This window comes from Cupriavidus sp. FW305-27 (assembly GCF_058787995.1).
On the sequence record NZ_JBYTAG010000003.1, the window covers coordinates 1 to 170,614 of the forward strand.

Here is a 170,614-nt window from a genome sequence, read left to right on the forward strand (position 1 = left end):
CTGCCCGCCCATGCCCCGGCAGCGCACGCCGCGCGCGGTATCGCCCTGCTGACGTTCGCCTTTGCGCTCAGCCAGTTCTTCCGCTCCTGCCTGGCGGTGATGGCGCCCGAACTGCAGCATGATTTCGGGCTGTCGCCGGCGGGCTTTGGCGCACTGTCTTCGTCGTTCTTCCTGGCCTTTGCCGTGACGCAGATCCCGGTGGGCATTGCCTTCGACCGCTACGGCGTGGGCCGGCCGACCGCGCTGCTGCTGGCGGTGGGCGCGGTGTCGTCGATCCTGTTCGTGCTGGCGCCAAACGGCGCGGCGGCCACGCTGGCGCAGGTAGGGCTGGGGCTGGCATGCGCGCCGGTCTTCATGGGCCTGCTGCATTTCGCCTCCGAGCAGCTGTCCGAGCGCGACTACACCCGCGTGGTCAGCCGCTCCAATGCCATGGGCATGATCGGCGCGCTGTGTGCCACGGCGCCGCTGGGCTGGGCCATCTCGCTGATCGGATGGCGCCCGTCGATGGCGGTATCGGCGCTGGGCATGGTCGCGGCCTGCTATGGTGTGTGGCGCTTCGTGCGCGACCAGGGCCATGCCGAGGCCCGCAGCGCGTCGTGGCCGGCGATGCTGTCGGAAAGCCTGCAGCTGCTGAAGCTGGTGCCGCTGTGGACGCTGATTCCGCTGTGCGTGGCGATGTCCGCCGGCACCGCCTTCCGCAATGCCTGGAGCGGCCCCTACCTGGCCGACGTGTTCGGGCTGGGCTCGGCGCCGCGCGGAGTGGCGCTGGCGCTGCTGAGCCTGGCCGGCTTCCTGACCGCCTTCCTGCTGCCGGTGCTGGTCCGCCGCAACACGCTCAAGACCGCCATCGCCGGCTGGTCGTGCTTTGCCATGTCGGGCTCGTTCCTGCTGGCGCTATGGCCGGACAGCGGCATCGGCTACGGCGTGGCGATGATGGCGCTGCTGTCGACCATCGGCATGCTGCACCCGCTGGTGATGGCGCAGGGCCGCGGGCTGATCACGCCGTCGCGGCGCGGGCGCGGGCTGGGGCTGCTCAACACCTTTGTGTTCCTGGGATCGGCGCTGACGTCATGGGGCTACGGGCTGATCGCCAATGCCGGCCATGTGCGCGGCTGGCCGCTGCCTTCCACCTATGCGGCGATCTTCCTGTCCGCGGGCCTGCTGATTGCCGCCGCGCTGGTGCCCTACTTCTTCAGCCAGCCGCATCCCACCAGTCATTAGCCAGACTCAGGCTGCGGCAAGCGCCCTGACCATGTCGGCGATGATGGTGAAGCGGATCACGCGCAGGCAGGCCAGTTCGCCGGCAAACCCGCCGGTGAGCACCGGGCGCTCCCGCGCCATGGCCGCGTTCTGTTGCTCGGCCTGCTCATAGAGCGCCTGCGCGGCCGGCCCGATGCCGCGCAGCATGGCGTCCAGCCGCCGCTCGGCGGTCACGCCGGTCAGGCCCAGCGCGCGCCCTGCCTCCAGCACCAGCGCGCGCGAGAAATCGCTGTAGAACTCCACCCCCAGCACCGGCCAGGCAAAGCGGTGCGCCTGCGGCCAGCCGGTCTTGTCATAGGTGCGGGTGGCGTAAGCCGCCTCGCTGAGCAAATCGTAGAACGGCGCCAGCGCAATGCCGGCATCGGATACCAGGAAGCTCAGGTTCTTCAGGTGCGCGTCCGAATTGCCCACCAGGATGTTGAACACCAGCCAGTCGAACAACCGTGCCCGCGCCACCGCCGGGGCGCGGCACAGCGTTGCCAGTTGCGCCAGCCGCTCGACGCTGCCCTGGTCGTATTTGAAGGTGCGCGGCAGGTTCAGCAGCTGGCAGGCATCGATCGCATGCAGCCGCTGCCACTGCCCTTGCTGCGTGAGGTGGCGATCGAAACGGTCGATCAGGTAGACCGGCGACGGCACATAGCGCCGGTGCACGGGCGGCACCTCCAGCTTCAGCCGCGCGGCCAGCGACATCACGAACCACTCGTTGATGACCGAATGCGGATAGATCTCCTGCATCTGGTGGGTCGGCTTCAGGATATGCGTGGACGGCGTATCCGCGCCGGGCTCGAACAGCGCGCCGTCCCGCAGCACCACCGCCAGCTTGTGCTGGGCACCGGCCAGCGACATGCGCTTGACCGCGCCATGCGTGAGCGGCACGCTGGGCAGGCTGTGGATGCGGGCGTCGAGCGCGGCATCGCTCAAGGCGCGCAGGGCCGGCGCGGTGGCGGGCCCGCGGCCGGGCGGCAGCAGCGTCAGCGAGCCCGCCGATTCCGCCCCATAGTGGGCCAGCAGGGCAAAGGCATCGGCCTCGTTGCGGATGCTGGCATCGCGTGCCAGCAGCGCACGCTGGCCGTCCTCGGGCAGCAGGTTGTCGAAGTACCACTGCACCGGCCGCAGCGTGCTGCCATCGGCGAGCGCCTCCCGCTGCAGCGGCAGCGCCGGGCTCAGGGCGAAGGCGTGCGGGTTGCCCAGCCACTCCGCGTCATAGCGGAATGACCAGGCATCGCTGGCTTCATGCAGCTCGCCGACCGGCGCTCCGTTGATGCTGGCGACCAGTACGCGCTCAGCCATGCTGGTCGCCTCCCTTGACCGCTGCGCGCCGGTTGCGGCTGCGCGCCTGGCGTTGCCTGAGCTTGGCGAGTTCAGGCGCTACCAGCGGGGCCGCTGCCTCCGGCATATCCACCACCACGCGCAGGCCAAGCCCTTCCAGCACCTGGAACAGCTTGCCCCACTGGATGCCTTCGGCCCCGTTCTCTACGCGCACCATGAAGTTCTCGCTGACGCCGATGGCGCCTGCGGCATCGTCCTGGCGCAGGCCTTGCGCCTTGCGGGCAGCGCGCACGAAGGCGCCGATATCGCCGGGTTCGGTGAGGGTCACTGGCACAAAAATCTCCTTGATTGCAAAGACTTTAGTGTTTCCAGGCGGCGAAATCAAGAAATCTCCCTGATTGCGAAGATTCAAGCCTCTGAACACAGCCGACTGGCAAAATCTCCTCATTCGCAAAGATTATTGCTGTAGCCGACCGCCGGACACAGCCATTCGCACCGGTGCCGCCTATCGCTTCGCTTGCAAAAAGCCAGACTTATCGATTTAAGAATTCCGCCGGCGCGCTTACACCTTTACCGTTTGTGACACCAACATCCCAGCCCGACCTGGCGACAAGGGACAACGGCTGCGCCCGCGGCCGGCATAACGAGGAGACAAGCTGATGGCATCCCTGATCGCATCCCGGCGCCGCGCCTGGGGCCGCCGCGCATGGCTGGCCGGCATGCTGGCCACCGCGGCCGCAACCGCCTTGCCGTCCGGCGCCAGCGCCGAGACCTGGCCATCGCGCCCGGTCCAGCTGCTGATCCCCTACCCGCCGGGCGGCAGCGCCGACCTGCTGGCCCGCCCGGTCGCAGCCAGGCTGCAGGAGCGCCTGGGCCAGCCCGTGGTGCTGGACTACCGGCCCGGCGCCGGCGGCACCATCGCCAGCCAGGCGCTGGCGCGGGCCAAGCCCGACGGCTACACCCTGATCATGGTGCTGGCCGCCCATGCCATCAATGCCAGCCTGTACCCGAAGCTGCCCTATGACACGCGCAAGGACTTCGCGCCCGTCTCGCTGGTGGCCAGCCTGCCGATGATCCTGGCCGGGAGCCCCTCGCTGCAGGCCACCAACGTGAAGGAGCTGATTGCCGAGGCCAAGGCCGCGCCCGGCAAGCTGACCTTCGCCTCGGCCGGCAACGGCAATACCGGCCACCTGGCGGGCGAATTGTTCGATTCCGTCGCGGGTATCAAGATGACCCACGTTCCGTACAAAGGCAGCGCACAAGTGGTGACGGCAATGCTGTCGGGCGAGGTCCAGCTGACCTACGACAGCATCTCCACCACCCTGCCGCATGTGAAGAGCGGCAAGCTGCGCGCACTGGCCGTCACCGGCAGCCAGCGCGCCGCGGTCGCGCCCGAGGTGCCGACGCTGGCCGAGGCCGGCGTGCCGGGCATCAGCATCACCGGCTGGTACGCGATGCTGGCACCGGCCGGCACGCCGCAGCCCGTGATCGACCGGCTCAGCACCGAGATTGCCACGGTGCTGCGCCAACCCGAACTGAAGGCGACGCTGGCCGCCAACGGCTATGAGCCGGTGGGCTCGACTCCCGCCGCGCTGCGCACCCATATCGACGCCGAGATCAACCGCTGGAGCAAGGTGGTGAAGGACTCCGGCGCACAGATCCAGTAAGACTGCTTCGATCCATCATTGCTCATCGGGCGCCGCCAGGCCGGCGTCCGCATTCCCTTGCCGAACATGACCCAACCGACCCCGCTCCAACGCCCCTTTACCACCATGTCCGTGCTCGTGCGCGAGCACGCCACGCAGCGCCCCACGCAGCGCGCCCTGATGCATGGCGAGCGCGTGCTCGACTATGCCGGCCTCGATGCCGCCATGGACCGCATTGCCGCGGCGCTGGCCCGCGACGGCGTGCGCCCCGGCGAGGCCATCGCCATCTGCGCGTCGTCCTCGATCGAATACGCCGCGGTGTACCTGGGCGCGGTGCGCGCAGGCGTGGTCGTGGCGCCGCTGGCACCGTCATCCACGCCGGACAGCCTGGCCGGCATGGTTGCCGACGCGGCCGCGCGCATCCTGTTCACGGATGCCACCGTGGCCGACGTGCTGCAGCCCGTGCGCGACCAGCTGGCCGCCACGCCCATCGTCACGCTGGACGGCAGCGACGCAGGCCAGCCATACCAGGCCTGGCTGGCACCCGCCGGCACACCGGTGACCGAGCCCGGGATCCGCCCGGAGATGCCGCTCAACATCATCTATTCCTCGAGCACCACCGGCACCCCCAAGGGCATCGTGCAGTCGCACGGCATGCGCTGGGCCCATGTGTCGCGCGGCGCCGCCACCGGCTACGGCACGCATGCGATCACGCTGCTGTCGACGCCGCTGTATTCCAACACCACGCTGGCCAGCTTCTTCCCGACCATCGGTCTGGGCGGCACGGCGATCCTGATGGCCAAGTTCGATGCGGGCCAGTACCTGGCGCTGGCGCAGCAGCATCGCGCCACGCACACCATGCTGGTGCCGGTGCAGTACCAGCGGCTGCTGGCGCATCCGGAGTTCGACCGCCATGACCTGTCGTCCTTCCAGCAGAAGTTCTGCACCAGCGCGCCGTTCAGCCCCGCCCTGAAGGCCGAAGTGCTGCGGCGCTGGCCGGGCGCGCTGACCGAGCTGTACGGCATGACCGAAGGCGGCGGCGGCTGCCTGCTGTTCGCCGACCAGTTCCCCGATAAGCTGCATACCGTGGGGCGCCCCGCCACCGGTGCCGACGTGCGCATCATCGACGACGAGGGCCGCGAACTGCCGCCCGGCAGCACCGGGGAAGTGGTGGGCCGCTCGGCGGCGATGATGAACGGCTACCACAACCAGCCGGAAAAGACCGCCGAGACCGAGTGGCACGACGCGCAGGGCCAGCGCTTTATCCGCACCGGCGACATCGGCCGCTTTGACGAAGACGGCTTCCTGGTGCTGATGGACCGCAAGAAGGACATGATCATCTCGGGCGGCTTCAACATCTACCCGAGCGATCTCGAGGCGGTGGTGCGCGAACACCCGGCGGTGGCCGATGTGTCGGTGGTGGGCGTGCCGTCGGAGCGCTGGGGCGAGACCCCGGTGGCCTTCGTCGCGCTGCGCGCCGGCGGCGGCGCCACGGCACAGGACGTGCTGGCCTGGGCCAACCAGCACCTGGGCAAGACCCAGCGGCTGGCCGCGATCCATGAGGTGGAGAGCCTGCCGCGCAGCGCCATCGGCAAGGTGCTCAAGCGCGAACTGCGCGACCGCATCACCGGCGCCTGACGCGCCGCGCACGGCACAAGCGCAAGCATCCACACAAAAAGTTGGCGAGGATGCTTGCGCAATCAAAAAGGCGTCTCTATAATTCGCGCCTTCGCTAGGCTCGTAGCTCAGCTGGTTAGAGCACCACCTTGACATGGTGGGGGTCGTTGGTTCGAGTCCAATCGAGCCTACCAACGCACAACGGAACACGGACGGTACGCATTGCGCACCGTCCGTTTTTCTTTTCCGGCGCCGCTTTCAGGTGCCGATGCCGAACTCCGCCAGCACCGCTTCGGTATGCTGGCCCAGCGCCGGCGCATTCCCTGCCGGCCGTTCCGATCCTGCCATGCCTGGCAGGTTGGCCCACGGCACTTCGCCGATCCCAGCCAGCGGCAGCCGGCCGAACACGCCCGCCTGCGCGCATTGCGCGCTCTGCGGCAGGTCCCGTGCATGGCCCACGCGCGCGAACAGCACATCGTGCTCGGTCAGCAGCGCCTCCCAATGCGACAGCGGCTGTGCTGCAATCGCCTGCGCCACGCGCCGGCCCAGCTCCGCCGCGCGCGGCAGACGGCCGGCGCTGGTGTGCAGCGTGATATCGGCCAGCCAGTCGTCGAAACCCAGCAGCGTTGCCAGCCGCACGAACATGGCGTCGTTGAGCATGCTCAGGTACAGCCGGCCATCGGCCGCATCGAACAGCCCGGTGGGCGCATTGGCCACGGCCAGTTCCGCATCGGGGAACATGGCGTCATCCACCATCAGGTAGGACTGCAGCGCGGCACTGGTCTCCAGCAGCGACAGCCGCACGTGCCGGCCGCGGCCGTTGCGCGCGGCCTTGTACAGCGCTGCCGACGCATGCTGGGCCGCATAGAGCCCGGTGCTCAGGTCGACCATGTAGAAGGCGATGCGGCGCGGCTGGCCGGCGCTGTCGCGGTTCAGGTGCATCAGGCCGCTGAAGGCCTGCATGGTGGTGTCCACCGCTGGCATGTTCGCCATCGGGCCGGCATGGCCGTAGCCAGAGATCGAGACATAGACCAGCGCCGGGTTGCGCGCGGCCAGCGCCTCGTAGCCGACGCCCATGCGCTCGGCCACGCCGGGGCGGAAGTTCTGGATCACCACGTCGGCCTGCTGCGCCAGCCTGGCGATGGCGGCCCGGCCGCTGTCGCTGCGCGCGTCCAGCAGCACGCTCTCCTTGCCCGCGTTGCAGGCGACCGCGATCGCGGTCTGGCCGGCGCGGATGCGTCCCATCTGCCGCGACCAGTCGCCTCCCGGCGGCTCCACCTTGACCACGCGCGCGCCCTGCTGGCGCAGGATCAGGCCGCAGTACGGGCCGGCGATGCCCTGGCTCAGGTCGAGCACGGTCAGGCCGTCGAACATGGCATCGTCCGTTGCCGCTTGTGCATGGTGCATGTCGTGCCCTCCGTTCAGATATCCAGCATGATCTTGCCGATGGCGCGGCGCGACATCGTGGTGTCGACGGCGCTGAGCCAATCGCTCAGTGGGAAGTGCTGCAGCACGGGCGGCGCCAGCTTGCCGCTGGCTGCCGCCTGCATGATCTCGGCCACCATCGCCTGCACCGGCTGCGCAAAGCGCCGGCGCTCGTCGGTCAGGCCCCAGCCGATGTAGTAGCCGTAGTTGAAGCCGATCAGGGTCAGGTTCTTCACCAGCAGCAGGTTGGCCGGCACCTCCGGGATGCGCCCGCTGGCATAGCCGATCGACAGCAGCCGCGCGCCCGGCGCCGCGCAGCGCAGCGAGGCGTCGAAGAGATCGCCGCCGACCGGATCGAACACCACGTCGGCCCCGCCCGCGGGGCACAGCGCCTTGACCGCTGCCGCCAGCGTGGCCGCGTCGGACGGCAGCGCATGCGCGGCGCCGTTGCGCAGCGCCGCCTCGCGCTTGGCCTCGGTGCTGGCGGTGGCGATCACGCGCGCGCCCATCAACCGGCCCACCTGTACCGCGGCCGTGCCCAGCGCGCCGCTGGCGCCATGGACCAGCATGGTTTCGCCCGGCTGCAGCGCGGCGCGCCAGGCCAGCGCCGCCCAGACCGTGCCATAGGTGATGGGCAGCGCCGCCGCCTGGGCCAGCTCCAGCCCGTCAGGCACCGGATAGACCGTGTCGGCCATGGCCACCGCTTCCTCGGCGAAGCCGCCCCAGTCCAGCGCCGCGGCCACGCGCTGGCCCGGGCGCAGCCGCGTGACATCAGGCGCCACCTCGATGATTTCGCCCGCGGCCTCGGTGCCGGGGATGAACGGCAGCGGCGGCTTGCGCTGGTACTTGCCGGACACAAACAGGCTCAGCGCAAAGCCCACGCCGGCATGGCGCACACGGATGCGCACCTGGCCCGGCGCCAGCGGCTGGCGCGGCAGGCGTTGCAGTTCCAGCTCGCTCCAGTGGCACCAGCGGGAGCAGACCAGCCCCAGGTAATCGGTCTCTTGCATCGGGACTCCTGTCATTCGAGCGTGATGCCGACATCGCTGATGATGCGGCTCCATTTGTCGCGGTCGTTCTTCATCACCGTGGCGAAGGCTTCCGGCGTGCTGCCGACCGGCACCAGATTCAGGTCCTGCATCTTCTTCGCGATTTCCGGCAGGCGCACGATGCGCGCGACCTCGCGCGACAGGGCATCGACCCGTGCTTTCGGCACGCCGGCGGGGAACAGCAGGCCCATCCACGCATCGGGCTCGAAGCCCTTGTAGCCGGCCTCCCGGAAGGTCGGCACCTTGGGCAGCAGCGCCGAACGCTCCGCGCCAGCGATCGCCACCGGCGCCAGCTTGCCGCCCTGCAGCAGCGGCATGGCCGTGCCCACGGCAATAAAGCCCAGCTTCACATGGCCGGCCGCCAGGTCGGTGGCCAGCGGCGCGCCGCCCTTGTAGGCGACGTGTTCCATCTGCAGCCCGGCCTCGCGCTTGAGCAACTCTCCCAGGATATGGCCGGTCGTCCCCGCGCCATACGACCCGTACGGATACTTGCCGGGATTGGCCTTGAGCAGCGCCACCACCTCCGGCAGCGTGCGCGCCGGGAAGTCCGGCGACACCGCCAGGATGGTGGACGAGATCGCCACCTCGCTGACCGGCGTGAAGTCCGCGATCGGGTCATAGCCGATACCCCGGTACAGCGACGGGTTCTGCACGTGCGCAGTGAAGGTCAACAGCGCGGTGTAACCGTCCTTTGCTGCGCGGGCAACGTACTTGGTACCCGTGGTGGTGCCCGCGCCAGGCTTGTTGTCGACGATGACCGGCTGGCCCCAGCTCCTGGTCAGTTCCTGCCCGATCAGCCGCGCCACGGCGTCGTTCACATTGCCCGCCACCGACGGCACCACGATGGTGAGCGGGCGCGACGGATAGGGCTCGGCGGAGGCGGGATCGGCGGCGCAGACTGCCGCCGGGATGGCCGCCAGCAGCATGGCGGCCACGGCTGCGCGCAGCCGTGCGGAACGGTGTTGCATCGGTGTGTCTCCTGTCCTGGCTCCCTTCTGTGGTGCCCGCGGGAGTGCGGTGCGCGAGGGATGCCAACGCAGTCTAGGCCAGCACCCCGCCCGGCGTGATTCCCGCGCGGCGCGGGCCAAGTCCTGCCAGGCATGGCGCAGCGCCGCATTGCCCTACCCCGGGAAATCCCTCATGGCCCAGCCCCCTCGCCGGTCACTATTATTCGTTGAAATTTTCAACTATCGAATTTTTCATCTATTCATGCCACGCGCTCTCCGGCTCAAGTCCGACTACATCAACATCCTGCTCGACATGGCCGCCGAGCGCACGCGCGAACGCGGCTCGCGCGTGTATGAAGAGAAATTCGGGGTCTCGCTGCGGGACATCCGCCTGCTGCGGATGATCGGATCGGCGCCCGGCATCACCATGGGCCAGCTGGTGCAGCAGTCTGCGATCGAGAAGACGCTGGCGTCCAAGCTGGTTGGCGCGCTGGTCAAGCGCGACCTGGTGCAGCGCGAGATCAGCACGGAAGACGCGCGCCAGGTGTGCCTGTTCCTGAGCGAGGCCGGCGTCGACCTGGTGCGGCGCGCCGAGCCGCTCGGCATCGAGCTGGAAGCGGGCTTCCTGCACTGCCTGACGCCGGCCGAGATCGACGCGCTGCGCGCCACGCTGGTCAAGCTGATCGAAGCCGAGGCCGCTTCGCGCGAGTCCTTCGAGCGGTATCTCCAGAAGCTGCGCGAGCGCGGCACCACCACGCCCTGACCGGCGCCCTTTTTCCCCCCACCCCGCCCCCGAGAGATGATGACCATGATGTCTGCAATCCCGCTTCGCCGTGCCGGTGCCGTCGCGTTGTGCGCCCTGGCATGCATGTCCGCCGGCAGCGCAATCGCCGAGACCGTGCTGCGCACCGTGCCGTCGTCCGACCTGAAGATCCTGGACCCGGTCTGGACCACCGCGAACATCACGCGCAACCATGGCCTCATGATCTACGACACCCTGTTCGGCATGGACGAGAAGGGCGTGATCCGGCCGCAGATGGTGGACAAGACCAGCACCAGCGCCGACAACAAGACCTGGACCTTCACGCTGCGGCCAGGGCTCAAGTTCCATGACGGCACGCCGGTCACCGCGCAGGACGTAATCGCCTCGCTGGCGCGCTGGGGCAAGCGCGACGTGCTGGGCCAGCGCATGTATGAAGCCATGGCCAGCATCACTGCCGAAGGCCCGGCCACGGTGCGCATGACTTTCCGCCAGCCCTTCGGCGCAGTGCTGGATGCGCTGGGCAAGCCCAGCCCGCTGGTGCCGTTCATCATGCCCAAGCGTGTCGCCGAGACGCCTGCCGACAAGCAGATCGACGACCTGACCGGCTCCGGCCCCTTCACGCTGAAGAAAGAGGACTTCCGGCCCGGCGACCGCGTGGTCTACCGTCGCAATCCCGACTATGTGCCGCGCAAGGATGCGCCGTCCGGCCTGGCCGGCGGCAAGGCCGTGCACGTCGACCGCGTCGAATGGGTGTTCCTGCGCGATACGCAGACCCAGGTAAACGCGCTGCTCAACGGCGAGGTGGATATCCTCGAGGTCGTGCCGTCATCGCACTATCCGCAACTGCGCACCGACAAGCGGGTGCAGATGGTCGACATCATGCCCGCCGGCCCCTTCACCGTGATCTACAACCACAAGGTGCCGCCGTTCAATGACGCCAGGGTGCGCAAGGCCGCGATGCTGGCGATCAACCAGGAAGCGATGCTGCGCGCGCAGGCCACCTACCGCGACTTCTACAAGCCGTGCGCCTCGATCTACCTGTGCGGCTCGCCCTATGCCAGCGACCAGACCGGCTTCTTCACCGGCAAGCCGCAGTTCGAACAGGCGCGCAAGCTGCTCAAGGAGTCCGGCTATGACGGCAAGCCAGTGGTGATCATGCTGCCGGGCGATGCCCCCGCGCTGAGCCGCCTGCCGGTGGTCTACGGCCAGCTGCTCAGGCAGGTGGGCTTCAATGTCGACGTGCAGGCCACCGACTGGAGCACCCTGATCACGCGCCGCACCAGGAAGGAACCGCCCGAGAAAGGCGGCTGGAATGCCTACATCACCTTCTGGGGCGGCGTCGACGCCAGCAGCCCCATCACCTACAGCCCGCTGACCGGCAACGGCGACCGCGGCTACTTCGGCTGGCCGGAAGACGCCGAGCTGGAAACCCTCAAGACCCGCTTCATCGAAACCGCGGACGCCGCGCAGCGCAAGGACATCGCCACCAGGATCCAGCTGCGCGCCATCGAAAACGGCATCCTGGCGCCCGTCGGCGAAGGCAAGGCGCCCACCGTGGTGCGCAGCGGTGCGATCAGCGGCCTGCTGCCGGCACCGGCGGTGCTGTACTGGAACGTGCGCAAGCAATAGCCCGCTACGGCGCCCGCGGTCCCGGCTGCCGTGCCGCCAGCCTGCTGACCTCCCTTTCCCCCAACGAGGTAGTGCCATGATGAATTTCCTGGTCCGCCGCAGCCTGGCCACCGTGCCAGTGCTGGCGGTGGTGGCTGTCATCGTCTTCACGCTGCTGCGGCTGACCCCCGGCGACCCGGCAGCGGCCATTGCCGGCGACGCCGCCAGCGTGGAAGACATCGCCCGCATCCGCACCCAGCTCGGGCTGGATCAAGCGCTGCCGCGCCAGTTCATCGGCTGGCTCGGCCACGTGCTGGGCGGCGACCTGGGCTATTCCTTCTTCTACAAGATGCCCGTGACCACGCTGATCGCGCAGCGGCTGGAGCCCACGCTCTCGGTGGCGGCGCTGACCATCGTGCTGACCGTGCTGACGGCGGTGCCGCTGGGCACGCTGGCGGCCTACCGGCGCGGCCGCTGGCTCGACCGCCTGGTGATGGGCGGCTCCGTGCTGGGCTTCTCGGTGCCGATCTTCGTGGCCGGCTACCTGATGATCTGGGTGTTCTCGCTGCACCTGGGCTGGCTGCCGTCGCAGGGCTACAGCCGCCTGGCCGACGGCATCTGGCCATGGCTGCGCAACCTGGCCCTGCCCTGCGTCACGCTGTCGGTGATGTCGTGCGCGCTGGTGGCGCGCACGACCCGCGCCGCCGTGTCCGAAGCACTGACCGAGGACTTCGTGCAGACCGCGCGCGCCAAGGGCATTCCGGAGTGGCGCATGCTGACGCGCCATGCGCTGGCCAATGCCGCGGTGCCGATCGCCACCGTGATCGGGCTGAGCGTGGCCGGCCTGATCGGCGGCGTGGTCGTGACCGAGAGCATCTACGCCATTCCCGGTGTCGGCCAGCTCACAGTGGATGCCGTGCTGTCGCGCGACTACCCGCTGATCCAGGGCATCACGCTGTTCTTCTCGGTCTCGTACGTGGTCATCAACCTGCTGGTGGACGCGAGCTATCTGCTGCTCGATCCCCGCATTCGCTACTGATATCTCCCACGGAAACCCGGCCCCATGACCTCACTCACCACTGCCATCGAATCCGCCCCGCCCGGCACCGGCGCCCGTCCCTCGCGGCTGCGCGCGGTGCTGGCCAACGGTGCCGTGCGCGCCGGCGGCACCATCCTCGGCCTGATGCTGTTCCTTGCCGTGGCCGCGCCCTGGCTCTACACCATCGATCCCAACACCATGGACCCCGCCAGCAGCCAGCTGGCCCCCTTCACGCGCGCCGAGATCGTGACGCTGGCCGGCGATGCCTTCGAACGCCTGTTCCCGCTGGGCACCGACAGCCTGGGCCGCGACATCTGGAGCCGCACGTTGTACGGCGCGCGGGTCTCGCTGGCGGTCGGGGTGTCGGTGGCGCTGGCCTCGGTGCTGCTGGGGCTGGCGGTCGGGCTGGTATCGGGCTATGTGCGCTGGCTGGACGGCTTCATCATGCGCGTGATGGACGGCATGATGGCCATCCCCGGCATCCTCTTCGCCATCGTGCTGGTGGCCGCCTGGCGGCCCAGCCTGCTGACGGTGATCGTGGCCATGACCGTGCCCGACACGCCGCGCGTGGCGCGCCTGGTCCGATCGGTGGTGCTGTCGGTGCGTGAAGAGCCTTATGTCGAGGCCGCCATCGCGCTCGATACGCCGACCTGGAAACTGATGCTGCGCCACATCCTGCCGAACACCATCGCGCCGCTGCTGGTGCAGGGCACCTTTATCTGCGCCGGCGCGATGCTGGTGGAAGCGGTGATGTCCTTCCTCGGCATCGGCCTGCCCACCGACATCCCCACCTGGGGAAACATCATGGCCGAGGGGCGCGCCCATTTCACCGCGCATCCGCACAGCGTGCTGCTGCCCGGCGCCTTCCTGGCGGTAACGGTGCTGGCCGTCAATATGCTCGGCGACGGCCTGCGCGACACCCTCGACCCCAAGTTCAGCAAGCGGAGTGCCTGATGATGCCAACGAACACGACCGAGTCCGCGGCCGCGGACTCGGCCACGCCCTGCCTGCGCGTGCGCGACCTGCGCATCGACCTGCCGCCCGGCGCCGACCGGCCGCATGCGGTCCAGGGGGTTTCCTTCGACGTCATGCCCGGCGAAGTGGTCTGCCTGCTGGGCGAATCGGGCTCAGGCAAGTCCGTGGTCGCGCGCGCGGTGATGGGCTTGCTGCCCGAAGGCCTGAAGGTCTCAGGCGGCAGCATCGCGCTGGCCAGCGAAGACCTGCTGGCGGCCACCCCCGCACGCCGGCGCGAACTGCGCGGCACCGGCGTGGCCATGGTGTTCCAGGAACCCATGACCGCGCTGAACCCGGTCATGCGCTGCGGCCGGCAGGTCGAGGAAATGCTGGCGCAGCACACCAGCCTGGGCGCCGCGCAGCGGCGCGAGCGCGTGCTGTCGATCTTTGCGCGCGTGCGGCTGCCGGATCCCGAGCGGATCTACGACGCCTATCCGCACCAGCTGTCCGGTGGGCAGCGCCAGCGCATCGTCATCGCCATGGCGCTGATCCTGCGCCCGGCCCTGCTGGTGTGCGATGAGCCCACCACCGCGCTGGACGTGACCACGCAGGCCGAGATCCTGGCACTGGTGCGCGAACTGCAGCACGAGAACCAGACCGCGGTGCTGTTCATCACGCACGACTTCGGCGTGGTCGCCGACATTGCCGACCGGGTGGTGGTGCTGCAGCTTGGCCGCCAGGTGGAAAGCGGGCCGAAAGACCGGGTCTTGCGCCAGCCCGAGGCGGACTACACCCGCATGCTGCTCAATGCCGTGCCGGGACTGGAGCCCGCGCAGCGCCCGTCGGTGGCGCAGCGAGCGTTGCTGCTCGACGCCAGCGGCATCGGCAAGACCTATGTCTCGGGAGCCTGGCCGGGCCGGCGCCGCGTGGTCGAGGCGGCCACCGATGTGTCATTGCAGGTGCGGGCGGGCGAGACCGTCGGCATCGTGGGCGAGTCCGGCTCGGGCAAGTCCACGGTGGCGCGCTGCATCGCGCGGCTGATCGAACCGTCCGCGGGCAATATCCAGGTGCTGCCCGAAGCCGCGCAGCAACTGCCGCGCCGCGCGCAGCTGTCCGCATTCCGGCGCATGGTGCAGGTGGTGTTCCAGGACCCCAACCGCTCGCTCAATCCGCGCCGCACGGTGGGCCAGTCCATCGTCGAAGGCGCGGTCAATTTCGGCGCGACGCCCGCGCAGGCGTGGCAACGCGCCGAGTCGCTGATGGAACTGGTGCGGCTGCGGCCCGACGCGCTGCACCGCTACCCGAGCGAGTTCTCCGGCGGCCAGCGCCAGCGCATCTGCATTGCCCGCGCGCTGGCGTGCGAACCGCGCGTGCTGATCGCCGATGAAGCGGTGTCGGCACTGGACGTCTCGGTGCAGGCGCAGATCCTGAAGCTGCTGGCCGATATCCAGCAGCGGCTTGCCATCGGCATCCTCTTCATCACCCACGACCTGCGCGTGGCCAGCCAGGTGTGCGACCGCCTGATCGTCATGCACAAGGGCCGCGTGGTCGAGCAAGGCGCCACGCGCGACGTCGTGCTGTCGCCGCGCCAGGACTACACCCGCGCGCTGCTGGCCGCCGCGCCGGGACGCCATTACCCGTTCGGTGTGCAGTAACGCCGGCGATGCAGATTCCCAAGCGCCAGCCAACCCTCTCGGAAAAGACAATGAAGACTCCGCTCTACGCACTCAGCGCCGCCGACCTGCTCAGCAACTACCGCCAGCGCGAACTCTCCCCGGTCGAAGTCATGCAGTCGGTGCTGGACCGCATCGAACACTGGGAGCCCGGCATCCGTGCGATGTACGTGGTGCATGCCGAGCAAGCGCTGGCCGCCGCGCGCAGCGCCGAGGCGCGCTGGCTGGCCGGCACCCCGAACGGCCCGCTCGACGGCGTGCCGGTGACGCTGAAGGAGAACATCGCCACGCGCGGCACGCCGGTGCCGCTCGGCAGCGCCGCCACCGTGCTGGCGCCGGCACCGGCCGATGCGCCGGCCGCGGCGCGCCTGCTCGAGGCCGGCGCAATCGTGGTCGGCAAGACCACCATGCCGGATTTCGGCTTCCTGGGCGCGGCGCCGTCCAGCTTCCATCCGCTCACGCGCAACCCGTGGAAGCTGGACCGCAACACCGGCGGCTCCAGTTCCGGCGCCGGCGCCGCGGCTGCGGCGGGCTACGGCCCGCTCCACCTGGGCACGGATATCGGCGGCTCGGTGCGTATTCCCGCCAGCTTCTGCGGCGTTTTCGGCCTGAAGCCCAGCCATGGCCGCGTGCCGGTCCATCCGCCAGCCGCCGCGCGCGTGATCGGTCCGCTGACGCGCACCGTGGCCGACGCCGCGCTGGCGATGCAGGCGATCTCGCGCCCCGATGCCCGCGACTACATGAGCCTGCCTCCGCAGGACATCGCCTGGCAGCAGCTTGAGCGCGATATCCGCGGGCTGCGCATCGGCCTGTGGCTGGACCCGAGCGGCGACTGGCAGGTCGATGCCGAAGTCCGCGCGGCGGTGCTGGCGGCAGCGCACCTGTTCGAGCAAGGCGGTGCCGTGGTCGAACCCGTGCGCGACTGGACCACCATGGACATGCGCATCGGCATGGCGCACTTCTTCACCATGCGCTGCCGGGTCGACCTGGCCGGGATGCCGCCGGAGCGCGCCAGCCTGGCGGCAGGCTACATCCGCAAGGCCGCCGAGTTTGCCGGCACGCTCACGCCGGAGCAGACCTTCCAGGCCTTCACGCGCATGCAGCAGCTGCGCGAGGCCACCGTGGCCGCGACCCAGCCCTATGATTTCGTGATCTCGCCGGTGTCACCGGTGCTGCCCTTCGCCGCCGATGCCATCAACAGCGGCGGCGACCTGCCGCTCAAGGACTCTCACTTCACAGCGGTGTTCAACCACTCCGAACAGCCCGCGGCATCGATCCCCTGCGGCATGTCGCGCGACGGCCTGCCCATCGGGCTGCAGATCTCCGGCCGGCGCTTTGACGACCTGGGCGTGCTGCAGCTGGCGCACTGGTTCGAGCGCGCCTCGGAACCCCAGCGGCAATGGCCTGAGCCGCACTAAGCCCTGCGTGACCGGCGCGGGGGAGGTGCGGCGCTACAATGGCCCGCACCGACCCCAGCGCCATCACGCCCCATGCGATTCGAGGATCTTGAAGCCTTCCTGGTTGTCATCGAGCAAGGCAACCTGCACCGCGCCGCCGACACCCTCGGCATGACCCAGTCCGGCCTGTCCAAGACGCTGGCGCGGCTGGAAGGCGAAGCCGGCATGCCCTTGTTCGAGCGCACCCCGCGCGGGCTGGTGCCGACCAGCGTGGGCCGCACCCTGGCCGCCCATGCGCGCCGGATCGCGCTGGCGGCGGGCGACATGCGCAACGAACTGGCCGAGCAGCGCGCGGCGCGCGCGGGCACGGTGCGCCTGGGCGCCATCCCCTACCTGCTGCCGTCGCTGCTGTCGCCGCTGCTGGCCCGCTTCTTCCTGAGCCGGCCGCTGGCCACGTTCTCGATCGAGACCCACCTGAGCGCGCGCCTGATGGCGATGCTGCAGAACGGCGAGGCCGACCTGATCCTGGGCGCGCGCCCGACCAGCCTGCCGCCGGACATTGCCTGGCTGCCGCTCGGTCCGCTGACCATGCAGATCGTGTCCCGCACCGGCCATCCGCGCCGCGAGGGCTTCCGCACGCTGGCCGACCTGAGCGGCGAGCGCTGGGTGGTGCCGGCGAGTTCGCTCTACCTGCGCCAGTGGCTGGAGGAACGGTTTACCTCGGTCGGGCTGCCGCCGCCGCGCGTGGCAGTGGAAAGCACGGCGTCGCCGGTGGCCTTCGGCGAGCTGCTGCGGCACTCGGACCTGCTCGGCATCATGCCGCCGCGCATGCTGCACCAGGCCGAGGGCCAGGGGCTGGCCGCGATCGAGGCGCCAGGCATGTCGTGGCAGCATGAGCTGGCCGTGCTGTGGCGCGCCGATGGCTACCTGTCGCCGATCTGCCAGGACTTCCGCGATGCAGTGGTGGCGTGGTGCGAAGAGATGGAGCTGTGAGGGCCGGGGTGCTCAGGGCACCCACCAGTAGCGGGTGATATGGAAGAACACCGGCGCGGCGAACACCACTGAGTCCAGCCGGTCCAGCATGCCGCCGTGGCCCTGGATCATATGGCCCCAGTCCTTGATGCCGCGGTCGCGCTTGATCGCCGACATCACCAGCCCGCCGAGGAAACCCATCAGCGCAATCACCAGCGCAATCGCGCCGGCCTGCCACGGCGAGAACGGCGTGATCCACCACAGCGCCGCGCCCAGCGCGGTGGCACTGGCCACGCCGCCGACAAAGCCCTCGACGGTCTTGGACGGCGACAGCAGCGGCGCGATCTTGCGCTTGCCGCACAGCTTGCCCCACACATACTGCAGCACGTCGCTGCCCTGCACCACGATCACCAGGAAGGCGATCAGCAGCAGGTTGCGGCCTTCAAAGCCCGGGATCGGCAGCGTCAGCAGCGCCGGCACGTGCGAGATGCAGAACACGCACACCATCACCGCCCACTGCACTCCGGCGCAGCGCTCCAGGAAGCGCGTGGTCTCGGACGACAGCGCCGCCAGGATCGGCAGGATCAGGAAGGCATAGACCGGGATCAGGATCGAGAACATGCCGTACCAGCCGATATAGACCAGCACGTACTGCAGCGGCAGGAACACGAAAAAGGCGGCGACGATGGCGTGATGGTCGCCGCGCCGCGTGGTGATGATGGTGACGAACTCGCGCAGCGCGAAGAACGAGAGCAGGTAGAACAGCACGATCACCGCGGTGCGGCCCAGCGCAAAGGCCACGCCCATGATGCCGATCATCCACCACCAGGCCCAGACGCGCTGCGCCAGGTTGTCGATCACCGCGTGCTGGCCGCCGCCCGCCACCCGCCAGCGCAGCAGCGCGGTCACGGTGGAGGCCAGCAGCAGCACGCCGAACAGTCCGCCGAACAGCAGCCAGGTCTCGGGGCTCCAGTGCAAAGTGGGCATGGCGGTCATTCCAGCTCCGGGGCAAGCGCTAGCAGGCCGTCGCGGCAGCGCGCAAGGAAGGCTTCCTTGCTGTCCTCGGCGGCCAGCAGCACCGGCTGCCCAAAGGTGACGGTGCACAGCAGCGGCACCGGCACGACTTCGCCCTTGGGCATCACGCGGTTGAGGTTGTCGACCCACACCGGCACGAACTCCACCCCGGGGCAGGCCCGCGCCAGGTGGTAGATGCCGCTCTTGAACGGCAGCAGGCGCGCGTCGGTGGTATTGCGCGTGCCTTCGGGAAACAGGATCAGCGAGTCGCCGGATGCCAGCGCGCCGTGCATCAGCGCCACCGGGTCGCTGCCTGGTTCGCTGCGGGTGCGGTCGATCAGCAGCGCGTGGAATACGTCGCGGCCGATAAAGCGCCGCAGCGACGAGCGATCCCAGTAGTCGGCACCGGCCACCGGGCGCGTGACTGTGCGCAGGTCGGGCGGCAGGCAGCCCCAGATCAGCACGAAGTCGCCGTGGCTGCTGTGGTTGGCAAAGTAGACGCGCTGCACCGCGGCGGGGATGCAGCCCTGCCAGTTGGCGCGCATGCCGGTCAGCAGCCGGGCGAAGACGATGATGGCGCGCGCGGTCGCGCGGGCAAGCCACATGGTTGGTTACCTCAGGATCACGGTCAGCAAGGCCAGCGCCAGCTGGCACACAGTCAGCGCGGCGCTGGCGCGCACCAGCCGCAGCGCACCGCGGGCGCGGTCCGGCAACGGACGGCCGGCGCGCTGCGCCGGCATCCAGCCCAGTTCGAGCAGCGCGGCGTCCAATCCGGCCAGGTCGGGCTGGTCCTGCCGCCCGGCCGCGAGCGCATCGAACAGCCGGCGGTCGATGGCAACGCGCAGCAGCAGCCAGACCTGGGGCAGCGCCAGCAGCAGCGACGCGGCCGCCAGCACGCGCGGGACCGGCGTGGCCACCCCCAGCCATACCGTGGCCACGCCGAAAGCCAGCCCGGCCGCGCCGATCCACACGGCGCCCGACAGCGCCCCGGCGACGGCGTGCGCGATCCAGGCATCAGTGCCTTGCGTGAACTCAGCGGCCATCATCGGGCTCCGGCATGGCGGGACGGTCCAGGCAGCGTTGCAGCGCCTCAGCATGTTCGCGCCCGAGCACCACCGCCGGGCGATGCTCGCGCAGCAACGCCAGCGCAGCGCCGGCGTCGCGCAGTCCCTGCCGGCGCGCCAGCCATGCGGCGGCAACCAGCGCGCTGCGCGAATAGCCGAGCGCGCAGCTGACCAGCACGCGGCGGCCCTGCCGCTGCCAGGCGTCGAGTTGAGCCACGGCCTTGTCCAACTGCTCCGGCGTCGGCACGGTCAGGTCCAGTACCGGCACGCAACGATACGCAAGCGCCGGGTCGGTGGCTGCGCGCGACAGTTCGGCGGTCAGGTCGAGGACGGCGTCCGCCCCGATCGCGCGCAGTTCGGCGCGGGTCGGGAAGCGGCCAACCCAGATGCCGTCCGCGATGGCACTGGGCTGCGGCGCGCGCCGCGTCCACCAGCGCGAATTGAGGAAGGCGCCCAGCAGGTACGGCGCCAGCACCCAGCGCGCGGCCGGGGCCATCATCCCATCGCCGTCCTTCTGGAACCACGCCGGCGCGGCCAGCGCGTAGATCCGGGCGACGCAGGCCAGCGCCAGCGCGGCCCACAACAGCAGCAACGCCAGCGTCACCGACGCACCCACCGCCAGCACCGCGCACAGCAACCCCACCAGCGCGCCCACGGTGTAGCGGCGCGACAGCTGGCGCGTGCGCGCATCCGGCGCGCCTGCAGCGGGCCGTTGCATCGGGAACAGGTAAACGCACAGCCAGCCCACCAGCGCGCCGGTGGGCACATCGATCAGGTGGTGCTGCCAGGTGGTCAGCACCGAGACCCCGATCAGCGCAAACCAGCCGTGCAGCAGCCAGCGCCAGCCGCCGCGCAGGTGCGCCGCAAAGGCGACCCACAGGATCACCAGCAGGCTGATATGCAGCGACGGCGCCTGGTTGAACGGCAGGTCGAAACCGCCCAGCAGCGTGAACAGCTGGCCCGGCAGGCCGTCGGCCTCGGGCCGGGCAAAGCTGAAGCGCAGCGGGAAGGCGATAAAGCACGCCACCGACACCAGCTGCGCCAGTACCAACCGCCTGACGTGCGTGAGCAGCGCCGCGCGCGTGCGCCACAGGAAGAAGGAGATGCCGTACAGCAGGTCGATCGACCAGTACGGCACGATGGTCCACGGCAGGAACGGGATCCCCTGCTCCCATTCGAAATAGACCGCCGGAACGTTGGCGCGCTGGCTCGCCAGCCAGTTGGCAAAGCCGTAGCTGGAGAAAAAGAACGCGCCGGCCAGCGCCAGCAGCAGGCAGGCCAGCCCCCAGGGCCGGTTGCCTGCAGGCAGCTGCGAATGCGCCCCGGCGCCAACCTCCGTCGGCACCGTGCTCATGCGCCGCGCCTGCGCGCCAGGCTGACGGTGAAGATGCCCCACGGGTCGATACGCTGGGTCACCTTGTCAAAGCCAGCGGCCCGCACCAGTTCGTCCATCTCGGCCTGCGAGCGGCGGCGCATCACCCAGGCGGCGCCGGCGCGGTGGCTGGTGAGCGCGCGCGCGATGAATTCCAGCTGCGGATGCCAGGGCTGGCCGGTGTAGACCAGATAGCCGCCGGGCGGCACCGCGCGCGCCAGGCCCTCGAGCGAGCGCCGCACCATCGCGTTGTCGGGAAACAGTTCGTACAGGCCGGAAACCACCGCCAGTGTCGGCGCCGGTGCCAGCGCCGCCAGGCTGTCGCCGTCGAAGGCATCGCCCTGCTCGAAGCGGGCCACGTCCGCGAGGTCCTTGGCGGCGATCAGGGCGCGGCCCTGCTCGACGTTCAGCGGGCTGTAGTCGCGCAGCAGGATCGACTCGACCGCCGCGGCGCCGCCATCCAGCGCGCCCAGCGCCTCAAGCACATAGCGCCCGTGCCCGGCGGCGATGTCGACGATCCGCACCGGCATGCCGCCCACGCGCAGCCGCCGCACGGCCTCGGCGATCAGGGCCTCGGCGTGGACCTTGCGCTGGCGGATGCCGCGCCAGCCGATCGCGTCCAGGTACTGCTGGTCGGCCAGCCGGCCCAGCTTGCCGCGGCCCGAGGGGGCGTTGCGGTAAACATAGTCGAGCGTCGAGCCCGAGTCGAAGCCGGTCTCATGGCCCAGCCGCACCCCGTCCGACAGTATTCCGCCCAGCTTCAGGTTGGCCCGCGCCGCGCGCCAGTACCAGGCGGCCAGCCCGACAGGCGCCGACGCCAGGCGGTCGGATTCCTCGCGGAACGGGCCGATCTGGTCGGCATCGAGCAGCGAGCGCGGCGCCGACGGCATGTCGAATTCGCGCAGGATAAAGCGGCGCGCGGCATCGACCGCCAGCTTGCGGTCGCGCTCACCGAGCGTGTCGTGATAGAAGCCGTCCAGCACGATGCGCTCCTTGGTGCGCGCACCCAGGCGCTCATAGAAGCGGTCCTGCGGCCCGCGATGCACGACCCAGTCGGCGCCGGAGATCAGCAGCTGCGTCGGCACCGTGATCGCCGCGGCATCGGCGACGATGCGCTCCGCCGTGTCGTACAGGTCCAGCAGGATATTGACCGCGATCGGGCGCGTGATCAGCGGATCGCTGTCGTAGCTGGCGATGCGCTCGGGATCGTGCGTGAGGAACTTGGCCTTGACGTAGCTGTTGACGAAAAACTTGCCGCGCAGGCGCTGCATCAGCTTCAGCCCCGGCCGCGCAAAGGGCACGTAGAGCTTGACCTTGAACGCGGGCGAGGCCAGCACCAGCGCGCGGATCGGCGGCGCGTAGTCGTGCACCCAGGTGGCGGCCAGCACCGCGCCCACGCTCTGCGCGATCACCGCGGTGCGTTCCAGCGGGATGCCGTGGACCTCGGCGATATGGGTGGTGAAGGTCTGGATATCGCGCACCGAGTCCGCCAGGCTGGGGCTGTAGCCGCGCTCGCCGGGCGAACGGCCGTGGCCGCGCGCATCCCAGGCAAAGATCTCGTAGCCGGGCAGGTTCAGTTCGTCGGCCAGGTGGGCGACCCGGCCGGAATGCTCATGGCCGCGATGGAACAACACCACGGCGCCGCGCGCCGGGCCGTCCACCGCCGGCCAGTGCCGATAGAACAGCGTCTGGCGGTCGTGGGTCTCGAATTGCCGCTCTTGCGGCTGGCGCGTCGACGGTCGGTCCATCTCGCTACTCCGCTGTGCGGGACTGGGCCTCGGCGACACCGCGGCGCACCCGGTTGGCAATCGTAAACAGCGACAGCAGCGACAGCACCAGCCACAGCCAGCTGGCGGCCGCGCCAAAGCCCAGGCCAACACCTGCCCACAGCGCGATCGCGCCGACCGCGAAGGCGCGGTCGCTCTTGCCCAGCGGGCCGTCGTAGCGCCGGCTGGCCCCGGCCAGCGGGCCGATCAGCCCGGTGGCCTCGACGATCACCGCCAGCAGCGCGAAGGTGCCGACCTGGCCCAGGCTGAAGTCCGGCAGCGCGGCCAGCGGCAGGATCAGCGCCAGGTCCGAGGCAATGTCGCCAAGCTCGTTCAGGTAGACACCCAGCACGCTCTGCTGGCCGTGCTCGCGCGCCAGCATGCCGTCGACGGCGTTGAGCGCCATGCGCAGGAACAACCATAGAGGGAACAGCAGGAACAGCGCCGGGGTCTCGGCCACCAGCATGCCCAGCGTGGCCAGCACCCCCACCGCCAGGGAGCCGGCCGCGGCGGCCAGCGTCACCTGGTTGGCAGTCACGCCGCGCTGCGCCAGGTCCTGCACCATGGGGCGCAACCGGGCCTGGAACCTGGGCTTCAGTTCATAGAGGGTCATCGCACCGGCCTCCCTGCCGAGCTGATGCCGGAAGCGACGCCGTGCGCCAGGCCGCGGCGACGCGCAGGATCATGCGCCCGGGCCTGCCCCGACCTCTTCCGTCTTGTTTCTGGTAGTTTTCTGACCGCGGCGCGGCTGCTGCTCGTGCCGGCCAAGGCATGGCGGCAGTGCCTGGCTCAGCACTCTACCGCCAACGTCGAGACATTACCAGAAGGCGCTTGCGGCCAGAGCCGGCTAGGCCGAGGCAATGGTGTCCCGCACTGCGTCGGTCACCTGCGCCACCACGCCCTCGCGCCAGTCGTCGGTATCGCCATAGAAGGCACGCCACATCGCCTGGCGGACCAGCGCGCGCTGGTTTTCGTCGGCTTCCGGGTGCTGGTGCAGCCAGTGGTCGCCGCGCAGCGCGTCCAGCACCTCGCCCACCGGCAGCGTGCCGAACTCAAGCGCGATGCCGGCGTAGTCGATGGTGGGCAGGGTCTGCAGCACCGCGTGCCAGGCCAGGCCGGTGAGGTTGGCCGAGGTCGACGAGCCATCGTAGATCGAGGTTACCCGCGCGCCCCAGATCGCGCGCGTGCGCGTGAGCGATTCCGGCGTGTCCGGGCCCATGTGGATGGGCTCGCCGTAGCCCCAGGGGCCAAGTCCGGTATGGACGTCGATCCAGCGCAGCGCCTCGCGCCCGGCGCCGAAGCGCGCCAGGATGCGGCACAGCGTGTAGTTGCTCCAGGCAGCCTTGTCGCCGCCGTAGAACATGCCGCCCGGGTCCTGGTACTGGCCGCGGCTGACCGCGGCCTGGTACCACGGCATGCCGCGCTCGGCAACGGCCTTCATCAGTTGCGCCTGGTCGGTGTCGGACGGCGGCCATTGCGCCGGCACCAGCAGCGGCGCGATCTCGGCATAGGCCTCGTTGTACGGCAGCGGCTGGGTGAAGTCCATGAAATTGCGGTTCAGGTCGACGTTGTCCTCGTTGACCCGGCGCAGGTGGGAAAAACCGTAGGGATTGATCGCATGCACCAGCAGCAGGCTGGTGTCGGCGGCGGCGCAATCGGCAAGCAGCGCGGCGTCGTGCAGCATTGTCACCTGCGCGCCGGATCCGGCAAAGCCTTCGGCGCCGTGCGTGCCCGAGGTCACCATCAGGCAGCGGCGGGCCTCGGCCGGACCGGCCAGCGCCACGTCGATGGCGAGGTCCTCGCCGGCACTGCCGCGCTTGGTGGGGTGCGGGAACTGGGCCAGCGCGGCCCCGGCCGTGCGCGCGGCGTCAAGGAACTTCTGGCGGGCTTCGGCGTAGCTGCGAGAAAAATGGCTCATGGCGTGACCGGCTGATGCGATGCAGGCATTAGACGCCAAATCCGCAGGTCTTGCCACCCGCAGCTAAAACAGCGATCCGGATGCGTACCCGGGCGATGCCGGCGCGGGCTCTGTCCCCGGCCCCCAGATGCCGGGCGCGGTGAACGCCTGCGGATGCATCTCGATCCCGGCCGCGGCCAGCTGGCCGGCGGTCAGCACCAGGTGACGGGCCAGCCAGTCGTGCAGACTGCGCAGGAAGCGGATGTTGTCGACGCTGTTGGACCCCGCGATCAGCCATTCCAGCTTGATATGCGCGGTATAGACGTCCAGCAGGTTGGTGGCGCGCAGCCGCGGCGGGGTGGACGGGCTGCGCTCGATCGCCAGGATGCGGCGCACTTGCGCCATGCCGATGTCGCAAGTGCGCTGGTACTGCTCGTAGACGCCCTCAAGCGCCGGGAAACGCACTGTCGGCTGGACGCGCGGCACCGCGGCCACCTTCTCCATGCGCAGCACCAGGTAGCGGATCGCGGCGGCGCGCTCGGCGGCCTGCGCCTGGCCGGGATCGCGCCGGCGGGCCGGGGGCGCCACCTCGGGCAAGGCCGTGCGCGGCACCACATCGCGCTCGGTGTAGTCCGGCACCTGCAGCAGCAGGCCCGGATGCGGCACCGCGGCACGCGCGCAGTCGTCGCCAAAGGGGTATTCATGCCCTGCGGCGTCGCGCAGGATATAAGCCTGCCCGGTCGGAAAGCCATGGTGGCGGCGGCTCGCGCCCCGCGCATGGCAGCGCGTGGCGGGGTCGACGAAGTCCTTGCGCACGGGGATCCAGCCCCCGTCGTGTGCCTGGGTCATGCGTTGCGGCTCATACCTGAATTGCTAGACCCGCTATTGTCGCCGATCTGCGCGACCGCCCCGGCGAATCTGCCCTGCCCTACTTCAGCATGAACGACATCGCCGACAGGCAGTTCAGCATGCGCACCGCCGCCTGGACCGAATCGGCCTGGAAGGACAGCGTCACGCCGTCGCGGCGCTCCAGCGCCGGCCACTGGCAGAACAGGTCCGCGTGCGCGGGCGTCAGGGTCTGCAGGGTGCAAGTCACCGGCGCGGCGATGCGCAGGCATTGCGCCTGCGCGCGTTCGCGCACCGCGGTTGCGGCCGCCGCGGCAATGGCCTCGCGCGCCGCCGCCGGCGACAGCGAGGTGCCGCTGCCGAAGCCGTCCGCTGACTTGGTCTCGACATAGCGCACCCACGGCATCAGCGCATGGGTTTCCTGCACGAAGACATCGTCGCCGCTGGCCATCAGCACCGGAGCGCCGAACTCGCCGGCCAGCGCGGCGTACAGGCCCGCCTCGCCCAGTTCCTTGCCGTTGAGCCAGACCCGCGCAAACGCGCCGCTGTTGATGGTGTGCGCCAGCACGCCGCGGCTCTGGGCGCGGCCGTGGTAGCCGATCATCAGCACGCCGTCGACTCCGGCCTCGACGCCGGCCATCATGCCAAGGTAGCGCGGCTTGCCAAGCACCACCCGCGCGCGCGGATCGAGCTGGTCCGGCAGCAGGTTGCGGAAGCCGCCGTGCGAATCGTTGACCAGTACTTCAGTCGCGCCGCCGGCAAAGGCACCATCGACCGCGGCATTGGCTTCGCCGGTCATCCAGGCGCGGGCGCGTTCGTATTCGCCGTTGCCGGGGCGCGTCTGTTCGGCGTGGAAGACGCCAGCCACGCCTTCGATATCGGTGGAAACAAGGATCTTCATCAGGCGGTCTGGCCCAGTTCGGGCATCACGTCCAGCAGTGCGCGCCGGCCGTGGCCGTCGCGGCCCTGCACCGGTGCGGCATGCCACAGGGCATGCAGGATGGCTTGCTCGACGCTGTCGGCCGCGGCGCGGAACAGCGGGTCGAGATGGGTTTCATGCAGCATGGCGACGGCCGGCATCGGCCGGGCGGTGTCGTGCGGCACGGTATACGCGCTCGAGAACGCGACTGCGATATCGCCCGAGCCATGCCCGAACACCGAGCCAGTACGCGCCAGCCCGGCGCCGGCGCGCAGCGACAGCCGGCGCAGCTGGCGCGCATCCAGCGGGGCGTCGGTGGCGAGGATCATGATGATCGATCCCTTTTCCGGTTGCGCCGCGGTGTCGGGCTGCGCCAGGCGCTGCACCAGTTCCGGACCGGCCAGCCGGCCGGCCACGGTCAACGATTCCGGCGTGCCGAAATTGGCCAGCACCAGCGCGCCCACGCGATAGCCACCGGCCAGGCGTGAAGCAGTGCCGATACCACCCTTGACGCCGAATGCCGACATGCCGCGTCCGGCACCGACCGCTCCCTGCGCGACGTCATGACCGGCACCGGCCAGGGCCGCCTCATAGTGGCTGCCCTCCACCGCCATGCGCTGGATATCGTTCAGGTAGCCGTCATTGCACTCGAACACCAGCGCATTGACGGTCGGCAGCGCGCGGCCGATCTCCGGATTGGCCGCCACCGCCGCACGGATCTGCGCCTGCGCGACCGCGCCGACCGAAAAGGTATTGGTCAGCGCCAGCGGGGTTTCCAGCACGCCCAGTTCGTCCACCTGCACCAGCCCGATGCTCTTGCCAAAGCCGTTGAGCACCGTGGCCGCGGCGGGCACCTTGTCGCGGTACGGATCGCCGCCATGCGGACGGATCACGGTGACGCCGGTCTGCACGGCGCCGTCCGCCAGCGTGCAATGGCCGACGGTCACGCCGGCGACGTCGGCGATGCTGTCCAGCGGACCTGCCGGCAGGCTGCCGACACGCGGCACGCCCGTTGTCGATGCGGTCATGTTCAGCGGCTCAGGTTCAACGGCGGTCGATCTTGGGGTCAAGCGCGTCGCGCAGGCCGTCGCCCAGCAGGTTGAAGGCCAGCACGGTCAGGAAGATCGCCAGGCTGGGGAAAATCGCCACGTGCGGCGCGGTCACCATGTCGGCGCGGGCTTCGTTGAGCATCGCGCCCCATTCCGGCGTGGGCGGCTGCGCGCCCAGCCCCAGGAACGACAGGCTGGCCGCGGTGATGATCGAGGTGCCGATACGCATCGAGAAATACACCACGATCGACGACACCGTGCCCGGCAGGATATGCCGCATCAGGATGGTCCAGTCCGACGCGCCGATGCTGCGCGCCGCCTCGATATAGGTCAACCGCTTGAGCATCAGCGTATTGCCGCGCACCAGCCGTGCAAACGCCGGGATGCTGAAGATGGCCACGGCGAAGATCACGTTGGTCATGCCGTTGCCGAGGATGGCCACGATGCCGATCGCCAGCAGGATGCCCGGGAAGGCGAAGAGCACGTCGGAAATGCGCATCACGATGCGGTCCCACCAGCCTTCGTAGTAGCCCGCCAGCAGGCCCAGCACGGTGCCGATCAGCGCGCCGATGATCACCGACAGGAAACCCGCCGCCAGCGAGATGCGCGCGCCGGCCAGGATGCGGCTGAAGATGTCGCGTCCGAGCGAATCGACGCCCATCCAGTGCGCGGCCGACGGGCCGGCGTTGAGCGCGTCGTAGTCGAAGTAGTTCTCCGGGTCGTACGGCACGATCTGCGGCGCCACGATGGCAATCACCACCAGCACCAGCACGAAGGCACCGGCGCCCAGCGCCAGGTGCTGCTTGCGGAATTTGCGCCAGAACTCGGTCCAGGGCGTGCGCACGGCCTCCGGCACGGAGGCGGTGGCGGGTGCCGCTTGCGCTGCGGCGGGCGTGGAAAGCTCAGTCATGCCGGCCTCACTTGTAGCGGATGGTTGGGTTGATCACGGTGTAGAGCATGTCCACCACCAGGTTGATCAGGATGAATTCGAGCGAGAACAGCAGCACCTCGGCCTGGATCACCGGGTAGTCGCGCATCTCGACGGCATCGACCAGCAGGCGCCCCAGGCCCGGCCAGTTGAACACCTTTTCCACCACGATCGAGCCGCCCAGCAGGAAGCCGAACTGCAGGCCCATCATCGTCACCACCGGGATCATGGCGTTGCGCAGGCCGTGCTTGGCCACCACCAGCGTCTCGCGCACGCCCTTGGCACGGGCGGTGCGGATGAAATCTTCTTGCAGCACCTCGACGAACGAGGCCCGCGTAAAGCGCGCCATCACCGCGGCCACCGCCGCGCCCAGCGTGATCGACGGCAACACGTAGTGCTTCCAGCTGTCGGCGCCGATCGACGGCAGCCAGCCCAGCTGCACCGAGAACACTTCCATCAGCAGCATGCCCAGCGCAAAGGCCGGGAACGAAATGCCCGACACCGCCAGCGTCATGCCGAACCGGTCCGGCCAGCGGTTGCGCCATACGGCCGAGCCGATGCCGATCGCCATGCCGAACACCACCGCCCAGGCCATCGACGCCACCGTCAGCAGCAGCGTGGGCATGAAGCGGTCGCCGATCTCCTCGCTGACCGGGCGCTTGGTGCGCAGCGAATGGCCGAACTCGCCGCGGACCGCATTGGAAAAGAAGTTGACGAACTGCTCGTGCATTGGCCGGTCCAGGCCCAGGTCCTTGCGCACCAGTTCGACGGTGGCGGAATCGGCCTCCGGGCCCGCCGCCAGCCGCGCCGGATCGCCCGGCAGCAGGTGGACGAACAGGAACACCAGCACTGCCACGATCAGCAGCGTGGGGATCACGCCCAGCACACGTTTGAGGAAGTAATTCAGCATGACACACCAGAAAGAAATGCAGCAGCAGAGGCCGCAGGCCGCCCGCCTGCGACCCCGCGACGCGGGCAAGGCGGCCACCTCGGCGTACTGCTTTACTGCTTACTGCTCTTTGGATGGGATTACAGCCGGCACCCGTTGTTTGCTCCCCTCTCCCGCTTGCGGGAGAGGGGCCGGGGGAGAGGGCAGGAGCTTCCACGAAGTCCCGGCCCTCGCCTCACCCATTACTGCTTGATATCGATCTCTTCGAAATTGAACGATCCATCCGGCATCACATAGGCGCCGCTCAGCCGCTTGCTGCGCGCGAACAGCACCTTCTCGGTCACCAGGAAGGCCCACGGCGCATCCTTCCAGATGCGTTCCTGGGCGTCCTTGTACAGGCGCGCCTTTTCGCCACGATCGGTGGTGCGCAGCGCGCCGGCGATATCGGCGTCGACCTGGTCGTTCTTGTAGTACGCGGTATTCAGCAGCTTGGGCGGCATCGACTCCGAAGCCAGCAGCGGACGCAGCGCCCAGTCCGATTCACCGGTCGACGACGACCAGCCCACGTAGTAGATGCGCACGCCGGCATCTTCCGGCTTGGGCACGCTCTCGACCTTCTCCACGCGCTGGCCGGCCTCAAGCGCCTGCACCGAGGCCTTGATGCCGACCTGCTGCAGCTGCTGCTGCACGAACTGGATCACCTTCTGCGCGGTGGTATGGTTGTAGGCCGACCACAGCGTGGTCTCGAAGCCGTTCGGATAGCCGGCTTCCTTCAGCAGCGCGCGCGCCTTGGCCGGGTCATACGGCCACGGGCCCAGCTTCTCGGCATAGTCCACGCCAGGCGGCACCACGCCTTCGGCCGGCACCGCGTAGCCAGCGAAGGCGACCTTGGCCAGCGCGTCCTTGTTGATGGCATAGTTGATGGCCTGGCGCACCTTGGGGTCGTTGAACGGCTTGACCATGGTGTTCAGCGACAGGTAGCGCTGGATGATCGACGGCGAGGCGATCAGATCCACCTTGGCGCTGTTCTTCAGCACCGCGGCCTGCTCGAACGGGATGCTGAAGGCAAAGTCAGCCTCGCCGGTCTGCATGATCGCGGCGCGGGTGTTGTTGTCGACCACCGGCTTCCAGGTGATAGTGTCGATTTTCGGGTAGCCGGTCTTCCAGAAGCCCGCGAATTTCTTGCCCTTCAGGTGGTCGGGCTGCTTCCATTCGACAAATTCGAAGGGGCCCGTGCCGACCGGGTGGAAGGCGATTTCCTTGCCGTACTTCTGCAGCGCGGCCGGCGAGATCATCACCGCCGACGGGTGCGCCAGCACGTTGATGAACGGCGAGAACGGCTCCTTCAGCGTGACCTTGACGGTATTGGCATCGACCACGTCGGTCTTGGCGACACGGTTGAACAGCGTGTAGCGCTTGAGCTTGTTGGCCGGGTTGGTGACGCGGTCCAGGTTGGCCTTGACGGCGCCGGCGTCGAAGGTGGTGCCGTCGTGGAACTTGATACCCTTCTTCAGCTTGATCGTATACGTCAGGCCGTCCTTGCTGACGTCGTAGCTGTCTGCCAGCACATTGACCAGCTTCATATCCTTGTCCAGGCCGAACAGGCCCTGGTAGAAGCTCTTCCCAACCGCCTGCGACAGCGTGTCGTTCGAATCGTACGGATCCAGCGAGGTGAAGGTCGAACTCACCGCCATCACGGCATCCTTGGCGGCGAAAGCCGGGGCCGAAACCAGCATGCCCAGCGTGCCGGCGGCAAAGGCGCCGGCCACCCATCGGGGCGAAACCATACGTGCAGACATCGTCGATTCTCCTTGGTAACTTGGTGACTTCCAGGACTTCAATAGGCGCCGCCGACGGCATGCCGGGCGACATAGTGGCCGAGCGACCCGCTGCCGGCGACCTGCACCAGCGGCTGCACCACCGGTTCGTCGCCGACCGCGCGGATCGGGCTGGGGATCTCGTCGTTGAGCGGCTCGCGCCGCAGGTGGCGCCGCGCCGGGTCGGCGATCGGCACCGCCGACATCAGCTTCTTGGTGTACGGGTGCTGCGGGTTCTCGAAGATTGCGCGGCGCGGGCCGATCTCGACGATCTGGCCCAGGTACATCACCGCCACGCGGTGGCTCACACGCTCCACCACCGCCATGTCGTGGGAGATAAACAGGAAGGCGATGCCAAGCTCGCGCTGCAGGTCCAGCATCAGGTTGACAATCTGCGCCTGGATCGACACGTCCAGCGCCGACACCGACTCATCGGCCACCACCACCTTGGGGTTCAGCGCGAGCGCGCGCGCAATGCAGATGCGCTGGCGCTGGCCGCCGGAGAACTCGTGCGGGTAGCGCGCCGCATGCGATGCGTCCAGCCCGACCTTGTCGAGCAGCCAGGCCACGCGCTGCTCGGCCTCCTTACCGCTGGCGACCTTGTGCACCAGCAGCGGCTCCATGATCGAATAACCGACCGGCACGCGCGGATCGAGCGAGGCGAACGGGTCCTGGAAAATGAACTGGATATTGCGGCGCAGGGTCTGCAGCGCCGGCCCTTCCATCTTGCTGATGTTCTGCCCGGCGAACTCGATGGTGCCGCTCTGACTTTCCACCAGGCGCAGCAGCGAGCGGCCCGTGGTGGACTTGCCGCAGCCGGACTCTCCCACCAGCGCCAGCGTCTCGCCGGGATAGAGGTCGAAGCTGACCTTCTCGACCGCATGCACGCGCCGCGTGACGCGGCCGAACAGGCCGCCGGGCACGTCGAAGCGCGTCACCAGGTCCTGCACGCGCAGGATCGGCGCCACGCCCGGCGTCACCGTGTCCTGCGGTGCGACCGGCTCGGCGTTGGCGCTATCGAGTCGCAGCAGCGGGAACTTGGCCGGCAGGTCGGTGCCGCTCATCGCGCCCAAACGCGGCACCGCCGACAGCAGTGCGCGCGTATACGGGTGCGCCGGCGCGCGGAACACATCGTCGGAAGTGCCCTCTTCCACCTTCTCGCCGCGGTACATCACCAGCACGCGGTCGGCGACCTCGGCCACCACGCCCATGTCGTGCGTGATGAAGACCACGCCCATGTGCATCTCGGCCTGCAGGCCGCGGATCAGCTGCAGGATCTCGGCCTGGATGGTCACGTCCAGCGCCGTGGTCGGCTCGTCGGCGATCAGCAGCGCCGGCTTGCACGACAGCGCCATCGCGATCATCACGCGCTGGCGCATGCCGCCGGAGAGCTGGTGCGGATAGCGCTCCAGCACGCGGCGCGCCTCGGGGATGCGCACCAGCTCCAGCATGCGCAGCGCTTCGGCACGCGCCGCGGCGCGGCTCTTGCCCTGGTGCAGCCGGATCGATTCGGCGATCTGCTCGCCCACCGGGAACACCGGGTTGAGCGAGGTCATCGGCTCCTGGAAGATCATCGCCACGTCGGCGCCGCGCACGCTGCGCAGCGTGGCGTTGTCCGCGCGCGCCAGGTCGATCACCTCGCCGCCGCGCCGGCGCAGCGCCATGCTGCCGGAGGCAATCTTGCCGCCGCCATGCTCGACCAGCCGCATCAGCGCCAGCGACGTGACCGACTTGCCCGAGCCCGACTCGCCCACCACCGCCAGCGTCTCGCCGCGGTCGACATGGAAGGACAGGTTGCGCACGGCCTCGACGGTGCGCTCGGACGTGGCAAAGCGCACGGTCAGCCCGTTCACCGAGACCACGCGCTGCGGTGGCAGCACGATGCCGGACTGGGAGGCTTGCATAGGGGAAGTGGCCACTGGAACTCCTTGTATTGCCGGGTGATGCAGGGGGATGGCGCTCAGCCGTAGATCGACACGTTCACGGCCTCGCCCACCCGGGCGAAACCGCGGTACATGCCTTCGGTGTTGAAAGGCAGCGTGACGTTGCCGGCGCGGTCCACCGCGATCAGGCCGCCGCGGCCGTTGATGGCCGGCAGCTTCTCCATCACCACGCGCCGCGCTGATTCCTCGAGCGACAGGCCCGCATAGCGCATCTGGGCAGCCACGTCGTGCGCGGCCACGGTGCGGATAAACATCTCGCCGGTGCCGGTGGCAGACACTGCCGCCACGTCGTCCGCATAGCAGCCCGCGCCGATCACCGGGGTATCGCCCACGCGCCCCACCTGCTTGTTGGTCACGCCGCCGGTGGAGGTGGCCGCAGCCAGGTTGCCGCGGCCGTCGCAGGCCACCGCGCCGACGGTGCCGAACTTGCTGTCCGGATCGATCGGGTCGCTCGCCTGCGTCTTGCCTTGCGCCACCAGCGCAGCGCCATCGTGGTCCAGCAGCGCCATGCCGGCGTTGCCAAGCGCACGCTGCCACTGGTCATGGCGGGCCTGCGTGAAGTAGTAGTCCGGGCCCACCAGTTCCAGCCCCTGCGACTGCGCAAAGGCCTCGGCGCCGGCGCCGGCAAAAAGCACGTGCTCGCTGTGGTCCAGCACCGCGCGCGCGGCCAGCACCGGGTTGCGCAGGCGCGTGACGCAGGCCACCGCGCCGGCTGCCAGCGTGGCGCCGTCCATCACCGCGGCATCGAGCTCATAGGTGCCGGCATGGGTCAGCACGGCGCCCTTGCCGGCGTTGAACAGCGGGCATTCTTCCAGCAGGCGCACGGCCTCGGTGACCGCATCGAGCGCGCTGCCGCCCTCGGCCAGGATGCGCTGGCCGGCTTGCAGCACGTGTTGCAGCGCTTCGATGTATTCGCGTTCGCGGGCGGCGTCCATCGCCGCGCGGGTGATGGTGCCGGCGCCGCCGTGGATGGCAATGACTGCTGGTTGCATGTGGATGCTCAGGACTTGCGGGTGTTGGAGGATCGGCCGCGCGTGGCGCCAGCCGTGGCTTCGGTGGACTGCGGGGTGCCGGGCGCGGCACGGCCCGCGGACTCCGCGGCCGGCGTGCCGTACAGCCACGGCAGCAGGAATTCGGTCATTTCGGCGGCGGCCTTGACCGGGCGCTCGGCCCGGTGCGCGACCGCGCCGCACAGCGCCTCGATCAGCGCCAGCACGGTGGCATCGGAGTTGGCCGAGAGCCGGTTGCCGGCCTGCGCGTAGAGCGCGATATCGGCCAGCGGCGCCAGCGGCGAGGTCGGCCCGTCGGTCAGCGCCAGCACCTGGCCGCCGCGCGACTTGGCCCGCTCGGCCAGTTCGATGGTGTCCGTGACGTAGCGCGGGAAGGCAATCACGATCAGCAGGTCGCTTGGCTGCTGCTTGAACAGCTGCCGCGCCGCATGCGAGGCGCCGCCGGCGCCCGCCACCGAGGTCACCATGCGGCAGTGCATTTCCAGCCCGTGCTGCAGCAGGCCCGCCAGGAAACCGCTGGCGCCGAAACCGGCCACGTAGACACGCTGCGCCGCCAGGATCGCCGAGACCGCGCGCTCGCAGGCCTCCGGGTCGATGCCGCGCCGCGTGGCTTCCGCGTTGGCCGCGGCATCTTCCAGCGAGGCGGCGAAGACTTCGGCCGCGGTCGCGGGCCGCTCCAGCTCGCTGCGCAGCCGCTCCACCGGAGCCAGCGTGGCCTCGAAGCCGCGCACCAGCTCGGCCCGGAACTGCGGATAGCCGTCGAACCCCAGCGCCCGCGCAAAGCGGTTGGCCGTGGCCACCGACACCTCCACCGCCGCGGCAAATTCGTCGATGCGCATGGTCGCTGCGCGGAACAGATTGGCCAGCACGTATTCCGCCATGCGGCGGTGCGCCGGCGTCAGCGTCGGCAGGCTGCGCGCAATGCGGTCTGAGATCGAATGGCCTTTTTGCATGGTGGAAGCGGTTGGTCTGGACGTCGTCTGATGCACGCCGTTTTCGTGAAAATGAATTTACACGCAACGCACGAACAAGAAAATAGAGTTTTGCAAGACCAAGGGTAATCCCTGAATCGTCGAGGCACGAAGGCACATTGGCGGTGCACGTTGCCGGGCTGTTTTGCACCGCCACGGCGTGCGGCGCACCGGAAACGCTACAATGCCGGCCAGCGCACCAGACCCGGCGGTTGCCCGCTTTCTCCGCGCTTTTTCTGTTTTTCACTCAGGCATTTCCCCCTCCCGTGATCCGAATCGACCAGCTAGTCCTCCAGCGCGGCACCAAGGTGCTGTTCGACCACACCAGCGTGACGCTCAACCCGGGCGAGCGCGTGGGCCTTGTCGGCGCCAACGGCAGCGGCAAGTCGACGCTGTTCGCGCTGCTGCGCGGCGAGCTGCATCCGGACGGGGGCGATGTCATCGTGCCGGCTCAGTGGCGCGTCGCACACGTAGCGCAGGAAACGCCTGCGGTCAGCCGCACCGCCGTGGATTACGTGATCGATGGCGACACCCGCCTGCGCGAAATCGAAGGCGCCATCGCCGCCGCACAGGCCAGCGGCAACGGCAGCGCCGAGGGCGAAGCCCACGCCGCCTTTGCCGACGCCGACGGCTACACCGCCCCGGCGCGCGCCGAGGCCCTGCTGCTGGGCCTGGGCTTCACGCTGGCGCAGGTGTCGCAGCCGGTGGCCTCGTTCTCCGGCGGCTGGCGCATGCGCCTGAACCTGGCGCAGGCGCTGATGTGCCCGTCCGACCTGCTGCTGCTCGACGAACCGACCAACCACCTGGACCTGGACGCCATCGTCTGGTTGGAAGACTGGCTGGCGCGCTATCCCGGCACGCTGGTGATGATTTCGCACGACCGCGAATTCCTCGATGCGATCTGCAACGTCACCGTGCATATCGAGAACCAGCAACTGCGCCGCTACGGCGGCAACTACACGCTGTTCGAGACCCTGCGCCTGCAGCAGATGGCGCAGCAGCAATCCGCCTACGTGCGCCAGCAGAAGGAAATCGCGCACCTGGAATCGTTCATCACGCGCTTCAAGGCCAAGGCGACCAAGGCGCGCCAGGCGCAGAGCCGCGTCAAGGCGCTGGAAAAGATGGAGCGGCTGGCGCCGGTGCACGTGGCCGCCGGCTTCGCTTTCGAGTTCCGCGAACCCGACGCCGCCCCCAACCCGATGATGGTGCTCGACGGTGTCGATTGCGGCTATGCCGAGGCCGAGCCGCCCGTCACCATCCTGCACAACCTGGCGCTGTCGATCCAGAACGGCCAGCGCATCGGCCTGCTCGGCGCCAACGGCCAGGGCAAGTCGACGCTGGTCAAGACGCTGGCGGGCACGCAGGATCCGCTCAAGGGCAACCTGCGCCTGGGCAAGGGCCTGCAGATCGGCTACTTCGCCCAGCACCAGCTGGAGACGCTGCGCGACCACGACTCGCCGCTGCAGCACCTGGCGCGGCTGGCACCCGATACCCGCGAGCAGGAACTGCGCGACTTCCTCGGCAGCTTCAACTTCCGCGGCGACATGGCCACTTCGCCGATCGAACCGTTCTCAGGCGGCGAGAAGGCCCGCCTGGCGCTGGCGCTGATCGTCTGGCAGAAGCCCAACCTGCTGCTGCTGGACGAGCCGACCAACCACCTGGACCTCGACACCCGCGAGGCGCTGACCATGGCGCTGGCGCAGTTCGAAGGCACGCTGATCCTGGTGTCGCACGACCGGCATCTGCTGCGCGCGACCGCCGACCAGTTCATGCTGGTGGCCGACGGCACCATCAAGCCGTTCGACGGCGACCTGGACGACTACCGCGACTGGCTGCTGCAACAGGCCGCGGCCAAGCGCAATGCCGCCACCGCCGCGCACCTGGCAGAGAACGCCGGCGATGCCACCGCGGCGGTCAACCGCAAGGACCAGCGCCGCGCGGAAGCCGACGAGCGCCAGCGGCTGTCAGCACTGCGCAAGCCGTTGACCAAAGAATTGGAAAAGGTGGAAAAGCGCATGGCGGTGCTGCAAGCCGCCAAGGAGGAGATCGACCAGTTCATGGCCGATGAAAGCAGTTATGCCGAAGCCAACAAGACCAGGCTGATGGAGATGCTCAAGCGCCAGGGCGAGGTCAACGGCGAGCTGGAGACGCTTGAGGAGAAGTGGCTGGAGTTGCAGGAGCAAATCGAGCAGATTGCGTGACCGCCTCTTTTCGGGCGCAGGGGGTACACGCTCATTGGCACAGCCAGCTCAGCGGCCTCAGCACCAAGACTACCCGCGCCAAGTGCTGGGCCGCATCGCCGATCATCCGATTAACCGGACCCGAACTGCCGCCTGGGCCGTCGCTGCCGCACTGCCGGGCCTCGAACCGGCCCTGGCCTCCTACGTCAAAATCCCTTGCCCCTGGCACCGTCAAGGACGGCACATTACATCTTGGCAGAGGTTCAGTCAGGTTTGCCGAGGCAGTTCGTACGCGATGGTACGAATGACGCCTACGTTGTCCTGCACCTCACAGAGTATCTGCGTCGACAAGGCTTTCAGCTCGAACGGCGGCTCCGTCACCACGATTCCGCTTGGTATAGCGCCCCAAATCCGGAGACCAGGACCGATCGGCTTGTCGAGATTTGGCGGGAAATCGGGTGCCAGAGGCAAATACTCAGTCAGAATCAGGCTCTTGTATGGCGTCAGGCTGGCAAGCACGCCGGCAATGCGTGCGTTGTCCAGATGATCGAGCACCTGGCGCAGGAAAACGACGTCACCTCTCGGCCAGGGCTCGCTTGTGATGTCGAGGCACCGGAAGTCCACATCAAGACTGGAGAAGAACCTGGTGCGGTTCGACTGGATGACTGCCTCCACCACGTCGCAAGCAACATAGCGTGCGCAAGCCGGCCGGATACGGCTGCCGACATTGAAATCGCCGCAACCGAGGTCAACCACGTCTGGCCGGTATGGCAACGAGCCGAGGTAGGCCGTTACGGCTTCGACATAGGTGTCGACGATCGCCGGATCATGAGAACTGCTCCCGCTGTAGAACCCGGAGTGGTCCTTCGCCACGCCCCACCCCCCGGTTTCGTAGACATGGGAAAACACCTCGCGAAGCGCCTTTCCCTGATACAGTGCGCGGTCTTTGCGGATGGTCCGGTCGTGGTGGTATTTCAGCAACCAGGCTGGCGTGTACGGCTTGAGCCGTTGTTTCAGCCGTTGCATCAACACCGCGCGCAAAGGCTTGGTCGGTATGCTTGAAGTGTTCACAATATGCCTCCCTGCAGGGAGTGGCGAAATGTGGACGGCCCGGGGCGGGCGGGTCGCGAGCCCTCAATCTATCGGGTGTGCAAACCGCACAATGTCTGGTTTCGCACATCGGAATGTCAAAAAGGCCCAGTGTATGGCGCGTCGGCAAGCATCTGACCGATGACGCTCTTCACGAGGGGACGCATTTGGCCGGCACCTGTCGCCTGGCGGCTCCCGGGCATCTGCCTCGCTGTGCTCACACTGAGCAGCGCTGCCGAATTGACCCGGCGCGCCATGGAAATGAGCGCGCAACCGCTCACGGAAATCGCCGCGATTTGCCGACAGTCTGGTTCAAGATCCATCTCGGACGAGTGTGGCTGCTCCGTCCTGTTGCATTGATTGTTAGCGCCTGCCTTTATCCCTCCTCAACCCGTGCTCCCACGCCGACCGGGTAGTCGCACTTGGCCAGTTCGATACCGGCCTGATAGCGGACTTCCTGCCCTTGCTGCCCGCCGCGCACGCAGTTCAGCAGTATCCGCACCAGGTTGGCTCCCGCTATATGGGTGAAGGGATAGCCTCCTCCGAATCTTGGATTCATCTCCAGGAGGTACTGACGCCCGTCGCGCTCGATCACATCGCAGTCGACATTGCCGATGTGCCGCAATTCGCGACTGATTCGCGTGGCCAGGTCGTTGAATGGCGCGCTTTCGACAGTGATCGCCCGGTCCGTCTCCCCCGCCCGCATCGACAGCTTCTTGCGGACCGCAAACCCGATCGGCCTCGCCTCAAAGTCGTTGAAGATATCGAGCCCGTACTCCTGGCCCGAGATCACTTCCTGGATCAGCACCTCCATCCCTGGCTGTCCCATCTTTGCGAAGATCGATTTCTGCAAGATCCGCTGGCAGTACGCACGGGCGAAGCGAAGCTCGTTCAGGTCCTCGACGACGAAGATGCCAAAACTAGCGCTGCCCCAGCGGGGCTTGACAACCAGAGGGAAGGCTACCGAGCCCGTCGCAATGGCATGCTCTGCACTTTCGAGGGTCGCATAGCTGCGCGGCGTGGACAGCCCGATTGATTCGGCGAACTGCGCAGTCAGGAACTTGTCCGCGCAAAGGCTAATGACCTCTGCCGACGAGATGACCGGTATCGTTCCGATTTCCCGAAACCGTTGAGCGTGCTCGGCAATGAGCGGGAGCTCCAAGTCATTCAGCGACAGGAGGGCCGAGACCCGATGCACCCTGCATACATCGATCAGGAAGTCGATGTAGTTATCCGCCAAGAGGCCGGGGCCTACCAGGAACATGTCGCATGCGCTCGCGGCCGGCGCGCCGCGTTGCATGTCCACCCCAAGCACCATGCCGGTCCCGTTCAGCTCCGACTTGAAATACTCCACCAGATAGCGCCGTCTCCCTATGCAGGTCAAAAGAACGTTCATCTTCACCCCAATCTCATTCCAACCACAATGACCCTGCCATAGCCCCACAGCCCCATCATGCAGGTCTTTCGATGCTTTCGTCGGACCGGATTTCGGTCCTGCGGCTGGAGCGCCGACTTTCTTCTTTGCCGCTCTTGAACCGGGACTCACCGATCGCGCGAAGCCGTCCCGCCAGAACTGCGGCCATTGTCCTGCGCCCAACCGTAACACCTACCATCTAATCAGAATCACCGGCTGGAAAGAAGCACGATACGTGCGCAAATTCACGTAGTAGCAACACGCCTTTGAACACCCACCGGCACAGCCTCTCACCAACGTCCTTGCCCTCCTGGTCCGGTAGCTTGTCTTGTTCGAGCTGAACTGCCACGATACGGCATCGATCTCTTCGCGAGAGAAGCATGGTCACAAGGAGAACATGCGGCATTCAGCATGAACACTCGTCATGCCGTGCGAATCGGAACTTCTTCTTTCTGCGCGGGCTCGGACTCGCTGGCGACGTACTGGGTGCCTGGGCTGCCTGTAAATGAAGGCACGGTCAGATCCCCCGCGGCGTTGATGCCCCGGCGGTCCATGACAGTGCCCACCGTGAGCCAGAGGATCTTCAGATCCAGCCAGAAAGAGCAGTGGTCCACATACCAGGTGTCGAAGTGAAACTTATCTTCCCAGCTCAGAGAGTTCCGCCCGTTCACCTGCGCCCAGCCGGAAATGCCGGGACGGACCAGATGACGACGTGCCTGGTCCGGTGAGTAGAACGGCAGGTACTTCATCGGCAAAGGTCGTGGACCAATGACACTCATATCGCCCACCAGAACGCACCAGAACTGAGGCAGCTCATCGAGACTGGAGCGGCGCAGAAAATTGCCGAACGGCGTGAGCCTTTCTTCATCCGGCAAGAGCTGGTCATCAGGGCCTCGCTCTTCCGTCATGGTTCGGAACTTCACGACTTCGAATGGCCTGGCACCCAGGCCTGCACGTGTTGCACGAAACAGCACCGGACTGCCCAGCTTCCATCGCACTGCGCCAGCCAGGATCAGCAACGGAATGGCCAGCACGAGCAATGCCATGGAGGCGAAAACTATGTCGAACAAACGCTTCATGATCGATCCGCCCAGTTCGTCCCGCAGCGGCATTCATGGCCATCCCCTGACAGACAATGGATTTCCGCTCCGGAGTCTATCTAACCAAAGCCGAGCCTCCGTGTGAAGGACCAAAATGTGGTCGAGGCCACGTTGCGCCGCGCCACCGGTGCTGGAACCGGTTGCATCGCCAGCAATTCGACTATGTCCGCCATGGCATACATGGCTCTGACGACCTGCGCCTGCGCGCAAGCAGTGTCCGGCCACCCGAAAGAGAATCAAGAAAGCGAGTGTGCGCGCCCGTACAGAAGACACGGCGGCCTGGTTCTGGATTGCCTTAATCTGGCTGGACGGCACGATAGAAGCAATCGGAAATCGCTGTGCAGCACGCCACGCCGATCTATTGGACACGCTGAATTGGGCGATCGCAACTGTTCAATTGCCTGGATTGGCGCGCCCGATGGTCAATCGTGAAGTCAATAGAGCGGTTGATCTCTCAAGGCGCCGCACTATGGTCGCCCCGCGCCTGTGGTTATTTGGTTCGCACTTTCAGTGGCATGATTTTATCGAAGACATGACAGCACCGGAAAAATGATTCAAGAATGATTTTCTGCACCCGCAGCATCATGCGGTGGTCCGTACTGCGCGGCTCCGCAAGCCAGGCAAGTTTAAGGGGAAGAGCAATAATGATCTCGTCAACGGATACGGTTATCATCGGAGCTGGTCCCTATGGCTTATCGGTTTCGGCCTACCTGACCTCAGCTGGCGTGCCACATCAAATTCTTGGGAAACCAATGCATGCCTGGAGGAATTTCATGCCTCCAGGCATGCTGTTGCGCTCGGAAGGATTTGCCTCGAATCTCTATGCGCCGCGGGAAGGCTATACGATTGAAGAATATTGCCGTCGCAATCGTATTGAATATAAGCCGATTGGTATGCACCTGCCGCTCGAGCTCTTTGTGGAATACGGGCTTTGGTTTCAGTCGCAGTTGGTCAGTCATGTTCGCGCAGTGGAAGTTGTCGATATGCACCGCAAGGATGGATTCTTCCGGCTGGCCCTGGGCGACGGCAGTTCCCTGGCGGCGCGGCGCGTGGTAATGGCTTTGGGTCTGAAGGGATTTTCGCAAATGCCTCCAGCACTACAGGGCATGCCGACACCTTACGTGGTTCACTCCAGCGAATTCGGGAGTCTGGAATGGGCTAAGAACAAGAACATCGTCGTTGTGGGCGGAGGTCAGTCGGCAATCGGGCTCGCCGCACTGTTGAGCGAGATCGGAGCGCGGGTTCGCTTACTCGTGCGCGGTGCGACTGTGAATTGGAGTAATGAACCGCGTACCTCCCGTGGGGGTATCTCAAGGCTACTGAGATCGCACGTCGGGATAGGACGCGGTTGGCAGTCGAATACTCCGAGCGCTCTTTTGTCTTCCTTCTTGGTGTCCGAGTACCCTATTGTCTTCCACATGATGAATCTTGAGCGCCGCAAGAGAACTCTAGAGACTGGGTGGGGACCGTCGGGTGCCTGGTGGCTGCGCAATCGCGTGGATGGCAAGATTGATATCTTGACTCAGACTGAAATCAGGCAGGCCGAAGTCAAGAATGGTCAGGTAGTTCTGCAGGTCGCGACCAGGAACGAAACGTCCTGCCTTAGCGCTGATCATGTTGTTGTCGCGACGGGGTTCAAGGTTGACATGGCCAGACATTCCTTCATTTCCCAGGAACTCTTGAATTCGCTTTCACTCATTGACGGCTCGCCAAGTCTGACGCGCAATTTCGAAACCAATGTACGCGACCTATATGTGGTTGGGCCGGCCGCCGCGCTGAGCTTTGGGCCTGCTCTGCGTTTCATCTATGGCGCAAAATATGCGGCTCCACAGTTGGCACGGCACATCAGTAGATGCTTCAAGAATGAAACCAGGATTTCTGTCGCCCAGTCACAGGCCCTCCCTTCGGAGTTGGTCGAGGGAAATGGTGGCAGCGGCCTGCATGGACAAAGCATCCTTCAGGCCCCGGGAAATAATATGGAATAGTTTCAGAAGGCGCTCTCAACTTGCTAAGAGCGAGACGGAGTAGTGGCTAGCCGGACCACTGCACCCAGGACATCCTGACTGCGGTAACTGACGGCCTCAAGGGCATGGAACAGGCCCTGAACGCGGTGTTCCCCCAAACGAGGCTGCAGTCCTGCATCATGCATCTGATCCGCAACAGCCTGGGATACGCCAGCAGAAAGGAGTGCCGGGCCGTGGCGGCGGCGATCAAGCTACTGTGGCTGGCCCTGCGCAACAGGTACTACCCGACTACGTCAAAGCAAACCAGCGCTGCTCGAAAATCCGTTGCATCAAACAAACACCGGCGCCTGGTGCGCCGGTTTCTTTATCAATTCACCACTCAGCGGAAATTCTTCTCGCGCCGGATCAACCCCACCGCCAGCGTCAGCGTCAGGATAAACAGCCAGATCAGCGACCATGCCGGCACCGACAGCCCCAGAACCGGCGGCAGCGGCGCGGTGCACAGGCCATCCGCGTAGAACACCTGCGGCAGCGCCTTGGCAGTCGGCAGCGCGTTGACCCAGTTCTCCAGCGGATCGATGCCGCAGCTGGCCTTGGGATTGAGCAGCAGCGACACGTGGTAGACCGCCACCGCAATCCCGGCAATGCCGGACAGCATGCCCAGGCCCTGCCACAGCGAGCGTGTATTCTGCGCCACGGCGGCCAGCAGCGAGAAGATGCCGATGCCGATAAAGGCAAAGCGCTGCATCACGCAGAGCGGGCAAGGCTGGTAGCCCTTTTCAAACTGCAGGTAGAGCGCAACGCCGACCAGGCCGAAGGAAACGAGGGCGATCAGCAGGAAATAGGCGCGTGAGTTGGCTTGCATAGTGGGTGATCAGGTAATCCGGTAAGCGGTGCCGTCAGTGGATGGCGCGGCATTGCTGCGCATTATTACCTATTTTGCAGCGCCTGCAGTTGGCGTCACATGCAGCGCAAGCCCCCTGCCCTGTGGCGGATTGACGCAGGGGTGCTATGCGCCGGCTGCCTGCTGCCTGCCACGCCGTACGCGGCAAACGGTACAGGCAATGGGGCCGCAAGGGGTGCCCTGGCGGCAACGCGGGATGCTCGAAACCCACGGCATCCTCACGCATGCCGAGCCTTTCCATGACCGCCCGCGAGCGGGCATTGGCGAGTGTCGTGAAAGACACGATCTCATCCAGCCCCAGCCGCTCAAAGCCCCAGGCAAGCGCGCCGCGTGCCGCCTCGGTCGCGTAGCCGCTGCCCCAGGCGTGCCGCGCCAGGCGCCAGGCGATCTCCACGCAGGGCGCGAACGGCAGCGCCGCGGTGGGCTCGTGCAGTCCGACAAACCCCAGGAAAACACCGTCCGCCTTGCGCTGCGCCACCCAGACGCCCCATCCCTTCGCTGCGATCAGGCTGCGGCAGTGGTCGGCCAACGCATCGCTTTCAACACGCGCCAGCGGCGCAGGGAAATAGCGCATCACCTGCGCGTCGGCATTGAGCGCGGCAAACGGCGCATAGTCCGCCTCGCGCCACTGGCGCAGCCGCAGGCGTTCGGTCTCGAAGGCGATGCCGTCGTCCATGGCTCAGTCCAGATGGCGCACGCGGTCGATGGCCTGCTCGATGCGTTCCACCGCGATCACTTCGAGCCCGTCGATCTTCTGTTTGGGCGCGTTCGCCTTAGGAATCACGGCGATCGTAAAGCCCAGCTTGGCGGCTTCCTTCAGACGCTCCTGCCCGCGCGGGCTGGGCCGGATCTCGCCGGCCAGGCCGACTTCGCCGAACACCACCAGGCCGCGCGGCAGCGGCTTGTTGCGCATCGACGAGTGGATCGACAGCAGCACCGCGAGATCGGCGGCGGGTTCGGTGATCTTGACCCCGCCCACAGCGTTGAGGAACACGTCCTGGTCAAAGCAGGCTATGCCCGCGTGCCGGTGCAGCACTGCCAGCAGCAGCGCCAGCCGGTTCTGCTCAAGGCCCACCGCCAGCCGGCGCGGGTTGGGCACATGGGCGGTATCGACCAGCGCCTGGATCTCCACCAGCAGCGGACGCGTGCCCTCCTGCGTCACCAGCACGCATGAGCCCGGCACGGTCTCTTCGTGCTGCGACAGGAACAGCGCCGACGGATTGCTGATGCCGCGCAGGCCGCGCTCGGTCATGGCAAACACGCCCAGCTCATTGACCGCGCCGAAGCGGTTCTTGAAGGCGCGGATCAGCCGGTGCGAGGAATGGGTATCGCCCTCGAAATACAGCACCGTATCGACGATATGCTCCAGCACGCGCGGACCGGCCAGGCTGCCTTCCTTGGTCACGTGGCCGACCAGGATGATGGTGATGCCGCTGCTCTTGGCAATGCGCGTCAGCTGCGCCGCGCATTCGCGCACCTGCGCGACCGAGCCCGGCGCGGAGGTCAACGCCTCGGAGTACAGCGTCTGGATCGAGTCGATCACCGCGACTTCGGGCTTTTCCACTTCCAGCGTGGCCTGGATCTTCTCCAGCTGGATTTCGGCGAGCAGCCCCAGTGACGGGCTTTCCACGCCCAGCCGCTGCGCGCGCAGCGCGATCTGCGCACCGGATTCTTCGCCGCTGACGTAGAGCACGCGGCGCTGGCCCGCAAGGTTGGCCAGTGCCTGCAGCAGCAGCGTGGACTTGCCGATGCCGGGATCGCCGCCGATCAGCACCACCCCGCCCGACACCAGGCCGCCGCCCAGCACGCGGTCGAATTCATCGATGCCGCTGGAAAAGCGCGGCACGTCGGCGGCATCGATCTCCGACAGCTTGCGCACCGTGGCCGAGGCCGCCAGCGGCTGGAAGCGCTTGTTCGCGGCGGACTCGGCCACCGTCTCCACCAGCGTGTTCCATTGCTGGCAATGCGGGCACTGGCCGGCCCAGCGCGGCGTGGTGCCGCCGCATTCAGTACATGTATAGACAGTCTTGGTCTTGGCCAACGGATGTCCTTGCAGGAAAAAACGAGCCGGGCCCACAAGTGGCCCGGCCGGCAGATGGCAAGTGCGCGGGCCAGCGCCCGCACCAACGCCCCGGATCAGGCCACGGCAGGCGCGGCGCTGTCCGAAGCCGTGATCGTCGCCACCGAGGTCGGCACGCGCGGGGCCAGTGCGCACATCAGCTCATAGCCCACCGTGCCGCTGGCTTGCGCCACCTCGTCGATCGGCAGGCCCTGGCCCCACAGCGTGACCGGGCTGCCGACCCTGGCCTTCGGGCACGGGGTCAGGTCCACGCACAGCATGTCCATCGACACGCGCCCGACCAGTTCGGTGCGCACGCCATCGACCAGCACCGGTGCGCGCTGCTCGCCCCAGCCCGACGCATGGCGCGGGTAGCCGTCGGCATAGCCGCACGCCACCACGCCGATGCGCATCGGCCGCTCGGCGGTGAACAAGGAGCCGTAGCCGACGGTATCGCCCGGCTGCAGGTCCTGCACCGAGATCAGTTCGCTGTGCAGCGACATGGCGGGCTGCAGGCCGGTGCCGGCAATATCGGCATCGCGCCCGGTCGGCGAGGCGCCATACAGGATGATGCCGGGGCGCACCCAGGCGCGGTGCGCCTGCGGGTGCCACAGCACCGCGGCCGAGTTCGACAGGCTGGCCTCCCCCGGCAGGTTGGCCGTAGCGGCGTCGAAAGCCTCGATCTGGTGGGCCACGCCTCGGGCACTATCCGCATCGGAAAAATGCGTCATATGGACGATACTGCCCACACAGGGCATGGCGCGTGCACGCTCCCAGGCGGTACGGTAAGCGGCCGGATGGAAGCCGAGCCGGTTCATGCCGGTATTGAGCTTGAGCTGGATCGCCAGCGGTCCCTTGGCGCGTGCGCTTTCCAGCATGCGCAGTTGCTCGTCGCAATGGATCGCGGTGGTCAGGCGGTATTGTTCGATGACGGCAACATCCTGCGGCTGGAAGAAGCCCTCCAGCAGCAGGATCGGGCCCTGCCAGCCAAGGTCGCGCAGCAGCACGGCCTCGTTCAGGTCCAGCAGGCCGAAGCCGTCGGCGCCCCGCAGGGCGGCAAAGACGCGGCGGATGCCATGGCCGTAGGCATTGGCCTTGACCACCGCCCAGATGCGCGACTCCGGCGCCTTGCCGCGGATGATGTCGAGATTGTTGGCCAGGGCGGGTTGGTGGATGACAGCGTGGATGGGTCTTGGCATGGAAGTCACATCTCAGGAAGCGGACGAGCAAGCCGGCGGCGCCGCTGGCGGCGTGGGCAGCCGGCGCGGGCGCTGGAAGTACGGCTCTGTCTCAGTATCGATGGCGCAAACGTCACCTGTCGGTGTGCAGCAGCATGTTGCGGCGACTGGCATGCGGGAATGTGCGGAATTGGCACGCCCTTGTATCCCAGTCACCATATCGGTTCGACCACGCACCAGATCGGGGAAGACCCGGTCGGCTGGTCGCGGTCGCAGTCGTTATTTGAACACATTCAGATGCCGTTGCCGGGGGTCATTGGGGAATCGGCACGGCAATCCGCTGTCAAAAAGAGCCCTTGCCGGGGTTCGGGAATGTCATGTTTTCGTGATATAAAGCCGGACGCTCCGGCCATGTTCTAAAAGCGAAGCATTATGTCAATGACTGTCAGGCAAGCCTCAAGGCGCCGCAGCGCAGCACCACAGACACAATTCGACACGGCCGCGGCACAAGGTTCCCTGCAAACCATGGCCTCCCCGGTGGGCGCCAGCCTGGCCAACCTGAGCGGAGCTCGCGATGGAGAAAAAGTCGACAGCATGAAGAAGGGTTTTTACACCATCATGGCCGCGCAGTTTTTTTCTTCGCTGGCCGACAATGCCTTACTGATCGCCGCCATCGCCCTTCTCACCGAATTGCATTCCCCGCAGTGGATGACCCCGCTGCTCAAGCTGTTCTTCGTTCTTTCCTACGTCGTTCTCGCCGCCTTCGTCGGCGCCTTTGCCGACTCCATGCCCAAGGGGCGGGTGATGCTCATCACCAACGCCATCAAGGTGGTCGGCTGCGCCATCATGATGTTCGGGCTGCACCCGCTGCTGGCGTATGGCGTGGTGGGATTCGGCGCGGCGGCGTACTCGCCGGCCAAGTACGGCATCCTGACCGAGCTGCTGCCGCCGGAGAAACTGGTGCTGGCCAATGGCTGGATCGAAGGCCTGACGGTGGGCTCGATCATCCTGGGCACCGTGGTCGGCGGCGCGCTGATTTCCGTGCACGTGTCAGGCATGCTGCTGCAGCTGGATGTCCCGTTCCTGAACACCGGCATCGACACCCCGGCCGAGGCCGCGATGGTGGTGATCATGCTGTTCTACGTGGTCGCCTCGATCTTCAACCTGTTCATCCCCGATACCGGCGCCCGCTATCCGGCGCAGGAAAAGAACCCGATCAGGCTGATCGCCGAGTTCGGCGACTGCTTCGTGGCGCTGTGGCGCGACAAGCTGGGACAGATCTCGCTGGCGGTGACCACGCTGTTCTGGGGCGTGGGCGCCACGCTGCAGTTCATCGTGCTGAAGTGGGCCGAGAAATCGCTGGGCCTGAACCTGTCCCAGGGCGCGCTGCTGCAGGCCGTGGTGGCCGTGGGCGTGGCCGTGGGCGCGATCCTGGCCGCGGCGCGCATCCCGCTGCGCAAGTCACTGTCGGTGCTGCCCTTTGGCGTGGCAATGGGCGCCACCGTGATGATCATGGCGTTCTACACCAAGGATGCAATGCCCAATGTCACGCTGGACGTGATGGGCCTGCAGATGCCGCTGTACATGGCCATTGCCTATGTGTTCCTGATGGTGGTGGGCGCCATGTCTGGCTACTTCGTGGTGCCGATGAACGCGCTGCTGCAGCACCGCGGGCACGTGCTGCTGTCGGCCGGCCACTCCATCGCGGTGCAGAACTTCAATGAGAACGTCTCGGTGCTGCTGATGCTGTGCCTGTATGCGCTGCTGATCAAGCTGAACGTGCCGATCGGCGTGGTCATCGTCGCACTGGGCCTGTTTATCTGCGTGACCATGGCGCTGGTGCTCAAGCTGCACAAGTACAACGCGCGCACCTTCAACTCGCTGGCGATGATCGGCGAGGACAAGCACCACTAGCCGGCGCAGCGAGGGTCAGGCCGCGTCCTGCGCGGCCTGCGGCCCCGGTCTTGGCGGCTCCGCCGCCCGCGCCAGCGCCCGCTCTTCCCACCCCGGCGGCACCACGAACCCGCGCGAGCATTCGCGCCACCAGCCTGGCGCCTCTGGCCCGGCCGGCTCCAGTTCGCACAGCATCACCGGAGATTCGCGCCGCCAGCCGTGGTCATGGCGCGGGTCGGCAAAGCGCTGCGCCAGCATCGCGCGCAGCGCGCCGGCTTCTTCCGTGCCGGATTCGGGCACCAGCGCGCCCGACAGCCAGCCGGTACGTGGCAGGCGGCACCAGCGCAAGCCGGGCCGAGCGGCTGCGCGGGCGGCCCAGTCATCGAGCGTGGACCACCAGCCGTGCAAATGGTCTGGCGCGATGCCCAGCGCATCCAGCCCCGGCGGCACCCGGCCATCGTGATAGAACAGCCAGCCCAGCAGGTAGACCTCGCTGCGGTCCACCGTATGTCCCAGCAGGGCCTGTGCCTCCGCGGTGCAGCCCAGCGGCAGCTGGCGGTGCACGATGTGGCCCAGCTTGTCGCCAAGGCGGTCGACCAGGTTCGGGCCGACGAAATCCTGCGCCCGCGCTACCTGGCTGTCGCCAGGCGCCATCAGGTAGAACTTGGCCGCCATCTCCCAGTGGACCACCGCGCCCGACGCCTGCTCGCGCCAGATAAAGTCCAGCTCACCCAGCGTGCGGATACCCTGCCGTCCTGCGCACCGCACCGGCACGTTGGCGGCCAGCAGCGACAGCCCCTGCATATGGCGCAGCGCAAAATGCAGCAGCCGCTCGGCATGGCGGCCCAGGCGCAGGCTGCGGCTGGCGGGATCCTGGTCGGGATCGTCGGCGGAAGGGGCGACGTGGCCGTCGGCCAGTTCGTCGATGGTGGCGGGCAGCGTGGCGGGGTCAGCGGCTTCCAGCCAGTGTTGCCAGGCGGCCAGCGTGCCGGCGGGCCAGCGCGCCGGGGCCGCGCCCGGCACCGCCGCCAGCAGCGGCGGCGAGAGCGTGGTCCAGGCCAGGTCGCGCGTGCGCGCCGACGCGGCGCGGCGCCACAGCGGCGGGCCCGACGGCCTGTTGCCGTCGCCGCCGCGGGTCAAGGAGAGGTCAGGCCCCAGCTCCCGCACGGTCATGGACCTCCCTGGCCAGGCACAGGTCTTCCCACGCGCGCGCCTTGTCGGTCAGGGTGCGCAGCAGGTAAGCCGGATGGTAGGTCACCACCACGGGGATACCTTCATAGCTATGTACGGTGCCGCGCAGCTTGCCGATGGGCGTGGTGCTGCGCAGCAGCGACTGCGCCGCAAAGCGGCCCAGCACCAGGATCACCCTGGGCTTCACCAGCGCGATCTGGCGGCGCAGGAACGGCTCGCACTGCGCCACCTCCTCGGGCTCCGGGTTGCGGTTACCGGGCGGGCGGCACTTGAGCACGTTGGCGATAAACACATTGCGCCCGCGCGCCAGCCCGAGCGCGCCGAGCATATTGTCGAGCAGCTTGCCGGCCTGGCCCACGAAGGGCTCGCCCTGCAGGTCTTCGTTCTCGCCGGGGGCTTCGCCCACCAGCATCCATTCGGCCTGGCGGTCGCCCACGCCGAATACGGTATTGGTGCGGTGCTGGCACAGGCCGCACGCGGTGCAGCCGGCCACGGCGGCGTCCAGCGCCGGCCATTCCATGCTGGCAATGGCGGCTTCGCGATCTGCTTGCGCCGAGCCGGGTTCCGGGCCGGCCGGAACCAGAGCAGGCGCCGCCGGTGCCCGGGAGACCGGCGGCGCCACTGGCGCCGGCACCGGCACCGGCATGGCGGGTTCCGCAGCCGGAGCGGCAACCACTGCGGCAACCTCGGCCACAGGCGCCTCGGCAACAGGCATCGCTGCCTGCGCCACGGCCACCTCCGGCGCAGCCTCTGCCTGCGCATCCGCGCGCTCGCGCGGCACCCATTCGGTCGGGATGCCCAGGACTTCCAGGAACTGTGCGCGGCGGCTCATGCCCTGCCCTCCGTGCCTTCATTGGCGGCGGACTCGGCCGGCCAGCTGCGGCGCAGCACCAGCGCATCCTCGCGCTTGCTGCCCAGGGCCGGGTAATAGCCCTTGCGGCGCCCGATCTCGGCAAACCCCGCCGCCTGGTACAGCGCGATCGCCCCGGTATTGGACGGCCGCACTTCCAGCAGCATGGTATGGATGCGGTGCGCGTGCGAGGTGGCCAGCACCACCGCCAGCATCAGCCGCCCCAGCCCCTGGCGCTGGCGCCGCGGCTCGACGGTGATATTGAGCAGGTGCATTTCATCGACCACCGGCATCAGCACGGCGTAGGCCACCAGCGTGCCAGCCGGGTCGCGCAGCGTCAGGCCGAGATGCCCGGACTTGACCGAGTTCTCGAAATTGCCGCGGGTCCACGGATGGCTGTAGGCACGCGCCTCGATGCCCGCCACGGCCGCCAGGTCGAGCGCGCTCATGCGGCCCAGCGCCCAGCCGTGCGGCAGCACCGGCATGGCGGGCACGGCCGGCCAGTGGTTGCGGGGATCGAGCGGATAGGCTGCACTCACGATGCGCTCCCGGTCTGGGCCGCGGCACGGGCGGCAGCGGCGGCTTCGCGTTCGGCGATGGTCTGCGCGACCTTGTCGCGCAGGTAGATCGGCATGGCCTGGTCGGCGTCGATGGCCTCGCCGCGCGCCAGTGCGCGCAGTGCAATCGCGATCATCGGCTGCGCATGGGGCATCGCCTCCGGCAGCACGCGCGCGGCACGCGCCAGGCCCGCCAGCCGCTCGCCGAAAACCGTCGAGGCATTGCCGGCCAGCCAGAAATCGCCGTCGGGCAGCGGCACGGTTTCCGGCGCGCTGACCTGCATCGGCGTGACTTCCGCCCATTCCCGCGCGCTGGCATGCCAGCGGAAAGCAGCGGAATAGGCTTCATCCATGCGCGCGTCCAGGGCCACCAGCACCGCGGTGTCGTCCGGCAGCGCCGGAGTAGCGGCGCGCGCGCGCTCGGCGCACGTCATCAGGGTATTGACCGGAACCACCGGCAGCCCGGCGCCGAAGGCCAGCCCCTGCGCCACGCCGCAGGCGGTGCGCAGGCCCGTGAACGAGCCCGGGCCGGCGCCAAAGGCAATCGCAGCGCAGTCCGCCAGCGCAATGCCGGCTTCGGCCAGCAGCTCGCCGGCAGCCGGCAGCACGCGTGCCGACGAGCGTGCACCAGTGTGCTCATGGCGCACCAGGCACTCGACTCCGGCACCCGGCACCGCACGTCCGAGCGCGACCGAGCACCACTCTGTAGAAGTTTCAACAGCAAGAATCCAGGACATGGCGCGATTGTATCCGGTGACGCCCGGAATCGAGGGCTTCTTCGGTTTTATACGGACGGCGCGGCGCCGCCGGGCGGCTATCATCGGCCTGCACTTTCGCAATCCAGACAGCACACACGGAGGAACCCCCATGAGCGACCTGCAGGCACGCTTCGACCAGGCCCAGATCGACGTCAAGCAACTGAGCGAGCGCCCCAGCAACATGTCCCTGCTGCGCCTGTACGCCCTGTTCAAGCAAGGCAGCGAAGGCGATGCCCACGGCGACAAGCCCGGCATGACCGACTTTGTCGGCCGCTACAAGTTTGAAGCCTGGGAAGCCCTGCGCGGCACCGCACGCGAACAGGCGATGGAGCAGTACATCGCGCTGGTGGAAGAACTTCGCAGCGGCGCAGCCAGCTAAGCCGGCGCAGCCAGGCCCGGCGGCCTCAGGCCGCCGGCACCGGCCGCGGCCGGATCCGCCACGCCGCGATCATCGCACTGGCAATCACCACGCCCACGGCCAGGAAGGTTTCATCGAAGGCACGGATGCGCGCCGCCTGCACGGCGGCGTCGCCGGCCTGGCCCAGCACCGCGCCGTGCTCCGCCAGCCGCCATTGCAGGCCCACGCCCGCCAGGCTCACGCCGATGGCGCCGCCCAGCTGGCGCAGGAAGTTGATGCAGCTCGAGCCCTGCGCGATCAGCGTGAAGTCCACCCCCCGCATTGCCCCCAGCGTCAGCGACGGCAGGATGCAGCCCAGCCCGATCCGCCCCAGCACCGCCAGCGCCACCAGCACCAGATATGGCGTGGAGCGCGAGCCCAGCGCCATCAGCAGGAACGACAGCGACAGCAGCGCCAGCCCGAACGACACCTGGATATGCGGCGCGATCTTGTGGGTGAAGCGCCCCGATATGGCGATCGTCAGCGCCAGCATCACGCCCGCCGGGAACAGCACCAGGCCCGCGCGCGACGGCGTGTATTCCAGCGCCATCTGCATATAGACCGGCAGCAGGTAGGTCGAGCCGAACAGCCCCGCGCCGTAGATAAAGGCCACCACCGCCCCGGCCGCGAACTGCCGGTAGCTGTAGAGCCGCAGGTTCATCAGCGGATGCGCCGCGCGCAGCTGCCACAGCACGAACGCCGCCAGCATCAGCACGCCGAAGCCCGACAGCGCCAGGCCCGCGGGCACGCTGTCGCGCATCTCGACCACGCCGTTGAGCAGGCTTACCGTGGCAATACCGGCCAGGCCCAGCCCGCGCCAGTCCAGCGGCTGGCGCTCGCCCATCATGATCGAGTCCACCGCCATGAAGCGCCGCGCCATCAGCACGCCGATCAGCGTCAGCGGCACCACCACGAAGAAGATCGAGCGCCAGCCGAAGGCCTCGACCAGGAAGCCACCCAGGCTGGGCCCCAGCGCCGGCGCCAGCACCACGCCAAAGCCGAACATGCTGATCGCCTTGCCCTGCTCGCGCTCTTCGAACACGCGCAGGATCAGGATATTGGGCAGCGGCTGCATGATGCCTGCGGCGACGCCTTCGGCCACGCGCATCGCGATCATCACGCCGTAGGTCGGTGAAAAGCCGCCAAAGAGCCCGCCCGCGCCCAGCAGCAGCGAGGCCCCCAGGAAGGTGCGGCGCAGCCCGTAGCGGTTCAGCAGCCAGGGCGTCAGCAGCATCGACAGCGTCATCGCGATCATGAAGCTGGCCGCCACCCATTGCGCCCGCTCCTGCCCCAGCACGAAATGCCGGCTCAGGTCCGGAATCGCTACGTTGATGATGGTGGACGAGACGATCGACGAGATCGTGCCCAGCATCAGCGTCGCCAGCACCAGCCAGCGCAGCCGCTCGCCGTAGCGCACACGCAGCGCCAGCCGGGTCGGCAGACCCGGCCGCTGGCCGGAACCCTCCGGCGTGGCGGGACCCTCGCTCACCCCAGCCGTCCGGTGTCAGCGATCTCGCGGATCTTGCGCACGGTGTCGATATCGGCCTCGTGGTAGGCGGACTTGACGATCTCGGCATAGCGGTCATCGCCGCTGGCGTCGACCGCCGGCATGGTGGTGTTGTAGACAAAGCGCAGCAGCAGCGCGCCCGGACCCGGGGTCTCGATCGCCATGGTCAGCGTGCCGCCGGCATGCTCGGCCGTGGCCGCGGTTTCATAGCGCACCTGCCGGCGCGGCTCGAACACCACATGGTCATGGATCGACGCCTCGCCAAAATGCAGCACGCGATCGATCCAGTTGTCGCCGCGGCCGACTACTTCGGCGCGGTCCAGCCCCAGCACGAAGAGTTCGGGCGACTCGGCGCGCAGCACCAGCCCTTGCCACAGCTGGTCAGGCGTCAGCGGATCCAGTTGAGGATTGCCTGGATCGTTGATCTCAACCAAGTGCTCGAAACGCAACTTCATTCTCCCGATCGTCAGTAAGTCGATATTATGAAGTCTCCGCGTATTCGGGAGACCTTTTTGTCTGCGCGGTGCAACATGGCTTGACACGGACCATTGCCCTTTATCGACCAATATCCACGCCAACTGGAGTCCCGCATGACCGCCGCGCTGCTGGCCGAAACCGATCCTCTGCTGATCCTTGTCTACGCCGACTCGCTGTCATGGGGCATCGTGCCCGGCACGCGCCGGCGCCTGCCCTTCCCGGTGCGCTGGCCCGGCCGGCTGGAGCTGAGCCTGAACGCCGGCGGCGGCGCCCCGGTGCGCGTCATCGAAGACTGCCTGAACGGCCGCCGCACGGTCTGGGACGACCCATTCAAACCCGGCCGCAACGGCCTGCACGGGCTGGCGCAGCGCGTTGAAATCCACTCGCCGCTGGCGCTGGTGGTCCTGATGCTGGGCAACAACGATTTCCAGTCGATGCACCCGCACAACGCCTGGCACGCCGCCCAGGGCATCGCCACGCTGGTGCAGGCGATCCGCAGCGCGCAGATCGAGCCGGGCATGCCGGTGCCTCCGGTGCTGGTCGTCACCCCACCCCCGATCCGCACCCCGCGCGGGCCGCTGGCGCCCAAGTTTGCTGGCGGCGAACATAAGTGGACGGGCCTGCCGCAAGCCGTGGCCGAGGTCTGCACGCAACTGGGCTGTCCGCTGTTCGACGCCGGCACCGTGATCCAGAGCAGCGAGGTCGACGGCGTCCACCTGGATGCCGACGCGCACCTGGCACTCGGCGACGCGCTGCGCCCGGTGGTGCGGGAGCTGTTGCGCGGCTAGCGCGCCGTTCCTGGCACCTGCCTGGCCGGCTGAAACATCACTCCTGACAGCAGTTGTCAGGAGACCCGGCGCACAATGCGGCCGCTTTCACACGGAACGCCGCCAGGAGGCTGTCATGGAGTTGCTGATCAATATCGATGTCGACGATTTGCCGCGCGGCATCGACTTCTACGCGCAGGGGCTTGGCCTGAGGCTGAACCGCAAGCTGTTCGACGGCACCGTTGCCGAAATGCTGGGCGGCAACACCCCCATCTACCTGCTCGCCAAGCCCGCCGGCACCCGCCCCACCACCCGCGCCGATACCCGGCGCGACTACCGCCGCCACTGGACGCCGGTCCACCTCGACTTCGTCGTGGCCAACCTTGAACAGGCCATCGAACGCGCGCTGGAAGCCGGCGCCGAGATCGAGGACTGGCCGCAGGACTTTGACTGGGGACGGCAGGCAAGGCTGTCGGACCCGTTCGGCCATGGCTTGTGCTTTATCGAGTGGAAGGGCCAGGGATATGGGGCGGTGGCTGGCTGAGCCAGTGGCGCACCGTCACCGTGGCGCCAATGACTACCGGCAGCAGGCCGGCACCGTTTCGCGTCCCGGTGACTTTTCAGCGCAAGACTGGCCTGATCCTGCTGGACCAGCTCCGGATCGTGGACAAGTCCCGGCTGGTCAGGCGGGCCGGCGGCCTGAGTGACAGGATCGTGGAAGACACCTTGCGGACATTGCGCGAAGTCTTTGCAGGCTGAGCCTTGGCACAGAAGCATTTAATGCCGGCCATCTGGCGTTGTTTGGATTCATAAGCTTATGAAAAAGAAATAGACGCCAGATTCATTCCCGCCGCGCCATCTGGACGCAATTGCGTTAATCTGTGGCCCTCGCCCCGGTCAGGCGATCCCTGCCCAGGCGACGGTCTCACTCGCCACATAACCAGAATATCTCCAGAACTCCTATGCGCAGCACGTCTCTCATCAAGCGCCTGGCGGTCGCAGTGTCCGCCCTTGGTTTTTTCGCCGCCGGCAGCGCGTCGGCCCAGGAACAGACCATCCGCGTCGGCACGGTCAGCGGCCCGGATGCCGAAGTCTGGCAAGTCGTCCAGAAAGTGGCCAAGCGCAATGGCCTGAACGTCAAGGTCGTCGAGTTCAACGACTACGTGCAGCCCAACGCCGCACTGGATGCCGGCGACCTGGACGCCAACAGCTTCCAGCACCAGCCCTACCTGGACAGCCAGGTGAAGCAGCGCGGCTACAAGATGCAGAGCGTGGGCTACACCTATATCTCGCCGCTCGGCATCTACGCGAAGAGCCTGAAGTCGCCGAAGGACCTGCCGCAAGGCGCCACGGTGGCCGTGCCCAACGACCCGTCCAATGAAAACCGCGCCCTGCTGCTGCTCCAGTCGCAAGGCGTGATCAAGCTGAAGGCAGGCGCCGGCACCAACGGTGTCAACGCCACGCCGCTGGACGTGGCCGAGAACCCGAAGAAGCTGAAGCTCGTGGAACTGGATGCAGCGCAGCTGGCCCGCGCCCTGCCCGATGTCAGCGCCGCCGTGATCAACACCAACTACGCGCTCGCGGCCGGCCTGCAGCCGACCAAGGACGCGATCGCACTGGAAGACATCCACAGCCCGTACGCCAACATCATCGTCGTGCGCACGCAGGACAAGGACAAGCCGTGGGTCAAGAAGCTGGTGGCAGCGTACCAGTCTGAAGACGTGCGCCAGTTCATGAAGGCCCAGTACAAGGGCGCGATGGTGCCGTCGTTCTGATTGCCCGTGGCACATCCGGATCGCCGTAACGCAGTCCGGCCAGCGATGCTGCGTGTGCCCGCCGGAGGTGCTTGCAAATTTGTGAACCTTCGGTAAAATGCGCCGCTCACCTTGCCCAGGTGGCGGAATTGGTAGACGCACTAGGTTCAGGTCCTAGCGGTGGCAACACTGTGGAGGTTCGAGTCCTCTCCTGGGCACCAGAGATTCAAGCAGAGAGCCCGCACAAAAGTGCGGGCTTTTTGTTTTTTGCGGCCGCCAACGGATATTGAAGCGGTTCAGCGTTGTTCCGGCTGCCCCAGAACCGGCGGAGCCGGCGGCGGCAGCGGCGTGGCAACCGGCTCCAGTCCGGTCGTTCGCACGATCGTGGCTGCCGCCGGGGACGCCAGGAACCGAACAAACCGCGAAGCCGCCGCGCTCTGGTGGCCCGCCACCATCCCGGCGGAGAAGAAGACGTGCTGCTGCAGTTCGGCTGGCACCCGGCTGCCCGCTGCCACCTTGCCCTCCGATATCAGCTTGTCGAGACCCGAGTCCGCCAGGATCACCACATCGAAGGTCTCGCCGCGTGCCAGCCGGCTGGGGAAGCCAACCACGTGGTTGGCGTGCTGGCGCTGGTGGAAGCCCGCCTCGGCATGGCCGTGCTGCCGGGCCTGGCACTGCCACGCGATCATCCCCGCCTGTGCGCCATCGCGCTGACCGAGCCTGCCGTGGACCGTATCCTGGCGCTGATACGCCGTCGCGACCGGGCGTTGCAGCCTGCGGCCAAGGCGCTGTTTGACATCCTCACTTCCGACTCTGACGTGTCCACCGATTGACCAGCAACAGCGGCCCACCGCAGCTCAACCGGATTTCTTGCGCCAAAGCCGGCCGAGGGACTTGCAAAATCCGCAGCGCGCTGTAAAATCCGGCGCTCACCTTGCCCAGGTGGCGGAATTGGTAGACGCACTAGGTTCAGGTCCTAGCGGTGGCAACACTGTGGAGGTTCGAGTCCTCTCCTGGGCACCAAGGTTTCAAAGCGAAAAGCCCGCACGAACGTGCGGGCTTTTTGTTTTGCCGCGACGGACTCGTCATTCATCCGCGCACAGCTTTGCCGCCGTCTGGTCCAGCTGCGCCTTCACCATTGCCAGCAGCGAATACACGTTGTGGCAACCCTCCGAACGCTCGCTCTCGATTTCAACCAGCAACAGGATGGCACTCAGCCCGGCGCTGATTTGCTCAAAGGACTCGGTGAGGCCTGCAGTTTCTCGCCCCCGCCATCGTGCGGCGATAAGACGTTTCGCATTCGCCACTCCCCGCCCCCATCGCCTACAGTATTCCTATCCAAGGGCGCGGCCGACCCGCCTGACCTAAGAACTGCGGAGAACCACCGTGGGCAAACTGCAAGAGCGTCGCCGTTTCCTGGGAGCCGCGCTGGGCGGCCTGCTGGTCCCTGCCCTGCCCGCCTGCGGTGGGGATGACGACGATCCGCCCAGGCCGCCCGGTCCGGTTCCCGAATCCCAGATCACCCAGGCCATCGCCCAGATCGACAAGCTGGCCGCTGACCTGATGGCCAGTTCCGGCGTGCCGGGCATGGCCGTCGCCGTGGTGCGCGGCAATCAAACCGTTTACGCCAAAGGCTTTGGCCGCAGGCTGGTAACCGACCCCGCGCCGGTCGATGCCGACACTGTGTTCCAGCTTGCGTCGGTGTCAAAGCCCATCGGGGCAACCGTGGTGGCCCGGCAGGTCGGCCGCGGCGGCATCAGTTGGGATACGCCGGTGCGCGCGCACCTGCCGTGGTTCGCGCTCGCGGAAGCGGAAGTCACGGAAGCCGTCACCATTGGCGATCTCTACGCCCATCGCTCCGGCCTGCCCGACCACGCCGGCGACCGGCTTGAAGACATGGGCTTCGACCGCCAGCAGGTACTGACGCGCCTGCGCTACCTGCCGCTGCATCCGTTCCGGGCAGTCTATGCGTACACCAACTTTGGCATGACCGCCGCCGCCGAGGCCGTGGCCACCGCGGCCGGCATCGACTGGGCCACGCTGTCCGAGCAGGCCATCTACCAACCGCTGGGCATGGCGCGCACCAGTTCGCGCTACGCCGACTTTGCCGCGCGCGACAACCGCGCCCTCGGCCATGTCAGGATCAACGGCGCCTGGGTGCAAGGCATGGGCACGATGCCGGATGCGCAGTCGCCCGCCGGGGGCGTCAGTTCATCCGTCAACGACATCGCGAAATGGCTGGCGATGCTGCTCGCCAAAGGCGAGTTCGCAGGCCAGCGCATCGTCGACGCCGCCGCGCTGGCACCCGCGCTGAGCCAGCAGATGCAAAGCAGCCCGCCCGTCAGCGGACGGCCGGCCGGCTACTACGGCTATGGCTTCAATGTCGGCACGACCGAACTCGGGCTGGCCTCCTATAACCACTCCGGCGCGTTCGCGGTGGGCGCGGCCACCAACCTTACCGCGGTGCCGTCGCTGAACCTGGCCATCGTCACGTTGACCAACGGCTATCCCATTGGCGTCCCGGAAACCCTGAACGCACAATTCTTCGATCTCGTGCAGTACGGCGCCATCCGGCGCGACTGGGGCAAGATCTACGGCGATGCGCTTGCGCCGCTGCTGGCACCGGAAGGCCGGCTGGTCGGCCAGGCACCCCCGGCCAACCCGTTGCCGGCGCGCGCACTCTCGGCTTACACCGGCATCTACCAGAACGACTACTACGGTCCGCTGCAGGTGGCCGACCAGGGCGGCACGCTGGTGATGACGCTGGGCGCCACCCCTCTCACCTTGCCGCTGAGCCACTGGGACGGCGACGTCTTTACCTTCACGCTCAATAACGAGAACGCGACGCCGGGCACGATCTCGCAAGCGGCGTTCTCCAGCGACCGCGTGTGGCTGGAGTATTACGACCACGAAGGATTGGGCATGTTTGTCCGCTAGTACTGCAAGTTGCCAGGCCAATTCATCCAGGGAAGAAAGACCATGACCAGACTGCGCGCCGTTCTCCTCGCCACCGTCATCGCCCTGCTCGGCGCCTGCGCGGCGCCCACGCCGCCAGCGGAGGCCCGGCGCCCGATGCCGGCCGGCCAGCCCACCGCCGGCAAGGCCGAAGTGCTGTGGCTGGGCCAGGCCGCCACGCGCATCACCACGCCCGGCGGCAAGGTCATCGTGGTCGACCCATGGCTCACCACCAATCCCAAGACGCCGCCAGGCTTCAAGCAGCTCTCGGCGCTGGGCAAGGTCGACCTGATTCTGGTCACGCACGCCCACAGCGACCACCTGGGCGATGCCCCCGCCCTGGCCAGGCTGACCAACGCGCCGATCTACAACGGCGGCGGCCTGGGCCAGGCCCTGGTCAGCCTGGGCATGGTCCCGGCCGCGCAGGCGCAGCGCTTCGGCAAGAGCGGCACGGTCATGCCCTTTGGCCCGACCGGCCCCAGAATCACCGCAGTGCATGCCGAACACTCGTCGGAACTGGCGCTGAAGAACCCCGCCACCGGCAAGGACGAAACCCACTACGGCGGTGAGCCCGTCGGCTACATCATCGAGCTGGAGAACGGCTTCAAGATCTGGCACATGGGCGATACGGGACTGTTCGGTGACATGCGGCTGATCGGGGAGGTCTACAAACCCGATCTCGTGCTGATCCCCATTGGCGGCCATTTCACCATGGGACCGCAGGAAGCCGCCATCGCGGTGCGCGACCTGATCCGGCCGCGCTTTGCGATCCCGATCCACTATCAGACCTCGCCGCAGTTGAGCGGGACACCGGAAGCGTTCAAGGCGGCGCTGGGCGCTGGCGCCGCGGCAGGCGTGATCGTGCCGCAGCCGGGGGAGAAGGTGGATTTCTGATCCCGGGATGATGCTCACGCAACGCGATATCGCCGAATGACCTCCGGATCCGGGTCGATGCCCAGGCCCGGGCCAGCGGGTACCGCGATCATGCCATCGCGCGGCACCACGGCATCGCCAAGCACCTGCGCCTCCATGTCGAAGTAGCGCCATTCGATCATGGCCGCGGCATCCCCCAGCGCTGCCGTGGCATGCATGCTGGCCAGCAGCCCCGGGCCGTCGTAGAAGGTATGGACCATCACTTGCGTGTTGTGCGCCTCGGCCAGCGCAAAGACGTTGCGCAAGGCGCTGATGCCACCCATCTTGGCCGGGCTGGGTTGCACCACATCGACGGCGCCCACGCTGAGCAGGTGCTGGAACTCCATCAGCGTGGTGGCATTCTCGCCGGCGGCGACCGGGATGGCGCACTGCTGGCGCAGGGCGGCCAGTCCGGCATGGTTCTCCGGCGGCCACAGGGGCTCTTCCAGCCACCGTAGCGACAAGGGTTCCAGCGCGCGCGCCATGTCGATGGCCTCATGGAGCGGCCACGGGCAGTTCGTATCCAGCGTGATCTCGATGTCCGGGCCCGCTGCTTCGCGGGCGGCGCGAATGACCGCGAGGTCGACCTCGTGCAGCTTCAGGCTCCGGTAGCCATCGGCGATGGCGCGGCTGACATTGACCGCCATCGTTTCGGGATCGGCATACCGGATCAGGCTGGCATAGGCAGGCAGGCGGTCCCGGCGCGCGCCGCCGAGCAGTTGGTGAACAGGCAGCCCGGCCGCTTTGCCGCAAAGGTCCCACAGGGCGATATCGAGCGCGGACAGCCCGTAGAAGATGGCCCCGCTGCGCCCGAAGACATGGAACCTGCGTTGCAGGTCCAGGCCAATGGCATCGATCCGGGTTGCGTCCCGGCCGAGGCAGGCCGGCGCCAGCATCTGTTCGATGGCCGCCTTGACCGCCGGAATCCCCACGAAGCCGAAGGTCTCGCCCCAGCCAACCAGCCCATCGTCGGTCGTCACCTTGAGCAGCAGCGAGTCGGCGGCCTGCATCCCGGCGCCGCCCCAGACGCCCGCGGCGGAGACGCCGCCCACCGTGAACGGAATGCGCAGGACGATGGCTTCGATGCTCGCGATCTTCATGGCGCCCTCCCTCCGTTACCCGCAGTCCGCCCGTGCAACGCATAAGGCGATGCCGGGCAGAGTTCAATATAGGCGAGAAGGCAAGCAACCGAGTGACGGCGGGTCGCCTACTCGATCGTCACCTTCCCGTCCTTCACCAGCCTGGCGAACTTGACCGTCTCGTCCTGGATCCGCTTGGCAAACTCCTGCGGCGTGCTCGCCATCGGCTCGGCCCCGACCGCCACCATGCGCTGCTGGAAGTCCGGCGATTTCACGATCTTGACGATCTCGGCGTTCAGCCGGGTGACGATGGGCGCTGGCGTGGCGGCCGGCGCCAGCACGCCGAACCAGGTGCCGATATCGAAGCCCTTCAGCCCCGCCTCTTCCAGCGTCGGCACATCAGGCAGGACGCTGGAGCGCCGCGCGGTGGTCACGGCCAGGGCGCGCAGCTTGCCCGACTTGATGTGCTGCAGCACCGGCGTCAGGGTATCGAACGACATCGTCACCTGTCCGCCGAGCAGATCGGTGGTCAGCGGGCCACTGCCCTAGGGCACGTGCAGCAGCGGCGCACCCGTGGCGGCCTGGAACTGGGTGCCGATCAGGTGCTGCGCGGTGCCGTTGCCATTGGAGCCATAGGCAAACTCCGGCGCTGCCTTCTTCGCCAGGGCCACCAGTTCGCTGACGTCCTTCGCCGGAGTCTTGGCGGCATTGATGACCAGCACGTTGGGCACCATGGCGACCGTGGCAATGGGTGCCAGGTCCTTCTGGAAGCTGTAGGGCAGCTTCTTGTAGACGCTGCTGGCAATCGTATGGTGGACCGCGCCCATCAGCAGGGTGTAGCCGTCCGGCTTGCCCTTGGCGACGTAGTCCGCGCCCACGGTGGCGCCGGCGCCGGGCCGGTTCTCGACGATCACGGGCTGGCCCAGGCTCTTCGACAACTGGTCGCCCAGCGCGCGGGCCAGCACGTCGGTAGTCCCGCCCGACGGGAACGGCACCACCACGGTGATCGGCTTGGCCGGCCATTCCTGTGCCAGGCAAGTGCCGCTGAGGATAAAGCCGGCTGCCAGCACGGCCACGCCGGAAATACGACGCACGAGTTCAGTACCACGCATGCTTTGTCTCCTGAATGTTCTATGTTTGCAGCCGGTTTTCGGCTGATTAGTGCTTGATAGCGCCTTGGCCCCCCTGTCTGATGTCTGCCTGCTGGACCTGCGCGATGCGCAGCAGGTTGGCGGTGCCGGCCACGGTGAACGGCAGGCCGGCCGCGATGACGATCTGCTGCCGGCCACGCCGAACTGCTCCTTCAGCACGGTGTGGCTGGCCAGGTTGGTCATCTCCAGCACATCCACCACTTCATGGCAGAGCACCGCAAGCTCCAGAGGCGCGCGTCAGCAAGATCGCGCGAAAGTCGTTGACGTTGGTCAGCGTGGGGCCGGTGATGACGGCATCCCCCAGCGCCTCGAAAAATCCATGGCCGTCGTTGGCGGCCAGCGCATCCTGCGGACGCAGTCCGGCGCGCCAGGCACGTTCCAGCGTGTCGGGGCCGATCACGGCACCCGCGATCTCTTCCTGGCCGTCGACGCCGTCGGTGTCGCCCGCAATCGCATGAATGCCGGGTTCGCCGCGCAGCGTCAGCGACAGCGACAGCAGTAACTCCACGTTCCTGCCGCCCCTGCCCGCGCCCCGCACTGTGACCGTGGTCTCGCCGCCGGACAGCAGCACGCACGGTGCCGCAAACAGCTGGCCATGCCTGGCGGCTGCCGGCGCGATACCGCCCATGACCTTGCCGACATCGCGGGCCTCACCTTCGATGGCGTCGCCCAGCACGTGCACGGCGAAGCCTGCGTCGCGGCCCACCTGCGCCGCCGCTTCCAGCGCCAGCCGGGGCGTGGCGATGAACTCGGTGCGGATGCGCGGCAGGCGCGGGTCGCCGGACTTGAGCGTCTCGGCCGCGTCGGACGCCAGCACTGCCATCACATTGGGCGGAAGGTCGATCGCATACTGCTTGACGATGGCCAGCGCATCGGCGCGCGTGGTCGGGTCAGGCACGGTCGGGCCAGAGGCGATATCGATGGGGTCATCGCCCGGCACATCGGAAACCAGCAGGTTCAGCACGCGCGCCGGATAGCATGCGGCTGCCAGCCGGCCGCCCTTGATGGCGGACAGGTGCCGGCGCACGCAATTCATCTCCGAAATCGTGGCGCCGGACTTCAGCAGCGCGCGATTGACGCGCTGCTTGTCGTCGAGCGTAATGCCGGCAAGCGGCAGCGGCAGCAGCGACGATCCGCCGCCGGAGACCAGGCAGATCACCAGGTCGTCCTCGGCCAGGCCCGCCACCATCGCCAGCATGCGCTGCGAAGCGGCCAGCCCGGCATCGTCCGGCACGGGGTGAGCGGCCTCCACGATCTCGATGCGCGAGCACGGCACCGCATAGCCGTAGCGGGTAACCACCAGGCCTTCAAGCGGCCCGGGCCATGCCGCTTCCAGCGCGCTCGCCATCGCCGCCGAGGCCTTGCCCGCGCCAATGACGACGGTGCGTCCGCGCGGCGGCGGCGGCAGGTGCCGCGCCAGGGTCCTGGCCGGCTGGGCGGCTGCGACCGCCGCATCGAACATGCGCCGCAGCAACACGTTGGGCTCGGAAAATTGCAGGCTCACGAAACGGCCCTTGCGCTCAGGCGGCCTTCGCTTGCTGGCCAGCGGCAAGCAGGTCGCACACCGCCCTGGTCACTTCAGCGGTAGTCGCCTTGCCGCCCAGGTCGCCGGTGTGCAGCGCGGGGTTGGCGGTGACAGCTTCGACGGCCTGCATCACGCGCTGCGCCGCCTCGTTTTCGCCCAGGTGTTCCAGCAGCATGACCACCGACCAGAAGGTGCCTACCGGGTTGGCCAGGCCCTTGCCCATGATGTCGAAGGCCGAGCCGTGGATGGGCTCGAACATCGACGGGTAGCGGCGCTCCGGATCGATATTGCCGGTCGGGGCGATGCCCAGGCTGCCAGCCAGCGCCGCCGCCAGGTCGCTCAGGATGTCGGCATGCAGGTTGGTGGCGACGATGGTGTCCAGCGAGGCCGGACGGTTCACCATGCGCGCCGTGGCCGCATCGACGAGTTCCTTGTCCCAGGTAACGTCCGGGAAGTCCCTGGCTACCTGCACGGCCACCTCATCCCACATCACCATGGCGTGACGCTGCGCGTTGGATTTGGTGATCACCGTCAGCAGCTTGCGCGGACGCGACTGGGCCAGCTTGAAGGCAAAGCGCAGGATGCGCTCCACCCCTACGCGGGTCATCATGCTGACGTCGGTGGCCGCCTCGATCGGGTGGCCCTGGTGCACGCGGCCGCCCACGCCCGAATACTCGCCTTCCGAGTTCTCGCGCACGATCACCCAGTTCAGGTCTTCCGCGGCGCAGCGCTTGAGCGGCGCATCGATGCCGGGCAGGATGCGCGTCGGGCGCACGTTGGCGTACTGGTCGAAGCCCTGGCAGATCTTCAGGCGCAGGCCCCAGAGCGTGATGTGATCGGGAATATGCGGGTCGCCGGCGGAGCCGAACAGGATGGCATCCTTGTCGCGCAGCGCATCCAGGCCGTCGGCGGGCATCATCACGCCGTGCTGGCGATAGTAGTCGCCACCCCAGTCGAAGTCTTCGAACTCAAAGCGGAAGTCAGCACCGGCAGCCGCCAGCGCCTCCATCACTTCACGGCCGGCCGGCACCACCTCCTTGCCAATGCCATCGCCGGGGATCGTTGCAATGCGGTACGTCTTCATCCGTGTCTCCTGGTCCAGATCGATTCAAATACGAGTTGAGTGCATGGGGCGGATTCTGGGCCGTGGACAAGGTTTTGGATCGCTTGTAGAGTTAAACCATTGTTAACCTGAAATTAAAGATGGAATGGCGCTATCGTCCGGCATCCAACCGTCAGAACTGGGATTCTTCACGTCGGTGGCCACGGCAGGCAGCCTGAGCGCGGCCGCGCGCGACCTTGGGATCACTACCGCCGCGGTCAGCAAGCGGCTGGCGCAGATGGAAGCGCGCATCGGCATGCCGCTGGTGACGCGCACCACGCGGCGCATGAGCCTGACGCCGGAGGGCGAGGTCTACCTGGAGCACGCGCGGCGCATCCTCAGCGAGATCGACGACCTGGACCAGATCCTGACCCGCTCAAAGGGCCGGCCGAGCGGCCTGCTGCGGGTCAATGCCACGCTGGGGTTCGGGCGCATGCATGTGGCGCCGGTGATTTCCGAGTATGTCGCCACCTACCCCGAGGTCGATGTCCAGCTCCAGCTGTCCGCCGACCCGCCGCCGCTGACCGAAGATGCCTTCGACGTCTGCGTCCGCTTCGGCCAGCCGCCCGACGCCCGCATCGTGGCCCGGAAGCTGGCGCCGAACCGGCGCCTGCTGTGCGCCTCGCCCAAGTACCTGCGCAGCCACGGCACCCCGCACACGCCCGCCGACCTGCGCCAGCACAACTGCATCGGCATCCGCCAGGGCAGCGACGCCTATGGCGTGTGGCGCCTGACCTCAGGCAAAGGGACCAAGGCGCGGACCGAATCGGTCCATGTGCGCGGCAACCTCACCACCAATGACGGCGAGATCGCGGTCAACTGGGCGCTGCAAGGCCACGGCATCCTGATGCGCGCCGAGTGGGACATCGAGCGGTTCCTGCGCAGTGGCCGCCTGGTGCAGGTACTGCCGCAATACGCGACGCCCGAGGCGGACATCTATGCCGTCTACCAGCAGCGGCACCAGCTGTCGTCCCGGATCCGGCTGTTCGTGGAATTCCTGGCGGCCAGGTTCAGTGAGTTTGGGAAGTAAACGCAGCAGGTTGTTTTCCGGCGTCCGGGCCGCCAGGCGTGTATTCGAATCTACCGGTTGAACGACCGGAAAGGGACAGAAGCGCCCAAACCCCGGGCCCGCGCCGCCCCCTGTGGAATCCCCACCGACGGCCCACAGATCACGATGGACCGCCTGTGCTGGCCGTTGGTCCACGGAGTGGGCGAGTGTATGCAAATTCCGCCATGGGCGGAACGCCCCGTTCGGGGGAAAAAAGAGACTAACGAGATTCGCTGCGGCACCAGAAGCGGACTGCGGTGCGGGCCCGGGCCAGCTAAATCGATCTTCACTTCAGATCTGAACGCAGCTTATGTGGGACGTTCCCCGCCCTTGACACGCGCTACCAGGCTTCCGTCCGGCCCAGGGCCGCGAGCAGTCGAGCGTTCAAGCAGGCGAAAGCAACTCAACCCCTATTGGCTCTCGATCCACTGAATCGCGAAGCGCATCAACTCCTTGCCGTTGGGGATGTCCAGCTTTTCCTTGATGTTGGCCTGATGCGCCTCGATGGTCTTGACGCTGCGATTCAGTTTCCCGGCGATCTGGCGGGTGCTGAAGCCAAGCCCGATCAGGTGCAGGACTTCGAACTCCCGTTCCGACAAGCTTGCGATCGAGCCCGCGCGGCTTCTTTGAGGAGCCTTCAGGGCCCGCGCCAGCTTGTCATGCATGGCGGCGCTCAGGTAGACATTGCCTGCCAGCACCTCGCGGATGGCATTCACAATATGCTCCGTGGCCTCGAGTTTCATCAGATACCCGTTGGCGCCTGCGCGCAGTGCGCGTTCGGCAAACAGCGTTTCGTCATGCATGCTGAGGACAAGGATTGCCAGCCTTGGATAGTGTTGCCGCAGCATCCTGACAAGATCCAGGCCCGAGTTCGAGTGCAGGCTGAGGTCGACAACGGCCACGTCAGGCTGGCAGGCCATCAACGCCAGAGCCTCTTCGGCACTGCCGGCCGCACAGCAGACGTGCAGGTCCTCATGCAGATTCAGCATTTGGCTTAACCCCTCGCGGATGATGGGGTGGTCATCCACGATCAGGATCTGGGTTGCGCGGCCCGGGCTAGATGGGTTCTGTTGCATGGCCCGGACTCTCTGGTATCGGATAGCTGATGGCAACCGTGGTGCCGCCCAGAGCATTGCGGGTGATCGTGCAGGAGCCGCCCAGGAGGCTCGCCCGGTGACGCAGGTTGTGAAGTCCCAGTCCCGAGGCACGCTCCATTTGCTCCGGGTCCACCCCCACCCCGTCGTCACTGATGGAAAGCCGCTGCATCCCGCCTTCGCGCTCAAGGTCGATCCCGATGTGGTGTCCCTGGCTGTATTTCAGCGCGTTGTTCACGGCTTCCTGCGCCGCACGATAAAGGTTGATCTGCATCGGCGGATCGAGCAAGTCCACGTCCGACCCGATGCGCAGCGTACAGTCAATGCCATCCAGCGCGCAGGTCGTCTGCGCCAGCCTCTGCAGGGCGAGCGCAAGGCCTCCGGACTCCATGGCGACCGGGTCCAGGCCGTGGGCAATCTTGCGAGTCATCAAGGACGCCTGCTTCACCAGTCCGACGATGGTAGCCGCGTCCGCCGCAGCCGGGTGGCCATGCTTCTGCAGCGTTTGATTCAGGCTCGTGCAGTAGAAGCCCAGGCTGGTGAGGTGCTGCCCGAGGCCGTCATGCAGCTCCCGGCCGATGAGTCTCTGCTGCTGGTCGCCGATCCGGATCAGCTCCGCTTCCAGCAGGCGACGCCGCGCCATCTCCTGCTTCAGTTCATGGTTTGCCCGCTGCAGGTCCCGGGTTCGCTCCCGCACGCGCCCCTCCAGTTCGATTTGGGATGCCTGCAGCAGGCTATGGACGCGCTTCTCCTGGGCATGTGCCGCCACCAGCAGCAGCCCGGTGACTGCCACGACGTTCGCGAAGGCGCACCATCTCACAAGGCTATCCACTGGAGACACTGCGGCAAAGGGACCGGTGCCGTTGGTGGTGCCCCAGATGGCAACGATCGAGACCAGCAAGGTTGCGAAGGTGGTGCCAAGGTGATCGAAACGCAGAGCCGCCCAGATGATGAACGGAAGAATCGCCAGGGCTGAAGGGTAATAGCCGTGCCCGGCAAGCTCGGGAGCGCCGAAGATGAGGTAACTTGCCCAGAGCATGGCAACGGTCAGTCCGCACGCTTCCACGGCCTGCTTTGTGGAGTGCACAGGGCCAGGACTCGCAAGCAGGCTGAGCAGGGGCGGAGCCACTACCAGCACCCCCATCATGTCACCGAGCCACCATTCCAGGACTGCTTTGCCGTACTCGGAAGCCGACACCCGGCCCCCGCCAAGGAGAGCAGTCGCACCAATCAGGGCACTCACTGCTGTGCTGACTGTCGCGGCCAGGATGATGAAGGCCAATACGTCCCTGACGCGGTCGAGGGTGATCCGGAACCGGGCCACGCGCGTCAACAGCAACGTGGCCGTCAAGGCTGCAGCCGTCGCGCCGAAGCCAATCAGCGCGGCCATTGGCAGTGGCACGCCGACCGACATATTGGCAAAAAAGGAGCCAATGGCAATTCCCGGGGCAGCTGCGAAACCCATGACAAGGAGCGCAACCAGGGCCACGCCGCTGGCAGGCCACACCAGAGACACCGCACCGCCCACTACTGCATAAGCCAGTCCCAGCTTTGCACTTGCGAAATACGCCAAAGCGACAAGTCCGGTATGGACGAAAAGTCTGAGCCTTAAGTTGCGCGGGACAATAAACATGGTTCGCTTCAAACCCCCGGGAACCGACACTGTCACATCCAGTCATTTCTGTGGTTAAACGGAATGACGACACTCTTGCGAAAGTGAATGTTCCATGCACCTGCGGCAAATCACGAGCCTGCACCGAATCGATGCAAGGCGAAGCGCTGCAAAACCATGGTGCCACAACACTACTATGAATCTACGCCAGAACTCCCTTGCGCGGTAAGAGTTGCCGGATGGATTCGATCGCCACCGTGCAGTAATGCAGGACTGAATCTGCCTGCCACCGGCTAGGGCAATCCCCTAGCCTCTTTTCGGAAAAAAGCCCGATTCATATGCTTGCCGCCAAGGCCTACATTTCATTGCACTTGTGCGAAGTTGCGACCCTCAAACTGAAGCGAAAGAAGAATCGTTTCGGTGTTTTTGCAACGACCTGAAATGGAGGTAAGAAAAATGGTAAAGACAGTCATACTGCTCGCTGCGGCGGGTGCGGCGCTTAGTGCCGGAATCGCCTATGCCGGCATCGGAACGCGGGATGTCTACACTGACGGCGCCAGCGTGATGGGGCCGCGAGACCCATATTCCGATGGGGGCAAGACCACAAAGTTTGACGTCTATTCAGACGGGGCGAAAGTCTCGGATAGGCGCGACGTGTACACCGATGGCGCGAGAATCACCAACCGCGATGGACTCGTTGACCACAGCATGTAAGGAACTACAGAAAAGAGTGTCTCCTCAAAAAATTCGTGGCCGGGACTCAGCGTCTCCGGCCCACAGACCAGCACCTCCCCCAAGTAACAGCCTCGGGGGATTTTTTTTTGCCGTGAGCGGAGCGGTATTGCCGAGGCCGCTGCAGCAGTCAACAGCCAAAAAAATCGCTCCGACCGATGGCCGGATTTCAGTGCGGCCATGATGTCGCCAGTGTGCGGCTCCGCTGTCGGGGTTGCACCTTACGGAGTGCGCTTGCGCTGAAGCGCCACCCCCTGCTCGAGCAGCTTTTCGATCTGTGATTCCGTAAGGCCCGCCTCGCGCAGCACCTCCACCGTGTTCGCGCCGATCTCTTGCGGAGCTTCACGGTACGTTGCCGGCGTGCGGCTAAGCTTGACCGGCGAAGCGACCGACTTGAATTTTCCAATTTCAGCCACCATGCCCCGGTGTGCCGTGTGCGGGTGGTTCAGCGCCTCGACCACGTTGTGGATGACACCGCACGGCACGCCAACTGCCACCAGGTGTTCGAACAGCGACTGCGCTTCGAAGCGGCTGAAGGCGGCCTCAAGATCGCGCTTGAGCTCGAAACGATGTACGGCTCGCTGAGCATTGGTTGCGTAGCGCGCATCGACCGCCAGTTCCGTTCGGTCCACCGCTTCGCACAGCCGCTGAAACTGGCCATTGTTGCCGACCGCGAGATAGATGGGCTCAGTGGCAGTGGCATAGGTGTCGTAGGGCGCGATGTTCGGATGGCCATTGCCAGACCGCATCGGAGCCTTGGCGGTGAAGAGCGTGTTGATGGAGTGTGGGTATAGGGAGAACAGAGCGTTGTCATACAGTGCCGACTCAATGGACTGTCCTTTACCGCTGCGCTCACGCTCATGCAAGGCCAACAACACCCCGATCACGGCGCTCAGACCAGTCGTCACATCGACGATCGGCACCCCAACGCGCGTGGCCGTTCCATCCGGGTCACCGTTGATGCTCATGATGCCACCGAGCGCCTGTACCGCGGCGTCGTAGCCGGGCAGCCCACCGAGCGGCCCCGTCGCACCGAAGCCCGTGACACGACAATGGATCAGCCTTGGAAAGCGCAAGGAGAGCACGTCGTCGTACCCCATCCCCCAACGCTCCAGGGTGCCGACCTTGAAGTTCTCGATAAGCACGTCCGCTTCGGTGAGCAGCTGCATCAGTACTTCGCGTCCTTGCGGCAACGCGAGGTCGAGGCACACAGTGCGCTTGTTGCGATTGATGCCCGCGAAGTACGAAGCCATGCCAGCCTCATTAAAGGGCGGCCCCCAGGTGCGCGTCTCATCGCCCATCGGACCTTCCACCTTGATCACGTTGGCACCGTGATCCCCGAGGATCTGCGCACACAGGGGACCACCAAGTACGCGGGACAGATCCACGACCTTCAAGCCTTCCAGCGATGCCATGATTTCCAACCTCCGAAAAGTTGACGTTCGACGCGTGTGGTTCAGTTCGCCGCAAGCGGCGGCAGTTCGGCCCCCACGTTCCAGAGCGCCGGCCTGCGCTCCCGGGCGGCTGTCACGCCTTCCACCGCTTCGGAGCGCATCTGCTGCGCAAACTTGACGGAGGCAGTGTCCAGGTAGTGCGTCAATGCCTCGTGCGACTGTGCCGAAAGTGGGCGCATCTGCGTCAGAAGGCACTTGGTTGCAGCGCTGGCTGCGGGTGCCGTGGCAACGACGGACCCCAGAATTTCCCGCACGCGCGCAGGCAACGCCTCCTCGGATTCGGCAAGGTAATCCAGCAACCCGAGACGGTGGGCCTCCGCGCCATCGATCCGTTCACCGGTGAGCATGAGGCGGCGCGCTACTTGAACGCCAATGCGTGCGCTGACGAAAGGCAGGATTTGCCCGGGCACCAGGCCAATACCGGCCTCTGGAAAGCCGAACCGGGCCGCGGGTGAACCGATGGCGATATCCACCGCGCATACAAGGCCCGCGCCTCCGCCCATGGCTGCGCCGTGCACACAGGCCACCGTGACCTTCGACGACCGGATGAGCCGGGCAAGGAACTCGCCATAGCGCCGGTTACCCACCGCGATGGGATCCTGGCCATCCGCGCCGAGCTTGACCGCCAGGCGGTCCGAGATATTGCCGAGATCCCCACCAGCACTGAAGGCCTTTCCCGCTGCGGTGAAGAGGATGATCCGCACGTCATCCATTTGCTCGGCCTGATCAACCGCCTTTGACAAGGCCGCAACCATGTCGGCGCCCAGTGGATTCCTCGCATCGGATCGGTTAAGCTCGATGCGAAAAACGGCTCCGTGAACGACGGTGCGAACGAACGGTGCGTCCGTGATGACAGACGGCCCCGTAGCTTCGATGGGTGTGGAGGATACGCTGGAAGTCACGCTGTTCAATCCTGAATGTTAATGTTGGGAATCACGACAACTTGCAAGCGGCCGCCGCAACGCTATTCGACATGAGCTTTCGCAACCTTGACATCGGCCTGCTTCGCACGTTCGTTGCCGTGGCAGAGAAAGAAAACTTCGCTGTGGCGGCAGAGCAGGTCTTCCGCACCCAGGCGGCCGTGTCGCAGCAGATGCAAAAGCTGGAGGCCGCGCTCGACTGCGTGTTGTTCGAGCGCGTTGGACGCAGCAAACGCCTGACCACGGCGGGCACCAGGCTCCTGGACTACGCGCGTCGCATCGTCGGCCTGAACGATGAGGCTTATCGCGCCATGACCCAGAGAGCCTTCGACGAACCGGTGAAAGTCGGAGCTTGCGCGGATGCCGTCGACTCGCTCATTCCCGAATACCTGAAGATGTGTGCAGAGGTTTTTCCCGGCCTGCGCGTGGACATCCAGGTTGGCCGCCGCCGTTGGCTGACCTCGTCCCTGCGCCGCGGCGAGATTGACCTGGTCGTCATGCTTGACCCTGTGCCCAACCCGGAGTTCGATCAGGTCGTGCTGCGCACCTCTCCCGTAACCTGGATCGCAGGCGCGCGATACCACCATCAGCCCGGCGCGCCGGTACCGCTCGTGCTCATCGAGGGGGCCTGTCCGTTTCATAGCATGGCAATCAAGTCCCTGTCGGACGCGAACATCCCCTGGCGTGTCGCTTTCCAAACCTCGACGCTGGCGGGTATCCGGGCGGCATTGCGAGCGGGCATGGGGGTCACGCCTCGCACCGTGGAGATGCTGGCCCCTGACCTGAAGGTCCTGGACCCTCACGCCGGCATGCCAGCGCTGCCGACCATCAGCTACCGGCTCTATGCGCGCACCGACAAGCTTAGCGAGAGCGCACTGGGCATCAGCCGCCTGATCTCGCCGCGCTGAACGTGCTATGGCCTTCATGGCTGCTGCATTCCCGCGTCAATGATGATTTTTCCCCAGAGCTTGGTGTCGCGCCGCTGCAACTCCTGCAGATGCATCGGGGCAACCTTGGCCGGAATCAGGCCCTTGCCGATGAGGAAATGACGACCATCGGGCGAGTCCAGCGTATCGGCGATCCAGCGCGACAACAGCCTGGCCACAGGCTGGGGCGTCGACGCGTTAGCGCTCCAGATGCCGATCCACGAACTGACGTCAAAGTCCGGGAATCCGCTTTCCGCCAGTGTCGGCACATCAGGTAATGACTGAACTCGTTCGGAGCTGGAGATTGCCAGGGCGCGCACGGTTCCGGCCTGGATCTGCGGCAGCGCGGTGACCATGTCGCACAGGTAGTAGTCGAACTGGCCGCCAAGCAGGTCCGTCATGGCCTGGCTGCTGTTCTTGTACGGAACGCTGACTGCCTTGACGCCTGCTCGTTGCTTGAACAACTCCCCGCTGATACGGCCTCCCACGTTGGCGCTCGCAAAGGAAAGCGGATTGCTCTCCTTCCTGGCCCATGCCAGGAACTCCTTGAACGTTGCTGCGTGAACACGCTTTGGATTCACGAGCAACACGAAGGGTGTGCTGGCCATTGTGGCCAGCGGCGTGAAGTCCGCTTCCGGGTCATAGGGAAGTTTGCGGTAGATGGTGGCGTTTGCCGCGTGCGTCGATGAGCCGGACACCAGCAGCGTGTAAGCATCGGTCGACGCGCGGACTGCAGCGTCGGCTGCAATGTTGCCGTCAGCACCGGACTTGTTTTCTACGATCACGGGCTTGCCGGCACGCCTGGAGAGTCCGTCGCCCACGAAACGCGCGATGCTGTCCGAAGCCCCGCCGGCGCCGTAAGCAACGATGATGCGCACCGGCTTGTCGATGCGATCAGTGCCGGGAGTGGACGTTGGCTGGGCGCTGGCTGCAGCGCCCCACAGGATGGCACCCAGCGCGCTCACGGCGACGCGGCATCGTCGCTTGGCGAGCCGCCGCGTGGTGCTCTGAGCTTGATAGTCTGGTTGCTGTGTCGCTTGCATGGCTCATGTCTCCTGGTTCGTTGTCGGTCGCAAAGTGCCCTGCCGCCCGGTCAAGGTGTGGGCGCGGTCCCCGCTGTCCCCGCCGCCGTTTCTGGCAGAAGGTCCGCGGGACATTCGATTTCCATGTCCAGCAGCATCTGTGCATAGCACTTGCCCAGCGGATCGGAACGCAGGCTGCAGGAACCACCGCCACCCAGTGCCTTTTCCAGTACAAAGTTGAAGGCGCCGATTTCCGGCAGTTCGTAGCGTTTCACCGGGCCTTCAATCAGATGCGCAAAGTAGTCGCGTACCCTCTGCGCCGTCGCCTGCGCGCTGACCACAGGCAGCCACGCAGGATCGCGCACCATCAATCCGATGTTGGCATCGTTGCCTTTGTCGCCGCTGCGCCCGACCGCCAGTGTGCCGAGCGGAATACGCACGAGGCCGCGCGCGTCCTGCCGCGGCTCGTCCCCAGGCGGTCTCCGGGGCGTGTGCGAAGTCATTGCCGGCCGCTCCGAGGGCACACCACACGCCGGCACCGCCACCGTTGTCGCCGGCTCGTCAGCCAGCCTCCATTGCACCGTCACCTCCTGCTTGGGGAGCAGGAACGAGGCCGTGCGGATCACACTCTGGATATCCGAACGCCCGCCAAAGTGGCTGCGCGTTCCCGGCCCCATGGAGGTGCCGGCTGACGCCGCCTCCTTCTGCAAGAACGTCAACGCTTGCTTGTCATCGTGCTGGGCAGCAATGCGCAGCACCACCTCCCGGCTGTCTCGTACGCGACGATGCGGCCCGTACATGGATTCGGCGCCTAGCAACTCCACCAGGGTGTCGCTGTAGTCGGCATGGCCGGCCTTGGCCATCAGGCCGCGGCTACGCGCCAGCAGCGCTTGCGCCGTACGCTCGGCCTTCTCCAACGCCCGCTGTCCGCGAATGGCCATCATCAGTGCAATCTGGTAGCCCTGCTGGTAGGTCGCTGTCACCTTGTAGCAATCGCCGGGCGCCCTTCCCCGCGCCCCACTGACGCGCACGCGGCCGCCACTGGCTTCGAAGCCCGGCAGGTCCTCGATGCGGACCTCGGAGAAATCGCAGACCACATCAGGCAGCGCATAGGCCTGCGGATCACCGATCTCGTAGAGCAGCTGCTCGCCCACGGTCTGGCGCGTCACCAGTCCGCCCGCGTCAAACGGCTGGTAGAGCTCGAATACGCCGTCGGCTGTCATGCGCACCAGCGGGTAGCCAATGTTGGTCCAGTCCGGTACGCGCTCCCAGTCCGTGAACAGCCCGCCCGTGGCCTGCGCCCCGCACTCCACCAAGTGGCCTGCAAGGCTGCCCTGCGCCAGCCGGTCGTAGTCCTGCATCGACCATCCGAACTCGTGGATGGCAATGCCAAGCAGCGCGGCACTATCCACGCAACGGCCGGTGACGACAATGTCCGCGCCGCCGTGCAGTGCCTCGGCAATGGGCAGGGCACCGAGGTAGGCATTGGCCGACATCAACCGCGGGAGGCTGGCATCGGCCTCGTCACCGGGCCAAGGCAGGAATCTCCCCTGAAGTGCCAGCACGTCGTCGCCGGATACGATCGCCACCTTCAGCTCCAGCCCTTGCTCTCGCGCCAAGGCAAGGATGGCATCGCGGCAGCCTGCCGGGTTAAGGCCGCCTGCGTTGGACACCAGGCGCACCCCACGCTGCTTCAGAGCCCGCAGGTTGGGCCTCAGCGCCGCGCTGACAAAATCCGTTGCATAACCCAGCTCCGGCGCCCGAAGGCGCGCTCGCTGAAGGATCGCCATGGTGGTCTCGGCCAGGTAGTCGAAGACGAGGTAGCCCAGTTCCGGCTCCTGCAGCAATTGCGGGACGGCAATCTGCGAGTCGCCCCAGAATCCCGATGCGCCGCCAATGACAACCGCGCGGCCGGACTTTGCGTTTTGGCCCATTCATGCTCTCCTGTAGTGTGTGCGGACGTGTTTGTGGTCGTGCCCCGCGGGTCCGATCTGCGTTTCGGCTTCCGTGCAGTCAGGTCGCCTCCTGGGCTTGGACGGCACCCTCCTCGGCGCCCGCGCCGACTTCGATCAGCACCTGGCCGGCATTGAGCTGCATGCCCTCCTGGACAAGCAGGCGCGCAATGCGTCCCGTGCTTGGCGCGGCCAGGGGCATTTCCATCTTCATGGACTCCATGACGGCCAGGGTCTGGCCTCGCTCGACGGCGTCGCCCTCACCCACCATGACGGCGATCACGCGCCCGCTCATCGGCGCCCGCACGCTGCCTCCCCGCGCCTCGCCGTCGCTGGCCTCGAAGCGCGCCAGCCGCCTGAACACGAAGGTATCCGCGCCATCCTGCAGCCACCATTCGTCGCGCCGAGGCGAGTCGCACAGCAGCTGGCGGTACACGCCATCGACGGCCAACCCGAGCGTGCCGCCATGTCCCCGGGCTGAGCCGGCGATCGGCGCCCAGTGCACATTGCCGACGCTGCAGACAGGCTCGTCGTCACACGCTTCGGAACGCTTCCCGTCGCGCGCGGGCACCGCTGCGCCAGCCCGGAAGCTGATGAGAACTTCGCCCCCGTCATCGGACGGCCGCAGTTCGACTGCGCTGGCCGTCCCTTGCGCGGCGGCGCCCGCGTTGAGCGCATGGGTCGCGTCCACGAGCCACAACGCCCGCGTCTGCGCCGGGCCAGCCGGCAGCCGGCGAATGCCAGATGACTCGCGGCCGACTGCGCCTGACAGCAGCAAGGCCGCCGCGGCGCGTGCATGCACCGACGGCTGTGCTCGCCAGGCCGGGCCGCCCATGTCTTCGCCCGCCAGGAAGTCGGTAGTGACTTCACCGGTCACGAAGCGTGAATGACGCAGACAGCGGGCGAGCAGGCCAAGGTTCGTTCGGACGCCCAGCAGCGCCGTGCGCTCGCAGGCCCGAACCAGGCGGTTGATGCTTTCCTCGCGCGTCTCGCCCCAGGACATGATCTTCCCGACCATGGAGTCGTAGTCGGAACCGATCTCCATGCCGTCCTGCAGCGCGCTATCAACGCGGATGTCGGGCGACGGCCGCCAGACGTCGACGCGGCCCACCTGAGGCAGAAAGCCCGCCGCAGGGTCCTCCGCACACAGCCGCACCTCGATGGCATGGCCGCGCATGCGTACATCCTCCTGCCCGAACGCGAGCCGCTCACCCTGGGCAATGCGCAGTTGCTGCTCCACCAGGTCCAGCCCCGTGACCAGTTCTGTCACGCCGTGCTCAACCTGGAGCCGCGTGTTCATCTCCATGAAATAGAAGCGTCCTTTTCCGTCAAGCAGGAATTCGAGCGTGCCGGCGCCCGTGTACCCGATGGCCTCGCAGGCGCGCACAGCGACCTCTCCCATCGCGCGGCGCAGCTCGGCGTTCACCGCGGGCGAAGGGGCTTCCTCGATGAGCTTCTGGAAGCGCCGCTGTGTCGAACAGTCGCGCTCACCGAGGTGCAAGCAGCGACCATGTTCATCGCACAGCACCTGGATCTCGATGTGTCGTCCCCGTTCGATGGCGCGCTCGATGACGATCTCGTCAGAGCCGAATGCGCCTGCCGCCTCGGAGCGCGCCTGTCGCAGCGCCGCCAGCAAGGTCGAGGCATCGCGCACGACCCGCATGCCGCGGCCGCCCCCGCCTGCCGCCGCCTTCAGGATGACCGGGAAGCCGATGCGCTCGACCGCAGCGATTGCCTCCTCGTCGGTCGCGCAGCCCTGTTCTCCTGGCACAGTCGGCACGCCGGCTTTCTGCATGGCGAGCTTTGCCTGGGCCTTGTTTCCCATCAACGCAATGACGTCTGCAGAGGGCCCTACGAAGGTAATTTCCGCATCGGCGACCGCCTGCGCGAACTCCGCGTTCTCAGACAGGAATCCATAGCCCGGATGTATCGCCTGGGCTCCGGTGCGCCGGCATGCCTCGATCAGCGCATGGGCATGCCGATAGCTGCGGGCAGCCTCGGCCGGTCCAATGCGCACGGCCAGATCGGCCTCGCGCACGTGGAGGCTGCGGGCATCGGCGTCCGAATAGACGGCGACCGTGCGCAAGCCGAGCTTGCGCGCGCTGCGCAGGACCCGCAGTGCGATTTCTCCGCGGTTGGCGACAAGCAGTGTGTCAAAGCGCATGTGACTCTCCGTTGATCAGGCCGCCCGTTTCGGCAGGATCCCCATGTGCTTGCAGATGATCGTCAGCATGATCTCGTCGGCTCCCCCGCCAATGGAGATCAGCCGCAGGTCCCGCCAGGCGCGCGATACACGGTTGTCCCAGGTGAAGCCCATGCCGCCCCAGTACTGCAGGCAGGAATCGGTCACCTCACGGCACAAGCGGCCGGCCTTGAGCTTGGCCATGGATGCCAGCTCGGTCATGTCGCCGCCCGACATGTGCACCTGTGCCGCGCGGTAGATAACGGATCGCAGCAGCTCGACTTCCGTCTTCAGCTCAGCCAGCCGGAAATGGACCGCCTGGTTGTCCAGGATCGAGCGCCCGAATGCCTTGCGCTGACGGGTGTATTCAATGGTTTCGTTGATCGCATTGGTGAGCGCGGTGACCCGGCGGGTAGCGCCACTGAGGCGCTCCTCCTGGAACTGACGCATCTGGTAGGTGAAGCCCATGCCCTCATCTCCGATGCGGTAGCGCTGGGGCACGCGAACGTCGTCGAAAAATACCTGGGCGGTGTCGGAGGACCACATGCCGACCTTCTTGATCTTGTTCATCGTGATGCCGGGACGCAGCTTCCCGCCTTCCCTCAGCGGCAGGCAGATGAGCGACTTGTTGCGGTGGATATCTCCATCGCTGGTGTTCGCCAACAGGCACATCCAGTCGGCTTGCAGCCCGTTCGTGATCCACATCTTGGAGCCGTTGATCACATAGTCGGAGCCATCCTTGCGCGCCGTGGTCTTCAGCGATGCCACGTCCGAACCGGCACCCGCTTCCGACACGCCCAGGCACACCACGAAGTCGCCCGCGACGGTCGGCTTGAGAAAGGTCTCCCGCAACTCGTCGGAGCCAAATCGCGCCAGCGCCGGAGTTGCCATGTCAGTCTGCACCGCGATGGCCATGCCGACGCCGCCTGCGCTGATGCCGCCGATGGCCTCGCAAAAGGCAATCTCATATGAGTAATCCAGCCCCATGCCGCCGAATTCCACGGGCTTGTTCACGCCGAGATAACCCGCCGAGCCGAGCTTCTTGAACACTTCGTGCGCGGGAAAGATTTCGTCAGCCTCCCATTTTTCGACATGGGGCTCGATCTCCCGGTCGATCAGCTTGCGTACGCTATCCTGCAGCGCGATGTGGTCGGGGGTCATCATCTTTCGTGTCTCCTTGTGGTTCGAAGGGATGGGGCGCGGCAAGCCGCCCGGCACGCGAAGGTGCCGGCGCGCAGCGCCGCCTTGTGGCTAGAGGCGGGCGACGCCGAACTGCATCGGTTGCACGGTGCGGTGCTTCGCCTGTTCCACCGTGGCCAGGGCCATGCCCAGCCAGGACCGCGTGTCTCTCGGGTCGATGATCCCGTCATCGAGCAGCAGGCTGCTGGTGTGGATCGCGCTGGATTGACGATCGAAGGTAGCGACGATGTCGCGGCTCTCGGCCTCGATCGCCCGTTCGTCGGCGGAGTTTCCGCTGCGGCGGGCGGCGTTCTCGGCGACCAGCCGCATGGTCATGGCGGCCTGCTCGCCGCCCATGACCGCCGTGCGCGCATTCGGCCAGGAGAAAAGGAAGTCGGGGCGAAAGGCGCGGCCGCACATGCCATAGTTGCCGGCGCCAAAGGACGAACCGCACAATATGGTCAGGCGCGGCACCGGCGCATTGGACAGCGCCTGGATCAGCTTGGCGCCGTGCTTGATCATCCCCGCCTGCTCATGCTCGCGCCCGACCATGAAGCCGGTGATGTTCTGCAGGAAGACAAGCGGCCGGCCCAACTGCACGCACGACTGGATGAACTGCGCCGCCTTGGTGGAGCCATCGCAGTCGAGCGGCCCATTGTTCGTCAGGATCCCCACGTGGTGCCCCTGGATACGGGCATGACCGCAGACGGTGTGAGCCCCGTACATCGCCTTGAATTCCCTGAAGCGGGATCCATCGACAATGCGCGCAATCACTTCGCGCATGTCGACGGGCGTGCGGGTGTCGACCGGCATCAGCCCCAGCAGGTCCCCGGCAGGCTCAAGGGGCTCGTCCCAGCTCTCGCCGCCCGGCACATCGCGCCAACCGATCGTATCCATCACCTCTCGCAGGCAGGCAATGCCATCAAGATCGTTGTCGGCGACGTGGTCGGCGAGGCCGGAGACGCTGGCGTGCATGTCGGCCCCACCGAGCTCCTCATCGCTCGCCTCCTCGCCTGTCGCGGCACGCAGCAACGAGGGCCCGGCCAGGTACGCATGGGCCTGGCGCCGCACCATGATGACGTGGTCGGAAAGTCCCGGCAGATAGGCACCACCAGCGGCCGAAGATCCATGGATGAGAGACACCACCGGCACGCCGGCCGCGGACAGCCGCGCCAGGTTGTAGAACATGCCGCCACCCACGACGAAGCGTTCGACCCGGTATTTGCGCAGGTTCCCCCCCGCGCTTTCGACCAACTGGACAAATGGCAGCTTCTGGGCAAGCGCAATCTCCTGCGCCCGAATCAGCTTCTGGCCGGTCAGCGCCTGCATCGCACCGGCGCTGATGCCCGAGTCGTTTACCGCGATCATGCAGCGCACCCCCTCGATATAGCCGATGCCGACTATGAGTGCCGCACCGGGTACGCTGGTGGCCGGGTCCGGATCTTCGAGGCCGCAATACCCGGCCAGGGTCATGAGTTCAAAGAACGGGCGGTCGGCGTCCAGCAGGTGCGCCAGCCGCTCCCGTGGCAACAGCTTGCCTCGGGCATGAAATGAATCTGCCGCCCTTGCAGATTTTCTGACCGTCCGTTGCTCCAGTTCCCGCACCTGGCCCAGCATCGCCAGCATGTGCTCACGGTTGCGTTCGGCGCCTGACGTCAAAGGACGTGCGCCTGAAATCGTTGCGTCCTGAGTGATATTGTTCTCTGCCATCTTCTGCCCTTGTGGCCATCGCATGCTGGCTCGTACGTGGATTCGAAGCGTGTCTGACTGCTGCATGATGGCCTCCTGGCACGAGAGCTTCCAGTTAGAAATTCATCCCGATTTGATAAGAAAACCTTATGTTTTCTCGCGAAAGTGCCTCACGCGGGAACGTGCAGCCGCACTCGCCGCCTGCCATGCCATGGCATCGCGTCGACAGCAGCAGACGCGGCATAGCGCGGAGCCGTCAAGGCACCGTTCAGGATCGAGTGGGAAATTTCGGGAAGCAGCAGCCCGCGGTCATGCCGCGGTGGAAGCCGAGACGTCATGGCCATCGTCCAGCGCGCAACCGCGCCGGCCGGCTCTTGGCCTGGCCAGCGCATCAACAATCAGCCGGTCTTCCAGATGCCGCTGGGGTGGCTGGCGTTTGTTGCGGCCATAATCTCGCCAGTGTGCTGGCCGCGCCGTGGAATCGCGCCCGCCGCCATGGCCTTGCCATCGAAGCGCGGCGCGGGGGCAGCCTGCAGATGGCCCTCCGCTTCGAAGTAGACGCCCCGCGCGGCAAGGTGCGGATGCCCGGCGGCCTCTTCCGGGCTCAGCACCGGGCCGAAACAGACGTCGGTGTTTTCCAGCAGAGCGCACCATTGCGCGCGAGTCCTGGTGGCAAAGAGTTCTTCGAAGTGCCGATGCAGCTCCGGCCAACGCTCGCGGTCCCATTGCCGGGCGAAGCGCGGATCCTCGGTCAGGCCCAGCTTTTCCAGCAGCAGCGCGTAGAACTGCGGCTCGATCGAGCCGAGCGTGACGAACTTCCCGTCCGCGCAGCGGTAGGTCGAATAGAAATGAGAGGCATCGTGGATATTGTTGCCGCGCTCGCCGGTGATGAAGCCCTTGCGGCGCGTGGACAGCAACAGCTGCAGCATATGGGCCGAGCCATCCACGATGGATGCATCCACCACGGTTCCCTTTCCGGTGGCGCGGGCGTTGAGGATGCCTGACAGCAGGCCCACCGCCAGGTAAAGCGCGCCACCGCCGACGTCGCCCACCACGGTAATGGCCGACGACGGCGGCTCTGCCGGTGTGCCGTGGTAGTACAGCGCGCCGGAAAGCGAGATGTAGTTGTTGTCATGCCCCGCGGCCTGCGCCATCGGGCCGCTCTGCCCCCATCCTGTCATGCGCCCGTAGACCAGGCGGGGATTGCGTTGCAGGCAGACATCCGGGCCCAGCCCCAGGCGCTCCATGACGCCGGGGCGCATGCCTTCGATCAGCGCGTCGGCATCCTGGATCAGTGCCAGCACCAGCTCACGCCCTTCGGCCGTTTTCAGGTCGGCAACCACCGAGCGCTTGCCCCGGTTCAGCACGTAGCCTTCGGTGGATAGCGCCGCATCGTTGGCCGGTGCCGCGCGTTCCACGGCAATCACATCGGCGCCGAGATCGGCGAGGTGCATCGCGCAGAACGGGCCTGGACCGATCCCGCAAATCTCGACAACTTTTACACCGGAAAGCATGAACGATCCCCCTGATTCAGCATGAAAGTGAAGGTCTTCCGTACAGTACGTTGGAGTCTTGGAGGCTATCAGCCGTCCGGCCAGGCGCGGCCTCCCCGGAACAGGGAGGGCGGCCCGGCCTGCGACACCGCTCAGTCAAGCGTGATGCGCGCGTTGGCCGCGATCCGTCCCCAGATCTCGGCGTCGCGCCGCATCAGCTTCAGGAATGCCTCGGGCTCCAGCGTTCCCGGCTCCAGGCCTTGCTCACGAATCGCCGTTTGCATGGCCGGCTTGGCCAGGATTGCCAGCACCGCCGCGGATAGCTTGTCCTTCACCGCCTTCGGCGTCGCCGCCGGCACGAACAGGCCATACCAGCCGTTTGGCTCGAAATCGCGGTAGCCCAGTTCGGTAAAGGTCGGCACCTCCGGCAGCAGCGCCAGCCGGCGCTCGCCCGTGACGGCCAGTACCTTGATCTTCGGGGAGTTGAGCGCGGCCTTGCCGCTGGCCACATCCACAAACCCGGAACTCACCTGCCCACCCAGCAAGTCCTGGATCAGTGGCGAGCCGCCCTTGTAGGCCACGTGGGTCAGGTCGACGTCCCCCTGCATCCGCAGCAATTCCCCGTGCATGTGGGAGGAGGTGCCGTTGCCGTAGGAGCCGTAGCTGATCTTGCCAGGCGTGGCCCGGGCCGCGGACAGCAGCTCGCTCACGCTGGCAACGCGGGTGGATACCGGAGCGGCAAATACGTCCGACGAGAGCGCCAGGCGCGCCAGCGGCGCGAAGTCGCGGAAGGTGTCATAGGGCAGTGACTTGTAGACGCCCTGCAACTGCACCAGCGGCGTTGCGCCCAACAGCAGCGTATAGCCGTCCGGTGCAGCCTTCGCGACCGCGCCTGTGCCAATCGCGCCGCTGGCACCGGGCCTGTTCTCGACCACCACCGTCTGGCCCCACATCGCCGTCAGCTCGCGGCCGAGCAAGCGGGCCACGGTGTCGGATCCGCCTCCGGCCGGGAATGGCACGACCAGCCGGATGGGCTTTTGCGGATAGGCAGAATCGTCAGCGGCGTGCGACCAGGCCGGCAGTGCGGCGATGCACGCCAGCGCGGCCAGGGCAGCACGCCGCCGCGGCACAGTGATGATGGGCATGGGCCCTCCTTGGGGCAGGATTGGGTCAGTCGATCAATTCGAACTGCGGCAGGCTCACGTCGTCACTCGCCTTCTCGAACACCACTCGCACGCGCTTGCCGATAGCAATGGCCTCGGGCGATGCGTTGAGGATGTTCGCCATCATGCGCACACCTTCGTCAAGTTCGACGATGGCAACGGCGTACGGCAGCCGCGCCTTCATGAAGGCATTGGGTGCGCGATGGTTGATGGTGAAGGTATAGATCGAGCCAAAGCCGCAGACCTCCGTCCAGTCGACCTGGTCCGATTCGCACGCAAGGCACAGCGTGCGCGGATAGAACTGGCGGTGGCCACAGGCGCTGCAGCCTTGCACCACCAGCCGGCCCTGCGCCGCCGCATGCCAGTAGCCTTCGGTGATCTCGGTGGGACGCGGCAGGGGACGTTGTGCTTCGCTCATGCTTCAGACTCCGAGGATCATGGTGGTGTTGCAGGAGAAGACCAGTCCGGGCGCATGGCACAGCGCCAGTTCGGCATCGGGCAATTGCCGCTCGCCGCACTCCCCGCGCAACTGGCGCACGGCCTCGATCAGCACGAACATGCCGAACATGCCAGGGTGGCCGTAGGAAAGGCCGCCGCCGGAGGTATTGATGGGGAAGCGGCCACCCGGGCCCAGGGCGCCATCGGCGACGAAGGCACCGCCCTCGCCTCGCTTGCAAAAGCCCAGTTCTTCCAGCGACTGGATGACGCCGATGGTGAAGTGGTCATAGATCTGCACCACGTCGATGTCTTCGCGGGTGACGCCAGCCATGCCGAACGCTTCGTCCGCCGTCTCGGCGACGCGCGTATCCAGCCAGTCCGTCGTGCTGAACGGGGTGTAGTGGTGCGAGAAGGTCTCGGCTGCGCCCATCACATAGACCGGCTTCGACTTCAGGTCTCGGGCACGATCGGCGGAGGTGATGATCAGTGCGCCACCGCCATCCGTGACGAGGCAGCAGTCACGCGTACGCAGCGGCGACGCGATCACGGGCGACGCCATGACCTCCTCGATGCTGGTTTGCTCGCGCCGGTATGCCTTCGGGTTCAGCTGCGCCCAGCGCCGCGCCGCCACTGCCACCTCGGCGAGATCCCTGGACGTGGTGCCGTAGCGATGCATGTGCAACTGGGCAACCATTGCGTAGTAGCCGATCGGGCTGAGCTGGCCATAAGGCGCGATGAACTGGCCACGCGGCGACTCCGGCGTATCCGCGGCGACGGCGCCACTCTTGCGCGAGCCGTCGGACAGTTGCGTACTGCCATAGGTCACCAGCGCCACCGAACACATGCCGGCGGCAATGGCCGCCATCGCATGGCGGATGTGCATCAGGTTGGACATGCCGCCGACGTTGCTGGAGTCGACGTACCTTGGCTGGATACCGAGGTATTCGGCCAGCTGCACGGTGGCAAAGCGGTCATCGGTATGCGCAAAGACGGCATCCACATCGCGCAGCGACAGCCCCGCGTCCTGCAGCGCCAGCCGCGCGGCCTGCGCCTGCAACTCCAGTGCCGTCTTGCCGGGCACCTTGCCCAGGTCGGATTCCGCGGCACCCACGATGGCGACCGAGCGAGAGAGGTTCTTGGTCATGGTGAATTCAGAGTGCGCGCGCGATGACTTCGCGCATGATTTCGGCCGAACCGCCGTAGATCCGGTTCGGACGCACGTCGGTGTAGGCACGGGCGATGGGGTATTCGCGCATATAGCCGTAGCCGCCAAAGAACTGCATCAGGTCATCGATGGCCCGCGTGGCCTCGCCGGCCCAGTACTTGGCCATGGCGGCACCATCGGGCGTCAGCGTGCCGGCCAGGTATTGTTCAAGGCAGCTGTCGACGAAGGCACGCGTGGCACACGCATGCGTCTTGATTTCGGCCAGGCGGAAGCGGATGAACTGGTTGTCGATCAGCGCCTTGTCGAAGGCACGGCGTTCCTTGACATGCGCGATGGTCCAGTCAAGCGCCACCTCCAGCGCCACGGCGCAACGCAAGGCGATCAGCAGGCGCTCACGCACCAGCCCGCTCATGGCGTAGCCGAAGCCGGCATTGCGCTCGCCGACCAGCATGTCGTCCGGCACGAGGACGTCCTCGAAGAAGAGTTCAGCGGTGTCCTGGGCCTTCTGGCCGATCTTGTCCAGCAGGCGGCCGCGGCTGAACCCGGGGCTGGTGGTGTCGACCCAGAACAGGCTGATGCCGCGCGCACCGGCGGCCGGCTCTGTCTTGGCGAACACCAGCACGCGGTCAGCGTGGTAGCCATTGGTGATAAAGGTCTTCTGGCCGTTGAGCCGGTAACCACCATCCACCTTGACAGCGCTGGTGCGGATGGCTTTCAGGTCACTGCCAGCCCCCGGCTCGGTCATCGCGATCGATCCAACCACATCGCCGCTGGCCATGCGCGGCAGGAACTCACGCTTCTGCGCCTCGGTGCCGAACTCCAGCAGGTACGGCGCGACGTTCTCCGAGTGCGTGGTGAACCCCGTCACGCCGCTGGCCAGGGCCCGGGCGATCTCTTCCACCACGATGGCGCTGTGCAGGAAGTCGCCGCCGGCACCGCCGTAGGCTTCGGGCAAGCCGGGGCACAGCAGGCCGTGGGCGCCGGCATCGCGCCAGAGATCGCGCGGAACCAGGCCGGCGGCTTCCCATTCGGCGTGTCCGGGCATGACCTTGTCAGCCAGGAAACGGGCGACGCTGTCGCGGTACATCTCGTGCTCCGGCGCGAACATCTTGCGCGGCGCGTGGTAGCTGGCTTCTTGTCGGGACATGGCATCAGTTGCGCTCAATGCGCGATTCGGTTTTCGGTTGGCCAGTAGCTGGCCTTGACGGCGCGCTTGAGCAGCTTGCCGGTTTCGGTGCGCGGCAGCGCCGCGACGAAGTCGACCGAGCGCGGGCATTTGATCGGGGAGATCCTGCTGCGGCAAAGCGCAATCAGTTCTTCGGCCAGGACCGGCGACGCCCGCTCAGGCTCGTGCAACTGGACCACCGCCTTCACTTCCTCGCCGAACTCGGTATTCGGCACGCCGACCACCGCCACGTCGAAGACCGCCGGATGGCTCATCAGCACGTTCTCGGATTCCTGCGGATAGATATTGACGCCGCCAGAGACAATGGTGTTGGCAAGGCGGTCCGTGAGGTAAAGGAAGCCGTCGGCATCGACGTAGCCGACGTCCCCATAGGTGGCCCACCCACGGTCGTTATAGACCTGCCGGGTTTTCTCCGGATCATTGTGGTAAGCAAAGGTCCCGCCGCCGGAGAAGTAGACCACGCCGGTCTGGCCCTGCGGCACTTCATTGCCATCGTCGCCGACGATGTGTACCTGCCCGAACTCGGGCCGTCCGACCGACCCCTTGTGCGCGAGCCATTCCACGGAGTCCAGCGAGGTGCGCCCGACCAGTTCGGTGCCGCTGTAGAACTCATAGAGGATCGGCCCCCACCAGTCGATCATCTGCTGCTTGACTGAGATCGGACACGGCGCGGCGGCGTGGATCGCATAGCGCATGGTGGACAGGTCGAAGCGCTCGCGCTCCGCCGCAGTCAGCCGCAGCAAGCGCACGAACATGGTCGGCACCCACTGGCTATGGGTCACGCCGTAGCGCGCGATCGCATCCAGCGCCGCCAGCGGCTCGAACTTTTCCATCATGACCGAGGTGCCTCCGGCGCGCATCGTGGCCATGTTCCAGCGCACCGGGGCAGTGTGATAGAACGGCGCGGTCGACAGGTAGACCGTATCGCGGTCCAGCGACTTCCAGCCCAGGCGAGCGTCATCACCGGTGCGGAAAAAAGCGTTGGCGCCTTGCAGTGGACGCTTGATGCCCTTGGGCCTGCCCGTGGTGCCGGAAGAATATGAGAAGTCAGTTCCCTCCACCGTGCGCGGCAACGTGACCTCGGCCGGCATCTGCTCCAGCCACGCTTCATAGTTGCTGTAGCCCGGCTCGCTCCCATCCAGAAGCACCCGCGTGACCCGAAGCGATGCCAGGGCGCCGGGCGCAAGGTCGCCAAGGGTCTGCGCCGAGCAGAACAGTACCCGGGCGCCACAGTCCTGCACGATGTACTCCACCTCGTCGGCTTTCAGGTGACGGCTGATCGTGGTGTAGTACAAGCCGATCCGGTGCGCGGCCCAAAGGATCTCGAAATAGCGGACATGGTTCTCCAGCAGCACGGCAATGCCGTCGCCCTCGCGCAGACCGGCAGCCAGCAGTGCGGCAGCGCACTGTCGCGAACGCTGCTCCAGTTCGGCCCACGTCACCGCCTGGCCGGACGGCACCATGCGGTAGGCAACCCGGTCGGGCGTGGCACGGGCGAATTGCTCGATCACGGACATCTTGACTCCTTGATTACGGATGCAGGTCGGCGACGCCGTGGCTCAGCACGACCACATTGCGCTCGTCTGCGAGCGCACGGAACCGGACCTGCCCTTCGCCGCGCCACATCTCCACGCGCAGCGTTTCACCTGGCACGAATGGCGATGAAAAGCGCACCGAAAGGCTGGCCAGGCGCGACGGATCGCCACCGCAAGCCTGCTTCAGCAGCGCCCGGCATGCCATGCCGTAAGTGCAAAGGCCATGCAGGATCGGCCGCTCGAAGCCGGCCTGCCGGGCGGCGGCGGGCAGTGCGTGGATGGGATTGCGATCGCCATTGAGGCGGTACAGCAAGGCCGCGGAAGGCTGGGTCGGCATCGACATGATCATGTCAGGCGCGCGTTCCGGCACCGCCGGCAATGGCTCGAGCGGTGCATCGCCGGGCGTGGCGGCGCAGGTAAAGCCACCATCAGCCCGGCAGAACGACACATGCTCGACGGTCGCCAGCAACTCGCCGCTGGCCTGGTCCTCGATGCGCCGCTCAGTGACCACCAGCGCGCCCTTGCCGGCGCCCTTGTCCACCACGCGGCTGACGCGCGTCTGGCTGCGTACCGCGCCAGACGCCGCGGGCACTGAAAAAAAGCGCATCCGGTGCTCGCCGTGCAGGATCTGCATCCAGTCGATGCCCGTACCCGGGTCGCTTGCCCATGCACCTGGCGCGCCGACGGTGGCGAGGAAGGTGGGCACCACGCTCAGTCCTTCCTCAAAGACAAAGGGCAAGTCCGCCTCGTCCATCGGATCGGTGCCAAAGCCGAGGCTCAGCGCATAGCGAATGTTGTCATTCGCCGCATAGCTGGAAACCTGGTCAAAGAACGCCCACGAGCGCAGGCGGTGATAGTCGATGGCCATCGCTGCGTACCTCCGTTCTCAGATCGGGTCCCAGGAAAACACCTCGGGCGAGCGCTCCAGCGGCGTGAAAGCGCGCTTCACCGCCGGCACGGCATGCTCCGCCAGCGTCTCCAGCGTCCAGCCTTCGGCGCGATGCACCGACGCCACCGGGCGCGGCTGGCTCATGACGATCAGCTCATTGCCGCGCACGGCCAGCACCTGGCCATTGACGTCCGCCGAAGCATCGCCAGACAGGAACGCGGCAACCGGGGCAACCTGCTCCGGCTTCATCGCCTGCATCCGCTCAAGGCGCTTCTTCTCGGCCTCGGTTTCGCTGGGCAGCGTGCCGATCAGGCGGCTCCATGCGAACGGGGCAATACAGTTGGAACGGACATTGAAGCGGGCCATGTCCAGCGCGATGGATTTCGACAGCGCCACGATGCCAAGCTTGGCGGCGGCGTAATTGGCCTGCCCGAAATTGCCGACCAGGCCGGTGGTGGAGGTCATGTGGACGTAGGTGCCGCCTTGCTGTTCCTTGAAATAAGGCGCCGCGGCACGGCTGACAAAGTAAGCGCCGTTCAGGTGCACATCCAGTACCGCCTGCCATTCAGCGGTGCTCATCTTGTGGAAGATGCGGTCGCGCAGGATGCCGGCGTTGTTGATCACGCCATCAATGCGGCCGAACTCGCGGGTGGCGGTATCGACAATGGCCTGCGCGCTCTCCGCAGTCGCGACCGAATCGGTGTTCGCCACAGCCTTCCCGCCGGCTGCGCGGATCTCGTCAACCACCTTCTGGGCTGGTCCGGCATCACTGCCCTCGCCGCTGCCGCTGGAGCCCAGGTCGTTGACGACCACCCTGGCGCCCTGCGCGCCGAGCAGCATGGCAATGGCACGGCCGATGCCATTGCCGGCTCCGGTGACGAGGATGACCTTGTCCTTGAAATTGTTTTGCATGGCGTTGTCTGCAAGAAGAGAGTGATGAATTTGTTCGCGCTTACTCGGGCTTGATGTTGCCGTCCTTGATGACCTGCTCCCAGCGGGCTTTTTCGGCGCGCACGAAGCTGTCGAACTGCCGCGTCGACCCGCCCGCGGCCGTACCGCCCTGCTGCGCCAGCTTCTCGCGCAGAGCAGGATCGGCCAGCGCCTTGTTGACGGCAACATTCAACGCCTGCACCACCGCGGGCGGCGTTCTGGACGAGACAAAGAGGCCGAGCCAGACCGAAACGTCGAAGTCGCGGTAACCGGATTCGGCCATGGTCGGCGTATCCGGGAGTTCCGGGGCACGCTGCCTTGTCGTGACCGCAAGCGCGCGCAGCTTGCCGGCTCGCACCAGCGGCAATGCGGTGATGAGGTTGTCCACCATGAAATCGACTTGCCCCGCCACCAGGTCGGTCAGCGCCGGCGATGCGCCCCGATAGATCACGTCGACGGCGGTAATGCCGGCGCGCTGCTTCAGCAGGTCCCCGGCGAGATGGCCGGAAGAACCGCTCGTCGACACCGCCATGGACAAGCCGTTGGGGCGCGTCCTGGCATAGGCCGCCAGCTCGGCAATGGTCTTGACCGGCAGTTTCGGGTTGACCACCACGACGTCCGGCATCGTCAGCACATGCGCCACCGGTGCAAAGTCCTCGAACTTGTAAGGCAGCTTGTCGTGCAATGCGTAGTTGGCCGCATTGGGGCCAAGGCTGCCCATCACCAGCGTGTGGCCGTCCGGTTCCGCGCGCAGCATGGCCTGCATCCCGATCACGCCGCCCGCGCCAGGCAGGTTCTCCACGACGACGGGCTGCCCCAGCTGCTCAGACAGCGTCTTGCCGAGCAGGCGGCTGGTCAGGTCAAGGATGCCGCCGGGCGAACTTGGCGCGATCAGGCGCAAAGGACGCTTGGCCTGGAAGGTCTCGGGGGACGGGTTGGCGAATGCAAGGCCCGAGGTGGACACGACAGCGAGGCAGGCTAGCGCCTGGCAAAGAAAACGCCGCTTCATGGTTGTCTCCTGTTTAATTTTTTTCGGACACTTATGTCCGCCTAGCGGTCATTGCCGCCCGTTTTTTCGAACTTTACGTCCGGCCTTGCTACAATGTCAACCTGAAATCAGACCTCGTACAGACATGACTACTACCGACAACGATGGCTTCGTACGCTCTTTTGCCCGCGGACTGGCCGTTATCCACGCGCTCGGGCGCAGCGGCACGCACACCGTTGCCAGCATCACGGCATCCACTGGCCTGCCGCGGACCGTGGTGCGGCGGATCCTGCTCACGCTGTGCGAGCTGGGCTATGCGGCGGAATCCGAAACGCGGGGTTTTCGCCTGACCCCGAAGATCCTTACCCTCGGCATGACCTACCTGACCTCGCTGCCCTTCTGGGGGCACGCGCAACGCGCGCTGGAAACCCTGTGGACGCAGGTCACCGAGTCGTGCGGCATGTGTGTGTTCGACGGGCACGATGCGGTATATGTCCTGCGCATTCCGTCGCTGAAGATCCGCTCACTGGGGCTTGGCGTGGGCAGCCATGTGCCGGCCTTCGCCACAGCACCAGGCCGGGCGGTGCTGGGCTTCCAGACCACGGAATTTCTCTCGCAGTTTCTCGACGAGGCCTCCCTGCGCGCCTACACGGACCGCACCGTGCACGACAAGGCAGCATTGCTTGAAGCGTTCGCTGCCGTGCGCCGAGATGGCTATGCGTGGGTGGATGGAGAATTCGACCAGCACATCGCAGGCCTCGCCGTACCGGTACGCGACGAACACCACAACGTGGTGGCATCGATCAGCGTCAACCTGCCCTCGGGCGAAGTCACGAGGGAGGAAGCGGTGAAGCGCTTCCTGCCGCCCTTGCGAGCGGCCGCGGAACAGTTGACTGGCCTGGCGCCGGCATTCCTGAACCCGGTCGTGGTGCCCACGCAGCGTGAAGCAGCGGTCAGCATGCAAGCTTGAGCAGGCTGCATGCCAGCAAACGCCTACTTCCAGTGCTGCTTGCGAAGTTCGTGCTTGAGTACCTTGCCGACGCTCGACAAAGGCAACGCCTCCACGAATTCAACGCTGCGGGGGACCTTGTAGCCGGCAATGCGTTCTCGGCAGCTTGTCGCCAACCTTCACGTCGGCGAAACGGGGGGCTTGCATGGTTCTGTTCTCCTTGTGCGCGATCAGCCGCGGCGTTCCACCAGGGTGCTGCGCATGTCGGCGACATGTTCGCCGTCCTGGTTGGTCACGCGGGTGGTGTTGACGACAAGATGCAGCGCGCCCCCCTTCTTGTCGTAGACGTCGCTGACCGTCGTGTCGAAGTGCAGCGTGTCGCCGGCGTAGGCCATGCGGTGATAGTCGAAGGCCTGTTCAGCGTGCAGGATGCGGCCCAGGTCCACTTGCAGCACCTTCATGCGGTCGATGCCCGATGCGGCCGACACATCGCTGTTCAGGCACATGAAGAACGTCGGCGGCACCGGCAGTGAGCGATGCCCCGCGTCGCGCGCGGCGGCTTCGTCGATATAGACCGGATTCGTTTCGCCGGTTGCCTTGGCGAAGAAGCGCAGGCGCCCCTTCTCCACCTCGATGGAGCCTTTGCCGAGGTCCATGCCAATCATGCTCTTGTCAGCCATCTGATCTCCTCTGGATTGTCGGGATCTGGTTCAGCCGCGGCCGTACAGCGTCACCACGCAGGCGCCGCCCAGGCCGAGGTTGTGCTGCAGCGCCAGCTGCGCGCCTTCCACCTGCGTCGGACCGGCGCTGCCGCGGATCTGGCGAGTCAGCTCGTAGCACTGCGCGAGGCCGGTGGCGCCCAGCGGGTGGCCCTTGGACAGCAGCCCACCCGACGGGTTGACCACGACCTTGCCGCCGTAGGTGTTGTCACCGTCCCGCACCATCTTCTCGGCCTCGCCGGCCCTGGCGAAGCCCAGCGACTCATAGCTCAGCAGCTCGTTCTGCGCGAAGCAGTCGTGCAGTTCGCAGACCTGGATATCCGACGGGCCGGCGCCGGCCTGCTCGTACACGGCCTGCGCGCCCGCCTCGGCCATATGGAAGCCCACCAGGCCGATCATCGAAGGCGGCTCGAAGCTCGGGGCCACGTCGGTGGTCAGCGACTGGGCCAGGATGCGCACGTCGGTGCGCAGGTTGTGCTTGTTCGCGAAGGCTTCGGTGCAGACAATGGCAGCGGCGGCGCCGCAGGTCGGCGGGCAGGCCATCGAGCGGGTCATCACGCCGGGCCACATCACCTTCTCGGCCATCACGTCTGCTTCCGTGACGACGGTGCGGAACACGGCCAGCGGGTTGTTGGCAGCGTGGCGGCTGGCCTTGGCGCGGATCCTGGCGAAGGTCTCCAGTCTGGTGCCGTAGCGCTGCATGTGCTCGCGGCCGGCGCCGCCGAACAGCGTCAGCGCGCGCGGCACGCCGGCCTCGACCGCATCCTGCACCATCGGGGCGGCGATGTCGGTGAACTCGACCATGGCCGCCTCGCGGTCAGTCCACGCGCTCTTCAGCGGGCCCGGCTGCATGAACTCGAAGCCCAGCGCCAGCGCGCATTCCACCGCGCCGCTCTCCACTGCCTGGCGCGCCACCATCCCCGCTGTCACAGCAGCCGCTCCGCCTCCTCGATCAGGGCGGTCGGCGACAGCATGTCGCCACGCGCGAACCGCACCAGTGCGATGGATCGCACCAGTGGAGGATCGCCCGGGACGTGGGCAGTGAGCAGGTCGATGTCGTATGCCGGCCCCGCGCTGTCCGCCGCGAGCAGCACGTTCATGGCACTAAGCCGCAAGTGTCTTTGCTCGATGGAAAAGCAGGAGCGTGCGTCCGCCAGGACCTCGGCCAGGCATTCCAGTTGACGGTCAAGCGCCCCGGTTTCGGGGCCGAGCTGCGCAAGTTCCTGCTCGTTCGCGGCAATCTGCCCGCCCAGGGCGGCCTGCTCGCCGGGACTTGCGTCGGCATCGCCGCCGAGCACCGAACGCATGCCGGTGCCTTGCTGCTGGAGCAGGCGCAGGCGCGCCACCAGCAGCGCCTGCTCGCGCGCGAGCACGTCGCGGCGTGACTTGCCGGCAGCGAAACGGGCGAGACCCTCCATGCTGAACTGATCGAACATGCGCCGGACAATTTCCTCGCGCAGCGCGGCCTCGCTGCGAGCGATGATCCTGACCTTGTGATCGCCGAAACTGACGGTGGTTTGCGGCACTTCCGTGCGCATGACATCCCCTTCCAGCGCAACCCCGAGCGTGCGCCGCTCGGTCATCGCCATCCCCAGCACCGCAAACGCCTGCGGCGCATCGGGCGACTGTTCGAAGAACGCGCGCAGTTCAGGAGAGCGGCTGAAGGCCAGCGGCACGTCACGCGGCGCGCCGAAGAAGGCGTGAACATAGGGATCGTCACCCCATGCCTGCATGCTGGCTTCCCGCGGCGCGGGAAGACCCTGGACGAGTTCGCGCACGTAGTCCTGCGCTTGCTCGAGCGCAGGCCGAAGCCGCTGCTGGTAGCGTGACACCAGCCGCAAGCGCGGATAGATCCGGGTCACGCGCTCGGTCAGCTCGGCAATCTCCTGCTTGCCGTGCGCATGGACTTGCGCATTGCGCCAGCGCAACCACCGCAGAAAACCCATCGGCATGCTCCCACCCGGCGCCGCCTTACTCAGCGGGCACGCCTGGGCGTGACAGAAATGGCAAGGGCTTCGGTGTAGACGGCCTGCACCTGGTCACCGCGTCTAACCGCCTTCAGTTGCTCCGGATCCTCGACATGCACGTCCACCGTCTTGCCCTTTGGCCCCTTGAGCGTCACCATGCCGGTCTTGGCGTTGACGGCCACCACATCGGCAGTGACCGTCACCTCGCGCCCGACCATGCCGCCGGGCTTGGCGCCAGGAGCGGCCCGCTCGGCGATCTCGCGTTCGGTGCTGGAGCGCATGCCGCTCTGCTTGGCGAGAGCCACTGACAAGGCCTGCGTGTACTCGACGGTGACCATGTCGCCCACGCGGAGCTGCTCGAAGTTGCGCACGTCCTCGCCGACCTGTACGTCCGTGACCTTGCCCTGCTTGTTCTTGAGCGAAATGGTGCGCGTGGCGGCATCGATGGCCACCACCGTGGCCGTGGCCTTGACCGTGCCGGTGGTCCTGGTAGCCCCCACGCCCGACACCGTGTCCACGCGCGTCTCGGGCTGTGCCAGCACCGGAAGAGTTGCCGCGGCAAGTATCGCCGCCACGATTAGCTTGCTGGGATGCATGACTTACTCCTCGAGCCCCGTCTGCTGGCATGCCGTCGTTCGGCGGCGCCGGCACGACGCCGGCGCTTCTACCGGAAAGGTCTATAAACCATAGCATACGAACGGTTATTCGCCTGCCCCGCGTCCCTCACGCCACATTTGACGTCGGCGTTCACGGACTGGCCCCTGAGCGCGGAGGTGGTCATCATCGATGTTGCGCGAATCCGGGCCGAAGGCCAGGCGCTGGAAGCTCCCCCGCCGCGAAGCCAGCGGCCCCCGCAGGGCATCTCAAAGATCTCTGGAGATTTCTAGTCCCGGTGGGAATCGGCATCGTGCTCTGGTTCCTGCCGGCGCCGGCCGGCCTCGCGGTGAAGGCGTGGCACATGTTCGCGGTATTTGTCACCACCATCGCCGGCATCATGACCGCCCCTACCCATGGCGGCCGTCGCCATCATCGGCGCCAAGAAAATCATCATGGCGGCAATTTTCCTTGGCTTGCTGGTGCTCTGGATTTTCGGTGAGGACCTGGCCATCGGCGCAACGCTGGCGGCGGCTCTCGGCGTCTCGCTGCTGTTCATCACCGGCGTGCTGACCTGGGAGGATGCCCTGAACGGGAAATCCGCCTGGGACACCATGATCTGGATCGGCCTGCTGATCATGCTGGCCTCCAAACTCAATGAGTACGGCATGGTTGCCTGGTTCGGCAAGGAGTTCGGGGCACACCTCGAGGGCTTCCACCGGCTGGCCGTCTATATGCTGGTGGCGGCGATCTATTGCTACGCTCACTACTCCTTCGCCAGCGCCACGGCACACATCAGCGCCCTCTTCCCGCTATCCATGGCGCTGATGGTCGCGGCCGGTATCCCGCCTTTCACCGCGGCGCTTTGATCGCGCATGCGCTAACAAGCACTTTTCACATTCTTTGGTTGGCGGAGCAACTCGCGCTAACAATAGCTTACATACACGGACATCCGCTTGATTTACCCTCCGCTGCCTGAACCTTGCCCACCCGGGCCCACCACACGAAAAACAGGCAAAAATGAAGAAGATCCACGCGTACCCGCTGATGGCAATCGCCATGCTGACCGCCTCGGGGGCCGCCTTTGCGCAGCATGTCGTCGGGGGGATGGGCGAGGAAGTCAGGATCGGCGCGTTCTCCGGTCCGACGCACCGCACCGACAGCAGTCGCGGCACGCCCACTGGGCGCAGGGACAATACGGCAAAGCCAGGCCGGCAAGCCGCCGATCCGCGTAGCGCACGTCCGGTCAGCACGCGCGGACCTGCACCCACGCTTCCCGGCAAGCATTTGCCATAGCCGCGCACATGCGAACCTCACCGAAGCCAACCTGGCACAGAACCAGTTGCTGCCGGCACGGAACGCGTCAGCTGACGCCTATAACGGAGCGCTCGCCGCCGCGGCGACATTGGCGCTGGCAACCAGCTCGGTTGGCGCGGCGCGCGATGGGGGTGGATGGCCGGTGCGGTGACGCGGCCTGTGCCCTGCTCCCGGCGTCGGGGACGAAAGCAATGGGGGCGAAACCTTGTGGCACGCGCGCTTTTGCACGCACGAGAAGGCAGCGGGCCGGCCCAGATCAGCCCTGCCGCGGCTGCACCGTCGCCGCAAGGCCGGGCTTGCGCAGCATTTTCTCGACCTCTCCCGCATGCAGTTCCTCCAGCTGGATCAACTGCCGCGCATACTCCTCCAGCGCGACTGAGCGCCCCTCGACCAGGCTTAGCAGCTCACGGTACAGGTCCAGGGCCTCCATCTCGGTCGCGAGCGATTCACGCAGGATCGCGCCGATATCGGTCGTGTGGGTGTCCAGCAGCTCGCCGATGCCAAGCGAGGGATAGGCGCCGAGGGTCGTGATCCATTCGCCGGCCTGGTGCGCGTGCAGCAGCGACTCATTCGCCTGCTCACGCAGCCACGACACGATGGGAATGCGGCCGAAGCCGAATATCAGGAACGAATAGTGCGTGTAGCGCACAACCCCGGCGAGCTCGGCTTCGAGTATTCGATCCAGCACACCGACGACTTTCTCCTGTTCCATTTCCGTCATGGCAGGTTCCCCCGTGAGGTGGATTCGACAGTACGCCAGCACCCGCGGCGGCACGCCGCGCAGTGTCTAGCGGTAGACGAGGACAGGAACCCGGCAGTGGGTAAGAACCTTCTGGGTTTCACTGCCGACCAGCAGGCCCTCCAGGCCCCTGCGGCCGTGCGACGCCATGAAGATCACGTCACACCCGTGCCTCGCGGCCGCATCGATGATGCCCTTGTAGGGTACCGAAGTCGTCATATCCGTTTCGCATGTGACTCCCGCGGCCCTGGCCGCAGCGACAACCGCTTCCAGCCTGGCGCTTGCATGTGCGGCCTCTTGCTCTTCGAAGGCCTTGCGCCTGGGATGGCCGGCATCGCCTGACGCCACGTAGGGATACTCTTCCATGCACGTATAGGCCGTCAGCCTGGCGCCGCCGGCTTTGACAAAGCCAATGGCCGCATCCATTGCCATTTTTGACAGTTCCGAGCCATCGGTGGCCAGCAAGATGTGCTTGAACACGATTCTTCTCCTTGGGCGATTGATCCCGGCGGGCAGCGACAGCCCGCCAGTCAAGTTCAGTATGGACAAGAATCCGCCTCTCGCCACCCACGCCGATGCACCCGCGCACACGCCGACGCTGCCGCGGCGCCCTCACCCATCGATCTTGAAGCCGATATCCTTGATGAACTGCCCCCAGCGCGCATGATCGGTCCGGATCTGCGCGGCGAAGGCCTCAGGCGTGACCGCCTGCGGCGGCAGCACGCCAACGCCGGCCAGCCGCTTCTGGTAGGCCGGGTCGGCCAGCACCTTGCGCACCGCAGCAGAGACCGCATCGACCGTGGCCTTGGGCATGGCCTTGGGGCCGAACAGCGCGAAATAGCCGCTGAGCTGCTCCATCTCAGGAAAGCCCTGCTCACGGAAGGTAGGCGCCCCGGGCGCCAGATCAGAGCGTTCCGGGATGGTGGTGGCCAGCGCCTTGGTCTTGCCGGCCTGGTATAGCGGCACGCCCGTGGTCAGGCCGTCGATCATCAGCGGCACCACGCCGCCCACGAGGTCCTGCGTGGCCGGCGCCGAGCCCTTGTACAGCACCGGTTCAAGGTTGGTGCCTGCCAGCCGGTTGAACAGCAGCGGACCGAAGTGCGACGAGGTGCCCGGACCGTACGAGGCCGAGTGGATCGGCTTGGTCGGATTCGCCTTGGAATAGGCGATCAGTTCCTTCAGCGTGGAGTACGGCGCATCCTTGTTGGCCGCCAGCAGCACCGGGGCGCGGCCAAGTTCCGCCAGCGCGGTGAGGTCGGTCAACGGGTCGTAAGGAACGCGGTTGATATGCGCGCCCGAGGTGGCCGAGGAACCCAGCGTCACCAGCAGCGTCTGCCCGTCATTCCTGGCGCGGATCACGTCCTGCGTGGCGGGAATGGTGGCCCCGCCGGGCTTGTTCTCCACCACCACCGACTGCCCGGTCACGCGCGTCAGGTAGTCGGCAAACAAGCGTGCCACCACGTCGGTGCCGCCACCAGGCGGATAGGCCACGACCAGCCGGATGGCGCGCGCCGGCCACTGCTGCGCGATGGCGTGCGGCGCGACGCCGGCGGTCGCCGCGATGGCCGCGGCGCTCAGGAACTTTCGACGATCCATGTGTGAAGTCTCCGCGTTATCGTTGTTTGCCGCGATGGCGGCAGGTACTTCATGTTAGAGGCTGATGCGCCGTGGGACAGGCCCGGGTTTTCCTCCATGCGGCGGAGCCGGGCACGGACTGCCGGTGGCTTGCCTGCCTTGCATTCGCCTACATCGCCTGCGAGCTGCTGCCGTTGTCGTCCCGCGTCATGCGCTGCGTTTCTGGCGCACGGTCGCCGGCACGCAAGTCCGCGCCGGCGAAAACCCCCGCGATCACCTCGCCTTGCCAGGAGAAATAGGGATTGAACGTCAGCCGCGCATGCGCCTTGCCGGCTTCGCGATAGCCCCAGTCCGAATACCACACGGTCTCGCCACGCTCGCAAGCCCGCGTCGCCAACTCATCCTGCCCGTTCCAGCAGATGCGCAGGCGGCCCTGTTCCCCGTACAGCGGATTCGCCGGCGAGAACAGCAAACCCATATGGGAGAACTGGCTGATCCGCAATTGCGGCAGCGTATCGCTACGCACCAGCACGCGGCCGCTGTCCGCCGTGGTTTCCGGCCTCTGGCCATACCAGATCAGGCGGCTTGCGGGATGCGTAAACCTGTCCTGGAACACGGTCAGCAAATAGCGGGTATCGAGCACCGAATCGTGCTGCGCCACCGCCATGAAGACCGGCTTGTCGTAGGCCCCCTGCTCCAGCCGCAGGCGCGCCGCGCGACTGCTGCGGTAGAACTGGGCGAAGCCGTTGGTTGGCACCGTCATGTAGCGCACGGCGTTCTGCATCGGCCGGCGCCCGTCCGGCTCCAGCAGCCATGGGCGGATCCAGCCAATCAGCGGGGTCAGCCAGTCGTAGCGGCTGTTGGACTGGAATGCCGGTGAAAACAGCACCAGCCCCGCCACGTCCGGGTGAGCGTAGGCGTATTCAAGTGCCAGGTTGGCGCCAGTGGAGAAGCCTCCCAGGTAGACCTGCCCGACATCGCGGCGCAGCACCTCGGCCTGCTCCCGCACCACGCGCTGCCAGTCTTCCAGCGTCACGTCCAGCAGGTCCTCCGGCCGGGTGCCATGACCGGGCAGCAGCACGGTCCTGACCAGGAAGCCCTGCGCGGCGAGCTGCCGGGCGAGGTCATGGAACGACCACGGCGAAACGCCAAGGCCGTGGATCAGCAGGATGCCCTTCTCCGGCTTCGTTCCGGCACGGGACAGCGCCGGCAGCCATTCGCCGGGGCCGTTCCACGCGAGTTCGGCTGCCTTGTCGGCAAGCTGGAAGTGGCGCCGCGCCTGCAGCTGGCTGAGGGTTTCGCTACGGTAATCGCTGAAGCTCGCGCGCGCGGGCAGCGGGCCGCCGCTGCCGATGCCGGCGCACGCTGCCACGGTCAGTGCCATGGCACCCAGCCCGGCCCTGGCTGCGTTCAGCTTGTTGCGGTTGGATCTCAACCTGTCCTCCACATCGTCTGCCCTCACTGGCAGCGTCGCTGCCGTGCGACGGATTCCGGGCATGATGGCCCCGGCCCTGCCAATCGATAAACCGCGTAGCTTAGCTGCCCGCAGCCAACGGCGTGCTGACAGGCAACTGGCAAAGCTGTCAGCAAGCACGCCGCGACTACCGCATGCGCGCGCGCCGCGGCCTTCCTGACAGCCCTGACAGGCTGGCGTCACCGTTCCAACCGCCTCCGTTGGCTATAAACCAGCATGCCAATGACTTGTGGATCCGGCGGGTCCGACTGCCATGCCTGCGTTCTCCCTCACCTCCTATCTGCTCGCGGCGCTCGGGCCTTATGCGCGACGGTTGTGGTTTGCAGCCGCGGCGCTCTGCGTGCTCGCGCTCGGCACGCTCGGCCTGGTCCGGCGCAGCCAGTCCGATGCGCCCCCACCGCCGCCACCGCCTGTTCCTGTGCGCGTGGCGCGCGTGGAGGCACGCGACGTCGCCCGCCAGGCGGAAAGCGTCGGCACCGTCCGGCCCTTGCGCGACGTGGTGGTGCGCACGCAGATCGACGGCCAGCTGATGCGCCTGCATGTGCGCGAAGGCCAGCAGGTGGCCCGCGGCGAGCTGCTCGCCTCGCTCGATGACCGGCCGATCCAGGCCGCACTGGGTCAGGCCCGCGCCACGCTGGCGATGAACCTGGCGCAGCTGCGCGCGGCCGAGCTCGACCTTGGGCGCTACCGCACGCTGATCGCCGCCGATGCCATCCCGCGCCAGACGCTGGACCAGCAGCTCGCCACCGTCGAGCAGCTGCGCGCCACCGTGCAGGGCAACCGCGCCGCTATCGTCGCCGAGGAAGTGCGCCTGTCATACACCCGCATCCGCTCGCCCATCGCCGGGCGCATCGGCTTGCGCAACGTCGATGAAGGCAACCTGGTGCGGGTCGGCGACGCCGACGGGATCTTCACCGTCACGCAGCTGTCGCCCATCACCGTGGAATTCACCATGCCGCAGTCGGCGCCGCCGGTGCTGCAACACCTGAGCGCCGGCGGCGCGAACGCGGCCGTGCACGCGCATGCACGCGACGGCGGCGCGCCGCTGGCGCAGGGGCGCCTGCTGGTGATCGACAGCCGCGTGGGCACCGGCAATGGCGCGGTCCGGGTCAAGGCCGAGTTCGACAACCGCGCCGGCGAGCTGTGGCCGGGCCAGTTTGTCGCGGTGCGGCTGCACACCGGGCTGCTGCGCGATGCGCTGGTGGCCCGGCCCGCGGTGCTGCGGTGTTCGGCCTGACGGTATGCGCCAGCGTGGCAGGCTTCGTGCTGATCCCCAAGGGCTTCTTCCCGCTGCAGGACACCGCATTCGTGCTGGGCACCTCGCAGGCGGCGGCGGATATCCCCCATGCGGACATGGTCGCCAAGCATCGCGCCCTCGCCGACATCATCGCTGCCGACCCGGCCGTGCTGACGGTCACCCATTCGGTCGGCATGACCGGCGGCAGCCAGACCCTGGCCAACGGCCGCTTCTGGATCGTGCTCAACGACCGTTCCGACCGCGACGTCTCGGCCAGCGGCCTGATCGACCGCCTGCGGCCCAGGCTGGCCGCGGTGCCGGGCATCCAGCTCTACCTGCGCGCAGCACAGGACATCAACATCGGCGCCGGGCAGCCGCGGGCCCAGTACCAGTACGTGCTCAAGGGCAACGAAACCGCCGAGCTCTATGCGTGGTCGCAGCGGCTCACCAGCGCGCTGCAAGGCGAGCCGCTCTACCGCGACCTGTCCAGCGACCTGCAGCTCGGCGCCAATGTCATCCGCATGCGCATCGACCGCGCGGCGGCAGCGCGGCTGGGTCTCACCTCAGCCGATATCGACGAGGCCCTCTACAACGCCTTCGGGCAGCGCCAGATCAACGAGTTCCAGACCGACACCAACCAGTACCAGGTGGTGCTTGAAGTCGACGACGACGGGCGCGGGCATATCGAGACGCTGCAGTCGTTCCGCCTGCGATCCCCGCTGTCGGGCGAGATGGTGCCGCTCGCCGCGGTGGCGAGCATCGCGCCGCCGGGCGCCGGGCCGGTCTCGATCCTGCACCACGGCATGCTCCCTGCGGTCAACCTGTCTTTCAACCTCGCGCCGGGCGCACCGCTGGGCGATGCGGTGGCACGGCTGGAGCAGGTACGGCAGCGCATCGGCATGCCGGCCGCCATCCAGGGCACGTTCCTGGGTTCGGCCCAGGCGTTCCAGGAGGCCCTGGCCGGGCAGCCCTGGCTGATCCTGGCGGCGCTGCTGGCGGTCTACATCATCCTTGGCGTGCTCTACGAAAGCCTGGCGCATCCGCTGACGATCCTGTCCACGCTGCCGTCGGCGGCCATTGGCGCGCTCGCGCTGCTGTGGCTGGGCGGGTTCGACTTTTCCATCATGGCGCTGATCGGCGTGATCCTGCTGATCGGCATCGTCAAGAAGAACGGCATCCTGCTGATCGATTTTGCGCTGGCGGCGCAGCGCACCCGCGGCATCAGCGCCGGCCAGGCGATCTACGAGGCGGCGCTCACACGCTTGCGCCCGATCATGATGACCACGCTGGCCGCATTGCTGGGCGCGGTGCCGCTGATGCTGGGCTTCGGCACCGGCGCGGAACTGCGCCAGCCGCTGGGCGTGGCCGTGGTAGGCGGCCTGCTGCTCAGCCAGGCGCTGACGCTCTTCACCACGCCAGTGGTCTACCTCGCGCTGGACCGGCTGTCCCGCTATCGCCGGCCCCTGGCGGCGGTGCCGGGCGCTGCCACGCCTAATGGCAGGCCGTGATGGCTGCATGGGTGTTGGTGGGCTGCGGGGCTCAGCCGTTCGCGTCAGCGGGCCGTGGCTCGCTGCGCGCGCCGTCCGTGTACGTGTCGCGCGGTTCACGCACCCGGGCGCCGTCGCTGTACACATCGAAGCGGCCCTTGGCTGTCGCCGCGCTGGCCGCGCCATCGGTATACGGGTCAACGGCCCGCGGTGCAGCCTTGGCCGACAACGAAATGCTTGCGCCGACCATCATCAGCAAGGTCGGGATCAGGGCGCGCAGCAGCGCGGAACGGTGGCCTGTGCTGTCGTGGTGGTGGGATCGCTTGGGTGAGGTCATGGAAGGACTCCTGTGCAAGTGGGAAAACCGGCCCGGCCGGGCACGCATGGAGTCTAGGGAGCGCAGCCGACGCCACCCTGACGCAACGCTGACAATTGCGTCAGGCTGGAGCGGCGGCGCGTCTTCAAACAGTCTTTTCCACCAGTGTGAACAAAAGCGGCACGTGCTCCTGTCATGCTTGCGGAGCGCGCGCCGCAAGGCCTGGCTGCACAGCTTCGGTGCGGCACCGGGAAACTGACAGGATTGACAGGTTGGAGCCGCACACATCTTCTATATTGTTTAGATTCCGAGGACTGGACCAATGAAACTCTTGCTGGTCGAAGATGAGATCAAGACGGTCGATTACCTGCGCCGCGGCCTGTCCGAGAATGGCTACGTAGTCGATACCGCGCACAACGGCGTGGACGGCCTGCACCTGGCCTGTACCGAGCCCTACGACGCGATCGTGCTCGACGTGATGCTGCCCGCGCTGGATGGCGTCTCGGTGCTGAAGTCCCTGCGCCGCGAGCAGCAGACCCCGGTGCTGATGCTGACCGCGCGCGACGACCTGGATGACCGCCTCAATGCCTTCGATGCCGGCGCCGACGACTACCTGTCCAAGCCCTTCTCTTTTCTGGAGCTGCTGGCGCGGCTCAACGTGCTGACGCGGCGCGGCCGGCAGACTGAGCCGTCGCAGCTGACCGTGGGCGATCTGCGCATCGACCTGCTGTCGCGGCGCGCCACGCGCGGCACGCGGCGCCTGGAACTGAGCGCACGCGAATTCACGCTGTTGTCGGTGCTGGCCAGGCGGCAGGCGCAGATCGTGTCCAAGACCGCGATCACGGAACTGGTCTGGGACATCTCGTTCGACTGCAACACCAACGTGGTCGAAGTTGCGGTCAAGCGTTTGCGCGCCAAGCTGGACTGGCCCGGCGAAGCCAAGCTGCTGCATACCATCCGCGGCATGGGTTACGTGCTGGAGCACCGCGACGGATTGAGCGCATGAACCGGCAACGCTCGATCGCGGCGCGGCTGGCCGCCATGTTCGGGCTGGCGGCAGCCCTGGTCTTCACCGTCACCGGCATGGTGCTGTACCGCGTGCAGTGCGTGGAACTGGAAAAGCGCCAGCTCGGAGAGATCCGCGCCCGCTTCGACCTGGCCGGCACCAAGGCCGCGGGCCTGGGCACCGAAAAGCAATGGGAGCACTTTGCCGCCATGCTGCGCACCCTGACGCCGGCCGATCACAGCGTGCGCTACTTTGTCGAAAGTACCGACCGCCGCTTCGACTACGGCGAGCCCTTCCCGCGCGAGGCCGACACCAGCCCGCGCGCACCCGACGTGTGGGCGGTGGAGTTCGGCGACCACCGCTTCCTGATGCTGAAGCGCCGCATCCCGGCGCTGAATGATCGCCCCGAGGTGGCGCTCGCGGTCGCGGTGGACCAGGCGGCATTCTTCGAGACCAGCCGCACGCTTGGCATCGCCCTGGTGGTGTCGTCGGTGCTCGGCGTGATCGCGGTGAGCCTGCTTGGCTGGCGCATTGCCAAGTCCGGCCTGGCGCCGATCGAGCGCCTGTCGCAACATGCCGGCGCGCTCGACCCCAAGCAGCTGGAGCACCTGCCCGACGCCGACCTGCCCGCCGAGCTGGGCGGCCTGGTGCATGCCTTCAACGGCGCGCTCGACAAGCTCGAGCACGCCTACCAGCAGCTATCCGCCTTCAATGCCGACGTCGCGCACGAACTGCGCACGCCGCTGGGCAATGTCATCGGCCAGACCCAGGTGGCGCTGTCGCGCCCGCGCAGCACCGAACAGCTTGAAGAGATCCTGCAGTCCAACCTGGAAGACCTGGAGCGCCTGAGCCGCATCGTGATCGACATGCTGTTCGTGGCGCAGTCCGACCGCGGGGCGCTGGCGCGCGACCTGGTCGAGGTCTCGGTCGCCCAGGAAGTCCGGCGCAGCGCGGACTTCCTCGACATGCTGTTCGAGGAAGCCGGCGCCACGCTGCACGTGACCGGCGATGCACGCGTGCGCGTCAACGTCTCGCTGCTGCAGCGCGCGCTGACCAACCTGATGAGCAACGCCCTGCAGCACGGCCGGCCCGGGCGGCCGGTGACGGTCACGATCGCGCAATCGGCGGACACGCTGACCATCGCCGTGCGCAATGAATCCGATCGCCTGCACACGATCCGGCCCGAGCGGCTGTTCGATCGCTTCTACCGCGCCGACGCCGCGCGCAGCGACAGCCGGCAGAACCACGGACTGGGGCTGGCCATCGTCAAGGCAATCGCCACCATGCACGGCGGCAGCGTGTTCGCGCAGGTGCAGGCGGACGCGATCCGGATCGGCATGACACTGCCGGTCAGCGAGCCGGCGCAAGCCGCACCCGCGCCGGCACGGCCGCTGCCGCGCCCCGCGGCGGCCTGATTGCGCCGTGTTGATGCCTCAGGCCGCGCCCCGGAGCGGCCCGAACCGCTCCACGTACAACCCCGCCACCCAATCGACAAACACCCGCACCCGCGGTGCCAGCTGCCGGTGGAACGGATACAGCGCCGACACCGGCAAGTCCGGGCAGGGCCAGGCCTCAAGCACCGGCACCAGCCGTCCCGCGCGCAGGTGCTCTTCCACGCGGAAGCGCGGCACCTGGATCAGGCCGCAGCCGGCCAGCGCCGCGCTGGTATAGCACTCGGCATCGCTTACCGAGATCCAGCCGCGCGCCTTGAACTCCTGCACCTCGCCATCGACGGTCAGCGTGAAGGGATAACGGCGGTCATGGTTGCGCGAGAAGAATCCCACGCCGATGTGCTGTGCCAGCTCCGACGGGTGTTCCGGTTTGCCATGCGCGGCCAGGTATGCGGGGCTGGCGCACAGCACCTCCGGCATTTCCGCCAGCCGCCGGGCCACCAGCGAGGAATCGCGCGGCTGGCCGGCACGCACCACGCAATCGATGCCCTCCCCGACCAGGTCGACCAGCCGGTCGCCGCTGCTGACGATCAGGTCGATATGCGGATAGCGCTCCCGGAACTCGCCGATGCGCGGCAGGATGATCATGGTGGCGTGGGTGCCATGCAGGTCCAGCCGCAGCGTGCCGCGCGGGTTGGCCACCTGCGTGCTGAGCGAGGTCTCGGCGTCTTCCAGGTCCTGCAGCACGCGCTTGCTGCGCTCATAGAACGCCTGCCCGTCCAGCGTGGGGCGCACCTGGCGCGTGGTGCGCTCCAGCAGGCGCGCGCCGACGCGGGCCTCAAGTTCCTTGATGGCGTGCGTGGCGGTGGCGCGTGGCATGTCCAGCGCGCTGGCGGCGCCGGTGAAGGAGCCCAGTTCCACGATCCGGGTAAAGAGTTGCAGCGCGTCGAAGCGGTCCATGCGGAGGGGCTGTCATAGCGGGAAGGTCACTTCCGGATTGGAATCAGGTTCCGGGCGCGCGTCAAGCCAGATCTCCGCTCGCCTGTCCGGGGTCGGGTCCTTGACTGCGGGCAGGGACCACGAATCAGCCAGGCATCGATGCTGCTAGCCTATATTTCATTAATAGTCTTCTGCCGTTCTCCCACGTGTCCCGTGCCGGGCCATGTGGCGAGTATGCAATCCGGTTAGTGCTGGGAGATGGGATATGAGCGCCGTTCCTGAGTCGCGGGTCACCGGCACCACTTCGTCCCCAGGGAAACGTCCCGTCACTTCCACCCGGCATGTGTGGACCCGATACTGGGCCATTGCAAAACTTTACTGGTTCTCGCGGGAAAAATGGAAAGCCTCCGGCTTGCTGGTCCTGCTGATCCTGCTGCTGTTGGGCCAGACCCAGACCGAGGTACTGATCGTCCAGCAAACCGGTGAATTCACCTCGGCCCTGGCAGCGCAAGACGCGGATCGTTTCTGGGCCTCGATCAGGAAGTGTCTCTATATCCTGATGGTTGCCGTCCCCATCTACGCGGTCTATTACTACCTGAGGAACAAGCTGAGCCTGCTCTGGAGACGCTGGCTGACGCATCACTATCTGGACGGGTATTTCAAGGGCCGGGTCTACTACAAGCTCAATTCAGATGCCGCGATCGACAATCCGGACCAGCGCATCGCCGAGGACATCAATACCTTCACGCGGCAATCCCTGTTCTTCCTTTCAATCGGTATCGGCGCGCTGCTGCAGCTCATCGCCTTCAGCGCCGTCCTGTGGTCGATCTCAAGGGAGCTGGTCTACTTTCTTGTCATTTATGCCATCGCCGGTACATTTGTCTCCATCTTCTTCTTCGGCCGCGTCCTGATCGGCCTGAACTTCTTCCAGCTAAGGCGGGAGGCGGATTTCCGCTTCAGCCTGATCCGGGTGCGTGAGAACGCCGAGTCCATCGCTTTCTATCGCGGCGAGGCGCTGGAGTCATCCCATGTGAGAGGCCGTTTTGGCAAGGCCTTCCAGAATTTCGACCGGCTCATCAAGTGGCAGCTGAGCCTGAACATGTTCCAGTATGCCTATGGCTTCCTGACCATCCTGCTGCCCAGCGCCATCGTCGCTTCACGCGTGCTTTCCGGCGAGCTTGAAGTCGGCAGCGCCATCCAGGCGGCCGGCGCGTTCGCCGCCATCCTGAACGCGCTGACCGTGATCGTCGACAACTTTGAAGACCTGAGCCGCTTCGTGGCGGGGCTGGATCGACTGGACACATTCTCCATCTCGCTGACCGGGACGGCAGCAGCCTCCGTGAAGCCGGCCACCACGATCGAGTCCATCCATGACTCCCGCCTGGCGCTGGAACATGTGACCTTGCGCACGCCGAATCAGGAGCGAACGCTGGTCACCGACCTGACGCTGTCGGTCAACCCGGGAGAGGGCCTTCTTATCGTCGGCGCCAGCGGCGGCGGCAAAAGTTCGCTGATGCGCGCGATCGCCGGATTGTGGAACAACGGCACGGGATGCATCGTGCGGCCAATGCCGCAGGAAATGCTGTTCCTGCCGCAGCATCCTTACATGGTGGTCGGCAGCCTGCGCAGCCAGTTGCTATACCCGAACCACATCGGCCAGCGGATCCCCGACGAGGAGCTTCTGAAGCTGCTGGAAGCGGTCAACCTGAAGGACATCGCTGGCCGCTTTGGCGGCCTGGACACGGAAGTGGACTGGGGCAAAGTCCTGTCCCTTGGCGAGCAGCAGCGGCTGACCATCGCCCGCGTACTGCTGTCAAAGCCGCGCTATGTCATGCTGGACGAAGCGACCAGTGCCCTGGATATCAGCAATGAGGAAGCCATGTACCAGTTGCTGGCCGACATGCAGTCGACGCTTGTCAGCGTCAGCCACCGGCCCACGCTGCTGAAGTTCCACCACCAGGTGCTGGAACTGCCCGGGAACGGAAAGTGGTGGCTGCATCCGACCAGGGACTATCGCTTTGGCTGGTAGGCATCCGGCCCGCCCCCAACCATCATCGTGCAGTGCTAACGTCGAACGTCGCCCAAATCGAGGACCAGTTGCTGTCGCAGCGCCTGCAAGGCAACCGCGCCGACCTGGGTTCGATGCGGCGCGGGCCGGTGCGGCTGCAACGGGCCCGCGCCGCGCATTCGCCTGGCGGCGCCTGGCCCAGCACCCTTACTGCATGTGCTGCCCGCCATTGATGGCGATATTGGACCCGGTCACGTAGGCCGCTTCCTCCGAGCACAGGTAGGCAATCAGCGCTGCGACTTCTTCCGGCTTGCCGACGCGGCCGACCGGAATCTGCGGCAGGATCTTGGTCTCCATGATTTCCTTGGGCACGGCGTTGACCATCTTGGTGGCAAGGTAGCCCGGAGAGACGGTGTTGACGGTCACGCCCTTCCTTGCCACTTCCAGCGCCAGCGACTTGGTGAAGCCGTGCATCCCGGCCTTGGCGGCGGCATAGTTGGTCTGGCCGAAGGCGCCCTTGGATGCGTTGACCGATGAGATGTTGATGATGCGTCCCCAGCCGCGTTCGACCATGCCTTCGCAAAGCGGCTTGGTGAGATTGAACACCGAGTCGAGATTGGTCCGCATCACGGCGTCCCAGTTCGGCTTGTCCATCTTCTTGAAGGCCATGTCGCGGGTAATGCCGGCGTTGTTCACCAGGATATCCACGCGGCCTACGTCAGCCAGGATCTGCGCCGCGCAAGCCTGGCAGGCATCGTAGTCGGATACATCCACCTCGTAGGCACGCATCTCGCGGCCGCCGGCGGCCATCGCGGCAAGCCAGTCCTGGGCGGCCGCATTGCCCGGCGAGTGCGTCACCACCACCGCATAGCCTGCGTCGTGCAGCTTGATGCTGATGGCTTCTCCCAGCCCACCCATACCACCTGTTACCAGTGCAATTTTCTTCATCATCCTGCCTGCTTCATTCTCGTAAAGTTGAAAGACCCCTGCCTTGCCGGGACGGGCTCTTGCCTGATTGTCCCGAGCACATTCCCGCTGCCCTGGCGCGGACAAAGCGAGGGCGAGCCGGGCCGGATGACTCCGGGCCCAGCTTGTATACCGATGCGGGAAGATTGGCGTCGCAGTGCTGTGGCCTGCAAGCCTGCGATCTATGTTCAGCGCGCTGGCCTGGCCTGCTTGGCCAGCCGCACGCCGTTATTGCTTGGAAGCGCGGGGCGCCGCCTGCTGGGCCGCGCCGGAGGCCGCTGCGGCGGTCTTGGCAAAGTTGGCCTTGGCGACTTCAGCCGTCTGCTTCGCGGCGTCCTGGAAGGATTGAAAGGTGCTGCTGGCGGCTGCAACGCTCGATTGCAGCAGCGCGGTGATCGCTTCAGACCCGGCTGGCGCGTTCTTCACGAAGTTGTCAACGAAGGCTTGCACATTGCGGTTGTGCTGTTCGTACTGGCCCTCGACTGCCTTGGTCAGTTCCACCTGCGTGTTCGATGCGATTTCGTACACATGGCGTGCATATGCAACCGCCTTCTCCGCGGCAGGCTGTGCCAGATTGCCCTGCACGGCGAACACTTCACGCAGGTCCTTTCCGGCCAGCACCGCTTCGATATTGCCCTGGCCTTCGGCAAGCGTCGTCCTGACTGCCTGCAGGTTCAACTCGGTCAACTTCTGGAAGCCGTCAAAAGCCATGTTCGTCAGCGCGAACAGTTGGTTCAGACTGGACTTTTGCACTGCAGCAAATTGCTCGGGCATAAAAGGGGACATGCAAAATCTCCTGTGGATTGATCGAACGGATTCGCGCAACAGTTTGCAACGTGAATCCGCTTCGGTTTGGCTTCCGGATTGACAGCGCCACCAATCCTGCAGCGCAGCATCCGAGTGCGAATCCTAGAGGGTTTCCTCTAATTTGATCCCTAGGTATATACCCAAAAAGTCTTTAAAACATGACAATAAAAGTGCGTCGTACGTCTCTAAATTTACATGTGCTTACGCAGAAATGTTGCAGTGCATGACATGTGTAGGGCGCACTTCACCCCAGACGCTTGGAACGGATCTCTGAATACAGCAAGGGGAAAATGGAAATGGGCCCTGAGCGGCCACACAGGGCAGCCCCGAGCTGCCGGTATTCCTCACGTCGCAGCCTTCCTGAGCCGCAACGCATTGGTAATGACCGAGGCAGAACTCAGGCTCATCGCCAGCGCCGCAATCATGGGCGACAACAACAGGCCTGTCATTGGATACAGAGCGCCCGCCGCCAGCGGAACGCCCAATGCGTTATAAACGAACGCAAAGCCGAGGTTCTGCTTCATGTTTCGAATGGTCGCTTGCGAGAGTTTCCGGGCACGGGCAATCCCGCGCAAATCCCCCTTGACCAGCGTGACCTGAGCGCTGTTCATCGCGACATCAGTGCCCGTGCCCATGGCAATACCGACGTCGGCCTTCGCCAGCGCCGGCGCATCGTTAATGCCGTCGCCCGCCATCGCCACCACCGCGCCTGCCTGTTGCAGCGAACTGACAAGTTCAAGCTTGTCCGCCGGCTTCACCTCGCCGTGGAACTCGTCAACGCCAAGTTTCCCGGCCACCGCCTTCGCCGTCGCAATCCCGTCGCCGGTCGCCATCACGACACGGATACCTTCTCCCCTGAGATGCGCCAGCGCCTCCGGCGTGGTGGCCTTGACCGGATCCGAAACGGCGAGCAGGCCAGCAAGCTTGCCATCGACGGCAAGATACATCACGCTGGCGCCTTGCGCCCGCAGCTCATCGGCCTGCGCCACGAGCGGATCGATGGGAACGCCTTCGGCTTCCATGAGCGCAGTATTCCCGATCGCGACCTTGCTGCCTCCCAACTTGCCTCTTACCCCAATCCCGGAGCTCGACTCGAAGCCCTCCGGCTTTTCCAACTGCAGGCCGCGCTCACGGGCTGCTGCAACAATCGCGGCAGCCAGGGGATGCTCGCTGCCCTGATCCAGGCTGGCAGCTAACCGCAGCATGTCCTCCTCGGCATAGCCATTGATGCCGATCGCACGCTCAAAAGCCGGCCGACCCTCGGTAAGCGTCCCGGTCTTGTCGACAATCAGGGTATCGACCTTGCGCAGGTTCTCGATTGCAGCGGCGTCGCGGAACAGCACGCCGCTGGAAGCGCCCTTCCCGCTTGCAACCATGATGGACATCGGCGTGGCGAGACCCAGCGCGCACGGACATGCGATGATCAGCACCGCGACGGCATTGATCAGTCCGAACACCCAGCTCGGCTCGGGGCCGAAGAGTCCCCACGCGACAAAGGTCAGCACCGCAATGCCGATGACACCGACGACGAAGACGCCGGCAACCTGGTCGGCCATCCGCTGCATCGGTGCCTTCGATCGCTGCGCTTGCGCCACCATCTGGACAATCTGGGACAGCACGGTCTGGGAGCCGACCTTTTCGGATTGGATGACAAGGCTGCCCGAAGTGTTCATCGTGGCGCCGATGACGCGGTCGCCGACGCGCTTGGTGGTCGGAATGGGCTCGCCAGTGATCATCGATTCGTCGACCGCGCTGGTGCCTTCCGTTACCACGCCATCGACCGGCACCTTCTCGCCGGGCCGCACGCGCAGCAGGTCGCCCACGTGGACACGGGCGAGCGGCACGTCCTCTTCGGCGCCGTCGGGACCGATACGCCGCGCCGTCTTGGGCGCCAGTCCCAGCAGCGACTTGATGGCGGCGGAAGTCTGGGAGCGGGCCTTGAGTTCAAGCAACTGACCCAGCAGCGTGAGGGAAATGATCACCGCCGCTGCCTCGAAGTAGGCACCGATACGGCCATGCTCGGCGAACACCTGCGGAAATGCGCCAGGTATGACGGTCGCAATGACGCTGTAGACATAGGCCGCACCGGTGCCGATTCCGATCAGCGTCCACATGTTCGGACTACGGTTGACGATCGAGTGGAAACACCGCACAAAGAACGGCCAGCCTGCCCACAGCACCACAGGCGTCGCCAGCGCAAGCTCGACCCAGCTCTGGGTCGACACCTCCATCCAGCCAAGGCGATGCCCGAACATGGCCATGACGAACACCACACCGGTGAGCGGTAGCGTCCACCAGAAGCGGTGACGGAAATCCACCAGCTCGGGGTTCTCGCCTTCATCCAGTTCCGGCAACAACGGTTCCAACGCCATGCCGCACTTGGGGCAGTTGCCGGGATGATCCTGGCGGATCTCCGGGTGCATGGGACAGGTATAAATCGTTCCCTCGGCAGCGGGCTGCGCCGCCCCGGCTCCAGTGCCAGCCGGTTCATGAACGTGGTCATGGTGATGCGCATGCTCGTGATGAACAGGACTGGACTGGTCCTGAGTCGAGCCATGTGCACCGGCGCTGTGGCGGCCAGGCTCGGTTGCATCGCGTTCGTTGCTTGTCCTGTTCATCCTGGCTGCTTCCTTCAGTTGTCGGGCCGGGCATCCACTGCGTCATCCGGCGTGCCTTTTACCTTCATGACACGCTCATGATGCGAAGACGACGGCCATTCGCGGTGGGACGTCCATGTCACGCCTGATGACCCCAGCTTAGAGGTTCCCATCGTTGGAAGGTCAAGGCCAAGGAAGCACGGGACTGTGCTCAAAGGCCAACGCGCCTCGGTCCAGGATCAGTTGGCCGCCAATGAGACGTCGCCTTCAGGGGCGAGGTCAGCCGCCAAGAGATGACTACGGTCGATGGACGCGCACACCTTTTGCATTCGGCGCGCCCCGCAAGAGGACATCCAGGTCTACGGTGCTCCATGCCGTGGAGATGGACAACGCCGAAAGAACCAGCGTTGGGCGGCGAGGCAACCGCCTTGCCCTGTGCGTTTGGGCTCCCGTCAGCGCGCCTTGTTCGCAAGCCCTTCAACTTCAGCGCGCAGCCGCTCTTCCTGCTCCCGCAGTTCTGGCGTGAATTCAGCACCGAAGTCCTCGACCTCGAACAGCGGGCGAATTTCGATTTCGGACTCGCTTTCCATGGGATTGGGGCAGCGCCTGACCCATTCGACAGCCTCATCCATTGACTCGACTTGCCACAACCAGAACCCGGCAACGAGTTCGCTGGTCTGCGGGAACGGCCCGTCCGTCACAGTCCGCTGATCGCCCGAAAAGCGCACCCGCTTTCCCCTTGCGCTAGGGTGCAAGCCCTCGCCCGCAAGCATGACGCCCGCCTTGACGAGCTCTTCATTGAACTTGCCCATTGCCGCAAGCAACTCCGTGCTTGGCATCTTGCCGCTTTCTGATTCGCTCGTGGCCTTCACCATCACCATGACACGCATTGTGGTTCTCCTTGAAGGAATCGTTGGCGCCACAAGACCCCGAAGCGGGAACCGCCGCGGCGGCGGGCGCCGGAAGCAGGATCCAATCAGAATAGTTGAATTCGACGGCACCTGACTTGCGCGGACCGCGCCAGTACCTCTACAGTTCGACCAATGAAGAATGAAACCGCCGTAGCAGCGCTCGCTGCACTTGCCCAGGATTCCCGATTGGCGATCTTCCGCTTGCTGGTCCAGGCCGGCCCGGACGGCGTCAGCGCGGGCCGGATCCGCGAAGCGCTGGGTGTCGCACCCGCGACGCTGTCCTTCCATCTGAAAGAACTGGTCCACGCGGGTCTCATCAAGAATACGCAGGAAGGCAAGTTCGTGATCTACCGGGCGCAATTCGAGACGATGAACGCGCTCATTGCCTTCCTGACGGAACATTGCTGCCAAGGCAATCCGCAGGGCTGCGGCGTGCCGGAAGTGGCATGCAAGCCGGCGGCCACCAAACGCCGCGGCGTCTCGACCGAAGCGGCCTGAGCCATGGCAGCCTGAGCATCACGGCCGCCGGGATCGGAGTGCCTTGGGGCGGGCGTCAGGCCTTGCGCCCCGCTTCATACCAGCCTTGGGTCCGATTGACGATGCTGACCACCAGCAGCATGACCGGCACTTCAATCAGCACGCCGACCACCGTTGCCAGCGCCGCCCCGGACTTGAAGCCGAACAGGCTGATGGCCGTCGCCACGGCCAGCTCGAAGAAATTGCTGGCGCCGATCAGCGAGGACGGGCCCGCCACGCAATGCGCCACACCCAGTTTCCGGTTCAGCAGATACGCCAGGCCGGAGTTCAGGAACACCTGGATCAGGATGGGCACGGCCAGCAGCGCGATCACCAGCGGTTGCTCGATGATGGCCTGGCCCTGGAACGCGAACAGCAGCACCAGCGTCAGCAGCAGCGCGGCGATGGAATAAGGACCGAGCTTGCCCACGACCCGCTGGAAATGCGCCACGCCCTTGCTCAGCAGCAGCTTGCGCAACACCTGCGAAATCGCCACCGGCACCACGATATACAGCGCCACCGACGTCAGCAGCGTATCCCACGGCACCGTGATTGACGACAGGCCAAGCAGCAGCGCCACCACCGGCGCGAACGCCACCACCATGATGGCATCGTTCAGCGCCACCTGCGACAGCGTGAAATACGGGTCGCCCTTGCACAGCTGGCTCCACACGAACACCATCGCCGTGCACGGCGCCGCGGCCAGCAGGATCAGCCCGGCGATATAGCTGTCGAGCTGCTCGGCGGGCAGCATGGGCGCAAACAGGTGCCGCACGAACAGCCAGCCCAGCAGCGCCATCGAGAACGGCTTGACCGCCCAGTTGATGAACAGCGTCACACCGATGCCGCGCCAGTGGGATTTCACCTGGCCCAGTGCGCCGAAGTCGATCTTCAGCAGCATCGGGATAATCATGATCCAGATGAGGATGCCGACCGGCAGGTTCACCTGGGCGTACTCCATGCTGCCGATCGCCTGGAACGCGCCTGGCATCGCCTGCCCCAGCGCAATCCCGACGACGATGCACAGGGCCACCCAGATGGTCAGGTAGCGTTCAAAGAAGCCGATGGCGGGCTTGGTCGAAATGGGGGCGTGGGTGGTTGCGTTCTGATTCATTGGAGTTCCGGCGCCTTCAGTTCTTCGCGATCGCGTTGAGCGCGTCCTGCAGCTGCGCATTGCTCATGCCTTCCAGCGGCAACGCCAGCAGTTGCAGCATGCGGTAGCCAATGGCCTCGCGCGTCAGCTCGAATGCCAGGCGCTTGCCCTCGTCGCCGCCCAGGGCGTTGGACGGATCGGCATAGCCCCAGTGCACCTTGACCGGGCTGCCCGGCCAATATGGGCACTGTTCCGCCGCGGCGCTGTCGCAGACCGTGATCACGATCCGCATTTCCGGCGCGTTGTCGCCGACGAATTCGTCCCAGCTTTTGCTGCGGTAGCCGCTCACGTCGACGCCGGCACTGGTCAGCGCTTCCAGTGCGAACGGGTTCAGGCGCCCGCTCGGTGCGCTGCCGGCGCTGAAGGCGCGCACATCCTTGCCGAGCTTGCTGGCCCAATGGTTGAGCATCCCTTCGCTCAGCACGCTGCGGGCAGAGTTGTGGGTGCACAGGATCAGAACGTTTGTAGTCATGGACAGTAAAGAGTCAGCGTTGGCCGATGTCCCGTACGGCCTGTTGCAGGCCTACGGCATCCAGTTTATCGATGGGGAGTGCGAGCAGGTACTCGATGCGTCGCGTGAGGATTACCGCCGCTTCGCGGACCAGCTTTTGCCTGCGCTCGTCCGATACTTCACCGGCTGCAGGATCCGCCACGCCCCAATGCGCGGTCATCGGCTGGCCCGGCCAGACCGGGCAGAGTTCACCGGCGGCCTTGTCGCACACCGTGAACACGAAGTGGAGCGCCGGGGCGCCATCTCGCGCGAATTCGTCCCAGCTCTTGCTGCGGAACCCGCCGGTCGGAAGACCCAGCTTTTCCAGCGCTTCCAGCGCGAACGGGTTCACCACGCCAGTCGGGTGGCTGCCTGCCGAATAGCCGCGGAAGCGGCCTTGGCCAAGATGGTTCATCAGTCCCTCGGCCAGGATCGAACGGGCCGAATTGCCGTTGCAGACGAAGAGAACGTTGTAGACGCTGGCGCTCATGGCGAGTCCTTAGCAGCACGACGAGTTGGAGTTCACTGGAATTCCGATCGGCTTGCCGCGCGGGGCACGCGGTGCACAGCAGGCGGAGCCTTCGGCGGACGCCGCTTCGGCCTTGCCTTCACCAAATACCGGGACGTTGCCCAGCGTATGGAAGTGCTCCCATGCAATGCCCTGCGGATCGGTGACCCAGTGCTTCTCACTGCGGGCATAGCAGCAGGTGGTTTCACCCTGGTCCAGCAGCGCCATGTCGGCCGCCTCGGCGCGCGCTTTCAGTTCAGCAAGCTCGGCGGCGTCATCGGTCTGGAAACCGAGATGGTCGACGCCCGTCCCCTGGCCGCGCGTGGAGATCGCGAAGTTGATGCGCGGATCCTCGAGCATCCATTTGGCGTAGTCGCTCTCGACTCGCGTCGGTTCAGCGGCAAAGAGCTTCGAATAGAAGGCAATGCTCTTGCCAAGGTCGTCGACATGGACGTGAACGTGAAAGCGCTTCATCGGAACATCTCCATCAGCAGTGGCAGGGAACCGCCGCTTTGTCCTCGACACCTTCGCAGCAATTGGCGGTCAGGTAGCCGAGCAACGCACTCATATGCGCGAAAGCGGCGCGGTAGATCAGGTTGCGTCCGTCCCGCTCCTGCGTCACCAGGCCGGCGTGTGCCAGTTCCTTCAGGTGGAACGACAGGGTGGCCGCAGGCACGTCCAGCCGCTCGGCCATCGCGCCGGGCGTCATGCCACCCGGGCCGGCGACGACCAGCATCCGGAAGACCTGGAGGCGCAGCCCGTGGGCCAAGGCTGCAAGGGAGCGGACAACATCATATTCTTCCATATTTCTACAATACTAGAAATATAGGATTGATGCAATGCCTGATCCGGCGAAGCGCCGCTGGCACCCTGCCCGTCGTCCGAGTTGTCCAGAGGACAACCGCGCCTGCGATAGCCGCGGACTAGTCCATCAGATCCGTGTACTCACCTTTCGCATAGGGCCGGGTGCGGTTCCACGGAGCGGGTTGCGGCAAGGCAGCGGCGGTCACCCGCGTGATCTTCTTCTGCGTGCCGCTGGCATTGCGCGACTGGACCAGGCGCGGATATTGGCCGGCCACGTCCCACTGGACCGTCACCTGTTCATCGCCGCGCTTCGCGCGGTACTCCTGCACACCGCCGCGTGCAGGACCGCTCGCGCTCATGGTCTTGAGCGCTGCCGGATCCAGCAGGTGGTAGGCGGTCGCCCATGAGCCGTCGAAGCCGATGTTGCCGTATTCGGCCGGGCTGACTTCGAAGGTCTTGCGCATGGCGTCGCTGACCAGCCGCACCGACAGCTTGCCGGACGGCTGCCGCTCGATCCAGCGCGCGGCGGCCGACATGTCCATGTGCTTGTGGCCCTTGTCTGCCTTGGCGTGCTCGGCTTCGTCGTGCGCCCCGTGCGGGATCTCGCGCTCGATCCAGACCGTGCCGCCCTCGCGGTAGACACGTTCGGTGAAGTAGATGTCGCGGCGCACGCCGTCGGCCCCGAGCGCCGACAACTCATGCTGCACGCGCAGCGCCAGCGGGCCGGAGGCCTTGGACGGTTCCGCCGCCACGGCAGTGAAGGCTGCCGAGACCAGCAGCAGTGCGAGGACGGGAGTGGCTTGCTTGGTTTTCATGAAATCCGTTCAGAAAGCGAAAATGCGCACGCCGGCAACCGGCGCGCGCATGGCATCAAAAGACCCTGTGCTCAGTCGTGCAGCAAGGCCGCGGCCGGCATCACAGGCCCAGCGCGGACTTTACGACGCTGAACACCTTGGTGTTGTCGATGGTGCCCTTGAGCGCGGCGTTGCCCGGCCCCGTCGAGAACAGCATCACATCGCCGCCGCCGTGGGTTTCCGAGCCCGGCGAGCCAAGGTTGACGCCAACTTCCTGCAGATAGCCGTCGGCCGTGGTGTCCACCAGCGCGGGGTTGTCGCGCGGGGTCTTGCGCGGACCGCCGCCGTTGCCGAACACCAGCGTGGTGTAAGGCAGGCCGTCGGCCGCCGTGGCCGGCTGCCTGGTCTTGATGTCCGTTGCCGTGCCCAGGATCGGGTTGCCGCGATGCGAGTAGCCGTTGATCGTCATCGTATGGTCGTGGTCGGCAGTGACCACGATCATCGTGTTCGACAGGTCCACCATCGACAGCGCACGCTTGATGGCATCGTCAAACGCGATCGTGTCTTCCAGCGCGCGCTTGGCGTTGGTGCCATGCAGCGCATGGTCGATCCGGCCGCCCTCCACCATCAGGAAATAGCCGTTGCCGTTCTTCTGCAGGATGCGGATGGCCTTCTCGGTCATGTCGGCCAGGCTGGGCTCGTCGACATTGTTCTTGACGCGGTCCAGCTCGTAGTTGAGGTGGTCCATGTTGAACAGGCCGAGCAGCTTGCTGGTGGATGCCGGGTCAACGGCCTTGAACGCGGTGCCGGTGGTCACGTAGGTGTAGCCCGGGAACTGCGTGGTCAGGTCGACGCCATCGGTGCGCTTGCCACCCGTGACGCTGTCGGGCAGGAACTGGCGGCGGCCGCCGCCAAGCAGCACGTCCAGGCCATCCTTGAGCGCGGTGTTGTAGCCGGCGTTGCCGGGCGTTGCCTGCGCGGCGATATTGTTCTCGCCGTCGCGGTGGCAGACGTGCGAGAAAGTGGCCGCCGGCGTCGCGTGGGTCACGCGCGTGGTGGTCACCGCGCCGACCGACTTGCCGGCGGCCTTGGCCAGTTCCAGCACGGTCACGACCGGCGCGCCGTTGCCGCTGGGACAGGTGCTGTCGCCGGCGCTGGTCACATAGGCCTTGCCGGTGCCGTCGCTGGCCTTGGTATCGGCCGACATCGAGATGACCTCGTTGTTCATCTTCACGCCGGTCATGTAGGCCGCCATCGACGGTGCGCTGTCGGTGGTCTGCGCGTCGTTCGAATACGTCTTCACGCGCGCGGTGCGCTTGAGCGACTCCATGTTGAGCTTGCCCGTCTCGCCATACTTGTAGATGCGCGAAGCGGTGACGGTGGTCGGGCCCATGCCGTCGCCCAGGAAGAAGATGACATTCTTGGCCTCGCCCGCGGCTTGCGCAGGGAGAGCAATGCAGGCGCAGGCAGCCGCAAGTGCGGACAGGCCGGTACGAATGATGAGTTTCATGGCGTTATTCCGTCAGCGATAGTGGCTTAGAGGCCGATGGCCGTCTTGATCAGGCCGAACACGTCGGTGTTGTCCATCACACCGGCGAAGGATTCGGCACCGTTGCCCAGTGCGCCGATAAAGACATCGGTGCCGCCATGGGTCTCGCCACCCGCCGCCGTCGGGATCGCGGCTTCCTGGTGATAGCTCTTGTCGTAGACCTGTGCATCGGTCAGCGCGGTGCGCGTGGCCGGGCGGTTCTCGCCGGTGCCGAAGCCGATAATGGTGAAAGGATTGCCGCCGGAGTCCGTGGACAGGGCGCCGGTCACGTAGTTCTTCAGCAGGCCCAGCACGCCGGGGTTGCTGTCGCTGGTGGGGCCGGTGCGCTTGGCGTAGCCGTTCAGCACCAGCGTGTGGTCATGGTCGGCGGTGACGACGATCAGCGTGTTCTTCAGGCCCGGGTCGATCACGTTGAGCTTGTCGATCGCGGTCTTGATCGCGGTGTCGAAGGCCACGGTGTCCTGCAGCGCCTTGCGCGCGGTGGTTTCATGCAATGCGTGGTCGATGCGGCCGCCTTCCACCATCAGGAAGAAGCCCTTCCTCTTCGCGGCAAGCACGTCGATGGCCTTGCCGGTCATCTCCGCCAGGCTCGGTTCATCGCCGGGCACGCGGTCCAGGTCGTAGGCCATATGGCTGGACGTGAACAGGCCTGCCACCTTCTTCGCGCTGGCGGCGTCGATCTTGTCGAACTCGGCCTTGCTGGAAACGTAGGCATAGCCGGCCTTGGTCAGCTCGCCGACCAGGTCGCGGCCGTCGGTGCGGGCGCCGCCCGCGGCCTTGTTCTGGAAGTGCTTGCGGCCGCCGCCGAAGATCACATCGACGCCATCGCCAAGCGCGCTGTTGTAGCCAGCGCCGTGCGGCACCAGTTGCGCGGCGATGGTGTTCTCGGCGTCGCGGTGGCACACGTGCGCGTAGGTCGTGGCGGGGGTTGCGTGCGTGATGCGGGTGGTGGTGACCACGCCGGTGCCGTAGCCTGCCGCCTTCATCTGCTCGAGCAGCGTCGGCACGCTCTGGCCGTTGCCGGAAGCCGGGCAGGTGCTGTCCGCGCCGGACAGGTAGTCCTTGCCGCTGGCGTCGAAGGCATTGGTCTCCGGCGTCATCGAGATGACTTCGTTGTTCATCTTGACGCCGGTCATGTAGGCCGCCATCGACGGCGCGCTGTCGGTCACCTGCGCGTTGTTCGAATAGGTCCGGATAAACCCGCTCTCGGGGAGCGTATCCATGGTCAGGTCCCCATCCTCGCCGACCTTGTAGATCCGCGCCGCGGTCATGGTCGTCATGCCCATGCCGTCGCCAAGGAAGAACACGACGTTCTTCGTCGGCGCGGTGCTGCCGGCAGCCGGCGGCTGCGTGACCGGCGCATTGTTGTCATCATCGCTGCCGCAGGACGCCACGGCCAGCGCCAGCAGCGGGGCTGCCAGTATTGAAAGACGCCTCATATTTCCTCCCCGTTGGTTTTGGCGGGAGGATGCACGACGAATATTTCGGCACCGTGACGTGTCACAGGACGGCATCGTTGCCGCTGCAGGAAAACATGCGAAAGTGCAGCATCAGGCCGTTCGCTATGTTCGCGAACGGCCCACCTGTGCGGCAAGCTGCCGCAGTAGCGATGCTGCCTGGTGGCGCCGAACACTGATATATTGTCGCCAAAACAGGCACCGCTCTCGTGAGCAAATCGCATCGCCGGCCATGGTTCGCCGGCTTCCTCCTCGTTGTCTTCCTGGCAGCCCAGCTGGCAGTGGCGGCGTACGCCTGTACCGGCAGCCGCTACCAGGCGGAACACAGCGGCACGATGGCGGCGATGACCGAATCCTGCGCCGATATGGCCGCCAGTGACACCCAGCAGGACATCGACCAGAGCGGGCTTTGCCTGGCGCATTGCCAGGCCGATTCCAGGAACGCCGACCATGCTTCGCCGCAGCTTCCGGCCTTCATGCCGGTGCTGATGCGCGTGCTTGAGCCAACGCGCGTGGTCCTGGCGGAGGTTCGCGTTGGGCTGCGCGCCGAGGCAGAGGCGCGCGCACCGCCTCCCCTCACCGTCCTTCACTGCAGTTTCCAGACTTAGCCTCCGGCTCGACGTCACCTGGTGCTGCCTGCTTCCATGCGGGCAGCAGTCGTCGTCCCTGGAGGCTTTATGCTTTTTCTACGTCACCTGACCGTGGCGCTGCTCAGCGCGCCCGCAATCGGCCTGGCTGCGCCGCAAGGCGCGCCCGGGCAATCCGCCCCTTCCCTCTCCCTTGAGGAAGCCGTCGCGATCGCGAGCGCCCATGCCGGCGACGCCGAATCGTCGCGCGGCGCCGTGGAGGCCGCCGGGCAAATGGCCGTCGCCGCCGGCCGCCTGCCGGATCCCGTGCTCAAGCTCGGCGTCAACAACGTGCCGGTCAACGGCTCGGACGCGTTCTCGCTGAGCCGGGATTCCATGACCATGCGCTCGATCTCGGTGATGCAGGAATTCACGCGCGCGGACAAGCGCCGCGCCAGGGCCGCGCGCTTCGAAGCCGAAGCCGCCGCTGCCGACGCGCAGCGCACAGTGGGGCTGGCAGGCGTGCAGCGCAATGCGGTCAATGCCTGGCTCGACCGGTGGTATGCGGAGCAGGCCGGCGTGCTGCTCGGCCATCACGGCCATCCGCTTGAACTGGCGCTGCAGGCCGCCACCGCGGCCTACCGCGGCGGGCGCGGCTCGCGTGCGGAGGTACTGGCGATGGAGCTGGAAATCCAGAAGCTGCACGACCGCGAGGACGAGAACCGCGCCGCGCTGGCAACGGCCACGCTGAACCTGGAGCGCTGGGTCGGCGCCGCTGCGCGGCGCCCGCTGTCGGAGCGGCCACCGCTTGAAGTGCCGCCGGGCGCCCGGCAACTCGCCAGGGGCGAGTTCGAGGCCGTGCCCGAACTGTCGGCTGCGCAGCGCGACGTGGCGCTGGCCGAATCGGAAATCCAGGTGGCAACGGAAGCCCGCAAGCCGGACGTGACGGTCGAGCTGATGTACAGCCAGCGCGGCTCGGCCTACTCGAACATGGGCTCGCTCAATGTCAGCTTCCCATTGCCGTGGGACCGGGGCAACCGCCAGGACCGCGAAATCAGTGCGCGGCTGGCGCAGGCCAATGACGCGCGGGCCAGGCTGGAAATGGTCCGGCGCAATACCCAGGCCATGGTCGGCGCCAGGCTGGCCGAGCTGCAGCGCAACCTTGACCGGCTGCGGCGCTACGACGACAAGACCTTGCCGCTCGCGCGGGCACAGGCGGATGCGGCACTGACGGCCTACCGCGCCAGCACGGGCACCTTGGCGGCGGTCGCCGAAGCCAACCATCGCGCCATCGACACCGCCATGGATCGCCTGCTGCTTGAGGCAAAGACCGCGAAGCTGTGGGCGGACCTGAACTACCTGGTGCCATTGCCTACCGCCCAGGCCGAAGCCGCAGTGAGGGAGGCAAAATGAAGAAGCACATCATTGCAGCAGCAGCCGGGCTGGTCGTCGCCGGCATCGCCCTCTACGGCGCTTACCACTTCGGGTTCACGCGCGGCACACAGACTGCGCAACCGTCGAGCACGGCTGGCGCGCAATCCACCGTGCTCAAGGCCGGCGACATCGACCCGAAGACCGGCAGGAAGATCCTGTACTGGCACGATCCCATGGTGCCGGGCCAGCGCTTCGACAAGCCGGGCAAATCTCCCTTCATGGAGATGCAACTGGTGCCGGTCTACGCGGACGGCGATGGCAGCGGCAGCGGTGTCACCGTCGACAGCCATGTCGCGCAAAACCTCGGCATTCGCACTACCGAGGCAAAGCCTGGACGGCTGGCCGCGATGCTACAGGTGCCCGGCAATGTCGCCATCGACGAACGCAGCGTGCAGGTCATCCAGGCGCGCACCAACGCCTTTGTGCAGCACGTCGCGGTCCGGGCCACCCTTGACCCGGTCCGGCGCGGACAGGCGCTGGTCACCCTGTACTCGCCCGACTGGGTCGCGGCGCAAGAGGAATACCTGGCCGTGTCACGCATGGCAGCGAGCGCGCATCTGGACGACCTGCGCAGTGCTGCCAGGAATCGCATGCTGCAGGCAGGCATGACGCCGGGCCAGGTCAGTGCGGTCGAAAGATCCGGCAAGCCGCAGCCCGGTGTTGCCATCGCCAGCCCGGTCGATGGCCTCGTGACCGAGGTGGCGGTGCGCGAGGGCATGACCGTGTCGCCGGGCATGACGCTGTTCCGCCTGGCTGACCTGAGCCAGGTGTGGGTGATTGCCGAGGTACCAGAGGGCCAGGCCGGCACCATCCGGCCCGGCGCGGCGGCCACGGTACTGCAGGGCGGCACGGCCAGCCCCCTTGCCGGCAAGGTCGACGCCATCCTTCCCGACGTCAACCCGGCGACCCGCACCGTCAAGGCCCGCATCATCCTGCCCAACCCCGGCAGGCGCCTGCTGCCGGGCATGTTTGTCACGGTCGGCTTCGACAGTGGCGCCCAGAAGGAAGCGTTGCTGATCCCGTCGGAGTCGGTCATCCGCACCGGCCAGCGCAGTATCGTCATGGTCGATGCCGGCCAGGCAGGGTTCGTTGCCACCGAGATCAAGACCGGCCGCGAGGCCGATGGCATGGTCGAGGTGCTGGACGGACTGGCGCCGGGACAGAAAGTGGTCACGTCCGGCCAGTTCCTGATCGACTCGGAAGCCAGCCTGCGCGGCAGCGCGCAACGCATGTCCGCCCCGCCTGCGGCCTCCGCACCTGCCGCACCATCGGCCGAGCATGAAGGCACAGGCCGCATCGAAGCCGTGAACGGCAGCGAGAGCCTGACCATCTCGCATGGCCCCATCCCGTCGGCACAGTGGGGTGCGATGACCATGGATTTCGCCGCGCCGCCGACGGGCCTGCCCAAGGGACTGAAGCCTGGCGACCGCATCCGCTTCCGCTTCCACCTGGACCGCGACGGCGCGGCCATGCTGTCGTCGGTCGAGCCCGCCGGCACCGCCCAGGGAGCCCGGCCATGATCGCGCGCCTGATCCTGGCCTCGATCCGCCACCGCATCCTGGTCCTGCTGGCCACGGTGATGCTGACCGCATGGGGCCTGTGGGCGGTGCGAAGCACGCCGCTCGACGCCCTCCCCGACCTGTCCGATGTGCAAGTGATCATCCGCACGCCCTTCCCGGGCCAGGCGCCGCAGATCGTCGAGAACCAGGTTACGTATCCGCTGACCACCACCATGCTGTCGGTGCCCGGCGCCAGGACGGTCCGGGGTTACTCTTTCTTTGGCGATTCGTTCGTCTATGTGCTGTTCGAGGATGGCACCGACCTGTACTGGGCGCGCTCGCGCGTGCTGGAATACCTGAACCAGGTGCAGTCCCGCCTGCCCGCCGCGGCCAGGCCGGCGCTGGGGCCGGATGCCACCGGCGTCGGCTGGATCTACGAGTACGCGCTGGTGGACAAGACCGGCCAGCATGACCTCGGCCAGTTGCGCGCACTGCAGGACTGGTTCCTGCGCTTCGAACTGAAATCGCTGCCCAATGTGGCCGAGGTCGCTTCGCTGGGCGGCATGGTGAAGCAGTACCAGGTGGTGCTGCTGCCGGACCGGATGCGCGCCTACAACCTGTCGCAGGGCAAGGTGCTGGCGGCGCTCAGGGGCGCCAACCAGGAGGCCGGCGGGTCGGTGCTGGAAATGGGCGAGGCAGAGTATATGGTGCGCGCCAGCGGCTACCTGAAGACGCTCGACGATTTCCGGCAGATTCCGCTGGTGACCAGCGATGCCGGCATTCCTGTGCGGCTGGGCGATGTCGCCATCGTCCAGCTCGGCCCGGAGATGCGGCGCGGCATCGCCGAACTTGACGGCCAGGGCGAGGTTGCCGGCGGCGTGATCGTGATGCGCTCAGGCAAGAACGCGCTGGAAACCATCGAGGCGGTCAAGGCGAAGCTAGCCACGCTGCAGAAGAGCCTGCCTGCCGGTGTGCAGATCGTCACCACCTACGACCGCTCCGCGCTGATCAAGCGCGCGGTGGAAAACCTGACACACAAGCTGGCCGAAGAGTTCGCCGTGGTCGCGCTGGTGTGCCTGCTGTTCCTGTTCCACCTGCGTTCCGCGCTGGTGGCGATCGTGTCGCTGCCGCTGGGCGTGCTGGCCGCCTTTTTGGTGATGCGCTACCAGGGCATCAATGCCAACATCATGTCGCTGGGCGGCATTGCCATTGCCATTGGCGCCATGGTCGATGCCGCGGTCGTGATGATCGAGAACGCGCACAAGCAGCTGGAACACTGGCATGCCGAGAACCCCGGCCGGGAGCTGGCAGGGAACGAGCGCTGGGGCGTGATCGGCCGGGCCGCCACCGAGGTCGGGCCCGCGCTGTTCTTCTCGCTGCTGATCATCACGCTGTCGTTTATCCCGGTCTTTACGCTGGAGGCGCAGGAGGGCCGGCTGTTCTCGCCGCTGGCCTTTACCAAGACCTATTCCATGGCCGCGGCGGCGGGCCTGTCGGTGACGCTGGTGCCGGTGCTGATGGGCTACATGATCCGCGGCAGGATTCCTTCGGAGCAGTCCAACCCCTTGAACCGATGGCTGATCCGCGCCTATCGGCCGGTGCTGGCACGGGTGCTGGCCTACCCGAAGACCACCTTTGCGGTCGCCGCAGTGCTGCTGGCCGCGACTGCGTGGCCGATGCTGCGTACCGGCGCCGAATTCATGCCGCCGCTCGACGAGGGCGACCTGCTCTATATGCCGTCGGCATTGCCAGGCCTTTCCGCCGGCAAGGCGGCGCAGCTGCTGCAACAGACCGACCGCCTGATCAGGACCGTGCCCGAGGTGGCGACCGTATTCGGCAAGGCCGGCCGCGCCGATACCGCGACCGATCCGGCGCCCCTCGAGATGTTCGAGACCACCATCCAGTTCAAGCCGCGCGACCAGTGGCGTGCCGGCATGACCACCGACAAGCTGGTGGAAGAGCTCGATCGCGTGGTCAAGGTGCCGGGCCTGTCCAACATCTGGGTGCCGCCGATCCGCAACCGCATCGACATGCTTGCCACCGGCATCAAGAGCCCGGTCGGCATCAAGGTGGCGGGCGCGGACCTGAAGGAGATCGATCGCCTGGCAACGCGCATCGAGGAAGCCGTCAGGACAGTGCCGGGGGTGACGTCGGCACTGGCCGAGCGGCTGAGCGGCGGGCGCTATGTCGATATCGACATCAATCGCGTGGCGGCGGGCCGCTACGGGCTGAACATCGCGGATGTGCAGAGCGTGGTATCGTCGGCCATCGGCGGCGACAATGTGGGCGAGGTCGTCGACGGGCTGGCGCGCTTCCCTATCAACGTACGCTACCCGCGCGACTACCGCGACTCGGTGGAGCAACTGCGCAGCCTGCCCATCGTCACGGACAAGGGCCAGCAGATCGTGCTGTCCGACGTGGCGCGCATCCAGGTGGTGCAGGGAGCGCCGATGCTGCGCAGCGAAAACGCGCGACTGTCGGGCTGGGTGTATGTCGACATCCGCGGGCGTGACCTGCGCTCGGCCGTCCGGGATATGCAGGCCGCCGTTGCGAAAGCGGTGCCGATGCCGGCTGGCTATTCGCTGAGCTGGTCGGGGCAGTTCGAATACCTGGAGCGGGCCGCCGCAAAGCTGAAGGTGGTAGTGCCGTTCACGCTGCTGATCATCTTCGTGCTGCTGTACCTGGTGTTCGGCCGTCTCGATGAAGCCCTGCTCATCATGGGCACGCTGCCGCTGGCGCTGATCGGCGGCTTCTGGCTGCTCTACCTGCTGGGCTACAACCTGTCGGTTGCCGGCGTGGTCGGCTTCATCGCGCTGGCGGGCGTGGCGGCGGAATTCGGCGTGATCATGCTGCTCTACCTGAAGCAGGCATGGACCGCGCGCGCGAACCAGGGCGATGCCAGCCTGTCCGCGCTGCTTGAGGCCATCCAGGAAGGCGCGGTGCTGCGCGTGCGCCCCAAGGCAATGACCGTCGCCGTCATCCTTGCCGGCCTGGTGCCGATCATGTGGTCGCATGGCACCGGCTCCGAGGTCATGCAGCGCATTGCCGCGCCGATGGTGGGCGGCATGCTCACCGCGCCATTGCTTTCGCTCTTCGTGGTGCCGGCGGTGTATTTGCTGATGCGCCGGCGCCAGACCAGACCTCAACCAGTTTCCGTACACCCCTCACTTCAGAAGGAACCACTATGAATTCCATCAAGACGCTCGCCCTTGCGCTGGCTTTCGCCACCACGCCGGCCGCATTCGCAGCGGGATCGATGGACGGCATGGACATGAAGCCGTCCGCACCCGCGCAGCAGGCGCCGCAACCCGTGGCAGCCGAGATCAAGAAGATCGATGCGCAGGCCGGCAAGGTCACGCTCAGGCACGGACCGATCGCCAACCTCGGCATGGGACCGATGACCATGGCGTTCCCCGTCAAGGATCGCGCATCGCTGAAGGATTTCAAGGAGGGCGAGGCGGTATCCGTGACGTTCGACAACGTTGATGGCAAGCCTACGGTCATGCAAATGCGGCGCAAGTGAGGGCTACCGTCGCTGGAGGTGATTGCGCGTTCGGCGCGCAATCACTGTGTGCTCACGCTTTGGTGCCCAGACACTCCTTCAGGAACTCGATAAAGCGCTGTGTCTTTGCCGGCAGCAAGCGTGTTTCGGTCAGGGCATAGACCGGCGTCGGCCTGGTCTGCCTGCCAGGCAATATCCGGCGCAGGCGGCCGGCCGCCACGTCCTCTGCCGCCACCTCCTCGGCCAGCAAGACCACGCCCAGGCCCAGCATTGCCAGGCGGCAGCATCTCCCCCAGTTGCTCGTGGGCGATCCGTGCTTCGTCCAGATGCGCTTGCAGCGCTCGTAGTAGAGCTGCCCGGCCTCGGTCAGCTCGACCTTGCGCATCGTGCGATGCAGCAGCCGCAGGCCAATGGCCTTCTCCAGCGCGCTGATCCGCCTGGAAAGCGCGTGTGCAGGAGGTGATTTTGGGTGCCCTGCAGGGCTGAGGGAGGCCGCCTATGCAGGCGGGGTGCAGGTGCAACCTGGCCTTGCCTGCGGCCTGAGATCGTGCGCGCCTTGACCGCGGCGCATGCAATCAGCCCCGGCTGGTTGGACCGGGGCTGTCAGATAAGTTAGTGCAGTTGGCGCTTCAGGTCAGCAAGTTCCGAATGCATCGAACTGACTGCATCCTTGACCTTTGCATCGAGACTGCCGGCCTGCTGGCAAGCGCGGTCTGCACGATCACCGATCCGTTCGAGATCATCGACCCACTGCCGGATCCGATCCTCATCCTTGGAAGACACGACCTTCGATGCCGATTTGCACTCCTTGTCGAGCTCATCCACCCAGTTCATCAAGTCTTGTGGAATCCCCGTATCGGCATGACAAGTCCGGGATGTCTCGCTGATGGTTTGCTGCAGATGACTAAAACGTTGCTGCATTTCACTGGCTTGCAACATGATGCCCCCTTCGTGAACACCAATCCACATGAGTTCAGGCAGCAGATGATTGTGTGTTGCCTGTGCCATTGTCATTCGCCCGCATCAGTTGGCTGCCAATGAAGCTCCATTGCCCAGCCTCGAAGCGCGCGAAGGCACTTTTTCAGTCTAGGTCAAATTCAACCGCACGCTCCGATGTGATCGCCGGGGTTCCGCGGCATTACTAGGCATTAGCCGCGCCTCGCTATATCTTGAATTCAAGACAGTCCGGCGCTCGGGCTGAGCTACGGACATCGTAAATTGCCGGAGGCTGAAATGCTGGAAAAAAAGCGGTCTTACAAGGGATTCCACGTTGCGCTCTTCGTGCCGGAGGTGATTGAGCCAGGCAAGCCAGGCGGGCGAGTCCAGATCTCCACGCGCAATGAGGACATGGGCATCCGCTTTACGCCGGACTGGCCCCACCCGCCCGCAACGCTGGAGGAGGCAGAGGACTGGCTTTTCGCCTACGCCGCCGGGATCATCGATTGTGAACTGGCGGGCGGCTTCGGCATTGATCTCAGGAACGAGTAAGTCAGTCCGGCGACGAAAGATCTGCGGAAGCCGGTCGGCGCGTCTCCTGCGCCTGGCGGGGATGGCGGTGTTCGTGGAGATTCTGGCATGCCGTGCAGCGCGTGGCGGTCGGGTACGCTTGCAGGCGGGCGAAACGGATGGCCTGCTGGCAGTCAATACAGACGCCATACTGGCCGCTCCTCATCCGTGACCGGGCTGCTTCAATGTCAGCCAGTTGCATGCGATAGTGTTTCAGCATCGCGTCGCCCTGGCGCTGCACAGTCTTTTCGTCCGCCACTTCACCATCGTCAAGGTGTTCACGTTGTGTTGGCGCCACAACAGGCGAATCCGCGGTTCCGGCGACGGCACGAATGCGCAACTCCTCAGCGTCCATTTGGGCCACCAACTTCGCCAACTCTTCCTTTGTCAGCCCGTCCATGACTGGCCTCCTGGGTAAACATCCTGCGGGTCGCACGTAAGCAGACCGTCCAGCGTAGCGCGTCTGGGCAATCGCACCTGGCGGGCACAGTTGTTGTATTGCCGCTCAGATGTGTCGCCACTTAGATCGCGGCTCCCGCAAGGGGCTGTAGCCATTTGCCGGCATGGCAAAAAACACGTGCCCCTTGCGGGACCAGCACGGGTCACTGCCGTGCCGGTCCCTCAGTCACGAATACCTAACGGTGGCTGGCAGCCAGCGCGACGATAGCGCCTGTGGTAGCCGCGATGGCGGCCACAGTACCCATGCTTTGCCACGGATGCTCATGAACGTAGCGATCGGTCGTTGTCGCCCACTCGGAGACTTTGGCGCGGCTTTCTTCGCGCAGCGTAACGATGCGCTCCTGCAGCGCGCGCTGCCGGGCCTTGAGTGCATGGCGCTCAAGGCTGGTCCCTACGCCGGTTTCGGCTTTGACATCATGAAGAAGTGCCTGAACGTCGGCCATCAGCGTATCGACGTCGCGGGCCAATGCGTCCTTGCGCATAGAGAAATCAGATTGGATGTCGTTCATCTTGCCCTCCTGTTAGCGAAATCATCGCGGTGCGTCGCGCAGCACGATTGGCACTGTGTCAAATATAGGACTGGGCTGACAGCCCGGCATGACAAAGAACACGCTACGACGAAGCCGTCCGCAAGGAGGCAAGAGGACCGTAGAACCAATGCGACGGAAGTATCGCCGCGCTTACGCGCCAAGCCTTTTGTCGCTGATGGCTATCAGGTGCCGAATGCGGTACTGCCGACGCTGCCGCCCCCGTCCCGCCGGAACTGTACGCGGCGCTGCGCATGCAGGGAGTGGCGCGGCACCGGAGTCACGCCTTTCGCGTCCCTCGCCTTATCCGCTCCAAATATTTTCCTGAAGCGACCTCGATTCGCACCGTGTCCCCTTCCTTGACGAACTGAGGAACGAGAACTTCCATGCCGTTCTCCAGCGTGGCAGCCTTGAAGGTAGAGGATTCATGCTCGTGCAGGCCCGGCGGCGTGGACATGATGGTTACCTCGACCGCAGGGGGGAATGCGATGGTGACTGGCTCGCCCTCATAAAGCTGCACCGGGATTCGCATATTGGGACGAAGAAACTTCTGGTATGCGCCCATGGTTTCCGCAGGAAAACTGATCTGCTCGAAGGTGTCGGGATTCATGAAGAAAAAGGCGTCACCATCGGTGTACAGATATTCCATCTCCTGGTGATCAAGCGCGACCTCTTCGAGCTTGTTGCCCGGGTGTAACCGCAACTCCTTGATGTGGCCAGTCTTAAGGCTCTTGAACTTGGCGAAAACTGCGCTCCCCTGTTGGCCGCCGCCGGCGTGGTACCCGGCGCTGGTAACGCTATGAAGTTCACCTTCAAGCATGATGACCATGCCCGACTTCAGTTCGGAAGCTTCGACCATTGGTGTCTCCGCGTGGGCGGCAGGATTTCGCCTTCAGCCTAGCACACGCGGAACGAGAAACTCGATGGCGCTGACCGCATTGGGAGAATTGCGCACCGGCGACAGCGGGATGCTGCAGCGCCGCATGCACTAGGCTGACAGCAGGAAACGCCAGCGACGAATGTGCGACGCCGTCCAGTGTATTTGCCCTGGTTGCAGCGAGTAAAGGAATGGCAGCGTCCAGGCCTTTTGATTCGCATGGCCATCATCTATGATGTGATTCATGTAATCATCGTATTGCCATCTTGAGGATCCCATGGAGCAAAAGACCGCTCGGCTTACGTTGCTCATCGATCCCAACAAGAAGGCCGCCTTCGAGCGCCTCTGCGCACAACAGGATCTGACTGCCTCGCAGGTGATACGGCGGCTTATCCGCGACTACCTGGCCCAGCATGGCGTCCAGTACGTGCCCAGCGGCGTAGGCACGGACAAGGCGGAAGCCAAGGGCAAAGAGAGGCCACCGGTCGGCGCGTCGTCGCGGCGCGACGCGGCACCTCCTGCCAAGCGCCGTACGACCCGTCGTGGAGCCTGATCCATGAGCACCGTGCCCCCTCTCACGCAATGGCTCCATCTCGACTGGATGCTTGTTGTGGTTGGGGCCTGGCTGCTTATCGGCGTGGCAGGGGTCCTGGCGCTGCATCGGTTTGCCCTGGTATCCCACGTGCTGTTCCCCATCGGGGGACTGCTAGGGCTTGCGCTGTTCAGCCTGGCGCTGCACGCTGTGTCCGGCACGCCCGAGGCCGCCGTGCTGCCCATTGGCCTGCCATCGCTGCCGTTCCACGTCCGGCTCGACAGCCTGTCCGCCTACTTCCTGATGGTAATGGGGGGAGCGGCGGCTGGCATCTCCACGTTTGCGGCTGGCTACTTCCGCACGGGCGAAGGTACGCCGCCAGGCCTGCTTTGTCTTGAATACCACCTGTTTCTTGCCAGCATGGCCGGGGTGATCCTGGCCGACGACGCCTACTCGTTCATGGTGATGTGGGAAACCATGGCCCTGGCTTCATTCTTCCTGGTGACCGCCAACCACCGCATCGCCGAAGTGCGCGCCGCCGGCTATCTCTACATCACGATGGCGCGCATCGGGGCGATTGCGATTCTGCTGTGCTTTGGCGTGCTGCAGGCCAATACCGGCGACTATACATTTGCCAACATGCGCGCCCAGGCGCTGACACCGTTCTGGGCCTCCGCCGGTTTCCTGCTCGCGTTGTTCGGATTCGGCGCCAAGGCCGGCATCCTGCCTCTGCACATCTGGCTGCCGGAGGCGCATCCGGCCGCGCCGTCACCGGTATCGGCAATGATGAGCGGCGTCATGCTCAACACTGCCATCTACGGCCTGTTGCGCGTATCTTTCGACCTGCTGCCGATGCGCCTGTGGTGGTGGGGCGGATTGCTGCTGGCGATTGGATTGGCCACCGCGCTGTTCGGCGTGGTCTTCGCAGCTGTTCAGACCGACATGAAGCGGCTGCTGGCTTATTCGTCGATCGAGAACATGGGCCTGCTCTTCGTTGCCATGGGGCTGACACTGCTGTTCTCGGCCTACGGCATGAAGCCGATGGCCGCCCTCGCCCTGACGGCCGCGCTCTACCATGTCGCCAGCCATGCATTCTTCAAAAGCCTGCTTTTTCTGGGAACCGGTAGCGTGCTGCATGCCACCACCGAGAGAAGCCTGGGCAAGCTAGGCGGACTGATTCGCTACATGCCATGGGTGGGCTGGCTGACACTGCTGGGCGTGCTGGCCAGCGCCGGGCTGCCGCCGCTTGGCGGTTTCGTCTCGGAGTGGCTGCTGCTGCAGAGCTTCCTGTTCACGCCTGGTCTGCCGGAACCGATACTGACCATGCTGATCCCGGTGGTCGCCGCGCTGATTGCGCTGGTGGCGGCACTGGCCGGTTACACCATGGTCAAGTTCTTCGGCGTGGTCTTCCTCGGCCAGCCCCGTGAGCCCAGTCTGGCCAACGCGCACGACGCCGGCCGTTGGGAGCGCGCGGGCATGCTGTGGCTGGCGCTGGGCTGCATCGCGCTTGGCCTGCTGCCGACGCAATTCGTCCAGCTGATCGATCCGGTGACGCAGCAACTGGTGGCGAGCGGACTCGGCGCCCGGACCGCGGCCAGCAGCTGGCTGCTGGCGCCGAATGGCCTGGCCCAGGCCAGCTACGGGCCGGTTATTTTCCTGTCAGGCATCCTGGCCAGCGTTGCGCTCGCCTACCTGCTGGTGCGCCGCTTGTACCACGGTCGGCTTCGCCGCAGCCCGCCCTGGGCTTGCGGCTTTCCCTGGGGCACCGCGCGCATGCAGGACACTGCCGAGGGGTTCGGGCAGCCGATCCGCCAGATCTTTGAGCCGTTTTTCCTGATGCGCCGCGACCTGCCGACGCCATTCGATGAGCAGCCGCACTACCGGGTCACAGTGGCGGATCATTTTTGGCGCTGGATGTATGTCCCCGTGATCGATCTGGCGTCGTACCTGGCCCGGCTGATCGGCCTGATGCAACAGGGACGCATCTCGGTTTACCTGCTGTACAGCTTCCTGACCCTGGCCGCCACGCTGCTGGCCGTGATGTGAAGAGGGCCGCATGAACCTGACCGGGATCCTGTCACAGCTGCTTGAGATCGTGATCTCGATCGCGCTGGCGCCGCTGCTGACCGGCTGGGTCAATCAGTGGCGCGCCTGGCTGCAGAACAAGTCGGCACCCAGCCTCTGGCAGCCCTATCGCATGCTGCACAAGCTGTTCAACAAGGACTCGGTGGTCGCGGACAATGCCTCGCCGCTGTTCCGCGCCACGCCTTACGTGGTGTTCGGCTGCATGGCGCTGGCTTGCTCGATCGTCCCGACCGTGTCCACCGATCTGCCACTGGCACCGGCCGCCGACGCGATTGCCCTGGTCGGCCTGTTCGCGCTGGCGCGGGTTTTCATCTCGCTGGCGGCGATGGACGTCGGCACCGCTTTCGGGTCCCTGGGAGCGCGGCGCGAGATGCTGATCGGCTTCCTGGCGGAACCGGCGCTGCTGATGGTGCTGTTCTCCGCCTCGCTGGTCTCCAAGTCGACCTCGCTCACCACCATCGTCGAGACGATTGCTCACCGGGACCTGGCCATCTATCCCGGCCTGGCGTTTGCCGGCGTGGCGTTCACCATGGTATCCCTGGCCGAGAACGCCCGCATACCGGTCGACAATCCCGCCACCCACCTCGAGCTGACGATGATCCACGAGGCGCTGATCCTGGAATATTCGGGGCGGCATCTGGCCCTCCTTGAGTGGGCGGCAAGCCTGAAGCTGTTCGCCTATTCCTGCATCGGCCTGGCGCTGTTTTTCCCATGGGGCGTTGCTGAAGCGCAAGCTCCCCTGGCCATGCTGCTGGCGCTGCCCGCGCTGCTGTTCAAGCTCATGGTGGGCGGGATCCTGCTGGCGGCGCTGGAGACGGCGAGCGCCAAGATGCGCATCTTCCGCGTGCCGGAGTTCCTGGCCACCGCCTTTCTGCTGGCGGTGATCGGCATGCTGGTCCACTTGCTGCTGGCACGCTGAACCCCCGGAGGCCAGGCCAGTGACCGTACTCCTCACCCAGTTTGTCAACCTGCTCGGCGCGGTGCTGTTGATCCTCGCCTTCGCCATGATCTCGCAACGACGGATCCTGTCGCTGATCAACTTGTTCACGCTGCAGGGTGCGACCCTGGCCTTGGCCACGGCTATCGTCGGCTACGTGACGGGCCAGCCGCACCTCTACCTGTCGGCCGGCCTGACCGCAATCCTCAAGGCGTTGCTCATCCCTTATCTGCTGCACCGCGTGATCGATCGTCTCCGGATCCGCAGGGACGTCGAAACGCTGATCAACATTCCCACCACGATGCTGATCGGCATCCTGGTCGTGATCTTCGCCTTCAACCTCACCATGCCGATCTCGCGGCTGTCGCTGAAGCTCGCCAGCGGCACGCTGGGCATTGCGCTGGCCTGCGTGCTGCTGTCCTTCCTGATGATGATCACGCGCTCCAAGGCGGTGCCGCAGGTCATCGGCTTCCTGGCGATGGAGAACGGCCTCTTCTTTGCGGCCACCGCCGCGACCTATGGCATGCCGATGGTGGTCGAGCTGGGCATCGCGCTGGATGTGCTGATCGGCGTGCTGATCCTGGGCGTGTTCATGTTCCAGATCCGCGAGCAGTTCGACAGCCTGGACATCCGTCACCTTGAGAAGCTGAAGGAGGATTGAGTTGACCGCGCTGGCCTTTCTGCTTGGATTTCCGCTTGCCGGCGGGCTGGTGCTGGCGCTGACGGGACATCGCGAGCGCGCCCGCGACATCAATGTCGCCTTCAGCCTGGGCACATTCCTCGCCGCCTGCGTGCTGACGGCGCAAATCGTCGCCGATGGTCCCATGCTGGCATGGGACCGGGAGTTCTACATCGATGCCCTGAACGTCTTCCTGGTTGCGCTGACCGCGTTCGTGGGGCTGACCACCTCGATTTTTTCGCGGCCGTACATGCGGGTGGAGCACGACCACGGCAAGATGACGCCGCCGCGGCTGCGTCTGTACCACAGCATGTACCAGCTCTTCACCTTCACCATGCTGCTGGCGCTGACGACCAACAATATGGGTATCGTGTGGGTTGCGATGGAGGCCGCCACGCTGACCACGGTGCTGCTGGTCAGCGTCTACCGCACCGCCGCGAGCCTCGAGGCCGCCTGGAAGTACTTCATCCTGTGCGGGGTGGGGATTGCCCAGGCGCTGTTCGGTACGGTGCTGCTGTACATGGCCGCCGAGCAGGTCATCGGCCCGGAGGGCGGGGCCCTGCTGTGGACCAACCTGGACGCGGTCAAGCGCCAGCTCGATCCCAACATCATCACGCTGGCGTTTGCCTTCCTGTTTATCGGCTATGGCACCAAGGTCGGCCTGGTCCCACTGCACAACTGGCTGCCCGATGCCCACGCCGAGGGGCCAACCCCGGTATCCGCCGTGCTCTCCGGCCTGCTGCTCAATGTGGCGCTCTATGCCGTGCTGCGCTGCAAGGTGCTGACCGATGCGGCGCTTGGCAACCATCTGACCGGCCGCCTGATGATGGGGTTCGGCCTGCTATCGGTGGTCGCGGCTGTCTTCTTCCTGATCCGGCAACGCGACATCAAGCGCATGTTCGCGTATTCGTCCATCGAGCACATGGGCATGATGACCTTCGCCTTCGGCATGGGCGGGCCGATCGCCAGCTATGCCGGCCTGCTGCACATGACGGTGCATTCGCTGGTCAAGTCAGCGATCTTCTTCGCCGTCGGCCACGCCGCGCAGAAGGCGGGCACGCAAGTCATGGACGATATTCGCGGGTTGATCCGTGTCAGTCCCACGGTCGGCTGGGGCCTGATGGTAGGAGTGCTCGCCATCCTGGGCATGCCCCCGTTCGGGGTCTTTGCCAGCGAGTTCCTGATCGTCACCACCGCCATGCGCGAACAGCCGTGGGCCACGCCCTTCCTGCTGTTGGCACTTGGGCTGGCGTTCGCCGCGGTGTTCAGCCGGGTGCAGCCGATGGTCTTCGGCGACACCACGCTCATGCCGCTGGCGCATCCGCCAGCGCTGGTCCCGGTGTTCACGCACCTCGCCCTGGGGCTGATGCTGGGCCTCTATGTTCCGCCCTATCTCGACACCTGGTACCGGCAGGCAGCCGCAATGCTTGGGAGCTGAACCGATGACTCTGTCCGATCCCGGCCTCAACCTGGAGCGGTTGCCCGCGCCGCTGCCAGTCTGGCATGGCCGGGTCGATCCAGACGGCTGGTCGGTCACGGCCCGCGCGGTGGCGGACGCTGGCGGGCGCCTCGTTGCGCTGTGGGGCGTTGATCGGAGTGCCAGCGGCGGCACGTTGACGGCATGCGTCACATACGCCGCGGCGCGGGGGCTGATGTGGCTCGAACTGCGACTGGATGGCGTCGCGCCCGCCGTGCCGGACCTGGCCGGCGTATTCCCATGCGCGGGCCGGATGCAACGTGCCATGACCGACCTGGTGGGTATCCCCGTGCAGGACAGCCGCGATGGCCGGCCCTGGCTGGACCACGGCCTGTGGCCGGCAGGGGCGCGGCCGCTGCAAGGCGGCGCGCCGGCGGGTGCGGCCACCGGCGGCATATTGCCTGCCAACTATCCTTTCGTGCGCGTGGAGGGCGACGGCGTGCACGAGATCGCGGTCGGGCCGGTGCATGCCGGCATCATCGAACCCGGCCACTTCCGCTTTTCGGTGGTCGGCGAGAAGGTGCTGCGGCTGGAGGAACACCTGGGCTACACCCACAAGGGCATCGAGCGGCGTTTCACCGAACTGGCGCCGCCCGAGGGCTACCGGTTGGCCGGCCGGGTCTCGGGCGATTCCACCGTGGCCTATGCCTGGGCCTATTGCATGGCGCTGGAGTCCGCCTGGCGCTGCGCGCCTCCACCGCGGGCGGACTGGCTGCGCGCCCTGATGCTCGAGCGTGAGCGGGTGGCCAATCACCTGGGTGACCTGGGGGCGCTGGGCAATGACGCGGGGCTGGCCTTCGGCCTGGCGCAATTCTCTCGCCTGCGCGAGGACTGGCAGCGGTTGTCCGCAGAGGCTTTCGGTCACCGGCTGATGATGGACGCCGTGGTACCGGGCGGCGTTGCGCAAGACCTGGCACCAGCCATGGCTGAGCGCCTGGAACAGCAGTGCGGTCACATCGAGCGGGAAGTACGCGTGCTGCGTGCGGTGTACGACGAACATGCGGGCCTGCAGGACCGATTTCTTGGAGCAGGCTGCGTCACGCCGCAGCTTGCCGCCCGGCTTGGGCTTACCGGCCTGGCCGGACGTGCCAGCGGTTGCGCCGCGGACCTGCGCTGCGACCATGCCTGGCGGCCCTACGATAGCGTCGCCGTGAAGATGGCCACGCACCGCGGCGGCGATGTCGCCGCCCGGGTGGCGGTGCGCTTCGATGAGGTGCTGGAGTCGCTGCGACTGATCCGTGCCATCTGTGCAGGCCTGCCGGAGGGTGCCACGCGAATCGTTCCGCAAGCGCCCGCCGGCGCCGCCATCGGGGTCGGATGGGTGGAGGGCTGGCGTGGCGAAGTCCTGGTCGCGCTCGACCTTGCCGATGACAGCCGCATTCTGCGCTGCCATTGCCACGACCCGTCGTGGCAGAACTGGCCGGTGCTGGAGCATGCCATCATCGGGAACATCGTGCCGGACTTTCCGCTGATCAACAAATCCTTCAACCTCAGCTATTCAGGGCACGATCTCTGATGTGGAAAATCCTCAGGCAGATCGCACATACCGGCATCGTTACTGAGCCTGCTCCGCGCGGCGCGGCGGACGAGGCCGCCTCCATCCAGCGCATCCACCGGGAGCTGCTCGACATTCTCGGGCAGGCGCTGACGATCCGGCAGGTCGACGCAGGCTCCTGCAATGGCTGCGAACTGGAAATCCACGCACTCGGCAATCCTTACTACAACATCGAAGGCCTGGGCATCAAGTTCGTCGCAAGCCCGCGCCATGCCGACATGCTCCTGGTGACGGGACCCGTTTCGCGTCATATGGAAGAGGCCCTGCTGCGCACCTATGCGGCAACCCCGGAGCCGAAACTGGTGGTGGCGATAGGCGACTGTGGCTGTACTGGCGGGATCTTCGGGGAGAGCTATGCGAGCTGCGGCCGCGTCGCCAATGTCATCCCGGTAGACATAACGGTGCCGGGCTGTCCACCGCCGCCGATAGAGATCCTGCGCGCAATACTAAGCGCCGTCCGGCAGACCGGTGCCACAAGACGCTAGTGATCCGGCCCTGGCAACAGCGGTGTGCACCTGAGGTGTGCACCTGAGCGTGGGCACCGGCTGGCCCCTTCCTGCATCACCCGCGTTCCTTCGCCACTGACCTTGGCGCTCCAAGCGTCGGCCGGGTGGCGTAGTCCACCTCGTACTGCTGCAAATAGTCGCGAATCATCTGGCGAACGACTTGGGATGGCGTCTGGTCCTGGGCGGCGCAGAGCGCCTCAAAGGCCTTTTTCTTCTCCGGATCGATCAATACGGTCAGGCGGGCAGTCTTGGATTCCATGCGTCTAACAATGTCATCATATAATAATGGAATTATAATAGTATACATCTCCAAGATGCGCCGGCATGCCTTAGTAGATGCTGGCAGGGCGCGCGGTCCCGCGCAAACGAGTCTTCAGGGGGCACAACTTTTTGATGAGGGGCGCAGTGGTAGAAGTGACGATAGCGGTAACTGCCGGGAATGCATTTCAAGGGCGGAATTCCGCACGGCTGGCTTTCACGGCCAATCAATTTGAGTGCGAGATCCTGCTTACCAGTGGCCCCTGGGTTGCAAACGCCAAGCGCGTGATGGAGGTCATGCGCCTGTCCGCCCGGGTGGGAACGCACATCCGCATCCAGGCGGACGGAGCGGACGAAGCCGCCGCTGTCGTCACCATCGCGGCATTGTTGCGGGGAGAGGCGCTTCCCAAGGCGCTTTGATGGAATCCTGAGCTATGCATGCCGACCGCACCTCGTTCGACGCCTACCTGAAGTTCCTTGCCGAGGCGAGCCACGACGGTACGCCCAAGGTGTTGGAAACCCAGCACGCCCTGTCCCTGCATTTCGACGCGCTCGCGACCCAGAGCTTCATGTCGCGCAAGGATCCCGACAAGCTCGTGCTGGGCTATACCCGGACGATGATGGGATTCCTGTTGTTGCACCCAGTCCCGGCCAGGATCTCAATGATCGGCCTGGGTGGCGGTTCGCTTGCCAAGTACTGCTACCGGCATCTGCCCAACACCAAGATCGTGGCAATTGAAATTAATCCGGCGGTCATCGCCCTGCGCGAGCAATTCCAGATCCCGCCGGACGACGAACGACTTGAGGTGGTTTGCGCAGATGGCGCCGACTATGTTGCGAACCAGGATGCGCGACCGGACGTGATCCTGGTGGACGGGTTTCTGGCCGATGGCATGCCGGTGCAGCTGGGGACGGCAGACTTCTATGCCGCCTGTCATGCCCGCCTGGCCGATACCGGCGTGCTGGTCGCGAATTTTCTCGAAAGCGATCCCGATATCCCGCTTTACCTGGAGGAAGTCAGCACCGCGTTCGGCCAGTCGATGTCGATTTCTCTTTCCGAAGACAGTTCCAACTACACGCTGTTTGCCTGGAAGGGGGCGCACAAGCTGCCCTCCCTGGACGCGCTGATTGCACGAGCGCGCATCCTGGAAACCGCGCATTCGCTAAGCCTGACCGCGGCCGCTCGCCGCCTGAAACGCGGCGAGCGCCTTGCGTCGGATCGTGCGGCCTGGCCGAAGCTGGCAAGACCGCAGGTCCGGTATTGACACCGCCCTCCCCCGCGCAAGCCTCCTTACCAACGCAACCATGCCTATCCTGTACTTGCGCAAGCTGACTGGGAAGGAGCGCAGTCCCGGCAGCAATCGGCAACTGGCCTGCTACCTGGCGTTTGTGGCCGGAGCAACCAACGCAGGCGGCTTCCTGGCCGTGCAGCAGTACACCTCGCACATGTCGGGCGTTGTGTCCGCCATGGCCGACAACCTGGCGCTTGGCAGTTTCTGGCTGATGTTGGACGGCCTTGGGGCCTTGCTGTCGTTCCTGGCGGGCGCCGCCTGCTCAGCGGTACTGATCAACTGGGCCCGGCGCGAGCGACTGCATAGCGAATACGCATTGCCGCTCATGCTGGAAGCCTTGTTGTTGGTGTGTTTTGGCCTGCTAGGCAGCAATCTCGAACACCACGAATGGTTGTTCGTGCCGGCAACAGTCATGGTGCTCTGTTTCATCATGGGCTTGCAAAATGCCATGGTCACCAAGCTGTCGAATGCCGAGATCCGCACCACGCACGTGACCGGCATGGTCACCGACATCGGTATCGAACTGGGCAAGCTGTTCTATTGGAACCTGTCCAGGGCCGATTCGAGCAAGCCGCCGGTGCTCGCCAATCGGCATAAGCTGCAGGTACTCATCACACTCGTCGTATTGTTCTTTGCCGGCGGCGTCATTGGCGCCCTGGGGTTCAAGCACGTCGGGTTCAGCGCCACACTTGCGCTGGCAACCCTGTTGCTTGCCCTCGCTGCGGTTCCGGTGCTGGACGATGTGCGTCTGCATTTGTGGCGCCGGGATCTTCTGGCTCATTTGATCGCACGTTCCCGGCGTTGGGCTCGCGCAGTCAAGGAAGATGTGCACGCCGTGTGGCTGGCCGCGCAAGATCCCCGCACGCCATGGTATGCGAAAGCACTGGCCTTGCCGGTCGCCGCCTATGCCTTGTCGCCCATTGACCTGTTTCCCGATTTCATTCCGGTGCTCGGCTATCTGGATGACGTGGTGGTGGTGCCGCTGGGCTTGTTGCTGGCAATACGGTGGATTCCGGTCGCGGTAATGCGCCAGCATCGCGCGGCGGCCGCGGCATCCGCCCACCGCCCCGTCAGCCACGTTGCGGCGCTGGTGATCGTGACGCTCTGGGCCGGTGCAGCGGTGTCGGCAATGATCTGGCTTGTGCAGCATCTGTCTGGGCGGGGAGGCACATGAAACGGCGGCCCGATCAGGCGCGGCCATCGGCCAGTCCCACAGCAAGGTCCCGGCCTGAGCTGACGACACGGCTCGATGGCCTCGTAGAGGGAAAGAGATGAGCGACGAACAGTATCACCGTGCCGTGGACCTGATCCACTTGCTCTATGCAGCACTGGCCGGCCTGATGACGCCCGGCGGCGGCGAGGATGCCCGTGAGCTGGCCGAGAGCGCTATGCAAGAGGCGTCGGAATTCCTCAGACTACCGCCGGGGGCACGTTAGTTGAACTAGATCGCGGCGCACAGTTGGGTTGAATGTAGCGCGCATCCTACCTCGGCCAGCTCCTGACCGACTTTCTGATAACCGCACCAATGAATAGTCAAAAGATCAGATTTCTTCGCTCACGAATTCCCACATTTGAGTGCACCCCTGGATGTCATGACTGTTGTGGTCCTGTGACAACCTCAGCGGAGGAAATGTCGAGGCTTCCCGTCAAAAGCGATGCCGAGCACGAAACGGCGCTGGCAAACCTGAGTTGCCCTCACCTTGATACCAAGGGATGCAGCGTGTATTCGGAGCGCCCGTTGATTTGTCGCTTGTTTGGAACGACCCCAAGGCTTGCCTGCCCGAACGGAAACCGGCCGGTCAGAATGATCGATCCGGAGATTGAACAAGAGATTCAGCGCTTCTTTCTAGAGACACGTCACGTGCTGGTCTGACTGAGGCATGAAGCTACCGCTGGCAGCCGCTGTCAAACAGCCTCCCAGAGAGGAGCTCCTTCCACACGGAGCTTGCCATTCATTCTAACGTTCCATAGAATGAAAAAATGAGAACGTTAAAGAACCACCTGTACGAGCAGGTCGCGCGCATCGGGAAAGCCGTAGCCAGCCCGAAACGTCTGGAGCTTATCGAGCTTATGTGCCAGGGTGAGAAAACCGTCGAGGTTCTGGCCGCCCAGGCAGAAATCAGCGTGAAGCTCGCCAGCGCTCATCTCAAGGAGCTGCGCCAGGCTCGTCTCGTCGAGACCCGCAAGGATGGGAAGTACGTCCAGTACCGTCTGGCCAGCACCAGCGTGGCCGACCTCTGGGTAACGCTTCGTTCAGCGGCCGAGGAGCGGCTAGTGGAATTGCAGGTGGCCCTGGCGTCAATCATCGAGCATGGCGACGACCTCGAAGGATTCGACCGTGCTGCCATCTTGAAGAAGGCCAGGGCCGGAGAAGTGCTGGTTCTCGATGTGCGCCCAGCAGAGGAGTTCGCCACGGCCCACTTGCCGCATGCTCGCTCCCTGCCGCTCGACGAACTCAGGAAGCGGCTTGCCGAGCTGCCCAAAGACATGCCCGTTGTCGCGTACTGCCGCGGCCCCTTCTGCCTGATGGCCAAGGACGCTGTCGAGTTCCTGCGCAAGAAGGGCTATCGCGCCTTCCACCTGACTGATGGCGTGGCCGAGTGGCGCGCTCACGGGCTGCCCATCGAGGCATAGGGCAAGGAGACGGATGTCATGGCACGGAAAGCGCGGGCCGACTAGGCGCCAGTGTCCAGACACAGGAAACCGTCATGTTCTTCCGCCAACGTCCCACTGAAAACGCCACCTTTTCCTATTTCTTTGGATGTGCCGGCCGGCCGGACCTGGCCGGGAGAGAACGCGAAATGGCCGCCCGACTGCACGATAGCTTGCATCGCAAGCTGTTGAATCTCCCTGCCGAGCTTGAGATTTATCCTGGACATCAAGCCGGCAGCGCCTGCGGCGCAGGCCTTTCTGGCAAGCCTGCATCGACCATCGGGTTCGAGAAACGCTTCAACCCGATGCTCGCAATGTCGCGCGATGCCTTTGTCGATGCGGTGGTTGCCGACATCCCGCAGCAACCGGAGAACATGGCTCGCATCATAGAGGTCAGTCTGCGTGGCATTAAGCCCGAAGGTGCGCGCGATTGAAGCCGCTCTCGATTGACTTCGGCATACGTGCCAATCTTGGCCAGATTCTGCAGCAACTGCTGCAGGTGCTGTTCGTAGGCATGACCATTGGCATGATGCGCAACGTTGTACCGGCGCTCGCCGAGACCGAGTTCGGCGTGCCACGTGGGTCGTTCATGCTACTGGTGGCCTTCGTCGTGGCATTCGGCTTCGTCAAGGGTGCTATGAACTTCGTTGCGGGTCGCCTGGCGGAGCACATCGGCCGCAAACGAGTGCTGCTCATCGGATGGCTTGTAGCGCTACCGATTCCGCTGCTTATCTATTTCGCGCCATCGTGGAACTGGATTGTCCTGGCAACTACCTTGCTCGGTGTGAATCAGGGCCTGACCTGGTCAATGACCCAGACGGCCAAGCTCGACATTACGCGAGCCGACCAGCGCGGCCTGGTTATCGGGCTGAACGAATTCTCTGGCTACGTAGGTGTCGCCGTGGCAGGAGTGGTCACGGGCTATGCGGCTTCCATCTCGGGTCCGCGCGAAGGATTGCTGTGGTTCGGCGCTGTCGTCATTGGGCTGGCGACATTGCTCGCCTGGCTGGTGGTGATGGAGACGCTGCCCTGGGCCCGGGCTGAGGTCAAACGCCACACCGCCGGCACATCCGCGACAGTGCTTCACCCACGCTACCCGCCGGGCGTAAGCGAGCAACCATCGAGCAGCGAGATGTTCGTCCTGATGAGTTGGCGCGACCGTCGAATGGCCGCGCTCTGCCAGGCCGGGCTAGTGGAGAAGTTCGTTGACGCGCTGGTTTGGGCCTTGTTTCCCATCTACCTGCACCAGCAGGGAGTGAGCCTGCCCGGCATTGGCTGGATAGTGGGTGTCTACGGCTTTACCTGGGGCGGTGCCCAGCTATTCACCGGTAGATTCTCGGACAAGGTCGGCCGTCAGCGCCTCAATGTCGGGGGTATGTGGGTGTGTGGCGCTGGCGTGGCCCTGCTGCCGCTAGGCAGCGGCTCGGTTTGGTGGAGCACCTCGGCCGCCGTGACCGGGCTGGGCATGGCGATGTTGTACCCCAATCTGAGCGCTGCGGTAGCCGACATCGCACACCCCAGTTGGCGGGCGTCCGCCATTGGCATCTACCGCTTCTGGCGCGACCTCGGGTATGGCATCGGCGCGCTCTGCCTGGGCGCAGCTGCAGCGCTCGGTGGCCGCGTCGAGAGTGCATTCTGGTTCGTCGCCATCGCGATGGGACTGTCTGGCCTTGTACTGTATCACTGGGGAGAGGAGACGCATCCGCGTCTCAACCCAGCACGCTGATTTCAAGCCACACGTACAGCTTCTGCATGGAAGCGCACAAGAATATGTTTGATGAGAACCCCGCGAGCGATCTCGCCGGACAAAAAAACGCCAACCCGTATGGGTTGGCGTTTTGCTTGGGGTATTACTGGTATCAGAACTGGTTCATGGTGTTGTCTTTACCCGCCGCTTTCAGGGCCGCTTCGCCGCTGAAATACTCCTTGTGGTCGTCGCCGATGTCCGAGCCGGACATGTTCTGGTGCTTGACGCAGGCGATGCCCTGACGGATTTCCTTACGCTGCACGCCAGCCACATAACCCAGCATGCCCTGGTCGCCGAAGTATTCCTTGGCCAGGTTGTCGGTCGACAGCGCGGCGGTGTGGTAGGTCGGCAGCGTAATCAGGTGGTGGAAGATACCTGCTTCGCGCGACGCGTCGGCCTGGAAGGTCCGGATCTTTTCGTCGGCGAGCTTCGCCAGTTCGGTCTGATCGTATTCCACGCTCATCAGCTGGGCGCGGTCATATGCCGACACATCCTTGCCCGCGGCCTTCATCGCGTCATACGCCTGCTGGCGGAAGTTCAGGGTCCAGTTGAACGACGGGCTGTTGTTGTACACCAGCTTGGCGTTCGGGATGACCTTGCGAATCTCGCTGACCATGCCGCCGATCTGGGCGATATGCGGCTTTTCGGTTTCGATCCACAGCAGGTCAGCGCCGTTTTGCAGTGCGGTGACGCAATCCAGTACGCAACGCGCTTCGCCCGTGCCGGCGCGGAACTGGAACAGGTTGCTGGGCAGGCGCTTGGGACGCAGCAGCTTGCCGTCGCGCTTGATGATGACGTCACCATTGCCCAGTTGGTCGGCCGACAACTCCTCGCAATCGAGGAAGGAATTGTACTGGTCGCCCAGGTCGCCCGGCGTGTTGGTCACGGCGATCTGCTTGGTCAGGCCGGCACCCAGCGAATCGGTACGGGCCACGATGATGCCGTCGTCCACGCCCAGTTCCAGGAAGGCGTAGCGGATGGCGCGGATCTTGGCCAGGAAGTCCTCATGCGGCACGGTGACCTTGCCATCCTGGTGGCCGCACTGCTTCTCATCGGACACCTGGTTTTCGATCTGGATGCAGCATGCGCCCGCTTCGATGAACTGCTTGGCCAGCAGGTACGTTGCTTCGGCGTTGCCGAAACCCGCGTCGATGTCCGCGATGATGGGCACGACGTGGGTGACGTGGTTGTCGATCTTCGCCTGGATGGCGGCCTTGGCAGGGCCCTGGGCAGCGTCCAGCTCGCGGAACAGGCCGCCCAGTTCACGGGCGTCGGCCTGGCGCAGGAAGGTGTACAGCTCGCGGATCAGCGCGCTGACGGAGGTTTTTTCGTGCATCGACTGGTCCGGCAGCGGGCCGAACTCAGAGCGCAGCGCGGCCACCATCCAGCCGGACAGGTAAAGGTAGCGACGCTCGGTGCTGTTGAAGTGCTTCTTGATGGAGATCATCTTCTGCTGCCCGATGAAGCCGTGCCAGCAGCCCAGCGACTGGGTGTACTTCGACGAGTCGGCATCGTAGGCGGCCATGTCGGCGCGCATGATCTTGGCAGTGTACTTGGCGATGTCCAGGCCAGTCTTGAACTTGTTCTGGGCACGCATGCGGGCGGCATACTCGGGATTGATGGCATTCCACGCGCTGCCGTGGTTCTCTTTCAAACCGGCAACTGCCTTGATGTCGTCTTGATACTGGGCCATGGGAATTTCCTAAGAAGAAAGCGCGTTTGAAAAAATAGTTGAGTGTGCTGGCGGATGTCGAGGCGAGCAGCGTGGGTTCATTGTAGGGCGTTCTTGATGCGTCGCGGCAAAGTCTTATATAAGACATAAGAGTTGATTTTTCCTTATTTTTCAATGAGATAAACACTAAATTCCGCAGTGTGGAAAGCATTTTCAAGGAACGAAAGATAGCGCCGGGGGAAACCCGGAGCAAATTCCACAATGTGAAACGCTCTTTCAGTTGCCGGAGGCAGGCCGGGCACGGATGGGATGGTCGTCAGAAACCGGCCAGAGTCGGTCAATAAAAATGGGATCGGGCTACCACCGCGATGCGGCCATCCAGTGGTTTTGCGCACGCAGGTCTTCGAGATGTTCTTCGAGTAGGCACCCAGGCCGGGCATCGGCCTAGTGTGGCGCCTGCATGCGGAGATGCGACGCGCGCAGCGTCTGGCTGGGCAGCACGCCGAACAGCCGGCGGTACTGCATGGCGAACCGGCCGATGTCCCAGACCCCGAAGCGCATACAGATGCTCGTGACCGTCTCGCCTGCCTTGGCATGCTTCAGCGCCTGGCGCGCGTGGTGCAAGCGGTGGAGCACCAGGTACCGGTGGGGGCTGATGCCGACGTACCGGTTGAACACGTTGCGAATGGTACGTTCCGAGGCACTGGTAGCTGCGCACAGATCTTCAAGCAGGATGGGCGTGTGCCGCGCCGCTGCCAGCAAGTCCATGGCCTGGCTCAGGATGCGCCGGTGATTCTGGTGCCTGGCAGTGTCGGTGCTACGCGCGGCTAGCGGCAGCAGGGTGTTGAACGCGAGCCGGAGGAGTTCGCTGCGTGCGGTCTGCTCGCCAGCCGGGTGATGCAGTTGGGCAGGCTGGCGATCATCGATGAAGAGCAGGCGCTGGGTCAGCGCAAGCAGGGCGCCCAAGCTTGGACCGCCGGTCAGGACAAGATTGCGGGCGAGCAATGACAAGTCGGCATTGTCTGCGTATGTCGCCATCCACCGGCAGACGAGCTCGCATGGCATGGAGATTGTCATCCAGCTTGCCGGGCGGCTGGCGTCGATATGGAACATGCGGTCCGGCGCCATCCAGCCGATTGCATGGCGGTCGAACCGGCGCCCGTCGACCACCGTGCATTCATGTCCGCTCAGCGGCAGGAACAGGTTGAAGCATCCCGGCATGCCTGCGCCACTGTAGATCGTCGCGGCGCCTTCCTGTCCGGCCATCAAGGCAACGCCATTCAGCTCGAGCACACGCAGGCGCCAGTCCCGTCGCTGCGCCGAGCGCAGCATGTACCGGCCGTTTACGCCATACAGTGACGCTTCGAATTCATCAAACTCCGCATAGCTGGCGTTGGTCATCGTCACCCTCTTGCGCTCAAGTGAATTGGAGTGCCCTGCGGCGGGATGGCTGACACCTGGCGCAGGCTCGGCAGGCACCATCCGATTTGCCGATTTTACGTAGCGTCTGGCCAGAGTCCAGGAGAATAATGGCCGTCACCGCGATGGTTGCCGACCGTGAAGCAGGCTGCCATGCCGCCAGCGCACAGGCTGGCGACGATCGCACACATCGGGTCCTCGAGCCGCCGCGGGCTTTCCAATCCCCTTCAGACGGAGCAAGCCATGGGAACGATTACAACCAGGGACGGGACCGAGATCTACTTCAAGGACTGGGGCGCGGGGCAACCAATCGTCTTTCATCACGGCTGGCCTCTGACCGCCGACGACTGGGATGCCCAGCTTCATTTCTTCCTGGCCAGGGGGTTCCGGGTCATTGCGCACGATCGCCGCGGCCACGGCCGCTCCACCCAGACCGCCATCGGCAATGAGATGGACACCTACGCCGCCGACGTGGCCGCGCTCGTTGCGCACCTCGACCTGAAGGACGCTGTCCATGTCGGCCACTCGACTGGCGGCGGTGAAGTGGCACGCTATGTCGCGAAGCATGGCGCCGGGCGCGTGGCCAAGGCGGTCCTGATCGGTGCCGTACCGCCGATCATGGTCAAGACGGACGCCAATCCGGGGGGCTTGCCGGTGGAGGTGTTTGACGGCTTTCGCGAGCGGGTAGCCACCGACCGCGCCCAGTTCTACAAGGAAGTGCCGGTGCCCTTCTATGGCTACAACCGCGATGGCGCGAAGGTCTCGGAAGGCGTGAAGGACAACTGGTGGCGACAGGGCATGATGGGCGGGGTCAAGGCCCAATACGATTGCATCAAGGCATTCTCGGAAACTGACTTCACCGAAGACCTGAAGGCGATCGACGTGCCGGTGCTGGTCATGCACGGCGACGACGACCAGATCGTGCCCATCGGGGCCTCGGCCCCGTTGAGCGCGGAGCTGCTGCGCAACGGCACCCTGAAGGTCTACAAGGGCCTGGCGCATGGCATGTGCACGACCCATCCGGATCTCATCAACAACGATCTGCTGGCGTTCGTGCAACGCTGACCAGTGTCGCAGAGGCACGATTGCCAGTGCCAGGGAGGACGATCATGACAGGCCCCGCCTACACCAGCGAGTCCACCGGGCTTCTGCTGGTGGATCCGTACAACGATTTCCTGAGCGAAGGCGGCAAGCTGAACGGCCTGGCCAAGCCGGTGGCGGACAAACTCGGGACGCTGGCAAATCTGCGTGCGGTGACCAGCGCGGCGCGTTCGCGCGGCATACAGGTGTTCTACGTGCCGCACCATCGCGCCCGCCCGGACGAGCATCTCGGCTGGCAGCACGCCAGCCCCTACCAGCTCGGTGCCAGCCGCGCGCAGGTCTTTGCCGAAGGCACCTGGGGCGGAGACTGGCATCCTGATTTCCGCCCCATGGCCGGCGACGTGATTGTCCATGAGCACTGGGGCGGCAGCGGCTTCGCCAACACGGACCTGGATTTCCAGCTCAAGCAGCACGGCATCCGGCAGGTCGTCCTGGTGGGCTTGCTGGCGAACACCTGCATCGAAGCCACGGGGCGGTTCGCGGCGGAACTTGGCTACCATGTGACCCTGGTGCGGGACGCGACCGCGGCATTCTCGCCGGAAGCCTTGCATGCCGCGCATGAGATCAACGGGCCCACGTTCGCGCATGCCATCCTGACCACCGCCGCATTGCTCTCCGCGCTGGGCGCGCGCTGACGGGGAATTGCGCTACATTGACGGCTGCCCGCATGGGCAAAACCCCCGCATAACAGGAGGCATCATGGGCGAGTACACATCGATCGACGTAGCGGACGGCAACTTCCGGGCCTACCTTGCCAGGCCGACATCAGCGGCCAACGGCAAGGCCATTGTGGTGATCCAGGAGATCTTCGGCATCAACGACGACATGCGTGCCACCTGCGATCATTTCGCGCAACACGGTTTCACCGCCATCTGCCCGGATCTCTACTGGCGCCAGCAGCCGAACGTCGAACTCACCGACAAGAGCGATGCGGAATGGCAGAAGGCCCTGGCGCTCTACCAGGCCTTCGATGTCGATGCGGGCGTGGGCGACCTGGATGCGACCATCCAGTTCACGCGGCGGCTGGACGGCATTACCAGCGGCGTGGGCACGGTCGGCTACTGCCTTGGCGGACTGCTGGCATTCCTGACCGCAGTCCGCACCAATGCCGAAGCGGCTGTCTCCTACTACGGCGTCGGCATCGACAAGCATCTCGGCGAGGCCGCGACGTTCACCACGCCGCTGCTGATGCATATCGCCGAGGAAGATGAATTCGTGCCGCCGGAAGCGCGGGCGCGGATCGTCGCGGCGCTGTCGGACAAGCCCAATGTCGAGATACACACGTATCCCGGCTGCATGCACGCCTTCGCGCGAAACCAGGGCGTCCACTATGTCGCCGACGCCGCCGAACGGGCCAATGCCCGGACGCTTTCATTCTTCCAGGCTATGCCATAGCCTGCGCCGCAACCACGCTCCGTCCGGCGGGACCGGGGACGGCGCCGTTGCGGTCCCGTTCCGGTCGTACCGTGTCGCGCATGAGGCGACGCGATTAAGCCCGCAGGCGACCCTCAGTCTCCAACGGGCGAAAACTATCCTGGCTTGGCGCCTGACCCGATGATGAGTTCAAGCTCGGTCTTGAAGCCTTCACCGACGTCGAACTGCTTAAGGCATTCATAAACCTCGTTCCAGGCCCTCAATCTCGCCGCGACGTCGAGGTCCGCTACCACAGCCCGGTATGCCCCGGCGGCTTCCTGCATCAGTTGCAGAGCATCGGACGCGCTCGGCAAGACGAGCTGCGCTCGAACATGCTGTGTTTTCACATCGCCAAGACCGCTGTCGTTCATCAGGCGTTCCATCACGCCATCGCCTCCCAGTGCGAAGATTCCAGGTTGTCCGGGGGCGGGCGGAGACTTGCCCGCGTGGCGTAGAAGGATCGCCATCGGCTGGGCCATAAAGGGATTGTTGGCCGGCGTCGTGAAGACCAGCGCCGCGAAACGCGCACCAGGCTTGAGTACGCGTCGGACAGATTCCAATGCCTCACCAGGTGACGGGAAAAGCATCAATCCCAATCGACACATTGCCGCGTCGAACGGCGCCAGTGTCTCGTCCAATTCGTCTACTGCGCATTCCAGCGTTTCGATATTCTGAAGACCGGCACGAGCGGCATTTCGGCGGACATGCTCCAGCATGGTGCCCGATATATCACTGGCGACCACTTCGCCGCCGGCACCCACACGCATCGCTGCCTGGATGCTCTGGCTGCCGGCACCGCAGGCCAGATCGAGAACGCGCATGCCCGGCCGGATACCGGCCATATCGATGAGCGTGTCCGTGGCGCCCGAAAGATTGGTGGCAAACACATGCTCCCACTTCGCCCAGCCGGGTGCTGCCGACTCCCACGTATTGCGAAGATTGGATTTCACGCTGCTGTCGGTCATCTGGAGACTCCCTCAGGACGCCGCCTGTACAGGAGCATTGTAGTGCGCAAGCGATGCGTGTGGCCCCCGTCATCCAGCGCCCGTAAGTTGGCGGCTTCCACGCAGAAGGCTTACGTTCTGCGCACATTTGGAGGCTGTGCCAGTGAGTGACCGCCTTCCTGAACGACTCCAACAGTTGAGTGGACACTCGATCGGCATCCTAAAAGAAAAAACCGCAGCCAAAGCTGCGGTTTTTTCATCCTGCTAGCACTCTACCCGCTTAAACTTCCTCATACAGCGGCAGCGTCAGAAACTCAGCAAAATCCTCCGACGTAGACATCTGCTCAAAAATCTCGGCAGCCCGGTCATAGGTCTTGGTATCGCCACCCACCAGTGCCTTCACCTTCGCCAGCTCTTCCGGAATCAGCTTGCGCACCAGCTCGGCCGTCACCTTGGTGCCGTCTTCCAGCTTGCCCTTCGGCGAGCGGATCCACTGCCACACCTGCGAGCGCGAGATCTCGGCAGTAGCAGCATCTTCCATCAGGTTGTGGATCGGCACGCAACCGTTGCCATCCAGCCAGGCGCCCAGGTAGTGGATGCCGACGTTGATGTTCATGCGCAGGCCATGCTCGGTGATCGGCGTTTCCGGCTTGAAGTCGAGCAGGTCGGCGCCCTTCACTTGCACGTCGGGGCGTTGCTTGCCGAACTGGTTGGGCTTGTCGCCCAGCACTGCCACGAATTCCTTCATGGCCGGCTCGACCAGGCCCGGGTGGGCAACCCAGCCGCCGTCGTAGCCGTCGGTGGCATCGCGGCGCTTGTCGCTGATGATGCCTTCCATGGCGATGGCGTTCTTCTCCGGATCGTTCTTGATCGGGATCAGCGCGCTCATGCCGCCCATGGCGGGAGCGCCGCGGTGGTGGCAGGTCTTGAGCAGCAGCAGCGCGTAGGCACGCATGAACGGCGCGGTCATCGTGACCTTGGCGCGGTCGGCCAGGCAGAAGTCCTTGTCGTTCTTGAACTTCTTGATGCACGAGAAGATGTAGTCCCAGCGGCCGGCGTTCAGGCCAGCGCTGTGCTCGCGCAGTTCATACAGGATTTCGTCCATCTCGAACGCCGCCAGGATCGTTTCGATCAGCACAGTGGCCTTGATGGTGCCTTGCGGCAGGCCGATCTCGTTCTGCGCCATCACGAAGATGTCGTTCCACAGGCGCGCTTCCAGATGGCTTTCCATCTTGGGCAGGTAGAAGAACGGGCCGGCGCCGCGGGCGATCTGCTCGCGGGCGTTGTGGAACAGGAACAGCGCGAAGTCGAAGATGCCGCCCGAGATGCGCTTGCCGTCGATGGTGACGTGCTTCTCGTCCAGGTGCCAGCCGCGCGGACGCACTTGCAGGGTGGCGATCTTGTCGTTCAGCTTGTATTGCTTGCCCTTGGATTCCAGGGTCAGCGTGCGGCGCACGGCGGCCTTCAGGTTGACCTGGCCCTGCAGCTGGTTGTGCCAGTTGGGGGTGTTGGAATCCTCGAAGTCGGTCATGTAGCTGTCAGCGCCCGAGTTGAAGGCGTTGATGACCATCTTGGCCTCGACCGGGCCGGTGATTTCCACGCGGCGGCATTCCAGGGCCTGGGGGATCGGGGCAACCTTCCAGTCGCCTTCGCGGATGCTCTTGGTTTCCGGCAGGAAGTCGGGGATCTCACCGGCGTCCAGGCGCTTGGCGCGTTCCACGCGCGCGGCCAGCAGTTCCTGACGGCGCGGCTCAAAGGCGCGGTGCAGCTTGTCTACCAGGGCCAGGGCTTCCGGCGTGAGGATATCTTCGTAGGCCGGCAGGATCTCGCCGGTAATCTTCATGCCCGCGGGCAGCGTGATAGCCATCAGTCTTCTCCTGTGATCGATAGCGGTAAGGCTTGGTTGAAGGGACCCTGCTACACCGCCACGCCACGGGTGCGGACGAATCCAAGCAGGTCGTTCATGTCGTGCCCGGTGCCGGAGGGGGCTACGTCGAGCCGCTCCGCCGGATGGCCGGCACGGTTGATCCAGAACGTGGTGTAGCCGAACCACGTGGCGCCGCAGGCGTCCCAGCCGTTGGACGAGACAAAGAGCATCTCTTCGGCGGGCAGGCTGAAGGCTTGCGGCCCCAGCGCGTAGGCGGCCGGCGCGGTCTTGTACTGGCGCACGGCGTCCACCGACAGCACGTGGTCGAACAGGCCATGCATGCCGGAGCTCTTGACCGAGATGTCCAGCATCTCGGCATTGCCGTTGGACAGGATGCCCAGCGGCAGCCCGGCGCGGCGCAGGCGCTTGAGCGCTCCCAGGTTCTCCGGGAACGCGGACAGGCACGCGTATTCCTTGAGCAGCTGCGCCTCGGCGGCTTCATCCAGCGTCAGGTTCAGGCGCTCGGCGGCGTAGCGCAGCGCGTCCACGGTGATCGCCCAGAACGGCTTGTAGCGCGAGCCATCGGGGGCGGCCATGGTGCGGATGCGCGTGTAGTCGATCTGCCGGTCCCGCCACAGCAGCGCCAGCGCCTCGCCGCGGCCCGGGAACAGTTGTTCCGCGCGCGCGGTGACGGAATACACGTCGAACAGCGTGCCATAGGCATCGAAGACGACTGCGCGGATCTTGTTCATGAGGGCCTGGGCAACCTGCAACGGTACGGGCGACTGGGTGGATGGACGAGCAGACCACAGTTGCGTGGCTCTGTACACCATTGAATGCATCGAATTGTAGGGAGACGCTGCAGTGCGGCAAAGTGGTCGCGGGTCACTTGATCTTTTACTTTTAGGCAACTAATCTTGGCTGACTAAAACAAAACTCCGCACCAAATCCTCCTCACTGCCCGGCCATATGGACGCAACGCCACCGCTTGCGTGACCGTGCCGGCACACCGAAGGCACATCAGGCAAACATTTGTGGACCACTTCAAACAACTGGAGACCTTTGTATCCGTCGCGTCGCGCGGCAGCCTTTCCGCAGCGGCGGCGGCTGAAGGCGTGGCGCCGGCCATCATCGGGCGGCGCATCGACGCGCTGGAGGAGCGCCTGGGCGTCAAGCTGCTGGTACGGACCACGCGCAAGATCAGCCTGACCTTTGAAGGCTCTGCCTTCCTGGAAGACTGCCAGCGCATCCTGAACGACCTGCACAATGCCGAGGCCAGCGTCTCGGCGGGCGGGGTCAAGGCCAGCGGGCACCTGCGCGTGACCGCCCCGGCGGGCTACGGCCGCAAGCACGTGGCGCCGCTGGTGCCACTGTTTATTGAGTCGCATCCGGATGTGTCGATCACGCTGGACCTGTCTGACCGCGTGGTCGACCTGGTCAATGAAGGCTTCGACTGCGCCATCCGCCTGGGCGACCTGCCCGACTCCAGCCTGGTATCGATCCGGCTGGCCGAAACGCGCCGCGTGGTGGTGGCCTCGCCCGAGTACCTGGCGCGCGCCGGGCGCCCTATGGCGCCGGAAGACCTGCAGCGCCACAACTGCCTTGCCTTTGGCGCCAGCGCCAATGTGCAGCGTGGCTGGGTGTTCCAGGAGGAAGGCCGCGCGGTCACGGTCAAGGTCGGCGGCACCATGGAATGCAGCGACGGCGCGGTGCTGCATGAGTGGTGCCTGCAAGGCAACGGGCTGGCGTGGCGCTCCTGGTGGGAGGTCGGCAGCGAGATCGCCAGCGGGCGGCTGGTGACGGTGCTGGACGAGTTCCAGGCGCCGCCGATCGGCATCCATGCGGTGTTTCCGCAGCGCAAGCACCTGCCGCTGCGGGTGCGGCTGTTTATCGATCACCTCAAGAACACCTACGGCAACCCGTCCTACTGGCGCCGGGCCGAACAGGCCGCGGCCATGCCGGTTGCCGAGGTCCTGGCGGACTGAGGGCTGGGGCGCCTGAGACGCTTTCATTGCAATTGATTCCGCGCAATGCCCTTCTCGGCACACTGACTACAATGGATTCGTGACAGGCGCGTCCCGGCGCCCCGGCATCCGCCGATGCCAGCTGGCTGCCCTGCCCCGATCCCCTAGTCAGAAAAGGAGCCCCGCATGTTCCAACATATCCTGCTACCCACCGACGGCTCGGAACTCTCCAAGAAAGCCATCAACGGCGGGCTGGAGCTCGCCAAGGCCATCGGCGCGCGCATCACTGCCTATGTCTGCCTGGAGGAGTACCCCTACACGCCGTTCAGCGAAATCGTGGTCGAGGCCCCACAGGCCTTCAAGGACCGCATCGAGAACCAGGCCAAGCTGTATCTGAAAGAGGTCGAGAACCTGGCCACGGCGGCGGGCGTGACCTTCGACGCCGATATGTCGACCTTTGCGGTGCCCTACCTGGGCATCATCGACGCGGCCGAGCGCCATGGCTGCGACGTGATCTTCATGGCATCTCATGGCCGGCGCGGGTTGTCCGGCCTGCTGCTGGGCAGCGAGACGCAGAAGGTGCTGACGCATACCGACATCCCGGTGATCGTCTACCGCTGACCCCCGGGCGCACAGCGCCAGCAAAGCAAAACCGCCCGCACCGGCATGACCGGTGCGGGCGGTTTTTTCCTTGCGCAGGCCGCTTACGAAGCCTTGCTGATGCGCTGTTCGATATGCTTGGCGCGGTCTTCCGAGCCCGGGTGCGACGAGAACATGCCGGACTTGCCGCCGTCCAGCTTGGCCAGTTTCTGGAAAGCCGTCACCAGGCCACGCGTGTTGGCCTTGTTCTTGGTCAGCAGGTCGAAGGAATAGTCATCCGCCGCGCTTTCCTGCGACTGCGAGAACTGCGCGTTGATCAGCTTCTCGCCCAGTTCGCCCAGTTGCGACTGCGACAGCGCCGCCACCGCGCCGTTGCCGGCAGCAGCAGCCGCGCCGCGTGCCGCCGTGGCGGTGTAGGCGACCTGCATGGCCTTCTTGGTGTGGCCCAGCGCCACGTGGCCCAGCTCATGGCCCAGCACGCCGCGCACTTCATCGTCGGTCATCATGTCCATCAGGCCGCTGTAGACACGCACGCAGCCGTTGGCCATGGCCCAGGCGTTGACGTCCTTGGTCATGTAGACCTTGGCGTTGACGTTGGGCACGTCGCTGTTCTTCAGCCCGCTCATGATCTTGACCAGGCGCTTGCTGTAGGTGGTGTTGGCAGCGGCGATCTTGTTGGTCTTGTCCGATTCAGCGCAGGCCTGGTCGGACAGGCTCTTGACGTCGGCATCGGACAGCGTGGCAGCCTTGGCCAGCGAAGTGCCGGCGCTCATCACGCCATCGAGATTGGTGGGCATGCCGCCGGAACAGCCGGCCAGCAGTGCGGCCGCCATGGCGCAGGAAGCGAGCGAGAGAGATGCTTTCATGATGTTGTTCTTGGTGGGTAGCTCGGAAAGTGCCGATAAAGGCCACGGCACTTTAAGCCATCTCTCTTACGGCGGGAATCACCCAAATGCCGCAACTTGGCAAAAGTGACAATTTATTGCGTTTCAGCAAATTCGAGCCCGCCGCGGGCCCAGTGCTTCGATGTCGGCTCAAGCGGGGCCGCCCCCCAACCTGTTCGCAGGCAATCACTGCTTGCGACTGCCATCTCCCGTTTCGCTGCCGCCAACCTTGACATCTTGTGGGGGTAGTGACCGGGGCAGCGCTGACGCCGCCGCGTCCCCAATCGCCTCGATCTCCCGCGCGACTTCGTGCGCGCGGGTCGATAGTTGATATTTGAAATATCCAAAAGCGACAAGAGCCGCAAGCGCGTATGCGGTGACTGCCATCCAGACTGGAATACCCCACAGCGGCCGGAAGTTCCGTTCTTTGGAGACTTCCAGATCGCCGGATAGTGCATCCCGCACCGGCGGACGTTGTGACTTCAATAGTTCGTAGAGCTTCTGCCGGATATGCTCATGCTGCCGGTCTCCCCCGGTTTCCACCCGATAGCGGCCCATGAACCCAAGGCTCATGACGAGATAAAACAACTCGATCAGGTCGCATTTGCCGTGCGGGTCCTCAATGGCGCGGGCGAAAGCAGGCCGCCCTCTGGCATTTTCTCCGGCCAACGCAATACGTTCATTACTTCAACCCTCCGATTGATGGGTCCGCCTTAATTACCTCGCCGAATCTCACTAAGCGCGCTGCCTCTTCCTCACGATTCGCTTCGTCGTCCACCCGCCCGACTGCCACGTAAGGATCGTCGTCAGCAGGCCGAGCCCTTACCCTGTTGTAGCCGTTTGCATTTCCATCCATAACCATGACCTTGACGCGATCTCCTGGCAGGAAAATGACCCACATGCCATAAGTGGTTGTGCCATATTCGGGAATTTCCGCCTCAGCCTTGTACCAGGAACCCCATGCGTGCCCATCAAGTTTCTTGTTGGCGATCCAGCGGACCGTGACCTTTAGCCCTGGCCGCCAGCGGACCGGAAACGTGCCACAGCAGGCGCCACCGCTCTCTGTCGGTATATAGTCGGGTCTTACCGGAACAATGTTTGGCCCGCCGCCTCCGATGCCGTTGTCGTGCCCCGCTATGTTGAAGGTGTGAACGTAGTAAGGGGTGTAGTTCAGGCCCTCAACATCGCCTGACATCAGGGCGTCAGGATCGTCGTTTGGCAGAGTGCCAACAACGGAGCTTTGATTGCAGCCGGGCAGAACGACGAGGCATACCGCCATCAAGGCCGACACGAACAAGGATTTCATGCGTTGACCTCCCGCTTTGCATTTTTCGCCAACTGCTCCCAGACGGATGGATGCACCCCATCCGCGCAGGCGATCATGGCTTGCCCGGAACGAGCACGTTCTTCCAAGGCGCGTCGCATTTCATCGTGGGCGTCGAAGTCGCGGCCGTATCGGTACGAGAGTTCGCAGAAGTACATTCGATCCGCTGGCTCTGTCAGCCCCCACTCGGCGGCACGCTGGTAACGGGGCAGAAAATCCATGAAGCGCGCGAGATAGGGACCTGCCCCATCCACCACGCCATCCTCTGCGAGCGCCGCGAGCAACTGATCCGGCTCGCAGTGTTCGGTCAGTCGGTCCAGTTGCTCCTGGCTGAGCTGAATGGACAGCGGCGTTTCCTGTGTGCTCTCGCCCTCCATCGGGCCGTCAATGCACTGCCATTCGTCGCTGTAGCCGCGGTATTTCCATTGCTGAATGGGTCGCATGATCCGTTCCACGATGTCGTCGCCCCAGACTTCCATCGTCACCAGCAGGTTGCGCGGGTCGTAGTAGCGAATCAGGGCGGTCATGCCTTCGCCAATGTCCGCAACGAGAAACTGATGCAAATGACGGGCGAGGCGGCCAATGTCCACGCGGCTCCAGATGAGCGTGAAGCATGGCCCCCGCAAATCCATCGCGTCGAATTGCGCCAGCCAGGGTGCTTTGGGATCGTCCACCCGCGCCAGGAACAGGCAGGCGTCGCCGGCATCGGCTTCGGGCAGGCCGGCATACACATTTCGAAAATCGGCGCCCGATTCGCGCAGCAATGCACCAATGCGAGTCGGATGCACGGCGCCATCGGCCAGCACGTAGATATGAACTGCGCTTTCTTCTTCTGTCATCGAGCTGCTGTTCCTGGTTATTTATCGAGGAACCACGGCGGCATTGCGTGCGGCCGCCTTGAGCAGGCATTCCAGGCAGACTTGCCTCGCCTTTAGCTCCACCGGAAGACTGCTGGGACCGGTCAGGTTCTTGCTGGCCGCGTGCACGATCCACCCGCCATTGGTGCCGTTCTCAATGCCGCCTTCGTTCAGCTTGATGTAGCTGCCACCGCCGTCGAGCAGCACTTCCTTTGCCTTTAGGCTGATCTTCCCGGCAGTGGCGTTGATTTCAAGCTTTGCCAACAGGTTGATATTGTTCTTGAGAGCTTGCAGGTCGATGTCGCCCATGTTGGCAACCAGCTTCATGCCGGCTTCATATACGAACAGACGCAGTGCCTTGCGAATGCTGGCAAAGAAGCCCCCGCCCGTGGTCACGGACAGGTGCTCCCCGGTAGTCAGCGCGGTATGCGTGCCGCTGGCGATGTGCGTGGAACCCGCTGCGGTCGAGACAATGCCAGCGGGGCTCGCTGATACCAGGTGCGGCGCCGTGAACTCCTTCAGCTCGCCACCGCCCTTGATTTGCTCAAGCTGCTTTTCCAGCAATCTTGCAATGTCGGGCTGTTCGCCATCTTGCGCCTGCGCCTCGGTCGCCTTGTCGCCCATGGTGCTGGCGATATCCAGGGCCTTTTGCATCAGCTGAATGACATCGCTGACATTCATCATGTTGCCTTCGGCGTTCCGGCGCGAGAAGGTGGTGATAAGCATGCCGAGTGCGGCACGCAGTGCTCCATGCGCATCGGTTCGAAGCTCAAAGCCTTCGCCGCGCTTGTCCTTGCGCCCCTCCCAATCGTTGACGCGGACGTTGTGGCCCAGCGCCAGCAGGCTGTTCTGGTGGTCCGACGCGACCTGCACCTGCTGCTGGCCCTGGGTATCGTCGTAAAGCGTGTGGTTGCGGCCTTCGCCGAACAGTTCCTTGCTCTGGTAGCCGGACAAGGCATGCTGGCTCGGCAGATCCCACGGCGGCAGGTTCAGCCGGTTATTGACCGGTCCCATGATGATGGGCCGGTCCGGGTCGCCACCCTCATAGCTGACAATGACTTCCTGGCCGATGCGAGGCAGGTGCGTGTTGCCGAAGCGGTCGCCGGAGGAAAAGCCGGTGACGCGAATCCAGCAGGAGCTATTCTCGTCGTAGCTGCCATAGCGGTCCCAGACGAATTGACAGCGCACCCTTCCCAGGTCATCACACCAGATTTCCTGATTGGCTGGGCCGACGACCCTGGCTTTGTGATGGCCGCCGATGTAAGGCTTTTCGACCAGTTCTGGCCGGAAGATTTCGCTAGTGGGCTGCGCCTCGAATTCGACTTCGCAGCGCCAGGACTGGCCGCTGCCGGCGAACTCGCCCACGTCCTCGATCAGCAGGTGCGTGGCGAAAATCAGGTACTCGCGGTTGGCCTTGGTGCGCAGGAATCGCTTGAGGGTGAAGGTGTGTCCCGACGCCATCGCGCGCACATTGCCCTTGCCGCGCGTCCGTACGCCGTGCTGCCGCAGGCGTTCCATGTTGATGCGCGCCAGCATCTCGCCTTCCTTGCGGGCATCGTTGCCGCTCTTGGGTTCGGCGTAATCGCCCGGCCAGTGATACAGCTCATAGGTCGCGTGGCCGGTGTCGCGCGGGTCGGCGGCGCAGACATTGAGGTCGGCGCGCGGTTGGTTGTGGTCGTAATCGCCTTGCGCCCAGGCCCCCGAGACGAGCCGGTCGCGCACCTCGAATTCGTGAAGGTGTTCCTCGTCCGCCCGGTCCGAGGATGGATACCAGCTAATGGCATGGTAGGCAGGGCTGGGGATATTCCGGAAAGCGCCATTGCCATCGGTCAACACCATGCGGTGGTGGCCGTCCGAATGCTCCCAGTGGAAATTCACGCCCCATTCCGCGAGCAGGCGGCGCACGAACTGGTAGTCCGTCTCGCCGGCCTGCATCTGAAATCGGCGCTTGGGATACTGGCTATCCAGCAGGCGGCGCTCGACCGGGAAAGTGTATTTGCTGAGCACCGCCTCTACGATTTCCAGCACAGTCATGTTCTGATAAGGCCGGATGGTGCTGGTGAGCGTGGCCAGCCACAGCCACGGGCGCAGGGTCAGGCGGTACAGGATGCGTTCGTGTTCGTAGTAGGGGCCGCGTACGTCCGTGACGAGGCCGGTAATCTCTCTCTTGCCGCTGCCGAAGCCGCCATCCGGACCGGTGCCGGAGCCGTCCAGCTCGATGCTGACGGTCAACTCCTTGCCTTGCATGGCCTCCATATCAAAGTCACCCGCCGGCCCGTATAGCACGTTGCGTTCGTCGGGCGTCTTCAGTTCCAGTTCGTATTCGAACAGGGAATTGATACTCTCGGTGCCGGACAGTTTGGAGAACAGCAGCAATGGCTGCCCCAACAGTTCCGGCAGACCGTCGCCGGAAACGGTGACGGTACGGAAGGAAAACCGCAATCGGCTACCCATGCAATCACGCTCCGTGGAAAGTGGACTGTCGCCGCCGTCAGCAGCCAGTGGCTCGGTCGTCCATCGACCAGCCAATGAGAGTGCAGCAACGCGGCCTCGATAATAGGAGCAGCGAAGTGGGGAATAAATCAGACGATTCCTAATTACGCAGCCCAAAACGCCTGAAAACAGAATTAAGCAAGACTGAAATCGCGTTAGGATCCCTATTCCGCAAAGACGTGCGGACACATGGACTGCGCTGACGCTTCAGAACTTTCCAATTGTGAAGAATTGAAAAGGCGGTAAGGCACGAAGCAAAAGGGGCGGCACACATAACTTGAGAATGCGCGCCGCTCTGGAAGATGCGGGCATTGACCTGTCCCGCGTCAGGCTTCTAAATAGCCGGCGTGAACCCGGCCAGGCTTGGGCGGTAACTCTGCATGGAGTTTGAGTTTTGAACACCCGTTGAACAGCTACCCGCTAACCCGCCCCCAGCATTGGAAAATAAAAAAACGCGCCGTCCCTGAGAGAGAACGGCGCGGCGCCTAAATCAGAAGGCGTGATGGTCGCACGCCTTCCTTAACCGCCGGACCCACGTTCCGGCGGGGGTGACCAGGAGAGTCAGGCCACTTTCTTGTCTTCGAAGAACTGCTCGTCTTCGGTCGAACCCTTCAGTGCGGTCGTCGACGACTGGCCGCCTTCGATGGTCTGGGTCACGGCGTCGAAGTAGCCGGTGCCGACTTCGCGCTGGTGCTTGACCGCGGTGAAGCCCTTCTCGGCGGCCTTGAACTCGGCTTCCTGCAGTTCCACGAACGCGCTCATCTGGTTGCGGGCGTAGCCGTAGGCCAGGTTGAACATCGAGTAGTTCAGCGAGTGGAAGCCGGCCAGCGTGATGAACTGGAACTTGTAGCCCATCGCGCCCAGTTCCCTCTGGAACTTGGCGATGGTGGCGTCGTCCAGGTTCTTCTTCCAGTTGAACGACGGCGAGCAGTTGTAGGCCAGCATCTTGCCCGGGAACTTGGCGTGCACGGCTTCGGCAAACTTCTTGGCGAACTCGAGGTCCGGCTTGCCGGTTTCGCACCACACCAGGTCAGCGACTTCAGCGTAGGCCAGGGCGCGCGAGATCGACTGCTCCAGGCCGTTGCGCACGCGGTAGAAACCTTCCACGGTGCGCTCGCCGGTGCAGAACGGCTTGTCGTTGTCGTCCACGTCCGAGGTCAGCAGGTCCGCGGCTTCGGCGTCGGTACGGGCGATCACCAGGGTCGGCACGCCCGAGACGTCGGCGGCCAGGCGCGCGGCGGTCAGCTTGGCGACGGCTTCGCGGGTCGGCACCAGCACCTTGCCGCCCATGTGGCCGCACTTCTTCACCGAAGCCAGTTGGTCTTCGAAGTGAACGCCGGCGGCGCCCGCTTCGATCATCGACTTCATCAGCTCGAAAGCGTTAAGCACGCCGCCGAAGCCGGCTTCGGCATCCGCCACGATCGGGGCGAAGAAGTCGGTGTCGCCCTTGCCTTCGCTCCACTGGATCTGGTCGGCGCGCTGGAAGGTGTTGTTGATGCGCTTGACGACTTGCGGCACCGAGTTGGCCGGGTATAGCGACTGGTCGGGGTACATTTCACCGGCCAGGTTGGCGTCGCCTGCGACTTGCCACCCCGACAGGTAAATAGCCTTCAGGCCGGCCTTCACTTGCTGCATGGCCTGGTTGCCAGTCAGCGCGCCGAGCGAGTTGACGAACGGCTCCGTGTGCAGCAGGTTCCACAGCTTCTCGGAACCGCGGCGGGCCAGGGTGTGCTCGACCTGGACCGAACCACGCAGGCGCACCACGTCTTCGGCGGTGAAATTGCGCTTGATCCCTTTCCAGCGGGGATTGGTATCCCAGTCTTTCTGCAGGGCCTGGATCTGTTCTTGGCGGGTCATGGTCACTCTCCTGATGATGCGGGGATGGCTGAGAATCTGTTGATCACCTGACCTGGGCTACGTCGCGGTGGCTGCGTCGCCTGCTGTTTTTCGCGCCTCATGTCATGTGTCTTATATAAGAGTGTAGAGAACCCTCCCGCATTGCAACAACCTTGATCTGCAGTCCCCGCTTAGTTTTTTTCTTCCAATAATTCAATGGTTTATAGATTTTATTTCACGATGCAGGAAATGATCTTCCATTCTGAGAAATGGTCTTGTGCTCCGCAAACCATGTATTTTTGCGGTCCAAAACATCTTTCCACATCGTGAAATATGCGCAGGATGCGCTGCCTCCGCTAGCGCAGGCGAGCGGCCAGCAGCGCCGGTGAGGCCGGCTCCCCTTCCATATGCTCGACAAATTCCCGCACCATGATGGCAAACCCCTGGGCGTCGGCCAGCGGCAGCCAATGGTGCGCGGGCACGGTGCGGCGCCAGAGTTGCGTGGTCCAGCGGTGCACGTCTTCAGTTAGCGCCGGCTTCACATACCGGTCATGCAACGGCACGATCACCTGCACCGGCGCATGGGCATGACAGTGGCGCGGGGCACGCAGTACGGGCAGGAAGTTGGCACGGTACAAGCGCACACCATGGCAACCGTCGGCTGTTTGTGTGGGGCTGGGCCCCGTGCGCAGGCCCTCGGTCAGGCGCAGGTAGCGCGGCCACGCACGGCCGAGCCACAGCCGCCAGGTCAGCTCAGGCAGCCACGGCAGGTGGAAGGCGCCGATATACCACGATGCTGCGAGCTGCCGCAGGGTCTTGCCCAACGCAGCCAGCGACCGCTGCCCGCGCAGTTCGCGCAAGCCGATTGCCGCGTGGTCCAGGCAGGGACCAGAGCATGAGGTGAATGAGGCGATGCGCCCTTGCAGCCGAGCATCGGTCACGAACTCCCAGCTCTGGATCGAACCCCAGTCATGGCCGACAAGGTGCACCGGGCGCTGCGGCGAGACCGCGTCGATGACTGCGATGAAGTCATCGGCAAGCTTCTGCAGCCGGTAAGCGTCAGTCGCGTGCGGCGCGGTTGAGCGCCCTGCCCCGCGCACGTCATAGGCCACCACGTGGAAGCGCCCCGCCAACTGCGCCGCCACGTCGTGCCAGACCTCGCTGCTGTCGGGATAGCCGTGCACCAGGACGATGGTGGGCCGCCCTGGCCCGGGCTCGCCCCAACTGGTGGCGTACAGCCGCACGTCGCCGGCGTGGATAAAGAACTGCCGGGGGAAGACCTGCGGCGGCAGGGATTGCGGAGCGTTCATGGCCGTCGATTCCATTGTTCGATGTCATCGCCGGCCATGCTACGCAAAAGCAGACGGCGCCGCGAATGGGCGCCGTCCGTTTGAAACGAGCCGGGGCTCAGGCCGCGGCGGTATCGCGTGCGCGGCGATAGGCCACCCAGTCGCCGCTGTCGATGCGCGGCAGCGTGGCCACCGCGGACTCGGCCACCGGATACAGCAGGCAGGCGACAGGCTGGCCGTTGTGCAACACGGCCCGTTCCTCGCGCACGAACAGCGTGGCCTGGCCGGGATAAACCTCTTCGATCTCGTCGAGCACCGGCAACAGCGCGTCGGCGATCTCGTAGAGATCCCCCACGACCGGCCCGCCACTGGCGTCCAGCACCAGGCCGGGATAGGTGCCGAAGTCATAGAGCCTGCCGGCCACCGTACCCGTGCCCAGCAGCGTGGGCGCGGCAATGCCGTGGCGCTGCGCGGCGGCGTTCAGGTCGTTGACCTCGCCGGCGCGCAGCGTGCCGTAGACAAAGACGCGCGGCATGCTCAGTTCCCCAGCCTTTCGTCCGAGACCAGCACGCCGTCGGCGTCGACGTAGATCCAGTTGCCCGGGCGCACCACTGCGCCGGGCATCTGCACCGCGACGTCGCTTTCGCCAACGTTGCGCTTCTGGCTTTTCTGCGGATGCACGGCCAGCGCGCGGATGCCGATGTCGCACACGTCCAGCTCGGCGGTATCGCGGATGCAGCCGTTGACGACGATGCCGACCCAGCCGTTCTTCTCGGCCAGCAGGCCAAGGTTGCCGCCCACCAGCGCGCAGCGCAGCGAGCCGCCACCGTCGATCACCAGCACGCGGCCCTGCCCCGGCGCTTCCAGCGCGGTCCGTACCAGCGAGTTGTCTTCGAACACCTTGAGCGTAGCCGCGGGGCCGGCAAAGGCGCCCTGCTTGCCGAAGGCGCGGAACACCGGCGCCATCACGCGCAGGGTGCCGTCGGCAAGGTGGTCTTCATGCGCGTCGCACAGGTCGGTGGTGACAGGCTTCATCGATGGTCTCCTGATAGGCAAGAAAGTATCCGGTCGGGCCGCTCGGCCTCACTGTTGCTGGCTGGCCAGCGCCTGCGCGCGGATGGCGCTCAGCGTGGTGCGCGGCGTGATCACGTCCGGGTCCACCTGGATCTCGATCAGCGTGGATACCGGTGCGGCCAATGCCTCGCGCAGTGCCGGGGCAAAGGCTTCGGTCGTGGTCACGGTGGCGCCGCGCGCACCATAGGCGCGCGCCAGCGCGGCAAAGTCGGGGTTGTGCAGCTCGGTGCCCGAGACATGGGTCGGGTATTCGCGTTCCTGGTGCATCCGGATGGTGCCGTACATGCCGTTATTGACGACGATGAAGATCACCGGCGCCTGGTATTGCATCGACGTAGCCAGTTCCTGGCCATTCATCAGGAAGCAGCCATCGCCGGCCAGCGCCACCACGGTGCGTTGCGGGAACGCGATCTTGGCGCCGACCGCCGCCGGCACGCCATAGCCCATCGCGCCGCTGGTCGGGGCCAGCTGGCCGCGGCCGCCGCTGGTGAACGGGCGATAGTGGAAATAGCGGTGCAGCCAGCCGGCGTAGTTGCCGGCGCCATTGGTCACGACCGCGTCGGCCGGCAGCAGCTGGTCCAGCGTGCGGATGACTTCGGCCATGTCGACCCCCTGTCCCGTAAATGGGGGCGGCTGCAGGTAGCGTTCGTAGTCGGCGTGCGCGGCTTCTGTCCACGCCTGCCAGCGCGGCTCGGCCGTGGGCTGCAGGCCGGCCAGGCGCGCGGCGATGGCCGGCATCGACGCCTGGACCATCAGGTCGGCCTGGTAGACGCTGCCCAGCTCCTCGGCGCCGGCGTGCACGTGGATCAGCTTTTGCGCGGGCCGCGGCGCGGCGATCAGCGCGTAGCCTCCGGTGGTCATCTCGCCCAGGCGCGGGCCGATGGCCAGCACCAGGTCGGCATTGCGGACGCGCTCGGCCAGCGCTGGGTTGATGCCAATGCCGACATCGCCGGCGTAGTTGGGATGGCAGTTGTCGAACAGGTCCTGGCCGCGGAAGGCGCAGCCCACCGGCAGCGCGAAGCGCTCGGCAAAGGCCTGCAGGTCGGCGCAGGCCTGCGGCGTCCAGCCGCTGCCGCCGGCCAGCACGAAGGGACGCTCGGCGGCGTCGAGCATCTCGGCCAGCCGCGCCAGGTCGACCTCGCCGGGCCAGCTCATGACGCGCTGGTAGGCCTGCAGCTGCGGCACTACCGCAGTCTGCGCCAGCATGTCTTCGGGCAGCGCCAGCACCACCGGGCCCGGACGGCCCGAGGTGGCGGTCTGGTAGGCGCGCGCAATGTATTCGGGGATGCGTTCGACCCGGTCGATCTGCGCCACCCACTTGGCCATCTGGCCGAACATGCGGCGGTAGTCGATTTCCTGGAAGGCCTCGCGGTCCATGAAGTCGGTGCCGACCTGGCCGATGAACAGAATCATCGGCGTCGAGTCCTGGAAGGCGGTGTGCACGCCGATACTGGCATTGGTGGCGCCCGGCCCGCGCGTGCAGAAGGCCAGCCCGGGGCGGCCGGTCAGCTTGCCGTAGGCCTCGGCCATCACCGCGGCCCCGCCCTCCTGGCGGCAGATGATGAAGCGCAACTGATCGCGGCGGCGGTGGAAGCCGTCGAGCACGGCCAGGTAGCTTTCGCCCGGCACGCCGAAGGCCAGCTCGGCGCCGTGCGCCAGCAGCGCATCGACCAGGATATGGCCGCCCGGCAGCGGCGTGCCGTGTTCGGAATCGTCAGGCTGGGTGGTGTTGGCCGGCGTCATTGACATGAAAGCATCCTCAGGCAATCGAATTCGGAAGGCGGTGCTTGGGTGGCCCGGCCCGGGCTAGGCGGCCTCCGCCTGGCCCGCCGCCGCGCCGCGGCGCGAGCGGTTGCCGTTGCCCACTGTCACCGCGGTGAAGATCGACAGCAGCTGGAAACCGCCGATCATGAAGAACACCCAGGCCGGCAGCTTTGCATCCATCAGCGCACCGAAGAACAGCGGGCCGCACGCCAGGCCGATATCCAGGCCCGAGTAGACCACGCCATAGACGCGCCCGGTGGCACCGGCGGGGGCGGCGGCGCGCACCAGCAGGTCACGCGACGGCCCGGCGGTACCGGCGCCAAAGCCGATCACGCCCATCAGCACCGGCACCAGCAGCGCCGGCACCAGGTTCAACCCGACCAGCACCGCCATCAGCCCCGATACCGTGAAGCTCACCGCGATCAGCCGGTCATGGTTGCTGGTGCGGCCGGCGGCAAAGCCACCGACTATCATGCCGCCGGCGCTGCACAGCATGTAGATGGTGTAGGACGCGGTCGCCAGCGTGAACGGCATGCCGTACAGGTAGGTCAGCGCGGTCGGGGCAAAGCTCTGGATGCCGGCCGCGGAGAACGTGGTCAGCAGGAAGAAGGCCCAGCACACCCACACCTGCGGCAGGCGCAGAAAGCCCAGCACGCTGCCGCCGGATGTGGCCACCCCGGCCGCAGCCTTGGCCGCGGGCCGGCCCACGGCGCCCTGCACTTCGCGCGGGTCCAGCACATGGCGCAGCACTACCAGCACGGCCAGCACGATAAAGGCGACTGCCGAGGCCGCCGCCAGCGCCACGCGCCAGCTGGCGAGGTTGGCGATCGCCACCAGGAACAGCGGCGCCGCCGCCCAGCCCAGGTTGCCGGAAATGCCGTGAACCGAAAACGCGTGTCCCAGCCGGGGCTGCGACACATGCTTGTTCAGCAGCGTGAAGTCGGCCGGGTGGAATACGCCATTGCCCAGCCCCGCCACGGCCGCGCCGAACAGCAGCGCGGCGTAGCCGGAACTGGTCGACAGCAGCAAGGCCGCGGCGCCCAGGAAGGCCAGCCCGGCAAACAGCACCGGCCGCGCGCCGAAGCGGTCGACCACAAAGCCGGACGCGGTCTGCACCACCGCCGAGACCGCGAAGAACACCGTCATCAGCAGGCCCAGCTCGGCATAGCTCAGGCCGAATTCCGCCTTGATCCATGGGAACAGCGGAGCCAGCAGCAGGTGGTAGAAGTGGGAGACCCCGTGAGCCAGGCCAACCAGCCCGATCACCTGGGCGTCATGACGAAGAGGGTTGCGCGTGGGATCGAGTGCGGCGGTGGACATGGCGCTGGTGGCAGGGGCTATGCGGCAGGACGGAAGGCGGCAGCCCAAAAAAATACGGGCCGAAGCCCGCATCATAGAGGAAAACCCCTGTCCTCTGCAGCCAGGTGGCGGCCACGCCTCCCGCCAACCGCGCTTACATCTGCTTGAACAGGTGCGCGTACTGTCGCGCCACCGGCAGCAGTTCAGGACGGTCGCGCAGCCGCAGCGACAGCCGTCCCAGCGACTGGTTGACCGCGCTGGCCACGCAGGTGATGTTGACCACGGTGCCGCGGTGCACCTGCCAGAAGCGCTCCGGGTCCAGCTGCTGGGTCAGCTCGCGCAGGCTGGTGCGGATCAGCGCTTCGCCGGCGCCGGAGACCACGTTGACGTACTTGTCGGTGGCCTCCAGGTAGATGACTTCGTCCACGGGGATGATGCGCACCTCCTGCCCCACCAGTGCCTTGATAAAGCGCAGGTACTGCCGCTGCGGCGCACCGCCCGGGCCTGGCGTGGCGTGCTCCAGCGATTCCAGCCGCGCCAGCAGCTGGCCAAGCCGGTCCGTCTCCGCGATCGAGGCTTCGGCCTCGGTGTCTTCATCGTCGGCGGGGCCGGCCAGGCGGTCCTTCAGACGCTGCACCGTGGCCTCAAGCCGTTCGCGCTGGACCGGCTTGAGCACATAGTCCACCGCGGCGCGCTCGAACGCCTCCAGCGCGAACTGGTCGTATGCGGTCACGAAGACCACCAGTGGCGGGGTGTCGAATTCGATCAGTTCGCGCGCCACGTCCATGCCGCTCATGCCCGGCATGCGGATATCCAGGAAGGCCACGCGCGGCTGGTGCTCGCGCGCCGCCGCCAGCGCGGCCACGCCGTCGTGGACCACGGAAACGATACGGGCCTCGGGCCACAGCGACATCAGTTCGGATTCCAGCACGCGCGCCAGCAGCGCTTCGTCGTCGGCGATCAGAAGGGTCGGGGTCATGGGGGCGTTGG

161 protein-coding genes, 3 tRNA genes and 6 pseudogenes are annotated in these 170,614 nt (G+C 65.7%); 65 read left to right on the top strand and 105 right to left on the bottom strand.

Going from position 1 to position 170,614, the window contains the following annotated elements; genetic code table 11:
- On the top strand, positions 1-1,221 hold the full coding sequence (locus tag AC3WRI_RS01900) for an MFS transporter (protein ID WP_492292442.1): 1,221 nt from the start codon (positions 1-3) through the stop codon (positions 1,219-1,221).
- A 6-nt stretch (positions 1,222-1,227) separates the two neighbouring features.
- On the opposite strand, the gene AC3WRI_RS01905 is transcribed toward AC3WRI_RS01900, so the two are convergent.
- Together AC3WRI_RS01905 and AC3WRI_RS01910 are read right to left on the bottom strand one after the other, a co-directional pair.
- A complete protein-coding gene (locus AC3WRI_RS01905; RefSeq protein WP_010814186.1) occupies positions 1,228-2,550 on the bottom strand; it encodes a HipA domain-containing protein in 1,323 nt (440 codons plus the stop codon).
- On the bottom strand, positions 2,543-2,863 hold the full coding sequence (locus AC3WRI_RS01910; protein ID WP_037024885.1) for a helix-turn-helix domain-containing protein: 321 nt from the start codon (positions 2,861-2,863) through the stop codon (positions 2,543-2,545). Before AC3WRI_RS01910 ends, AC3WRI_RS01905 begins: the two co-directional genes overlap by 8 nt.
- A gap of 325 nt (positions 2,864-3,188) precedes the next feature.
- Here AC3WRI_RS01910 and AC3WRI_RS01915 point away from each other — a divergent pair, with 325 nt between their 5' ends.
- The 3 genes from AC3WRI_RS01915 (at position 3,189) to AC3WRI_RS01925 (ending at position 5,986) form a co-directional block, all read left to right on the top strand.
- Entirely contained in the window at positions 3,189-4,196 is a 1,008-nt protein-coding gene (locus AC3WRI_RS01915) for a tripartite tricarboxylate transporter substrate binding protein (protein ID WP_492292443.1), read from the top strand.
- Between the two features lie 66 nt (positions 4,197-4,262).
- Positions 4,263-5,813, top strand: coding sequence for a class I adenylate-forming enzyme family protein (locus AC3WRI_RS01920; RefSeq protein WP_492292445.1), 1,551 nt, complete (start codon positions 4,263-4,265; stop codon positions 5,811-5,813).
- Between the two features lie 96 nt (positions 5,814-5,909).
- Positions 5,910-5,986 (top strand) — tRNA-Val (locus tag AC3WRI_RS01925).
- Positions 5,987-6,050: 64 nt separating this feature from the next.
- Here AC3WRI_RS01925 and AC3WRI_RS01930 read toward each other — a convergent pair.
- The 3 genes from AC3WRI_RS01930 to AC3WRI_RS01940 are packed head-to-tail and all read right to left on the bottom strand — an operon-like array spanning position 6,051 to position 9,234.
- Entirely contained in the window at positions 6,051-7,199 is a 1,149-nt protein-coding gene (locus AC3WRI_RS01930; protein WP_010814190.1) for a CaiB/BaiF CoA transferase family protein, read from the bottom strand.
- Between the two features lie 14 nt (positions 7,200-7,213).
- Positions 7,214-8,227 (bottom strand): NADPH:quinone oxidoreductase family protein, encoded by a 1,014-nt coding sequence (locus tag AC3WRI_RS01935; protein WP_010814191.1) that lies wholly within the window; start codon positions 8,225-8,227, stop codon positions 7,214-7,216.
- A gap of 11 nt (positions 8,228-8,238) precedes the next feature.
- Positions 8,239-9,234: a Bug family tripartite tricarboxylate transporter substrate binding protein gene (locus tag AC3WRI_RS01940; RefSeq protein ID WP_010814192.1), complete on the bottom strand. Its 996-nt coding sequence runs from the start codon at positions 9,232-9,234 to the stop codon at positions 8,239-8,241.
- A gap of 241 nt (positions 9,235-9,475) precedes the next feature.
- Here AC3WRI_RS01940 and AC3WRI_RS01945 point away from each other — a divergent pair, with 241 nt between their 5' ends.
- The 7 genes from AC3WRI_RS01945 (at position 9,476) to AC3WRI_RS01975 (ending at position 17,640) form a co-directional block, all read left to right on the top strand.
- Positions 9,476-9,976: a MarR family winged helix-turn-helix transcriptional regulator gene (locus AC3WRI_RS01945; protein ID WP_010814193.1), complete on the top strand. Its 501-nt coding sequence runs from the start codon at positions 9,476-9,478 to the stop codon at positions 9,974-9,976.
- A 45-nt stretch (positions 9,977-10,021) separates the two neighbouring features.
- Entirely contained in the window at positions 10,022-11,605 is a 1,584-nt protein-coding gene (locus AC3WRI_RS01950; RefSeq protein ID WP_011615484.1) for an ABC transporter substrate-binding protein, read from the top strand.
- A gap of 76 nt (positions 11,606-11,681) precedes the next feature.
- Entirely contained in the window at positions 11,682-12,623 is a 942-nt protein-coding gene (locus AC3WRI_RS01955; RefSeq protein WP_010814195.1) for an ABC transporter permease, read from the top strand.
- A gap of 24 nt (positions 12,624-12,647) precedes the next feature.
- Positions 12,648-13,577, top strand: coding sequence for an ABC transporter permease (locus AC3WRI_RS01960; protein WP_011615485.1), 930 nt, complete (start codon positions 12,648-12,650; stop codon positions 13,575-13,577).
- On the top strand, positions 13,577-15,232 hold the full coding sequence (locus AC3WRI_RS01965) for a dipeptide ABC transporter ATP-binding protein (protein ID WP_011615486.1): 1,656 nt from the start codon (positions 13,577-13,579) through the stop codon (positions 15,230-15,232). Before AC3WRI_RS01960 ends, AC3WRI_RS01965 begins: the two co-directional genes overlap by 1 nt.
- 50 nt (positions 15,233-15,282) lie before the next feature.
- On the top strand, positions 15,283-16,668 hold the full coding sequence (locus AC3WRI_RS01970; RefSeq protein WP_011615487.1) for an amidase: 1,386 nt from the start codon (positions 15,283-15,285) through the stop codon (positions 16,666-16,668).
- Between the two features lie 72 nt (positions 16,669-16,740).
- Entirely contained in the window at positions 16,741-17,640 is a 900-nt protein-coding gene (locus AC3WRI_RS01975; RefSeq protein WP_010814199.1) for a LysR family transcriptional regulator, read from the top strand.
- A 12-nt stretch (positions 17,641-17,652) separates the two neighbouring features.
- On the opposite strand, the gene AC3WRI_RS01980 is transcribed toward AC3WRI_RS01975, so the two are convergent.
- From AC3WRI_RS01980 to AC3WRI_RS02055, 16 genes are all read right to left on the bottom strand, one after another.
- Complete coding sequence (locus AC3WRI_RS01980; protein WP_010814200.1) at positions 17,653-18,615, bottom strand: phosphatidate cytidylyltransferase; 963 nt, start codon at positions 18,613-18,615, stop codon at positions 17,653-17,655.
- Positions 18,612-19,238: a lysophospholipid acyltransferase family protein gene (locus AC3WRI_RS01985; RefSeq protein ID WP_492292447.1), complete on the bottom strand. Its 627-nt coding sequence runs from the start codon at positions 19,236-19,238 to the stop codon at positions 18,612-18,614. The genes AC3WRI_RS01980 and AC3WRI_RS01985 overlap by 4 nt, the downstream gene beginning before the upstream one ends.
- 6 nt (positions 19,239-19,244) lie before the next feature.
- Positions 19,245-19,679, bottom strand: coding sequence for a hypothetical protein (locus tag AC3WRI_RS01990; RefSeq protein ID WP_231881345.1), 435 nt, complete (start codon positions 19,677-19,679; stop codon positions 19,245-19,247).
- Entirely contained in the window at positions 19,666-21,051 is a 1,386-nt protein-coding gene (locus AC3WRI_RS01995; RefSeq protein ID WP_010814203.1) for a phosphatase PAP2/dual specificity phosphatase family protein, read from the bottom strand. Before AC3WRI_RS01995 ends, AC3WRI_RS01990 begins: the two co-directional genes overlap by 14 nt.
- Positions 21,048-22,817 (bottom strand): bifunctional alpha/beta hydrolase/class I SAM-dependent methyltransferase, encoded by a 1,770-nt coding sequence (locus tag AC3WRI_RS02000; RefSeq protein ID WP_492292448.1) that lies wholly within the window; start codon positions 22,815-22,817, stop codon positions 21,048-21,050. The genes AC3WRI_RS01995 and AC3WRI_RS02000 overlap by 4 nt, the downstream gene beginning before the upstream one ends.
- Positions 22,818-22,821: 4 nt before the next feature.
- Positions 22,822-23,448, bottom strand: a complete 627-nt coding sequence (locus AC3WRI_RS02005; protein ID WP_010814205.1) for a CDP-alcohol phosphatidyltransferase family protein — start codon at positions 23,446-23,448, stop codon at positions 22,822-22,824.
- A gap of 234 nt (positions 23,449-23,682) precedes the next feature.
- Complete coding sequence (locus AC3WRI_RS02010; RefSeq protein WP_010814206.1) at positions 23,683-24,753, bottom strand: M14 family metallopeptidase; 1,071 nt, start codon at positions 24,751-24,753, stop codon at positions 23,683-23,685.
- A 63-nt stretch (positions 24,754-24,816) separates the two neighbouring features.
- Positions 24,817-25,581, bottom strand: coding sequence for a hypothetical protein (locus AC3WRI_RS02015; RefSeq protein ID WP_439667972.1), 765 nt, complete (start codon positions 25,579-25,581; stop codon positions 24,817-24,819).
- A 79-nt stretch (positions 25,582-25,660) separates the two neighbouring features.
- Positions 25,661-26,479 (bottom strand): M55 family metallopeptidase, encoded by an 819-nt coding sequence (locus tag AC3WRI_RS02020; RefSeq protein WP_010814208.1) that lies wholly within the window; start codon positions 26,477-26,479, stop codon positions 25,661-25,663.
- Complete coding sequence (locus AC3WRI_RS02025; RefSeq protein ID WP_010814209.1) at positions 26,479-27,525, bottom strand: DmpA family aminopeptidase; 1,047 nt, start codon at positions 27,523-27,525, stop codon at positions 26,479-26,481. The genes AC3WRI_RS02020 and AC3WRI_RS02025 overlap by 1 nt, the downstream gene beginning before the upstream one ends.
- Before the next feature lie 16 nt (positions 27,526-27,541).
- Positions 27,542-28,456 carry a glutathione ABC transporter permease GsiD gene (gene gsiD, locus AC3WRI_RS02030; RefSeq protein WP_011615492.1) on the bottom strand — a complete coding sequence of 305 codons (915 nt, stop codon included), beginning with the start codon at positions 28,454-28,456 and terminating at the stop codon, positions 27,542-27,544.
- 7 nt (positions 28,457-28,463) lie between these two features.
- Positions 28,464-29,384, bottom strand: coding sequence for a glutathione ABC transporter permease GsiC (gsiC, locus tag AC3WRI_RS02035; protein WP_010814211.1), 921 nt, complete (start codon positions 29,382-29,384; stop codon positions 28,464-28,466).
- Between the two features lie 221 nt (positions 29,385-29,605).
- A complete protein-coding gene (gene gsiB, locus AC3WRI_RS02040; RefSeq protein ID WP_037024891.1) occupies positions 29,606-31,162 on the bottom strand; it encodes a glutathione ABC transporter substrate-binding protein GsiB in 1,557 nt (518 codons plus the stop codon).
- A 38-nt stretch (positions 31,163-31,200) separates the two neighbouring features.
- Complete coding sequence (locus tag AC3WRI_RS02045) at positions 31,201-33,084, bottom strand: dipeptide ABC transporter ATP-binding protein (protein ID WP_010814213.1); 1,884 nt, start codon at positions 33,082-33,084, stop codon at positions 31,201-31,203.
- Positions 33,085-33,140: 56 nt separating this feature from the next.
- The gene (locus AC3WRI_RS02050; RefSeq protein WP_011615493.1) at positions 33,141-34,115 is read right to left on the bottom strand and encodes an isoaspartyl peptidase/L-asparaginase family protein; all 975 of its coding nucleotides are present in this window, start codon (positions 34,113-34,115) and stop codon (positions 33,141-33,143) included.
- 8 nt (positions 34,116-34,123) lie between these two features.
- A complete protein-coding gene (locus AC3WRI_RS02055; RefSeq protein WP_010814215.1) occupies positions 34,124-35,086 on the bottom strand; it encodes a MurR/RpiR family transcriptional regulator in 963 nt (320 codons plus the stop codon).
- Positions 35,087-35,370: 284 nt separating this feature from the next.
- Between AC3WRI_RS02055 and AC3WRI_RS02060 the strand changes: the two genes are divergently transcribed.
- Positions 35,371-37,305, top strand: a complete 1,935-nt coding sequence (locus tag AC3WRI_RS02060) for an ATP-binding cassette domain-containing protein (protein WP_041687406.1) — start codon at positions 35,371-35,373, stop codon at positions 37,303-37,305.
- 246 nt (positions 37,306-37,551) lie between these two features.
- Here AC3WRI_RS02060 and AC3WRI_RS02065 read toward each other — a convergent pair whose 3' ends face one another.
- From AC3WRI_RS02065 to AC3WRI_RS02075, 3 genes are all read right to left on the bottom strand, one after another.
- Positions 37,552-38,355 (bottom strand): class I SAM-dependent methyltransferase, encoded by an 804-nt coding sequence (locus tag AC3WRI_RS02065; RefSeq protein ID WP_011615495.1) that lies wholly within the window; start codon positions 38,353-38,355, stop codon positions 37,552-37,554.
- Positions 38,356-38,749: 394 nt separating this feature from the next.
- Positions 38,750-39,769 carry an ATP-grasp domain-containing protein gene (locus AC3WRI_RS02070; protein WP_492292515.1) on the bottom strand — a complete coding sequence of 340 codons (1,020 nt, stop codon included), beginning with the start codon at positions 39,767-39,769 and terminating at the stop codon, positions 38,750-38,752.
- A 440-nt stretch (positions 39,770-40,209) separates the two neighbouring features.
- Positions 40,210-40,866 carry a sugar transferase gene (locus AC3WRI_RS02075; RefSeq protein ID WP_037024914.1) on the bottom strand — a complete coding sequence of 219 codons (657 nt, stop codon included), beginning with the start codon at positions 40,864-40,866 and terminating at the stop codon, positions 40,210-40,212.
- A gap of 271 nt (positions 40,867-41,137) precedes the next feature.
- Between AC3WRI_RS02075 and AC3WRI_RS02080 the strand changes: the two genes are divergently transcribed.
- The 3 genes and pseudogenes from AC3WRI_RS02080 to AC3WRI_RS02090 form a co-directional block, all read left to right on the top strand.
- Positions 41,138-41,440, top strand: coding sequence for a hypothetical protein (locus AC3WRI_RS02080; protein WP_011615497.1), 303 nt, complete (start codon positions 41,138-41,140; stop codon positions 41,438-41,440).
- Positions 41,441-41,447: 7 nt separating this feature from the next.
- Entirely contained in the window at positions 41,448-42,872 is a 1,425-nt protein-coding gene (locus tag AC3WRI_RS02085; RefSeq protein ID WP_492292450.1) for an NAD(P)-binding domain-containing protein, read from the top strand.
- A gap of 68 nt (positions 42,873-42,940) precedes the next feature.
- A pseudogene (locus AC3WRI_RS02090) lies at positions 42,941-43,117 on the top strand (transposase); the annotation flags it as partial.
- A gap of 113 nt (positions 43,118-43,230) precedes the next feature.
- On the opposite strand, the gene AC3WRI_RS02095 reads toward AC3WRI_RS02090, so the two are convergent.
- The 4 genes and pseudogenes from AC3WRI_RS02095 to alr form a co-directional block, all read right to left on the bottom strand.
- On the bottom strand, positions 43,231-43,716 hold the full coding sequence (locus AC3WRI_RS02095; RefSeq protein WP_010810635.1) for a disulfide bond formation protein B: 486 nt from the start codon (positions 43,714-43,716) through the stop codon (positions 43,231-43,233).
- A gap of 157 nt (positions 43,717-43,873) precedes the next feature.
- A pseudogene (locus tag AC3WRI_RS02100) lies at positions 43,874-44,431 on the bottom strand (GNAT family N-acetyltransferase); the annotation flags it as partial.
- 3 nt (positions 44,432-44,434) lie between these two features.
- Entirely contained in the window at positions 44,435-45,796 is a 1,362-nt protein-coding gene (gene radA, locus AC3WRI_RS02105) for a DNA repair protein RadA (protein WP_010810633.1), read from the bottom strand.
- Positions 45,797-45,891: 95 nt separating this feature from the next.
- Positions 45,892-47,013 carry an alanine racemase gene (gene alr / locus AC3WRI_RS02110; protein ID WP_010810632.1) on the bottom strand — a complete coding sequence of 374 codons (1,122 nt, stop codon included), beginning with the start codon at positions 47,011-47,013 and terminating at the stop codon, positions 45,892-45,894.
- Between the two features lie 573 nt (positions 47,014-47,586).
- Between alr and lplT the strand changes: the two genes are divergently transcribed.
- Positions 47,587-48,906 (top strand): lysophospholipid transporter LplT, encoded by a 1,320-nt coding sequence (gene lplT, locus AC3WRI_RS02115; protein WP_010810631.1) that lies wholly within the window; start codon positions 47,587-47,589, stop codon positions 48,904-48,906.
- A 15-nt stretch (positions 48,907-48,921) separates the two neighbouring features.
- On the opposite strand, the gene AC3WRI_RS02120 is transcribed toward lplT, so the two are convergent.
- From AC3WRI_RS02120 to tsaB, 4 genes are read right to left on the bottom strand one after another with little or no spacing between them, the layout of a single operon-like run.
- A complete protein-coding gene (locus AC3WRI_RS02120) occupies positions 48,922-50,058 on the bottom strand; it encodes a DUF1853 family protein (RefSeq protein ID WP_011615501.1) in 1,137 nt (378 codons plus the stop codon).
- Positions 50,033-50,908, bottom strand: a complete 876-nt coding sequence (locus AC3WRI_RS02125) for a uracil-DNA glycosylase (protein ID WP_492292452.1) — start codon at positions 50,906-50,908, stop codon at positions 50,033-50,035. The genes AC3WRI_RS02120 and AC3WRI_RS02125 overlap by 26 nt, the downstream gene beginning before the upstream one ends.
- Positions 50,905-51,465, bottom strand: a complete 561-nt coding sequence (rimI, locus tag AC3WRI_RS02130) for a ribosomal protein S18-alanine N-acetyltransferase (RefSeq protein WP_011615503.1) — start codon at positions 51,463-51,465, stop codon at positions 50,905-50,907. The genes AC3WRI_RS02125 and rimI overlap by 4 nt, the downstream gene beginning before the upstream one ends.
- On the bottom strand, positions 51,462-52,220 hold the full coding sequence (gene tsaB, locus AC3WRI_RS02135; RefSeq protein ID WP_041687412.1) for a tRNA (adenosine(37)-N6)-threonylcarbamoyltransferase complex dimerization subunit type 1 TsaB: 759 nt from the start codon (positions 52,218-52,220) through the stop codon (positions 51,462-51,464). Before tsaB ends, rimI begins: the two co-directional genes overlap by 4 nt.
- A gap of 130 nt (positions 52,221-52,350) precedes the next feature.
- Here tsaB and AC3WRI_RS02140 point away from each other — a divergent pair, with 130 nt between their 5' ends.
- Positions 52,351-52,620 carry an acyl-CoA-binding protein gene (locus AC3WRI_RS02140; protein WP_011615505.1) on the top strand — a complete coding sequence of 90 codons (270 nt, stop codon included), beginning with the start codon at positions 52,351-52,353 and terminating at the stop codon, positions 52,618-52,620.
- Positions 52,621-52,645: 25 nt separating this feature from the next.
- Here AC3WRI_RS02140 and AC3WRI_RS02145 read toward each other — a convergent pair whose 3' ends face one another.
- Positions 52,646-54,127, bottom strand: coding sequence for a DHA2 family efflux MFS transporter permease subunit (locus AC3WRI_RS02145; protein ID WP_492292454.1), 1,482 nt, complete (start codon positions 54,125-54,127; stop codon positions 52,646-52,648).
- Positions 54,124-54,600 (bottom strand): SRPBCC family protein, encoded by a 477-nt coding sequence (locus AC3WRI_RS02150; RefSeq protein ID WP_010810624.1) that lies wholly within the window; start codon positions 54,598-54,600, stop codon positions 54,124-54,126. The genes AC3WRI_RS02145 and AC3WRI_RS02150 overlap by 4 nt, the downstream gene beginning before the upstream one ends.
- A gap of 135 nt (positions 54,601-54,735) precedes the next feature.
- On the opposite strand from AC3WRI_RS02150, the gene AC3WRI_RS02155 reads away from it, so the two are divergent.
- The 5 genes from AC3WRI_RS02155 (at position 54,736) to AC3WRI_RS02175 (ending at position 57,364) form a co-directional block, all read left to right on the top strand.
- Positions 54,736-55,410: an SGNH/GDSL hydrolase family protein gene (locus tag AC3WRI_RS02155; protein ID WP_492292456.1), complete on the top strand. Its 675-nt coding sequence runs from the start codon at positions 54,736-54,738 to the stop codon at positions 55,408-55,410.
- A gap of 115 nt (positions 55,411-55,525) precedes the next feature.
- On the top strand, positions 55,526-55,933 hold the full coding sequence (locus AC3WRI_RS02160) for a VOC family protein (protein WP_010810622.1): 408 nt from the start codon (positions 55,526-55,528) through the stop codon (positions 55,931-55,933).
- Positions 55,885-56,148, top strand: a complete 264-nt coding sequence (locus AC3WRI_RS02165; RefSeq protein ID WP_492292458.1) for a type II toxin-antitoxin system PemK/MazF family toxin — start codon at positions 55,885-55,887, stop codon at positions 56,146-56,148. The genes AC3WRI_RS02160 and AC3WRI_RS02165 overlap by 49 nt, the downstream gene beginning before the upstream one ends.
- 203 nt (positions 56,149-56,351) lie before the next feature.
- Positions 56,352-57,164, top strand: a complete 813-nt coding sequence (locus AC3WRI_RS02170) for a MetQ/NlpA family ABC transporter substrate-binding protein (protein WP_492292460.1) — start codon at positions 56,352-56,354, stop codon at positions 57,162-57,164.
- Positions 57,165-57,277: 113 nt separating this feature from the next.
- A tRNA-Leu gene (locus AC3WRI_RS02175) sits at positions 57,278-57,364 on the top strand.
- A gap of 75 nt (positions 57,365-57,439) precedes the next feature.
- Here AC3WRI_RS02175 and AC3WRI_RS02180 read toward each other — a convergent pair.
- A pseudogene (locus AC3WRI_RS02180) lies at positions 57,440-57,742 on the bottom strand (substrate-binding domain-containing protein); the annotation flags it as partial.
- Between the two features lie 33 nt (positions 57,743-57,775).
- Here AC3WRI_RS02180 and AC3WRI_RS02185 point away from each other — a divergent pair.
- Together AC3WRI_RS02185 and AC3WRI_RS02190 are read left to right on the top strand one after the other, a co-directional pair.
- Positions 57,776-57,976, top strand: coding sequence for a LysR substrate-binding domain-containing protein (locus AC3WRI_RS02185; protein ID WP_492292517.1), 201 nt, complete (start codon positions 57,776-57,778; stop codon positions 57,974-57,976).
- A gap of 103 nt (positions 57,977-58,079) precedes the next feature.
- Positions 58,080-58,166, top strand: a tRNA-Leu gene (locus tag AC3WRI_RS02190).
- Positions 58,167-58,228: 62 nt separating this feature from the next.
- Here AC3WRI_RS02190 and AC3WRI_RS02195 read toward each other — a convergent pair.
- Positions 58,229-58,450, bottom strand: coding sequence for a hypothetical protein (locus tag AC3WRI_RS02195; RefSeq protein WP_492292461.1), 222 nt, complete (start codon positions 58,448-58,450; stop codon positions 58,229-58,231).
- Between the two features lie 79 nt (positions 58,451-58,529).
- Here AC3WRI_RS02195 and AC3WRI_RS02200 point away from each other — a divergent pair, with 79 nt between their 5' ends.
- Together AC3WRI_RS02200 and AC3WRI_RS02205 are read left to right on the top strand one after the other, a co-directional pair.
- On the top strand, positions 58,530-60,080 hold the full coding sequence (locus AC3WRI_RS02200; protein ID WP_011615509.1) for a serine hydrolase: 1,551 nt from the start codon (positions 58,530-58,532) through the stop codon (positions 60,078-60,080).
- 42 nt (positions 60,081-60,122) lie between these two features.
- Positions 60,123-60,992, top strand: coding sequence for a metal-dependent hydrolase (locus AC3WRI_RS02205; RefSeq protein ID WP_010810615.1), 870 nt, complete (start codon positions 60,123-60,125; stop codon positions 60,990-60,992).
- Between the two features lie 14 nt (positions 60,993-61,006).
- Here the strand turns inward: AC3WRI_RS02205 and AC3WRI_RS02210 are convergent, their stop codons facing one another.
- From AC3WRI_RS02210 to AC3WRI_RS02225, 4 genes and pseudogenes are all read right to left on the bottom strand, one after another.
- Entirely contained in the window at positions 61,007-62,110 is a 1,104-nt protein-coding gene (locus AC3WRI_RS02210) for a mandelate racemase/muconate lactonizing enzyme family protein (protein WP_439670643.1), read from the bottom strand.
- A gap of 107 nt (positions 62,111-62,217) precedes the next feature.
- Positions 62,218-63,201: pseudogene (locus tag AC3WRI_RS02215) on the bottom strand (tripartite tricarboxylate transporter substrate binding protein).
- A 241-nt stretch (positions 63,202-63,442) separates the two neighbouring features.
- Entirely contained in the window at positions 63,443-64,702 is a 1,260-nt protein-coding gene (locus tag AC3WRI_RS02220) for a glycerate kinase type-2 family protein (RefSeq protein ID WP_492292519.1), read from the bottom strand.
- A gap of 58 nt (positions 64,703-64,760) precedes the next feature.
- Positions 64,761-65,849 (bottom strand): tartrate dehydrogenase, encoded by a 1,089-nt coding sequence (locus AC3WRI_RS02225; protein ID WP_010810612.1) that lies wholly within the window; start codon positions 65,847-65,849, stop codon positions 64,761-64,763.
- Between the two features lie 124 nt (positions 65,850-65,973).
- On the opposite strand from AC3WRI_RS02225, the gene AC3WRI_RS02230 reads away from it, so the two are divergent.
- On the top strand, positions 65,974-66,897 hold the full coding sequence (locus AC3WRI_RS02230; RefSeq protein ID WP_010810611.1) for a LysR family transcriptional regulator: 924 nt from the start codon (positions 65,974-65,976) through the stop codon (positions 66,895-66,897).
- Between the two features lie 428 nt (positions 66,898-67,325).
- On the opposite strand, the gene AC3WRI_RS02235 is transcribed toward AC3WRI_RS02230, so the two are convergent.
- The 4 genes from AC3WRI_RS02235 to AC3WRI_RS02250 form a co-directional block, all read right to left on the bottom strand.
- Entirely contained in the window at positions 67,326-67,991 is a 666-nt protein-coding gene (locus AC3WRI_RS02235) for a response regulator (protein ID WP_492292463.1), read from the bottom strand.
- A complete protein-coding gene (locus AC3WRI_RS02240; RefSeq protein ID WP_492292465.1) occupies positions 67,972-69,642 on the bottom strand; it encodes an MASE1 domain-containing protein in 1,671 nt (556 codons plus the stop codon). The genes AC3WRI_RS02235 and AC3WRI_RS02240 overlap by 20 nt, the downstream gene beginning before the upstream one ends.
- A 932-nt stretch (positions 69,643-70,574) precedes the next feature.
- Complete coding sequence (locus AC3WRI_RS02245) at positions 70,575-71,768, bottom strand: CaiB/BaiF CoA transferase family protein (RefSeq protein ID WP_492292467.1); 1,194 nt, start codon at positions 71,766-71,768, stop codon at positions 70,575-70,577.
- A gap of 41 nt (positions 71,769-71,809) precedes the next feature.
- Positions 71,810-72,709, bottom strand: coding sequence for an enoyl-CoA hydratase/isomerase family protein (locus AC3WRI_RS02250; protein ID WP_492292468.1), 900 nt, complete (start codon positions 72,707-72,709; stop codon positions 71,810-71,812).
- Between the two features lie 71 nt (positions 72,710-72,780).
- Here AC3WRI_RS02250 and AC3WRI_RS02255 point away from each other — a divergent pair, with 71 nt between their 5' ends.
- The gene (locus AC3WRI_RS02255) at positions 72,781-73,635 is read left to right on the top strand and encodes a LysR substrate-binding domain-containing protein (protein WP_492292470.1); all 855 of its coding nucleotides are present in this window, start codon (positions 72,781-72,783) and stop codon (positions 73,633-73,635) included.
- A gap of 14 nt (positions 73,636-73,649) precedes the next feature.
- Here AC3WRI_RS02255 and AC3WRI_RS02260 read toward each other — a convergent pair whose 3' ends face one another.
- From AC3WRI_RS02260 to AC3WRI_RS02325, 14 genes are all read right to left on the bottom strand, one after another.
- On the bottom strand, positions 73,650-74,696 hold the full coding sequence (locus tag AC3WRI_RS02260) for a Bug family tripartite tricarboxylate transporter substrate binding protein (protein ID WP_011615513.1): 1,047 nt from the start codon (positions 74,694-74,696) through the stop codon (positions 73,650-73,652).
- A gap of 50 nt (positions 74,697-74,746) precedes the next feature.
- Positions 74,747-76,609: an acyclic terpene utilization AtuA family protein gene (locus AC3WRI_RS02265; protein WP_492292472.1), complete on the bottom strand. Its 1,863-nt coding sequence runs from the start codon at positions 76,607-76,609 to the stop codon at positions 74,747-74,749.
- Positions 76,610-76,688: 79 nt separating this feature from the next.
- Positions 76,689-78,791 (bottom strand): acetyl/propionyl/methylcrotonyl-CoA carboxylase subunit alpha, encoded by a 2,103-nt coding sequence (locus AC3WRI_RS02270; RefSeq protein ID WP_492292474.1) that lies wholly within the window; start codon positions 78,789-78,791, stop codon positions 76,689-76,691.
- Positions 78,792-78,806: 15 nt separating this feature from the next.
- Positions 78,807-79,973: an acyl-CoA dehydrogenase family protein gene (locus AC3WRI_RS02275; protein WP_010810601.1), complete on the bottom strand. Its 1,167-nt coding sequence runs from the start codon at positions 79,971-79,973 to the stop codon at positions 78,807-78,809.
- An 87-nt stretch (positions 79,974-80,060) separates the two neighbouring features.
- Entirely contained in the window at positions 80,061-81,614 is a 1,554-nt protein-coding gene (locus AC3WRI_RS02280) for an acyl-CoA carboxylase subunit beta (protein WP_234788214.1), read from the bottom strand.
- Between the two features lie 461 nt (positions 81,615-82,075).
- A complete protein-coding gene (locus AC3WRI_RS02285) occupies positions 82,076-83,191 on the bottom strand; it encodes a CaiB/BaiF CoA transferase family protein (RefSeq protein WP_037024070.1) in 1,116 nt (371 codons plus the stop codon).
- Between the two features lie 131 nt (positions 83,192-83,322).
- The gene (locus AC3WRI_RS02290) at positions 83,323-84,315 is read right to left on the bottom strand and encodes a tripartite tricarboxylate transporter substrate binding protein (RefSeq protein WP_010810598.1); all 993 of its coding nucleotides are present in this window, start codon (positions 84,313-84,315) and stop codon (positions 83,323-83,325) included.
- Between the two features lie 25 nt (positions 84,316-84,340).
- On the bottom strand, positions 84,341-84,751 hold the full coding sequence (locus AC3WRI_RS02295; RefSeq protein ID WP_010810597.1) for a Zn-ribbon domain-containing OB-fold protein: 411 nt from the start codon (positions 84,749-84,751) through the stop codon (positions 84,341-84,343).
- A gap of 3 nt (positions 84,752-84,754) precedes the next feature.
- Positions 84,755-85,915: an acetyl-CoA acetyltransferase gene (locus AC3WRI_RS02300; RefSeq protein ID WP_492292475.1), complete on the bottom strand. Its 1,161-nt coding sequence runs from the start codon at positions 85,913-85,915 to the stop codon at positions 84,755-84,757.
- Positions 85,916-85,922: 7 nt separating this feature from the next.
- Entirely contained in the window at positions 85,923-87,083 is a 1,161-nt protein-coding gene (locus tag AC3WRI_RS02305; RefSeq protein ID WP_011615520.1) for an acyl-CoA dehydrogenase family protein, read from the bottom strand.
- A 14-nt stretch (positions 87,084-87,097) separates the two neighbouring features.
- A complete protein-coding gene (locus AC3WRI_RS02310) occupies positions 87,098-88,639 on the bottom strand; it encodes an acyl-CoA synthetase (RefSeq protein ID WP_492292477.1) in 1,542 nt (513 codons plus the stop codon).
- A gap of 13 nt (positions 88,640-88,652) precedes the next feature.
- Positions 88,653-89,525, bottom strand: a complete 873-nt coding sequence (locus AC3WRI_RS02315) for a MaoC/PaaZ C-terminal domain-containing protein (RefSeq protein WP_492292479.1) — start codon at positions 89,523-89,525, stop codon at positions 88,653-88,655.
- An 18-nt stretch (positions 89,526-89,543) separates the two neighbouring features.
- Positions 89,544-90,458 (bottom strand): SDR family NAD(P)-dependent oxidoreductase, encoded by a 915-nt coding sequence (locus AC3WRI_RS02320; protein WP_492292481.1) that lies wholly within the window; start codon positions 90,456-90,458, stop codon positions 89,544-89,546.
- 40 nt (positions 90,459-90,498) lie between these two features.
- Positions 90,499-91,485: a Bug family tripartite tricarboxylate transporter substrate binding protein gene (locus AC3WRI_RS02325; protein WP_010810591.1), complete on the bottom strand. Its 987-nt coding sequence runs from the start codon at positions 91,483-91,485 to the stop codon at positions 90,499-90,501.
- 124 nt (positions 91,486-91,609) lie between these two features.
- Here AC3WRI_RS02325 and AC3WRI_RS02330 point away from each other — a divergent pair, with 124 nt between their 5' ends.
- Positions 91,610-92,434 carry an IclR family transcriptional regulator domain-containing protein gene (locus AC3WRI_RS02330; protein WP_010810590.1) on the top strand — a complete coding sequence of 275 codons (825 nt, stop codon included), beginning with the start codon at positions 91,610-91,612 and terminating at the stop codon, positions 92,432-92,434.
- Between the two features lie 209 nt (positions 92,435-92,643).
- Here the strand turns inward: AC3WRI_RS02330 and AC3WRI_RS02335 are convergent, their stop codons facing one another.
- Genes AC3WRI_RS02335 through AC3WRI_RS02350 form a run of 4 tightly spaced genes read right to left on the bottom strand, consistent with a single transcriptional unit; the run spans position 92,644 to position 95,695 of the window.
- Positions 92,644-93,093 carry a MaoC family dehydratase N-terminal domain-containing protein gene (locus tag AC3WRI_RS02335; RefSeq protein ID WP_492292482.1) on the bottom strand — a complete coding sequence of 150 codons (450 nt, stop codon included), beginning with the start codon at positions 93,091-93,093 and terminating at the stop codon, positions 92,644-92,646.
- Positions 93,094-93,123: 30 nt separating this feature from the next.
- Positions 93,124-94,050, bottom strand: coding sequence for a thiolase C-terminal domain-containing protein (locus AC3WRI_RS02340; RefSeq protein ID WP_492292521.1), 927 nt, complete (start codon positions 94,048-94,050; stop codon positions 93,124-93,126).
- Positions 94,051-94,058: 8 nt separating this feature from the next.
- Positions 94,059-95,078, bottom strand: coding sequence for a hypothetical protein (locus AC3WRI_RS02345; protein ID WP_010810586.1), 1,020 nt, complete (start codon positions 95,076-95,078; stop codon positions 94,059-94,061).
- A gap of 29 nt (positions 95,079-95,107) precedes the next feature.
- On the bottom strand, positions 95,108-95,695 hold the full coding sequence (locus AC3WRI_RS02350) for a hypothetical protein (protein WP_010810585.1): 588 nt from the start codon (positions 95,693-95,695) through the stop codon (positions 95,108-95,110).
- A gap of 29 nt (positions 95,696-95,724) precedes the next feature.
- Here AC3WRI_RS02350 and AC3WRI_RS02355 point away from each other — a divergent pair, with 29 nt between their 5' ends.
- From AC3WRI_RS02355 to AC3WRI_RS02365, 3 genes are all read left to right on the top strand, one after another.
- Positions 95,725-96,195 (top strand): anion permease, encoded by a 471-nt coding sequence (locus AC3WRI_RS02355; protein WP_492292483.1) that lies wholly within the window; start codon positions 95,725-95,727, stop codon positions 96,193-96,195.
- Complete coding sequence (locus AC3WRI_RS02360) at positions 96,110-96,562, top strand: anion permease (RefSeq protein ID WP_492292485.1); 453 nt, start codon at positions 96,110-96,112, stop codon at positions 96,560-96,562. Before AC3WRI_RS02355 ends, AC3WRI_RS02360 begins: the two co-directional genes overlap by 86 nt.
- 151 nt (positions 96,563-96,713) lie before the next feature.
- Positions 96,714-96,989, top strand: a complete 276-nt coding sequence (locus AC3WRI_RS02365) for a hypothetical protein (protein WP_010810583.1) — start codon at positions 96,714-96,716, stop codon at positions 96,987-96,989.
- A 277-nt stretch (positions 96,990-97,266) separates the two neighbouring features.
- On the opposite strand, the gene AC3WRI_RS02370 is transcribed toward AC3WRI_RS02365, so the two are convergent.
- From AC3WRI_RS02370 to AC3WRI_RS02385, 4 genes are all read right to left on the bottom strand, one after another.
- On the bottom strand, positions 97,267-97,731 hold the full coding sequence (locus tag AC3WRI_RS02370) for a ferritin-like domain-containing protein (protein WP_010810582.1): 465 nt from the start codon (positions 97,729-97,731) through the stop codon (positions 97,267-97,269).
- 66 nt (positions 97,732-97,797) lie between these two features.
- Entirely contained in the window at positions 97,798-98,229 is a 432-nt protein-coding gene (locus tag AC3WRI_RS02375) for a universal stress protein (RefSeq protein ID WP_010810581.1), read from the bottom strand.
- Positions 98,230-98,361: 132 nt separating this feature from the next.
- Positions 98,362-99,345 carry a Bug family tripartite tricarboxylate transporter substrate binding protein gene (locus AC3WRI_RS02380; RefSeq protein WP_010810580.1) on the bottom strand — a complete coding sequence of 328 codons (984 nt, stop codon included), beginning with the start codon at positions 99,343-99,345 and terminating at the stop codon, positions 98,362-98,364.
- Positions 99,346-99,493: 148 nt separating this feature from the next.
- Positions 99,494-100,759: an alpha/beta hydrolase gene (locus AC3WRI_RS02385; protein WP_492292487.1), complete on the bottom strand. Its 1,266-nt coding sequence runs from the start codon at positions 100,757-100,759 to the stop codon at positions 99,494-99,496.
- A gap of 292 nt (positions 100,760-101,051) precedes the next feature.
- On the opposite strand from AC3WRI_RS02385, the gene AC3WRI_RS02390 reads away from it, so the two are divergent.
- Both AC3WRI_RS02390 and AC3WRI_RS02395 read left to right on the top strand, forming a co-directional pair.
- Positions 101,052-102,035 carry an efflux RND transporter periplasmic adaptor subunit gene (locus AC3WRI_RS02390; RefSeq protein ID WP_492292489.1) on the top strand — a complete coding sequence of 328 codons (984 nt, stop codon included), beginning with the start codon at positions 101,052-101,054 and terminating at the stop codon, positions 102,033-102,035.
- A complete protein-coding gene (locus AC3WRI_RS02395) occupies positions 102,023-103,543 on the top strand; it encodes an efflux RND transporter permease subunit (RefSeq protein WP_492292491.1) in 1,521 nt (506 codons plus the stop codon). Before AC3WRI_RS02390 ends, AC3WRI_RS02395 begins: the two co-directional genes overlap by 13 nt.
- Positions 103,544-103,574: 31 nt before the next feature.
- Here the strand turns inward: AC3WRI_RS02395 and AC3WRI_RS02400 are convergent, their stop codons facing one another.
- Positions 103,575-103,859 (bottom strand): hypothetical protein, encoded by a 285-nt coding sequence (locus AC3WRI_RS02400; protein ID WP_011615530.1) that lies wholly within the window; start codon positions 103,857-103,859, stop codon positions 103,575-103,577.
- A 301-nt stretch (positions 103,860-104,160) separates the two neighbouring features.
- On the opposite strand from AC3WRI_RS02400, the gene AC3WRI_RS02405 reads away from it, so the two are divergent.
- Entirely contained in the window at positions 104,161-104,844 is a 684-nt protein-coding gene (locus AC3WRI_RS02405; RefSeq protein WP_010810575.1) for a heavy metal response regulator transcription factor, read from the top strand.
- A complete protein-coding gene (locus AC3WRI_RS02410; protein WP_439667991.1) occupies positions 104,841-106,259 on the top strand; it encodes a heavy metal sensor histidine kinase in 1,419 nt (472 codons plus the stop codon). Before AC3WRI_RS02405 ends, AC3WRI_RS02410 begins: the two co-directional genes overlap by 4 nt.
- An 18-nt stretch (positions 106,260-106,277) precedes the next feature.
- Here the strand turns inward: AC3WRI_RS02410 and AC3WRI_RS02415 are convergent, their stop codons facing one another.
- Entirely contained in the window at positions 106,278-107,195 is a 918-nt protein-coding gene (locus AC3WRI_RS02415) for a LysR family transcriptional regulator (protein WP_439667992.1), read from the bottom strand.
- Positions 107,196-107,439: 244 nt separating this feature from the next.
- Here AC3WRI_RS02415 and AC3WRI_RS02420 point away from each other — a divergent pair, with 244 nt between their 5' ends.
- Together AC3WRI_RS02420 and AC3WRI_RS02425 are read left to right on the top strand one after the other, a co-directional pair.
- The gene (locus AC3WRI_RS02420) at positions 107,440-109,203 is read left to right on the top strand and encodes an ABC transporter ATP-binding protein/permease (protein WP_439667993.1); all 1,764 of its coding nucleotides are present in this window, start codon (positions 107,440-107,442) and stop codon (positions 109,201-109,203) included.
- Positions 109,204-109,247: 44 nt separating this feature from the next.
- A pseudogene (locus AC3WRI_RS02425) lies at positions 109,248-109,355 on the top strand (magnesium transporter CorA); the annotation flags it as partial.
- Between the two features lie 34 nt (positions 109,356-109,389).
- Here the strand turns inward: AC3WRI_RS02425 and phbB are convergent.
- The 4 genes from phbB to AC3WRI_RS02445 form a co-directional block, all read right to left on the bottom strand.
- Complete coding sequence (phbB, locus tag AC3WRI_RS02430; RefSeq protein WP_010810571.1) at positions 109,390-110,133, bottom strand: acetoacetyl-CoA reductase; 744 nt, start codon at positions 110,131-110,133, stop codon at positions 109,390-109,392.
- Between the two features lie 243 nt (positions 110,134-110,376).
- Positions 110,377-110,934, bottom strand: a complete 558-nt coding sequence (gene phaP3, locus AC3WRI_RS02435; RefSeq protein WP_011615535.1) for a TIGR01841 family phasin PhaP3 — start codon at positions 110,932-110,934, stop codon at positions 110,377-110,379.
- Between the two features lie 365 nt (positions 110,935-111,299).
- Positions 111,300-113,378, bottom strand: a complete 2,079-nt coding sequence (locus AC3WRI_RS02440; RefSeq protein ID WP_492292522.1) for a copper-transporting P-type ATPase — start codon at positions 113,376-113,378, stop codon at positions 111,300-111,302.
- A gap of 626 nt (positions 113,379-114,004) precedes the next feature.
- Entirely contained in the window at positions 114,005-114,442 is a 438-nt protein-coding gene (locus AC3WRI_RS02445; RefSeq protein ID WP_011615537.1) for a YciI family protein, read from the bottom strand.
- A gap of 153 nt (positions 114,443-114,595) precedes the next feature.
- Here AC3WRI_RS02445 and AC3WRI_RS02450 point away from each other — a divergent pair, with 153 nt between their 5' ends.
- Positions 114,596-114,961: an ArsR/SmtB family transcription factor gene (locus AC3WRI_RS02450; protein ID WP_037024078.1), complete on the top strand. Its 366-nt coding sequence runs from the start codon at positions 114,596-114,598 to the stop codon at positions 114,959-114,961.
- A gap of 55 nt (positions 114,962-115,016) precedes the next feature.
- Here AC3WRI_RS02450 and arsB read toward each other — a convergent pair whose 3' ends face one another.
- The 8 genes from arsB to AC3WRI_RS02490 all read right to left on the bottom strand — a co-directional run bounded on the left by arsB (position 115,017) and on the right by AC3WRI_RS02490 (position 121,716).
- Positions 115,017-116,093 (bottom strand): ACR3 family arsenite efflux transporter, encoded by a 1,077-nt coding sequence (arsB, locus tag AC3WRI_RS02455; protein ID WP_010810566.1) that lies wholly within the window; start codon positions 116,091-116,093, stop codon positions 115,017-115,019.
- 16 nt (positions 116,094-116,109) lie between these two features.
- Complete coding sequence (locus AC3WRI_RS02460) at positions 116,110-116,604, bottom strand: arsenate reductase ArsC (RefSeq protein WP_011615539.1); 495 nt, start codon at positions 116,602-116,604, stop codon at positions 116,110-116,112.
- A 13-nt stretch (positions 116,605-116,617) separates the two neighbouring features.
- Positions 116,618-117,112: an arsenate reductase ArsC gene (locus AC3WRI_RS02465; RefSeq protein ID WP_011615540.1), complete on the bottom strand. Its 495-nt coding sequence runs from the start codon at positions 117,110-117,112 to the stop codon at positions 116,618-116,620.
- Between the two features lie 9 nt (positions 117,113-117,121).
- The gene (locus AC3WRI_RS02470; protein WP_492292493.1) at positions 117,122-117,604 is read right to left on the bottom strand and encodes an ArsI/CadI family heavy metal resistance metalloenzyme; all 483 of its coding nucleotides are present in this window, start codon (positions 117,602-117,604) and stop codon (positions 117,122-117,124) included.
- Between the two features lie 13 nt (positions 117,605-117,617).
- The gene (locus AC3WRI_RS02475; protein WP_010810562.1) at positions 117,618-117,935 is read right to left on the bottom strand and encodes an ArsR/SmtB family transcription factor; all 318 of its coding nucleotides are present in this window, start codon (positions 117,933-117,935) and stop codon (positions 117,618-117,620) included.
- A gap of 118 nt (positions 117,936-118,053) precedes the next feature.
- On the bottom strand, positions 118,054-118,749 hold the full coding sequence (locus tag AC3WRI_RS02480) for a hypothetical protein (protein ID WP_010810561.1): 696 nt from the start codon (positions 118,747-118,749) through the stop codon (positions 118,054-118,056).
- 100 nt (positions 118,750-118,849) lie between these two features.
- Complete coding sequence (locus AC3WRI_RS02485) at positions 118,850-120,238, bottom strand: alkaline phosphatase (RefSeq protein WP_011615543.1); 1,389 nt, start codon at positions 120,236-120,238, stop codon at positions 118,850-118,852.
- 26 nt (positions 120,239-120,264) lie between these two features.
- Positions 120,265-121,716, bottom strand: a complete 1,452-nt coding sequence (locus tag AC3WRI_RS02490; RefSeq protein ID WP_492292495.1) for an alkaline phosphatase — start codon at positions 121,714-121,716, stop codon at positions 120,265-120,267.
- 227 nt (positions 121,717-121,943) lie between these two features.
- Between AC3WRI_RS02490 and AC3WRI_RS02495 the strand changes: the two genes are divergently transcribed.
- The 5 genes from AC3WRI_RS02495 (at position 121,944) to AC3WRI_RS02515 (ending at position 128,756) form a co-directional block, all read left to right on the top strand.
- Positions 121,944-122,342: a hypothetical protein gene (locus AC3WRI_RS02495; protein WP_010810558.1), complete on the top strand. Its 399-nt coding sequence runs from the start codon at positions 121,944-121,946 to the stop codon at positions 122,340-122,342.
- Positions 122,343-122,411: 69 nt separating this feature from the next.
- Positions 122,412-123,713: a TolC family protein gene (locus AC3WRI_RS02500; protein WP_058697955.1), complete on the top strand. Its 1,302-nt coding sequence runs from the start codon at positions 122,412-122,414 to the stop codon at positions 123,711-123,713.
- Positions 123,710-125,254 (top strand): efflux RND transporter periplasmic adaptor subunit, encoded by a 1,545-nt coding sequence (locus AC3WRI_RS02505; protein WP_439668001.1) that lies wholly within the window; start codon positions 123,710-123,712, stop codon positions 125,252-125,254. Before AC3WRI_RS02500 ends, AC3WRI_RS02505 begins: the two co-directional genes overlap by 4 nt.
- Positions 125,251-128,421, top strand: coding sequence for an efflux RND transporter permease subunit (locus AC3WRI_RS02510; protein WP_492292496.1), 3,171 nt, complete (start codon positions 125,251-125,253; stop codon positions 128,419-128,421). Before AC3WRI_RS02505 ends, AC3WRI_RS02510 begins: the two co-directional genes overlap by 4 nt.
- Positions 128,418-128,756, top strand: a complete 339-nt coding sequence (locus AC3WRI_RS02515; RefSeq protein WP_010810554.1) for a copper-binding protein — start codon at positions 128,418-128,420, stop codon at positions 128,754-128,756. Before AC3WRI_RS02510 ends, AC3WRI_RS02515 begins: the two co-directional genes overlap by 4 nt.
- Before the next feature lie 52 nt (positions 128,757-128,808).
- Here the strand turns inward: AC3WRI_RS02515 and AC3WRI_RS02520 are convergent, their stop codons facing one another.
- The 3 genes and pseudogenes from AC3WRI_RS02520 to AC3WRI_RS02530 all read right to left on the bottom strand — a co-directional run bounded on the left by AC3WRI_RS02520 (position 128,809) and on the right by AC3WRI_RS02530 (position 129,674).
- Positions 128,809-129,120: a LysR substrate-binding domain-containing protein gene (locus tag AC3WRI_RS02520; protein ID WP_492292498.1), complete on the bottom strand. Its 312-nt coding sequence runs from the start codon at positions 129,118-129,120 to the stop codon at positions 128,809-128,811.
- Positions 129,100-129,171 (bottom strand): annotated as a pseudogene (locus tag AC3WRI_RS02525) (hypothetical protein); the annotation flags it as partial. The pseudogene AC3WRI_RS02525 and the gene AC3WRI_RS02520, both read right to left, overlap by 21 nt.
- Positions 129,172-129,347: 176 nt before the next feature.
- Positions 129,348-129,674 carry a hypothetical protein gene (locus AC3WRI_RS02530; RefSeq protein WP_010810552.1) on the bottom strand — a complete coding sequence of 109 codons (327 nt, stop codon included), beginning with the start codon at positions 129,672-129,674 and terminating at the stop codon, positions 129,348-129,350.
- 294 nt (positions 129,675-129,968) lie between these two features.
- Here AC3WRI_RS02530 and AC3WRI_RS02535 point away from each other — a divergent pair, with 294 nt between their 5' ends.
- Positions 129,969-130,223, top strand: a complete 255-nt coding sequence (locus AC3WRI_RS02535) for a hypothetical protein (RefSeq protein WP_058697953.1) — start codon at positions 129,969-129,971, stop codon at positions 130,221-130,223.
- A 1-nt stretch (position 130,224) separates the two neighbouring features.
- On the opposite strand, the gene AC3WRI_RS02540 is transcribed toward AC3WRI_RS02535, so the two are convergent.
- From AC3WRI_RS02540 to AC3WRI_RS02550, 3 genes are all read right to left on the bottom strand, one after another.
- On the bottom strand, positions 130,225-130,641 hold the full coding sequence (locus AC3WRI_RS02540; RefSeq protein WP_058697952.1) for a TraR/DksA family transcriptional regulator: 417 nt from the start codon (positions 130,639-130,641) through the stop codon (positions 130,225-130,227).
- A gap of 235 nt (positions 130,642-130,876) precedes the next feature.
- Positions 130,877-131,209: a glycine zipper domain-containing protein gene (locus AC3WRI_RS02545; RefSeq protein ID WP_010810549.1), complete on the bottom strand. Its 333-nt coding sequence runs from the start codon at positions 131,207-131,209 to the stop codon at positions 130,877-130,879.
- 298 nt (positions 131,210-131,507) lie between these two features.
- Entirely contained in the window at positions 131,508-132,086 is a 579-nt protein-coding gene (locus AC3WRI_RS02550; protein ID WP_010810548.1) for an elongation factor P, read from the bottom strand.
- Positions 132,087-132,381: 295 nt separating this feature from the next.
- Between AC3WRI_RS02550 and AC3WRI_RS02555 the strand changes: the two genes are divergently transcribed.
- From AC3WRI_RS02555 to AC3WRI_RS02585, 7 genes are read left to right on the top strand one after another with little or no spacing between them, the layout of a single operon-like run.
- On the top strand, positions 132,382-132,657 hold the full coding sequence (locus AC3WRI_RS02555; RefSeq protein ID WP_010810547.1) for a ribbon-helix-helix protein, CopG family: 276 nt from the start codon (positions 132,382-132,384) through the stop codon (positions 132,655-132,657).
- Positions 132,658-132,660: 3 nt separating this feature from the next.
- Entirely contained in the window at positions 132,661-134,682 is a 2,022-nt protein-coding gene (hyfB, locus tag AC3WRI_RS02560; protein WP_058697951.1) for a hydrogenase 4 subunit B, read from the top strand.
- 10 nt (positions 134,683-134,692) lie between these two features.
- On the top strand, positions 134,693-135,640 hold the full coding sequence (locus AC3WRI_RS02565; protein ID WP_058697950.1) for a respiratory chain complex I subunit 1 family protein: 948 nt from the start codon (positions 134,693-134,695) through the stop codon (positions 135,638-135,640).
- 19 nt (positions 135,641-135,659) lie between these two features.
- A complete protein-coding gene (locus tag AC3WRI_RS02570) occupies positions 135,660-136,319 on the top strand; it encodes a formate hydrogenlyase (protein ID WP_010810544.1) in 660 nt (219 codons plus the stop codon).
- A 1-nt stretch (position 136,320) separates the two neighbouring features.
- Positions 136,321-137,775 carry a hydrogenase 4 subunit F gene (locus AC3WRI_RS02575; protein WP_010810543.1) on the top strand — a complete coding sequence of 485 codons (1,455 nt, stop codon included), beginning with the start codon at positions 136,321-136,323 and terminating at the stop codon, positions 137,773-137,775.
- Between the two features lie 4 nt (positions 137,776-137,779).
- On the top strand, positions 137,780-139,330 hold the full coding sequence (locus AC3WRI_RS02580) for a hydrogenase large subunit (protein ID WP_492292500.1): 1,551 nt from the start codon (positions 137,780-137,782) through the stop codon (positions 139,328-139,330).
- A complete protein-coding gene (locus AC3WRI_RS02585) occupies positions 139,330-139,854 on the top strand; it encodes an NADH-quinone oxidoreductase subunit B family protein (RefSeq protein WP_010810541.1) in 525 nt (174 codons plus the stop codon). The genes AC3WRI_RS02580 and AC3WRI_RS02585 overlap by 1 nt, the downstream gene beginning before the upstream one ends.
- 76 nt (positions 139,855-139,930) lie before the next feature.
- Here AC3WRI_RS02585 and AC3WRI_RS02590 read toward each other — a convergent pair whose 3' ends face one another.
- A complete protein-coding gene (locus tag AC3WRI_RS02590) occupies positions 139,931-140,134 on the bottom strand; it encodes a ribbon-helix-helix protein, CopG family (protein WP_010810540.1) in 204 nt (67 codons plus the stop codon).
- Positions 140,135-140,280: 146 nt separating this feature from the next.
- On the opposite strand from AC3WRI_RS02590, the gene AC3WRI_RS02595 reads away from it, so the two are divergent.
- The 8 genes from AC3WRI_RS02595 to AC3WRI_RS02630 all read left to right on the top strand — a co-directional run bounded on the left by AC3WRI_RS02595 (position 140,281) and on the right by AC3WRI_RS02630 (position 145,803).
- Positions 140,281-140,553, top strand: coding sequence for an HPr family phosphocarrier protein (locus AC3WRI_RS02595; RefSeq protein WP_136227778.1), 273 nt, complete (start codon positions 140,281-140,283; stop codon positions 140,551-140,553).
- 14 nt (positions 140,554-140,567) lie between these two features.
- On the top strand, positions 140,568-141,398 hold the full coding sequence (locus AC3WRI_RS02600) for a fused MFS/spermidine synthase (protein ID WP_439668004.1): 831 nt from the start codon (positions 140,568-140,570) through the stop codon (positions 141,396-141,398).
- Positions 141,399-141,438: 40 nt separating this feature from the next.
- Complete coding sequence (locus AC3WRI_RS02605; protein WP_010810537.1) at positions 141,439-142,599, top strand: DUF1275 domain-containing transporter; 1,161 nt, start codon at positions 141,439-141,441, stop codon at positions 142,597-142,599.
- A gap of 97 nt (positions 142,600-142,696) precedes the next feature.
- Entirely contained in the window at positions 142,697-142,861 is a 165-nt protein-coding gene (locus tag AC3WRI_RS02610; RefSeq protein WP_010810536.1) for a hypothetical protein, read from the top strand.
- Positions 142,862-142,950: 89 nt separating this feature from the next.
- A complete protein-coding gene (locus AC3WRI_RS02615) occupies positions 142,951-143,298 on the top strand; it encodes a YkgJ family cysteine cluster protein (RefSeq protein ID WP_492292502.1) in 348 nt (115 codons plus the stop codon).
- 107 nt (positions 143,299-143,405) lie between these two features.
- Positions 143,406-144,059, top strand: coding sequence for an ArsR/SmtB family transcription factor (locus AC3WRI_RS02620; protein ID WP_058697945.1), 654 nt, complete (start codon positions 143,406-143,408; stop codon positions 144,057-144,059).
- Between the two features lie 74 nt (positions 144,060-144,133).
- A complete protein-coding gene (locus AC3WRI_RS02625) occupies positions 144,134-144,511 on the top strand; it encodes a hypothetical protein (RefSeq protein ID WP_492292503.1) in 378 nt (125 codons plus the stop codon).
- Entirely contained in the window at positions 144,508-145,803 is a 1,296-nt protein-coding gene (locus tag AC3WRI_RS02630) for an MFS transporter (RefSeq protein ID WP_010810532.1), read from the top strand. Before AC3WRI_RS02625 ends, AC3WRI_RS02630 begins: the two co-directional genes overlap by 4 nt.
- 133 nt (positions 145,804-145,936) lie before the next feature.
- Here AC3WRI_RS02630 and AC3WRI_RS02635 read toward each other — a convergent pair whose 3' ends face one another.
- The 3 genes from AC3WRI_RS02635 to AC3WRI_RS02645 form a co-directional block, all read right to left on the bottom strand.
- Positions 145,937-147,517 (bottom strand): isocitrate lyase, encoded by a 1,581-nt coding sequence (locus AC3WRI_RS02635; RefSeq protein ID WP_010810531.1) that lies wholly within the window; start codon positions 147,515-147,517, stop codon positions 145,937-145,939.
- 143 nt (positions 147,518-147,660) lie between these two features.
- Positions 147,661-147,891, bottom strand: coding sequence for a hypothetical protein (locus AC3WRI_RS02640; RefSeq protein WP_492292504.1), 231 nt, complete (start codon positions 147,889-147,891; stop codon positions 147,661-147,663).
- Between the two features lie 49 nt (positions 147,892-147,940).
- Positions 147,941-148,897 carry a helix-turn-helix domain-containing protein gene (locus AC3WRI_RS02645; protein ID WP_010810530.1) on the bottom strand — a complete coding sequence of 319 codons (957 nt, stop codon included), beginning with the start codon at positions 148,895-148,897 and terminating at the stop codon, positions 147,941-147,943.
- A gap of 261 nt (positions 148,898-149,158) precedes the next feature.
- On the opposite strand from AC3WRI_RS02645, the gene AC3WRI_RS02650 reads away from it, so the two are divergent.
- The 3 genes from AC3WRI_RS02650 to AC3WRI_RS02660 all read left to right on the top strand — a co-directional run bounded on the left by AC3WRI_RS02650 (position 149,159) and on the right by AC3WRI_RS02660 (position 151,411).
- Positions 149,159-149,980, top strand: a complete 822-nt coding sequence (locus AC3WRI_RS02650) for an alpha/beta fold hydrolase (RefSeq protein WP_010810529.1) — start codon at positions 149,159-149,161, stop codon at positions 149,978-149,980.
- A 44-nt stretch (positions 149,981-150,024) separates the two neighbouring features.
- Positions 150,025-150,651 (top strand): cysteine hydrolase family protein, encoded by a 627-nt coding sequence (locus AC3WRI_RS02655; RefSeq protein WP_010810528.1) that lies wholly within the window; start codon positions 150,025-150,027, stop codon positions 150,649-150,651.
- Between the two features lie 64 nt (positions 150,652-150,715).
- The gene (locus AC3WRI_RS02660) at positions 150,716-151,411 is read left to right on the top strand and encodes a dienelactone hydrolase family protein (RefSeq protein WP_010810527.1); all 696 of its coding nucleotides are present in this window, start codon (positions 150,716-150,718) and stop codon (positions 151,409-151,411) included.
- Positions 151,412-151,545: 134 nt separating this feature from the next.
- On the opposite strand, the gene AC3WRI_RS02665 is transcribed toward AC3WRI_RS02660, so the two are convergent.
- The 3 genes from AC3WRI_RS02665 to AC3WRI_RS02675 form a co-directional block, all read right to left on the bottom strand.
- Positions 151,546-152,394 carry a class I SAM-dependent methyltransferase gene (locus AC3WRI_RS02665; RefSeq protein ID WP_010810526.1) on the bottom strand — a complete coding sequence of 283 codons (849 nt, stop codon included), beginning with the start codon at positions 152,392-152,394 and terminating at the stop codon, positions 151,546-151,548.
- A gap of 259 nt (positions 152,395-152,653) precedes the next feature.
- Entirely contained in the window at positions 152,654-154,240 is a 1,587-nt protein-coding gene (gene aceB / locus AC3WRI_RS02670; RefSeq protein WP_011615555.1) for a malate synthase A, read from the bottom strand.
- A 50-nt stretch (positions 154,241-154,290) separates the two neighbouring features.
- Entirely contained in the window at positions 154,291-154,992 is a 702-nt protein-coding gene (locus AC3WRI_RS02675; protein WP_492292506.1) for a haloacid dehalogenase type II, read from the bottom strand.
- A gap of 282 nt (positions 154,993-155,274) precedes the next feature.
- On the opposite strand from AC3WRI_RS02675, the gene AC3WRI_RS02680 reads away from it, so the two are divergent.
- Together AC3WRI_RS02680 and AC3WRI_RS02685 are read left to right on the top strand one after the other, a co-directional pair.
- Positions 155,275-156,225, top strand: a complete 951-nt coding sequence (locus AC3WRI_RS02680; protein ID WP_439668010.1) for a LysR family transcriptional regulator — start codon at positions 155,275-155,277, stop codon at positions 156,223-156,225.
- A 165-nt stretch (positions 156,226-156,390) separates the two neighbouring features.
- Positions 156,391-156,825, top strand: coding sequence for a universal stress protein (locus AC3WRI_RS02685; protein ID WP_010810522.1), 435 nt, complete (start codon positions 156,391-156,393; stop codon positions 156,823-156,825).
- An 83-nt stretch (positions 156,826-156,908) separates the two neighbouring features.
- Here the strand turns inward: AC3WRI_RS02685 and loiP are convergent, their stop codons facing one another.
- The 12 genes from loiP to AC3WRI_RS02745 all read right to left on the bottom strand — a co-directional run bounded on the left by loiP (position 156,909) and on the right by AC3WRI_RS02745 (position 170,603).
- On the bottom strand, positions 156,909-157,670 hold the full coding sequence (gene loiP, locus AC3WRI_RS02690) for a metalloprotease LoiP (RefSeq protein WP_081225757.1): 762 nt from the start codon (positions 157,668-157,670) through the stop codon (positions 156,909-156,911).
- A gap of 204 nt (positions 157,671-157,874) precedes the next feature.
- On the bottom strand, positions 157,875-158,357 hold the full coding sequence (locus AC3WRI_RS02695) for a DotU family type IV/VI secretion system protein (RefSeq protein ID WP_011615557.1): 483 nt from the start codon (positions 158,355-158,357) through the stop codon (positions 157,875-157,877).
- 13 nt (positions 158,358-158,370) lie between these two features.
- Positions 158,371-158,994 (bottom strand): DUF3304 domain-containing protein, encoded by a 624-nt coding sequence (locus AC3WRI_RS02700; protein ID WP_492292507.1) that lies wholly within the window; start codon positions 158,992-158,994, stop codon positions 158,371-158,373.
- On the bottom strand, positions 158,991-159,851 hold the full coding sequence (locus tag AC3WRI_RS02705; protein ID WP_492292509.1) for a DUF4123 domain-containing protein: 861 nt from the start codon (positions 159,849-159,851) through the stop codon (positions 158,991-158,993). The genes AC3WRI_RS02700 and AC3WRI_RS02705 overlap by 4 nt, the downstream gene beginning before the upstream one ends.
- Positions 159,852-159,872: 21 nt before the next feature.
- Positions 159,873-162,323 carry a type VI secretion system Vgr family protein gene (locus AC3WRI_RS02710; RefSeq protein WP_492292510.1) on the bottom strand — a complete coding sequence of 817 codons (2,451 nt, stop codon included), beginning with the start codon at positions 162,321-162,323 and terminating at the stop codon, positions 159,873-159,875.
- A gap of 600 nt (positions 162,324-162,923) precedes the next feature.
- Positions 162,924-164,219, bottom strand: a complete 1,296-nt coding sequence (aceA, locus tag AC3WRI_RS02715) for an isocitrate lyase (protein WP_010810514.1) — start codon at positions 164,217-164,219, stop codon at positions 162,924-162,926.
- A gap of 335 nt (positions 164,220-164,554) precedes the next feature.
- Positions 164,555-165,523, bottom strand: coding sequence for an alpha/beta fold hydrolase (locus AC3WRI_RS02720; protein ID WP_492292513.1), 969 nt, complete (start codon positions 165,521-165,523; stop codon positions 164,555-164,557).
- An 82-nt stretch (positions 165,524-165,605) separates the two neighbouring features.
- Positions 165,606-166,022, bottom strand: a complete 417-nt coding sequence (locus AC3WRI_RS02725; RefSeq protein ID WP_011615563.1) for a gamma-glutamylcyclotransferase family protein — start codon at positions 166,020-166,022, stop codon at positions 165,606-165,608.
- A gap of 2 nt (positions 166,023-166,024) precedes the next feature.
- On the bottom strand, positions 166,025-166,522 hold the full coding sequence (gene rraA, locus AC3WRI_RS02730; protein ID WP_010810511.1) for a ribonuclease E activity regulator RraA: 498 nt from the start codon (positions 166,520-166,522) through the stop codon (positions 166,025-166,027).
- Between the two features lie 48 nt (positions 166,523-166,570).
- Complete coding sequence (locus AC3WRI_RS02735) at positions 166,571-168,310, bottom strand: thiamine pyrophosphate-binding protein (RefSeq protein WP_371258347.1); 1,740 nt, start codon at positions 168,308-168,310, stop codon at positions 166,571-166,573.
- Positions 168,311-168,367: 57 nt separating this feature from the next.
- A complete protein-coding gene (locus AC3WRI_RS02740) occupies positions 168,368-169,645 on the bottom strand; it encodes an MFS transporter (protein WP_037024085.1) in 1,278 nt (425 codons plus the stop codon).
- A gap of 133 nt (positions 169,646-169,778) precedes the next feature.
- Complete coding sequence (locus AC3WRI_RS02745) at positions 169,779-170,603, bottom strand: LytR/AlgR family response regulator transcription factor (RefSeq protein WP_010810508.1); 825 nt, start codon at positions 170,601-170,603, stop codon at positions 169,779-169,781.
- Positions 170,604-170,614 lie beyond the last annotated feature (11 nt).

Bases quoted from the DNA above. Each gene is read 5' to 3' on its own strand.
- AC3WRI_RS02475 (WP_010810562.1), bottom strand. From the start codon at position 117,935: ATGGAAGAATATGATGTTGTCCGCTCCCTTGCAGCCTTGGCCCACGGG.
- AC3WRI_RS02295 (WP_010810597.1), bottom strand. From the start codon at position 84,751: ATGAGCGAAGCACAACGTCCCCTGCCGCGTCCCACCGAGATCACCGAA.
- AC3WRI_RS02660 (WP_010810527.1), top strand. From the start codon at position 150,716: ATGGGCGAGTACACATCGATCGACGTAGCGGACGGCAACTTCCGGGCC.
- AC3WRI_RS02470 (WP_492292493.1), bottom strand. From the start codon at position 117,604: ATGAAGCGCTTTCACGTTCACGTCCATGTCGACGACCTTGGCAAGAGC.
- AC3WRI_RS02530 (WP_010810552.1), bottom strand. From the start codon at position 129,674: ATGTTGCAAGCCAGTGAAATGCAGCAACGTTTTAGTCATCTGCAGCAA.
- AC3WRI_RS02510 (WP_492292496.1), top strand. From the start codon at position 125,251: ATGATCGCGCGCCTGATCCTGGCCTCGATCCGCCACCGCATCCTGGTC.
- AC3WRI_RS02505 (WP_439668001.1), top strand. From the start codon at position 123,710: ATGAAGAAGCACATCATTGCAGCAGCAGCCGGGCTGGTCGTCGCCGGC.
- AC3WRI_RS02410 (WP_439667991.1), top strand. From the start codon at position 104,841: ATGAACCGGCAACGCTCGATCGCGGCGCGGCTGGCCGCCATGTTCGGG.
- AC3WRI_RS02685 (WP_010810522.1), top strand. From the start codon at position 156,391: ATGTTCCAACATATCCTGCTACCCACCGACGGCTCGGAACTCTCCAAG.
- AC3WRI_RS02140 (WP_011615505.1), top strand. From the start codon at position 52,351: ATGAGCGACCTGCAGGCACGCTTCGACCAGGCCCAGATCGACGTCAAG.
- AC3WRI_RS02380 (WP_010810580.1), bottom strand. From the start codon at position 99,345: ATGGATCGTCGAAAGTTCCTGAGCGCCGCGGCCATCGCGGCGACCGCC.
- AC3WRI_RS02015 (WP_439667972.1), bottom strand. From the start codon at position 25,581: ATGACCCAGGCACACGACGGGGGCTGGATCCCCGTGCGCAAGGACTTC.
- AC3WRI_RS02650 (WP_010810529.1), top strand. From the start codon at position 149,159: ATGGGAACGATTACAACCAGGGACGGGACCGAGATCTACTTCAAGGAC.
- phbB (WP_010810571.1), bottom strand. From the start codon at position 110,133: ATGATGAAGAAAATTGCACTGGTAACAGGTGGTATGGGTGGGCTGGGA.
- AC3WRI_RS02590 (WP_010810540.1), bottom strand. From the start codon at position 140,134: ATGGAATCCAAGACTGCCCGCCTGACCGTATTGATCGATCCGGAGAAG.
- AC3WRI_RS02345 (WP_010810586.1), bottom strand. From the start codon at position 95,078: ATGGGTTTTCTGCGGTGGTTGCGCTGGCGCAATGCGCAAGTCCATGCG.
- AC3WRI_RS02655 (WP_010810528.1), top strand. From the start codon at position 150,025: ATGACAGGCCCCGCCTACACCAGCGAGTCCACCGGGCTTCTGCTGGTG.
- AC3WRI_RS02675 (WP_492292506.1), bottom strand. From the start codon at position 154,992: ATGAACAAGATCCGCGCAGTCGTCTTCGATGCCTATGGCACGCTGTTC.
- AC3WRI_RS02290 (WP_010810598.1), bottom strand. From the start codon at position 84,315: ATGCCCATCATCACTGTGCCGCGGCGGCGTGCTGCCCTGGCCGCGCTG.
- AC3WRI_RS02240 (WP_492292465.1), bottom strand. From the start codon at position 69,642: ATGTTTATTGTCCCGCGCAACTTAAGGCTCAGACTTTTCGTCCATACC.
- rraA (WP_010810511.1), bottom strand. From the start codon at position 166,522: ATGAAGCCTGTCACCACCGACCTGTGCGACGCGCATGAAGACCACCTT.
- AC3WRI_RS02405 (WP_010810575.1), top strand. From the start codon at position 104,161: ATGAAACTCTTGCTGGTCGAAGATGAGATCAAGACGGTCGATTACCTG.
- AC3WRI_RS02365 (WP_010810583.1), top strand. From the start codon at position 96,714: ATGAAGAAGATCCACGCGTACCCGCTGATGGCAATCGCCATGCTGACC.
- AC3WRI_RS01980 (WP_010814200.1), bottom strand. From the start codon at position 18,615: ATGACCGCCATGCCCACTTTGCACTGGAGCCCCGAGACCTGGCTGCTG.
- alr (WP_010810632.1), bottom strand. From the start codon at position 47,013: ATGCCAAGACCCATCCACGCTGTCATCCACCAACCCGCCCTGGCCAAC.
- AC3WRI_RS02210 (WP_439670643.1), bottom strand. From the start codon at position 62,110: ATGAAGATCGCGAGCATCGAAGCCATCGTCCTGCGCATTCCGTTCACG.
- AC3WRI_RS02535 (WP_058697953.1), top strand. From the start codon at position 129,969: ATGCTGGAAAAAAAGCGGTCTTACAAGGGATTCCACGTTGCGCTCTTC.
- AC3WRI_RS02350 (WP_010810585.1), bottom strand. From the start codon at position 95,695: ATGCATCCCAGCAAGCTAATCGTGGCGGCGATACTTGCCGCGGCAACT.
- AC3WRI_RS02160 (WP_010810622.1), top strand. From the start codon at position 55,526: ATGGAGTTGCTGATCAATATCGATGTCGACGATTTGCCGCGCGGCATC.
- AC3WRI_RS02450 (WP_037024078.1), top strand. From the start codon at position 114,596: ATGAAGAATGAAACCGCCGTAGCAGCGCTCGCTGCACTTGCCCAGGAT.
- AC3WRI_RS02480 (WP_010810561.1), bottom strand. From the start codon at position 118,749: ATGAAAACCAAGCAAGCCACTCCCGTCCTCGCACTGCTGCTGGTCTCG.
- lplT (WP_010810631.1), top strand. From the start codon at position 47,587: ATGAAGAAGGGTTTTTACACCATCATGGCCGCGCAGTTTTTTTCTTCG.
- AC3WRI_RS02745 (WP_010810508.1), bottom strand. From the start codon at position 170,603: ATGACCCCGACCCTTCTGATCGCCGACGACGAAGCGCTGCTGGCGCGC.
- AC3WRI_RS02235 (WP_492292463.1), bottom strand. From the start codon at position 67,991: ATGCAACAGAACCCATCTAGCCCGGGCCGCGCAACCCAGATCCTGATC.
- AC3WRI_RS02335 (WP_492292482.1), bottom strand. From the start codon at position 93,093: ATGGCTGACAAGAGCATGATTGGCATGGACCTCGGCAAAGGCTCCATC.
- AC3WRI_RS02515 (WP_010810554.1), top strand. From the start codon at position 128,418: ATGAATTCCATCAAGACGCTCGCCCTTGCGCTGGCTTTCGCCACCACG.
- AC3WRI_RS02725 (WP_011615563.1), bottom strand. From the start codon at position 166,022: ATGCCGCGCGTCTTTGTCTACGGCACGCTGCGCGCCGGCGAGGTCAAC.
- AC3WRI_RS01905 (WP_010814186.1), bottom strand. From the start codon at position 2,550: ATGGCTGAGCGCGTACTGGTCGCCAGCATCAACGGAGCGCCGGTCGGC.
- AC3WRI_RS02170 (WP_492292460.1), top strand. From the start codon at position 56,352: ATGCGCAGCACGTCTCTCATCAAGCGCCTGGCGGTCGCAGTGTCCGCC.
- AC3WRI_RS01990 (WP_231881345.1), bottom strand. From the start codon at position 19,679: ATGATGGCCGCTGAGTTCACGCAAGGCACTGATGCCTGGATCGCGCAC.
- AC3WRI_RS01970 (WP_011615487.1), top strand. From the start codon at position 15,283: ATGAAGACTCCGCTCTACGCACTCAGCGCCGCCGACCTGCTCAGCAAC.
- AC3WRI_RS02300 (WP_492292475.1), bottom strand. From the start codon at position 85,915: ATGACCAAGAACCTCTCTCGCTCGGTCGCCATCGTGGGTGCCGCGGAA.
- AC3WRI_RS01940 (WP_010814192.1), bottom strand. From the start codon at position 9,234: ATGCAACACCGTTCCGCACGGCTGCGCGCAGCCGTGGCCGCCATGCTG.
- gsiD (WP_011615492.1), bottom strand. From the start codon at position 28,456: ATGACTGAGCTTTCCACGCCCGCCGCAGCGCAAGCGGCACCCGCCACC.
- arsB (WP_010810566.1), bottom strand. From the start codon at position 116,093: ATGAATCAGAACGCAACCACCCACGCCCCCATTTCGACCAAGCCCGCC.
- AC3WRI_RS02155 (WP_492292456.1), top strand. From the start codon at position 54,736: ATGACCGCCGCGCTGCTGGCCGAAACCGATCCTCTGCTGATCCTTGTC.
- AC3WRI_RS02095 (WP_010810635.1), bottom strand. From the start codon at position 43,716: ATGCAAGCCAACTCACGCGCCTATTTCCTGCTGATCGCCCTCGTTTCC.
- AC3WRI_RS02605 (WP_010810537.1), top strand. From the start codon at position 141,439: ATGCCTATCCTGTACTTGCGCAAGCTGACTGGGAAGGAGCGCAGTCCC.
- AC3WRI_RS02740 (WP_037024085.1), bottom strand. From the start codon at position 169,645: ATGTCCACCGCCGCACTCGATCCCACGCGCAACCCTCTTCGTCATGAC.
- AC3WRI_RS02275 (WP_010810601.1), bottom strand. From the start codon at position 79,973: ATGATGACCCCCGACCACATCGCGCTGCAGGATAGCGTACGCAAGCTG.
- AC3WRI_RS02225 (WP_010810612.1), bottom strand. From the start codon at position 65,849: ATGAAGACGTACCGCATTGCAACGATCCCCGGCGATGGCATTGGCAAG.
- AC3WRI_RS02150 (WP_010810624.1), bottom strand. From the start codon at position 54,600: ATGAAGTTGCGTTTCGAGCACTTGGTTGAGATCAACGATCCAGGCAAT.
- aceA (WP_010810514.1), bottom strand. From the start codon at position 164,219: ATGACCCGCCAAGAACAGATCCAGGCCCTGCAGAAAGACTGGGATACC.
- AC3WRI_RS02465 (WP_011615540.1), bottom strand. From the start codon at position 117,112: ATGAGCGCCAGCGTCTACAACGTTCTCTTCGTCTGCAACGGCAATTCG.
- AC3WRI_RS01920 (WP_492292445.1), top strand. From the start codon at position 4,263: ATGACCCAACCGACCCCGCTCCAACGCCCCTTTACCACCATGTCCGTG.
- AC3WRI_RS02270 (WP_492292474.1), bottom strand. From the start codon at position 78,791: ATGCGCTTTGACACACTGCTTGTCGCCAACCGCGGAGAAATCGCACTG.
- AC3WRI_RS02220 (WP_492292519.1), bottom strand. From the start codon at position 64,702: ATGTTCGATGCGGCGGTCGCAGCCGCCCAGCCGGCCAGGACCCTGGCG.
- AC3WRI_RS02285 (WP_037024070.1), bottom strand. From the start codon at position 83,191: ATGCTTTCCGGTGTAAAAGTTGTCGAGATTTGCGGGATCGGTCCAGGC.
- AC3WRI_RS02020 (WP_010814208.1), bottom strand. From the start codon at position 26,479: ATGAAGATCCTTGTTTCCACCGATATCGAAGGCGTGGCTGGCGTCTTC.
- AC3WRI_RS02005 (WP_010814205.1), bottom strand. From the start codon at position 23,448: ATGACCCTCTATGAACTGAAGCCCAGGTTCCAGGCCCGGTTGCGCCCC.
- AC3WRI_RS02700 (WP_492292507.1), bottom strand. From the start codon at position 158,994: ATGAAATCCTTGTTCGTGTCGGCCTTGATGGCGGTATGCCTCGTCGTT.
- AC3WRI_RS02355 (WP_492292483.1), top strand. From the start codon at position 95,725: ATGCCGTCGTTCGGCGGCGCCGGCACGACGCCGGCGCTTCTACCGGAA.
- AC3WRI_RS02050 (WP_011615493.1), bottom strand. From the start codon at position 34,115: ATGCAACCAGCAGTCATTGCCATCCACGGCGGCGCCGGCACCATCACC.
- AC3WRI_RS02370 (WP_010810582.1), bottom strand. From the start codon at position 97,731: ATGACGGAAATGGAACAGGAGAAAGTCGTCGGTGTGCTGGATCGAATA.
- AC3WRI_RS02485 (WP_011615543.1), bottom strand. From the start codon at position 120,238: ATGAAACTCATCATTCGTACCGGCCTGTCCGCACTTGCGGCTGCCTGC.
- AC3WRI_RS02585 (WP_010810541.1), top strand. From the start codon at position 139,330: ATGTGGAAAATCCTCAGGCAGATCGCACATACCGGCATCGTTACTGAG.
- AC3WRI_RS01950 (WP_011615484.1), top strand. From the start codon at position 10,022: ATGATGTCTGCAATCCCGCTTCGCCGTGCCGGTGCCGTCGCGTTGTGC.
- AC3WRI_RS02705 (WP_492292509.1), bottom strand. From the start codon at position 159,851: ATGACAGAAGAAGAAAGCGCAGTTCATATCTACGTGCTGGCCGATGGC.
- AC3WRI_RS01995 (WP_010814203.1), bottom strand. From the start codon at position 21,051: ATGAGCACGGTGCCGACGGAGGTTGGCGCCGGGGCGCATTCGCAGCTG.
- tsaB (WP_041687412.1), bottom strand. From the start codon at position 52,220: ATGTCCTGGATTCTTGCTGTTGAAACTTCTACAGAGTGGTGCTCGGTC.
- AC3WRI_RS02390 (WP_492292489.1), top strand. From the start codon at position 101,052: ATGCCTGCGTTCTCCCTCACCTCCTATCTGCTCGCGGCGCTCGGGCCT.
- AC3WRI_RS02025 (WP_010814209.1), bottom strand. From the start codon at position 27,525: ATGACCGCATCGACAACGGGCGTGCCGCGTGTCGGCAGCCTGCCGGCA.
- phaP3 (WP_011615535.1), bottom strand. From the start codon at position 110,934: ATGTCCCCTTTTATGCCCGAGCAATTTGCTGCAGTGCAAAAGTCCAGT.
- AC3WRI_RS01955 (WP_010814195.1), top strand. From the start codon at position 11,682: ATGATGAATTTCCTGGTCCGCCGCAGCCTGGCCACCGTGCCAGTGCTG.
- AC3WRI_RS02230 (WP_010810611.1), top strand. From the start codon at position 65,974: ATGGCGCTATCGTCCGGCATCCAACCGTCAGAACTGGGATTCTTCACG.
- AC3WRI_RS01935 (WP_010814191.1), bottom strand. From the start codon at position 8,227: ATGCAAGAGACCGATTACCTGGGGCTGGTCTGCTCCCGCTGGTGCCAC.
- AC3WRI_RS02265 (WP_492292472.1), bottom strand. From the start codon at position 76,609: ATGGGCCAAAACGCAAAGTCCGGCCGCGCGGTTGTCATTGGCGGCGCA.
- AC3WRI_RS02610 (WP_010810536.1), top strand. From the start codon at position 142,697: ATGAGCGACGAACAGTATCACCGTGCCGTGGACCTGATCCACTTGCTC.
- AC3WRI_RS02125 (WP_492292452.1), bottom strand. From the start codon at position 50,908: ATGAGCCGCCGCGCACAGTTCCTGGAAGTCCTGGGCATCCCGACCGAA.
- AC3WRI_RS01975 (WP_010814199.1), top strand. From the start codon at position 16,741: ATGCGATTCGAGGATCTTGAAGCCTTCCTGGTTGTCATCGAGCAAGGC.
- AC3WRI_RS02325 (WP_010810591.1), bottom strand. From the start codon at position 91,485: ATGAAGCGGCGTTTTCTTTGCCAGGCGCTAGCCTGCCTCGCTGTCGTG.
- hyfB (WP_058697951.1), top strand. From the start codon at position 132,661: ATGAGCACCGTGCCCCCTCTCACGCAATGGCTCCATCTCGACTGGATG.
- AC3WRI_RS02540 (WP_058697952.1), bottom strand. From the start codon at position 130,641: ATGGACGGGCTGACAAAGGAAGAGTTGGCGAAGTTGGTGGCCCAAATG.
- AC3WRI_RS02315 (WP_492292479.1), bottom strand. From the start codon at position 89,525: ATGGCCATCGACTATCACCGCCTGCGCTCGTGGGCGTTCTTTGACCAG.
- AC3WRI_RS02310 (WP_492292477.1), bottom strand. From the start codon at position 88,639: ATGTCCGTGATCGAGCAATTCGCCCGTGCCACGCCCGACCGGGTTGCC.
- AC3WRI_RS01960 (WP_011615485.1), top strand. From the start codon at position 12,648: ATGACCTCACTCACCACTGCCATCGAATCCGCCCCGCCCGGCACCGGC.
- AC3WRI_RS02550 (WP_010810548.1), bottom strand. From the start codon at position 132,086: ATGGTCGAAGCTTCCGAACTGAAGTCGGGCATGGTCATCATGCTTGAA.
- AC3WRI_RS02075 (WP_037024914.1), bottom strand. From the start codon at position 40,866: ATGAAGCGTTTGTTCGACATAGTTTTCGCCTCCATGGCATTGCTCGTG.
- AC3WRI_RS02280 (WP_234788214.1), bottom strand. From the start codon at position 81,614: ATGCTGGCGATGCTGGGCCAGGTGCGGGAACTGGAGCAACGGACGGTC.
- aceB (WP_011615555.1), bottom strand. From the start codon at position 154,240: ATGGCTATCACGCTGCCCGCGGGCATGAAGATTACCGGCGAGATCCTG.
- AC3WRI_RS02620 (WP_058697945.1), top strand. From the start codon at position 143,406: ATGAGAACGTTAAAGAACCACCTGTACGAGCAGGTCGCGCGCATCGGG.
- AC3WRI_RS02720 (WP_492292513.1), bottom strand. From the start codon at position 165,523: ATGGAATCGACGGCCATGAACGCTCCGCAATCCCTGCCGCCGCAGGTC.
- AC3WRI_RS02400 (WP_011615530.1), bottom strand. From the start codon at position 103,859: ATGACCTCACCCAAGCGATCCCACCACCACGACAGCACAGGCCACCGT.
- AC3WRI_RS02500 (WP_058697955.1), top strand. From the start codon at position 122,412: ATGCTTTTTCTACGTCACCTGACCGTGGCGCTGCTCAGCGCGCCCGCA.
- AC3WRI_RS01930 (WP_010814190.1), bottom strand. From the start codon at position 7,199: ATGCACCATGCACAAGCGGCAACGGACGATGCCATGTTCGACGGCCTG.
- AC3WRI_RS02320 (WP_492292481.1), bottom strand. From the start codon at position 90,458: ATGCAAAACAATTTCAAGGACAAGGTCATCCTCGTCACCGGAGCCGGC.
- AC3WRI_RS02710 (WP_492292510.1), bottom strand. From the start codon at position 162,323: ATGGGTAGCCGATTGCGGTTTTCCTTCCGTACCGTCACCGTTTCCGGC.
- AC3WRI_RS02340 (WP_492292521.1), bottom strand. From the start codon at position 94,050: ATGGTGGCGCGCCAGGCAGTGGAGAGCGGCGCGGTGGAATGCGCGCTG.
- loiP (WP_081225757.1), bottom strand. From the start codon at position 157,670: ATGAAAGCATCTCTCTCGCTCGCTTCCTGCGCCATGGCGGCCGCACTG.
- AC3WRI_RS02070 (WP_492292515.1), bottom strand. From the start codon at position 39,769: ATGAACGTTCTTTTGACCTGCATAGGGAGACGGCGCTATCTGGTGGAG.
- AC3WRI_RS02045 (WP_010814213.1), bottom strand. From the start codon at position 33,084: ATGCAAGCCTCCCAGTCCGGCATCGTGCTGCCACCGCAGCGCGTGGTC.
- AC3WRI_RS01965 (WP_011615486.1), top strand. From the start codon at position 13,577: ATGATGCCAACGAACACGACCGAGTCCGCGGCCGCGGACTCGGCCACG.
- AC3WRI_RS02245 (WP_492292467.1), bottom strand. From the start codon at position 71,768: ATGGCATCGCTGGAAGGCTTGAAGGTCGTGGATCTGTCCCGCGTACTT.
- AC3WRI_RS01945 (WP_010814193.1), top strand. From the start codon at position 9,476: ATGCCACGCGCTCTCCGGCTCAAGTCCGACTACATCAACATCCTGCTC.
- AC3WRI_RS02735 (WP_371258347.1), bottom strand. From the start codon at position 168,310: ATGTCAATGACGCCGGCCAACACCACCCAGCCTGACGATTCCGAACAC.
- AC3WRI_RS02000 (WP_492292448.1), bottom strand. From the start codon at position 22,817: ATGGACCGACCGTCGACGCGCCAGCCGCAAGAGCGGCAATTCGAGACC.
- AC3WRI_RS02665 (WP_010810526.1), bottom strand. From the start codon at position 152,394: ATGACCGACAGCAGCGTGAAATCCAATCTTCGCAATACGTGGGAGTCG.
- AC3WRI_RS02490 (WP_492292495.1), bottom strand. From the start codon at position 121,716: ATGAGGCGTCTTTCAATACTGGCAGCCCCGCTGCTGGCGCTGGCCGTG.
- gsiB (WP_037024891.1), bottom strand. From the start codon at position 31,162: ATGTCTGCACGTATGGTTTCGCCCCGATGGGTGGCCGGCGCCTTTGCC.
- AC3WRI_RS02615 (WP_492292502.1), top strand. From the start codon at position 142,951: ATGAATAGTCAAAAGATCAGATTTCTTCGCTCACGAATTCCCACATTT.
- AC3WRI_RS02360 (WP_492292485.1), top strand. From the start codon at position 96,110: ATGGCGGCCGTCGCCATCATCGGCGCCAAGAAAATCATCATGGCGGCA.
- AC3WRI_RS02055 (WP_010814215.1), bottom strand. From the start codon at position 35,086: ATGCAAAAAGGCCATTCGATCTCAGACCGCATTGCGCGCAGCCTGCCG.
- AC3WRI_RS02205 (WP_010810615.1), top strand. From the start codon at position 60,123: ATGACCAGACTGCGCGCCGTTCTCCTCGCCACCGTCATCGCCCTGCTC.
- AC3WRI_RS02330 (WP_010810590.1), top strand. From the start codon at position 91,610: ATGACTACTACCGACAACGATGGCTTCGTACGCTCTTTTGCCCGCGGA.
- AC3WRI_RS02120 (WP_011615501.1), bottom strand. From the start codon at position 50,058: ATGACCGTGCGGGAGCTGGGGCCTGACCTCTCCTTGACCCGCGGCGGC.
- AC3WRI_RS02260 (WP_011615513.1), bottom strand. From the start codon at position 74,696: ATGCAAGCGACACAGCAACCAGACTATCAAGCTCAGAGCACCACGCGG.
- AC3WRI_RS02460 (WP_011615539.1), bottom strand. From the start codon at position 116,604: ATGACTACAAACGTTCTGATCCTGTGCACCCACAACTCTGCCCGCAGC.
- AC3WRI_RS02445 (WP_011615537.1), bottom strand. From the start codon at position 114,442: ATGCGTGTCATGGTGATGGTGAAGGCCACGAGCGAATCAGAAAGCGGC.
- AC3WRI_RS02645 (WP_010810530.1), bottom strand. From the start codon at position 148,897: ATGACCAACGCCAGCTATGCGGAGTTTGATGAATTCGAAGCGTCACTG.
- AC3WRI_RS02305 (WP_011615520.1), bottom strand. From the start codon at position 87,083: ATGTCCCGACAAGAAGCCAGCTACCACGCGCCGCGCAAGATGTTCGCG.
- AC3WRI_RS02085 (WP_492292450.1), top strand. From the start codon at position 41,448: ATGATTTTCTGCACCCGCAGCATCATGCGGTGGTCCGTACTGCGCGGC.
- AC3WRI_RS02580 (WP_492292500.1), top strand. From the start codon at position 137,780: ATGACTCTGTCCGATCCCGGCCTCAACCTGGAGCGGTTGCCCGCGCCG.
- AC3WRI_RS02565 (WP_058697950.1), top strand. From the start codon at position 134,693: ATGAACCTGACCGGGATCCTGTCACAGCTGCTTGAGATCGTGATCTCG.
- AC3WRI_RS01915 (WP_492292443.1), top strand. From the start codon at position 3,189: ATGGCATCCCTGATCGCATCCCGGCGCCGCGCCTGGGGCCGCCGCGCA.
- AC3WRI_RS02255 (WP_492292470.1), top strand. From the start codon at position 72,781: ATGAGCTTTCGCAACCTTGACATCGGCCTGCTTCGCACGTTCGTTGCC.
- AC3WRI_RS02600 (WP_439668004.1), top strand. From the start codon at position 140,568: ATGCATGCCGACCGCACCTCGTTCGACGCCTACCTGAAGTTCCTTGCC.
- AC3WRI_RS02635 (WP_010810531.1), bottom strand. From the start codon at position 147,517: ATGGCCCAGTATCAAGACGACATCAAGGCAGTTGCCGGTTTGAAAGAG.
- AC3WRI_RS02545 (WP_010810549.1), bottom strand. From the start codon at position 131,209: ATGAACGACATCCAATCTGATTTCTCTATGCGCAAGGACGCATTGGCC.
- AC3WRI_RS02010 (WP_010814206.1), bottom strand. From the start codon at position 24,753: ATGAGCCATTTTTCTCGCAGCTACGCCGAAGCCCGCCAGAAGTTCCTT.
- AC3WRI_RS02555 (WP_010810547.1), top strand. From the start codon at position 132,382: ATGGAGCAAAAGACCGCTCGGCTTACGTTGCTCATCGATCCCAACAAG.
- AC3WRI_RS02625 (WP_492292503.1), top strand. From the start codon at position 144,134: ATGTTCTTCCGCCAACGTCCCACTGAAAACGCCACCTTTTCCTATTTC.
- AC3WRI_RS02520 (WP_492292498.1), bottom strand. From the start codon at position 129,120: ATGCGCAAGGTCGAGCTGACCGAGGCCGGGCAGCTCTACTACGAGCGC.
- AC3WRI_RS02420 (WP_439667993.1), top strand. From the start codon at position 107,440: ATGAGCGCCGTTCCTGAGTCGCGGGTCACCGGCACCACTTCGTCCCCA.
- AC3WRI_RS02440 (WP_492292522.1), bottom strand. From the start codon at position 113,378: ATGCACCCGGAGATCCGCCAGGATCATCCCGGCAACTGCCCCAAGTGC.
- AC3WRI_RS02415 (WP_439667992.1), bottom strand. From the start codon at position 107,195: ATGGACCGCTTCGACGCGCTGCAACTCTTTACCCGGATCGTGGAACTG.
- gsiC (WP_010814211.1), bottom strand. From the start codon at position 29,384: ATGCTGAATTACTTCCTCAAACGTGTGCTGGGCGTGATCCCCACGCTG.
- AC3WRI_RS01985 (WP_492292447.1), bottom strand. From the start codon at position 19,238: ATGTGGCTTGCCCGCGCGACCGCGCGCGCCATCATCGTCTTCGCCCGG.